The 192,578-nt window shown below is 65.5% G+C and carries 162 protein-coding genes, 2 tRNA genes and 2 pseudogenes; 91 read left to right on the plus strand and 75 right to left on the minus strand.

All coding sequences use genetic code 11. The annotated features are described in order from the left end of the window. Nucleotides 1-168: 168 nt before the first annotated feature. Complete coding sequence (locus tag ACQ7JA_RS11270) at nucleotides 169-456, plus strand: hypothetical protein (protein ID WP_430897628.1); 288 nt, start codon at nucleotides 169-171, stop codon at nucleotides 454-456. On the opposite strand, the gene ACQ7JA_RS11275 is transcribed toward ACQ7JA_RS11270, so the two are convergent. Continuing rightward, the gene (locus ACQ7JA_RS11275) at nucleotides 440-895 is read right to left on the minus strand and encodes a GNAT family N-acetyltransferase (RefSeq protein ID WP_430897630.1); all 456 of its coding nucleotides are present in this window, start codon (nucleotides 893-895) and stop codon (nucleotides 440-442) included. The genes ACQ7JA_RS11270 and ACQ7JA_RS11275 overlap by 17 nt on opposite strands. A gap of 7 nt (nucleotides 896-902) precedes the next feature. Then, complete coding sequence (locus ACQ7JA_RS11280) at nucleotides 903-3,254, minus strand: Tex family protein (RefSeq protein WP_430897632.1); 2,352 nt, start codon at nucleotides 3,252-3,254, stop codon at nucleotides 903-905. Between the two features lie 252 nt (nucleotides 3,255-3,506). Here ACQ7JA_RS11280 and ACQ7JA_RS11285 point away from each other — a divergent pair, with 252 nt between their 5' ends. After that, nucleotides 3,507-6,629 (plus strand): DEAD/DEAH box helicase, encoded by a 3,123-nt coding sequence (locus tag ACQ7JA_RS11285; RefSeq protein ID WP_430897634.1) that lies wholly within the window; start codon nucleotides 3,507-3,509, stop codon nucleotides 6,627-6,629. Between the two features lie 126 nt (nucleotides 6,630-6,755). On the opposite strand, the gene ACQ7JA_RS11290 is transcribed toward ACQ7JA_RS11285, so the two are convergent. After that, nucleotides 6,756-7,004, minus strand: a complete 249-nt coding sequence (locus ACQ7JA_RS11290) for a DUF3297 family protein (protein ID WP_277484634.1) — start codon at nucleotides 7,002-7,004, stop codon at nucleotides 6,756-6,758. Between the two features lie 140 nt (nucleotides 7,005-7,144). On the opposite strand from ACQ7JA_RS11290, the gene ACQ7JA_RS11295 reads away from it, so the two are divergent. The 29 genes from ACQ7JA_RS11295 (at nucleotide 7,145) to tatC (ending at nucleotide 33,796) form a co-directional block, all read left to right on the plus strand. Next, nucleotides 7,145-8,284, plus strand: a complete 1,140-nt coding sequence (locus ACQ7JA_RS11295; RefSeq protein WP_430897637.1) for a sensor histidine kinase — start codon at nucleotides 7,145-7,147, stop codon at nucleotides 8,282-8,284. Nucleotides 8,285-8,296: 12 nt separating this feature from the next. After that, entirely contained in the window at nucleotides 8,297-8,977 is a 681-nt protein-coding gene (locus ACQ7JA_RS11300; protein ID WP_036253354.1) for a response regulator transcription factor, read from the plus strand. Nucleotides 8,978-9,195: 218 nt separating this feature from the next. Continuing rightward, a complete protein-coding gene (locus tag ACQ7JA_RS11305) occupies nucleotides 9,196-9,906 on the plus strand; it encodes a transposase (protein ID WP_430897640.1) in 711 nt (236 codons plus the stop codon). Nucleotides 9,907-10,166: 260 nt separating this feature from the next. Further along, on the plus strand, nucleotides 10,167-14,882 hold the full coding sequence (locus ACQ7JA_RS11310) for a glutamate synthase-related protein (RefSeq protein ID WP_430897642.1): 4,716 nt from the start codon (nucleotides 10,167-10,169) through the stop codon (nucleotides 14,880-14,882). A gap of 28 nt (nucleotides 14,883-14,910) precedes the next feature. Further along, nucleotides 14,911-16,374, plus strand: a complete 1,464-nt coding sequence (locus ACQ7JA_RS11315) for a glutamate synthase subunit beta (protein ID WP_430897644.1) — start codon at nucleotides 14,911-14,913, stop codon at nucleotides 16,372-16,374. Between the two features lie 434 nt (nucleotides 16,375-16,808). Next, entirely contained in the window at nucleotides 16,809-17,612 is an 804-nt protein-coding gene (locus ACQ7JA_RS11320) for an ABC transporter ATP-binding protein (protein ID WP_430897646.1), read from the plus strand. Beyond that, nucleotides 17,609-18,388: a lipid asymmetry maintenance ABC transporter permease subunit MlaE gene (mlaE, locus tag ACQ7JA_RS11325; RefSeq protein ID WP_430897648.1), complete on the plus strand. Its 780-nt coding sequence runs from the start codon at nucleotides 17,609-17,611 to the stop codon at nucleotides 18,386-18,388. The genes ACQ7JA_RS11320 and mlaE overlap by 4 nt, the downstream gene beginning before the upstream one ends. Nucleotides 18,389-18,458: 70 nt before the next feature. Beyond that, the gene (gene mlaD, locus ACQ7JA_RS11330; RefSeq protein ID WP_430897650.1) at nucleotides 18,459-18,932 is read left to right on the plus strand and encodes an outer membrane lipid asymmetry maintenance protein MlaD; all 474 of its coding nucleotides are present in this window, start codon (nucleotides 18,459-18,461) and stop codon (nucleotides 18,930-18,932) included. A 5-nt stretch (nucleotides 18,933-18,937) separates the two neighbouring features. Beyond that, nucleotides 18,938-19,711: an MlaA family lipoprotein gene (locus ACQ7JA_RS11335; RefSeq protein WP_430897652.1), complete on the plus strand. Its 774-nt coding sequence runs from the start codon at nucleotides 18,938-18,940 to the stop codon at nucleotides 19,709-19,711. Nucleotides 19,712-19,819: 108 nt separating this feature from the next. After that, nucleotides 19,820-20,452 (plus strand): MlaC/ttg2D family ABC transporter substrate-binding protein, encoded by a 633-nt coding sequence (locus ACQ7JA_RS11340; protein WP_430897654.1) that lies wholly within the window; start codon nucleotides 19,820-19,822, stop codon nucleotides 20,450-20,452. Then, on the plus strand, nucleotides 20,452-20,727 hold the full coding sequence (locus ACQ7JA_RS11345) for an STAS domain-containing protein (RefSeq protein ID WP_430897657.1): 276 nt from the start codon (nucleotides 20,452-20,454) through the stop codon (nucleotides 20,725-20,727). Before ACQ7JA_RS11340 ends, ACQ7JA_RS11345 begins: the two co-directional genes overlap by 1 nt. A gap of 154 nt (nucleotides 20,728-20,881) precedes the next feature. Continuing rightward, nucleotides 20,882-21,817: an ABC transporter ATP-binding protein gene (locus ACQ7JA_RS11350; protein WP_430897659.1), complete on the plus strand. Its 936-nt coding sequence runs from the start codon at nucleotides 20,882-20,884 to the stop codon at nucleotides 21,815-21,817. Next, nucleotides 21,817-22,584 (plus strand): ABC transporter permease, encoded by a 768-nt coding sequence (locus ACQ7JA_RS11355; RefSeq protein ID WP_430897661.1) that lies wholly within the window; start codon nucleotides 21,817-21,819, stop codon nucleotides 22,582-22,584. The genes ACQ7JA_RS11350 and ACQ7JA_RS11355 overlap by 1 nt, the downstream gene beginning before the upstream one ends. A 21-nt stretch (nucleotides 22,585-22,605) precedes the next feature. After that, a complete protein-coding gene (locus ACQ7JA_RS11360; protein ID WP_430897663.1) occupies nucleotides 22,606-22,842 on the plus strand; it encodes a BolA family protein in 237 nt (78 codons plus the stop codon). Nucleotides 22,843-22,844: 2 nt separating this feature from the next. Then, on the plus strand, nucleotides 22,845-24,095 hold the full coding sequence (murA, locus tag ACQ7JA_RS11365; protein WP_430897665.1) for a UDP-N-acetylglucosamine 1-carboxyvinyltransferase: 1,251 nt from the start codon (nucleotides 22,845-22,847) through the stop codon (nucleotides 24,093-24,095). Next, complete coding sequence (gene hisG, locus ACQ7JA_RS11370) at nucleotides 24,096-24,770, plus strand: ATP phosphoribosyltransferase (protein WP_430897667.1); 675 nt, start codon at nucleotides 24,096-24,098, stop codon at nucleotides 24,768-24,770. Nucleotides 24,771-24,780: 10 nt separating this feature from the next. Next, complete coding sequence (gene hisD, locus ACQ7JA_RS11375; protein WP_430897669.1) at nucleotides 24,781-26,115, plus strand: histidinol dehydrogenase; 1,335 nt, start codon at nucleotides 24,781-24,783, stop codon at nucleotides 26,113-26,115. Beyond that, entirely contained in the window at nucleotides 26,112-26,936 is an 825-nt protein-coding gene (locus ACQ7JA_RS11380; RefSeq protein WP_430897671.1) for a DNA-methyltransferase, read from the plus strand. Before hisD ends, ACQ7JA_RS11380 begins: the two co-directional genes overlap by 4 nt. Beyond that, the gene (gene hisC, locus ACQ7JA_RS11385; protein WP_430897673.1) at nucleotides 26,933-28,033 is read left to right on the plus strand and encodes a histidinol-phosphate transaminase; all 1,101 of its coding nucleotides are present in this window, start codon (nucleotides 26,933-26,935) and stop codon (nucleotides 28,031-28,033) included. The genes ACQ7JA_RS11380 and hisC overlap by 4 nt, the downstream gene beginning before the upstream one ends. A gap of 43 nt (nucleotides 28,034-28,076) precedes the next feature. Continuing rightward, nucleotides 28,077-28,667: an imidazoleglycerol-phosphate dehydratase HisB gene (gene hisB / locus ACQ7JA_RS11390; RefSeq protein ID WP_379679141.1), complete on the plus strand. Its 591-nt coding sequence runs from the start codon at nucleotides 28,077-28,079 to the stop codon at nucleotides 28,665-28,667. 5 nt (nucleotides 28,668-28,672) lie between these two features. Beyond that, a complete protein-coding gene (hisH, locus tag ACQ7JA_RS11395) occupies nucleotides 28,673-29,314 on the plus strand; it encodes an imidazole glycerol phosphate synthase subunit HisH (RefSeq protein WP_430897676.1) in 642 nt (213 codons plus the stop codon). 40 nt (nucleotides 29,315-29,354) lie between these two features. Beyond that, nucleotides 29,355-30,131: a 1-(5-phosphoribosyl)-5-[(5-phosphoribosylamino)methylideneamino]imidazole-4-carboxamide isomerase gene (gene hisA, locus ACQ7JA_RS11400; protein WP_430897678.1), complete on the plus strand. Its 777-nt coding sequence runs from the start codon at nucleotides 29,355-29,357 to the stop codon at nucleotides 30,129-30,131. Between the two features lie 5 nt (nucleotides 30,132-30,136). Beyond that, the gene (gene hisF / locus ACQ7JA_RS11405) at nucleotides 30,137-30,898 is read left to right on the plus strand and encodes an imidazole glycerol phosphate synthase subunit HisF (RefSeq protein WP_430897680.1); all 762 of its coding nucleotides are present in this window, start codon (nucleotides 30,137-30,139) and stop codon (nucleotides 30,896-30,898) included. Next, nucleotides 30,895-31,308 carry a phosphoribosyl-AMP cyclohydrolase gene (gene hisI / locus ACQ7JA_RS11410; protein ID WP_430897683.1) on the plus strand — a complete coding sequence of 138 codons (414 nt, stop codon included), beginning with the start codon at nucleotides 30,895-30,897 and terminating at the stop codon, nucleotides 31,306-31,308. The genes hisF and hisI overlap by 4 nt, the downstream gene beginning before the upstream one ends. Beyond that, entirely contained in the window at nucleotides 31,301-31,642 is a 342-nt protein-coding gene (locus ACQ7JA_RS11415; RefSeq protein ID WP_430897685.1) for a phosphoribosyl-ATP diphosphatase, read from the plus strand. The genes hisI and ACQ7JA_RS11415 overlap by 8 nt, the downstream gene beginning before the upstream one ends. Before the next feature lie 145 nt (nucleotides 31,643-31,787). Continuing rightward, nucleotides 31,788-32,162 (plus strand): histidine triad nucleotide-binding protein, encoded by a 375-nt coding sequence (locus ACQ7JA_RS11420; RefSeq protein ID WP_430897687.1) that lies wholly within the window; start codon nucleotides 31,788-31,790, stop codon nucleotides 32,160-32,162. A gap of 104 nt (nucleotides 32,163-32,266) precedes the next feature. Further along, nucleotides 32,267-32,509: a Sec-independent protein translocase subunit TatA gene (gene tatA, locus ACQ7JA_RS11425; RefSeq protein ID WP_258827324.1), complete on the plus strand. Its 243-nt coding sequence runs from the start codon at nucleotides 32,267-32,269 to the stop codon at nucleotides 32,507-32,509. Nucleotides 32,510-32,530: 21 nt separating this feature from the next. Continuing rightward, nucleotides 32,531-33,040 carry a Sec-independent protein translocase protein TatB gene (gene tatB / locus ACQ7JA_RS11430; protein ID WP_430897690.1) on the plus strand — a complete coding sequence of 170 codons (510 nt, stop codon included), beginning with the start codon at nucleotides 32,531-32,533 and terminating at the stop codon, nucleotides 33,038-33,040. Continuing rightward, nucleotides 33,041-33,796, plus strand: coding sequence for a twin-arginine translocase subunit TatC (gene tatC, locus ACQ7JA_RS11435; protein WP_430897692.1), 756 nt, complete (start codon nucleotides 33,041-33,043; stop codon nucleotides 33,794-33,796). It abuts the gene before it with no gap. A gap of 56 nt (nucleotides 33,797-33,852) precedes the next feature. Here tatC and ACQ7JA_RS11440 read toward each other — a convergent pair whose 3' ends face one another. The 5 genes from ACQ7JA_RS11440 to ACQ7JA_RS11460 all read right to left on the minus strand — a co-directional run bounded on the left by ACQ7JA_RS11440 (nucleotide 33,853) and on the right by ACQ7JA_RS11460 (nucleotide 44,477). Beyond that, on the minus strand, nucleotides 33,853-35,586 hold the full coding sequence (locus ACQ7JA_RS11440; RefSeq protein ID WP_430897694.1) for an extracellular catalytic domain type 1 short-chain-length polyhydroxyalkanoate depolymerase: 1,734 nt from the start codon (nucleotides 35,584-35,586) through the stop codon (nucleotides 33,853-33,855). A gap of 299 nt (nucleotides 35,587-35,885) precedes the next feature. Next, on the minus strand, nucleotides 35,886-37,781 hold the full coding sequence (locus ACQ7JA_RS11445; protein WP_430897696.1) for a DUF885 domain-containing protein: 1,896 nt from the start codon (nucleotides 37,779-37,781) through the stop codon (nucleotides 35,886-35,888). Between the two features lie 140 nt (nucleotides 37,782-37,921). Further along, nucleotides 37,922-38,404 carry a hypothetical protein gene (locus ACQ7JA_RS11450; protein ID WP_430897698.1) on the minus strand — a complete coding sequence of 161 codons (483 nt, stop codon included), beginning with the start codon at nucleotides 38,402-38,404 and terminating at the stop codon, nucleotides 37,922-37,924. 59 nt (nucleotides 38,405-38,463) lie between these two features. Next, complete coding sequence (locus ACQ7JA_RS11455; RefSeq protein WP_430897700.1) at nucleotides 38,464-42,570, minus strand: SNF2-related protein; 4,107 nt, start codon at nucleotides 42,568-42,570, stop codon at nucleotides 38,464-38,466. Beyond that, on the minus strand, nucleotides 42,567-44,477 hold the full coding sequence (locus tag ACQ7JA_RS11460; RefSeq protein ID WP_430897702.1) for a S9 family peptidase: 1,911 nt from the start codon (nucleotides 44,475-44,477) through the stop codon (nucleotides 42,567-42,569). Before ACQ7JA_RS11460 ends, ACQ7JA_RS11455 begins: the two co-directional genes overlap by 4 nt. Nucleotides 44,478-44,566: 89 nt before the next feature. Between ACQ7JA_RS11460 and hemE the strand changes: the two genes are divergently transcribed. The 3 genes from hemE to ACQ7JA_RS11475 all read left to right on the plus strand — a co-directional run bounded on the left by hemE (nucleotide 44,567) and on the right by ACQ7JA_RS11475 (nucleotide 49,128). Beyond that, entirely contained in the window at nucleotides 44,567-45,649 is a 1,083-nt protein-coding gene (gene hemE / locus ACQ7JA_RS11465; protein ID WP_430897704.1) for a uroporphyrinogen decarboxylase, read from the plus strand. Between the two features lie 565 nt (nucleotides 45,650-46,214). Next, nucleotides 46,215-48,221: a primosomal protein N' gene (locus ACQ7JA_RS11470; protein ID WP_430897707.1), complete on the plus strand. Its 2,007-nt coding sequence runs from the start codon at nucleotides 46,215-46,217 to the stop codon at nucleotides 48,219-48,221. Between the two features lie 79 nt (nucleotides 48,222-48,300). Next, complete coding sequence (locus ACQ7JA_RS11475; RefSeq protein WP_430897709.1) at nucleotides 48,301-49,128, plus strand: hypothetical protein; 828 nt, start codon at nucleotides 48,301-48,303, stop codon at nucleotides 49,126-49,128. Here the strand turns inward: ACQ7JA_RS11475 and ACQ7JA_RS11480 are convergent. After that, nucleotides 49,121-49,981: an oxygenase MpaB family protein gene (locus ACQ7JA_RS11480; RefSeq protein ID WP_430897711.1), complete on the minus strand. Its 861-nt coding sequence runs from the start codon at nucleotides 49,979-49,981 to the stop codon at nucleotides 49,121-49,123. The two genes, ACQ7JA_RS11475 and ACQ7JA_RS11480, sit on opposite strands and share 8 nt — an antisense overlap. Before the next feature lie 126 nt (nucleotides 49,982-50,107). On the opposite strand from ACQ7JA_RS11480, the gene ACQ7JA_RS11485 reads away from it, so the two are divergent. After that, nucleotides 50,108-51,547 carry a dihydrolipoyl dehydrogenase gene (locus tag ACQ7JA_RS11485; protein WP_430897713.1) on the plus strand — a complete coding sequence of 480 codons (1,440 nt, stop codon included), beginning with the start codon at nucleotides 50,108-50,110 and terminating at the stop codon, nucleotides 51,545-51,547. Between the two features lie 102 nt (nucleotides 51,548-51,649). On the opposite strand, the gene ACQ7JA_RS11490 is transcribed toward ACQ7JA_RS11485, so the two are convergent. Then, complete coding sequence (locus ACQ7JA_RS11490; RefSeq protein ID WP_430897715.1) at nucleotides 51,650-52,135, minus strand: SRPBCC family protein; 486 nt, start codon at nucleotides 52,133-52,135, stop codon at nucleotides 51,650-51,652. Nucleotides 52,136-52,310: 175 nt separating this feature from the next. Here ACQ7JA_RS11490 and ACQ7JA_RS11495 point away from each other — a divergent pair, with 175 nt between their 5' ends. The 3 genes from ACQ7JA_RS11495 to ACQ7JA_RS11505 all read left to right on the plus strand — a co-directional run bounded on the left by ACQ7JA_RS11495 (nucleotide 52,311) and on the right by ACQ7JA_RS11505 (nucleotide 56,952). Then, nucleotides 52,311-54,371 carry a UvrD-helicase domain-containing protein gene (locus tag ACQ7JA_RS11495; protein ID WP_430897717.1) on the plus strand — a complete coding sequence of 687 codons (2,061 nt, stop codon included), beginning with the start codon at nucleotides 52,311-52,313 and terminating at the stop codon, nucleotides 54,369-54,371. Between the two features lie 145 nt (nucleotides 54,372-54,516). Further along, nucleotides 54,517-56,670 carry a DUF4214 domain-containing protein gene (locus ACQ7JA_RS11500; RefSeq protein ID WP_430897719.1) on the plus strand — a complete coding sequence of 718 codons (2,154 nt, stop codon included), beginning with the start codon at nucleotides 54,517-54,519 and terminating at the stop codon, nucleotides 56,668-56,670. Nucleotides 56,671-56,736: 66 nt separating this feature from the next. After that, entirely contained in the window at nucleotides 56,737-56,952 is a 216-nt protein-coding gene (locus ACQ7JA_RS11505; protein ID WP_430897721.1) for a SlyX family protein, read from the plus strand. Here the strand turns inward: ACQ7JA_RS11505 and ACQ7JA_RS11510 are convergent. Further along, on the minus strand, nucleotides 56,927-58,228 hold the full coding sequence (locus ACQ7JA_RS11510) for an FAD-dependent oxidoreductase (RefSeq protein ID WP_430897723.1): 1,302 nt from the start codon (nucleotides 58,226-58,228) through the stop codon (nucleotides 56,927-56,929). The two genes, ACQ7JA_RS11505 and ACQ7JA_RS11510, sit on opposite strands and share 26 nt — an antisense overlap. Nucleotides 58,229-58,422: 194 nt before the next feature. Here ACQ7JA_RS11510 and ACQ7JA_RS11515 point away from each other — a divergent pair, with 194 nt between their 5' ends. The 5 genes from ACQ7JA_RS11515 (at nucleotide 58,423) to ACQ7JA_RS11535 (ending at nucleotide 65,654) form a co-directional block, all read left to right on the plus strand. Next, nucleotides 58,423-60,543, plus strand: a complete 2,121-nt coding sequence (locus ACQ7JA_RS11515; protein ID WP_430897725.1) for a M3 family metallopeptidase — start codon at nucleotides 58,423-58,425, stop codon at nucleotides 60,541-60,543. 33 nt (nucleotides 60,544-60,576) lie between these two features. Then, on the plus strand, nucleotides 60,577-62,703 hold the full coding sequence (locus ACQ7JA_RS11520; RefSeq protein WP_430897727.1) for a M3 family metallopeptidase: 2,127 nt from the start codon (nucleotides 60,577-60,579) through the stop codon (nucleotides 62,701-62,703). Between the two features lie 79 nt (nucleotides 62,704-62,782). Then, nucleotides 62,783-62,995: a VF530 family DNA-binding protein gene (locus ACQ7JA_RS11525; RefSeq protein ID WP_430897728.1), complete on the plus strand. Its 213-nt coding sequence runs from the start codon at nucleotides 62,783-62,785 to the stop codon at nucleotides 62,993-62,995. Nucleotides 62,996-63,005: 10 nt separating this feature from the next. After that, entirely contained in the window at nucleotides 63,006-63,302 is a 297-nt protein-coding gene (locus tag ACQ7JA_RS11530; protein WP_430897730.1) for a DUF4404 family protein, read from the plus strand. Between the two features lie 90 nt (nucleotides 63,303-63,392). Then, nucleotides 63,393-65,654: a YgiQ family radical SAM protein gene (locus ACQ7JA_RS11535; RefSeq protein ID WP_430897732.1), complete on the plus strand. Its 2,262-nt coding sequence runs from the start codon at nucleotides 63,393-63,395 to the stop codon at nucleotides 65,652-65,654. A 145-nt stretch (nucleotides 65,655-65,799) separates the two neighbouring features. Here ACQ7JA_RS11535 and ACQ7JA_RS11540 read toward each other — a convergent pair whose 3' ends face one another. Next, on the minus strand, nucleotides 65,800-66,960 hold the full coding sequence (locus ACQ7JA_RS11540; protein ID WP_430897734.1) for an AI-2E family transporter: 1,161 nt from the start codon (nucleotides 66,958-66,960) through the stop codon (nucleotides 65,800-65,802). Next, nucleotides 66,957-67,442 carry a cyclic nucleotide-binding domain-containing protein gene (locus ACQ7JA_RS11545; protein WP_430897736.1) on the minus strand — a complete coding sequence of 162 codons (486 nt, stop codon included), beginning with the start codon at nucleotides 67,440-67,442 and terminating at the stop codon, nucleotides 66,957-66,959. Before ACQ7JA_RS11545 ends, ACQ7JA_RS11540 begins: the two co-directional genes overlap by 4 nt. Nucleotides 67,443-67,690: 248 nt before the next feature. Here ACQ7JA_RS11545 and ACQ7JA_RS11550 point away from each other — a divergent pair, with 248 nt between their 5' ends. Then, nucleotides 67,691-68,842, plus strand: coding sequence for a diguanylate cyclase (locus ACQ7JA_RS11550; protein ID WP_430897738.1), 1,152 nt, complete (start codon nucleotides 67,691-67,693; stop codon nucleotides 68,840-68,842). A 329-nt stretch (nucleotides 68,843-69,171) separates the two neighbouring features. Here the strand turns inward: ACQ7JA_RS11550 and ACQ7JA_RS11555 are convergent. Together ACQ7JA_RS11555 and ACQ7JA_RS11560 are read right to left on the minus strand one after the other, a co-directional pair. Further along, nucleotides 69,172-69,248: transfer RNA gene (locus ACQ7JA_RS11555), tRNA-Asp, on the minus strand. A 41-nt stretch (nucleotides 69,249-69,289) separates the two neighbouring features. Next, nucleotides 69,290-69,365, minus strand: a tRNA-Val gene (locus tag ACQ7JA_RS11560). Between the two features lie 187 nt (nucleotides 69,366-69,552). On the opposite strand from ACQ7JA_RS11560, the gene ACQ7JA_RS11565 reads away from it, so the two are divergent. The 9 genes from ACQ7JA_RS11565 (at nucleotide 69,553) to ACQ7JA_RS11605 (ending at nucleotide 82,071) form a co-directional block, all read left to right on the plus strand. Further along, on the plus strand, nucleotides 69,553-70,815 hold the full coding sequence (locus ACQ7JA_RS11565; RefSeq protein ID WP_430897740.1) for a glycerate kinase type-2 family protein: 1,263 nt from the start codon (nucleotides 69,553-69,555) through the stop codon (nucleotides 70,813-70,815). A gap of 230 nt (nucleotides 70,816-71,045) precedes the next feature. Continuing rightward, nucleotides 71,046-73,253: a TonB-dependent receptor gene (locus ACQ7JA_RS11570; protein WP_430897742.1), complete on the plus strand. Its 2,208-nt coding sequence runs from the start codon at nucleotides 71,046-71,048 to the stop codon at nucleotides 73,251-73,253. A 274-nt stretch (nucleotides 73,254-73,527) separates the two neighbouring features. Continuing rightward, nucleotides 73,528-74,946, plus strand: coding sequence for a sensor histidine kinase (locus tag ACQ7JA_RS11575; RefSeq protein ID WP_430897744.1), 1,419 nt, complete (start codon nucleotides 73,528-73,530; stop codon nucleotides 74,944-74,946). Nucleotides 74,947-74,948: 2 nt separating this feature from the next. After that, a complete protein-coding gene (locus ACQ7JA_RS11580) occupies nucleotides 74,949-75,692 on the plus strand; it encodes a LytR/AlgR family response regulator transcription factor (RefSeq protein ID WP_430897746.1) in 744 nt (247 codons plus the stop codon). Between the two features lie 116 nt (nucleotides 75,693-75,808). Continuing rightward, on the plus strand, nucleotides 75,809-76,738 hold the full coding sequence (locus tag ACQ7JA_RS11585; RefSeq protein ID WP_430897748.1) for a DUF4189 domain-containing protein: 930 nt from the start codon (nucleotides 75,809-75,811) through the stop codon (nucleotides 76,736-76,738). A 313-nt stretch (nucleotides 76,739-77,051) separates the two neighbouring features. Then, entirely contained in the window at nucleotides 77,052-78,854 is a 1,803-nt protein-coding gene (locus ACQ7JA_RS11590) for a S8 family serine peptidase (protein ID WP_430897750.1), read from the plus strand. Between the two features lie 323 nt (nucleotides 78,855-79,177). Next, the gene (dinB, locus tag ACQ7JA_RS11595; RefSeq protein WP_430897945.1) at nucleotides 79,178-80,269 is read left to right on the plus strand and encodes a DNA polymerase IV; all 1,092 of its coding nucleotides are present in this window, start codon (nucleotides 79,178-79,180) and stop codon (nucleotides 80,267-80,269) included. An 89-nt stretch (nucleotides 80,270-80,358) separates the two neighbouring features. Further along, entirely contained in the window at nucleotides 80,359-81,255 is an 897-nt protein-coding gene (locus ACQ7JA_RS11600) for a recombination-associated protein RdgC (protein WP_258827364.1), read from the plus strand. A gap of 189 nt (nucleotides 81,256-81,444) precedes the next feature. Further along, a complete protein-coding gene (locus ACQ7JA_RS11605; RefSeq protein WP_430897753.1) occupies nucleotides 81,445-82,071 on the plus strand; it encodes a DVUA0089 family protein in 627 nt (208 codons plus the stop codon). 34 nt (nucleotides 82,072-82,105) lie between these two features. Here ACQ7JA_RS11605 and ACQ7JA_RS11610 read toward each other — a convergent pair whose 3' ends face one another. Together ACQ7JA_RS11610 and ACQ7JA_RS11615 are read right to left on the minus strand one after the other, a co-directional pair. Continuing rightward, nucleotides 82,106-83,728 (minus strand): catalase, encoded by a 1,623-nt coding sequence (locus ACQ7JA_RS11610; protein WP_430897755.1) that lies wholly within the window; start codon nucleotides 83,726-83,728, stop codon nucleotides 82,106-82,108. A gap of 90 nt (nucleotides 83,729-83,818) precedes the next feature. Continuing rightward, nucleotides 83,819-84,304 carry an asparaginase domain-containing protein gene (locus tag ACQ7JA_RS11615; RefSeq protein WP_430897757.1) on the minus strand — a complete coding sequence of 162 codons (486 nt, stop codon included), beginning with the start codon at nucleotides 84,302-84,304 and terminating at the stop codon, nucleotides 83,819-83,821. A 139-nt stretch (nucleotides 84,305-84,443) separates the two neighbouring features. Between ACQ7JA_RS11615 and ACQ7JA_RS11620 the strand changes: the two genes are divergently transcribed. After that, nucleotides 84,444-85,208: an L-asparaginase gene (locus tag ACQ7JA_RS11620; protein ID WP_430897759.1), complete on the plus strand. Its 765-nt coding sequence runs from the start codon at nucleotides 84,444-84,446 to the stop codon at nucleotides 85,206-85,208. On the opposite strand, the gene ACQ7JA_RS11625 is transcribed toward ACQ7JA_RS11620, so the two are convergent. Then, the gene (locus ACQ7JA_RS11625) at nucleotides 85,205-86,197 is read right to left on the minus strand and encodes a D-2-hydroxyacid dehydrogenase family protein (RefSeq protein WP_430897761.1); all 993 of its coding nucleotides are present in this window, start codon (nucleotides 86,195-86,197) and stop codon (nucleotides 85,205-85,207) included. The genes ACQ7JA_RS11620 and ACQ7JA_RS11625 overlap by 4 nt on opposite strands. Nucleotides 86,198-86,526: 329 nt before the next feature. On the opposite strand from ACQ7JA_RS11625, the gene ACQ7JA_RS11630 reads away from it, so the two are divergent. Further along, on the plus strand, nucleotides 86,527-88,389 hold the full coding sequence (locus tag ACQ7JA_RS11630) for a phosphoenolpyruvate carboxykinase (GTP) (protein ID WP_430897763.1): 1,863 nt from the start codon (nucleotides 86,527-86,529) through the stop codon (nucleotides 88,387-88,389). 106 nt (nucleotides 88,390-88,495) lie between these two features. Here the strand turns inward: ACQ7JA_RS11630 and ACQ7JA_RS11635 are convergent, their stop codons facing one another. From ACQ7JA_RS11635 to ACQ7JA_RS11645, 3 genes are all read right to left on the minus strand, one after another. After that, a complete protein-coding gene (locus tag ACQ7JA_RS11635; protein ID WP_430897765.1) occupies nucleotides 88,496-88,948 on the minus strand; it encodes a DUF2214 family protein in 453 nt (150 codons plus the stop codon). Nucleotides 88,949-89,013: 65 nt separating this feature from the next. Beyond that, nucleotides 89,014-90,390, minus strand: coding sequence for a YfcC family protein (locus tag ACQ7JA_RS11640; RefSeq protein WP_430897767.1), 1,377 nt, complete (start codon nucleotides 90,388-90,390; stop codon nucleotides 89,014-89,016). Nucleotides 90,391-90,420: 30 nt separating this feature from the next. Then, nucleotides 90,421-91,539 (minus strand): succinylglutamate desuccinylase/aspartoacylase family protein, encoded by a 1,119-nt coding sequence (locus tag ACQ7JA_RS11645; protein WP_430897769.1) that lies wholly within the window; start codon nucleotides 91,537-91,539, stop codon nucleotides 90,421-90,423. Between the two features lie 187 nt (nucleotides 91,540-91,726). Here ACQ7JA_RS11645 and ACQ7JA_RS11650 point away from each other — a divergent pair, with 187 nt between their 5' ends. The 3 genes from ACQ7JA_RS11650 to ACQ7JA_RS11660 are packed head-to-tail and all read left to right on the plus strand — an operon-like array spanning nucleotide 91,727 to nucleotide 96,679. Next, a complete protein-coding gene (locus tag ACQ7JA_RS11650; protein WP_430897771.1) occupies nucleotides 91,727-92,689 on the plus strand; it encodes a MurR/RpiR family transcriptional regulator in 963 nt (320 codons plus the stop codon). 24 nt (nucleotides 92,690-92,713) lie between these two features. Continuing rightward, nucleotides 92,714-95,461, plus strand: coding sequence for a TonB-dependent receptor (locus ACQ7JA_RS11655; RefSeq protein WP_430897773.1), 2,748 nt, complete (start codon nucleotides 92,714-92,716; stop codon nucleotides 95,459-95,461). 9 nt (nucleotides 95,462-95,470) lie between these two features. Then, nucleotides 95,471-96,679: a cyanophycinase gene (locus tag ACQ7JA_RS11660; RefSeq protein ID WP_430897775.1), complete on the plus strand. Its 1,209-nt coding sequence runs from the start codon at nucleotides 95,471-95,473 to the stop codon at nucleotides 96,677-96,679. Between the two features lie 185 nt (nucleotides 96,680-96,864). On the opposite strand, the gene uvrA is transcribed toward ACQ7JA_RS11660, so the two are convergent. After that, nucleotides 96,865-99,714: an excinuclease ABC subunit UvrA gene (gene uvrA / locus ACQ7JA_RS11665; RefSeq protein ID WP_430897777.1), complete on the minus strand. Its 2,850-nt coding sequence runs from the start codon at nucleotides 99,712-99,714 to the stop codon at nucleotides 96,865-96,867. Nucleotides 99,715-100,165: 451 nt separating this feature from the next. Between uvrA and ssb the strand changes: the two genes are divergently transcribed. The 3 genes from ssb (at nucleotide 100,166) to ACQ7JA_RS11680 (ending at nucleotide 102,691) form a co-directional block, all read left to right on the plus strand. Continuing rightward, nucleotides 100,166-100,666, plus strand: coding sequence for a single-stranded DNA-binding protein (ssb, locus tag ACQ7JA_RS11670; protein ID WP_430897779.1), 501 nt, complete (start codon nucleotides 100,166-100,168; stop codon nucleotides 100,664-100,666). A 334-nt stretch (nucleotides 100,667-101,000) separates the two neighbouring features. Continuing rightward, the gene (locus tag ACQ7JA_RS11675; protein ID WP_430897781.1) at nucleotides 101,001-101,825 is read left to right on the plus strand and encodes an alpha/beta fold hydrolase; all 825 of its coding nucleotides are present in this window, start codon (nucleotides 101,001-101,003) and stop codon (nucleotides 101,823-101,825) included. A 101-nt stretch (nucleotides 101,826-101,926) separates the two neighbouring features. Next, nucleotides 101,927-102,691, plus strand: coding sequence for an SDR family oxidoreductase (locus tag ACQ7JA_RS11680; RefSeq protein WP_430897783.1), 765 nt, complete (start codon nucleotides 101,927-101,929; stop codon nucleotides 102,689-102,691). Between the two features lie 7 nt (nucleotides 102,692-102,698). On the opposite strand, the gene ACQ7JA_RS11685 is transcribed toward ACQ7JA_RS11680, so the two are convergent. Continuing rightward, a complete protein-coding gene (locus ACQ7JA_RS11685) occupies nucleotides 102,699-104,735 on the minus strand; it encodes a diguanylate cyclase (RefSeq protein WP_430897785.1) in 2,037 nt (678 codons plus the stop codon). On the opposite strand from ACQ7JA_RS11685, the gene ACQ7JA_RS11690 reads away from it, so the two are divergent. Both ACQ7JA_RS11690 and ACQ7JA_RS11695 read left to right on the plus strand, forming a co-directional pair. Continuing rightward, on the plus strand, nucleotides 104,734-105,633 hold the full coding sequence (locus tag ACQ7JA_RS11690; protein ID WP_430897787.1) for a DUF6088 family protein: 900 nt from the start codon (nucleotides 104,734-104,736) through the stop codon (nucleotides 105,631-105,633). The genes ACQ7JA_RS11685 and ACQ7JA_RS11690 overlap by 2 nt on opposite strands. Next, nucleotides 105,630-106,658: a nucleotidyl transferase AbiEii/AbiGii toxin family protein gene (locus tag ACQ7JA_RS11695; protein WP_430897789.1), complete on the plus strand. Its 1,029-nt coding sequence runs from the start codon at nucleotides 105,630-105,632 to the stop codon at nucleotides 106,656-106,658. The genes ACQ7JA_RS11690 and ACQ7JA_RS11695 overlap by 4 nt, the downstream gene beginning before the upstream one ends. A gap of 45 nt (nucleotides 106,659-106,703) precedes the next feature. Here ACQ7JA_RS11695 and mnhG read toward each other — a convergent pair whose 3' ends face one another. From mnhG to ACQ7JA_RS11735, 8 genes are all read right to left on the minus strand, one after another. Further along, nucleotides 106,704-107,105, minus strand: a complete 402-nt coding sequence (gene mnhG / locus ACQ7JA_RS11700) for a monovalent cation/H(+) antiporter subunit G (protein WP_430897791.1) — start codon at nucleotides 107,103-107,105, stop codon at nucleotides 106,704-106,706. Next, nucleotides 107,102-107,380, minus strand: a complete 279-nt coding sequence (locus ACQ7JA_RS11705; protein ID WP_430897793.1) for a K+/H+ antiporter subunit F — start codon at nucleotides 107,378-107,380, stop codon at nucleotides 107,102-107,104. The genes mnhG and ACQ7JA_RS11705 overlap by 4 nt, the downstream gene beginning before the upstream one ends. After that, nucleotides 107,364-107,882 carry a Na+/H+ antiporter subunit E gene (locus ACQ7JA_RS11710; protein ID WP_430897795.1) on the minus strand — a complete coding sequence of 173 codons (519 nt, stop codon included), beginning with the start codon at nucleotides 107,880-107,882 and terminating at the stop codon, nucleotides 107,364-107,366. The genes ACQ7JA_RS11705 and ACQ7JA_RS11710 overlap by 17 nt, the downstream gene beginning before the upstream one ends. Then, the gene (locus tag ACQ7JA_RS11715) at nucleotides 107,879-109,519 is read right to left on the minus strand and encodes a monovalent cation/H+ antiporter subunit D (RefSeq protein WP_430897797.1); all 1,641 of its coding nucleotides are present in this window, start codon (nucleotides 109,517-109,519) and stop codon (nucleotides 107,879-107,881) included. The genes ACQ7JA_RS11710 and ACQ7JA_RS11715 overlap by 4 nt, the downstream gene beginning before the upstream one ends. Continuing rightward, complete coding sequence (locus ACQ7JA_RS11720; protein WP_430897799.1) at nucleotides 109,516-109,860, minus strand: Na+/H+ antiporter subunit C; 345 nt, start codon at nucleotides 109,858-109,860, stop codon at nucleotides 109,516-109,518. The genes ACQ7JA_RS11715 and ACQ7JA_RS11720 overlap by 4 nt, the downstream gene beginning before the upstream one ends. Then, the gene (locus tag ACQ7JA_RS11725) at nucleotides 109,860-112,769 is read right to left on the minus strand and encodes a monovalent cation/H+ antiporter subunit A (protein WP_430897801.1); all 2,910 of its coding nucleotides are present in this window, start codon (nucleotides 112,767-112,769) and stop codon (nucleotides 109,860-109,862) included. The genes ACQ7JA_RS11720 and ACQ7JA_RS11725 overlap by 1 nt, the downstream gene beginning before the upstream one ends. A 24-nt stretch (nucleotides 112,770-112,793) precedes the next feature. Further along, complete coding sequence (locus ACQ7JA_RS11730) at nucleotides 112,794-113,669, minus strand: universal stress protein (protein ID WP_430897803.1); 876 nt, start codon at nucleotides 113,667-113,669, stop codon at nucleotides 112,794-112,796. A gap of 105 nt (nucleotides 113,670-113,774) precedes the next feature. After that, the gene (locus tag ACQ7JA_RS11735) at nucleotides 113,775-114,326 is read right to left on the minus strand and encodes a hypothetical protein (protein ID WP_430897805.1); all 552 of its coding nucleotides are present in this window, start codon (nucleotides 114,324-114,326) and stop codon (nucleotides 113,775-113,777) included. Between the two features lie 128 nt (nucleotides 114,327-114,454). On the opposite strand from ACQ7JA_RS11735, the gene ACQ7JA_RS11740 reads away from it, so the two are divergent. Next, nucleotides 114,455-116,218, plus strand: coding sequence for an ABC transporter ATP-binding protein (locus tag ACQ7JA_RS11740; RefSeq protein ID WP_430897807.1), 1,764 nt, complete (start codon nucleotides 114,455-114,457; stop codon nucleotides 116,216-116,218). 98 nt (nucleotides 116,219-116,316) lie between these two features. Here ACQ7JA_RS11740 and ACQ7JA_RS11745 read toward each other — a convergent pair whose 3' ends face one another. From ACQ7JA_RS11745 to ACQ7JA_RS11770, 6 genes are all read right to left on the minus strand, one after another. Then, nucleotides 116,317-117,303 (minus strand): Gfo/Idh/MocA family protein, encoded by a 987-nt coding sequence (locus ACQ7JA_RS11745; protein WP_430897809.1) that lies wholly within the window; start codon nucleotides 117,301-117,303, stop codon nucleotides 116,317-116,319. After that, complete coding sequence (locus ACQ7JA_RS11750; RefSeq protein WP_430897811.1) at nucleotides 117,303-119,504, minus strand: heme-degrading domain-containing protein; 2,202 nt, start codon at nucleotides 119,502-119,504, stop codon at nucleotides 117,303-117,305. Before ACQ7JA_RS11750 ends, ACQ7JA_RS11745 begins: the two co-directional genes overlap by 1 nt. Beyond that, nucleotides 119,501-120,838 carry an MFS transporter gene (locus ACQ7JA_RS11755; RefSeq protein WP_430897813.1) on the minus strand — a complete coding sequence of 446 codons (1,338 nt, stop codon included), beginning with the start codon at nucleotides 120,836-120,838 and terminating at the stop codon, nucleotides 119,501-119,503. Before ACQ7JA_RS11755 ends, ACQ7JA_RS11750 begins: the two co-directional genes overlap by 4 nt. Further along, the gene (locus ACQ7JA_RS11760; RefSeq protein ID WP_430897815.1) at nucleotides 120,825-121,883 is read right to left on the minus strand and encodes a glucokinase; all 1,059 of its coding nucleotides are present in this window, start codon (nucleotides 121,881-121,883) and stop codon (nucleotides 120,825-120,827) included. Before ACQ7JA_RS11760 ends, ACQ7JA_RS11755 begins: the two co-directional genes overlap by 14 nt. Nucleotides 121,884-121,955: 72 nt before the next feature. Further along, complete coding sequence (locus ACQ7JA_RS11765; RefSeq protein WP_430897817.1) at nucleotides 121,956-123,305, minus strand: GH1 family beta-glucosidase; 1,350 nt, start codon at nucleotides 123,303-123,305, stop codon at nucleotides 121,956-121,958. 85 nt (nucleotides 123,306-123,390) lie between these two features. Continuing rightward, complete coding sequence (locus tag ACQ7JA_RS11770; RefSeq protein WP_430897819.1) at nucleotides 123,391-125,853, minus strand: TonB-dependent receptor; 2,463 nt, start codon at nucleotides 125,851-125,853, stop codon at nucleotides 123,391-123,393. 232 nt (nucleotides 125,854-126,085) lie between these two features. Here ACQ7JA_RS11770 and ACQ7JA_RS11775 point away from each other — a divergent pair, with 232 nt between their 5' ends. From ACQ7JA_RS11775 to ACQ7JA_RS11785, 3 genes are all read left to right on the plus strand, one after another. Then, nucleotides 126,086-127,102, plus strand: a complete 1,017-nt coding sequence (locus ACQ7JA_RS11775; RefSeq protein WP_430897823.1) for a LacI family DNA-binding transcriptional regulator — start codon at nucleotides 126,086-126,088, stop codon at nucleotides 127,100-127,102. A gap of 220 nt (nucleotides 127,103-127,322) precedes the next feature. Further along, nucleotides 127,323-127,748 (plus strand): organic hydroperoxide resistance protein, encoded by a 426-nt coding sequence (locus tag ACQ7JA_RS11780; RefSeq protein WP_231059284.1) that lies wholly within the window; start codon nucleotides 127,323-127,325, stop codon nucleotides 127,746-127,748. Between the two features lie 595 nt (nucleotides 127,749-128,343). Then, nucleotides 128,344-129,498 carry an MFS transporter gene (locus ACQ7JA_RS11785; protein WP_430897827.1) on the plus strand — a complete coding sequence of 385 codons (1,155 nt, stop codon included), beginning with the start codon at nucleotides 128,344-128,346 and terminating at the stop codon, nucleotides 129,496-129,498. A 91-nt stretch (nucleotides 129,499-129,589) separates the two neighbouring features. Here ACQ7JA_RS11785 and ACQ7JA_RS11790 read toward each other — a convergent pair whose 3' ends face one another. Both ACQ7JA_RS11790 and ACQ7JA_RS11795 read right to left on the minus strand, forming a co-directional pair. After that, nucleotides 129,590-130,642, minus strand: a complete 1,053-nt coding sequence (locus ACQ7JA_RS11790; protein ID WP_430897829.1) for a glycosyltransferase family 9 protein — start codon at nucleotides 130,640-130,642, stop codon at nucleotides 129,590-129,592. A 40-nt stretch (nucleotides 130,643-130,682) separates the two neighbouring features. Further along, entirely contained in the window at nucleotides 130,683-132,377 is a 1,695-nt protein-coding gene (locus tag ACQ7JA_RS11795) for a carbamoyltransferase family protein (protein ID WP_430897831.1), read from the minus strand. A gap of 166 nt (nucleotides 132,378-132,543) precedes the next feature. Here ACQ7JA_RS11795 and nudC point away from each other — a divergent pair, with 166 nt between their 5' ends. After that, nucleotides 132,544-133,368, plus strand: coding sequence for an NAD(+) diphosphatase (gene nudC / locus ACQ7JA_RS11800; RefSeq protein WP_430897833.1), 825 nt, complete (start codon nucleotides 132,544-132,546; stop codon nucleotides 133,366-133,368). Between the two features lie 129 nt (nucleotides 133,369-133,497). Here nudC and ACQ7JA_RS11805 read toward each other — a convergent pair whose 3' ends face one another. Further along, nucleotides 133,498-134,349, minus strand: a complete 852-nt coding sequence (locus ACQ7JA_RS11805) for a hypothetical protein (RefSeq protein WP_430897835.1) — start codon at nucleotides 134,347-134,349, stop codon at nucleotides 133,498-133,500. A 142-nt stretch (nucleotides 134,350-134,491) separates the two neighbouring features. Between ACQ7JA_RS11805 and folE the strand changes: the two genes are divergently transcribed. From folE to ACQ7JA_RS11820, 3 genes and pseudogenes are all read left to right on the plus strand, one after another. Beyond that, nucleotides 134,492-135,058, plus strand: coding sequence for a GTP cyclohydrolase I FolE (gene folE / locus ACQ7JA_RS11810; RefSeq protein WP_430897837.1), 567 nt, complete (start codon nucleotides 134,492-134,494; stop codon nucleotides 135,056-135,058). Nucleotides 135,059-135,151: 93 nt separating this feature from the next. Then, nucleotides 135,152-135,427 (plus strand): annotated as a pseudogene (locus tag ACQ7JA_RS11815) (transposase); the annotation flags it as partial. 173 nt (nucleotides 135,428-135,600) lie between these two features. After that, a complete protein-coding gene (locus tag ACQ7JA_RS11820) occupies nucleotides 135,601-136,209 on the plus strand; it encodes a phosphatase PAP2 family protein (RefSeq protein WP_430897839.1) in 609 nt (202 codons plus the stop codon). A 126-nt stretch (nucleotides 136,210-136,335) separates the two neighbouring features. Here ACQ7JA_RS11820 and ACQ7JA_RS11825 read toward each other — a convergent pair whose 3' ends face one another. Next, the gene (locus ACQ7JA_RS11825; protein WP_430897841.1) at nucleotides 136,336-136,794 is read right to left on the minus strand and encodes a hypothetical protein; all 459 of its coding nucleotides are present in this window, start codon (nucleotides 136,792-136,794) and stop codon (nucleotides 136,336-136,338) included. A 115-nt stretch (nucleotides 136,795-136,909) separates the two neighbouring features. Here ACQ7JA_RS11825 and ACQ7JA_RS11830 point away from each other — a divergent pair. Beyond that, nucleotides 136,910-137,185: pseudogene (locus ACQ7JA_RS11830) on the plus strand (RtcB family protein); the annotation flags it as partial. A 4-nt stretch (nucleotides 137,186-137,189) separates the two neighbouring features. Here ACQ7JA_RS11830 and ACQ7JA_RS11835 read toward each other — a convergent pair. The 3 genes from ACQ7JA_RS11835 to ACQ7JA_RS11845 form a co-directional block, all read right to left on the minus strand. Further along, nucleotides 137,190-137,819 carry an HAD-IA family hydrolase gene (locus tag ACQ7JA_RS11835; RefSeq protein WP_430897843.1) on the minus strand — a complete coding sequence of 210 codons (630 nt, stop codon included), beginning with the start codon at nucleotides 137,817-137,819 and terminating at the stop codon, nucleotides 137,190-137,192. Between the two features lie 43 nt (nucleotides 137,820-137,862). After that, a complete protein-coding gene (locus ACQ7JA_RS11840) occupies nucleotides 137,863-138,603 on the minus strand; it encodes an SDR family oxidoreductase (RefSeq protein WP_430897845.1) in 741 nt (246 codons plus the stop codon). Between the two features lie 82 nt (nucleotides 138,604-138,685). Further along, nucleotides 138,686-138,895 carry a hypothetical protein gene (locus ACQ7JA_RS11845; protein ID WP_430897847.1) on the minus strand — a complete coding sequence of 70 codons (210 nt, stop codon included), beginning with the start codon at nucleotides 138,893-138,895 and terminating at the stop codon, nucleotides 138,686-138,688. Between ACQ7JA_RS11845 and ACQ7JA_RS11850 the strand changes: the two genes are divergently transcribed. Continuing rightward, nucleotides 138,894-139,967 (plus strand): GlxA family transcriptional regulator, encoded by a 1,074-nt coding sequence (locus ACQ7JA_RS11850; RefSeq protein WP_430897849.1) that lies wholly within the window; start codon nucleotides 138,894-138,896, stop codon nucleotides 139,965-139,967. The genes ACQ7JA_RS11845 and ACQ7JA_RS11850 overlap by 2 nt on opposite strands. Here the strand turns inward: ACQ7JA_RS11850 and ACQ7JA_RS11855 are convergent. The 6 genes from ACQ7JA_RS11855 to leuA form a co-directional block, all read right to left on the minus strand. After that, nucleotides 139,859-140,308 carry a hypothetical protein gene (locus ACQ7JA_RS11855; RefSeq protein WP_430897851.1) on the minus strand — a complete coding sequence of 150 codons (450 nt, stop codon included), beginning with the start codon at nucleotides 140,306-140,308 and terminating at the stop codon, nucleotides 139,859-139,861. The two genes, ACQ7JA_RS11850 and ACQ7JA_RS11855, sit on opposite strands and share 109 nt — an antisense overlap. Next, nucleotides 140,305-141,153 carry a PulJ/GspJ family protein gene (locus tag ACQ7JA_RS11860; RefSeq protein ID WP_430897853.1) on the minus strand — a complete coding sequence of 283 codons (849 nt, stop codon included), beginning with the start codon at nucleotides 141,151-141,153 and terminating at the stop codon, nucleotides 140,305-140,307. The genes ACQ7JA_RS11855 and ACQ7JA_RS11860 overlap by 4 nt, the downstream gene beginning before the upstream one ends. Beyond that, the gene (locus tag ACQ7JA_RS11865) at nucleotides 141,150-141,599 is read right to left on the minus strand and encodes a prepilin-type N-terminal cleavage/methylation domain-containing protein (protein WP_430897855.1); all 450 of its coding nucleotides are present in this window, start codon (nucleotides 141,597-141,599) and stop codon (nucleotides 141,150-141,152) included. The genes ACQ7JA_RS11860 and ACQ7JA_RS11865 overlap by 4 nt, the downstream gene beginning before the upstream one ends. Further along, nucleotides 141,589-142,095, minus strand: coding sequence for a pilus assembly FimT family protein (locus tag ACQ7JA_RS11870; RefSeq protein ID WP_430897857.1), 507 nt, complete (start codon nucleotides 142,093-142,095; stop codon nucleotides 141,589-141,591). Before ACQ7JA_RS11870 ends, ACQ7JA_RS11865 begins: the two co-directional genes overlap by 11 nt. Beyond that, complete coding sequence (locus ACQ7JA_RS11875; protein ID WP_430897859.1) at nucleotides 142,092-144,992, minus strand: DUF6701 domain-containing protein; 2,901 nt, start codon at nucleotides 144,990-144,992, stop codon at nucleotides 142,092-142,094. Before ACQ7JA_RS11875 ends, ACQ7JA_RS11870 begins: the two co-directional genes overlap by 4 nt. Before the next feature lie 117 nt (nucleotides 144,993-145,109). Further along, complete coding sequence (gene leuA, locus ACQ7JA_RS11880; RefSeq protein ID WP_430897947.1) at nucleotides 145,110-146,786, minus strand: 2-isopropylmalate synthase; 1,677 nt, start codon at nucleotides 146,784-146,786, stop codon at nucleotides 145,110-145,112. A gap of 795 nt (nucleotides 146,787-147,581) precedes the next feature. On the opposite strand from leuA, the gene infA reads away from it, so the two are divergent. Then, nucleotides 147,582-147,845 carry a translation initiation factor IF-1 gene (gene infA, locus ACQ7JA_RS11885; protein WP_227801192.1) on the plus strand — a complete coding sequence of 88 codons (264 nt, stop codon included), beginning with the start codon at nucleotides 147,582-147,584 and terminating at the stop codon, nucleotides 147,843-147,845. A 336-nt stretch (nucleotides 147,846-148,181) separates the two neighbouring features. Here the strand turns inward: infA and ACQ7JA_RS11890 are convergent, their stop codons facing one another. Both ACQ7JA_RS11890 and ACQ7JA_RS11895 read right to left on the minus strand, forming a co-directional pair. Then, nucleotides 148,182-149,345: a sensor histidine kinase gene (locus tag ACQ7JA_RS11890; RefSeq protein WP_430897862.1), complete on the minus strand. Its 1,164-nt coding sequence runs from the start codon at nucleotides 149,343-149,345 to the stop codon at nucleotides 148,182-148,184. Nucleotides 149,346-149,462: 117 nt separating this feature from the next. After that, nucleotides 149,463-149,699: a hypothetical protein gene (locus ACQ7JA_RS11895; protein ID WP_430897864.1), complete on the minus strand. Its 237-nt coding sequence runs from the start codon at nucleotides 149,697-149,699 to the stop codon at nucleotides 149,463-149,465. 251 nt (nucleotides 149,700-149,950) lie between these two features. On the opposite strand from ACQ7JA_RS11895, the gene ACQ7JA_RS11900 reads away from it, so the two are divergent. Then, nucleotides 149,951-151,603 carry an ATP-binding domain-containing protein gene (locus ACQ7JA_RS11900; protein ID WP_430897866.1) on the plus strand — a complete coding sequence of 551 codons (1,653 nt, stop codon included), beginning with the start codon at nucleotides 149,951-149,953 and terminating at the stop codon, nucleotides 151,601-151,603. On the opposite strand, the gene ACQ7JA_RS11905 is transcribed toward ACQ7JA_RS11900, so the two are convergent. Beyond that, nucleotides 151,593-152,702, minus strand: coding sequence for a serine hydrolase domain-containing protein (locus ACQ7JA_RS11905; RefSeq protein WP_430897868.1), 1,110 nt, complete (start codon nucleotides 152,700-152,702; stop codon nucleotides 151,593-151,595). The genes ACQ7JA_RS11900 and ACQ7JA_RS11905 overlap by 11 nt on opposite strands. Nucleotides 152,703-152,878: 176 nt before the next feature. Between ACQ7JA_RS11905 and ACQ7JA_RS11910 the strand changes: the two genes are divergently transcribed. Further along, nucleotides 152,879-153,970 (plus strand): hypothetical protein, encoded by a 1,092-nt coding sequence (locus ACQ7JA_RS11910; RefSeq protein WP_430897870.1) that lies wholly within the window; start codon nucleotides 152,879-152,881, stop codon nucleotides 153,968-153,970. 68 nt (nucleotides 153,971-154,038) lie between these two features. Here the strand turns inward: ACQ7JA_RS11910 and ACQ7JA_RS11915 are convergent, their stop codons facing one another. Continuing rightward, on the minus strand, nucleotides 154,039-154,584 hold the full coding sequence (locus tag ACQ7JA_RS11915) for an NMCC_0638 family (lipo)protein (protein WP_430897872.1): 546 nt from the start codon (nucleotides 154,582-154,584) through the stop codon (nucleotides 154,039-154,041). A gap of 94 nt (nucleotides 154,585-154,678) precedes the next feature. Between ACQ7JA_RS11915 and ACQ7JA_RS11920 the strand changes: the two genes are divergently transcribed. Then, on the plus strand, nucleotides 154,679-155,245 hold the full coding sequence (locus ACQ7JA_RS11920) for a flavin reductase family protein (RefSeq protein ID WP_430897949.1): 567 nt from the start codon (nucleotides 154,679-154,681) through the stop codon (nucleotides 155,243-155,245). A 51-nt stretch (nucleotides 155,246-155,296) separates the two neighbouring features. On the opposite strand, the gene ACQ7JA_RS11925 is transcribed toward ACQ7JA_RS11920, so the two are convergent. Beyond that, nucleotides 155,297-155,995, minus strand: coding sequence for an HNH endonuclease (locus ACQ7JA_RS11925; protein WP_430897874.1), 699 nt, complete (start codon nucleotides 155,993-155,995; stop codon nucleotides 155,297-155,299). A 252-nt stretch (nucleotides 155,996-156,247) separates the two neighbouring features. Between ACQ7JA_RS11925 and ACQ7JA_RS11930 the strand changes: the two genes are divergently transcribed. Continuing rightward, entirely contained in the window at nucleotides 156,248-157,537 is a 1,290-nt protein-coding gene (locus tag ACQ7JA_RS11930; RefSeq protein ID WP_430897876.1) for an MFS transporter, read from the plus strand. Between the two features lies 1 nt (nucleotide 157,538). Here ACQ7JA_RS11930 and ACQ7JA_RS11935 read toward each other — a convergent pair whose 3' ends face one another. Genes ACQ7JA_RS11935 through ACQ7JA_RS11950 form a run of 4 tightly spaced genes read right to left on the minus strand, consistent with a single transcriptional unit; the run spans nucleotide 157,539 to nucleotide 164,196 of the window. After that, nucleotides 157,539-158,711 carry a Wadjet anti-phage system protein JetD domain-containing protein gene (locus ACQ7JA_RS11935; RefSeq protein WP_430897878.1) on the minus strand — a complete coding sequence of 391 codons (1,173 nt, stop codon included), beginning with the start codon at nucleotides 158,709-158,711 and terminating at the stop codon, nucleotides 157,539-157,541. Continuing rightward, complete coding sequence (locus ACQ7JA_RS11940; RefSeq protein WP_430897880.1) at nucleotides 158,695-162,063, minus strand: ATP-binding protein; 3,369 nt, start codon at nucleotides 162,061-162,063, stop codon at nucleotides 158,695-158,697. The genes ACQ7JA_RS11935 and ACQ7JA_RS11940 overlap by 17 nt, the downstream gene beginning before the upstream one ends. Beyond that, a complete protein-coding gene (locus ACQ7JA_RS11945) occupies nucleotides 162,060-162,728 on the minus strand; it encodes a DUF4194 domain-containing protein (RefSeq protein ID WP_430897882.1) in 669 nt (222 codons plus the stop codon). The genes ACQ7JA_RS11940 and ACQ7JA_RS11945 overlap by 4 nt, the downstream gene beginning before the upstream one ends. A gap of 7 nt (nucleotides 162,729-162,735) precedes the next feature. Further along, the gene (locus ACQ7JA_RS11950) at nucleotides 162,736-164,196 is read right to left on the minus strand and encodes a DUF3375 domain-containing protein (RefSeq protein ID WP_430897884.1); all 1,461 of its coding nucleotides are present in this window, start codon (nucleotides 164,194-164,196) and stop codon (nucleotides 162,736-162,738) included. A 171-nt stretch (nucleotides 164,197-164,367) separates the two neighbouring features. Here ACQ7JA_RS11950 and ACQ7JA_RS11955 point away from each other — a divergent pair, with 171 nt between their 5' ends. Further along, entirely contained in the window at nucleotides 164,368-164,694 is a 327-nt protein-coding gene (locus tag ACQ7JA_RS11955) for a hypothetical protein (RefSeq protein ID WP_430897886.1), read from the plus strand. 52 nt (nucleotides 164,695-164,746) lie between these two features. Here the strand turns inward: ACQ7JA_RS11955 and gyrB are convergent, their stop codons facing one another. From gyrB to dnaA, 3 genes are all read right to left on the minus strand, one after another. Then, nucleotides 164,747-167,248, minus strand: coding sequence for a DNA topoisomerase (ATP-hydrolyzing) subunit B (gene gyrB / locus ACQ7JA_RS11960; RefSeq protein ID WP_430897888.1), 2,502 nt, complete (start codon nucleotides 167,246-167,248; stop codon nucleotides 164,747-164,749). A gap of 67 nt (nucleotides 167,249-167,315) precedes the next feature. Beyond that, nucleotides 167,316-168,422, minus strand: a complete 1,107-nt coding sequence (dnaN, locus tag ACQ7JA_RS11965) for a DNA polymerase III subunit beta (RefSeq protein WP_430897890.1) — start codon at nucleotides 168,420-168,422, stop codon at nucleotides 167,316-167,318. A gap of 191 nt (nucleotides 168,423-168,613) precedes the next feature. Further along, entirely contained in the window at nucleotides 168,614-170,008 is a 1,395-nt protein-coding gene (gene dnaA, locus ACQ7JA_RS11970) for a chromosomal replication initiator protein DnaA (RefSeq protein ID WP_430897892.1), read from the minus strand. Nucleotides 170,009-170,354: 346 nt separating this feature from the next. Between dnaA and rpmH the strand changes: the two genes are divergently transcribed. From rpmH to ACQ7JA_RS12005, 7 genes are all read left to right on the plus strand, one after another. Next, nucleotides 170,355-170,489 (plus strand): 50S ribosomal protein L34, encoded by a 135-nt coding sequence (rpmH, locus tag ACQ7JA_RS11975; protein WP_040378179.1) that lies wholly within the window; start codon nucleotides 170,355-170,357, stop codon nucleotides 170,487-170,489. Nucleotides 170,490-170,515: 26 nt separating this feature from the next. Further along, nucleotides 170,516-170,914 (plus strand): ribonuclease P protein component, encoded by a 399-nt coding sequence (gene rnpA, locus ACQ7JA_RS11980; RefSeq protein WP_430897895.1) that lies wholly within the window; start codon nucleotides 170,516-170,518, stop codon nucleotides 170,912-170,914. Next, entirely contained in the window at nucleotides 170,911-171,177 is a 267-nt protein-coding gene (yidD, locus tag ACQ7JA_RS11985) for a membrane protein insertion efficiency factor YidD (protein WP_430897897.1), read from the plus strand. The genes rnpA and yidD overlap by 4 nt, the downstream gene beginning before the upstream one ends. A gap of 10 nt (nucleotides 171,178-171,187) precedes the next feature. Continuing rightward, entirely contained in the window at nucleotides 171,188-172,840 is a 1,653-nt protein-coding gene (yidC, locus tag ACQ7JA_RS11990) for a membrane protein insertase YidC (RefSeq protein ID WP_430897899.1), read from the plus strand. Nucleotides 172,841-172,934: 94 nt separating this feature from the next. Then, entirely contained in the window at nucleotides 172,935-174,311 is a 1,377-nt protein-coding gene (mnmE, locus tag ACQ7JA_RS11995; RefSeq protein ID WP_430897901.1) for a tRNA uridine-5-carboxymethylaminomethyl(34) synthesis GTPase MnmE, read from the plus strand. Nucleotides 174,312-174,499: 188 nt separating this feature from the next. Continuing rightward, nucleotides 174,500-175,012 (plus strand): DUF1439 domain-containing protein, encoded by a 513-nt coding sequence (locus ACQ7JA_RS12000; RefSeq protein WP_430897903.1) that lies wholly within the window; start codon nucleotides 174,500-174,502, stop codon nucleotides 175,010-175,012. A gap of 277 nt (nucleotides 175,013-175,289) precedes the next feature. Next, on the plus strand, nucleotides 175,290-175,505 hold the full coding sequence (locus ACQ7JA_RS12005) for a hypothetical protein (protein ID WP_430897905.1): 216 nt from the start codon (nucleotides 175,290-175,292) through the stop codon (nucleotides 175,503-175,505). Here ACQ7JA_RS12005 and ACQ7JA_RS12010 read toward each other — a convergent pair. Beyond that, a complete protein-coding gene (locus ACQ7JA_RS12010; protein WP_430897907.1) occupies nucleotides 175,495-176,127 on the minus strand; it encodes an Hpt domain-containing protein in 633 nt (210 codons plus the stop codon). The two genes, ACQ7JA_RS12005 and ACQ7JA_RS12010, sit on opposite strands and share 11 nt — an antisense overlap. Continuing rightward, nucleotides 176,106-177,065 (minus strand): CAP domain-containing protein, encoded by a 960-nt coding sequence (locus ACQ7JA_RS12015; RefSeq protein WP_430897909.1) that lies wholly within the window; start codon nucleotides 177,063-177,065, stop codon nucleotides 176,106-176,108. Before ACQ7JA_RS12015 ends, ACQ7JA_RS12010 begins: the two co-directional genes overlap by 22 nt. Nucleotides 177,066-177,205: 140 nt before the next feature. On the opposite strand from ACQ7JA_RS12015, the gene pssA reads away from it, so the two are divergent. Beyond that, the gene (gene pssA, locus ACQ7JA_RS12020; RefSeq protein WP_430897911.1) at nucleotides 177,206-177,985 is read left to right on the plus strand and encodes a CDP-diacylglycerol--serine O-phosphatidyltransferase; all 780 of its coding nucleotides are present in this window, start codon (nucleotides 177,206-177,208) and stop codon (nucleotides 177,983-177,985) included. A 4-nt stretch (nucleotides 177,986-177,989) separates the two neighbouring features. Here the strand turns inward: pssA and ACQ7JA_RS12025 are convergent, their stop codons facing one another. The 11 genes from ACQ7JA_RS12025 to ACQ7JA_RS12075 form a co-directional block, all read right to left on the minus strand. After that, nucleotides 177,990-178,301, minus strand: coding sequence for a metal-sensitive transcriptional regulator (locus ACQ7JA_RS12025; protein ID WP_430897913.1), 312 nt, complete (start codon nucleotides 178,299-178,301; stop codon nucleotides 177,990-177,992). A gap of 11 nt (nucleotides 178,302-178,312) precedes the next feature. Continuing rightward, nucleotides 178,313-179,221 carry an aldo/keto reductase gene (locus ACQ7JA_RS12030; RefSeq protein ID WP_430897915.1) on the minus strand — a complete coding sequence of 303 codons (909 nt, stop codon included), beginning with the start codon at nucleotides 179,219-179,221 and terminating at the stop codon, nucleotides 178,313-178,315. 220 nt (nucleotides 179,222-179,441) lie between these two features. Beyond that, on the minus strand, nucleotides 179,442-180,587 hold the full coding sequence (locus tag ACQ7JA_RS12035; protein ID WP_430897917.1) for a D-alanyl-D-alanine carboxypeptidase family protein: 1,146 nt from the start codon (nucleotides 180,585-180,587) through the stop codon (nucleotides 179,442-179,444). A 105-nt stretch (nucleotides 180,588-180,692) separates the two neighbouring features. Beyond that, nucleotides 180,693-181,322 (minus strand): alpha/beta hydrolase, encoded by a 630-nt coding sequence (locus tag ACQ7JA_RS12040; protein ID WP_430897919.1) that lies wholly within the window; start codon nucleotides 181,320-181,322, stop codon nucleotides 180,693-180,695. A gap of 16 nt (nucleotides 181,323-181,338) precedes the next feature. Next, nucleotides 181,339-181,665 carry a (2Fe-2S) ferredoxin domain-containing protein gene (locus tag ACQ7JA_RS12045; protein ID WP_430897951.1) on the minus strand — a complete coding sequence of 109 codons (327 nt, stop codon included), beginning with the start codon at nucleotides 181,663-181,665 and terminating at the stop codon, nucleotides 181,339-181,341. A 61-nt stretch (nucleotides 181,666-181,726) separates the two neighbouring features. Beyond that, nucleotides 181,727-182,902, minus strand: coding sequence for a VanZ family protein (locus ACQ7JA_RS12050; protein ID WP_430897921.1), 1,176 nt, complete (start codon nucleotides 182,900-182,902; stop codon nucleotides 181,727-181,729). Continuing rightward, complete coding sequence (locus tag ACQ7JA_RS12055) at nucleotides 182,899-183,516, minus strand: ABC-type transport auxiliary lipoprotein family protein (RefSeq protein ID WP_430897923.1); 618 nt, start codon at nucleotides 183,514-183,516, stop codon at nucleotides 182,899-182,901. Before ACQ7JA_RS12055 ends, ACQ7JA_RS12050 begins: the two co-directional genes overlap by 4 nt. Continuing rightward, nucleotides 183,513-184,460, minus strand: a complete 948-nt coding sequence (locus ACQ7JA_RS12060; protein WP_430897925.1) for an MlaD family protein — start codon at nucleotides 184,458-184,460, stop codon at nucleotides 183,513-183,515. The genes ACQ7JA_RS12055 and ACQ7JA_RS12060 overlap by 4 nt, the downstream gene beginning before the upstream one ends. Nucleotides 184,461-184,462: 2 nt before the next feature. Next, entirely contained in the window at nucleotides 184,463-185,320 is an 858-nt protein-coding gene (locus ACQ7JA_RS12065; protein ID WP_430897927.1) for an ABC transporter ATP-binding protein, read from the minus strand. Further along, entirely contained in the window at nucleotides 185,320-186,465 is a 1,146-nt protein-coding gene (locus tag ACQ7JA_RS12070; protein WP_430897929.1) for an MlaE family ABC transporter permease, read from the minus strand. The genes ACQ7JA_RS12065 and ACQ7JA_RS12070 overlap by 1 nt, the downstream gene beginning before the upstream one ends. Before the next feature lie 182 nt (nucleotides 186,466-186,647). Then, nucleotides 186,648-188,138, minus strand: coding sequence for a DUF4080 domain-containing protein (locus tag ACQ7JA_RS12075; RefSeq protein WP_430897931.1), 1,491 nt, complete (start codon nucleotides 188,136-188,138; stop codon nucleotides 186,648-186,650). A gap of 182 nt (nucleotides 188,139-188,320) precedes the next feature. Here ACQ7JA_RS12075 and ACQ7JA_RS12080 point away from each other — a divergent pair, with 182 nt between their 5' ends. From ACQ7JA_RS12080 to ACQ7JA_RS12095, 4 genes are all read left to right on the plus strand, one after another. After that, complete coding sequence (locus ACQ7JA_RS12080; protein WP_430897933.1) at nucleotides 188,321-190,720, plus strand: penicillin acylase family protein; 2,400 nt, start codon at nucleotides 188,321-188,323, stop codon at nucleotides 190,718-190,720. Nucleotides 190,721-190,807: 87 nt separating this feature from the next. Beyond that, nucleotides 190,808-191,122, plus strand: a complete 315-nt coding sequence (locus ACQ7JA_RS12085) for a YbjQ family protein (protein ID WP_430897935.1) — start codon at nucleotides 190,808-190,810, stop codon at nucleotides 191,120-191,122. A gap of 3 nt (nucleotides 191,123-191,125) precedes the next feature. After that, entirely contained in the window at nucleotides 191,126-191,581 is a 456-nt protein-coding gene (locus ACQ7JA_RS12090; RefSeq protein WP_430897937.1) for a YbjQ family protein, read from the plus strand. After that, a complete protein-coding gene (locus ACQ7JA_RS12095; protein WP_430897939.1) occupies nucleotides 191,578-192,387 on the plus strand; it encodes a M48 family metallopeptidase in 810 nt (269 codons plus the stop codon). Before ACQ7JA_RS12090 ends, ACQ7JA_RS12095 begins: the two co-directional genes overlap by 4 nt. Nucleotides 192,388-192,578: the final 191 nt, after the last annotated feature.

A 192,578-nucleotide genomic window follows, 5' to 3' on the forward strand; every position in this document is an offset into this window, starting at 1 on the left:
ACTCCAGTCGGTGTCAGGTCTGACATTCAGACACGAGCTCAGCAATCAATGGCGATGACGCTAGAGCTCGTGTCCAGATGTCAGACCTGACACCAGGGTGTGGCGTGCATGTTCGCGCGGCCTGGACTGCGGTATGATCCCGCGTTCATTTACCAACCGGTCTTCGCCATGCAACAGCCACCCCGTCGCGGTCCTTCGGCCGGCGGCAACTTCGTCATCGCCACCCTGCTCGGCATCCCGGGCCTGATCAACCTGTCCGGCGGCTTCACGCGCGGCAGTCCAGGGGAGATCATCTGCGGCATCGCGGCGCTCGCCTATGCGGGCCTGCTGGTGCGCGACGGCCTGTCGATCCGCAAGACCGGCCTGCCGGCCATGCCGCAGGGGCGCATGCTCCTGATCGGTTTTGCCTTCCTGAGCGTCTATATGATCGGGCTCTTCCTCAAGCACCGCGGCTGAGCGGTTTCCCGAGGCAGACCGAGACGGCCTTGCCCACATACTTGCCCCAGGCCGGCGCCTCGCGATAGCCATGGCGGCGGTAGAAGTCCACGGCGCGTACGTTGATGCGGTGCGTGGACAGGCGCACTTCCCGGTAGCCGAGATCGCGCGCCTGCGCTTCGAGCGCGGCCAGCAGGAGCGTGCCGGCGCCGCTGCCGGGGCGCGCATACATCCGCTTGATTTCCCCGACATCGGCGTCGAGTGGCCGCAAGGCGCCGCAGCCGACCGGCGCGCCGTCTTCCGCGCGTGCGATCAGGAAGAGCGCCCGCGGACCGCGCACATCGTTCGCGTCGAACGACGCGGCCCCGCTGTCGCCGGTGATGGCGGCCAGCGCCGCATCGAGCTCCGAGACCAGGAGCCGGACGTCCGGATCGTCGGGATCGATGGGCGCGACCTCCATCGCCTGCTTACTTCTTCAGCTTCGCAAACGCCGCCGCCATCGCGCCGCCCGCGCTTGGTGCGGCTTTTTCCTGGCGCTGGTGCTGGCCCATGCGCTTGCGGTCATCGCGGTCGCCGCGCTGCTGCGGCTGCGCGCCGGCCTGCGGCGCCGCATCCGACAGGCGCATGGTGAGCGCGATGCGCTTGCGCTTGACGTCCACTTCCAGCACCTTCACCTTCACCACCTGGCCGGCCTTCACCACCGTGTGCGGGTCCTTCACGAAGGTGTTCGACAGCGCCGAGATGTGCACCAGTCCATCCTGGTGCACGCCGATGTCCACGAACGCCCCGAAGGCGGCGACGTTGGTGACGACGCCTTCCAGGATCATGTCCGGGCGCAGGTCGGCGATCTCTTCCACGCCTTCCTTGAAGGTCGCGGTGGTGAATTCCGGACGCGGGTCGCGGCCCGGCTTTTCCAGCTCCTTCAGGATGTCGCTCACGGTCGGCACGCCGAATTTATCATTGGCATACCTGGCCGGGTTGAGCGACTTGATCAGGGCGCCGTCGCCGATCACCGCCTTCATGTCGCGCTTGATATCGAGGAGGATCTTCTCGACCACCGGATAGGACTCGGGGTGGACCGCCGACGCGTCGAGCGGATTCTCGCCGTTCATCACGCGCAGGAAGCCGGCGGCCTGCTCGAAGGTCTTGTCGCCCAGGCGCGGCACCTTCTTCAATGCCGCACGCGAGGCAAATGCGCCCTGCATGTCGCGGTAGGTGACGATGCTCTGCGCCACGCTCGAAGACAGGCCCGAGACGCGCGCCAGCAGCGGGGCGGAAGCCGTGTTCACGTCCACGCCGACCGCGTTCACGCAATCCTCGACCACCGCGTCGAGCGAGCGTGCGAGCTGGGTCTGCGACACGTCGTGCTGGTACTGGCCGACGCCGATACTCTTCGGGTCGATCTTCACGAGTTCGGCCAGCGGGTCCTGCAGGCGGCGCGCGATCGACACCGCGCCGCGAATCGAAACGTCGAGGTCCGGCAGTTCGCGCGAAGCGAACTCCGATGCCGAATAGACCGATGCCCCGGCTTCCGACACGACGATCTTCTGGAGCTTGAGCTCTGGATTCTGCTTGATCAGGTCCTGGGCCAGCTTGTCGGTCTCGCGCGATGCGGTGCCGTTGCCGATCGAGATCAGGGAGACGTTGTGCCTGGCCGCCAGCTGCCCCAGCACGTGCAGCGAACCGTCCCAGTCATTGCGCGGCTGGTGCGGGTAGACGGTAGCGGTGTCGACCACCTTGCCGGTCGCATCGACCACGGCCACCTTGACGCCGGTGCGCAGGCCCGGGTCCAGGCCCATGGTGGCGCGCGGGCCCGCCGGCGCGGCCAGCAGCAGCGACTTCAGGTTGCGCGCGAAGACGTTGATCGCATCGAGTTCGGCTTTCTCGCGCAATGCGCCCATCAATTCGGTCTCGATGTACATGAAGCTCTTCACGCGCCAGGTCCAGCGCGCGGTATCCAGCAGCCATTTGTCGGCCGGACGGCCCGCGGCCTTGATGCCGAAGGCGGCGCAGATGCGGCTTTCGCAGGGGTTGTGCGGCGCGTCCCACTTCGGTTTCTCGGCTTCCGAGTCCAGGCGCAGGGTCACGTCCAGCACGCCTTCGCGGCGGCCGCGCATCAGCGCCAGCGCGCGGTGCGAGGGGACGGTGGAAAGTAGCTCGGAATAATCGAAGTAGTCGGCGAACTTCTCGCCTTCTTCCTCCTTGCCGGCGACGACCTTGGACTCCACGACGCCGTGCTCCTGCACGTATTCGCGCAGCGAGGCGAGCAGGGTGGCGTCCTCGGCGAAGCGCTCCATCAGGATCTGGCGCGCGCCGTCCAGCGCCGCCTTCGCGTCAGCCACGCCCGGATTGGCGCCGCCGTCCGCATTCGTGAACGCTTCGCGCAGGTAGCCAGCGGCCACCTCGTCCGGATTGAGCGTCGGGTCGGCAAGCAGGGCGTCGGCCAGCGGCGCGAGGCCGGCTTCGACCGCGATCTGTGCCTTGGTGCGGCGCTTCTGCTTGTAGGGCAGGTAGAGGTCTTCCAGGCGGGTCTTGTCCTCGGCCAGCGCGATCGACTGCATCAGCTCGGGCGTCATCTTGTTCTGCTCGGTGATCGAGGCGACGATCGCGGCGCGGCGGTCTTCGAGTTCGCGCAGGTAGCGCAGGCGTTCTTCGAGCAGGCGCAGCTGGACGTCGTCGAGTCCGCCGGTGGCTTCCTTGCGGTAGCGCGCGATGAAGGGGACGGTGGCGCCTTCGTCGAGCAGGGCGATGGCGGCGGCCACCTGGACCGGTTTGGCGGACAGTTCGATTGCTAAGCGTTGTTCGATGGATGGCAGCATGGTTCAGAAATGGAGCGGGAGGTCAAGCGGACAATGATCACGCAAACGCGGCGGATACGCCAGTCTTGACAGGCACACCCCGATCATGCGAGAACAGACGGTTTGGCAGACACGCTTCAAAACAGGCACATGCGCACGCAGAAGACACCCGGACGAGTTTTGTCCGCTACGTGCGATTCCGAACAAAACGGAAGTGTCCGTATGAAGGATAATGTTCGTTATTGTCGTTTTTAATACAGACACACGAGACCCATGCACACAGTCGATGATCATCGCGAGAACGCCAGCGACACCCCTGTAGTCGCCCGCGCTCCCGCACGCGCTCCCGCCCTGCCCGCGCCGGTGGTGAGTTGGCTGCAAAGGGTCGAGGCCGCGGCGCATCCGCAGCCCAAGCTGACCGACGAGGTCGCTGATCCGAAGGCGGTTCAATACAAGTTCGTCTACGTGATGGCGCCCACCAGCGGCGGCCGCCACGTGGCCATCTGCCTGTGCAAGGCGCGCCTGCGCCCGAACGGCGACGTGGCCGCCGCCAGCCCGGTGAGCGAAGTGTTCTCGCTGCTGTCGGCCCCGCCTGCCTACCTGGAAGGCGACGACGTCGACCTGGTGCGCTTCTTCATCGCCATGCGCAGCGGCTCGGCCCAGGGCACCAGCGCCACCGAACCGAAGGGCAAGGTCGGCGCCATCCTGCTGCAGATGCTGCTCGAGCAGGGCAAGCTCCTGTGGGCGAACTCCTGGTCCGACATGGCGGGCGGCCTCGTGTATCCGCTGCAGGCCGGCCCGACCCGCCTGGCCAGCCTGGCCTGGCGCGACGAAGGCCGCGTGGCCAAGCTCGGCTGGTCGGTGGAACCGGCCAAGGGCGCCACCCACAGCGGCGCCGACCTGATCGACTACATGCTGCCGACCGATCCACCGTGGTATATCGACAACCTGTCGATCGGCCCGCTGGAACTCAATCGCGGCGGCATCGACATCTCGCTGGCCGAGCTGCAGGCCCTGGTGGCCCAGGCCCCGACCCTGACCGGCACCGACAAGAAGCGCGTCTCGCAACTGCTGCTGGCGCACGGCCTGCAGGGGCTGATGCCGCTGCCGCAGCCGCTGACCCAGCGCCTGCGCAACGACGTCAAACCGATACCGCACCTGCTGCTCGATTCGGTGCAGCTGTCCGACGGCGGCGCGCCGCGCTGGCACGACTTCGCCGTGCTGGCCTACGACTACGACGGCCAGCGCGTCTCCTTCGATCCGGCACAGCGCGTGGTGCGCCAGATCGGCGACGTTACCGAAGTCATCGAACGCGATCCGAAGGCCGAAGCCTCGGCGCTGAACAAACTGAACGAGATGGGCTTCCGCAAGCCTGTCACGCCGCCTTTCAACGCGATGGCCGGCGCCCTCGGGCTGGACAGCCAGGCGCACTGGCTGCGCTTCGCGGAAAGCGACCTGGACGCGCTGTCCGACGCCGGCTGGCATGTGCAGAAGTCGGCCAAGTACCGCTACGACACGATCGCCGTCGAAGACTGGTATGCAGACATCGACGAGCCGGAAGAGGCGGGCAATGCCTGGTTCGAGCTGGAACTGGGCATCGTGGTGGCGCGCAAGCGCGTGCCGCTGCTGCCGGTGCTGGTGCAGCTGATCCGCAGCGCGCCGGCCGACTTCGACCCGGCCGTGCTGGCCGCGCATGCGGAGGCCGACCAGATGCTCGCCACCCTGCCGGACGGCGTGCGCGTGGCCCTGCCATGGGGGCGCCTGAAGCCCATCCTGGCCACGCTCGGTGAGCTCTACTTCAACGACAAGATCAAGGCGCGCATGCGCATGTCGACCCTGGATGCGGCGCGCCTGGAAGACCTGGCGCGCGGGCTGGAACTGCGCTGGACCGGCGGCGAGCGCCTGCGCGAAACCGGCCGCAAGCTGAGCCAGTTCGGCTCGGTGAAGAAGGTCGAGCCGCCGAAGGGCCTGCAGGCCACCCTGCGCGACTACCAGCTCGACGGCCTCTCATGGATGCAGTTCCTGCGCGAGTACGACCTCGGCGGCATCCTGGCCGACGACATGGGCCTCGGCAAAACCGTGCAGACCATCGCCCACATCCTCATCGAGAAGGAAGCCGGCCGCTTGACCAGCCCGGCCCTCGTGATCGCGCCGACCAGCCTGATGACCAACTGGTTCGACGAGGCCGCGCGCTTCGCCCCGAGCCTGAAGGTGCTGCTCCTGCAGGGCAAGGAGCGCATGGACCTGTTCGACCAGATCAAGGACGCCGACATCGTCCTGACCACCTATGCGCTGCTGCCGCGCGACGAGGAAAAGCTGCGCGAGCACCACTATCACCTGGTGATCCTGGACGAATCGCACTACATCAAGAATACCCGCTCCAAGGCGGCGCAGACGGCCGGCTCGCTGAACGCCAACCATCGCCTCTGCCTGTCCGGCACCCCGCTCGAAAACCACCTGGGCGAACTGTGGTCGCAGTTCCACTTCCTGCTCCCGGGCCTGCTGGGCGACGAGAAGACCTTCAACAACCAGTTCCGCCACCCGATCGAACGCCAGGACGACACGGTGCGCCGCACGCTGCTCAGCCGCCGCATCAAGCCCTTCCTGCTGCGCCGAACCAAGGACCACGTGGCCAAGGAACTGCCGGAGAAGACCGAGATGGTGCGCCGCATCGAGCTCTCGGGCCCGCAGCGCGACCTGTACGAGACCGTGCGCCTGGCGATGGACAAGAAGGTGCGCGAGGAGATCGACCGCAAGGGCGTGGCGCGCAGCCAGATCGTCATCCTGGAAGCGCTGCTGAAACTGCGCCAGGTCTGCTGCGACCCGCGCCTGGTGAAGGCCATGCCGGGCAAGAAGAACACGGCGGCGGTGTCGGCCAAGCTGACCGACCTGATGCAGATGGTCGAAGACCTGCTGCAGGAAGGCCGCAAGATCCTGGTGTTCTCGCAGTTCACCAGCATGCTCTTCCTGATCGAGGAAGAACTGGCGGCGCGCGGCATCCACTACGCCTTGCTGACCGGCGAGACCCGTGACCGCTCGGCGCAGGTGGCCGCCTTCCAGCAGGGCGCGGTGCCGATCTTCCTGATCAGCCTGAAGGCCGGCGGCGTCGGCCTGAACCTCACCGCGGCCGACACCGTGATCCACTACGACCCGTGGTGGAACCCGGCGGCCGAAAACCAGGCCACCGACCGCGCCTGGCGCATCGGGCAGGACAAACCCGTATTCGTCTACAAGCTGATCGCCAAGGGCACGCTGGAAGAAAAGATCCAGCAGCTGCAGCAGAAGAAGTCGGAGCTGGCGCAGTCGATCCTGTCCGAAGGCGAATCGCAGAAGATGGCGCTGACGCAGGAAGACCTGCAGGCGATCTTCGCGCCGCTGGAAGACGGCGCGGCATAAAACGAAGGCGTGTTTCTTGTAGGGTGGACGGCTCCGCCGACCGCCCTGCCTATGCGGTCAACGCCGATAAAGAAAAGGGCGACTGGTTCTCACCAGCCGCCCTTTGCGTTTTTTCGTCAGTGCGGATTACTTGTAAAACGCCTCGACCTTGCCTTTCAGCTTGATCAGCATCGGCTTGCCCTTGCGGTCGAGCGTGCGGCCGGCGGCGACCTTGATCCAGCCTTCGCTGATGCAATACTCTTCCACGTCGTGGCGGTCCTTGTCGTTGAAGCGGATGCCGATTTCGCGCTGGAAGACGTCGCGGTTATGGAAAGGGCTGCTCGGGTCGATCGAGAGCCGGTCCGGGAGTTGGGGGAGGGAGGTGGTATCGTTCATGACGCGAATTATCCACCAACTGCGCGCCACGTGGCGCAAAAAATGCGGTTCGAGGGCGTCCTCGCTTGTCTGTACAAATGGTCGGGGCGGACGATATACTCCCTGACACCTTCTTGTTCCATCGCAATAGAAAGCGCTCGATGACCCGTCGCACGGATGCATCCACCACAACACCAGGCCAGTCCACGCTTGGGGAGGGCATGGGCGAGCAGTTCCGCGTCATCGCCGAACTCGCCGGCGACATCGCTTTCAGCATCGACCTGCCCACGCACACGCTGCGCTACCTGAGTCCCGCATTCAGCAGCAGCTTCGGCCACACCCGGGACGCACTGCAGGCCGCGATCGCCGGCGCGCACGAAGACCTGGGACCACTGGGCATGGTCCTGGCGGGCAGCACCGGTGCGCCGGGCGAACGCCGCACCCAGGAAATCGACATCCGCAACGCGGACGGCCATCCGGTCGGCCTGCAGGTGATCTCGACCATCGTGCAGGACGGGGACGGCGGCCAGTCGCTGGTCGGCCTGCTGCGCGACCTGACGCCGCAGCGCACCCACCTGGCCGACCAGCGCCGCTTCGCGAGCATGCTGAACCACGAATTCCGCACCCCGCTGGCCACCATCGACGGCGCGGTGCAGCGCCTGGAAGCGACCGCGCAGGCCGCCGACGAGCCGACCCGCCAGCGCTACCGCAAGATTGCAGTGGCGACCGATCGCCTGATCGCCATGCTGGATGAATACCTGTCGCCGGACCGCATGGCCGCCATCGGCAAGGTGCGCCAGCCGCACACCATCGCGCCCGGCGAACTGCTGGAGGCCGGCGCCGCACAGGTGCGCGAGGCCGGGCGCGAAGCGACGGTCGAGGCGGATGCGCTGCCGCTCGCGCTGCGGGGCGAGCCGGAAGGCCTGCGCCTGGCGCTCAAAGTCCTGGTCGACAACGCGCTGCTGTACTCGCCGTCCGGCTCCCGGGTGAGCCTGGGCGCGCGCCGCAGCGGCAACGGCGTCGAGTTCTTCGTGCGCGACGAAGGCGAGGGCGTCCCGCCGGAAGACGCCGCGTGCATCTTCGACAAGGGCTACCGCGGCCGCAATGCGGACGGCCTGGCGGGCAGCGGCCTGGGCCTGTACATGGCGCGCTCGATCGTCGACGTCCATGGCGGCATGCTGCGCCTGGCCGAGAGCAATGGCGGGGCCGAATTCCGGCTATGGCTGCCGGCACTGGAAGATGGCGGACAACAACGACTTGCCTCATCCAGTCCCAGCAGTGATAATCGGAGCGATCAATAACATGGCTCCCGCATGACGCAGATACTGATTGTTGAAGACAATGGCGAATATGCAGACGACATGGCCGAGTTCCTGAGGGAGCTGGACCATGACGTCACCATCGCCAAGACCGCGAGTGAGATGTGGGCCGCGCTGACGCGCACCCCGGCCGCGGTCGTGGTGCTGGACCTCGGCCTGCCGGACGAGGACGGCTTCAACGTCATCCCGCGCATGCGCCAGCTGTATCCCGAGATCGGCCTGCTCGTATTGACAGGCCGCGTCGCCTTCGACCACCGCATCCTCGGCCTGCGCCTGGGCGCCGACCATTACCTGACCAAGCCGATCAAGTTCCCCGAGCTGGCCGCCCACATCGAAGCCCTCGATCGCCGCGTCCGTCCCGCCGATCCAGCCCCCGCCCCGAGCAAGTGGACCCTGCGCGTCAGCGCGCGCCAGCTCGAACTGGGCGGCAAGGTGATCGACCTGACCGAAAAGGAGTGCAACTTCCTGCACCTCCTGACCATCAACACCCGCCCCGTTCCGCGCCAGGTGATCGTCGCCGGCATGGGCGGCGAAGACCCGGACGCCAGCCGCCGCGTCGACATGCTGGTCTACCGCCTGCGCAAGAAAGCCCGCTCCGGCCTCGGCCAGGACCTGCCCCTGCGCAGCGCCTACGGCGAAGGCTACAGCCTCTCCGCCGGCTTCACCCTCGCCTGACCCCCTTAATTGGGGTCAGCGTTGAATTATTGAGCAATTGCCCAAATTCGCCCCATTTCCAATGAGGGTCAGAGTCAAATTATTGAGTAATGACTCCTTAGAAGCGTGCTCGACCGTAATTGGGGACAGGGTCAGCCGTTTTTCGGCTGGCCTTGAGATTAATTAGGGACAGAGTAAAATTTCTCAGCTAAAATGCCTGCTCGACTTTTGAGCACGCCATGGCACGCCTTCCCCGACTCATCATCCCGAACCAGCCGCACCACGTCATCCAGCGTGGCAATAACCGTCAACTGATCTTCCGCGAGGAAGTGGATTACCAGCGTTTCCTGGCCTGGCTGAAGGAGGCGGCGCGCTTCTATCAGGTGGCGATTCATGCCTATGTGCTCATGCCCAACCACATACACCTGCTCGCCACGCCCTCCGATGCAACCGGGCTGGCCCTGATGATGCAGAAGGTGGGCCGTTTCTACGTCCCCTGGTTCAATAACAAGTACGAGCGCAGCGGTGGCCTGTTCGAGGGACGCTTTCGCACCTCGCTCATCGATACAGAAAGCTATTTCCTGGCCTGCAGCCGCTACATCGAGCTCAATCCCGTGCGCGCCGGCCTGTCGTCGGGACCGCTGGACTATCCCTGGTCGAGCTATGCCCACCACACGGGCGTGCGTACCGACGGCCTGGTCACCGACCACCTGCTTTACTGGGGCATGGGCAACACCCCCTTCCAGCGCGAAGCCGCCTATACCGAGCTGGTCATGCAAGGCATCCCCCAGGACGAGCTCGACTTCGTCACCACCTCGGTCCTGAAGAACCAGCCCCTGGGTTCGGAAGCCTTCAAGGCCGAGCTCGAGCGCAAGACCAAGCGCCAGATCCTGCCGGCCAAGCGCGGCCGACCTTTCCGGGAGCCTATCCCGCCGCGTCCGCAGGCGTAAGGACGCGCAAACAGTCGAACGGCACGGTTTTCCGTGCCGTTTTTTTATGTGCCGCTCTCGGCAAGAGCATTGTTTTCCACTATACAAATCAAGCACTTAAAGCTATTCTTGAACGTCTTTCTGACTCTGTCCCTAATTAATTAGACTTTCAAAAAGTTGTCAAACAATTCGACTCTGACCCTAATTATTCTTGTTGCCGTTTGTGTTGCGTTGCACTATTCTCGTTTTTGACCCTGACCGCATTGTGGAGATTTCGAGAGATGGAAGCCCAAGGTTTATACGATCCAGCCAACGAGCACGATGCGTGCGGCGTTGGATTCATTGCCCACATCAAGGGCAACAAGAGCCATTCGATCATCGAGCAGGGCCTGTTGATCCTGAAGAACCTTGACCACCGGGGCGCCGTCGGCGCCGATCCGCTGATGGGCGACGGGGCGGGCATCCTGATCCAGATTCCCGACCAGTACTTCCGCGACGAGATGGCCAAGCAGGGCGTCGAGCTTCCTCCGCCAGGCGAATACGGCGTCGGCATGGTCTTCCTGCCGAAAGAGCACGCTTCGCGCATCGCCTGCGAACAGGAAATCGAGCGCGCCGTGCGCATCGAGGGCCAGGTCGTCCTCGGCTGGCGTAACGTGCCGGTCGACGAAACCATGCCGATGTCGCCTTTCGTGAAGGCCAAGGAGCCGGTGATCCGCCAGATCTTCATCGGCCGCGGCCCCGACATCATGGTCACCGACGCGCTCGAACGTAAGCTCTACGTGATCCGCAAGTCTTCCGGCCACGCGATCCAGGCCCTGAAACTCCTGCACGGCAAGGAGTTCTTCGTGCCCTCGATGTCGGCCCGCACCATCGTCTACAAGGGCCTGCTGCTGGCCGACCAGGTCGGCGTCTACTACAAGGACCTGCAGGACCCGCGCTGCATCTCCGCGCTCGCGCTCGTCCACCAGCGCTTCTCCACCAACACCTTCCCCGAGTGGCCGCTGGCCCACCCCTACCGCCTGATCGCGCACAACGGCGAGATCAACACCGTCAAGGGCAACTTCAACTGGACCCGCGCCCGCGAAGGCATGCTCAAATCCGCCGTGCTGGGCGAAGACCTGGGCAAGCTCTTCCCCCTGATTTATGAAGGCCAGTCCGACACCGCCTGCTTCGACAACGCGCTCGAACTCCTGGTGATGGCCGGCTATCCGGTCGCCCAGGCGATGATGATGATGATCCCGGAAGCCTGGGAAAACCACACCTCGATGGACGACAACCGCCGCGCCTTCTACGAATACCACGCCGCGATGATGGAACCCTGGGACGGCCCGGCCGCCATGGCCTTCACCGACGGCCGCCACATCGGCGGCACCCTGGACCGCAACGGCCTGCGTCCGGCGCGCTACGTCATCACCGAGGACGACCTGGTCGTCATGGCTTCCGAATCCGGCGTGCTGCCGATTCCCGAGTCGCGCATCGTCAAGAAATGGCGCCTCCAGCCGGGCAAGATGTTCCTGATCGACCTGGAAGCCGGCCGCATCATCGACGACAAGGAGCTGAAGGACACCTACTCGAACGCCAAGCCCTATAAGGCCTGGATCAAGTCGGTGCGCATCAAGCTCAACGAAATCAAGCTGTCCGAATCGCAGCTGCTCCAGCACCGCGCCAAGGACGCGCAGGGCGAGAAGACGGCCGTTACGCTGCTGGATCGCCAGCAGGCGTTCGGCTACACCCAGGAAGACCTGAAGTTCCTGATGGCCCCGATGGCCGTGCTGGGCGAGGAAGCCACCGGCTCGATGGGTAACGACTCGCCGCTGGCGGTGATGTCGAACAAACTCAAACCCCTGTATAACTACTTCAAGCAGCTGTTCGCCCAGGTGACCAATCCGCCGATCGACCCGATCCGCGAGAGCATGGTGATGTCGCTGGTTTCCTTCATCGGCCCGAAGCCCAACCTGCTGGACACCAACAACGTCAACCCGCCGATGCGCCTGGAGGTGTCGCAGCCGGTGCTCGGCTTCGACGACATGGCGCGCTTGCGCGCGATCAGCCTGCACACCGGCGGCAAGTTCAAGTCCTATGAGCTGAACATCTGCTATCCGGTCGCCTGGGGCAAGGAAGGCATCGAGGCGAGCCTGGCTTCGCTGTGCGCGGAAGCGGTCGATGCGGTGAAATCCGGCCACAACATCCTGATTATCTCGGACCGCGCCATGTCGCTTGAACAGGTCGCGATTCCCGCTTTGCTGGCCACCTCCACCATCCACCAGCACCTGGTCGGACGCGGCCTGCGCGCCTCCACCGGCCTGGTCGTGGAAACCGGATCGGCCCGCGAGACCCACCACTTCGCCCTGCTGGCGGGCTACGGCGCGGAAGCCGTGCACCCCTACCTGGCGCTGGAAACGCTCAGCGACCTCGCGCACAACCTGCCGCACGAGATGGATGCCGAGAAGGCCATCTACAACTACACGAAGGCGGTCGGCAAGGGCCTCATGAAGGTGATGTCGAAGATGGGCATCTCGACCTACATGTCCTACTGCGGCGCCCAGATCTTCGAAGCCGTGGGCCTGAACAAGTCGCTGGTCGACAAGTACTTCCGCGGCACCTCGTCCACCGTCGAAGGCATCGGCCTGTTCGAAGTGGCGGAAGAAGCGCTGCGCCTGCATTCGCTCGCCTTCGGCAACGATCCGCTGCTCGAGCATGCCCTCGACACCGGCGGCGAATACGCCTTCCGCGTGCGCGGCGAAGACCACCTGTGGACGCCGGACGCCATCGCCAAGCTGCAGCACTCGACGCGCGCCAACAACTACAGCACCTATAAAGAGTACGCCCAGATCATCAACGACCAGAGCCGCCGTCACCTGACCCTGCGCGGCCTGTTCGAGTTCAGGATCGATCCATCCAAGGCCATCCCGCTGGAAGAAGTCGAGCCGGCCAAGGACATCGTCAAGCGCTTCGCCACCGGCGCGATGTCGCTCGGCTCGATCAGCACCGAGGCCCACGCCACGCTGGCGATCGCCATGAACCGCATCGGCGGCAAGTCGAACACCGGCGAAGGCGGCGAAGATCCGCGCCGCTACATGGGCGAGTTCAAGGGCATCAAGATCGCCAAGGGCGAGACCCTGGCCTCGATCCTGGGATCGGACCGCGTGGTGGCCGACATCCCGCTGGAGGAGGGCGACTCGCTGCGCTCGAAGATCAAGCAGGTGGCGTCGGGCCGCTTCGGCGTCTCCGCCGAGTACCTGGCATCGGCCGACCAGATCCAGATCAAGATGGCGCAGGGCGCCAAGCCGGGCGAAGGCGGCCAGCTCCCGGGCCACAAGGTCAGCGAGTACATCGCGTCCTTGCGCGTGTCGGTGCCGGGCGTGGGCCTGATCTCGCCGCCGCCGCACCACGACATCTACTCGATCGAAGACCTGGCGCAGCTGATCCACGACCTCAAGAACGCGAACCCGAACGCCTCGATCTCGGTAAAGCTGGTGTCGGAAGTCGGCATCGGCACCGTCGCCGCAGGCGTCTCGAAGGCCAAGGCCGACCACGTGGTGGTCGCAGGCCACGATGGCGGCACCGGCGCCTCGCCGCTGTCCTCGGTCAAGCACGCCGGCACTCCGTGGGAACTGGGCCTGGCCGAGACCCAGCAGACGCTCGTCCTGAACGGCCTGCGCAGCCGCATCCGCGTGCAGGCCGATGGCCAGATGCGCACCGGCCGCGACGTGGTGGTCGCCGCCATGCTGGGCGCCGACGAAATCGGCTTCGCGACCGCGCCGCTGGTGGTCGAAGGCTGCATCATGATGCGTAAATGCCACCTGAATACCTGCCCGGTCGGCGTCGCCACCCAGGACCCGGTCCTGCGCGCCAAATTCCAGGGTAAGCCGGAACACGTGGTGAACTACTTCTTCTTCGTCGCCGAGGAAGCCCGCCAGATCATGGCGCAGCTGGGCATCCGCAGCTACGACGAACTGATCGGCCGCACCGACCTGCTGGACAAGGCCAAGGCGATCGGGCACTGGAAGGCCCAGGGCCTGGATTTCTCGAACATCTTCTACCAGCCGAAGAGCGATTCGCCGCGCGCCCTGTTCCATACCGATGGCCAGGACCACGGCCTGGACAAGGCACTGGACCACAAGCTGATCGCCCAGGCCAAGGCCGCACTGGAAAAGGGCGAGCGCGTCTCCTTCATCTCGCCGGTGAAGAACGTGCACCGCACCGTGGGCACCATGCTGTCGGGCGAGGTCGCCAAGCGCTATGGCCATGCCGGCCTGCCGGACGACACCATCCACATCCAGCTGCAGGGCACCGCCGGCCAGTCGGCAGCGGCCTTCCTGGCGGCCGGCATCACGATCGACCTGGTCGGCGAAGGCAACGACTACGTCGGCAAGGGCCTGTCGGGCGGCCGCATCATCGTGCGTCCGAACACCGAGTTCCGCGGCTGGGCGGTGGACAACATCATCGTCGGGAACACCGTGCTGTACGGGGCGATTTCCGGTGAAGCCTTCTTCAACGGCGTGGCCGGCGAGCGCTTCGCCGTGCGTAACTCGGGCGCCGTGGCGGTGGTCGAGGGCTGCGGCGACCACGGTTGCGAGTACATGACCGGCGGGACGGTGGTGGTGCTGGGCGAGACCGGCCGCAACTTCGCGGCGGGCATGTCGGGCGGCGTGGCTTTCGTCTACGACCCGAACGGCGAATTCGCCGGCAAGTGCAACACCTCGATGGTCAACCTCGAGCCGGTGCTGGCGACCAAGCAGCAGCAGGACAAGGCCGGCTGGCACAGCCAGACCCGCAACGGCGAACGCGAATCGGACGAAACCATCCTGCGCCGCCTGATCGAACGCCACTTCAAGCACACGGGTTCCACCCGCGCGCGCAACCTGCTGGACGACTGGGCCAACAGCCGCGGCAAGTTCGTGAAGGTCTTCCCGACCGACTACAAGCGCGCCCTCGAGGAGATGCACAACTCGAGCATGGAAGAGGCGAACGACAAGATCGAAATGGCGGCGTAACCGCACGCTGCGATAAAAGGAAAACAACGTGGGCAAAATTACCGGCTTCATGGAATTCGCACGACAGGAAGAGGGCCACCTCGAGCCTGGCGATCGCGTCAAGAACTACAAGGAATTCGTGCTGACCCTCACCGACGGCCAGGCCAAGGTGCAGGGCGCGCGCTGCATGGATTGCGGCATCCCCTTCTGTAATACGGGCTGCCCGGTGAACAACCAGATCCCCGACTGGAACGACCTGGTCTACCACGGCAACTATCGCGCAGCCGTCGAGAACCTCCATTCGACCAACAACTTCCCGGAATTCACGGGACGCATCTGCCCGGCCCCTTGCGAGTCGGCCTGCACGCTCGGCATCAACGACGAACCGGTCGGCATCAAGTCGATCGAGCGCAAGATCGCCGACAGCGGCTGGGAGCACGGCTGGATCGTGCCGCAACCGGCCGCCGTAAAAACGGGGAAGAAGGTCGCCGTGGTCGGTTCCGGCCCCGCCGGCCTGGCCGCGGCCCAGCAGCTGGCGCGCGCCGGCCACGACGTCACCGTCTTCGAGAAGAGCGACCGCATCGGCGGCCTGCTGCGCTACGGGATCCCCGACTTCAAGATGGAGAAGGACCTGATCGACCGCAGGGTCGAGCAGATGAAGGCGGAAGGCGTGACCTTCCGCACCAGCGTCCTGATCGGCAAGGATTTCCCGGCCACCGTGTCGAACATGGCGCGCGACACCATCTTCCCGGAAGACCTGGAAAAAGAGTTCGACGCCGTGGTCCTGGCCGGCGGCGCCGAGCAGCCGCGCGACCTGCCCGTGCCGGGCCGCGAACTGAAGGGTGTGCACTTTGCCATGGACTTCCTGCCGCAGCAGAACCGGGTGAATGCCGGCGACAAGCTGAAGGACCAGATCAAGGCCACGGGCAAGCACGTGGTCGTGATCGGCGGCGGCGATACGGGTTCCGACTGCGTCGGCACCTCGAACCGCCACGGCGCGGCATCCGTCACCCAGTTCGAACTGATGCCGATGCCGCCCGAGCAGGAAAACAAGCCCCTGGTCTGGCCCTACTGGCCGACCCGCCTGCGCACCTCGTCCTCGCACGAGGAAGGCTGCCAGCGCGACTGGGCGGTCGCGACCAAGCGCCTGGAAGGCAAGGGCGGCAAGGTCGAGAAGCTGGTCGCCTGCCGCGTCGAATGGAAGGACGGCAAGATGGTCGAGGTGCCGGACTCGGAATTCGAGATGAAGGCCGACCTGGTGTTCCTGGCCATGGGCTTCGTCTCGCCGGTGCAGAACGTGCTGGACGCCTTCGGCGTGCAGAAGGATGCCAGGGGCAATGCGCGCGCCACGACCGATGGCGAGCGTTCCTACCAGACGTCGAAGGCGAAGGTATTCGCAGCGGGCGACATGCGCCGCGGCCAGTCGCTGGTCGTGTGGGCGATCCGCGAAGGCCGCCAATGCGCGCGTGCAGTCGACGAATTCCTGATGGGCAGTTCGGTCCTCCCGCGCTGAGGCCCGGAAGAGAACAGCTAGGCGGCTTCGGCCGCCTTTTTTTCGCCCTGACTCTTGTGGAAATAGGCCTACAAGAAGACGCGATCCGGCGCTTACCGACACGCTTATGTGCGTGTCCGCACGATGGCCCGGGAGGGAATGTCCTTACGCTGTGGCTGTATTGCAGCGCATCAGCTGACACTGTGACAAGGGGTGATTATCAAGCTGCCAGAGTTAGTTGCCCTATGGAATTTGTTGATAAAATTCAACAAATTGCAATATTGGAAGATATACATATCTCTTCAAAAACAATCACTTACGAGAGAAAATATCTGACTCTTTAGTTAGTTTTGTTGTAATTGTACGTCGACCGATCGGCCGAAAATGGGCCACCTCAAGCGAGGCTTAAGCTTTCTGCACTACAATAACGGATTACTTCAATAACAAAATACGCTGTGTCGAACCTAGTCGAAATCCGCGATCTGCACTTTTCGTACGGAGAGCGTTCCATCCTGTCGAACCTCCGCATGGATTTCCCACGCGGGAAGCTCATCGCCGTCATGGGTGGTTCGGGCTGCGGCAAGACCACGGTCCTGCGTCTGATCGGCGGCCAGATCCGCCCCCAGCGCGGCCAGGTGCGCGTAAACGGCGAGGTCGTGCACGAACTGAATACCAAGGGACTGTACCGCCTGCGCCGCCGCATGGGCATGCTGTTCCAGTTCGGCGCCCTGTTCACCGACCTGTCGATCTTCGACAACGTCGCCTTTCCCCTGCGCGAGCATACCGACCTGCCGGAAGAACTGATCCGCGACCTGGTCCTCATGAAACTCAATGCCGTCGGCCTGCGCAATGCGCATCGCCTGAAACCGGGCGAGATTTCCGGCGGCATGGCGCGCCGCGTCGCGGTGGCCCGCGCCATCGCCCTCGATCCCGAACTGATCATGTACGACGAGCCTTTCGCCGGCCTGGATCCGATCTCGATGGGCGTGACCGCCAACCTGATCCGCAACCTGAACGATGCGCTCGGCTCGACCTCGATCCTGGTCTCGCACGACGTCAAGGAAACCTTCGCCATCGCCGATTATGTGTACTTCATGTCCGCAGGCAAGATTGTTGCTGAAGGTACGCCGGCGGAGCTGCGTGTCTCGCAAGACCCCTACGTCAAACAGTTCGTGAACGCCGAGCCGGACGGCCCGGTGCCCTTCCACTATCCGGGCAAGTCGCTCAGCGACGACCTGGGCCTGGGAGGCAAGCGATGATGCGCGCGCTGGAATCGATCGGCCGCTGGGCGCGCGAAGGCGTGGAGAGCCTGGGTTTCGCGACCCGCGCCTTCTTCAATCTGCTGCGCTTTTCCCCGGGAGCCTTCCGCCGCCCGACCCTGATTACCGAGCAGATTCACTTCATCGGGAACTATTCCCTGGTGATCACGATTGTCTCGGGTTTGTTCGTCGGTCTCGTACTGGGCCTGCAGTTCTATGTCAACCTGATCCAGTTCGGCGCCGAGGAAAAGCTCGGTCCGCTGACCGCGCTGTCGCTGGTGCGCGAGCTCGGCCCCGTCGTGACGGCGCTGCTGTTCGCGGGCCGCGCCGGCACCTCGCTGACGGCCGAGATCGGCCTGATGAAGGCCGGCGAGCAACTCACCGCGATGGAAATGATGGCGGTCAACCCTGTACAGCGCGTGCTCGCGCCGCGCTTCTGGGGCGGCGTCATCGCCATGCCGGTGCTGGCGGCCGTGTTCTCGGCGGTCGGCATCGTCGGCAGCTATCTGGTCGGCGTGAAATTGCTGGGTCTGGACGAAGGCGCTTTCTGGTCGCAGATGCAGGCCGGCGTCGATGTCCAGCGCGACATCGTCAGCAGCGTGATCAAGAGTTTCGTGTTCGGCATCGCCGTGACATTTACCGCCCTGTTCCAGGGTTATCACGTCAAGCCGACCCCAGCGGACGTCGCGCGTGCCACCACGCGCACCGTCGTCATTGCCTCGCTGCTGGTACTGGGGCTGGATTTCGTGATGACCGCCCTGATGTTCGGGCAGTGATAAAAAATCAATAACATAGAATCAATGTTTGTTTGGCCGCGCACAGACGGCCTGAATACTAGGAAATACTATGCACCGTAAAATTATCGATGTCTGGGTCGGCCTGTTCGTCCTGCTGGGCGCCGCAGCCCTCCTGTTCCTGGCCCTGCAGGCGGGGAATATGAGCACTTTGTCGTTCACCAAGACCTATGCCGTGACCGGCAAGTTCGACAATATCGGCGGCCTGAAACCGCAATCACCCGTGAAGAGCGCCGGTGTGGTGGTTGGCCGGGTGGGCGAGATCAGCTTCGATGACAAGACTTTCCAGGCGCAGGTGCGCCTGGACCTGGACCAGAATTATCAGTTCCCAAAAGATAGTTCGTTGAAGATCCTGACCGCTGGCCTGCTGGGCGAGCAGTACATCGGCATCGAACCGGGCGGCGATACCAAGAATCTGGTGGACGGCGACCGTATTACGCGCACCCAGTCGGCTACGGTGCTCGAGGATCTGATCAATCAATTTATCTACAGCAAGGCCGCTGATGGAAAGGAAGGTAGCGAATGAAGCACATGCCAGTTTCCGCAGGCCCCCTGCGTGCCCTCGCAGCAGCTGCAACACTTGCGCTGCTGGGCGGCTGCGCCACCACGAATCCGCAAGACCCGCTGGAAGGCTATAACCGCACCGTGTTCCGCTTCAACGACGCGGTCGACCGCACCGTGCTGAAGCCGACCGCGACCGCCTACAAGAACGTGACCCCGAGCTTCGTGCAGACCGGTGTGAACAATTTCTTCGGTAACTTGTCCGATGCCTGGAGCGCGGTGAACAACCTGCTGCAGGGCAAGGGCCAGGCCGGCATGGGCGACGTCACCCGCGTCGCCGTCAACTCGACCTTCGGCATCTTCGGCCTGCTCGACATCGCCTCGGAAGCCGGCATCCCCAAGCACAACGAGGATTTCGGCCAGACCCTGGGCGTGTGGGGCGTGCCGAGCGGTCCCTTCGTGATGCTGCCGATCCTCGGCCCGTCCACGGTGCGTGACACCGCGGCCCTGCCGGCCGACATCGGTGGCGACATCTGGAAGTACAAGGAACCGGCCAACTGGCGCAATATCGGCGCCGCGGTCCGTGTAGTCGACAAGCGCGCCACCCTGCTGGACGCGGGCAACCTGCTGGAAGACGCCGCCCTCGACCGTTACGAATTCATCCGCGACGGCTATATGCAGCGCCGCCAGAGCCAGGTCTACGACGGCAACGTGCCGCGCGTGACCCCGGCCGACGAAGCGACCAGCAATGCCGACCCGGCCGGCAAATCGGCGGCGGAGCCGGCGGCGAAACCTGCACAGTAACAAGTCCTTACACAACGGTGTCAGCCGTAAGCAGCACCAGGAGTTAACATGGCATGCCCCGCCGGCCCCGTGGCCCGGCGCGGCGCCACCCAATAAGGAAACCGACACATGAAACCCATCATCCAACTGATCGCCGCAGCAAGCGCCACCATCGCTTTCGCAACGTCCGCCATCGCCGCCGAAGCACCGGACGCGCTGGTCAAGCGCATCAGCGCCGACGTCATCGAGACCGTCAAGGCCGACAAGGACATCCAGGCCGGCAACCGCGCCAAGATCATGGACCTCGTGAACAGCAAGATCCTGCCGCACGTGGACGCCGAGAAGATGACCCAGCAGGCAGCCGGCCGCTACTGGCGCCAGGCCACCCCGGAACAGCAGAAGCAGCTGATCAAGGAATTCACCAACCTGCTGGTCTATACCTACGCAGGCGCGCTGTCGCAGATCAAGAACGAAACCGTCGAGTTCAAGCCTTTCCGTGCCGAAGCCGGCGCCAGCGACGTCGAAGTGCGTTCGCAGGTCAATGTGAGCCGCGGCGAGCCGATCACCCTGAACTACCGCCTGTCGAACGGCCCGCAGGGCTGGAAGATCTACGACATCAACGTGCTGGGCGCCTGGCTGGTTCAGACCTACACCAGCACCTTCGCAAGCGAGATCGGCAAGACCGGCGTGGATGGCCTGATCAAAAAGCTCGCCGAGCGTAACCAGCAGCTGGCCTCCAAGCCGCTGAAGGCGCCGAAGTAATGGCCGAAGCCAATCCCATGCTCTCGCTCGACGCCTTGACCTTCCAGAGCGGCAGCGCCGCCCTGGAGCAGGGCTGCGCCGCGATCTCCGCCGGCGAGACCGTGTTCGACCTAGGCGGCGTCGGCGCCGCCGACTCCTCGGCCGTGGCCGTGTTGCTGGCCTGGCAGCGCCGCGCGCGCGCCGCGAACCAGCACCTCACCTTCATCAACGTTCCCGAGAACGTGCAGAAGCTGGCGGCCTTGTACGGCGTCGATCAGCTCTTGCCGCAATCCTGACTGTGCTTTTCGTAGGGTGGGCGGAGGACCGCCCACCCTGCAAACCCCTCCTGCGCCGAATTTCCCCGCCGGCCTCTTGTATTTCTGATTTCACCTATAATGGGCCGTTTCCCCGCACGGTCCCGGCGCGCCCGCGCCACCCTCCCGAACAAGAATGACAGCGATCCAGATTAACAGCGTCGAGAAAAGCTACAAGGGCTTCAAGGCCCTCAAGGGCGTCTCCATGAACATCGAGGAAGGCGAGTTCTTTGGCCTCCTCGGCCCCAACGGCGCCGGCAAGACCACCCTGATCTCCACCATCGCGGGCCTGATCCGCCCGGACGTCGGCAGCGTCAAGATCCACGGCCACGACGTGGTCACGGACTTCCGCGAAGCGCGGAAGCGCCTGGGCGTGGTGCCGCAGGAACTGGTGTTCGACCCCTTCTTCACTGTACGCGAGACGCTGCGCCTGCAGTCGGGCTACTTCGGCATCAGGAACAACGACGCCTGGATCGACGAGGTCATGCACAACCTCGATCTCACCAACAAGGCCGACGTGAACATGCGCGCACTCTCCGGCGGCATGAAGCGGCGCGTGCTGGTGGCCCAGGCCCTCGTGCACAAGCCGCCCGTGATCGTGCTGGACGAGCCGACCGCCGGCGTCGACGTCGAGCTGCGCCAGACCCTGTGGAAGTTCATCTCGCGCCTGAACCGCGAAGGCCATACCGTGGTGCTGACCACCCACTACCTGGAAGAGGCGCAGGCCATGTGCCAGCGCGTCGCCATGCTGAAACTCGGCGAGGTGGTGGCGCTGGACACCATGTCGGCGCTGCTGCGCCGCGTGTCGGGCTCGCAGCTGGTGGTCAAGCTCAAGAGCGGCGACCTGCCCGATGGCTTGCGCCACCTGGTCTCGCATGACGAGCATACCAATGGCAACAAGTACACCCTGCGCGTGAACGACGTCAGCGAAGTCGAGCCGATCCTGGCGCGCCTGCGTGAAAGCGGCGCCGTGATCGACGAGATGGCGCTCGAGCAGGCTGACCTCGAAGATATCTTCCTGCAGGTGGTCGGCAGCAGTGGGCAAAATTCGCAACCGGGAGGCCCGCAATAATGAATCTGTTCTCGGTGGGTTTCCGCACCCTGTTCTATAAAGAGTCGCTGCGCTTCTGGAAGGTGGCGACCCAGACCATCGCCGCGCCGGTCGTCACGGCCATGCTCTACCTGCTGATCTTCGGCCACGTGCTGGACGGCCGGGTCGAGATGCTGGAGGGCGTCAGCTATACCTCCTTCCTGATTCCGGGCCTGGTGATGATGAGTGTGCTGCAGAACGCCTTCGCCAACTCGTCCTCGTCCCTGATCCAGTCCAAGATCACCGGCAACCTCGTGTTCATCCTGCTGCCGCCGCTCTCGCATGCCGAGATCCTGTCGGCCTACATCGCCGCCTCCATCCTGCGCGGACTCGCGGTGGGCTTCGGCGTGTTCGTGATCACCGCCTGGTTCGCGCACCTGAGTTTCGTCGCGCCGCTGTGGATCGTCGTCTTCGCCTTCATGGGCGCGGCCATCCTCGGCACCATGGGCGTCATCGCCGGCATCTGGGCGGAGAAGTTCGACCAGCTGGCCGCATTCCAGAACTTCCTGATCATGCCGGCCACCTTCCTGGCCGGGGTGTTCTATTCCATCCAAAAACTGCCGCCGTTCTGGCTGGCGGTCTCGCATTTCAACCCGTTCTTTTATATGATTGACGGGTTCCGCTATGGATTCTTCGGCAAGTCCGACGTCTCGCCCTGGACCAGCCTGGCCATCGTGTCGGTGTTCCTGGTGGTGCTGGCGGCCATTGCGATCAATATGCTCAAGCGCGGCTACAAGCTTCGCCACTAAAGAATTCACTGGAGTTACCTCGTGTCGACCACACCCGAACTGATCCACAGCTACATCAGCGCTGGCCTCGAATGCACCCATTTGCACGTGGAGGGCGACGGCCAGCATTTCACGGCCGTGATCGTCTCGCCGGCCTTTGCCGGCAAGCGTCCGATCCAGCGCCACCAGCTGGTGTACGCTGCACTCGGCGATCGCATGCGTGAGGAAATCCACGCGCTGTCGATGAAAACCCTTACCCCTGAAGAGTACCAAGGCTAATCATGGACAAGCTGCAAATCAACGGCGGCAAGCGCCTGAACGGTGACATCCCGGTTTCCGGCGCCAAGAACGCGGCGCTGCCCATCCTGTGCGCGGGCCTGCTCACCGGCGGCGACCTCGAACTGTCGAATGTGCCGCGCCTGCATGACGTGCGCACCATCCTCAAGCTGCTCGAGCAGACCGGCCTGAAGGTGACCCAGGACGACGAAAACGTCACGCTCAACGGCGCCAACATCACTTCGCTCGAAGCGCCCTACGAGCTGGTGAAGACCATGCGCGCTTCGATCCTCGTGCTGGGCCCCCTGCTGGCGCGCTTCGGCGAAGCCAAGGTCTCGCTGCCGGGCGGCTGCGCCATCGGTTCGCGTCCCGTGGACCAGCACATCAAGGGCCTGCGCCAGATGGGCGCCGAGATCACGATCGAAGGCGGCTACATCCATGCCAAGTGCGCGAAGCTCAAGGGCGCGCGCATCCTCACCGACATGATCACCGTGACCGGCACCGAGAACCTGCTGATGGCGGCAACGCTGGCGGAGGGCGAGACGGTGCTGGAAAACGCCGCGCGCGAGCCCGAAGTGACCGACCTGGCCAACCTCCTGGTGGCGATGGGCGCGAAGATCGAAGGCATCGGCACCGACCGCCTGGTGATCCAGGGCGTGGAGTCGCTGCACGGCGCGAAGCACGCCGTGATCTCGGACCGTATCGAAGCCGCGACTTTCCTGTGCGCGGTGGCGGCCACCGGCGGCGACATCGTGCTGCGCAACACCCGCACCGACATCTTCGACGTGGCGCTCGGCAAGCTGCGCGAGATGGGCCTGCAGCTGGACGTCGGCACGGACACGATCCGTGCGCGCATGGACGGCCGCCCGCATCCGGTGTCCTTCCGCACCACGGAATACCCGGGCTTCCCGACCGATATGCAGGCCCAGTTCATGGCGGTGAACATCCTGGCCGACGGGTCGAGCCGCGTGACCGAGACCATTTTCGAAAACCGCTTCATGCACGTGCAGGAGATGAACCGCCTCGGCGCCCACATCTCCACCGAGGGCAATACCGCCTTCATCAAGGGCGTCGATCGCCTGGTCGGCGCGCCCGTGATGGCAACCGACCTGCGCGCCTCGGCGTCGCTGGTGATCGCCGGCATGGCCGCGGAAGGCACCACCCTGATCGACCGCATCTACCACCTCGACCGCGGCTACGACCGCATGGAAGTGAAGCTGTCCGCCGTCGGCGCCGACATCGTCCGCATCAAGTAAATGAGCACTATGAATCGTAACGGGGAACCGGGCCTGATCCTGGCCCTCTCCAAGGGCCGGATCTTCGAGGACACCCTGCCGCTCCTGGCGGCGGCGGGCATCACCGTCCTCGAGAATCCGGAAACCTCGCGCAAGCTGATCCTGCCGACCAACGACCCGGGCGTACGCGTGCTGATCGTGCGCGCCAGCGACGTGCCGACCTATGTCCAGCACGGCGCCGCCGACTTCGGCGTGGCCGGCAAGGACGTGCTGCTCGAGCATGGCGGCGAAGGCCTGTACCAGCCGATCGACCTGCGCATCGCCTGCTGCCGCATGTCGGTGGCGGTGAACGCCGGCTTCGACTACGAGACCGCGGTGCGCCAGGGCGCGCGCCTGCGCGTGGCCACCAAGTTCGTGAACACCGCGCGCGAGCACTTCGCGGCCAAGGGCGTCCACGTCGACCTGATCAAGCTGTACGGCTCGATGGAACTGGCGCCGCTGGTCGGCCTGTCCGACGCCATCGTCGACGTCGTCTCGACCGGCGGCACCCTGCGCGCCAACAACCTGGTCGAAGTCGAAAAGATCATGGACATCTCCTCGCGCCTGGTGGTCAACCAGGCCGCGCTCAAGCTCAAGCGCGAGCGCCTGCAACCCATTCTCGACGCCTTCCAGAAGGCGTCCCTAGCACAAGGCTGAAGCACTCATCATGGCAGTACAGATCCGCAAGCTCGACTCCACCGCCCCTGACTTCAAGCAGACGCTGTCAAGCCTGCTGGCATTCGAAGCCGAAACCGACGACGCCATCGAGGCGGCAGTCGCGAAGATCCTGGCGGACGTGAAGCATCGCGGTGACGCTGCCGTGCTGGAGTACACCAACCGGTTCGACCGCATCCCGAACGGCGGCGCCAGCTCGATGGCCGCCTTCGACGTCCGGCAGGAAGAACTGGACGCGGCCCTCGCGGCGATCCCCGAAGCCCAGCGCGACGCCCTGCGCACGGCCGCGCAGCGCATCCGCGTCTTCCACGAGCGCCAGAAGCAGGAGCTGAACGGCTTCACCTTCACCGAGCCTGACGGCACCGTGCTGGGCCAGCGCGTGACCCCGCTCGACCGTGTCGGCATCTACGTCCCGGGCGGCAAGGCGGCCTATCCTTCGTCGGTGCTGATGAACGCGATCCCGGCCAAGGTGGCCGGCGTGCAGGAAATCGTGATGGTGGTGCCGACTCCGGACGGCGTGAAGAACCAGATGGTGCTGGCCGCCGCCGCGATCGCCGGCGTGACCCGCGTGATCACCATCGGCGGCGCCCAGGCCGTCGGCGCGCTGGCCTACGGCACCGAGACGATTCCGGCCGTGGACAAGATCGTCGGCCCGGGCAATGCCTATGTGGCCGCCGCCAAGCGCCGCGTGTTCGGCGTGGTCGGCATCGACATGATCGCCGGTCCCTCGGAGATCCTGGTGCTGTGCGACGGCACCACCGATCCGGACTGGGTGGCGATGGACCTGTTCTCGCAGGCCGAGCACGACGAGCTGGCGCAAGCCATCCTGCTGTGCCCGGACGCGGACTACATCGCGCGCGTGGAAGCGAGCATCCACAAGCTGCTGCCCACCATGCCGCGCTCCGCAACCATCACCACGTCCTTGACCGACCGCGGCGCGCTCGTGAAAGTGCGCGATATGGAAGAGGCGTGCGCGATCGCCAACGACATCGCTGCCGAGCACCTCGAGATCTCCGCGGAAGACCCGCTCGAATGGGCGGACCGGATCCGCCACGCCGGCGCCATGTTCCTCGGCCGCTTCTCGTCCGAATCGCTGGGCGACTACTGCTGCGGCCCGAACCACGTGCTGCCGACCTCGCGCACCGCGCGCTTCTCCTCGCCCCTGGGCGTGTATGACTTCCAGAAGCGCTCGTCCGTCATCCACGTCAGCGAAGCCGGCGCCCAGACCCTGGGCAAGGTTGCGGCCGAACTGGCCTATGGCGAGGGTCTGCAGGCGCACGCCCGCAGCGCGGAATTGAGGCTGCAATCCGTTCGTCTGAAATCATGAGCACCTGGGTCGACCAGGTCTTCTGCGAGGATGCGCTGCAAGGTGTGGCGCGCATCCCGGACGCTTCCATCGACCTGATCCTGACCGACCCGCCCTACAACCTCGGCAAGGACTACGGCAACGCCTCGGACCAGCAGAGCGTCGAGGCCTACCTCGCCTGGACCGAGCAGTGGATCGAGGCCGTCCTGCCGAAGCTGAAAGCGAACGGCAGCCTGTACATCTTCCTCACCTGGCGCTTCGCGCCGGAGATCTTCGTGATGCTGAAAAAACGCATGACGATGATGAACGAGATCATCTGGGACCGCCGCGTGCCGTCGATGGGCGGCAGCGTGCGCAGCTTCAGCTCGGTGCACGACACCATCGGCTTTTTCGTCAACCGCAAGGATTATTATTTCGACCTGGACGCCGTGCGCATTCCCTATGACGCGGAGACCAAGAAGGCGCGCTCGCGCTCGATCTTCATCGGCGCCAAGTGGCTCGAAGTCGGCTACAACCCGAAGGACGTGTGGAGCGTGTCGCGCCTGCATCGCGAGCATCCGGAGCGCGCCGACCATCCGACCCAGAAGCCGCTCGAGATCATCGAGCGCATGGTGAAGGCATCCTGCCCGGCGGGCGGCGTCGTGCTCGACCCCTTCATGGGCAGCGGCACCACAGCGATCGCCGCGCGCCAGACCGGGCGCCACTTCACCGGCTTCGAACTGAACCCCGCCTACTGCGACATCATCCGGGAGCGCCTGGCCGCGCCCGAGGTGCCTGTCGCGGGGGCCAAGAAACGCAAGAGCGCCGCCAGGAGCGCGCCGCTGAACGAGGAACCCGCATGACATCGAGCATCACTGCGATCGAGAACCTGATCGCCAATACCATCCGCGAAGACGTCCGCAACATCGCCAGCTACCACGTGCCGGATGCGAGCGGCTACATCAAGCTCGACGCGATGGAAAACCCGTATCAGCTGCCGGACGCGCTGCGCACCGAACTGGGCCAGCGGCTGGCAGACGCCGCGCTGAACCGCTATCCGGTGGCCTCCTACGCCACCCTGAAGCAGAAGATCTGCGCCGGCCTGGGCGTCCCCGCCGGCTACGACGTCCTGCTCGGCAACGGCTCGGACGAACTCATCTCGATCATGGCCACCGCCGTGGCGCGCCAGGACCGCCGGGCCGTCATCATGGCCCCGACCCCGGCCTTCGTGATGTTCTCGCGTTCGGCCCAGTTCGCGGGTGCGGACTTCGTCGGCGTGCCGGTGAAGGCCGACTTCTCGCTCGACCTGCCCGCGATGCTGGCCGCTATTCAACAGCACCAGCCTGCGCTGGTCTTCCTGGCCTACCCGAACAACCCGACCGGCAACCTGTTCGATGCCGACGACATGGCCGCCATCATCCGCGCCCTGGGCGAGACCGGCATCGCCGTGGTCGACGAGGCCTACCAGCCGTTCGCGAAGAAAAGCTTCATGGGCCGCCTGCCGGAGTTCCCGAACCTGGTCGTGATGCGCACCCTCTCCAAGCTGGGCCTGGCCGGCATCCGCCTCGGCTACCTGTCCGGCGACGCGAAACTGCTCGAACAGTTCGAGAAGGTGCGTCCGCCCTACAATGTCAACGTGCTGACCCAGGTAGCCGCCGAGTTCGCGCTCGACCACCTCGACGTGCTCGACAGCCAGGCCGAGATGCTGAACGCCGAGCGCGCGCGTCTCGCCGCCGAACTGGCGGCGCTGCCGGGAGTCGAAGTGTTTCCGTCTGCCGCGAATTTCATCTCGCTGCGCGTGCCCGATGCCGACAAGGTCTGCGCGCAACTTCGCAGCGAAAAGGTGCTGATCAAAAATTTGAGTAAAATGGACAAGTTATTGGCCAATTGCATTCGCGTTACGGTCAGCACACCAGAAGAAAACACCGCATTCCTGACAGCCCTGAAAGCTTCCCTATAGCAGCGTTTCTTTCTTAAAAGAGACGTCACACGAGCACCCTGTAATGACCCGCACCGCCGAAATCACGCGCAACACCAACGAGACGCAGATCCGCGTCGCGATCAACCTGGACGGCACCGGCCGCCAGAAACTGAACACTGGCGTCCCTTTCCTGGACCACATGCTCGACCAGATCGCGCGCCACGGCATGATCGACCTCGAGGTCGACGCCGTCGGCGACCTGCACATCGACGCCCACCACACCGTCGAGGACACCGGCATCACCCTCGGCATGGCGGTGGCCAAGGCCGTGGGCGACAAGAAGGGCATGGTCCGCTACGGCCACTCCTACGTGCCGCTGGACGAGGCGCTGTCGCGCGTGGTGATCGACTTCTCGGGCCGTCCGGGCCTGGAAATGCACATCCCCTGGACCCGCGCCATGATCGGCACCTTCGACGTCGACCTGACGGGCGAATTCTTCCGCGGCTTCGTGAACCACGCCGGCGTGACCCTGCACATCGACAACCTGCGCGGCGTGAACGCGCACCACCAGTGCGAAACCGTGTTCAAGGCCTTCGGCCGCGCGCTGCGCATGGCCACCGCCCTGGACGAACGCGCCGCCGGCATCATCCCTTCGACCAAAGGCAGCCTGTAAGAGCCATGACGAACAAGATTGTGGTGGTCGATGGCCTGGGTAACCTGCGTTCGGTCGCGCAGGCGCTGCGCGCTGCCGCGCCGGAAGCGGACATCCTGGTATCGAACAAGCTTGAGGACATCGATGCCGCCGACCGCATCGTGCTGCCGGGGCAGGGCGCCATGCGCGACTGCATGCGCAGCCTGCGTGAATCCGGCGCCGAGGAGGCCCTGCTGCGCGCGGTAAAAAACCGCCCGGTGATGGGCGTGTGCGTGGGCGAGCAGATGCTGTTCGACGAGAGCGAAGAAAACGAAGGCACGCCTGGCCTGGGCCTCCTGCCCGGCCGCGTGGTGCGCTTCCAGCTGGACGGCAGATTGCAGGCCGACGGCTCGCGCTTCAAGGTGCCGCAAATGGGCTGGAACCGCGTGCGCCAGACCCGCGCCCACCCGCTGTGGGAAGGCGTCGAGGACGGCAGCTATTTCTACTTCGTGCACAGCTACTACGCCGCGCCCGAACAGGCCAGCGACACGATCGGCGAGGCCGACTACGGCGGCATGTATACGTGCGCAGTGGCCCGCGACAACCTGGTCGCCACACAGTTCCACCCCGAGAAGAGCGCAGCCGCCGGCCTGCGCCTGTACCGCAATTTCATCAACTGGAAGCCGTAAGCTTTTACGTTCATCCTTCGTCAACCAACCGACAACGACCATGCTGCTGATCCCCGCCATCGACCTCAAAGACGGTCACTGCGTCCGCCTGAAACAGGGTGACATGGACCTCGCCACCGTATTCTCCGAAGACCCCGCCGAAATGGCGCTGCACTGGCTGAAGAAGGGCGCGCGCCGCCTGCACCTGGTGGACCTGAACGGCGCCTTCGCCGGCAAGCCGAAGAACGAGGCGGCGATCAAGTCGATCCTGCAGACCGTGCAGGACTACGCCGAAGAGATGGGCATCGACGAGATCCCGGTCCAGCTGGGCGGCGGCATCCGCGACCTCGACACCATCGAGCGCTACCTGGACGACGGCATTACCTACATCATCGTCGGCACCGCCGCCGTGAAGAACCCCGGCTTCCTGCACGACGCCTGCGGCGCCTTCCCGGGCTCGATCATCGTCGGCCTGGACGCCAAGGACGGCAAGGTCGCCACCGACGGCTGGAGCAAGATGTCCGGCCACGAAGTCATCGACCTGGCCAAGAAATTCGAAGGCTACGGCGTCGAATCGATCGTCTACACCGACATCGGCCGCGACGGCATGATGGCCGGCGTGAACATCGAAGCCACCGTCAAGCTGGCGCAAGCCGTGCGCATTCCGATCATCGCCTCGGGCGGCGTGCACAACCTGGCCGACGTCGAAGCGCTGTGCGCGGTGCAGGACGAGGGCATCGAAGGCGTGATCTGCGGCCGTTCGATCTACGAAGGCACGCTCGACCTGGCCTCCGCCCAGGAGCGCGCGGACGAACTGACCGAGGGCGCCCAGGCCTAAGCCGTATGCTCGCAAAACGCATCATCCCCTGCCTCGACGTGACCGGCGGCCGTGTGGTCAAGGGCGTCAACTTCACCGAGCTGCGCGACGCCGGCGACCCGGTCGAAATCGCGCGCCGCTACGACGGACAGGGCGCCGACGAGATCACTTTTCTGGACATCACCGCCTCGAGCGACGGCCGCGACCTGATCCTGCCGATCATCGAAGCCGTGGCCTCCACCGTGTTCATCCCGCTCACCGTCGGTGGCGGCGTGCGCAAGGTCGAGGACGTGCGGCGCCTGCTCAATGCCGGCGCCGACAAGGTGTCGATGAACACCTCGGCCGTCACCAACCCCCAGCTGGTGTTCGACGCCGCGCAGAAGCACGGCTCCCAGTGCATCGTGGTGGCGATCGACGCCAAGCAGGTCGCGCCCGGCAAATGGGAAGTCTTCACCCACGGCGGACGCAACCCCACCGGCCTCGATGCCGTCGAGTGGGCGCGCAAGATGGAAAGCCTTGGCGCCGGTGAGTTATTGCTCACTTCGATGGACCGCGACGGCACCAAGTCCGGCTTCGACCTGGGCCTGACCCGGGCCGTGTCGGATGCGGTCGGCATCTCCGTGATCGCCTCGGGCGGCGTCGGCGGTCTGCAGGACCTGGCCGACGGCATCCTCGAAGGCCACGCCGACGCGGTGCTGGCCGCCAGCATCTTCCACTACGGGCAGCACACGGTCTTTGAGGCGAAGCGCTTCATGGCCGAGCGCGGCATCCCGATGCGCCTGGAATGAGCATGCAGACCAAATGGCTCAACAAGGTGCGCTGGGACGAGCACGGCCTGGTGCCGGTGATCGCCCAGGAAGCATCCACCGGCGACATCCTGATGTTCGCCTGGATGAACCGCGAGGCGCTCGCGAAGACGGCGGAGCTGGGCGAAGCCGTCTACTGGAGCCGTTCGCGCAAGAAGCTGTGGCACAAGGGCGAGGAATCCGGCCACACCCAGAAGGTGCTCGAGATGCGCCTGGACTGCGACGAAGACGTCGTCCTGCTCAAGATCGAGCAGAACGGCGGCATTGCCTGCCACACCGGGCGCCATTCCTGCTTCTTCCAGCAATTCGACGGCGAGGACTGGCAGGCGGTCGACCCCGTGCTGCAGGACCCCGATACCATCTACTCCACACAAAAGAAATCCCATGAGTGACATTCTGGCCCGCGTAGCAAGCGTGATCGAGTCGCGCAAGCCGGACGCCGGCGGCGACCCCGCGACTTCCTACGTCGCCAAGCTGTTTTCCAAGGGCGACGACGCCATCCTGAAGAAGATCGGCGAAGAAGCCACCGAGACCGTCATGGCCGCCAAGGACGCGCGTGTCTCGGGCGACGCTTCCAAGGTCCTGTACGAGACCGCCGACCTGTGGTTCCACTCCATGGTGCTGCTGGCCCAGTTCGGTTTGAGCCCGCAGCAGGTGATCGACGAACTGGGGCGCCGCGAAGGCGTCTCGGGCATCGACGAGAAAGCTTCCCGCCAAGAAAAATAAGCTGCTGGTAAGTACCTGCTTACGCTTGCCTTCCCCGTATCCGCTGTCATAATCGTACGTCCAGCGTCATACCGTTGTCATGCGGCGCCGGTAGGATGCACGGGCTTCCCTCCAGGGGGAATGCTGTCATAAATCTGGAGACAAGATGGACAACTGCATTTTCTGCAAGATCGTTGCCCGGCAGATCCCGGCCAGCGTCGTCTACGAAGACGATGAACTGCTGGCCTTCAAGGACATCAACCCGGCCGCTCCGGTGCATCTGCTGGTGATCCCGAAGCAGCACGTGGCCACGCTCTCGGACTGCACCGGCGAGCACGCCACGGTGCTGGGCAAGATGCTGGCGCTGGCGCCGAAGCTTGCGGAAGAGCACGGCGTTGCGGTCAAGGACGACGGTAACGGCGGACGCAGCGGTGGCTTCAAGACGCTGATCAACAGCGGGCCGGACGGCGGGCAGGAAGTCTATCACCTGCACCTGCACATGTACGGCGGCAAGCGCCCATGGCGCGGGCTGGGGACCTGAGCTTTTAATGGGGGCAGGACGCTCCCGCTTGGCGTATACTCAAACTGAGTGAAACTAAGACTTTCCCGATTCACAGGCGCAAGGCGCCTTGCTAGGAGACAAACATGGGTTCGATGAGTATTTGGCACTGGGTCATTGTGCTGGTGGTCGTGATGCTGATTTTCGGCACCAAGAAGATCAGCAATATCGGTGGCGACCTCGGCAAGGCCGTGAAGGGCTTCAAGGATGGCGTGAAGGGCGAGGAAGAAAAGAACGCCGCCGCCGGCCAGTCGACCAGCCACCCGCCGCAACAAGTCGCCGACAAGACGACCATCGACGTGGAAGCACGCGACAAGAGCCGCCATTAATAACTCGGGCGAACTGCGGGCATGATCGATCTCGGACTGTCGAAGCTGGCGATCATCGGCGTTGTCGCGCTGATCGTGATCGGCCCTGAAAAGCTGCCGAAGGTGGCGCGCATGGCGGGCACCCTGTACGGGCGCGCCCAGCGCTACCTGCACGACGTCAAGTCCGAGGTCAGCCGCGAGATCGAGCTCGACGAGCTGCGCAACCTGCACAAGGAAGTGCACGAGAGCGCGCAGTCGTTCAAGGACGAGGTCGAGCAATCCATGGCCAGCCACGTCGACGAGGTCGAGGCGCTGTGGGACGGCAAGGAACACGTGTCGTCTTCCACCTCGTCGTCCTCGCACGGTTTCGTCAGTACCAGCGACATCGAGCGCAAGGCGCGCGATTTCCGCCGCAAGAAGCTGGTGCGTACCTCGGCCATTCCGAGCTGGTACAAGCACCGCACGAATGGCAAGACCCATGTGCTGTCCGGCGCCGCCCGCGTGCGCAAGTTCCGCCCGGGCTCCAGCAAATCCAAGACTTCCTTTTTCTAGATGACCGAAGAAGCCGCAGGCGAAGAAACCTTCATCTCCCACCTCGTCGAGCTGCGTGACCGCCTGGTCAAGGCGTCGATCGGGATCGCCATCGCCTGTGCGGCCCTGTTCATCTGGCCGGGGCCATCGACGGTCTACGACCTGCTGGCCGCGCCCATGATCGCCTCGCTGCCGCCCGGCGCCAAGATGATCGCCACCGGCGTCGTCTCGCCCTTCCTGGTGCCGATGAAGGTGACCCTGCTGCTCGCCTTCATCCTCTCGCTGCCCTGGGTCTTCTACCAGCTGTGGGCCTTCGTCGCCCCCGGCCTGTACGCGCACGAGAAGCGCCTGGTGCTGCCGCTGGTGATCTCGTCCTCGCTGCTCTTCATCGGCGGCGTGGCCTTCTGCTACTTCTTCGTCTTCGGGCGCGTGTTCCACTTCATCGGCGAGTTCGCGCCCACGTCCATCGCGGTCACGCCGGACATCGAGAACTACCTCGACTTCGTCATGTCGATGTGCCTGGCCTTCGGCGCTACGTTCGAGGTGCCGGTGGTGGTGATCATCCTGGTCCGCATGGGCATCGTCAGCATCGAGAAGCTGCGCGCGATCCGCTCCTACGTGATCGTCGGCGCCTTCGTCATCGCCGCCATCGTGACGCCGCCGGACGTGGTCAGCCAGCTGGCGCTGGCGATTCCGATGTGCCTGCTCTACGAGCTGGGCCTGCTGGTGGCGCCGATGTTCGCGCGCATGACACGGGCGCCCGAAGAGCACGCGTAATACGCACGAAGGTTCCGAGCCCTCATCCCGCCTGCCGGAATGAGGGCTCGATCCGTTTACGGGCAGTTCCCGACGATGTAGTAGCCGCTCGACGTCTGCGCCAGGGTGCTCGTGTAGAAGGTGTTATACAGCCCCATGTTCTGGTTCGAGCCGTTGGCCAGCGCATAGCCGCCGCTGGCGTGGGCGCGGCCCGCCTGCACGTGCGCGTAGTTGGTCGCCGTGGTCGCCGTGCAGGTGAAGCCGGACGTTGTCGTGCCCGTCACGGCCGCCGACTTCGCGCTCTCCTCGCCGCCGTTCCCCGTCGCCGACACCTGGTAGGTGTAGCTGGTCGATGCCGCCAGGCCGCCGTCGGTGTAGCCGGTCGCGGTGAGCGGCGTGCCGTTGACCTTCGTGCCATTCCGATAGACGTTGTAGCCGACGGCGCCGTTCGAGGCGTTCCAGCTCAGCGCGATGCTGCCGGCGGTGCGCGCGCCGATGGCGAGGCCTGCGGGCGGCTGCAGGGCAGGCGGGCTGCCGACCAGGAACTGGGAGATGGCGCAGGTGGGCGAGCTCAAGCCGGTCGCGTTGCTGGTGGCCGTGACCGTGCCGGTGTAATAGCCGTCGGCCCGCGCAGCGTAGGCCTTGCTGAAGCTGGCGCCGCTGCCGGCGGCGGTGTCGTCCACCGGCGTCGGGCCGCTGAGCACCACGCGGTAGCTGTCGATGGTTCCGCTGGCATCGAGCGCAGCGCCGCTCACCGTCACCGTCGAGCCGGACACGCTGGCGCTGCAGGACGTCATCGATGGCGCCGCCGCGCGCGCCACCCGCAGATTGTTCTTGAACCAGAAATCCATCACGAAGGCCGGGTAGTTGACCTTGCTCGCGTCGACGTAGTTGCTGTTCTGGCCGCCGGTCCCTGCGGGCCAGGCATGGGCCATGCCGGTCACCGTGATCTCCGAGGTGCGCAGCTTGCCGGCGGCGTCGAGGTAGGGCACATTGCTGCCGCCGGTCGGCACCGTGCCGGTGGTGCCCCTGGTAAAGGCGCCGCCATAGACCTGGCGCATGGCCGCGGCGTTCAGCGGACCGTAGGCCTGGCCCACCACGTAGTCATTGGTGCCCCAGATGACGCTTGCGACCTGGCTCGAGAAATGGCTGGCGTTGGCGCCGGCCCAGCTGGTGCAGCTGCCGGCCACGCTGCTCGAGGTGGTGCCGGAAGGGACCGAAGAAATCTGCGTGCTCGATACCGTCGGCGCGGGACCGGCATTGATGCCCACACCCGCGAAGATGTCGGGCGCCACGCAGCCCAGCACCATGGTCTTGGAGCCGCCCGAGGACAGGCCGGTCACGTAGATCTGCTTGGGATCGATCGCATACTGGGGGTTGCTGACGAAGCGGTTGATCAGGTCGAGCAGCACGGCGTTGTGGCCGTAGCTGCGGCTGCGGTTGGTGGCGGCCCAGTCCCAGCAGTGGGCGCCGTACAGGTTTCCGGTCGCGTTCGGCGCCAGGATCACGGCGCCGTACTGGTCGGCGGCCGCCTTCCAGTTGTAGCCGCCGTCGCCGGCGCCGTTGATCACGTCGTTCGCCGCGGTCTGGGCGCAACCGTGCAGCACCAGCACCAGCGCGCGCTTGCCGCCCAGGCTCGGGGCGGTCGCGGGCCAGTAGTAGTAGCCGGTGAGGGCGCCGCCGTTGGTCGTGTCGGTGGCCCAGGTCTGGTTTGCGCTCCAGCTGCCGGGACCGGCCTGGAGCTGGGCGCAGGCGGGCGCGGCGAGCACCATGCAGGCGGCAAGCGCGGCGGGTTTGAAAAGGAATGCCATAGACGTCTCCGTTCGGTGTGTGCAAAGCATTGGGCCGCCGGCGCAGGGACGTGACGGGGCCACGCCGCGCGCATGCGGCAATCGATGGAACATCGGTAAACGCGGGAAGACTGGCTGTGCCGTCGCTAGGACGCCGGCGCTGGGAAGGAAATCATGGTTGTCTCCGGCTTATGGTTATGTGAGCTGCATTGCCCATTCTAGCCTTGGAGATATTGCACACAAGCGAGCGTGCGAGCACGCCGCTTGTGCGATTTTGCACAGGCGATTTCCTGTGCAAAATCAAGCACGCTTATTACAACTTACTGCATCAACTCCGAGATCATCTTCACCGGCGCATTGCCGTAGCTGAGGAACTGGTCGTGGAATTCCTTCAGGTCGAAGCGTTCGCCCAGCTGCTGCCTGCGGCGCTCGCGCAGCTCCATGATCTGCTCGTAGCCGCTGTAGTAGCTGGTCAGCTGCACCGAAGTGAGCTGCACGCGGCGCCATTTTTCGACGGCTTCCTGGCGGGTCTGGAAGGCCTGGCGCACCAGCAGGTCGATGGCCTCCGGCTGCTGCATGCCCAGCACGTGCACGCTGTAGTCGAGGATGGTGTTGGTGACGCTGCGCAGGTTCCACTTCGAGTACATCAGCCACATCTCGGGGGCGTTGTCGCCGTAGCCGTTCTCCAGCATCATGCGCTCGCCGTACACGGCCCAGCCCTCGACCATGGCGCCATTCCCGAACAGCGACTTCACCAGTGAAGGCGAGCGGTTCGCATACACCAGCTGCGCGTAGTGGCCGGGGATGGCTTCGTGGATGTTCAGGATCTGCAGGATCCACTCGTTGTATTCGCGCAGGCTGCTCTCGGCCTGTTCGGCGGAGAGGCCGTCCAGCGGGGTGACGTTGTAGTACGTCTTGTCCTTCGGACGATACGGACCCGGCGCGTCGATGCTGGCGCCGGCCACGCCGCGCTGGTACATCGGGGTCTCGCGCACTTCGAGCGGCTTGTCGGCGTCGAGCGTGAGGAGATTTTTTTCAAGGACGAACTTGTGCAGGGCCGGGATCTGGCGGCGGATCTCGGGCAGGAAGTTCTCGCGCGAGACGTGGCGCGCGGAGAGCTTGTCGATCATCATGCCGATCTTCTGGAAGCGGTCGCGCGGCTTCGTGACACCGGCCATGTAGCGCGGCCACAGCTCGTCCGAGATCGTGTCCATGCGGGCGAGCAGCTCCTCGCGCGTGGCCAGGGCCTTGCGGAAGGTCTGCTCCGCGCTGCTGGAGGACTGGATCTCGAGCGCGAACTTCTGCTCGTACAGCTCCTTGCCGGCGCGGAAAGGACGGAAGTCCTTCGTGTTCTTGTCCAGCGCGGTGAGAAAGTCGACGTAGCCCAGCACCGCGGTGCCGGCGTTCGCGATGCGCTGCGCGAAGATCGCCTTTTCCTGCGCCGTCAAGATCGACTCCTGGGCCGCCTTGCCCAGGTCGGCCAGCACCGCGATGGTGCCCGGAGCCTGGGCGATGGCGAGCTGGGTGTGCTCGCGGGTCGGCCTGGTGATCGAGGCCTGGGCCGCCGCGTAGAAGTCGGGCACGGCGGCCAGGCGCCTGAGGATGGTGCGCAGGCGCTGCGGCTTGGCGGCGTACTCGGTATTCAGGATCAGGTCGAGCGGCTGGGCGACGTTGTAGAGCGAGGGATTCCACTCGTATTCGCGCCAGGTGGCCAGGTTCCAGCGGTCCTTCTCCAGCTTGTTCACCAGGAGGGCCAGGTCGGTACGCTGGCGCGGCGACAGCTGGCGCGTATCGAGCTTGTTGAATTTATCCAGCCACTCGTTGGCGAAGGCGAGTTTCTTCGCGCGGGTGGCGGCATCAAGGATGGTCAGGTTGGCGGCCTGGTCGAACTTGCCGACGTAGATGCCGCCTTCCGGATCGACGCGCCACAGCGCGGTCAGGTACTGCATGCTCATGGAGTCGAAGCGGCGGTCGAGGCGCTTTTCCGACGCGCTCGCGACAGGCGCCGCGGCGACGGCAGTGACCGCGGCGGCCGTGGCGACAGCCGCTTTCTTCCCGGTCTGCTTCCTGGCCGGCGCCTTCGATTTGCCTGTTTTCGCTTTTACCACCTTGGCGGCTTTCGCCTTGCCCTTGGCGGGCTTGGTGGTCTTGGCGCCGGCGGGCGCCAGCGCGAAACTCGCCAGCAGGACTGCCAGCGCGATCTTCGTTTTCATCATCCTGTTCGAACCTGTAGATTAAAAGGTCGGAGTTCGCCGCGCTTCCAGCGCATGGCGGAACCACGGAAGAGTAGCACCATTCAGGCCGCTTGCGGGCGGCTGAAACATTCAGTCACGCGCATGCAGGGCGGCGTGGTTATTCAGTCAACCTCGCCCTGGCGGATTTTCTGCTGGTGCAGGGCATTGACCGTTTCGACGGCCTGGCGGCCGCGCGCGATGTGGTGCAGCACGATCTCGCTGCCCTTCGTGAAGCGGTGGCCGATCCGCACCGTCCAGGAACGCGTGACCCAGCTGACGAAACCGTTCACGAAGGTGGCGTCGTCCATGTCGCGCCATTTCACGCCCGAGACGCCCTTCTTCCAGGGCAGCACGCCCGAGACCACCCACACGCCCACGTCGTCGTAGTACAGCTGCACGCTGCGCACCGACAGAAAACGGTAGCCGACGATCAGCGCCGAAGCGAGCAGCACGCAGGCCGCGGCGATCTCGTTCCACAGGAAGGCCAGCGGCAGCGCCACGAAGAACAGCACCACGGCCAGGGCAAGCACGCCCGCATAGGCGAGCCAGGATTTGACGCCGATGACAGTGGCTGGCGCCGTCATTGCCGCTTTGTCCAGTTCCATGTGTCCCTGCTCTTCCATAAAAGCGGCATGATCACACGGAATCGGCAGCGGCGCCAGTTTTACGACAGGCCCTGCCTGAGCATCGCCAGCATCTCGCCCGGCGACATGCGCGCCGCCATTTCCGTCCCTTCCAGCAGGCTGTCGGCCAGGTCGCGCTTGCGGTGGTGCAGTTCGACGATGCCTTCCTCGATGGTGCCGCGCGCCACCAGGCGGTAGATCGTCACCGGGCGCTGCTGGCCCATGCGGTGGGCGCGGTCCGAGGCCTGGTCTTCGACCGCCGGGTTCCACCACGGGTCCATGTGGATCACATAATCGGCCGCGGTGAGGTTGATGCCGACCCCGCCCGCCTTCAGGCTGATGAGGAAGAGTTCCCCTTCGCCGGCCTGGAAGGCGTCCACGCGGCGCTTGCGCTCCTGCATCGGCGTGGCGCCGTCGAGGTACTGGTAGGGGATGTGCTTGCCGTCCAGGTAGGTGCGGATCAGGCTCAGATGGTCGACGAACTGGCTGAACACCAGCACCTTGTGCTTGTTCTCCAGCAGGCCGTCGACCAGGCGCGCAAAGGCGACCAGCTTGCTGCTCACCAGGCCCGAACCCGGCGCCACCAGCTCCGGATTGCAGACAGCACGCCGCAGCCGCATCATCTCGGCCAGGATCTCGATCGACTTCTGGTTCTCGGGCGCCTCCAGCGCGGCCAGCTTGTCGAGGGCCTGGCGGCGCAGCGATTCGTAGAGCGCCGTTTCATCGGCGGTCAGTTCGACCGGCACCACGATCTCGGTGCGCGGCGGCAGCTCGGTCAGCACCTGCGTCTTGGTACGGCGCAGGATGAAGGGTTGCGTCAGGCGGCGCAGGCGCATGCGGGCGCCCGCTTCGGCGCGTTTATCTTGCGCCTTTTCGATGGGACCGGCGAAGCGCAGCTGGAACTGGTCGGCCGTGCCCAGCAGGCCAGGATTGATGAACCTGAACAGGTTCCATAACTCGCCCAGGTGATTCTCCAGCGGCGTGCCGGTGGCCGCCAAGCGGAAGTCGCCCTTCAGGGCCATCACGGCCTGGGAGCGCTTGGTGTGCATGTTCTTGATCGCTTGCGCTTCGTCCAGCACGATGCTGCGCCATTGCTTTTTCGCGAACAGCGGCGCTTCCAGCTGCAGCAGGCCGTAGCTCACCACCACCACGTCGAAGGGGGCTGCTTCCTCGATGAGGGCCTTGCGGTCGCCCGGGCCGAACAGCTTCAGGTTCAGCGTAGGCGCGAAGCGCTGGGCTTCGGCGATCCAGTTCAGGCACACCGAGGTTGGCGCCACCACCAGGGCCGGGCCGTCGGGCGCGCGGGTGAGCAGCAGGGCCAGCGCCTGCAGGGTCTTGCCGAGCCCCATGTCGTCGGCCAGGCAGGCGCCCACGCCCCAGTGGGCCAGGCGGCCCAGCCATTCGAAGCCCTCGACCTGGTAGTCGCGCAGTTCCGCTTGCAGGGTGGAGGGTAGCTGCGGCGTAAACGCTTCGCTGTCGGCGATGCGCTGCAAGTGCTTGCGCCAGGATTCGTCCGCGGTGACGCTGCCGGCGTCGCGCGCCAGTTCGGCCAGCGAGAAGCTGGCCAGCGGATGCATGCGCAGCTCCTCGTCGTGGAAGGTCCCGTAGTCCGCCAATTCCATCAGGCGCCGGTGCAGCTCGTCGCTCAGGGCCAGGTATTCGTTGTCGCCCAGGGCCACGAAGCGGCTCTTCTCCTCGCGCAGTCTGGTGAGCAGCGATTGCAGGCTCATCACGCGGTTCTCGTCGATGACCACGTCGCCGCTGGCCGCGAACCAGTCCTTTTCGCGCCGGATCTGCACGCGCACCGATTTCGTACTCGCACGCTTGGACACGCGGAACTTCTCGCCTTCGGGCCAGGCCACCACCACCTTGTCCGGGTCGAGCCCGCGCAACTCGTCCACCAGCTCCAGGCATCGCAGGGGCGTGGCGAGCAGCCACTCGCCGTGGTCCAGTTCACCGTGTTCGAGGGCATGGCAGGCGCCGACCAGCTGGCGCTCGGCCTCGCGTTCCGCGTTGAGATTGCGCTTCGCCTCGGTGCGCACACCGTTCACGTCGGCGATCACGCTTTCCGCACCGGTGCCCGGCGAATAATAGGCGCCACCGTCCAGCGGGCGCACCAGGATCTGCATGCGCAGGCCCTGCTGGTAGGGGCGCAGGTGCAGATGCAGGCGCGGATCGGCCGCCACCTGCTCGATGTCGCCGGGACTCGCGCCGATGTCCGACTGCACGGTGACGATCGAGGAGATCGCGCTGATCGCGCGCAGCACGCGGCGCTCGGCCTCGGCTGGTACTTCCAGGCCGTCGCCGACGATGGCGGCGATGCGGCGGTGCTCTTCCTTGATGCTCACCAGGCGCAGGCGGGTCGGGGTCTCGCGTGTGACGATCACGTCGCCGTCCTGCCGGCTCAAGGGCGGGTGCAGCGAGATCGTGACCTTGCCTCCGCGTGCCTTCACCAGCAGTTCCGGTTCGCCCGGCAGCAGTTCGACGCGCGTACCCGGCGAATCCATCCAGAACAGCAGCGGGTGGCCGACCAGGCTGGCCAGCGCCTTGTCGCGCTCGAATTCGAAGCGGATGCCGGTGCTGCCGTAGTAGCGGCGGCCCGCGATCGTCGCTACCGCCTGCACGTCCTGGGCGGTGAGGAAATCGAGCGTCGAGGCTTCTTCCGCGAGGCGCTTCAGGCCCATGGCGCGGCCGCGGCTCCAGCCGCCCTGGGCGTCGCGCTTCTGCTCGCGCGGTTCCAGCTCCTGCACGCCCATGTGATCGTCGTAGCGAATCATCCAGACCAGGCGCGACTCGCGCACCACCTCGGCGTTCACGGCCGGCTGCAGGTTGATCAGGGCGTTGAGCTGGCGCTCCCAGGCTTCCTCGCGCTCGAACCAGTGGCTCAGGTCGGCGAAGCGGTGCCGCCCGCGCAGTTCGCCGGCACGCGCCTCGAAGGCCACGTGGCCCGGCCCCTGCACGTGCGCCAGCAGGGCGGCCAGCTGGCTCGAGAGCAGATCGAAGCCTGCTCGCTCGGACTGCGCCAGCATGTCTTCGATGTCCTGGCGCTTCGCCATCAGCTGCGGCAGGCCGAGCCAGTGGTGCATCAGCGCGCGGAAGGTAAATGGCTCGATCGCCATCTCCCAGCTGCGCGAGGCCAGCACCTCGGCATCCACGGTGCCGCGGCGGATTTCCTGCAGCATGCTGAGCTGGAACACCACGGCCGTCTCGGCGCGTTGCACGGCGCGGGTGGCGATGTCGAGCCAGGCGTCGGACAGCTTCAGGTGCGCCGGCTGGTTGCTGCGCAGGAGGGCAGTCAGATAGACGTGGGCGCCGATGCCTTCGAAAATGGCCTTGCGCTTGCCGGTCTCGCGGCGCAGCTGTTTCAGGGCGGCTTCGACGCCAGGCAGGCCGGCGTCGAAGTCCTCGCGCAGCAGGGCCACCACGCTGCGCAGGAACAGGCCGGCCGCATCGTCCACTTCCTGCAGCAGGGCGAGGGCGTCGTCGAGCCGGCCGCACAGGACCAGGTGTTCGGCCAGGGCGATACGCAGCTCGATCGAAGGATCGGTCCGGGCCTCGGCCGCCGCCCGGATGCCAGGCGCGAGCGCCGGCTCGCGCTGGGCGTGCTGCACCAGCGTCGCCAGCACGCCGTCGACAAGCGAGGGGTGGATGTATGCGAGGATCGCCGGGTCGAAGGGCCGTGCGCAGACCTCGACCAGGGGATGCAGGTAGGCCGCCTCGTGGCAGCGCAGGCAGGCGGCCAGCAAGGGCGTGACGACGGCCGGGCTTTCGCGCGTAAGCAGGGCGATGCGCAGCAGGGCCAGGCCCTGGCGGTAGCTGCGCAGCACCGGCGTGCCCTGCCAGTCGCGCCGCAAGGGCGTCACCTGCGCATAGGCGGATTGCAGGGCGCCGAACAGGCCGTCATCCAGCGCCCGGGCCAGTGCCGGCCAGCTGGCTTCCTGCGCGACCGCGAAGCCGCGTCCGACGACGTCCTGCACCAACCCTTTGGCGCGCAGGCGTTCCAGCTCTGCCGCCCATTGTCCTTCCGGCAGCGGCAGGCCCGCGGCCATCAGGTGTTCGAGGATGCGCTGGCGGCCCATCGGCTCGCCGGCCATGGCCAGCAGCGCGAGGACCGCCAGTTCGCCGGTATCGAGATCGCGGACCGTCATGCAGGCAGGTTCTCGATCGCTAGTTGCGGCAGCTCCGCCGGCACCGGAATGCCGAACACGCGCAGGTAGAACACCAGTTCCGCTTCCAGGGTTCTGACCACGCTCTCGGCCTTCCTGAAACCGTGGCCTTCGCCCTCCAGGGTGATATAGGCCACCGGCACCCTGCGGGCGCGCAGCGCTTCCACCATGGTCTCGGATTGCGAGGGCGGCACCACCATGTCGTCGAGGCCCTGGAAGAAGATCATCGGGCGCTTCAGCTTGTCGGTGTGGTGGATCGGCGAGCGCTCGCGGTAGACCTGTTCGGCGCGCTCGGGCGGGGCGACCAGGTACTGGTTGTAGTGCGCCTCGAACTTGTGCGAGTCCGCATCCAGCCCGGCCAGGTCCGACACACCGTAGTAGCAGGCGCCGGCCTTGAACAGATCGTGGAAGGCCAGCGCCGACAAGGTCGTCAGGCCGCCGGCGCTGCTGCCGCGCACCAGCAGGCGTTCCGGATCGACCAGGCCCTGTTCGGCCAGGTGACGCGCGCCGGCCACGCAGTCCTCGACGTCGACCACGCCCCACTGGCCCTTGAGCAGGTCGCGGTAGGCGCGTCCGAAGCCGGTGCTGCCGCCATAGTTCACGTCCAGCACGGCGAAGCCCCGGCTGGTCCAGAACTGGGTCGACAACTTGAGGGTGCTGGCGGCCATGCCGGTCGGGCCGCCATGGCCGATGACGATCAGGGGCGGCAGCTCGCCATCCTGCGGGGCGAAGTCGGCATTGGTCGGTGGATAGTGGAAAGCGTAGGCGGTGCGGCCGTTGCTGCTCTCGTAGCTGATCGACTGCGGGACCGACAGGTAGCCCTCCGGGGGCAACTGGGGAATCGAGCGCGCCAGCACCTCGTGCGCGCCGCCATCGAGATCGATGCGGGCCAGTTCCAGCGCCAGCGTCGGCGCCCCGCCCAGCAGCGCGACCGTGTGCGCATTCACGCGCAGTTCCCGGATCTCCTCATACGGCGTCGGCACATCCAGCAGGACACCGCCGCGCAGGCGCGCCAGCTTGCTGACGCCACCGTCGACATAGGCGCAGACGATCTCGTCGCTTGATGCGAAGCCGTACAGCGAGCCCCCGAAATTCCACTGCGGCCCGCCGAACTCGGCCTCCTTCGGGCACAGCGGGTGCACGACGCCATGGTCGTAGCGGTAGAGGTTCCACCAGCCGCTGCGGTCCGACACGAAGTGCAGCACGCCGGCGGGCGACCATTCCGGCTGGCAGATCGATTCCTGCGGCCCGCCCGCCACCAGGCGGCCGTTGATGAGGGTGCCGTCGTCCGCCACATCGGCCAGCCATAGCTCGCAGCCTTCCCAAGGCATGCGCGGGTGGTCCCAGCACAGCCAGGCCAGCTGGCGCCCATCCGGGGACAGGCGCGGCGCCGCGTAGAAGTCGTTGCCGTCCACGAGCACGGTCTCGCTGCCGTCGAAACCGATGGCGGCGATGGTGTTCTCCGGGTAGTGGCCGCCCTTCGAATGGTCTTCGCGCACCGTCACCAGGCGCCGGCGCGGCGCATCGACCACGAAGTCGGCGAAGCGCTGCTTGTTGTCCTCAGCCGTGACGGGCTTCGGTTCGCTACCCGCTTCCACGCGGTAGAGGCGGCCATCAGGCTGGTTCGAGAACCACGCGACCCCATCGGCCACCGTGAAGGCGCCGCCGCCGTACTCGTGCACCTTGGTGCGCACATTGAAGGGCGCCGGCGTCAGTTCGCCCGCAGTTCCGACCAGGGTCGAGCGTCCCGCCTCGCTGGCGCGGCCCTCGAGCCAGTACAAAGCGGCGCCGTCCAGCACCAGGGAGGCCAGCGGCGTGGCGCCGGCCGCGACGACGGCGGCGGTGATCGGGGAGGTCCATGCGCCGCAGGGGGCTGGTTGTCTGGTCATGGCTGCTTCTTTCAAATACGGAAACGCATTATAAGTGGGTGCCCGGAGATGCGATAATAGAGGTTTTCCCTGCGCTTTCATTGTCAGCCATGCCACAATTCGCCCCGCTCCAGAACGACACCTTCCTGCGTGCGCTGCTGCGCCAGCCGACCGACTACACCCCGGTGTGGCTGATGCGCCAGGCGGGCCGTTACCTGCCGGAATACCGCGCCACGCGCGAACGCGCCGGCTCGTTCCTTGGCCTGGCGAAGAACCCGGATTTCGCCACCGAAGTCACGCTGCAGCCGCTCGACCGCTATCCGCTGGACGCCTCGATCCTGTTCTCGGACATCCTCACGGTGCCGGACGCGATGGGCCTGGGCCTGTACTTCTCCGAGGGCGAGGGGCCGAAGTTCGAGCGCCCGCTGCGCACGGAAGAGGCGGTGCGCGCCCTGCAAGTGCCGGATATGGCGTCGCTCGACTATGTCTTCAAGGCGGTGACCCAGATCCGCACCGCCATCAACGGCCGCGTGCCGCTGATCGGCTTCTCGGGCAGTCCCTGGACCCTGGCCTGCTATATGGTCGAAGGCGGCGGCTCGCGTGAATTCCACACCATCAAGAAGATGATGTACCAGCGCCCGGACCTGATGCACCACATCCTGGACACCAATGCGCGCGCGGTGGCGCAGTACCTGAACGCCCAGATCGACGCCGGCGCCCAGGCCGTGATGATCTTCGACTCCTGGGGCGGCGCGCTGGCCGATGGCGCGTACCAGGAGTTCTCGCTGAAGTACATGCAGCAGATCCTCAACAGCCTGCAGCGCGAGAAGGACGGCGTGCGCATCCCCGCCATCGTCTTCACCAAAGGCGGCGGCCTGTGGCTGGACGAGATGGCCGACATCGGCGCCGACGCGCTGGGCCTGGACTGGACCGTCAACCTGGGCAAGGCACGCGCGCTGGTGGGCGACCGCGTGGCCCTGCAGGGCAACCTCGACCCGGCCATCCTGTTCGCCGCGCCGGAACAGATCCAGGCGGAAGTCGAGCGCTCGCTCACCGCCTACGGCACCCCTTCGGCCGGCCATGGGCACGTGTTCAACCTGGGCCATGGCATCTCGCAATTCACGCCGCCGGAATCGGTGACGGCCATGGTCGAAGCCGTCCACAACTTCAGCCGCCGCCAGCGCGCCGCCTGAAGCGTTTGCGAACTGGTTTCGCTGCGGCAGGAGGTTGCCGCAGCAAAATCACACTTGTTCACAAGTTCGTAAAACATCAAAATTATTCCTGTGGACATCTCTGCCTCATCGAAAAATACGCAAACCAATGATTCTTAAGCGATTTTTTCATGATGAACTGTGGATTTACACAGTAGAGTTCGCTAGTCAGCCGTAAAATGTCCCCACTTCCCCTTCCTTGTTCACAAAGTTATCAACAGGATGGCTGCTGAGTGGGGAAAAGTGCTTGGTTTACGCGGACTTAGCTCAACTCTTCAAGTAAGGTGTGAAGTTCGTGGTGCGCCGCAGCGAGTTTTCCCATTACACATGTGCAGTTATGCACAGCAAGGCGATTCCAGCCCGACTTGTTAACAGGGATAACTCATGTTTCGCAAGCTATTGATTTTTCGGGAAAATTTATTGTTGCGTCCACGAATCCCCGGATTTGAGTTGATCTAACGTAAACCTCGTACCCGGTCAAGTACCGCGCTATTCACAAAGTTTTCCACAGCTTTCCAGCGCTTTCCACTTACCAAGAAGGTCGGATTTGGCACACTGCTTCCTACAAGTCGCCCTCGATACGCCGCTCAACAGCTGCTTCGACTACCGCTGGCCCTGCGCCCCGGGTGAGGAGCCGCAAGTCGGCCAGCTGGTGCTGGTGCCCTTCGCGCGGCGCGAGGTGGTCGGCCTGATCGTGGCGGTGAAAGGGGAGACGGATGTCCCTGTGGACAAGCTGAAGGACGCAATCGCCGTGCGCAGCCAGCTGTCGCCGCTGCCGGAGCGCTGGATTGCGCTGGCGCGCTTTGCCGCCGACTACTACCAGCGTCCGCTGGGCGAGGTGGCCTTGCCCGGCCTGCCGAAGAACCTGCGGGTGCCCAAGACCGTGGCTCTGGACCGCGCGCTGAAAAAACTGGCAAAGGTGGAGGCCGCGCACGACGCGACACCCTCCGGCATGCCCGTGCTGAACCCGGCGCAGCAGGAAGCCGCCAACGCCATCGGCAGCGCCGAGGGCTTCGCGCCCATGCTGCTCTACGGCGTGACCGGCAGCGGCAAGACCGAGGTGTATCTGCAGGCCTGCGCCCAGGTGCTGGCGCGGGAGCCGGACGCACAGATCCTGGTGCTGGTCCCCGAGATCAACCTGACACCCCAGCTGGAAGGGAATATCCAGGCGCGCTTCCCCGGCATAATGCTGGCTACTTTGCACAGCGGGCTGTCCGAGGGCGAGCGCATGCTGCACTGGCTGGCCGCGCACGAGGGCCAGGCCCGCATCGTGCTGGGCACCCGCCTCGCGATCCTGTCCTCGCTGCCGAACCTCAAGCTGATCGTTATCGACGAGGAGCACGACCCCTCCTACAAGCAGCAGGAAGGCCTGCGCTACTCGGCGCGCGACCTGGCCGTATGGCGCGCCCACCAGCTGGGTATCCCGATCGTGCTCGGTTCGGCCACGCCCTCGCTCGAGACCTGGCACCATGCGGGCTCAGGCCGTTACCGCAAGCTGGAACTGCGCGAGCGCGCCGTGCGCGCCGCCGTGCTGCCCACCGTGAAGCTGGTCGACACCGAGCGTGACCGCCCCAAGGAAGGTTTGAGCGGCGCCGTGATCGCGGCCCTGCGCCAGCGCCTGGACCGCGGCGAGCAGTCGCTGCTGTTCCTGAACCGGCGCGGCTATGCCCCCGTGATCTCCTGCGACGCCTGCGGCTGGATCAGCAACTGCACCCGCTGCACCGCCTTCATGGTGCTGCACAAGCCCGAACACCGCCTGCGCTGCCACCACTGCAGCCTGGAGCTGCGCATTCCGCGCCATTGCCCGACCTGCGGCAACGTCGACCTGCAGCCGTTGGGACGCGGCACCCAGCGCGTCGAGGAAGGACTTGCCGCGATGTTCCCGGAAGCGCGCATCCTGCGCATCGACGCCGACTCCACGCGCCTGAAGGGCAGCGCCCAGGCGGCCTTCGATACCGTGCACCGGGGCGAGGTCGACATCCTGGTGGGCACCCAGATGGTCGCCAAGGGCCACGACTTCAAGAAACTCACCCTGGTCGGCATCCTGAATCCGGATACCGCGCTGTTCTCGCAGGATTACCGCGCCAGCGAGCGCCTGTTTGCCCAGCTGATGCAGGTGGCGGGCCGCGCCGGGCGGGCGGGCGCGGCTTCCGAGGTGCTGGTGCAGACCCGCTACGCCAGCCATCCGCTGTACGGCGCCGTGATGCGCCACGACTACGACCGCTTCGCCGGCAGCCTGCTCGAGGAACGCCGCCAGGCCGGCCTGCCGCCCTTCATGTACCAGGCCCTGCTGCGCGCCGAGGCGCCGGAGCTGGCGAACGCCATCGCCTTCCTGGAGGCGGCGCGCGACAGCCTCGTTTCCGATGCAGTCATGATCAACGACCCGATCCCGATGACGATGATGCGCGTGCACAACACCGACCGCGCCCAGCTGCTGGTGGAATCTTCTTCGCGCCCGGCGCTGCAGCACTTCCTGCGCGAGTGGGTCGAGATCCTGCGCGCCATGAAGTCGCGCGTGCGCTGGTCGCTCGAGGTCGATCCCATCGATATCTGAGCCCTTGTAAATATTCGTGAGAATCCGCGCTCCGGATGTCTGCTAGAGTCGCCGCTCACCACTTCAAGGGAGCGAGAACATGGACAGGCTGACCGGCACGGCATCGAAGCGCTTACTGGCAGCGTGCATCCTGCTGGCTGCGGCACCCGCAGCCATGGCGACGCTCCCCACCGACGGCGAAATCGCGGTCGCCGAAATCCGCCGCCGCATCGAGAACCGCGACTGCACGGGCGCCATCGAGCGGCTCAAGGAAGGCCTGGCCAAGAACGAGGCAGAAGTGGCGCTCATGGGCGGCTCCATGTTCGAGCATGGCGTGTGCGTGCGGCGCGACTGGCAGCGTGCGATTCCGCTCTACGTGCGCGCGTCCGAAGGCGGCCAGCAGGAAGCCGCCGAGCGGCTGGCGGCCGGCTATGCGGATCCGGCCAATGGTCCCGACGCCGCTTCCGCCATTTGGTGGGCCTGGCGCGGACGGGATTTCAGGCTGGAGGGCTGCGGTGTCGACGGCAAGATGCCGCTCGATCCGGACCGGCTGGTGGCCGAGATGGGCAAATGGCCGGCCACGCAGCTGGCCTATTGCGTGTACGTGGCCGGTGTCATGTCGACGATTTCGGCCGAGATGCGCTATCCCGAGCTGGCCGCCGGCGTCGCGGTCGGCGGCGACGTCTCGCTGCGCTTCTATCCGGCCACGCCGCGTGTCGAGCTGCAGCAGACCGGCTCGCAGGATTACGAACTGGTGGGCTACTTCGCGGTCGACCGCCTGCGCGACCGCAAGCGCAAGGCCGTCACGGGCGGCTTCGCGAATGCCGTGGGCGAGGTGGCCGACCGGGCCCTGAAGCGCTACCCGCACCCCGCGGGAATGCCGCAGGACGCGGTGATCGAAAGCCGGTATACCTTCTACATCAAGTAGGCCCGGGCGGCAGGGCAAGCCGGCGCGCGGCCTGCGCCGGCGGCATCTCGTCCAGCGGCAGCAGGGCGGCGGCGCGTGCGAGTCCCCGCACCAGCAGGGCTTCTCCGGGACGCAGGCCGCCTGCGCGCAGCTGCGGCAGCGCGCGCACCGGCTCGGGCACGATCTGCACGGCGGCGCGCAGCAGCAGGCGCTGCAAGCCGCGCAGCGGCGCCGGCAGGATAGTCGCGTCCCGCATGATGCGCATGAAGTCGGCGAGGATGTCGGACCCTTCCAGGCCAGGCGCCGTCCTGGCGAGCAGCGCCTCCCACTCGCACCAGGAACGCGGCGCCCCGGTCGCGCCATACAGGCCCGCAGCCAGCTCGCCTTCGGCGAAGGCCGCATCCTTCTCGCGCGCGGACAGGGGCTGCACGTAGGCGTGATAGGCCTCGGTGAATCCGAAGGCGGCGGTGGCCTGCACCCAGTCGAGCAGGCGCGGATCGCTGGCGTGGTAAGGCAGGCCGTCCGGGGTATGGCCCTCGACCCGGCCATGCATGCGCAGCACGCGCGCGATCACCTTTTCCGCTTCCGAACGCGGCCCGTAGACCGTCATCATGGCCGCGAAACCCGTGCGCCGCAGGCGGATGCCGGGATCGCGCTTGAAATTGCTGTGGTCCCAGACGCCGGAGCGAACCGAGGGCTCGGCGAGCTCCAGCAGCACGGCCGCCACCCCGCCGATGAAAAGGGAGACGGGGTTGGCGAACACGCGCCAGGCGACGCCATCGCTCGGCGCCAGGGCCGGCTCGCCGGCCGGCTGGCTGAAGTCGAACGCCATGCCTGGGGGCGGGCGCATCAGCTCGCGTATGGTTTCCAGCATCGGCGTCCTTTCGAATCGATCGTTCCACCTGCCACATCGGGACGATTGTGCGCCGAACAAGCTTGCGCCGCCAGCAGCCCGGCCGGAAATGGCGTATCGTTCCGGCATGAACATGCGGAGAAGACCATGAAGAAACTGGTTGTTGACGTCGCCATCATCGGCACCGGCACCGCCGGCATGACGGCCTATCGTGCGGCCAAGGCGCAGGGCGCCCGCACCGTGGTGATCGAGAGCGGCGTGTATGGCACCACCTGCGCGCGGGTCGGCTGCATGCCCAGCAAGCTCCTGATCGCGGCCGCGGAAAGCGCGCATGCGATGCAGCATTCGGCGCCTTTCGGGGTGCACGCGGGCGAGGTCCGCATCGACGGTCCGGCCGTGATGGAGCGGGTGCGGCGCGAGCGCGACCGCTTCGTCGGCTTCGTGCTGGAGAGCGTCGAGTCCTTCGACGAAGCGGACAAGCTGCGCGGCCACGCGCGCTTCACAGGCCCGCATACCCTCACCGTGGACGACCATACCGAGATCACCGCGGCGCGCATCGTGATCGCCACCGGCTCCACGCCGCTGCGCCTGCCGGCGCTGGAGAACGTCGGCCCCGGGGTCGTCACCTCCGACGACGTGTTCTATTGGGACGACCTGCCGAAGTCGGTCGCCGTGATCGGCACCGGCGTGATCGGCCTCGAGCTGGGCCAGGCCTTGCATCGCCTCGGCGTGCGCGTAAAACTGTTCGCGCGCGGCGGCAGCATCGCCCACATCAGCGATCCGGAAGTGCTGCGCGCCGCCGGCCGCGTGCTGAACGAGGAGCTCGACATCCAGTTCCAGAGCAAGGTCGTGCGCGCCGTGCAGGAAGGCGACGAGGTGGCATTGACGGTTGCCGACGCCCTCGGCAAGGAGCAGACCGAGCGCTTCCAGTTCGTGCTGATGGCGGCCGGGCGCACCCCCAACGTGCACGACATCGGGCTGGAGCACACGGGCCTGGAACGGGGCGAGGACGGCATCCCCCATTTCGACGCGCGCACCATGCAATGCGGGAACAGCCACATCTTCATCGCCGGCGACGCCAACAACGAGCGTCCGCTGCTGCACGACGCGGCCGACCATGGCAAGATCGCCGGCGACAACGCGGGCCGCTACCCGGACGTGCGTCCCGGCCTGCGCCGCACGCCGATTGCGGTGGCCTTCACCGAGCCGAACATCGCGACGCTGGGCGCCAGCTACAAGTCACTGGTCGAAGGCGGCAAGCGCAAGTTCGCGGTGGGCTCGGTTTCCTTTGCGAACCAGGGCCGCAGCCGGGTGATGTTGCAGAACAAGGGGATGCTGCGCGTGTACGCCGAATTCGGCTCGCGCCGCTTCCTGGGCGCCGAGATGATCGCGCCGCGCGCCGAGCACCTGGCCCACACCCTGTCCTGGGCCTGCCAGATGCGCATGACGGTGGACCAGATGCTGGAGATGCCCTTCTACCACCCGGTGATCGAGGAGGGCGTGCGCACGGCGCTGCGCGACCTGGCCCAGTGCCTCACGAAAGGCGAAAGCGACGTCGACGCGGCGGATACCGAGCCGGGGACGTAGCGCGGACGCTCCCGCGCCCACGCGTTCAGCCAGCGTGAAAACGGACGATGCGCCACATGTCAACGTGTAGTTGAACGCGTGGGCGGGGACCGCCCACCCTACTTAATTCAAGAGGCTTGCGTCCAGCCTCCCTTCGCCCGCCAGCTGGCGCAGGATGCGCACGGTGTCGATGTCGGCTTCCTGGTAGGCCGAGCGCTTGAAGTCGTCGTACATTTCATTGGCCGGGTCGGTGTGCTCGCCCTGGCCGTCGTCGTAGCAGAAGCGCACCAGCAGCACGGCGCTGGTCGGCGCCTCGATCTTCATGACCAGGCTGGAGGCGGCGATCTCTCCCTGGGCCGGCACCTCGTAGCGCACTTCCTTCAGCGGCGTCAGGTGCACCACGTCGTCGATCACCAGGTCGCCGTAGCGCAGGCGGCGCTTGAAGCTCCCGCTGCTGCGCTCGCCGATGGTGCACTCGTCAAGATGCGGTACGAACAGGGTCGGCGATTCGGCGCGCAGGACCAGTCCGCGCCACAGCTGTTCGATCGAGATGGTGTCGATCAGCGGGTTCATCGGATCGTTGATCTGGATGAGATGTTCAAATTTCATGTGCTGGTGTCCAAAAAGCCTCGGCGCGCGGCGCCGCAAGGGTGAAATGGTACCCGATTGCGCCGCTTCCTGCCGCGCCGGGGCGGTGTTGCAAACACGTTCACACGCCATCTTTTGCCTGCGCGTTGTCGAACTCATCGTTACAATACCCGGCCATCCTGCAGAAATCTTTCCCATGTCCAACGCACCCAAATTCGGCCTCAACGGGCCGCAAAGCGAAGCCGTGCTCTATCTCGACGGCCCTTGCCTGGTGCTGGCCGGCGCCGGCTCGGGCAAGACGCGCGTGATCACGCAGAAGATCGCCTACATGATCGAGCACTGCGGCTACGATCCGCGCACGATCGCGGCGCTCACCTTCACCAACAAGGCGGCCCTCGAGATGCAGGAGCGGATCGGCAAGCTGCTCAAGCAGCCCAAGCAGGCCAAGCAGCTCACCGTGTCCACCTTCCACTCCCTGGGCGTGAAAATCCTGCGCCAGGAAGCGGCCGGGGTCGGCCTGAAGGACAAGTTCTCGATCATGGACAGCGACGACTGCTACACCGTGGTCTCCGACCTGGCGCTGACCACCGACAAGCAGGAAATCCGCCGCATCCAGAACGCGATCTCGCTGTGGAAGAATGGCCTGGTCGACCCGGAAGACGCAATCAAGAATGCCAAGGACGAGGACGAGGCGATGTCCGGACGCGTCTACCGCAGCTACCTCGCCACCCTGCAGGCCTACCAGGCGGTCGACTTCGACGACCTGATCCGCCTGCCGGTGGAGCTGTTCCGCAACAACGAATCGATCCGCGACCGCTGGCAGCGCCGCCTGCGCTACCTGCTGATGGACGAATACCAGGACACCAACACCTGCCAATACGAACTGGTCAAGCTGCTGGTGACGGGCCTGGGTAAAAAACCGATGTTCACGGCCGTGGGCGACGACGACCAGGCCATCTACGCCTGGCGCGGCGCCTCGGTGGAAAACCTCAAGACCCTGCAGACCGACTTCCCCGACCTGCGCGTCATCAAGCTGGAACAGAACTACCGCTCGACCACCCGCATCCTGCAGGCGGCCAACGCCGTCATCGGCAACAATCCGAAGCTGTTCGAGAAGTCGCTGTGGTCCGAGCACGGCCTGGGCGAGCCGATCGAGGTGCTGGGCATGCAGAGCGACGAGCAGGAGGCGGAGCGGGTCGCCATCATGATCTCGGCCGACCATTTCCAGCGCAAGAACAAGTGGACCGACTACGCCATCCTCTACCGCGGCAACCACCAGGCGCGCGTGATGGAGCAGGCCCTGCGCAAGGAGCGCATCCCCTACACCATGTCGGGCGGCCAGAGCTTCTTCGACAAGGCGGAGATCAAGGACATCATCGCCTACCTGCGCCTGATCGCGAACCAGGACGACGACCCGGCCTTCATCCGCGCCGTCACCACCCCGAAGCGCGGGGTCGGCATGGCCACGCTGGAGACGCTGGGCGAATTCTCCAGGCAGTGGAACTGCTCGCTGTTCGAGGCCGCGCGCAAGGGCGGCCTGGAAGCCAAGCTGGCCGAGCGCCAGCTGGCGCCGCTGCGCGATTTCTGCCGCTTCATGCTGGAACTGGAAGACCGCGCCACCCGCCCGGGCCCGTCCGGCAGCGGCGACAACGCGGCCGAGGTGCTGGACGACATGATGAAGGAGATGAACTACGAGCACTACCTGTACGAGAACTTCGACGACCGCGCAGCCCAGGCCAAGTGGCAGAACGTGCTTGAGTTCACCAACTGGCTGAAGGAACGGGGGCGCGGCGGACGCGACCGCGACGGCGAGGAAAAGAATCTGCTGGAACTGACCCAGATGGTGGCCCTGATGTCGATGCTGGAAGGCTCGGACGAGGAACAGGATGCCGTGCGCATGTCGACCCTGCACGCCTCCAAGGGTCTGGAATACCCGCACGTCTTCCTGGTCGGGGTCGAAGAGGGCATCCTGCCGCACAAGGGCGACCCGGACGCGCCGGTGGAAATCATCGCGGCCCGCATCCAGGAAGAACGCCGCCTCATGTACGTGGGCATCACGCGCGCCCAGCGCACCCTGCGCCTGACCTGGTGCAAGAAGCGCAAGCGCGCCGGCGAACTGGTGCACTGCGAACCGTCGCGCTTCATCAAGGAGATGGCGCTCGACGTCGGCGATGCCCCGCCCAAGGAAACTGAAATCCTGAGTCCAAAGGAGCGGCTCGCCAACCTGAAGGCTCTGCTGAGCATGCCCAAAGCGTAAATTTGGCAAGAAAGACGTTGCGGATAAGCCTTGAACGGGAACTAACGGATGCGCACGATTGAAATTCTTATTTGACTTCATCTGTGCCGCAGGAAATACTTTCCGCCAAGCGAGTTCATCCGCAACACTTCTTACCAATCAAGCAATGGCCACCGTTTCCGATATCACGATCACCCCCTTGTCCGGGCTCAACCACATCGACGCCCTGCTGGACACCGGTCCAGACTGGAACTTCCTGACTTCCAACACGGCGAATACCCTCTACTACACGTTTTCGGTTTCATCCGGCAATGAAGGCGGCAGGACCGGCCAGGAAGCGTTCACGCTGGCGCAGCAGTCGGCGGCACGCTATGCCTTCAATTACCTGCAGCAGGTCACCGGCATCAAGTTTGTCGAGACGAGCCTGGGCACGTCGGCACAAATTCACCTGGCCAATCTTGATATCAGCGGCGCATCGACGACGGGCCTGTGCAGCTGGTCCAGCAATTATTCCTTTACGGGCGATAAGCTGAACAGTTATTCCGCCAACGCCTATGTGTACCTCGATAACGCGGAATGGTTCGGCTATAACCGCGACCTGACCCCGGGCGGCGTCGGCTACCAGACCCTGCTGCACGAGCTGGGCCATGCCATCGGCCTGGGCCATCCCTTCCACGAGTCCGACGAGGAACATCACACCCACTTGCCCGCAGGCCAGGACAACACCGCCAACACGATCATGTCGTACACCGACATCGGCGGACCGTACTCGACCTTCAGCCCCTATGACATCGCCGCGCTGAACTGGCTCTACGGCGGTGACGGCCTGGGCGGCGCGCTCGGCATCAATTCGACCACGGGCGCGCGCTACATTACCGGCACCGGCAGCGCGGACCGCCTGGTCGGCACCGCCGCCGACGACATGTTCGCCGGCATGGGCGGCAGCGACACCATCCTGGGTGGACAGGGCAACGACACCGTCGTGTTCAACGGCGTGCGTAGCGCCTACACCTTCAGCATGAACACGAGCGGCGAACTGATCGCCACCCACGCGAGCGGCATCGTCACCATGTCCAGCATCGAGACGCTGGCATTTTCCGACGGGCGCTTCGCCGCATCGCAGCTGTTCAACGATACCACCGCACCCCAGGCGCCGAAGATCGGCGTGTCGAAGAACGCCAATGGCTACGCCTTCAGCAAGCCGGTGGTGAGCGGCACCGCCGAAGCCAATGCCATGATCAAGGTGTATGCCGGCGATCGCCTGGTGGGCGAGACCCAGGCCGACGCAAGCGGCATCTGGCAAGTGGTGGCGCAGCAATTCGCCAACGGACTGAACTACTCGGTGCGCGCAACCGCCATTGATGGCGCAGGCAATGTCTCCGAGTTCAGCGAGTCGGTCAGCTTCCACATCGACGGCACCGCGCCGATCCGCCCGACCGCCAAGGCGACCCTGGCCGAGGGCGGTAACCAGCCGGTCTTCAGCGGCACCGGCGAAGCCGGCACCCTGATCCAGCTGGTGCGCCTCGGTACCGTCACCGAGATCGGCCGCACCGTGGTCAAGGCCGACGGCACCTGGTCGATCGACTCGCCGGCCCTGCCGAACGGCAGCTACGAGGTGCGCGCGGCATCGTCGGACATCGCCGACAACGCCACCACTACCGTCGACTCGATGATCTTCACGATCGACAATCCGCTCAACAAGACCGGCACGACCGGCATGGACCGCTTCACGGCGGCCGAGGGCAACGCCGCCATCGACGGCGGCCAGGGACGCGACACCGTCGTGTACGCCGGCGCGCGCGCCGACTTCACGATCGAACGCACCGTGTACGGCGTGACCGTCACCGACAAGACCGGCAAGTTCGGCTCGGACAACCTGATCAACGTCGAACGCATCCAGTTCAACGACACCATGGTCGGCCTGGACATCGACGGCGCCAGCGGCCAGATCTACCGCCTGTACAAGGCCGCCTACGACCGTGCCCCGGATGCGGGTGGACTGAAGCACTGGATGTGGGTCTCCGACATGGACAAGTTCTCGCTGGCCCAGATCGCGGAATTCTTCACCCAGCTGCCCGAATACCAGGAGCTCTACCTGAAGGACGATCCGTCGAACTCGCACTTCGTCACGCTGCTGTACCAGCACGTGCTGCACCGCGAGCCGGAGAAGGCGGGCTTCGACCACTGGATGTGGACCCTGAACGAGAACAAGCTCACGCGCCCCGAGGTGATGGCCTTCTTCGCGGAGAGCCCGGAGAACAAGGCGCAGGTGATTGCCGAGATCAACAACGGCGTCGAATACATCGGCACCCCGACCTGAACGGCGCCTGGCGGCGCAAGGCTGGCATAATGCCGGCTTTGCGCCGGCGTTCGCCGGGAGGACGCCATGAGCCAGGAAGACCCCATCACCGACCGCTTCGTCGACATCGAAATCAAGCTCGCCCACCAGGAAGACCTGGTCGAGACGCTGAACGACACCATCTACCGCCAGGGACGCCGCATCGACCAGCTCGAAGCCCTGGTCGCCTCCCTGGTCGACCACGTGCGCACCCTGCAATCCACCCGCCAGGGGCCGGTCAACGAGAAGCCGCCTCACTACTAAGCAGTTCTCCCAGCCGCTTGCCCAGGCACAGCAGGGTCAGGGTCGGCGGCAATCCCCACGCTCCCGGAATCACCGAGGCGTCGCAGACATGCAGGCCCGGCGCCGCGCGCAGCGCGCTGTCGACACCATGCGGTGCGCCGATCGGCACGCTGCCGCCCGGATGGGCGGCGAAATGGTGGGTCGCGAAGACGTGGCGCGCGCCGGCCTGCTCGAGGATCTGGCGCGCCATCGCGACGCCTCGTGTGAAACGCGCACGGTCGCCGCCCGTCAGGCGCTTGTCGACCCAGCGCGGGCCGACGCTGCCGCCGACATCGTCGCGGATCTTCACCATCACGCTGAGCGTGCGCGCATGCGCCTTGATGCGGTCGAGGCGGCCGGCCTGCAGCGCGAAGGCCTGGTACATCGGGCGCGGGAGGGTCAGGTCGGCCAGGCTGATGCCCTCGGCCGGGAAGCCGGCGCCGGCCGCCATCGGCACTTCCGCGCCACCGTCGATATCGTCGACGGTCCCCATCACCGCCACCACCGGATCGCTGAAGAAGGACGCACGACGCGGCCGCAGGCCGCTTCGGTGCAGCAGGCGCGGGCTCTGGATGCCGCCGGCCGCCAGCACCACCAGCGGCGCCCTGGCCTGGCGCCGCGCGCCGTCGCGCAGCACCTCGACACCCTCTGCACGGCCGTCCTCCATCAGCACCCGCAGCACCCGGCTGCGATCGAGCAGCACGGCGCCATGGCCGCAAGCCTCGTCGACGAAGTCGCGCGCGCTCCATTTGGCGCCGTAGGGACAGCCGTAGACGCAGCGCCAGCAACCGCTGCGGCAGGCCTGCGGGCGGATCATCTTGTCCAGTTTCCGCCAGTCGAAGCCAGCAGCGCGGGCGGCTGCCATCAGGCGCGCCGCCATCGGGCCGACCAGCTTGTCGGGCAAGGGCGCCAGCGGCAGTTCGGCGCGCAGTGCATCCAGGGCCGGGGCGAGGTCGATGCCGTGCGCCGCGAAGGTCGCCAGCGGCGGCGGCGCGGCGGTGGCGAAGTTCAGCGCCGAGCTGCCGCCCAGCGTGGTGCCGGACACCAGCAGCGAGGCGTCGCGGTGCAGCCAGGCGCCGCGGCCCGGGAGGGCCATGGTCGCCATCTGGCCCAGGGTGCCCTTGAGCGGCGCCGCGCTGCCCTGTTCCAGTACCAGCACGCGCTTGCCCGCGCGCGCCAGCTCGCGCGCCGTGGCCGCGCCGCCGGGACCGGTGCCGACGACGATGGCGTCATAGGAGCAGGAGAGCTGTGAATCCATGGTGGACGGATGCTATCACGGCCGGTTTTGATACATGCCGCTACATGCCTGAAACATGGCCGAAACATTGGCTCGCCTATGCGGCATACATACGGTTTTTGTTGTGACGACATGCGTACAGCCTGCTATGATCGTCGCGCAACGGCTGCCCGGCATGCCCGGCAGCTCCCTCCCAAGAGTCCGTGAAAGATCCCATGAACCGACCCCACCTGCTCATCGTTGCCGCCAGCCTCGCGCTCGCGCACACCGCGATCGCCGCACCAGTTCTGGACGCCTCGAACCCCTTCGCCAAGCCCAGCAGCCTGCCGCTGAACTATCCGGCTTTCGACAAGATCAAGAACGAACACTTCCTGCCCGCCTACGCGGCCGGCATGGCCGAGCACCTGCGCGAGATCGACGCGATCGCCAGGAACAAGGCGGCGCCTACTTTCGACAACACCATCGTGGCGATGGAGCGCGCCGGCGAGATGCTGGCGCGGGTATCGAGCGTGTTCTCCAACCTGCAGACCGCCAACACCAACGACGCGCTGGACGCGGTCGACCGCGAGATGTCGCCCAAGCTGGCCGCGCACAACGACGCGATCTACCTGAATCCGGCGCTGTTCCAGCGCATCAAGACACTGCACGCCAAGCGCGCGACCCTCAAGCTGGACGCCGAATCGAAGCACCTGCTCGAGCGTGTGTACAAGGAATTCGTGCGCGCCGGCGCGAATCTCTCCGCCGCCGACAAGGACAAGCTCAAGAAGTACAACGCCGAGATCGCGTCGCTGCAGTCCGAGTTCTCGCAGCGCGTGCTGAAGGAAGCCAATGCGTCGGCCCTGATCGTCGACACCCGCGCGGAACTGGCCGGCTTCTCCGACGCCGAAATCAGTGCCGCCGCCGCGGAAGCGGACAAGCGCGGCCACAAGGGCAAGTTCGCGATCGCCATCGTCAACACCAGCAGCCAGCCGGCGCTGTCCAGCCTCACCAATCGCAAGACCCGCGAACGCCTGATGGCGGCCTCGCTGAACCGCGGCAGCCGCGGCGGCGAGTTCGATTCGCGCGACCTGGTCCTGAAACTGGCCAAGCTGCGCGCCGAACGCGCCACCCTGCTGGGCTACCCGAACTACGCGGCCTATTCGCAGGAACTCGAAACCGCCAAGAACCCGGCCGCCGTCAACAAGCTGCTGGCGGAACTGGCCAAACCCGCCGTGAACAACGCGCGCAAGGAAGCGGGCGAGATCCAGAAAGTGATCGATCAAGAGAAGGGCGGCTTCCAGGTCGCCTCGTATGACTGGCCGATCTACCAGGACAAGGTGCGCGCCGCGAAGTACAACTTCGACGAGAACCAGCTGCGCCCCTATTTCGAGTTGAACCGCGTGCTGGTGGATGGCGTCTTCTTCGCCGCCACCAGGGAATACGGCATCACCTTCAAGGAGCGCAAGGACCTGCCGGTCTACGACCCGGAAGTGCGCACCTTCGACGTGTTCGACCACGACGGCAAGCAGCTGGCCATCTTCATCTTCGACCCCTACGCACGCGGCAACAAGCAGGGCGGCGCCTGGATGAACGAGTACGTGTCGCAATCTGCCCTGCTGGGCAAGCGCCCGGTGGTCGGCAACCACCTGAACATCCCGAAGCCGCCAAAGGGCGAGCCGACCCTGCTCACCTACGACGAGGTGCGCACCGCCTTCCACGAGTTCGGCCACGCCCTGCACGGCATGTTCTCGAACGTGAAGTATCCGCACTTCTCGGGCACCAATGTGCCGCGCGACTTCGTCGAGTACCCCTCGCAGGTCAACGAGATGTGGGCGATCTGGCCTGAAGTGCTGGCCAACTACGCCAAGCACCACCAGACCGGCGCGCCGATGCCGAAAGAGCTGCTGGACAAGGTGGTCGCGTCCAAGAAGTTCAACCAGGGCTATATGACCACCGAGTACCTGGCCGCTTCGCTGCTCGACCAGCGCTGGCACCAGCTGAAACCTTCCGAGATCCCGACCGACGTGCTGGCCTTCGAAGCCAGGGCGCTCAAGGACGCGGGCGTGGACTACGCGCCGGTGCCGCCGCGCTATCGCACCACCTATTTCTCGCACTCGATGAACGGCGGCTATTCGGCCGGCTACTACGCCTACCTGTGGAGCGAGAAGCTGGACGCCGACACGGTCCAGTGGTTCACCGAGAGCGGCGGCCTGTCGCGCAAGAACGGCGACCACTTCCGCAAGACCCTGCTCTCGCGCGGCGGCAGCGCCGATGCGATGGACCTGTTCCGCGACTTCCGCGGCCGCGACCCGGTCATCGAACCGCTGCTGGAACGCCGCGGCCTGACCGGAAACTGATTTTTCGCACCACTTCAACAAGACAGAGATACCATGATCCGTCCACACATCCTGCTGGTCGCCGCTGCAGGCGCCGCCTCCACCCTGGCCTACGCAGCCCCGGCTTCCATGCTGGAAGCCTCGAACCCCTTCGCCAAGCCGAGCACCCTGCCGTTCCAGTACCCCGCCTGGGACAAGATCCGCAACGAGCACTTCGCCCCGGCCTTCGCGGAAGCCATGCGCCAGGAAGCCGCGGAGATCGAAAAGATCGCCAACAACAAGGCTGCCCCGACGTTCGAGAACACCATCGTCGCGATGGAGCGCTCTGGCCAGCTGATGAACCGTGTCGGCACCGCCTTCGGCACCCTGAAGGGTTCCTACACCAACCCCACCCTCCAGGCACTGGACAAGGAACTGGCGCCGAAGCTGTCGGCCCACAACGATGCGATCCGCCTGAACCCGAAACTGTACGCGCGCATCAAGTCGCTGTACGAGAAGCGCAGCAAGCTGGGCCTGGACGCCGAGTCGCAGTACCTGATCGAGCGCTACCACACCGACTTCGTGCGCGCCGGCGCCAAGCTGTCCGACGCCGACAAGGCCAAGCTGAAAGCGATGAACGGCGAACTGGCCGCCCTGTCGACCCAGTTCGCGCAGAACGTGTTGAACGAAGCGAATGCCTCGGCGCTGGTGGTCGACACCCGCGCCGAGCTGGCCGGCATGTCGGACAAGCAGATCGACGCCGCGGCCGCGGAAGGCAAGAAGCGCGGCCTGGACGGCAAGTTCGTGATCCCGGTCGTGAACACGACCCAGCAGGCCGGCTTGTCCGTACTGACCAACCGCGCCACCCGCGAGAAGCTGCTGGCCGCGTCGCTGGCGCGCGGCTCGCGCGGCGGTGAATACGACAACCGCGAGGTCGTCCTGAAGCTGGCCAAGCTGCGCGCCGAACGCGCCGTGCTGCTGGGCTACCCGAACCACGCGGCCTACAGCCTGGAAGACCAGACCGCCAAGACCACCGGCGCCGTCAACGGGCTGCTGGCCGAATTCGCCAGGCCGGCCGTGAACAACGCGCGCAAGGAAGCGCTTGAAATCCAGAAGGTGATCGATGCCGAAGGCGGCGGCTTCAAGGCGGCGGCGCACGACTGGGGCTTCTACAGCGACAAGGTGCGCGCCGCGAAGTATTCTTTTGATGCCAGCCAGCTGCGCCCCTACTTCGAACTGAACCGCGTCCTGCAGGATGGCGTCTTCTTCGCCGCCACCAAGGAATTCGGCATCACCTTCAAGGAACGCAAGGACCTGCCGGGTTATGTCGAGGACGTGCGCGTGTTCGACGTGTTCGACGTCGACGGCAAGCAGCTCGCCATCTTCACCTTCGACCCGTATGCGCGCCCGAACAAGCGTGGCGGCGCCTGGGCCAATGCCTGGGTCCCGCAGTCGAAACTGATGGGCACGAAACCGGTCATCGCCAACAACCTGAACATCGCCAAGCCGGCCGCGGGCGAGCCGACCCTGCTCACCTACGACGAAGTGCGCACCACCTTCCACGAGTTCGGCCACGCCCTGCATGGCATGTTCTCGGATGTGAAATACCCGCGCTTCTCGGGATCGCGCGTGCCGCGCGACTACGTCGAGTTCCCTTCGCAGGTGAACGAGATGTGGATGGCCTGGCCGGAAGTGCTGGCCAACTATGCGAAGCACTACCAGACCGGCGCGGCGATGCCGAAAGAGCTGCTCGACAAGGTCCAGGCCTCGCAGCAGTTCAACGAAGGCTTCCGCACCACCGAGTACCTGGCTGCTTCGCTGCTGGACCAGGCCTGGCACCAGCTGTCGCCGAACCAGATCCCGACCGACGTGCTGGCGTTTGAAGCGGCCGCACTGAAGCAGGCCGGCGTCGACTTCGCACTGGTCCCGCCGCGCTACCGCACCACGTACTTCTCGCACACCTTCTCGGGCGGCTACTCGGCCGGCTACTACGGCTACCTGTGGGCCGAGAAGCTGGACGCGGACACCGTCAACTGGTTCAAGGAGAACGGCGGCCTGACCCGCAAGAACGGCGACCACTTCCGCAAGACCCTGCTGTCGCGCGGCGGCACGCTGGATGCGATGCAGATGTACCGCAACTTCAGCGGCCGTGATGCGCGGGTAGAGCCGCTGCTGGAGCGTCGTGGCCTGAGCGGCGAGTAAGCCGGTTCGATGCGCCGGCCGTGCAATGCGGCCGGCGTTTGCTACACTCCCTCCAAGCATCACAACCAGCCCTGCATCGATGAGTGTTCAACCCCTTCACGGTATTACCTTAGAATCCCTACTGACCCGCCTCGTCGAGCACTACGGCTGGGAGGGACTCGGCCGCAGGATCGATATCAATTGCTTCCAGAAAGACCCGAGCATCAAGTCGAGCCTGAAATTCTTGCGCCGCACCCCATGGGCGCGCGAGCAGGTCGAGAAGCTGTACCTCGATACCCGCTTCACCAACTAGCGAGAACGACATGCTGAGTGACAACCAGAACGCACACGATGCCGACCTGAAAGCACGCCTGAAAGCCCTGCACCGCCAGCTGCAGGAAACCAACGACGTCGATCCGGAGCTGGAAACCCTGCTGCGCCAGCTCGACGGCGACATCGACCGGGCGCTCGAGCGCCGCGCCGAGCAGCAGCTCGACGACAACACCTATGGCCTCGGTTCCCGTACCCAGGAACTGGCCGCCCGCTTCAATACACGCCACCCGACCGTCTCGACCGGCCTGCGCGAGCTCGGCAATATCCTGTCGAATATGGGTATTTAAGCGGCGTTAGTGCCACAAGTCATTGATAACTAAGCCATTTTTCGGTCGCCCAGACGACCGGAAAACGGTTTTCCGGTACAATACCGGCCAATGAACGCCCCCCAGAACCTTTTCGCGAGCGTGCCGAAGCGCTCCAGCCGCGCGCCAAGCGCGCCTTTCCTCCCGATGTCCCGTGCTGAAATGGACAAGCTCGGGTGGGATTCGTGCGACATCATCCTGATCACCGGCGACGCCTACATCGACCACCCGAGTTTCGGGATGGCGCTGGTCGGCCGCCTGCTGGAAGCGCAGGGCTACCGCGTCGGCATCATCAGCCAGCCGGACTGGACCTCGGTCGAGCCCTTCCGCGCGCTCGGCAAGCCGAACCTGTACTGGGGCATTACCGCCGGCAATATGGACTCGATGGTCAACCGCTACACGGCCGACCGCAAGATCCGCTCCGACGACGCCTACACCCCGAACGCCGAGCCGAACAAGCGCCCCGACCGCGCCGTGACGGTCTATTGCCAGCGCGCCCGCGAAGCCTTCCCGGGCGTGCCCGTGATCGCCGGCAGCATCGAGGCCTCGCTGCGCCGCATCGCCCACTACGACTACTGGTCGGACAAGGTGCGCCGCTCGGTGCTGTTCGAGTCGAAGGCCGACATGCTCATCTTCGGCAATGCCGAGCGCGCCCTGGTGGACGTGACGCGCCGCATCGCCGCGGGCGAAAACATCCGCGAAATCCGCGACCTGCGCGGCACCGCCTTCCTGGTCCCGAACGGCTGGCTGCCGGACGACGAATGGACCGTGCACAACTCCACCCGCGTGGACGTGCCGGGCCGCATCGACAAGCAGCCGAACCCGTATGCGATGGCGCTGGAAGACCCGAAGCAGTGCGCGCTGGACAATGCCGCACCAGAACCCGTGGCCAAGCCGGTCATCATCATGACGCGCGAAGAGCGCCAGGCCGCCGCCCGCGAAAAGGCGAGAAAAACCGTGGTGCGCCTGCCGTCGTTCGAGACCGTGAGCGAAGACCCGGTGATGTATGCGCATACTTCGCGCGTGTTCCACCTGGAGTCGAACCCGGGCAATGCGCGCGCGCTGGTGCAGCAGCACGGCGACCGCGACGTCTGGCTGAACCCGCCGCCGCTGCCGCTGGCGATGGACGAGATGGACAACGTCTACGACCTGCCATACGCGCGCGCGCCGCACCCGAGCTATGGCAAGGCCCACATCCCGGCCTGGGAAATGATCCGCTACTCGGTCAACATCATGCGCGGCTGCTTCGGCGGTTGCACCTTTTGCTCGATCACCGAGCACGAAGGCCGCATCATCCAGAGCCGCTCGGAGCCGTCGATCCTGCGCGAGATCGAACTCATCCGCGACACGACCAAGAACTTTGCCGGCACGATCACCGACCTCGGCGGCCCGACGGCGAACATGTACCGCCTGGCCTGCAAGGATAAAAAAATCGAGGAATCCTGCCGCCGCCTGTCCTGCGTCTACCCGACGATCTGCAGCAACCTGGGCACCGACCACAGCAAGCTGATCTCGCTGTACCGCAAGGCGCGCGCCATCCCGGGCATCAAGAAGATCCTGATCGGTTCCGGCCTGCGCTACGACCTGGCCGTGCGCTCGCCCGAGTACGTGAAGGAACTCGTCACCCACCACGTGGGCGGGCTCCTGAAGATCGCGCCGGAGCACACCGAGCAGGGCACCCTGTCGAAGATGATGAAGCCGGGCATCGGCGCCTACGACGAGTTCAAGCGCCTGTTCGACAAGTTCTCGATGGAAGCGGGCAAGAAACAGTACCTGATCCCCTACTTCATCGCGGCCCACCCGGGTTCGACCGACGAGGACATGCTGAACCTGGCCCTGTGGCTGAAGAAGAACAACTTCAAGCTCGACCAGGTGCAGACCTTCACGCCGACGCCGATGGCCATGGCGACCACCATGTACCACTCGGGCAAGAACCCGCTGGCGAAGGTGACGGAAGATTCGGAAGTCGTCGAGACGGCAAAAAGCGGCAAGACCCGCAAGCTGCACAAGGCCTTCCTGCGCTACTACGATCCGGAGAACTGGCCGATCCTGCGCGAGGGCCTCAAGCGCATGGGCCGTGGCGACCTGATCGGTACTGGCGAGCGCCACCTGATTCCCCCGGCTGGCGTCGAACCGGGGCCGGAGTGGGACCGCAAGCGCATGGTGCCGGGCGGGACGCCGGTGACCGAGCGCGAGGTCGGCAAGCGCGGTCCTGGCAATGCGCGCGGCAAGGTGCAGGTGCGCGTCGAGCGTGCGCCGGCGGCGGTCGTGGCGTCCAAAGCCAGGCCGTCGATTCTTGACACGATTAAAACGAAGCCGAAGAGCAAACGGTAGGGGTGCAGCGGTCCAGTGGACCGGTGCACGGCTTCGCCGTCCGCGCGTTCAACCAGCGTAAGAATGGACGATGCGCGTTATCTCACCGTGTAGTTGAACGCGCGGACGGGAATTTAGTCCACTGGACTAAATTCCCCCGTCCACCCTACAACTCCGCGTTCGTGATCCGGGCGCGCCGCTCCTGCGCCACATCGAGATCCAGATTCGCCTGGCGCTTGCGCAATTCCAGCGCATAACGATGCCGCGCGCGCAGGCGCGGATTCGTCACCAGGCGGCCCAGGGTCTCGCCCACCACCATCACCACGCCCAGCAGCGGCAGCACCAGCATCAGCCCCACCACCCCGGCCAGGGCGCCGCCGATGAAGATCATCAGGACCGTCACCAGCGGATGCACGCGGATGCTGCGCCCGAGGGTCAGGGGCATGAACACGAAGTCGTCCAGCAGGCGCACCAGCACGAACACCCCGATCGCGCCATAGGCGATGAAGGGATTGTTGGGCGCGTCGGTCGAGGCGACGATCACCACCAGCACGCAGCCCACCACCGAGCCGACGAAAGGCACCCAGGCCAGCACCGCCGACATCAGGCCGAGCAGCAGCGGCGACGACACGCCGATCGTCCACAGGCCCAGCGCCAGCACCGCGGTATCCAGCACCGTCAGCTTGAGCAGGCCCTCGAAATAGCGGCGCGCGGTCTGGTCGACTTCGTGCAGCAGGTACAGGGCCCGCTCAAAGTAGGCGTTCGGCACCGCGCGCGCCAGGAATTTCTTGAAGCGCAGGCCGTCGCGCAGGAAGAAGAAGGTCAGGAAAGGCGCCAGCAGCAGCGAAGGCACCCAGGTCGCCAGCGCCACCAGGATCTCGCCCAGGTGCTTCTCGGCGAAGTCGTCGGTGAAGCGGCGGAAGATGCCGTTGATGGTCGAGGTCAGGTGCATCTCGGCCAGCAGCGGGAAGCGCTTCTCGAGCAGGGTCATGGTGTTGTGCACGAAGGCGACCCCGCCGTCGAGGTAGAGGCCGATCGTCTTTTCCCACGACTCTTCTTCCGGGCCGCGGCTCCACGAGAAGGCGGCCGTCAGGGCCAGGCCGAGGAAGGCGAAGAACAGCAGGCACACCAGCAGGGTGGCGCTGTTGCGGCTGTAGCCGGCGCGCACCATGCGCTGCATCGGCCCCACCAGGATGTAGTGCAGCACCCCGCCGAAGAGGAAGGGCAGGGCCAGCCACAGCATCTGCTGGACCACCAGCAGCAGCACGCAGGTGGCCGCGATGATGCCGGTCCAGACGACCGGCCCGGCGCGCTCGCTGCGGTTCATAGGGCTTCCAGCTGGGGCCGGCCGGTGCCCATCCATTCGCGCAGGCGCAGGCCGATGTGGCGCGCCAGCGCCAGCGAGATCTTGGAGCCGATTACGGCGTCGGTTTCCAGCAGGCCGAGGAAGTCGGCGCGGAAGAACACCGCCATCTCGCAGGGCTCGACGGCGCGCGCCTGGGCATTGCGCGGCGAGTTGTCGAGCAGGGCAAGGTCGCCGAAGAAGCTGCCCGGCCCGAGCTCGGCCACGACCTGGTTGCTGCCCTGGTGCAGCTTGTTGATCACCACCCGGCCGCTCATGATGAGGTACAGGGCCTGGCCTTCCTCGCCCTCGTCGAAGACGATCTCGTCGGGCAGGTAGCGGCGCTCGTGCAGCATGCCGTCGACGATCTTCAGTTCCAGCGGGCTCAAGGCCGAGAACAGCGTCGAGTTCTTCAGACGGTGCAGGCGCGGCGACATCTTGGGCGACTTGAGGAAACCGAAAATCACGATTGCTCCAGAATGGTGCGTTGTTGTTGTCGGACGATTATCCGCTATCAAGTGCTGCTATGCATCAAAAAGCTGAATGCCGGCTTTGCCTGGTGACCAACTGTTGCAGTTTGCGCATCCGACCCGCCGTCCTGTTCAATTGTGTAAAACAAGTAAACAAAAACGTGTAAGATAATTCTTTAAGGCAATATATATTACTCTTATAACATGATTCCGAGACAGCTGCGCGTATTGCCGAGGGACGATCGGTGATCGACATTCCTTCCTTCCTGCTGGCGCTCGGCCTGGGCAACGTCGCCTTCGCTATTCTGATGGCGGGTTATACCCATGGCGCCGCACCCAGCCCCGGCCTGCGCCTGTGGATGTGGGCGCGCTTCGGCATGGGCCTGTGCCAGCTGCTGGGCTGGTCGCGCGGCTACCTGGCCGTGCCGGCGCTTCATGGCCTCGAGGGCGCGGGTTGGATCCTCGCAGTTGCGCTCGAGATCGCCGCCTATTGCATCTTCTTCGGCCTGGAGCGCTGGCGCCGCGTGCTGCTGCCGGTTAGCGCGCTGGCGCTGGCCATCGTGCTGGCGGCGGGCAGCGCCGGTGCGCCGGTCGGTTATCTCACCGCCCTGGTGGCCGGCGTCGTCGCCCTGTTCGCGGCCGGCATGGCCTGGATCCTGCTGCGTCCCAGCCGCCGCGCCTCCCTACTGCAGCGGATCATCGGCGCCAACGATGCCCTGTTCGCGGTTTCGGTGGCCTGGTGGGCCGCCAGCAGCCTGGCCGGCGATGCGCCGCTGGGAAAGCAGGCGCAGGAGACCGCCTACCTTGCCGGTTACCTTCTCATGATCGTCAACGGCTTCGGCTTTCTGCTGCTGTGCAAGCAGAAGGACGATGCCGAGATGGCGCGCATGGCCACCACTGACAGTCTCACCGGCCTGCCGAACCGCGCTGCCTTCCTCGAGCGCGCCGAAGGGGCGCGCCAGGCTGCGCTGCGCCAGCGCCAGCCGCTGGCCATGGCGATGATGGACATCGACCACTTCAAGCAGATCAACGACCGCTTCGGCCACGCCAGCGGCGACGAAGCCTTGACCGTCTTCGCCCGCACCGCGCGCGCCACCCTGCGCAGTCACGAAATGGTGGGGCGCCTGGGCGGCGAGGAGTTCGCGATGGTGCTGCCGAATACCGGCCTGGATGGCGCGCTGCAGGCCGCCGAGCGCCTGCGCCTGGCGGTGCGCGATGCGACGGTGATCACGAGCGGCACGCCGTACATCATGACGGTGAGTATCGGTGTCGTGGTACTGGATCCGAATGAGGAACTAAGTGCGGCCTTGGCCCGTGCCGATCACGCTCTGTATGCCGCGAAGAGCGGAGGAAGAGATCGCGTGGAAGTGGGACAGCCGCAGGCGCGCCGTGCCTGATGAAAAAAACGGTAGATGTTTCGACGACTCTGACGGGGCTCGCCCACGTCCCGCGGGCCGCGGATTGCCTTGTAAGGCAATCCCTTCGAGCCCATGGCCCGTGTTCTCCCGCAGGGGAGAACACTCTGATAGAAAAGAAAAAGGGTCCGACGAATCGGACCCTTTCCTTTGATACTGGCGGAGCGGACGGGGCTCGCCCACGTCCCGCGGGCCGCGGATTGCCTTGCAAGGCAATCCCTTCGAGCCCATGGCCCGTGTTCTCCCGCAGGGGAGAACACTTTGATAGAAAAGAAAAAGGGTCCGACGAATCGGACCCTTTCCTTTGATACTGGCGGAGCGGACGGGGCTCGAACCCGCGACCCCCGGCGTGACAGGCCGGTATTCTAACCAACTGAACTACCGCTCCGTTTACTCTGATCATTACTTCGATCAACCATCTGAACTGGCTGGTGGGCGCTGAGAGGCTCGAACTCCCGACCTAATCCTTGTAAGGGATCCGCTCTACCAACTGAGCTAAGCGCCCGTTCTCTATTCAGAGGTTTCTGTCTGACGCTTGTCATTGCGTCCGAAGAGGCCCGAATTATAGAGGGTGGAATTCGAGGTGTGCAAGGGTTTTTCGAAAAAAATGTGGAACGGACGAAATTGGCAGTTTTTTACGGTCCATGCGCTTTTGTGCAACCATCGTGGTTCAGCTCAACGAGACCACCACCATGCGCACCGCACACCCTTTGCTGCACCGCCTGTTCGACGCCGCCCTGCAGGCAGCCGATCCGTTCGACCTGATCGCGCCGCACCTGCCGCCCCCGCCCAAAGGACGCACCCTGGTGCTGGGCGCCGGCAAGGCCGCCGCGCGCATGGCTGAGGCGGTCGAGCGGCACTGGCAGGGCGAACTGTCCGGCCTGGTGGTGACCCGCTACGGCCACGGCGCCCCAACCCGCCATATCGAGGTGGTCGAGGCCGGCCATCCCTTGCCGGACGAAGCGGGCGAGACGGCAGCCCGCCGCATGCTGGCGCTGGCGAGCGATCTCGGGCCGGACGACCTGGTGATCTGCCTGATGTCCGGCGGCGGCTCGGCTCTTCTTTCCCTGCCGGCGCCCGGCATCGGTTTCGACGAGAAGCGCGCGATCAACAAGGCGCTGCTGCGCAGTGGGGCGCCGATCGGCGAGATGAATTGCGTGCGGCGCCACCTGTCGTCCATCAAGGGTGGCCGCCTGGCTTTGTCCTGTCATCCAGCGCGCGTGGTCACCCTGGTGGTGTCGGACGTGCCGGGCGACGACCCGGCCGTGGTCGCATCGGGCCCGACCGTGCCCGACGGCAGCACCGGCGAAGATGCGCTCGCCATCCTCGACAAGTATGGCATCAACGCCTCGAGCGCCGTGCGCGCGGTGCTGGCCGACCCGGCATCGGCCGCGCCCCGACCCGATGATCCGCGCCTGTCCGGCAACGCGGTGCACGTCATCGTCACCGCCCAGCAGTCACTCGACGCCGCCGCGCAGCTGGCGCGCGCCGCCGGCTACACGCCCGTGATCCTGTCCTCCAGCCTGGAAGGGGAGGCGCGCGAGGTCGCCCTGGTGCACGCCGCGATCGCGCGCCAGGTCCTGCAATACGGCCAGCCGGCCGCGCGTCCCTGCGTGATCCTGTCCGGCGGCGAGACCAGCGTCACCGTCCGCGGCGGAGGAAGGGGAGGGCGCAACGCCGAATTCCTGCTGGCCCTGGCCGTCGCCCTCGATGGCCTGCCCGGTGTGCACGCCCTGGCTGCGGATACCGACGGCATCGACGGCACCGAAGACAACGCCGGCGCCTGGCTCGCCCCCGATACCTTGGCGGCCGCGCAAGCCCTGGGCCTGGATGCGAGAAGCCGCCTGGCGGACAACGACGGCTACGGCTTCTTCTCAGCGCTCAGCCAATTGATCGTCACCGGCCCCACGCGCACCAACGTCAACGACTTTCGTGCGATCGTCATCGAGCCTTGATGCATATGTGTTGTAAAACGCGCGCTTCTGTCGTGTATTTCTTGCAAATCGACATATTCATCACTGACAATACCGCCTTTATAAGTCGGCAAGATTAAGACATCCACAAGAGATGCGCTGCCGACGGGCGCGCCATAAGCGCCCGCGCCGCCAGCTGGACATCCCTGGCCGCGCCGATAAGAGAGAACGGGGACATCGGTTCTTTTATCAATCGTTAGGAAAGACTTTCCATGATCAAGATGTCCAAGATGCACAAGCGCGTGCTCGCCGCACCGCTGGCCCTGGCCGCCGCCCTGCCGGCCCAGGCCCAGACCACCGCGACCGAGAAGGCTCCCGAACTGCAGACCGTCACCGTGACGGCGCAGCGCCGCACTGAAAACATCCGCGAAGTTCCGGTGTCCGTCACCGCCCTCAAGGGCGACAAGCTCGACGTGCTGGTGTCCGGCGGCGACGATATCCGCCTGCTGGCCGGCAAGGTCCCGAGCCTGAACGTCGAATCCTCCAACGGCCGTACCTTCCCGCGCTTCTACATCCGCGGCTACGGCAACACCGACTTCAACACCTTCGCCTCGCAGCCGGTCTCGCTGGTGTATGACGACGTGGTGCAGGAAAACCCGATCCTGAAAGGCTTCCCGATCTTCGACCTGGCCAGCGTCGAAGTGCTGCGCGGCCCGCAGGGCACCCTGTTCGGCCGCAACACCCCGGCCGGCGTCGTGAAGTTCGAATCCGAGAAGCCGAAGCTGGGCAAGTCGGAAGGCTATGTCAACGCCTCCTACGCGACCCACACCACCGCCAACGCCGAAGGCGCCGTGAACATCCCGCTGAACGACAAATGGGCGATGCGCGTGTCGGCCACCGGCCAGCACCGCGACGACTACGTCAAGAACTACAGCGACGTGGCCATGACCCGCAAGCGCGGCGAGCTGGACGGCTACAACGAGCACGCCGAGCGCATCCAGGTCCTGTACAGCCCGGGCAGCAGCTTCAACGCCCTGCTGAACGTGCACCAGCGCCAGACCCAGGGCTCCGCCCGCCTGTTCCGCGCCAACCTGATCCAGAAAGGCTCGAACAAGGTCGTTCCAGGCTACGACCTCGACAGCATCGTCACCAACGCCGACAACTTCCAGAGCCTGAAGTCCAACGGCGCCAACCTGCGCCTGTCCTGGGACCTGGGCAGCGTGCGCCTGTTCTCGGTGACCGGCTTCGAGCACGTCAGCGACTACTACAGCCGCGGCGACATCGACGGCGGCACGCCAGGCGGCCCGGGCTTCATCCCCTTCCAGGTCCAGACCGGCGGCTACATCACCAATCTCGACCAGTGGAGCCAGGAATTCCGCATCGAGTCGCAGAACAGCGGCCCGCTGAACTGGCAGACCGGCCTGTACTTCTTCGACGAAGACGCGACCGGCGGCAGCGACAACTTCAACGATGCCGGCGCCCGCACCTCGCGCCTGGTCAGCAACCAGAAGAACGAAGCCTGGGCGGCCTTCGCCTCGGTGAACTACACCATCAGCCCGGCCTGGACCGTGCGCGGCGGCGTGCGCTACACCAAGGACGAGAAGGACTTCGCCACCCTGGTCAACGAGAACGTCGCCCAGATCGGCCCGCGTTCGGTCGCTACCTCGCAGGACAAGATCAACTGGGACCTGTCGGCCACCTACAAGCTGAATGACGCCGTGAACGTCTACGGCCGCGTCGCCACCGGCTTCCGCGCGCCGAGTATCGCCGCCGCATCGGCCGCGGTGCCGATCACCGTCGCCGATTCGGAAACCATCACCTCGTACGAGCTGGGCCTGAAGGCCGACCTGTTCGAGCGCCGCGCACGCACCTCGTTCTCGATCTACGACTACACCGTCAAGGACCAGCAGCTGACCGTGGTGGGCGGCAACTCGAACGTCAACCGCCTGATCAATGCCGACAAGACCAAGGGCAAGGGCGCCGAGTTCGACTTCGAAGCGGCCGTCAGCACCGCCCTGCGCGTGAGCGCCGGCGCGAGCTACAACTACACCCAGATCCGCGACGGCAGCCTGTCGGTCAACAAGTGCGCGCAGTGCACCGTGACCGATCCGGTCAACGCCGCCGGCCGCGTCGTCATCGACGGCAATGCACTGCCGCAGGCGCCGCGCTGGACCCTGAACGCGACCGCCCGCTACGGCGTGCCGTTCGCCGACGGCGAGCTGTACTTCTTCACCGACTGGTCCTACCGCAGCAAGATCAACTTCTTCCTGTACGAGGCGACCGAGTTCACCGGCGCGCCGCTGACGGAAGGTGGCGTGCGCCTGGGTTACATCTTCGGTGGCGGCAAGTATGAAGTCGCTGCCTTCGGCCGCAATGTGCTCGACCAGCGCCGCATTACCGGCGCCATCGACTTCAACAATCTGACCGGCTTCACCAACGAGCCGCGCCAGTGGGGCATCCAGGTCAAGGGCAATTTCTGAGCCTTGAACTGAGCCGCAAGGAGGCCGCGCACTGCGCGGCCTTTTTTGTTGGATTCCCGCGAAAGGCGCATCCATTCCGATAACTGCCATGTCCGTCGCAGCGGGGCTGGTGCATAATGTTGCGCCTAGTAAAGATGTCGATTCCCGTCACTTTCCTGGAATGTCGATGTCTACCTTATTCACGCAAGCAAAATCCAGCCTGGTCAGTGTTCTGATTCTTACCGGCCTCGTGTTGGCCGCTCTATCAGGCACCGTTGTCGCCGGCGTCTCCCTTTTGGCCGACTGGCTCCCATATGGATGGAAGATTCCGCATCGCGAGTTCAGCGGCTTCCTGACCCTGCTCGCGGTGCAACTCGTCTATATCGGCTTCGCGGTGCGTTTCGGTCGCGGACGGCAGACTGCCGGCCTCCTGGCCCGGTACGCCCTCGCCCTGCAGTTGCAGGCGCTGGCCGAAATGCTGATGCTCGCAGTGACTGTAGCCGTCGTCGGCTGTTGCATGCTGGTCCTGATGGGCGTCATGGGCGACCATGAGACGCAACAGGAGGTACTGGCCTACGTTTTTGACGAAGGCAGCTGGTTTTCGCTGCTCATGTCCGTACTGATGCTTCCCGCGCTGACCATGCTGGTCGGCGCCTGGCGGCTGCATGCGCTCAGCAAGACGCCTGGCGCCGTGCTGGCCGCGGCGGATGGCAGCCTCACGCAGCGCGTGCTCGTCGTTGGCGCCGATGCCGGCGACTTGCGCCAGGTGCTTACGTCGATGCTGGAACGCTTGACCGACCGGACCATGCCGGGCCTCGGCCGCCAGTGGTACACCCCGCATCCACGCCTGCTGGTCCGCGAGCTGGACGGCAGCCCGGAGTATGAACTGGTGTGGACCAACTGCCCGATGAAGCTGCTGGTGTGCGTACGCCTGAACGATGGCGGTGGCCAGAACGTGCTCGCGCGTTCCGTCCTGCGCGGCGGCTGGCACAAGCTCGCGCTGTTCGCCACGCCGCTCGACGCCCTCGCGCAAATGCAATATATCGACACCCAGCTGCTGGCGCCCCTGCGCGACCAGTTGGCGAAGGTGTCGGCCGAGCGCCAGCGCGACGCATTGCATGGCCGCGCCGTCGAAACCCAGCTGCGCATCCTGCAGGCCCAGATCGAACCGCACTTCCTGTTCAACACCCTGGCCAACGTGCGCCACCTCTACCGCAGCAGCGTCGAGGCCGGCGAAGACATGCTCGACCACCTGATCGCCTACCTGCGCAGCGCCATGGACGACCTGCGCGCCGAGGACTCGACCGTGGTGCGCGAGATGGACCTGGCCATGCACTACCTCGCCATCATGAAGATCCGCATGGGCGAGCGCCTGGCCTACCGCTTCATCCTGCCCGACGAGCTGCTCGAGCATCCCTTCCCGCCGGCGATGCTGATCTCGCTGGTCGAGAACGCCATCAAGCACGGCATCGCGGGCAGCGAGCAGGGCGAGATCGTGCTGTCGGCCAGCGTGGCTGGCGGCCAGCTGCGCCTGCGCGTGGCCGACAACGGCGCCGGCCTGTCGAGCGTGGGCGGCACCGGCGTCGGCCTGTCGAACATCCGCCAGCGCCTCGAGGCCATGTTCGGCACCGCGGCCTGGCTGGAGGTCGGCGCCGAGCCGGGCGCCGGCTTCACCGCCACCATCGTGATCCCCCTCCAGGAAAGGAAAGACTGAACATGCCCACCGCATTGCTGGCCGAAGACGAACCGCTGCTGCTGGCCGAACTGAAGGAGGCGCTGGCCGACCTGTGGCCGGAACTCGTCGTCGTGGCCGAAACGGGCGACGGTGCGGCGACCCTGGCCGCGCTGCGCCAGCATGCGCCGGACGTCGCCTTCCTCGACATCAATATGCCCAAGGCGACCGGCCTGGACGTCGCCCGCATGCGTCCGCCCGGCACCGCCATCGTCTTCCTGACGGCCTACGGTCAGCATGCGCTGGACGCCTTCGACGTCGGCGCGGTCGACTACCTGGTCAAGCCGCTCAACCGGGGGCGTCTGCTGGAGACGATCGAACGGCTGCGCAGCCGGCTCGAGCAGCCCGCGGCGCCGGCCGCGCAGCAGGCGCCGGCCGCAGCGTCCGTGCAGGCGCCGCGCTACCTGTCCTGGATCCAGGCCTCGGTCGGCAGCATGGTGCGCGTGATCACCGTCGACGAGGTGATCTTCTTCCAGTCCGACGCCAAGTACACCAGGGTAGCCACCAGCCAGGTCGAAGCCCTGATCCGGGTGCCCGTGAAGGACCTGGCGGCCCAGCTCGACCCGGAAGAGTTCATCCAGGTCAGTAGGGGCGCCATCGTCAACCGCCGCCGCATCGAAGCGATCTACCGCCGCGAGGGGCAGGTCGAGATCCGCCTGAAAGGCCGGCCCGAGGTGCTGCAGGTCAGCGCCGGCTTCCAATCCCAGCCGGCCCTGCGCCAGATGTGAACGTATTCCCCGGAATGGCCTGTCCATTCCGGAATTTGCCGCATCCGTCGCAGATGGTCTGGCGAAAAAGATGCTCTCGGGAAATGATGGTGACTCCCGCAATCACGAGAGTCATCATGAATTTCCATCGCATCCTTGCTTCTTCCTTCCTGGCCTTGGCCCTTGGTGCCGGCTCCGCCTCTGCCGCCGTTGCGGTGGCCAGTTCGTCGAACGGTCATACCTTCACCGTCACGGAAGGAAAGGACCTCGAGGAGACGAAGCTCGAAGCCCTGGCCGGATGCCGCGAACGCGGGCCGGATTGCAAGCTGCTGGCATGGAGCAGCGATCCCGCGGCGATCGCCATCGCCAAGAGCCCGACGACGACGACGGCCGTCATGCGCGACACGCCGGAAAAGGCGCGTGACGAAGCCATGAAGGCGTGCCGCAAGCAGGCCAAGGGCTGCAAGTTCAACGCACTGTATTGGGAGCCCGGCGGCGAATGGCTCGCCTGGGCCTACGCCAGGAGCGCCGAGGGGCAGTTGCTGGCGCAGTTCTATGCCTATCGCTACAGCAGCGAGGCGAAGGCACGTCAGGCCGCCCTGGACGGATGCGCGGCGGACCTGAAGGATGCCGCGGCCAAGTGCGAGGTCTTGACGAAGTGGGGCGCGTGGACGCGCGTCACCGCGGCGTCGCCGAGCTACTCCTTCCACCAGCTCGAGACCGACCGGGTGCAGGCCGAAAAGGTGGCGCTGGCGCAATGCCGCGAACAGTCGGCGCCGGGAGAGGCATGCAAGATCGTCGAAACGTTCGAGAACCGGGGACCACGGTCGAAGCCGGCGTCCTTCGACAAGGTCTTCGCTCAGACAGCTTTGGCGAAAGAGCGCGCGGCCCAGTCCCGTCCGTCGGCGCCGCCACGCGGCCGGACCTTGGCCTGCACCAACCGCTGCGTCAACGGCAGCTGCGTGCGCACCTTCGCGAACGGCCATACCGAACGCTGGGAAGCTCCCCGGGTACTCGACCCGTTCACCAACAACTGGAAATGGGATACCTCCAGCTGCGGCGGCTGAGTAGCCCTATACCTTATTGCTGAGCAAGCTGCTTTGATAAACGTCAATATAATTGTGGCGTACGATATTTGCCAAATTTAACGTTTCGCCGAAGAAAATAGGTTTCTTCAACATTGGGGCCGTCTAGTGTTGTTAATACGCCGAAATTGTATCGAATTGTCGCGCGCAAGCTCTTCCTTTCGGAGTACGCTCATTTCGCCGCATTCAGACGGCACGGGTTTGACCCGCGGTTTGTCCCAGGGTTGATACCGTTTACAACGACACAGGCGAGGGTCATTTCGCTTGACGGAAAACATCACAATGAGGAAGAAACATGAAGCAAACGCGTTCGATTCATCCTGCCATGTTGAAGATGTGTGCTGCGGTCTCGCTGGCGCTTGCCGCCACGGCGGCCGGAGCGGCGGAGCAGAAGTTCATCCTGGAGACTGATCGCATTATCGTGAAGTACAAGGATGCCGTCCCGGCATCGAAGGCCGTCGGCCAGGCCCAGGCGCGTGTCGCCACCGCCCTGAGCGCCGACCGCAAGGCCCGCCTCGAGCGCGCCGGCCAGGAGTTCGGCATGCTGGTCAGCGAGAGCCACGCGATCTCGACCGGCGCCCGTGTTTTCAAGCTCAATGGCCGCAAGCACCTGAACGAGGTGAAGAAGCTGGCCGCCGAGATGATGGCGCGCGATCCGAACATCGAGTACGCCGAGCCTGACCGCATCATGACCCACATGGCGACGGCGAATGACCCGTATTACGCCCAGCAGTGGCACTACACCGACTCGGTCGGCGGCCTGCGCCTGCCGACCGCCTGGGACCTGTCCACCGGCACCGGCGTGGTCGTGGCCGTGATCGACACCGGCTACCGTCCGCACGCCGACCTGAGCGGCCAGATCCTGCAGGGCTATGACTTCATCAGCAGCGCCACCATCGGCAACGACGGCAACGGCCGCGACACCGATGCGAGCGACCCGGGCGACCGCGTGGTCGCGGGCGAATGCTACGCCGGCTCGCCGGCCTCGAACTCGAGCTGGCACGGCACCCACGTGGCCGGCACCGTGGCCGCACGCACCAACAACAGCCTGGGCGTGGCCGGCGTGGCGTACAACGCCAAGATCGTGCCGGTGCGCGTGCTCGGCAAGTGCGGCGGCTACACCTCGGATATCGCCGACGCGATCACCTGGTCTTCGGGCGGCACCGTGAGCGGCGTGCCGGCCAATGCCAACAAGGCCAAGGTGCTGAACCTGTCGCTGGGCGGCGGCGGCGCCTGCGATGCAACGACCCAGAACGCCATCAACGGCGCCCGCTCGCGCGGCGCGGTGGTGGTGGTGGCGGCCGGCAACGACAACATGAACGTCAGCAACGCCAGCCCGGCGAACTGCTCGGGCGTGGTCGCGGTCGCGGCGACCGGCAAGACCGGCGGCCGTGCGTCGTACTCGAACTACGGCACCCTGGTCGACGTCGCAGCCCCGGGCGGCGACGGCAGCTACAGCGTGATCTCGACCCTGAACGCGGGCACCAACGCGCCGGGCGCCGACAACTACGCCGGCTACCAGGGCACCTCGATGGCCACCCCGCACGTGGCCGGCGTCGCCGCCCTGATGTTCGCGGCCAAGTCGACCCTGACCCCGGACCAGGTGGAAAGCATGCTGAAGTCGACCGCGCGCGCCTTCCCGGCGACCTGCTCGGGCTGCGGCACCGGCATCGTGGACGCCACCGCCGCCGTGAACGCGGCAATCGGCGGCGGCACCACGCCGACCGGCCCGACGATCAATGAGACGGAGTCGAACAACACGACCGGCACCGCCAACCTGATCTCGACCACCGGCACCACCGTCAACGGCAATCTGGGCAGCACCACCGACACGGACTACTTCCGCGTAGACCTGCCGGCCGGCAAAACCCTGAGCGCCACCATGACCCCGGGCAGCAGCACCGCCGACTACGACCTGTACGTGTACAACAGCTCCGGCACCCAGCTGGGCGCCAGCGAAAACCCGGCCGGCGCGGTGGACAGCGTCACCAGCGCCAACACCGGCACCGCAGCGTCGACCCGCTACGTGCGCGTGGTGTACTACAGCGGCGGCACCGGCTCGACCAGCGGCAAGTACAGCCTGAAGCTGAGCTGGTAACAGTCGAGGACGAAGCGGCGCTGCTCCCCTTGCGCCGCCTTCATCCGGGAACGCGCGGCATGCCGCGCGTTCTTTTTTTTTGGGGTGTTGAATTCCGCTTTTTCGTAGCGTGGACGGGGTAATTTCGGGCAGGTGCCCGGAATTACGAACGCGCGTTCAAACAGTCGGTGAATAATCTGTGCGCGTCAGTGCATCGGATAGTCGAACGCCCGGACGGCGAAGCCGTCCACCCTACGGTATTGCAGAAACTCCACTTTGCACCGATACTGTATGCAATTACAGTAGTCGCCCCCGCCGCCCGTGTGAACGCTCCGCTCCGTAAAATCATCCACTGCGATTGCGACTGTTTCTATGCATCGGTCGAGATGCGCGACGATCCTTCGCTGCGCGGGCGTCCGCTCGCCGTCGGCGGCCGTCCCGACCAGCGCGGCGTGATCGCCACCTGCAACTACGAGGCGCGCCGCTTCGGCATCCATTCGGCCATGGCCACGGCCCAGGCCATGAAGCTGTGCCCGGGCCTGCTGGTGATCCCGCCGGCAATGGAAAAATACCGGATCGCCTCGCGCCAGATCATGGACATCTACCGCGACTATACGGAACTGGTGGAGCCGCTCTCGCTCGACGAAGCCTACCTCGACGTCACCGATTCGCCGCACTGCAAGGGCAGCGCCACCCTGATCGCGCAGGAGATCCGGCGCCGCATTTTCGAGACCGTCGGCATCACCGCCTCGGCCGGCGTGGCGCCGAACAAGTTCGTGGCCAAGATTGCCAGCGACTGGAACAAGCCGGACGGCCTGTTCCTGGTCCGCCCGGAAGAGGTCGACGCCTTCGTGGCCGCGTTGCCGGTCAAGAAGCTGTATGGCGTGGGCAAGGTGACGGCCGAGAAGATGAACCGGCTCGGCCTGCAGACCTGCGGCGACATGCGCAGCTGGCCCATCGAGCGGCTGACCGAGCACTTCGGCAGCTTCGGCTACCGTTTGTATAGCCTCTGCCGCGGCGTCGATACGCGCGAAGTGAACACCTCGCGCGAGCGCAAGTCGATCAGCACCGAGGAAACGTATACACCGGACGTACCCGACCTGGACAGCTGCCTGAAGCTCCTGCCTGACCTCTACGAGCACTTGCTCGGCCGTATCAAGCGCAACGGTGCCGAAAAGTTCATCAACAAGCTTTTCGTGAAAATCAAGTTCTCGGACTTCCAGCAGACGACGGTGGAGTGTGTTGGCTATGCGCCACATATTCCGACCTATGCGCGTCTCATGGAGACCGGCTGGGCCCGCGCCAGCCGCCCCGTGCGCCTGTTGGGCGTCGGGGTGCGGCTGGGCGATACCGAGACGGTCGAGCAGCTGCGCCTGTTCGATGACACCATGCCGGAAGCCATCGTCGAGGCCGTTGGCGACCCGACAACAGATTAACTTTTTTCCCACCGCTGCCGGCTTGGATTGCCGCTGAGCAGCTAGAATGTCGTTCCCCAGAATTTTGCAAACAATCGGATAACACGCGTATGTGGTTCAAGAATCTCCAGATTTATCGCCTGCCCGCTCCCTGGGCATTCAACCCGGAACAGATGGAAGAAGCGCTGCAGTCGCAGGCTTTCACGCCCGCCAGCAGCAACGAACTGCTGCGCCAGGGCTGGGATTCGCCACGCGGTAACGGCAAGCTGGTCCACGTCGTCAACAAGCAGATGCTGATGATGCTGGGCAGCGAGAAGAAGCTGCTGCCGAGCTCGGTCATCAACCAGGTCGCCAAGGCCAAGGCCGCCGAGCTGGAAGAACAGCAGGGCTTCCCGCCGGGCAAGAAGGCAATGAAGGACCTGAAGGAACGCGTGGCCGACGAACTGCTGCCGCGCGCCTTCTCGATCCGCAGCAACGTCTGGGTCTGGATCGACCCGGTCAACGGCTGGCTGGTGGTCGACGCCGCCAGCCCGGCAAAAGCGGACGACGTCATCAAGATGCTGCTGAAAGCCGTGGACCGCATGCCGCTCGAATCGCTGCGCGTGCAGAAATCCCCGGTGGCCGTCATGACCGGCTGGCTGGAAGCCGACGAAGCGCCGTATGGCTTCACCATCGACCAGGACACCGAACTGCGCGCCACCGGCGAAAGCCGCGCGGCCGTGCGCTACGTGAAGCACACCCTGGAGCCGGACGACATCCGCCGCCACATCGCCGCCGGCAAGCAGTGCACCCGCCTGGCCATGACCTGGAACGACCGCATCAGCTTCGTGCTGACCGAGTCGCTGGCGATCAAGAGCATCAAGCCGCTGGACGTGATCAAGGAAGGCGAAGCCGTCACCTACAGCGACGACGAGCGTTTCGACAACGACATCACCCTGATGACGGGCGAGCTGGCCAAGCTGCTGGCCGACGTCGTCGAGGCCCTGGGCGGCGAAGCCAAGGCCTGATTCACCGCTTCATCCGGGCTGCATATGCAGTCCGGGTAAGCTCTCTCAAATGGTACTGTCGAGCAGTTTTACATTTCGATTGTGCCATGAAACATTTTCCCTTATTTAACATTGACTTAGCGGGCAGGCATACTCTTTGCTAAAAGTCGGCGGCGTACTTTTGACCAACTCTCCAAAGGAGCCGCTGTAATGAAACTCAAGAAACTCGTCACACTCGCCCTGTTCGGATTCGCCTCGATCGCCCACGCCGACAACATCTCCTTCACCGGCAACTTCACCTACGATAACGATGTGCAGCGTTTTAACTTCACGCTGGCCGAAACATCGACCGTGACCCTGCGCAGCTGGTCCTATGCGGGCGGCGTGAACGCGGCCGGGCAGGCCATCGGGCGCGGTGGCTTCGATCCGATCCTGGCCCTGTTCTCGGCAGACGGCGTGCGCATCGACGAACAGGACGATGCCGGTTGCTCCCTGGTCGATGGCGATGCCGTGACCGGCGCCTGCTTCGACGTGAACTTCACCCGTGAGCTGGCTGCCGGCAACTACATTGTGACGATCCAGCAGTTCGATAATTTTTCGAATGGCGACCTGGCCGATGGCTTCGAATTCGACGGTTTCGGAAATCGCGATTTCCGCGATGGCTTCGTCGACGCCGAAGGCGACAAGCGCGATGGCCACTGGGCCTTCGATATCCTGAACGTCAACAGCGCCGAGATCCCGGACGAGGTTCCGGAGCCTGCAAGCATGGCGATCCTGGCTGCCGGCGTGGCAGGCATGGGCCTGGCGCGCCGTCGCAAGGCGAAGCCGCAGGCATAAAGTGAAAGCGCCGTCGCCGGCGCTTTCATCTCCTTTACTTCGTGGCGACTTCTTCGCTGGTGGCCGGTTCCCGGCTTCCCCCGTCGCCACGCTCGAGCTTGCCGCTCGAATAGGTCGGCCCCTGCCGCTTCTCGTGCGGGGCCGGCTTGCCCGGCAGCGGCGGCAGCGCCCTGGCCTTCTCCAGGTCGATGCCCGCCACTTCCGCCACGCGGCGGCCGTAGTCCTCGTCGCAGTGCCACAGGTGCCACACCATGCGCAGCTGTATCGGCTCCGGACATTTCCTCAGGTCGCCGCCGACATTGTTGACGAGGTCGTCGCGCTCCCAGTCCTCGAAGGTACGGTAGCGCGCGCCGGCCTGGGCGTAGTCGTCCGCCGTGCGGGTGGTCTGGTAGCGGCCCAGGTGGCCTTCGACCCACTGGTGGTATTCCTTCCCGGGCTTGGGCGCTTCCCGGTAGCCGCCCATCAGGCTCGGCTCGTAGTTGATGTGCTTGTCCTCTCCGCGGCCGTCCACGTAGAAGGTCATCTGGCCGTCGCGCTGGTTGGTGCGCGCCGCCGCGCCCGCCTGCGGCTGGTTGATCGGCAGCTGCAGGTAGTTCGGCCCGACGCGGTAGCGCTGGGTGTCGGAATAGGAGAGGGTGCGGCCCTGCAGCATCTTGTCGTCCGAGAAGTCGATGCCGTCGACCAGCACGCCGGTGCCGAAGGCCGATTGCTCGGTTTCCGCGAAGACGTTGTCCGGATTCTTGTTGAGGACCAGGCGGCCCACCGGCAGCAGCGGGAACTGGTCTTCCGGCCAGCGCTTGGTGTCGTCCAGCGGATCGAAGTCGAGCTCGGGGTGCTCGCCGTCGCTCATGATCTGCACGCAGAACTCCCATTCGGGGAAGTCGCCGCGCTCGATCGCATCGTAGAGGTCGCGCGTGGCGTGGCTGGTGTCCTGGGCCTGGATCTCGGCGGCCTGTTGCGCGGTAAGGTTGCGCACGCCCTGCTTCGGTTCGAAATGGAACTTCACGAGGTGGGCCACACCCTGGTCGTTGACCAGCTTATAGGTGTTCACGCCGGAGCCTTCCATCTCGCGGTAGGTCGCGGGAATGCCCCATGGGCTCTTGACCCAGGTAATCACGTGCAGCGCTTCGGGATGGCTGCAAATAAAATCGTAGAAGCGCCAGGGCTCCTGCTGGTTGGTGACCGGGTCGGGCTTGAAGGCGTGGATCATGTCCGGGAACTTGATCGCATCGCGGATGAAGAAGACTTTCAGGTTATTGCCCACCAAGTCCCAGTTGCCATCGACGGTCTTGAACTTGATGGCGAAGCCGCGCGGATCGCGCGCCGTCTCGGGCGATTCCCTGGCGCCGATCACGGTCGAGAAGCGCACGAACACCGGGGTCTGCACGCCGACCTCGTTCAGCACACGCGCCCGGGTGTACTTGCCGGCCGGCTCGCCGCCGATGGTGCCATAGGCTTCGAAATAGCCGTGGGCGCCGGTGCCGCGCGCATGCACCACGCGTTCCGGAATGCGCTCGCGGTCGAAGTGCGTGATCTTTTCGATGAACTGGTAATTCTCGAGCGTGGCCGGACCACGTTCGCCCACCGAGCGCAAGGACTGGTTGTCGCTGACGGGGTGACCCTGGCGGGTGGTCAGGATGGGACGCTGCTCGCTCATTGCTCTCTCCTCCTTGCACATTCGAAGAGGGCAGTATAGGAAGAGGCCGCACGGGGCAGCGCGCGGCTGCCCTGCGGAAAAAGCAGATGCTTAAAGCTGCTGGAACACGCCGGCCGCGCGGTTCTTGGTGACGTTATCCCATGGGAAAACCTGGCCATTCATGGCGACGTAGACGCCTGCCGGCAGGGTTTGCGCCACGCCGCAGGCGAAGCCGAGGTTGAACAGGGCGTCCGAATTGGCGATCTCGTAGGGGATCATGGCGCCGGTGAGCACGACGGTCTGGCCGAGGTCTGCGCCGCCCAGCACGGCCGCCGTTTCGCGCATGGTGTCGGTGCCGTGGATGATCACGATGGCCTTCTCTTTTGCAGCCTGGCAGGAAGCCAGTACGCGCTGGCGGTCCGGGTCCTGCATGTCGAGCGAGTCGAGCAGGGGCAGCACCTCCAGCTCGCACGGCACGGTCATGCGCGAGCGCGCGATCACGGCCGGCAGGTGGCTTTCGGCAAAGCCGAGCACGCCGTTCAGTTCATTGTAGTGTTTATCGAAAGTGCCGCCGGTGGCGATGATTCGCAAAGTCATGTTGGTTTGTCCACGTGCAGAAAAAAGGTGGGTAATGATAGCCTCAAACGGTAGTGTATCCATATGTGACTGCGCTAGAATCGTCCGGATCGGATGAGTAGACTCGTCCCTACTTTCCACCTTTCACCGTCTTATTCCCATGAAAGCCGTCGCACCAGGCACCGTCATTTTCCACCGCCATCGAGGCTATGGCGTGATCACCCACGTCAATCTCCTGACGGGGTGGATCTCGGCGCGCTTCGGCAGCGAGCAGCGCACCCTCGACCTGAACCTGTCCAGTGACGAGGTGCAGCACGCGGATGGCGAACCGATCCTGTTCCGCCGCGCGCCGCCGGACCGCATGCCGCATGCGCGCCTGATGGACGTGGTGCGCGCGCTGCACAAGGCCGGCTACCAGAAGCTGTATCTGTATTCCTGGCCCAAGCCCTCCGGCCTGCACTGGCGCTGGCATTTATTCACGGGCCCGCGCAACTGGATGCAGCGCACCTGGCGCGAAGGCTGGTATGGCTCGGGCGCGGACTACAACAACAACCCCGTGATGGGCTGGGGCGATTCGCCGGGCGCGACCACCGAAGAACTCATCCACGCGCTGGCGAAGTTCGATCCGCAGGGTCTGGCGCAGGCGCTGGGCCGCGACGAAGACCACACGGCCTGGTTCGCCCAGGTCTGCGATCTGCTGCTGCCCGGCTATATGTACAGCCTCAATATGGAGCGCCCGGCGGACGGCAAGCTCATCGAGGCGCCGCCGGTGCCGGTGGTGCCGGTGCGCGCCGGCCTGCAGCCCTATGCGGGTCCGGCCATCGGCTGGCCACCCGGCTGGGCAGGGCTGTGGAGCGGCGCCCACGTGATGCCGCTGCGCCGGCCCAGCTTCACCGGCGAGCCTGAAGTAAAGCAGGAAAGCTAGCGCTTGCCCAATGCCTCGGGGTTGAGGATATTGTCCGGCTGCCCCGCGGCGAAGCGCACCACGTTCTCGAAGGCCGTCTGGAAATAGATCTCGTAGCTGTCCTGTTCCACATAGCCCAGGTGCGGCGTCGCCAGCACCGTCGGGATGCGCAGCAGCGGCGAGTCCGGCTTCAAGGGTTCATTGCTGAACACATCCAGCGCGGCATAGCCCGGACGGCCTGAACGCAGGGCCTGCTCCAGCGCCCCTTCCTCGACCAGTTCGGCGCGGCTGGTATTCACGAACAGGGCATCCGGCTTCATGCGCGCGAAATCCTCGGCTTTCACGATGCCGCGCGTGGCATCGAGCAGGCGCAGGTGCACCGTCAACACGTCCGCCTGGGTGAACAGGGCCTCGCGCGAGACCGCCGCCTCGAAACCGTCGTCCCGGGCAGCCTGGCGGCTGCCTTCGCTCCCCCACACCAGCACGCGCATCCCGAAAGCCCGCGCATAGCCCGCCACCAGGCGCCCGATCTTGCCGTAGCCCCAGATCGACAGGGTGCGTCCGCGCAGCGAGCGGCCCAGGCCGTTGAGCACGGGGTTGATCGAGGCCGTCTGCCACAAGCCTTCTTTCAGATTGTTTGCATAAGGCACGATCTTGCGGCTGGCGGCCATGATCAGGGCCCAGGTCAGTTCGGACGGCGCTACCGGCGAACCGATGCCTTCGGCGATCGCGATGCCGTGTCCGGTGGCCGCCGCCACGTCGATATGGCCGCTGACCTTGCCGGTCTGCGAGATCAGCTTCAGGTTCGGTAGCCGGTCCAGCAGGGCGGTAGGGAAGGCAGTGCGTTCGCGGATGAGCACGAGGGCCTCGTAGGGCGCCAGCCGGATCGCCAGCTGTCCCAGCCCACGTGCTGAATTATTAAACACTTTCACTTCGTGGCCGTCGAGCAGGCGGAAGCAGGAAAGGCCGCGCACGGCGTCCTGAAAATCGTCGAGAACAGCTATTTTCATGTGAGTTGCTTCTGGTTAAGGGACTGCGCGTAGCGAAATAACAGCTTCTAAAAAGATCATAAATAGCCTACTACATTAGTCGGGCAATTTTGACTACTTTTTTGTAGTAGCAGAGCTAAATCGGCGTTTTACGGGTGTACAATCGGCCAATTCTTGAGGGTTTGACACGCTTGTGCCGGCCCCTGCAGCACCTTTTCCGGTCTCCCTGCGAGGCCGTCGACAAGACCGCCGTCACCGCCGCGCTCCGCTGGAGCGACCAGCCATTCTAAGGCACGGCCAGACGGACGATCCTGCCGTGACAGTATTCTTAATTGGCATTGGAGGTATCTATGAACCAGCCCGTGATGGGCGGCGTCGCCGCACTGAACGTTCCAGCTCACGTCAAACACCAGCAGCTCATCAACTGGGTGGCGGACATCGCCGCCCTGACGAAGCCTGACAGCATCTACTGGTGCGACGGTTCCGAGGAAGAGTACGACCGCCTCTGCGCGCAGATGGTCGAAGCCGGCACCATGAAGAAGCTCAACCCGGCGAAGCGCCCGAACTCCTACCTGGCCTGGTCGGACCCCTCGGACGTGGCCCGCGTCGAAGACCGCACCTACATCTGCTCGGCAACGAAGGAACAGGCTGGCCCCACCAATAACTGGATGGACCCGGCCGAGATGCGCCGCACCCTGAACGGCCTGTTCGACGGCTGCATGGCGGGCCGTACCCTCTACGTGGTGCCGTTCTCGATGGGCCCGCTGGGCTCGCCGATCGCCCACATCGGCGTCGAACTGTCCGACTCGCCCTATGTCGCCGTCAACATGCGCATCATGACGCGCATGGGCAAGGCCGTGTTCGACGTGCTCGGCAGTGACGGCGACTTCGTGCCCTGCGTGCACACCGTCGGCATGCCGCTGGCCGCCGGCCAGAAGGACGTGCCGTGGCCGTGCAACGCCACCAAGTACATCGTCCACTACCCGGAAACCCGCGAGATCTGGTCCTTCGGCTCGGGCTACGGCGGCAACGCGCTGTTGGGCAAGAAGTGCTTCGCACTGCGCATCGCCTCGAACATGGGCTACCAGGAAGCACAACAGGGCGGCACCGGCTGGCTCGCCGAGCACATGCTGATCCTGGGCGTCGAGTCCCCGAAGGGCGACAAGAAATACGTGGCGGCCGCCTTCCCCTCGGCCTGCGGCAAGACCAACTTCGCCATGCTGATCCCGCCGAAGGCCTTCGACGGCTGGAAGGTCACCACCATCGGCGACGACATCGCCTGGATCAAGCCGGGCGCGGACGGCAAGCTGTACGCCATCAACCCGGAAGCCGGCTACTTCGGCGTGGCCCCGGGCACCAACGACAAGACCAACCCGAACTGCATGGCCTCGCTGCGCGAGAACGTCATCTTCACCAACGTCGCGCTGACCGACGACGGCGACGTCTGGTGGGAAGGCATGACCAAGGAAGCCCCGGCACACCTGATCGACTGGCAGGGCAAGGACTGGACCCCGGCCCTCGGGACCAAGGCCGCCCACCCGAACGCGCGCTTCACCGTCGCCGCGACCCAGAATCCGGTCATCGATGCCGCCTGGGACGATCCGGCCGGCGTGCCGATCTCGGCCTTCATCTTCGGCGGCCGCCGTTCGACCACCGTGCCGCTGGTCACCGAAGCCAACAACTGGGTCGAAGGCGTCTACATGGCCGCGACCATGGGCTCGGAAACCACCGCCGCCGCCGCCGGCCAGATGGGCATCGTGCGCCGCGACCCGTTCGCGATGCTGCCCTTCATCGGCTACAACATGAGCGACTACTTCCAGCACTGGCTGGACCTGGGCAAGAAAATCGAAGCCAAGGGCACCGCGCCCAAGATCTTCTGCGTCAACTGGTTCCGCACCGGCGAGGACGGCGGCTTCGTGTGGCCGGGCTACGGCGACAATATGCGCGTGCTGAAGTGGGTGCTTGACCGCGCCGAAGGCACGGCGCCGCAAGGCCAGCAGCATATCTTCGGCACCTCGCCGAACTACCGCGACCTGAACTGGGAAGGCGTGGAGTTCACCGAAGTGCAGTTCACCCAGATCACCTCGATCGACAAGGATGCCTGGACCGAAGAACTGAAGCTGCACAGCGAACTGTTCGAGAAGCTGGCTTACCGCCTGCCGCAGGAACTGGTGGATACCAAGCAGCAGCTCGAGCAGCGCCTGGGCGCGTAAGCATCATGGAGTAGGGGGAGTGGCAGAGGCGGCGCAGACCGCCGGCCAATGAAGAAGGGACAGGCGAATGCCTGTCCCTTTTTTCATGTCCGGCGTGCCGGCCGGCTCAGTAGCCGATCCCGCGCGCCATCGCCGCCGCAAAGATCGGGATCAGGGCGAACACGTGGATCTCGGCCAGCAGGATGCGGCGCAGCTTGCCGATCTCTTCCTGCGGCGGTACGAAGGCGGCATCCAGCTTGAGGCGCTTGCGCCAGGCCGCGATACGCATGGTGGGCTGGATCGACAGGATGCCGACCACGCCAAAGGCAGCGATCTTGGCCCAGAACAGCGGGTTTTCCAGGTAGAAGTCCGCCCCCTTGGCGCCGTGCCACACCCGCCCGAAGCCGATGACGAGGATGGCCAGCGCCAGCAGGCCGTAAGCCGCATCGAAGCGTCCCAGCAGGCGCACCGTGTGCGGCGACATCGCCGCGGGACGCATCAGGGCCAGCTCGGCGGCCAGCACGGCCGCGATGCCGAAGACGATCAGGTGATGGACGCTGGCAACGAAGAAATCGATCATGGTGAAAGATTGGATGAGATGGGTCTCCAATGTGTCCCGACAACGGTCTACTGTCAAGGCGCCGCTCAGTTCCATCCCATCAGGACCGGCGGAATGAGCAGCAGCAGGGCCAGTACCAGGTAGATCAGCTGCAGCGGGATCATCCACTTCGCCCAGGTCAGCCAGGGGATGCGCGCCAGCGCCAGCACGCCGACCGTGATGCCGGAAGTCGGGATCATCGGCGTGGACAGTTCGCCCAGCTGGAAGGCGAGGATGGCGGTCTGGCGCGACACCCCCACCAGGTCCGCGAGCGGCGCCATGATCGGCATCGTCAGCGCGGCCTGGCCGCTGCCCGAATGGATGAAGAAGTTGATCACCGACTGGATCAGGTACATCTTCTGGGCCGCGAACACCGGGTGGCTCGACTGCACCAGCGGCAGCAGTTCGTGCAGCATGGTGTCGATGATGTTGGCCTCGCGCGCGATCACCATGGTGGCGCGCGCGATCGCGATGACGAGGGCGGTCGGCGCCAGGTCCTTCACGCCCTGCATGAAGGCGGCCACCCAGTTGTCGGCGCCGAGGCGCGCAACCAGGCCCACCACGATGGCCATGGCCAGGAACAGGGCTGCGATCTCGTCGATGAACCAGCCGTACTGCACCACGCCCACCACCATCGCGCCCAGGGTCAGCGCGAAGATGCCCAGCACCGCCGCATGGCGCCCCGTCATGCGCTCGTGCTCGTGCGCGGACACCTCGGGCATCTCCTGTCGCTTGCTCTGGTCCAGCACATAGGTCGGGCTCAGGGCCGGGTTGCGTTTCACGCGCGCCGCATACCACATCAGGAAGGCGATGGTGACCAGGGTCGCCGAAGCCCAGACGATCAGGCGATAACCCATCCCCGAGAACACCGGCACGCCCGCGATACCCTGGGCGATGCCGACATTGAAGGGATTGAGAAAGGCCGCGCCGAAGCCGACCTGCGAACCCAGGAAAGGAATCGAGACACCGGTCACGGTGTCGTAGCCCAGCGCGAGCGCGAGCGGCACGAAGATCAGGATGAAGGGGATCACCTCCTCGTTCATGCCGAAGGTGGCGCCGCCCAGCGAGAACATGGTGACGAAGACAGGGATCAGGAGCGTGCGTACCAGCTGCGAGCGCGTATGGGCGCGCACGACGGAACGGATCGCGGTGTCGATCGCCTCGGTCCGCTGCAGTACCGCGAACGCACCGCCGACGAACAGGACGAAGCCGATGATCTGGGCCGACTCCACGAAGCCCCTGATGGGTGACTTCAGCAGCGCCACCAGGCCCTGCGGCTTGCTGTCGACATAATGGAAGGACGCGGGGTTGACCAGCTGCCTGCCATCGACCAGGTGGGTCTCGTATTTCCCGCCGGGGACGAGCCAGGTCGCCAGCGCGATCAGGACCAGGATGATGAACAGCAGCACGAAGGTGTTGGGCATTCGAAGACGCATGATCGACTCACTCGCTTGTCATTGGCTCAGCAGGGAGCCGGAACGGAAGGGCGTGGTGCCCGCTATCTTGCAGACCTGCATCCCGCGCTGCAGATGCCGGTGGGCGGTGCTGGCGAACAGCAATCCGCCGGTGGAAGCGCGAATGGTGGCGGTGGCGCCGCTCACCGGATTGACGATGTCGGCCACGGCTTCTCCCGCGTCGACATGCTCGCCGAGCGCCTTCAGGAACACCAGCACGCCCGACTGTGGCGCGTGCAGCGGCTCGACGGCCGCCAGCGGCGTTGCGGCGCACAAGGCCGCCGGCAAGGGCGCTGGCGGCATCTCGACCATGCCTTCGCGCGCGAGGAACTGCAGCAGCGCGTCGGCGTCCTGCTCGGCGAGCTCGTAGCGCACGTCCATTTCGCCGCGCAGTTCAACGGTGAACGCCATGCAGGCCGGCGGTACCGGCGTATCGCGGCCGACATGCTCGGCCAGTTCCCACCACAGGCGGCTGCACGCTTCGTCGAAAGGCGCGCCGCCCGAGGCGCTCGAGAGCAGCAGGGCGCGCGCGCCCAGGAGGGCCGACAGTTCGGCGGCCTTGGCGGCCAGCGGCGTTCCCGCATACACGTGCAACAGCGCTTCGTTATCGCAATGCAGGTCGAGCACGATGTCGGCGTCGATCGCCATCGACAGCAGGGTCTTCTTGAGTATCTCGGCCTGGTCCTGCGGCTCCCAGCGCGCAACGGCCTCGCGCGCCCCGGCGCGGACCATGGCCACATTGGCCTGTTCATCCGGGCCGAGGCGGCCCGCCAGCGCGTGCTTGAGGTCTTCGGCGACATGGCGGAAAGCGCGGTTGAAGTTCACCCCGGTGCCGAGGTCGAAGCGACCGAAGGGCGTTCCCTGGACCACTTGCGACAGGCCGATCGGATTCGCGGCCGGCACCAGCACGATCTCGCCACGGATGCGGCCTTCGGCGTCGAGCGTCTCCAGTTTGCGCCGCAGGAACTGCGCTACCAGCATGGCCGGCACTTCGTCCGCATGCAGCGAGGCCTGGATATAGGCCTTCTTGCCGCCGGACGGAGCGCCGTAATGGCAGGAAGTGAGATGGTAGATCGCCATGCCCGGTTCGGAAGCGATCGGGTGTGTCTGTATATGCATGCGCAGGTCTCCATCCGCTTTTATGCCGCTTGCATCGGCATCCGCGGGCATGTAGGTTTTTTTACACAAACCGAATCAGTGAAAGAATTTTTTCAAATTCCTGTTGAGTTTGCCACAGAAGCTGATTACATTTGGAAAATATTTTGAATTTTGCATGTCATAAAAGAACCATTCACCTCGCAAACACATGAGTCCTTCCAGCCTGCGCAACGCTTCACCCGATATCGGCTTCGCCGAGTCCTCGCTCGGCCAGTCGCTGCTGCGCATGCTGTCCGAAGGTTCGGCTTCCAATCGCAACATCGCCGACTACCTGCTGCGCAACCAGGTGCGCGTAACGGCGCTGGGCATCGAGGAACTGGCCGAGGCCTGCGAGGTGTCCTCCGCCACCATCAGCCGCTTCGCACGCGACCTCGGCTTCAAGAACTACGCGGCGATGCGCGGCGCGGTGGCCGAGACCCTGCAGTCGATGCTGCAGCCGGTCGAGAAACTGCGCAGCTCGATCGCGCGCCGTCCCGCCTCGCCCGCGCTGGAAAGCCTGGGCTATGCCGAGGCGGCCATCACCGCCACCAGCCGCGACCTGGCCGGGGCAAAGCTCGACCGCATCGGCGCGGGATTGACCAAGGCGCGCACCGTCTACGTGCTGGGCTTCGGCCTGTCCACCTTCCTGGCCGGCACGCTGGCCATGCACCTGCAGCCTTTCTGCCGCCATGTGGTCGAAGTCGCGGCGGCGGGCGGCACCGAGGTCGCGGCCAGCCAGCTGGCCACCATCACCGACAAGGACGTGCTGGTGGTGATCTCGCTGCCGCGCTACACGCTGGCCGCCGTCTCGCTCACCCGCTTCGCGCGCGACAGCGGCGCCACCGTCGTCTCGATCACCGATTCCCCGGCTTCGCCCCTGGCCGAACTCGGGCACCACGTGCTGTATGCGCACAGCGCGCACCCGGTGCTGCCCAGCAGCGCCAGCGCGGCGCTGGCCGTGATCGAGGCGCTGGCCGTGTCCCTCATGACCTCCAACAAGGCCAACGTCGCCAAGGCGGCCCGCCACACCGAGGCGATTGCCGCCTACCTGGTCGGCGAACACCAGATCCGTACCGGAAGCACGCAGAAAAAAGAGGGCGCTCCAAGGCGCCGCACCGTGAAGCAGTCCTGAGTCATCTTCGAAGAGGAGCATTGCATGAGGAAGCACATGTCGATTACCTTGCGGCCCACCATCCTGGCGTCGAGTGTCGTGGCCGCGCTGAGCCTGTTGACCCAGCAGGCCTGGGCGCAGCAGGGGGAGGGGCAAAAGATGCACCGGGTCGAGGTCACCGGTTCGTCGATCAAGCGCCTCGACTCCGAGGCCGCCCTGCCGGTGGAGCTGATCACGCGCGAGGACATCGACAAGATGGGCGTCACCACTGCCGCTGAACTCGTGCGCAACATCGCTGCGAATACGGCGCCGCTGACGGACGGCCCCAGCATTTCGGACAGTACCTCGGGGCAGCGCGGCCTGAACGGCGCGAACATGCGCGGCATCGGCGTTTCGTCCACCCTGATCCTGCTGAACGGCCGGCGCCTGGCCAACTTCGCCTCGCCCGGCGACAATGCCGGCGTCGACCTGAACAACATCCCGGCCGGCGCCATCCAGCGCGTCGAGGTGCTCAAGGACGGCGCCTCGGCGATCTACGGTACCGATGCGATCGGCGGCGTGATCAACTTCATCACCCGCAAGGACTACACCGGCATCGACGTCGCGGCCACCGCGGCGGGTACCCAGCACGGCGGCGCCGGCAAGCGCACCTTCAGCATCAGTGGCGGTACCGGCGACCTTGCCACCGACCGCTACAATGTCTGGGGCGTGCTCGATATCCAGCAGCTCGACAGCCTGCGATCCGGACAGCGCAGCTTCATCTCCGAGCGCGCATTGGCGACCACCTTGCCGGCGCAAATGTCGAGCAACACCTTTCCGGCCAACGTCGACATCTCGGCGGCGCAGCGCAGCGCCCTGATCGCCGCCGGCCTGCTGCCCGCGAACAGCCGGGTGAGCCGTATCAATCCGAGCGCACCCAACTGCAACCCGCCCGCCACCGTGTATGCGGCCCAGGGCCCGGGAGGCGTGGCCGGCTGCAGTTACGACTACATGGAAGACACCGAGCTCTATCCGGATTCGCGCAAGATCGGTTTCATCGGCCGCGCCACCTTCCAGCTCGACCAGGACAACCAGCTGTTCGCCGAACTGGTGCAGACCGAAGCGACGTCCAAGTACGTGCTGTCGCCGAATCCGGTCCGCATCCGCAACCTCCCGGTGAGCATCCTGCCGGACGCCTACCGCCGCGCCCTGAGCGGCCCTGGGCTGCCGACGACCTTCAGCGGCATCCGCTACCGCATGAAGGAAGCCGGCAACCGCAGCAACGAAGTGACCAGCGAGGGCCAGCGCCTGGTGCTGGGCGCCACCGGCAACGTGAAAGGATGGGACTACGACCTTGCCGTGGCCCGTGCCGAGAACCGCGCCGACGACCGCTACTTCGACGGCTACGTCCTGTTCGACCAGTTCGACGCCGCCGTGCGCAATGGCACCGTGAACCCCTTCGCGCCCTCGTCGCAGGCCGGCCTGGACCTGATCAACAAGATCAAGATCGACGACAAGGCGCGCAGGGCCAAGGGCATCTCGACCTCGATCGACGGCAAGATGTCGCGTTCGCTGGCCAAGCTGGCTGGCGGCGATCTGGCGCTCGCGGTCGGCGGCGAATTCCGGCGCGAGCACCAGCTGTTCACGCCATCCGAACTGCTCAAGTCGAACAACATCGCCGGCGACCGCGACAGTACCGTGCCGGCCGGCGAGCTGCTCGAAGTCGAGACCGCCGACAACCGGCGCAGGGTGAGTTCGGTCTTCACCGAAGTGGTTGCGCCGTTCACCAAGGAACTGGAGATGCAGTTCGCGCTGCGCCACGACCGCTACAGCGAGGTCGGCTCCACCACCAATCCGAAGATCGGCCTGCGCTGGCAGCCGAATGCGGCAGTGCTGGTGCGCGCCTCGGCCGGCACCGGTTTCCGCGCGCCGTCGCTGTCGGACCTGAAACGCCCCACCATCTTCGGCACCTCGGCCGGCATCCTGACCGATCCGCAATGCGTGGCGCAGGAAGGCAGCATCGACCTGTGCACGGACCAGTGGAACGTCGAGCGCCGTTCCAACCCTGACCTCAAGCCCGAGAAGTCGCGCCAGTTCACCTTCGGCACCGTGTTCGAGCTGAACAAGCGCACCAACTTCTCGATCGACTACTGGAACATCGAGAAGAAGGACGTGATCAGCACCCTCGGCGAACAGGTCATCATCGAGAACCCCACCGCCTACAACGGCAAGTACATCGAGCGCGACGAGGACGGCTTCATCTCCAACCTGCTCCTGATGAAGGAGAACCAGGGGCGCCTGAAGACCTCGGGCATCGACATCGCCGCCGACTGGCGTACCGAGCGCGGCGACTGGGGCCGCTTCGGCGTGAACCTGTCCGGCACCCGCATCCTGCGCTACGACCGGCAGTTCGGCCCATCCGAACCTTTCCGCAGCAACCTGGGCGTCTTCCTGAACGACCAGGCGATCCAGAAGTGGCGCCACCGCATCAGCTTCGAATGGGACAAGGGGCCGGTGAGCCTGACGCTGGCGAACCAGTACTCGTCGAGCTACACCGACCAGAACACGACCTACGATCCATTCACGGACAGCCTGCTGGCGCCCAACAAGGTCAAGGCCTATTCGCTGTGGGACCTGACCGGCAGCTGGGCCATCGGCAGCCAGCTCAAGCTGCGCGCCGGCGTGCTGAACCTGCTCGACAAGGATCCGCCGTTCTCGAACCAGGCGTATTTCTTCCTGGCCGGGTATGACCCGAGCTACACGGATCCGCGTGGCCGCAGCGGCTTCGTCAGCCTGAACTATTCGTTCCGCTAAGGGCGCCCCATGCTGAAGAGCCTATGCTTTGCGCTGGCGCTGGCAGGCGCCGGCATGGCCAGCGCCGCAGCCGCGGAGCCGCCCAAGGGATCGCTCGTCATCATCGGCGGCGGATTGCGTCCCGAGAACGCGGCGGTGTGGGAAAAGATCGTGCTGCTTGCCGGCGGCAAGGGCGCGCGCATCGCCGTGTTCCCGACCGCCGCCGAGAACCCGGCGCGCGAAGGCGGCAATGCGGTCGCGTTCCTGAACCGCCATGGGGCACAAGCCTTCATGGTGCCGGTCGCGCCGCGCCTTGCCGGCACCGATGCGCGCAAGGCGGCCGAGGATCCGGCCATCGCGGACACGGTGCGGGGTGCCGGCGGCGTCTTCTTCACGGGCGGCGACCAGGCCCGCATCACCGGCGTGCTGCGCCGTCCCGACGGGAGCAACAGCGCGGTGCTGGACGCATTGTGGAGCCTGTACCGGCGCGGCGGCGTGATCGCCGGCACCAGCGCGGGCGCGGCCATCATGAGCAGCACCATGTTCTACGATCCGCCGCTGGACGTGATCCCCATCCTCAAGCACGGCGTGGTGGACGGCAAGGACATCGCGCCGGGCCTGGGCTTCATCGGCGACGACGTCTTCATCGACCAGCACCTGCTGGTGCGCGGCCGCTTCGCGCGCATGCTGCCGGCGATGCTGAAGAAGGGCTACAAGCTGGGGCTCGGCATCGACGAGAACACCGCCGCCGTGGTCGGGCCCAACCGCGATGTGTCCGTGATCGGCTATACGGGCGCCCTGGTGCTCGACCTGACGGATGCGAGCACGGATCCGAAGCAGCCGCTCCTGAACCTGTCGAATGCCCGCATCAGCTACGTGGACAACGGCGACACCTTCAACCTGGTGAGCCGGACCTATGTGCCGAGCAAGGGCAAGGAGCCGGTCGACCGCAACATGCGCGAGTACCGCGAGGCGCTGTTCTACACCGACATCCTGGGCAATACCTCGGTGGTCAACCTGCTCGAAAAACTCGTGGACAGCAATCTGGAACGGGCCACGGGTCTCGCCTTCGAAGGTCCGACCAGCCGGGCGCCGGAACGCGGCTTCGAGTTCACTTTCTCGCGCGCGCCGGACAGCCGGGAGTACGTGACCAACCGCGAGGATGCCTGGTCGATCTACCGGATCAGGATGGACGTGCGGCCGGTGAAGATGCAGCAGCCGCTCTACACGGTCGAATGAAAAAAGGCCGCCCTGGAAGCACCAGGGCGGCCTTTCTTGTTCGTGGTTCGTAGGGTGCACGGCTTCGCCGTGCGCGCGTTCAAACAGCGCGTGAACCGCAAGCGCCGCATTCATTCATATGGAAGTTGAACGCGCGGACGGGAGACCCGTCCACCCTACAAAAATTCCCGTTTTGTTTGAGCGGTTCAGCCCTTCAGCAGCGGCTTCAGGTACTTGCCGGTCGCGCTGGCCTTGTTCTTCGCCACCTCTTCAGGCGTGCCGCTGGCAACGATCTGGCCGCCGCCCGCGCCGCCTTCCGGACCCAGGTCGACGATCCAGTCCGCCGTCTTGATCACGTCGAGGTTGTGCTCGATGATCGCCAGCGTATTGCCCTGGTCGCGCAGGCGGTGAATCACCTTCAGCAGCAGGTCGATGTCGGCGAAGTGCAGCCCGGTGGTCGGCTCGTCCAGGATGTACAGGGTACGTCCCGTATCGCGCTTGGACAGTTCCAGCGACAGCTTCACGCGCTGCGCCTCGCCGCCCGAGAGCGTGGTCGCGCTCTGGCCCAGCTTGATGTAGCCGAGGCCAACGTCCAGCAGCGTTTGCAGCTTCCTTGCGATGACCGGCACCGGCTTGAAGAACTCGTGCGCGTCCTCGACCGTCATCTCCAGCACTTCGGTGATGTTCTTGCCCTTGTACTGCACTTCCAGCGTTTCACGGTTGTAGCGCTTGCCGTGGCAGACATCGCAAGGCACGTATACGTCCGGCAGGAAGTGCATCTCGACCTTGATCACGCCGTCGCCCTGGCAGGCTTCGCAGCGGCCGCCCTTCACGTTGAAGGAGAAGCGGCCCGCCGAGTAGCCGCGTTCCTTTGCGGTCGGCACGGTGGCGAACAGGTCGCGGATCGGCGTGAACAGGCCGGTATACGTCGCCGGGTTCGAACGCGGGGTGCGGCCGATCGGCGCCTGGTCGACCGAGATCACCTTGTCGAAGTGCTCGAGGCCGTGGATGGACTCGTGCTCGGCCGGCTCGGTCTGCGAACCGTAGAGGTGGCGCGACAGGGCCGGGTACAGGGTGTCGTTGATCAGGGTCGACTTGCCCGAACCCGAGACGCCCGTCACGCAGGTCATCAGGCCGACCGGCAGCGTGAGCGACACGTTCTTCAGGTTGTTGCCCTTGGCGCCGGTGATCACCAGCTGGCGCGCGGGGTCGGCCTTGGTGCGCTTTTTCGGCACGTGGATCTTGCGGCGGCCATCCAGGTACTGGGCGGTCACCGAATGCTCGTTCTGCATGATTTCCGCGAGCGTGCCCTCGGCAATGATCTGGCCACCATGCACGCCCGCGCCCGGGCCCATGTCGACGATGTAGTCGGCGGTGCGGATCGCATCTTCGTCGTGCTCGACCACCAGCACGGAGTTGCCGATGTCGCGCAAATGCTTGAGCGTCGCGATCAGGCGGTCGTTGTCGCGCTGGTGCAGGCCGATCGAGGGTTCGTCGAGCACGTACATCACACCGGTCAGGCCGGAGCCGATCTGCGAGGCCAGGCGGATGCGCTGCGCCTCGCCGCCCGACAGGGTATCGGCGCTGCGGTCGAGCGACAGGTAGTCCAGGCCCACATTGTTCAGGAACTTCAGGCGCGCCGTGATTTCCTTGATGACGCGTTCGGCGATGTCCTTCTTGGCGCCGGTCAGTTCCAGGGTCTCGAAGAAGGCCAGGGTGTCGCGCAAGGGCTTATCGGAGACTTCGTAGATGGCGCGCTGCTGGGCTCCCTGCCCGATCTTCACGAAGCGCGCTTCGGTGCGCAGGCGCGCGCCTTCGCAGGCCGGGCACTTCTTCTCGTTGATGAACTTCGCCAGCTCTTCCTTGACCGCCATCGAATCGGTCTCGCGATAGCGGCGCTGCAGGTTGTTCACCACGCCTTCGAAGGTGTGCTCGCGGATCACGGTGCGGCCACGCTCGTTGACGTAGCTGAACGGAATCGAGGTTTTACCGGAGCCGAACAGCACGGCCTCTTGCGCCGACTTCGGCAGCGTCTCGAAAGGCTTGTCGAGGTCGAAGTCGTAGTAGGCCGCCAGGTTCTGCAGCATCTGGTAGTAGAACTGGTTACGGCGGTCCCAGCCCTTCACGGCGCCGGAGGCCAGCGACAGGTGCGGGAAGGCGACGATGCGCTTCGGATCGAAGAACTCGATGTGGCCCAGGCCGTCGCATTCCTGGCAGGCGCCCATCGGGTTATTGAAGGAGAACAGGCGCGGCTCAAGCTCCTGCAGCGAGTAGCCGCAGACGTTACAGGCGAACTTGTTCGAGAAGACGGTTTCCTTTTCGGTATCCATCTCGTAGGCCACGGCGCGGCCGTCGGCCAGGCGCAGCGCGGTCTCGAAGCTTTCGGCCAGGCGCTGCTTGATCTCGGCATTCACCTTCACGCGGTCGATGACGACGTCGATGGTGTGCTTCTCGGTCTTCTTCAGCTTCGGCAGTTCGTCGATCTCGACAATCTTGGCCGCATTGACGCCGCTGGCGATGCGGAAGCGCACGAAGCCCTGGGCCTGCATGGCCTGGAACAGGTCGCCGTGCTCGCCCTTGCGGTTGGCCACGACCGGGGCCAGGATCATCAGCTTGGTCCCTTCCGGCATGGCGAGGACGGCGTCGACCATCTGCGACACGGTCTGCGCGGCCAGCGGCTCGTGCGGGTGGTCCGGGCAGTAGGGCGTGCCGACGCGCGCGTACAGCAGGCGCAGGTAGTCGTGGATCTCGGTGACGGTGCCGACGGTCGAGCGCGGGTTGTGCGAGGTCGCCTTCTGCTCGATCGAGATCGCCGGCGACAGGCCTTCGATCAGGTCGACGTCCGGCTTCTCCATCAGCTGCAGGAACTGGCGCGCATAGGCCGACAGCGACTCGACGTAGCGGCGCTGGCCTTCGGCATAGAGGGTATCGAAGGCGAGCGACGACTTGCCCGAACCCGAGAGGCCCGTGATGACGATCAGCTTGTTACGCGGAAGGTCGAGGTTGATGTTCTTCAGGTTGTGCGTGCGTGCGCCGCGGATTCGAATTTCTTCCATTAGTCTTTTTGCAGGCTTTCAGTAAAGTTTGCAGGGCCGGCGCACGAAGATCCGGGGCGGTGAGCGGGCCAATCAGGGAGAACCCGTAAGTGTAGCTGGTTTTTCGAAGTGCTGTACATGCATCCAGCGGTTTTGTGCCGCTGGGATACGTTTCCTTTACCTTTTAGTATAGGAAAGCTGCCCAAGAAAAACCGGGGTCAGGGGTATGTGGGCCGGTTCGCGGCCTCTTCAATGACAAAGCAGCCAGAAGGCGAAAATTTTCTTTTGAGAGGCGGGTCAAGTTCGTATCAGGTCTTGTCAATCCGGCTCAATCGTGTGCGTGCGCGAGGCGCAAAAAAGGACTTTTGTTCCCTGCTCAACGGCCCCATAATAGTTGGCTGCAGCACTACGTTCCCTGACGCTTGGTCATCACGCAGAGTCAGGGCTCTACAAAACCCATTGGAGTATCAACATGGCATCAGTCAACAAGGTCATCATCGTCGGCAACCTCGGCCGCGACCCGGAAATCCGCTACATGCCGAGCGGCGACGCAATCGCGAACATCGCGGTCGCCACCTCGTACAAGTCGAAGGACCGCCAGACCGGCGAACAGAAAGAGCTGACCGAATGGCACCGTATTTCCTTCTTCGGCCGCCTGGCTGAAATCGTCGGCCAGTACCTCAAGAAGGGCTCCTCGGTCTACGTCGAAGGCCGCCTGCAGACCCGCAAGTACACCGACAAGGACGGCATCGAGCGCTACGCGACCGACATCATCGCCGAGAACATGCAGATGCTGGGCGGCCGCCAGGGCATGGGCGGCGACGCCGGCATGGGCGGCGGTATGGATGACGGCGGCTACGAGCCGCAGCAGCGCCCGGCCCCGCGCCAGGCGCCGCCGGCGCCGGCAGCACGTCCGCAGCCGCAGCGTCCGGCGCCGAACTTCTCGGACATGGATGACGACATTCCGTTCTGATCGGCGTTTCACGCTGAGTGCATAAAAGGGAAGCCAGTACGCTGGCTTCCCTTTTTTATTACGGAGGACTCCAGCATCGTTACTGCTGCAGCACCCCCAGGTAAAGGTCGGGAGCAGGCTCCAGCGATTGCTCGGGAAACGTGCTCTTCATCCTCGCCAGCCTGAGGCATGCGCTGGATCGGGCATCAGTACGCTTTCCTCGGTTATGCTTGCGAGCTAGTATTGAATGGCGCCCGCAAGGGCCCTTGCGGGCGGTTCGTTTGCCGCCAAACGCTTATACTTTCCAGCCGAGCAGTTCCCGTCGAACGTATCCACTTTATTCGAAAGGAAGCCCATGCCCCGCATCCAGACCTCCGGCCCCAACGCGACCGAGCTGTATTACTACGAACAGGGACAGGGCCAGCCCGTCGTGCTGATCCACGGCTGGCCGCTCAGCCATCGCATGTGGGAGTCGCAGATTACCGCGCTGGCGGAAAGCGGCTATCGCGTGATCGCCTACGACCGCCGCGGCTTCGGCCAGTCCGGCCGTCCGACCGGCGGCTACGACTACGACACGTTCGCCCAGGACCTCAATGCCTTGATGACGGAGCTGGACCTGGAGGACGCGGCCCTGGCCGGCTTCTCGATGGGCGGCGGCGAAGTGGCGCGCTACATCGGCCGCTTCGGAAGCGGACGTGTTTCCAAGGCCATGCTGCTGGGCGCGGTGCCGCCCTACCTTCTCAAGACCGGCGACAACCCGGAAGGTGTCGACAAGTCGGTGTTCGATGGCATGCTGGACGGCGTGCGCAAGGACCGCATCGGTTTCCTGGGTAGCTTCTTCCCCGGTTTCTATAACCTCGACCCGGACGCAAAGGAAAGCCAGGAACTGCTTGCCTTCAGCAAGTGGATCGCCTGGGAAGCCTCGCCCCTCGCGACCCAGCAGTGCATCGTCGCCTTCGGCACCACGGACTTCCGCGCCGACCTGGCGAAATTCGATGTTCCGACCCTGGTCGCGCATGGCGATGCCGACAAGATCGTGCCGCTCGGCGTATCGGGCCAGCGTTCGCACGAAATGATCGCCGGCAGCCGCCTGGAAGTCATTGAAGGCGCGCCGCATGGCTTCGCGGCCACGCATGCGGAGCAGCTGAACGCGCTGATGCTGGATTTCCTGAAGCGCTGAGGGCGCCGGCCCGCTCGCGCCATTCGATCGCAAGAAACGGATGGCGGCAGTGTGCCTGTCTCTCCTATCGTGTCCCTTCTTTCGATCGACAGGGAGTGGACATGAAAGTATTGAATGACAAGGTCGCCATCATCACCGGCGCCAGCTCCGGCATCGGCTACGAGACCGCAAAGCTGTTCGCCCGCGAGGGCGCAAAGCTGGTGCTGGTGGCGCGCGGCCAGGCCGGGCTCGATGCCCTGCTGGCGGAGCTGGCGGAGGACGATGCCGAAGCAGTGGCCTGCGCGGGCGACGTCGCCGACGAGGCATGTGCAAAGGCGGCGGTCGACCTGGCGCTCGCGCGTTTCGGCGGCCTCGATATCGCCTTCAACAATGCCGGCATGCTGGGTGCGATGCAGCCGCTGCCGGACCTGACGCTGGCCGAGTGGCGCGAGACCCTCGACGTCAACCTGACGAGCGCCTTCCTCGCCGCGAAATACCAGATCCCGGCGATGGCGGCGCGTGGCCAGGGCTCGCTCATCTTCACCTCGACCTTTGTCGGCCATACGGTCGGCATGCCGCATATGGCGGCCTATGCGGCCGGCAAGGCCGGACTGATCGGATTGACGCGGGCACTGGCCAGCGAGTGGGGCGCGCAAGGCATCCGCGTGAATGCCATCCTGCCCGGGGGGACGGATACGCCGCTGGGACGGGAAGTGGCGAATACGCCCGAAGCGCGCGCCTTCGTCGAAAGCCTGCATGCCCTCAAGCGCATCGCCACGCCGCAGGAGATTGCGCGCTCGGTGCTCTACCTGGCGTCCGATGCCGCCAGTTTTACGACCGGCACCGCCATGCTGGTCGATGGCGGCGCGTCGATCAGCAAGACCTGAAGAGGGCCTATGGTGCGGTCCGTGGACCCGGCACGCATTCCACCTCGAACAGGCCGGCGGGGGCAATGCCGTGGGCGCCGTCGAGCGCAGCCAGCACGATGGCCGGCGGCGCATGCAGGCGGCTGAGGATGCGGGCCTGGTTGCGGCCACCCGTCTTGCCCTGGTAGAGCGCCCAGTCGGCCAGCCGGGTGGCCGACTGCCAGTCGATCTCCCCGCCCGCGGCGGGCGGCAGCCAGACCACGCCGGCGGTGACCGTGACCGGGACGGTGCAGGTCTCCGCGTCGACCGGCGCGCTGCCGATCGCCTCGAGGATCCTGGCGGCCAGCACGGCGATGTAGCCTGGGTCGGTGCCGGGCGCGTACACCATGAACTCCTCGCCGCCCCAGCGCACCACCATGTCGCTGTCGCGCATGGCCGCGTTCAGGCGGTGCGCCACCTCGACCAGCACGGCGTCGCCCACGGCATGGCCCCAGCGGTCGTTGATGCTCTTGAAGTGGTCGATGTCCATCAGTACGAAGCAGTCGACACCGCTTGGCGCCACGGCGCGCCGTTCTGCCCTGGCGCCGGTCCGCGCCTGCATCTTTTCCAGGAATGAGCGGCGGTTGTGCAGCCCGGTCAGCGCATCGCGCATCGAATGGTATTCCAGCTGGCGGTTGAGCGTTTGCAGCTGCGCATTGCTGCGCGCCGCGCGGCGGTACAGCAGGTAGACGACGGCGCAGGCCAGCACGGTCAGGACGGCGGCGAAGGCGGTGGCAAGCTGGGCCCGGTGCCGACTGTCGAGCTCGGCATCCTTCAGCTCGTTCTCGCGCTTGAGCATGGCGATCTGGCGGGTGCGCTGGCTGGCGTCGAACTCTTCCTGCAGGCCGGCGATCGCGCGGTCGCGTGCGCTGCGTGCGCTGCTCAGCTGCAAGGCCTGCTGCTCGCGGACCGTGGCCAGCGCCAGCCGGTACTGGCCGGCCGCCTCGTGCATGCGGCCCTTCTCGTCCAGCATGGCCTCGACGTCCGCCACGGCGCCGGCCTTGCGCAGCCGGGCAATGACGCCGTCGATCAGGGGCAGGGCCTCCGCGGTTTTCCCCTGGCCCATCAGGCCGAAGCCGAGATTGGCCTTGGCCATGAGGATCAGGTTGTCGTCCTTGACGCGCAGCGATACCTCGAGGGCCTTGCGCGCCTCCAGTTCGGCGCGTGGATAGTCGTGCTGGCGCAGGTAGTAATCGGCGATATTGCCGCGGATGGAGGCCTCCATGCCGTCCAGGCCGGCCTGCTCGGCAAGGCCCAGGGCTTGCCGGAAGGCGGCGATGCCGTCCCTGCCGCGGTCCAGCCGGATCATGGCGATGCCCTCGGTGAGCCACAGCGAGGCGCTGGCGCGCGGGGTGATGCCCGGCTCGGCCAGGCCCTGGCGCGTCGTTTCGATCGCTTTCTCCGCGTGGTCGCTGTTGACGTAGACCTGGGCGATGCGGCCGTACAGCGAGGTGCGGTGGTCGGCGGCGCCCGGGTATCCCTGCAGCAGCTTCAGCGCGGACAGGTAGGCGGCGAGCGCCTTGTCGAAGCGCGATCGGGCGTTGTGGACATCGCCCTGGATGCTGTCGAGCATCGCATGGACGCCCGCCGGGGCATCGGCGGGCGCCCCGGCGCGGATATCGTCCAGCAGGGTCTGCGCCTGTTCTGTCCGGTTCCGGTCGAGCAATTGCCGTACTTCACCCAGGCGTGCCCGTGTTGCGCCTGCGTGGTCCTTGTTGGCCAGTGCAAGCTGATACGCCTTGCGTTCGGCCGCATAGGACTGCTCCAGCTGGCCGGCGTCTTCCCTGATCCAGACTTCGGCGCGCAACAGTTCCTGACGCAGCGCATAGGGCGCCGTTTCCGGCACCGAGGCCTGCAGGACTTCCAGCCTGCGCAGGGCGGCGTCGGTCGAGCGCTCGGCCAGGGATTGGATCGCGTGCAGCTCCGTGCGTGCGGCTGCCGCGCCCGGGTCGGCCGCATGCGTGGAAGCAGCCGGGCTCAAGGCCGCGAGAAGCAGAAGGGAGGCGAGGCGGGACGGACGTGGCATGCGGGCAGGGCAAGGGAATGTATACGCCACTAATTATCAAGTTGAAATACGTATTTCCACGGTGAAATTGAATGAAGTGAGACCCTGCTTTCGCTGCCTGATGTGCTTACGCAACACAACATTATCATCCAGAACACATAGGGAGATCCCAAGCGCCGTCAGCTATGGCCTTGTCATTTTTTGTCAGAAAAAAGCATGCTTTTTTCTGACGATATCTGTCAGAAAAAAAATGGGTAATATTTCTGACATGCCCCGAACCGCCACATCGCTGACGCCAGTCTCCCGTAAAGCGGGTGTCGACATCGCAGTGCGCCAGCTGCTCCATAGGTCTGCCCCAGGAAAAGTGTTCACTCCAGCCGATTTTCTGCACCTGGGCAGTCGCGCCGCAGTCGATCAGGCCCTGTCACGCCTTGTGAAGCAAGGCGCAATCAGGCGCCTGAGCCGTGGGTTGTACGACAAACCGAGAGAGCATGAAATATTCGGCGAACTGCTCCCTGAAACTCCCAGGATTGCCGAGGCGCTAGCCGAAAAGTCCAAGCTACGCCTTCAACCGTCAGGGGCCTATGCTGCAAATTTGCTCGGTTTGAGCGAGCAGGTTCCACTGAAGCTGACATTCTTGACTGACGGACCATCAAGGATAGTGAAGGTAGGTAGACAGGCGGTAGTCCTGAAGCACACGACACCGAAGAACATGGTGACAGCGGGGCGCATCAGCGGCCATCTGATCCAGGCGCTCAGGTACATGAAGAAGACACAAATGGATGTGAAGGCGATCTCCAGACTCAGTCACACCCTGACTGAGTCCGACAAGCGCATCCTGCTCCAGGATGCCCATCTGGCGCCGGCCTGGATCGGAAAAATCATGCGCAAACTAGGCGAAGGGCAGGAAATCGAATGAGCCATTTCTGGCTTCTTGACATCGAGCAGCGGCGCACCGCGTTCGAGCAGGCGGGTGCTCGAAAAGGATGGGTGGGAACCAGTATCGAAAAGGACTACTGGGTCTACTTCTGCCTGAAACATTTATTCGACATGCCCGGGCTTGCAGGCCACCTTACCTTCAAGGGAGGTACATCGCTATCGAAGGCATGGGGCCTGATCGACCGGTTTTCTGAAGATATCGACCTGACAATCGGCCGGGAACTCCTGGGCTATGTCGACGACAACGCGCCAGAACAGGCGCCAACATCGAGCAAGCAGAAAAAATTGCTCAAAGCCTTGCGCAAGTCCGCAGGCGAATACGTCCGCAGCACCATCTTTCCAGGACTTCGAGAGCGAATCGAAGGCGAACTGGGGAGTCAGGGATGGACGCTTTCACTCGACGCCGGCGACCCGGACCAGCAAACAATCTTGTTCGAATACCCTACGGTCTACGAAGACAAGGAAAGCAACTATCTGCGACGACGCGTCAAAATCGAGTTCGGTGCACGTGCCGACCCTTGGCCAGCATCTGCTCGTGCCATCACGCCAATTGTCGGCGAAATGTTTTCGGCACTTGCCATCCCATCGGAGGAGGTGCAGGTGCTTGCCGCCGAGCGGACATTCTGGGAAAAAGCCATGCTCCTGCATGAAGAGCGCTTCCGCCCTGAAGGAAAAGTACGCGGCGCCCGGATGGCGCGGCATTACTACGATGTCTATCGCCTGATTGAAAGCGGCGTTGCCGACACCGCTGCCGGAGATCTGGAGCTGCTCCATCAGGTGGCGGAACACCGGCAGGTCTTTTTCGGGCAAAGCTGGGTCGACTACCGGACGCTACAACCCGCGTCTCTCGAGCTTTCTCCGACCGAAGAGCAATACAAGGACTGGCAGCAGGACTACATCGATATGCAGGTTGAAATGTTCAGTGAAATCCCTCCGGCATTCGACGTCATCATGTCCACCATTCGCCAATTTCAGTCCGCATTTCGGGACCGGCTGAATCAGTAAGCCAAGCCACGGCCGCATGCGCGACATCCGGCCTCGGGAAAAGCTTCAGTCGGGCTGCCCGGGCCGATGGACGCGTGTCTGCTCAGCGATCTCATAGACGCCACCCGCCGTTGCGCCAGCATCGTGCTTCCTCGCCCGCAGGTCGCGGTAGACCGCCGCGCGCATGATCGTCATCGCCACCACCGGCGCCGTCAGCAGCAGGAAGATCGCGATGATGAGTTCATGGATCACGAGGCGCGACTGCTCCACCGTGAAGTAGAGCATCGAGGCAAGCAGCAGGCAGCCCGCGCCCAGGGTCACGGTGATCGCCGGCCCGTGCATGCGCTGGTAGAAGGTCGGCAGGCGCAGGAGACCCAGCGCGCCGGTCAGGATGATACTGGCGCCCAGCACCAGCAGCAGGGCCACCGGCAGGGCGGCCCAGTCCGGAATCGATTCGATGCCCTTCATTCGATGATCTCCCCGCGCATCAGGAACTTGGCCATCGCGATGGTCGACACGAAGCCGACCAATGCGATCAGGATCGCCGCCTCGAAATAGACCTGGGTGCCGAAGCGGATGCCCAGCACCAGGGCCAGCAGCATCCCGCACATCCACAGCGTATCCAGGGCCAGCACGCGGTCGTGGGCCGAGGGGCCGATGAGCAAGCGCACGGCGCAGAAGGCCATCGCCACCAGCACGCACACGAGGGCGTAGCCGACCGCCAGTTCAAGCAGGGTTTGCATCGTTACTCTCCGATTCAAAGATCTCGATCAGCGGCCGCTCGTAGCGGTCCTTGATGGTGTCGAACCACCACTGCTGGTCGTGCAGGTCGAAGACGTGCAGGGACAGCTCGTGCGTGTCCGGCAGCAGCTCCACCCACACCGTCCCCGGCGTCATGTTGATGAGGCAGGACAGCATCGCCAGGCCGTAGGGGTCGCGCAGGTGCAGGGGGATGCGCATGAACTCGGCCCTGACCGTCCCGTAGTCGCGGAACAGGATGATCCTGCAGACGTTCAGGCAGGAACGCACCACCTCGACGGAGGCCATGCCGATCAGGCGCAGGAAGACCAGCGGCTTGCGCAGGCGCGGATAGCCGAGCGGCTGCAGGCGGCGCGTGAGCAGCGGCACGGCGACGCCGAGCAGCACGCCGAACAGCAGGTTGGCCGGATCGAGCGCCTGGTTCAGCAGCAGCCACAGTGCGCAGAGCAGCAGCGAGACGAGGGGCCAGGGCAGCCAGGGCGTCATGGCGCCACCTCCTGCGATGCGGGGCCTGGCACCGGCTGCGTGCCCAGCACCGCATCGATATAGAGCTGCGGGCGGTGGATGTCGGCGCCCGCCCGCGCCAGGTAGGAGAACACCGGCTGCGCCTGGATCGTCAGCACGACCGACACCACCAGCAGGGCCGCCACCGGCATCACCTCGGCAGTGTGCAAGCGCGGCGGGCCGACGATCTCCGCGGCCCAGAAGGTGCGCACGCCGAAGCGCATCAGGGACACGATGGCGATCAGGCCGGACAGGATGATCAGGGCCATCAGCGACCAGCCCATGGGGCCGATGCCGCCGCCATGCGCACCCGGCTGCAGCAGGGCGTGGAACATGCCGAACTTGGCGACGAAACCCGATAGCGGCGGCAGGCCGGCGATCGTCAATGAACAGGCGGCGAAGGCCAGCGACAGGAAGGCCATGGCGGCCGGCACGCCTTTCCCTTTCGGTTCGGCCGGCATGTCCTCGACCGCATAGGCTTCCATGGTCAGGGCCAGCATCGCGGCGCCCGGCGTGCGGATGCGGTCGACCAGCTCGATCAGCAGCACGAAGGCGGCGATCGCGATCGTCGAGGCCAGGTAGTAATACAGCCCCGCCGTCACCAGGAGCGGCTCGCCGTAGCCGATCACCGCCAGCAGCGTGCCCGAGGAGACGATGGCGGCATAGCCGGCCATGCGCCCGGCCGTGTCGGTGGCCAGCATGCCGGCCGCGCCGAACACGATGGTCGCCATGCCGCCCCACAGCAGGGCATCGTAGCCGAAGTGCGCCGCCGGGCCGGCGCCTGCTCCGAACACCAGCAGCCAGATGCGCAGGATGACGTAGGCGCCGACCTTCGTCATCAGTACCAGCATCACGGCCACCGGCGGCGAGGCGGCCGAATACGTGGTCGGCAGCCAGAAGCCCAGCGGCCACATCGCGCCTTTCACCAGGAAGGCCAGGGCCAGCACGGCCACCCCGGTGCGCAGCAGGCCGGCCTCCGGACCGGCCAAGGCAGGGGCCCGGGCGGCCAGGTCGGCCATGTTGAGGGTGCCCGTGGTGGCGTAGATCATCGCGACCCCGATCAGGAACAGCAGGGCGGCGGCCAGGTTGATGGCGATGTACTGCATGCTGGCGCGCAGGCGCGCCACGTTGTAGCCGTGCAGGACCAGGCCGTAGGAGGCCGCCAGCATCACCTCGAAGAAGACGAAGAGGTTGAACAGGTCGTGGGTCAGGAAGGCGCCGTTGATCCCCATGAGCAGGAACTGGAACAGCGAGTGGAAGTGCACGCCGATGCGGCTCCAGCGCGGCTGGGCGTAGTGCAGGGCGCACAGTGCCAGCAGGGCGGTGAGCACCAGCATCATGCTGGACAGGCGGTCGGCCACCAGGGCGATGCCGAAGGGCGGGGCCCAGTTGGCGGCCAGGTAGACCCCGACGCCGCCCGGCCACTGGACGTCCGTCAGCCACACCAGCGCCAGCGCGTTCGCGAGCAGCAGCAGGGCCGAGCCGTAGCTGGCCACGAACTTCAGCCGGTGCCGGCCCTGGGTGAGCGGCGCGAGCAGCGCGCCGCACAGCAGGGGCAGCAGCACCGGAACGATCACGAGGTGGCGGGGCCAGTCCACATGGGTCAAGTCCAGAATCATTCTTCCGGTTCCTCCCCGTCCACGTGGTCGGTGCCGGTCAGGCCGCGCGCTCCGATCATGACGACCAGGTAGAGCGCCGTGGTGGCGAAGCCGATCACGATGGCGGTCAGCACCAGGGCTTGCGGCACCGGGTCGGCCAGCAGCGCCGGATCGGGCGGCGTCCCGGCGGGTGTGAGGGGCGGCCGGTCCACGCTCAGGCGGCCCATGGCGAAGATGAAGAGGTTGACGGCATAGGACATCAGCATCAGCCCGATCAGCACCTGGAAGCTGCGCGGGCGCAGGATCAGCCAGATGCCCGAGCCGAACACGATGCCGATGGCGATGGCGAGCGCGGCTTCCATTAGCGGATCTCCTTGGTGGGCGACAGGGACGACAGGCTGGTGCTGGGCGCGGCGCCCGGAACCCGCCGGCTGCGCAGCGACTGGTGGGCCAGGGCGACCAGGATCAGCATGGTGGTGCCGACCACCACCAGGAAGACGCCGAGGTCGAACACGAAGGCCGAGGGGATGTGCAGTTCGCCCAGCAGGGGCAGCGTCACATGGGCCGTATGGCTGGTGAGGAAGGGGAAGCCGAACAGCCAGGCCCCGATGCCGGTGCCGCAGGCGGAAATCAGGCCGAGGCCGATCCAGCGGTGCGGCCGCAGGCGCAGGTGCGATTCGACCCAGTCGGTGCCGGCCACCATGTACTGCACGATCAGGGCGGTGGCGAAGATCAGGCCGGCGACGAAGCCGCCGCCCGGCAGGTTGTGGCCGCGCATGAAGAAGTAGACGGCGATGACGCCCATCACCGGCAGCAGCAGGCGCAGGTAGACCGCCTGCACCATCAGGTAGCCGTCACGCGCCTGCTGCGCCGGCTTCTGGTTCACCGCCGGATCGACGTCGTTGGCCTGCTGCACCGGGATCGCGATACTCTCGGGGGCCGGGCGGAAGCGCCGCAGCAGCGCATACACGGTCAGGGCCACCGCCGACAGCACGGTGATCTCGCCCAGGGTGTCGAAGCCGCGGAAGTCGACCAGCAGCACGTTCACGACGTTGGCGCCGCCCCCTTCGGGCAAGGCGCGCTGCACGAAGAAGTCGCGCAGCGCCGTAGCGCCGGGGCGGGTGAGCACCGCATAGCTGGCCGCGGCCAGGGCCAGCCCGCCGAGCAGGGCCACGCCCAGGTCGCGCGAACGCCGCAGCCACGACTCCAGCGGCACGCGGCCCTTCAGGTGCTCGGGCTGGAAGCGCAGCGGCAGCCAGCGCAGGCCGAGCAGGACCAGCACCGTGGTGACCGTCTCGACCATCAGCTGGGTCAGCGCCAGGTCCGGGGCGGAGAGCCAGAGGAAGGTAATGCTGGTAATCATGCCCGTGCCGCCCACCAGCGCCAGCGCCGTCAGGCGGTGGTACTTCGCCTGCCAGGCCGCGGCCACGGCGCAGCCGGCGCCGATCAGCCAGAGCATGGCGAACAGCGGGTCGGCGTCCAGCAGAGAAGGCGTCACGAGATCGTGCACCGGGCGTGCCAGCAGCAGCGGCACCAGCACCATCGCCGTCATGAGCACCAGCAGCTGCGGCTGCAGGCGGCGCGTGCCGGTCCAGCGCAGCAGCCAGGCCGCGCCGGAAGACAGGCCGAGCATGGTGTTCTCGTACATCTGCGCCCCCTTCAGGCGGTGCAGCACCGGCACCCGGTCGCGCTCGCGCAGCTCGAAGCGGTTGCGCAGCAGGAGGTAGCACAGAACGCCGCCACCCAGCGCGGCCACGCTCATCATCAGGGGCAGGTTCACGCCGTGCCAGATCGCCAGGCTGTACTCCGGCAGCGTCGGGCCGAGCACCGAGCCGGCCGCCACCGCCAGCACGTCGCCCACCACGCGCTCGGGCATCACGCCCACCGCGATGCACAGCAGGACGAGGCACTCGATGGGCACGCGCATCCAGCGCGCCGGCTCGTGCGGCGTGTCCGGCAGGTCGTGCGCCAAGGGGCCGAAGAAGACGCTGATGAAGCGCAGCGAGTACACCACGCTGAACAGGCCCATGAGGACGGCCGCCACCGACATCCACCAGTTATCAAGACCGCCGACGATCATGGTCTCGGCGAAGAACATCTCCTTCGACAGGAAGCCGTTCATCAGGGGCACGCCCGCCATCGCCGCGCTGGCGACGATGGCCAGCGCCGCCGTGTGCGGCATCGCGCGCCTGAGGCCGCGCAGCATGCGCATGTCGCGGGTACCGCTCTCGTGGTCGACGATGCCGACCGCCATGAAGAGGGAGGCCTTGAACACCGCGTGATTCATCGTGTGGAAGATCGCCGCCACCACCGACAGCGGGGTGCCGATGCCCATCAATACCGTGATCAGGCCCAGGTGGCTGATGGTCGAATAGGCGAGCAGGCCCTTCATGTCGTGCTGGAAGATCGCGAAGAGGGAGCCGATCAGGAGGGTGCAGACGCCGGCGCCGGCGAGGATCCAGAACCAGGCTTCGGTGCCCGCCAGCGCCGGCCACAGGCGCATCAGGAGGAAGACTCCGGCCTTCACCATGGTGGCCGAGTGCAGGTAGGCGGAGACGGGCGTGGGCGCGGCCATCGCGTGCGGCAGCCAGAATTGGAAGGGGAATTGCGCGCTCTTGGTCAGGGCGCCCAGCGCCACCAGCACCAGGGCCGGCAGGTACCAGTCGTGGGCGCGGATGACATTGCCGGCCGCGAGCACCTTTTCCAGCTCGTAGCTGCCCGCCATCTGCCCGAGGAGGAGCATCCCGGCCAGCATGCACAGGCCGCCGATGGTGGTGACCGTGAAGGCCATGCGCGCGCCGCGGCGGGCGTCGTTGCGCTCCTGCCAGTAGCCGATCAGGAGGAAGGAAGTGATGCTGGTGAGCTCCCAGAACACCACCAGCTGGATCAGGTTCCCCGACAGGACCACGCCCAGCATCGAGCCCATGAAGGCCATGATGTAGGCATAGAAGCGCGCCACCGGGTCGCGCCGGGACATGTAGTAGCGCGCGTACAGCAGCACCAGCACGCCGATGCCGAGCACCATGATGGTGAAGACCCAGGCCAGGCCATCCATGCGCAGGATGATGTCGAGCCCGAAGCTGGGCAGCCAGGGGTGGCGTTCCTGCGGCACCTCGCCGGCGGCGATGCGGTCGAACTGGCTGACGGCGAGGGCGAGGGCCGCAAGGGTGGCAAGGGCGGAGACGGCGGCCGGGCGGTGGCGCGAGCCGGCGGGCATGCAGGCCGCCAGGAAAGCCGCGCCGAAGGGCAGGAGAACGAGCAGGAGCAGCATCAGCGCTCACCTGGCGCAGGTCGGTCAGCCATCGTCGTGGTCCTCGCGCGAGCGCAGCAGCAGCGTGTCGCAGGCCAGGTGCTGCAGCAGGTCTTCGCTGCGGCTGCCCATGAACATGCGGGACAGGCCGGATTGCGGATGCACGCCCAGCACCACCAGCTGGGTCGCCTGTTCCAGCGCATAGCGGGCGATGGTGTCGCTCACGCTGCCGTGGCCGATGAAGGTGGAGATGTGCGCGCGTGCGCCGTGCGCGAGGGGGCAATCGTCGAGGAAGCGTTCGCTCGCGGCCAGGGCCTCCTGCACCGCACCGGCAACCGGTTCGGCCAGGTCCTCGAGCACGTGGAACAGGACGATGCGGCGCCGCGGGAACAGGCGCGATGCGGTTTCGAGGGCGCTGCGGGCGGCGCTCGAGAAATCGTTCGCCACCAGGATGCGCTGGTAGGGACCGCGCGTACGCTGGCGCACCACCAGCAGCGGGTGGGCCAGGTCCCGGGCCAGGCGTTCGACGGTGGAACCGAGGATGAGTTGCTGGAAGCTGTCTTCGCTCGACGCGCCGGTGACGACCAGCGCGTCCTGCATCGCTCCCGAGACTTCCAGGATGCTGTCGGTGACGTCGCCCTCGACCACCCGCAGGCTCGGTGCCAGGCCGCTGTCCTGGAATTCCTCGTCCAGCTCGCGGCGCGCGGCGAGTTCGAAGGCCTGGGCCGCGCCGTCGCGGTCAAGCCAGGAAGAGACTTCCTCGGGGGTCCGCGGACCATCGCGCACCGTCAGGATGACGAGCTCGGACTGCCATTCGAGCGCCAGCTGCCTGGCACGGTCCAGTGGGCGGTCGCAGCGCGCGCACAGGTCCGTGGCAAGCAGCAGGCGCTGGGGCCAGGGGCCGCGGCTGCTGTCGTTCACGCCTTACCTCCATGCTGGAACAAAGTGGCAAATGCGTCTACTTTACTTTTTTTACATGGATTAAGGCAACCCGTTACTTCAGATCAACTCAGCAAACCATCCGCCTCAGGCGGTGGCGCTGACTGCCGGCGCGCTCTCGTCGACCAGGCCATAGGCCTTCTGCACGGTGCCGGACTTGTCCTGCGCCTGCTGTTCCAGCTTCTTCTCGTAGGCGATGCGTTCCTCGTCGCTGACCTTCTTGTCCGAGTTGGTGTCAGCCTCGGCGATGTAGTCGGCGGACTCGGTCTCCCTCGACGCGGCAGCGCCACCGCCGCCGCCGGCGGGGCGGGCGCCTGCGGGTGGCGCGCCCGCCGGGGCGCTCGCTTCCTCGGTCTCGCCGCTGCCCTCGGCCGGTGGCGGACCGTCTGGCGGGGGCGGCGGGGCTTCCGCCCTGGCGCGGTCGACGCGTGCGGCATCCGCCTGCGCATCCAGCTGGTCGCCCAGCCTTGCGGTGGCGCTCGACAGCGCGCTCTGCGTCTCGACGCCGCCCGTATTGACGCTGTCGCTTTCGGTCGTCTGGACCGACGGCGTCGCCGATGCCGTTTCTTCCGCCTGTGATTTCTTCCCCGGCGCCAGTGCTGCCTGCGCCAGTCCGGTGCTGCCGATACCTGTGACCATACTGCTCCTTCCATGAACGTCTTGTCTGTGTAACGGCAGCGCTGCGAACGGGGCGCAGGGCGGCAAATGTAAAGCGAGGTAAAAGCGCCCGTGCGCGCCGGCTTCGAGGGGCTTGGTAGGATGGCAAGATGCACATCCTCTGGAGCTATCTGCGCCCGCACTGGCGCCTTGCCGCGCTGGCGCTGCTGCTGGCAGGGGTGGCGCAGGTCCTGAACCTGGTCGACCCGATCATCTTCGGGAAGATCATCGACGACTACGCGCTCGACCCGGGTACGAAGAGCGACGAAGAACTGGTCTCGGGCGTGCTGCGCCTGCTCGGCCTCGCCGTGCTGGTGGCCCTGCTCTCGCGCCTGGCCAAGGCCTTGCAGGAATACGTGACGAGGCTCACCGTGCAGCGCCTTGGCGTGGCCATCTTCAACGATGGCCTGCGCCACGTGCTGCGCCTGAAGTACCAGGAATTCGAAGACCTGCGAAGCGGCGAGACCCTGTCGCTGCTGCAGAAGGTGCGCGCCGACAGCGAGCGCTTCATCAACACCTTCATCAATACGGTATTCGCCTCGATCGTCGGGGTGTCCTTCCTGGTCTGGTACGCGGTGACCAAGCACTGGCTGCTGGTGCCGGTTTTCCTGATCGGGGTGCTGGTGCTGGGCGGCCTGACCGGCTTGCTGAGCCGCGAGATCAAGACCCAGCAGCGCTCGATCGTGCGCGAGACCAACCGCAATTCCGGCTTCATTACGGAGTCGCTGCGCAACATCGAACTGATCAAGAGCCTGGGCCTGACCTTCACCGAGATCCGCCGCCTGCGCGAGCAGACCGACAGCATCTTCGCCCTCGAGATGCAGAAGGTGAAGCGCATCCGCCTGCTCTCCTTCTTACAGGGCAGCACCCTGAGCCTCTTGAGGCTCGCCATCCTGTTCGCGCTGCTGTGGCTGATCTTCCGGCACGTGCTGTCGACCGGTGAGCTGATCGCCATGCAGTTCATCTCGGTGGCGATCTTCGCGCCGCTGCAGGAACTGGGCAACATCATCCTCGCCCACCGCGAGGTGGAAGCGTCGCTGCTCAATTTCCGCACCTTGATGGACAAGCCGATCGAGCGCCGGCCCCAGGACTTCGTCGAGATCGGGCCCCTGACGCGGATCCGCTTCGCCGATGTGGGCTTCCGCCACAAGGGTGCGCCCGAGGATTCGCTGGTCGACATCTCCTTCAGCGCCTCGCTGGGCCAGACCGTGGCCTTCGTGGGTCCGTCCGGCTCCGGCAAGTCGACCCTGGTGAAACTGCTGGTGGGCCTGTACACGCCGGCGCGCGGCGAGGTGTATTACAACGAGACCTCGACCGAAGACCTGCGCTACAACGAGGCGCGCCGGCAGATCGGCTTCGTCACCCAGGAAACCAACCTGTTCGCCGGCACCATCCGCGACAACTTGCTGTTCGTGAAGCCGGATGCGACCGACGCGCAGATCATGGCGGCGATGGAACAGGCATCCTGCGCGAACCTGGTCGAGAAGTCGCCGGAAGGGCTGGACACCATCATCGGCGAGCGCGGGATGAAACTGTCGGGCGGAGAAAAGCAGCGCCTGTCGATCGCGCGGGCGCTGGTGCGCGAGCCGCGCCTCCTGATCTTCGACGAGGCGACGTCGGCGCTCGATTCGCTCACCGAGGAACAGATCACGAACACCGTGCGGCAGCTTTCTTCAAGCGCCGCCCGGATCACGATCCTGATCGCGCACCGCCTGTCGACCGTCATGCATGCGGACACGATCTACGTGCTGGAGAAGGGCCGCGTCGTGGAGACCGGCTCGCACGAGGCGCTGGTGGCGCAGAAGGGTTTGTATTACGCGATGTGGCGCCAGCAGATCGGCGAGCGCCCGGTGCCCCTTGATCGCAGTTCGTAGGGTGGGCGGATTCCGCCCACGCGTTCAAGCAGCGTGGGCATGGACGATGAGTGTCGCTTCTCCATCGGTTTGAACGCGTGGGCGGGGGACCGCCCACCCTACAAGTCGGAGGGATAGCGCAGCCCGATCTGTCCACGAATTTCGTCCAGCAGCGCCATCAGGTTCAGGCTGTCGTCCAGCGTCATCCAGGGATGCTCGAGCAGCCCTTCGCGCAGGCAGCGGCCGGCCTCGATGGCCTCATGCGTGTAGCCGTTTCCCAGGTAAGGGGTCGGGATGGTGCGCGAGGAGCCGTCCTGCAGCTCGACCGTGATGCGCTCGGCCAGGTGGAACATGCGGTGCATGCGGATGCTGCCGCCCGTGCCTGAGACCACCAGCTCCGAGGCCGAGCGGGCGCGCATCGAGCAGCTGCAGATCGACAGGGTGCCGCCGCTGTGCTTCATGGTGAAGGCGGTGCTCGCATCCACGCCGGTATCGGTGAAGACGGCCTGCGCGCGCACGCTTTCCACCTGGCCCAGCAGGGCGCAGGCGATCGAGAGCGGGTAGATGCCGAGGTCGAGGAGGGCGCCACCGCCCAACTCCAGCTTGTTGACGCGGTGTTCGGGGTCGAGCGTGGCGGAATAGCCGAAGTCGGCATGCACCTGGGTGATGGCGCCGATCTCGCCGGATGCCATGATGCGCTTGACTTCCGCAAGCGCAGGCATGAAGCGTGTCCACATGGCTTCCATCAGGAACAGACCCTTGGCGCGCGCCAGCGCCACGACTTCGCCGGCCTCTACCCGGTTCATGGTGAAGGGTTTCTCGCACAGGACGGCCTTGCCGCCCCCCAGAGCCAGCAGGGCGTTCTCGGCATGCATGGGGTGCGGCGTGCCGATGTAGATGATGTCCACCTCCGGTGCATCGGCCAGTGCCTCGTAGGAGCCGTAGGCATGCGCGATGCCGAGCTCGCGCGCGAAGGTGTCGGCGCTGTCCTGGGTGCGCGAGCCGACCGCGGCCAGCACCGCGCCGGGCGCATGCTTCAGGCCGAGGGCGAAGGCGCGCGCGATGCCGCCCGTGCCGAGGATGCCCCAGCGTACCGTGTCATTCATCAGATGTCCCCCTTCACCTCGAGGTAATCCTTCAGCACGTCCACCACCAGCTGGTGGTCGTCCGGGCCCGGCAGTCCCGAGACCGTGATGGTGCCGACCTGGCCCGTTCCCTTGACCACCACCGGGAAGGCGCCGCCATGTGCAGCATACTCCCGCGGATCGAAGCTGGGAATGGCGTCGTGGTCGAGACCGTTCTGCACCGCTTCGGTATGAATGTAGAAGGAGCTGTGGCCGGTGCGGTTGGCAAGGTTGCTCTTGCGGCGGATCCAGTCCAGGTGGTCGCGCGGCGCACCCTCCATGCCGTGGGCGAACAGCACCTGGCCGTTGCGTGCGATCTCGACGGTGACTACCTGCTTCCGCGCTTTCGCCCGCTCGACCAGCTTCAGGCCGATGTCGAGCGCCATCTCGTTGCTGAAGCGCTCGAACTGCAGCAGCGCTTCCTGGCGGCGCAGCAGGTCCAGCGCCGTGCTCGTGTTCTCCTTGTCGCTCATGCTCGGGTCCTTCGGGGTCAGTTCGGACAGGGCGGCGCTGACGTAGACCAGCGGCGCGTTCCAGTTGATGGCGACCTCGTTGCTGGCGAAGCTGCATACGTGGTCGAGGTAGGACAGGGCCGGCAGGGTGCTCGGGTAGGGCGGGCACTCGGCCTTGTCCTGCTGGAAGGGCTGGGGGCCGCCAGTGACCCAGCCGGGCACGGGCGCGGCCACGCTGTCGCCCTGCGATGGGCGGTGGTGGGGATGCAGCGAGGGGCGCGCGCCGAAGCCGGTGACGAAGGAATAGCCGAGCGCATTGCGGCCCAGGACGTAATCCAGCGCCGACTGGCTCGCGAGCAGGTAATCGCGCTTGCCATTCAGGCGGTAACCCTGCAGCAGCATCATGGCCTGGTTCAGCATGACGGCATTGCTGCCCCAGACGAAGTCCGATGCTTTCATTGGGACCCGGTATCCGGATGTGCGCCATTCCTGGGCCAGGCGTTCGGCCAGGCCGTCGACGCGCGCCGCGATCAGCTTGCGGTCCGCCAGGGGCGTCAGGCGCTCGCGGTGGTGGGCCAGGGACATCCAGGCCAGGCCGCGCACATCGTCCCAGGCAGGGTAGGTGCTGGACACTGTCTCCGGCTGCATCGCCGTGTAGTAGCTGTCCTTGCCGGTCGTGATATAGAGCTCCGCCGCGGCCCAGGCGAATTCGTCGTCCACGCGGGCGTCGCCATACTCTCCGGTGACCACGTCCGGCGGATTCTTGAACAGCACCGCCGGATTCGCCTGCGCCCACTTCCATGCCGCCTCGCTCGCCGCCAGCATCTTTGCCGCCATGCCCGGATACTGCTTCTGGTAGGGCGCCAGCACCCGGCTGGCCGCCGCCATGGTGGCGGCGAAGTCGAGGGCAGCCGAGGTGCTCTTGGCCACCACGTAGCGCGGCTCCTTCTGCGCCAGGTGCGGCATCACCATGGCGTCGAACTTCAGGTTGGTGAGCTTGTGATAGACGCCGCCATCCGCCGGGTCCTGCATGGACAGCATCCACGCGAGGTTCCACATCGCCTCGTCGATGACGTCGGGCACGCCGTTGCCGGACTCCGGGATGTTCACGTCCAGGCGCTCGAACCAGCGCGGGTAGTGCTCGAAGGCCACCAGCAGGGTATAGGTCGAGATGCCGGAACTGGGCAGGTATTTGTTGTAGTCGCCCGCGTCGTACCAGCCTTTGCTACTGGCGATGACGGTGCCGGCCGGACGACTGCCGGATGCGGCCGACGCATGGACCACGACCTTGTCGTCCGGATGCCCGGCCGGGCGCGCCCAGGCGCCGGCGTATTGCGGGGCAAGCGCGATTGCGGTGCGGTTGAAGTAGAAGGCCTTCAGCGAGGCCGCGCTCAGCGCGCGGTAGTTGTCGGGCCTGACCGGGAAGGCGTCGGACAGCGGCAGGCCGTCCACCTTGATGCGGTACTGCCCGGGCGCGACGAGCCCCGTGAAATCGGCAATGCGCACGATTTCGCCGGAGGCGTCCCATCTTGCCGGCGCACCGAGCGTGCCGGAGAACACCGGCTTGCCGCCCGCGGCCGGCACCACCTCGAAGCGCGCGCCGGCGTCCTGCGGCACCACGGCCAGCTTCTGGGAGCCGGGCAGGAAGCCGATCTGGTTGACCTTGACGATGCCTGGTGCAGCAGTGGCGCCGCCCGCTGCGCACAGCAGGGTGAGAAACAGGCGCTTCATGCCGGCATCGCCTTCGCTTGCCCATCGGCCGCCGGCGCGCTGCCGTCGTCGTGGTGGAAGGGTGCGTACCAGGTCGCGATGAAGGAGGGAATCGTCGCGACCATCACGAACACGAAGTAGCTGACGTAGCCCATCATCTCCTGCAGGTGGCCGCTGACCACACCAGTCGCCATGCCGCTCAGGGCCATCAGGCCGGTGCCGAAGGCGTAGTGGGTGGTGGTGTACTTGCCGGGCGCCAGCTGTTGCATCAGGTAGATCATGAAACCGACCGCGCCGAAGCCAAAGAAGAACTTCTCGACCACGACGCCGAGCGTGATGGCGAGCAGGCTGCCGGGCAGGTAGATGGCCATGATGAGGAAGGTGACGTTGGGGATGTTCACCGCGCAGCACAGCACGAACAGCGTCGATTTCAGGCCGCGCCTGGCCACATACCAGCCGCCCAGCAGGGAGCCGAGCAGCACGGCCGCCAGGCCGTAGGTGCCGTAGATCAGGCCGAGCATCTCGTTCGACAGGCCCAGTCCGCCCTTGGAGACCGGATCGACCATGAAGAAGGGCCCGATCTTCTCGAGGAAGCCGATGCTGAGGCGGAAGAGAAAGGCGAAGCCGATCATGCGCCACACGCCGCGCTTCTGGAACAAGGTAGCGAAGGCGTCCAGCAGGATGCGGCCGGCGTCGCGCACGCTGGAAGGCGTGTCGGCGGCGCGCGCGCCCTGCGGCATGAAGCGCAGGTGCCACAGTGCCATCAGGAGGGTGATCCCCGCGACCAGGAAGAAGATGACGCGCCAGGCGTCGATCCAGTCCGGCCCGAAGACCTTGGGATCATGGCCGAACACATTGGTGTGCAGGTAGCCGCTCAGGAAGACCATGCCGCCGGCGGCGACGATGGGACCGATGTTCCAGGACAGGCTCTGGATACCGCAGTAGAGCGACTGGGCACGGGTGTCGAGCGAGGTGACGTAGACGCCGTCGCTGGCGATGTCCTGGGTCGCGCCGATGAAGGACAGGGCGAAGAAGACCACCATCAGGAAGCCCATGTAGCCGGGCAGGCCGAGCGCCAGGCCGACGCCGGCGAAACCGAGGCCGATCAGCACCTGCGCGCACAGCACGAAGAACTTCTTGGTGCGGTACATCTCGACGAAAGGCGCGAACAGCGGCTTGACGGTATAGGCCAGGATCAGCAGGCTCGAATACTGGGCGGCGCGGCCGTTGTCCATGCCCAGGTTCTTGAACATGATGGCGGTGACGCTGGTGAGCATCACGTAGCCGAGGGCCATCGTGAAGTAGCCGGTCGGAACCCACAGCAGCGGCGACACTGCCGGTTTAGCGCTGCGCATGATCGAGCTCCCCGTGCTGGTGGGCGGCTGCCGGCAGGGCCGAGCGCAGGCGCCGGCGCGCCTGAAGCGGCGGATGCTGCGCCAGGTGGTCGGCCAGGATGGCCGACGCGCCGCTCAGGGCCGGGTAGGGCGCGGTGATGACCCAGGTCGGAATCCGCGCGGTGAAGGCGCTGAAGCGGCCCTTCTTCTCGAAGCGGGCGCGGAAGGGCGAGTCGGCGAAATACGCTCCCAGCTTGGGCACCACGCCGCCGCCGATATAGATGCCGCCCTGCGCCCCCAGCGTCACCGCCAGGTTGGCGGCCACGGTGCCGAGCATGCCGCAGAAGCAGTCCACGGCTTCGCGGCTGAGCGCATCGCCGCCGGACAGGGCCCGCGCGACGATGTCGGCCGGCGTCAATTCGGGTGCGGGAGAAGCGCCGCGGCTGGCGGCCAGCGCCTCACGGATCAGGGCGATGCCGGGGCCGGAGACGAAACGCTCGGCCGACACGTGGTCGAAACGCTGCCAGCAATAGCGCAGCACGTCGACTTCGCGCTCGTCCAGCGGAGAGAAGGCGACGTGGCCGCCCTCGCTGTGCAGCGGCACCCAGCGGCCATTGCCGGGCACCAGCCCCGAGACGCCCAGGCCGGTGCCGGCGCCGACCAGGCCGATGGCGCTGCCCGCGCGGGCCACGCCGCCGCCCACCTGGACCACGTCGACGGCTGCCAGCACGGGCAGGGCCATGGCCAGGGCCGTGAAATCGTTCACCACCAGCAGGGTATCGAGTTTCAGCTCGGCGCGCGCAGCAGCGATCGAGAAGGCCCAGTCGTGGTTGGTCATGCGGATGGCGTCGCCATCGACCGGGTTGGCGATCGCGATCACCGCGTGCTCCACCCGCGTGTCGAAGTGCGCCAGATAGGCGTGCACTGCGTCCTCGAAGCGCGGATAGTCCGCGCAGGGGAGCGTCAGCATGGCCGTGATGGCTCCCTTGCCTGTTTCGAGCGCGAAGCGCGCATTGGTGCCGCCGATGTCGGCCAGCAGGCGGGGGCTGTTCGAATAATTATGCATGTCTCCTCCTTCGTTCTGGCGTAGGGTGGGCCTGGGCGGCCCCGCGAGTCCTCCGCCCACCCTACGGACATCTCAGCCGCCGCGGGCCGCAAGAAATTCCCGGTACCACAGCGCGCTGTCCTTCAGCGTGCGCCTCTGGGTCGCATAGTCCACGTGGACGATGCCGAAACGCTTGGCGTAGCCCGAGTTCCATTCGAAATTATCCAACAGGCTCCACAGGAAGTAGCCCTTGACGTCGACGCCTTGCGCCATCGCCTCACGCAGGGCCTCCAGGTGGCTGCGCACGAAGGCGATGCGCCCGGCGTCGTGCACCTGGCCGCCTTCCACCACATCCGGCGCGGCCATGCCGTTCTCGGTGATGTAGATTGGCGGGAGGTCGTACTCGCTTTTCAGCTTGAGCAGCAGTTCCGGCAGGCCTTCGGGGTAGATCTCCCAGCCCATGTCGGTGAAGCCGTGCTTGCCCGGCATGGGTTTCGGCGGATTGTCGGCGCTGCACCAGGAGCGGAAGTAGTAGTTACAGCCCAGGAAGTCGATCGGCTGCCTGATGATGTCGAAGTCGCCCTCCTGGACTTCAGGGGCGTTGGCGCCGTGCACGCGCAGGGCCAGTTCCGGGTAGTGGCCCTTGAAGATCGGGTCCATGAACCACTGGGTCGAGCGCGCGTACTCGAAGGCGGCCAGGTCGCGGTCGGCCTGGGAATCGGTGGCCGGGTCGGCGGTCCACTGGTTCAGGACGATGCCGAGTTTCGCGGGGCTGCCGACGGCGCGCATCGCGCGCATGGCCAGGCCGTGCGAGAGCAGCAGGTGGTGCGAGACCTGGATCGACTGTTTCAGGTCGCGCACACCGGGCGCGAACTGGGCGTTGCCGTAGCCGAGGTTGGCCGTGCACCAGGGCTCGTTGTGGGTGGCGATCGCCTCGATCCGCTTGCCGAAACGGCGCGTCACCTCATGGGCATAGTCGGCGAAGCGATGGGCGGTCTCGCGATCGAGCCAGCCGCCCTGGTCTTGCAAGGCCTGGGGCAGGTCCCAGTGGTAGAGCGTCAGGTGGGCGCGGATGTCTTTTTCGGCCAGGGCGTCCAGCAGGCGGTCGTAGAAATCGAAACCCTTCTCGTTCCAGGCGCCCTTGCCATCGGGCTGGACGCGCGACCAGGCCATCGAGAAGCGGTAGGCGTCGACGCCGAGGCCGGCCATCAGGTCCACGTCTTCGCGGTAGCGGTGGTAGTGATCGCAGGCGATGTGGCCGTCGCTGCCGTCCTTGATGTTGCCCGGGGCGGCGCAGAAGGTGTCCCAGATCGAGGCTCCCTTGCCGTCGGCGCGGGAGGCCCCCTCGATCTGGAAGGCGCTGGTGGCGACGCCCCAGGTGAAGTCGGTCGGAAAATCGCGCACGCTGTCGAAGGCGGAAGTAAACATTGGACGTTGGGTCATGGAGCGTTGTGAATCGAGGTGAAAAAAAGGCGGACCGGAACCGCTGTCCCGGCCCGCCGTGCTGCCCGGCTTCGATAAGCAGGGATCAGAAATCGAAGCCGGTGTTGATGCCGATGGTGCGTGGCGGCTTGTACTGGGCCAGCCACGGACCGAAGCCGTTGAAGGCGCTGGTCTTGATCTTCTTGTCGTTCACGTTGCGCACGAAGGCGTCGACCCACCAGCCCTTGTTCTGGTAGCGCAGGCCGAGGTCGGCGCTGGCCCAGGCTGCCTGGCGGTCTTCCGGCCCGAAATTGAACACCGACAGTTCGGCGTCGGTCTCGTAGTGCGCCGTCACGCGCGGCACCAGGGTGCCGCCGTTCGCCAGGTTGAAGGTGTGCTGGTACATGATCGTGGTCGAGAAGCGCGGCGCGTGCGGCAGAGTGTTGCCGGTGACGTCGAGGCAGCGGTCGAACTCCGGCTTGGCGGCGCAGGGGCGCGGCAAGGTGTAGTCGTTGGAGCCTGCGATCAGGGCGCCCAGCTTGGTTTTCAGGAGAGCGAAGCTCACCGACAGGCGGTCGCTTGGGCTCAAGCGCGCCGCGATCTCGGTTTCGAGGCCGTAGACTTCGGCGCCTTCCGCGTTCTCGATCGACAGGCCGCGGCTGCCGTCCGAGAAGTTGACCGGCGAATTGAACTGGAAGTCCTTGAAGTCCATGTAGAACAGGGCGTTGTTCACCTTGACGGCGCCGTTCATGAAGGAGCTCTTCGAGCCGACCTCGTAGTTGGTGAGCGTTTCGGGCTGGTAGGTCAGGCCGCGGTCTTGCGTGCCGCCGGACTTGTAGCCGGTCGAGACGCTGCCGTAGACCATGTGGTCCTTGCTGATGTCGTAGTTCACGCGCGCCAGCCAGGTCACCTTGCTGCCGCTGAACTTGCCGTCGTTGCCCGGCACGTCTTCCTTGAAGCCCGGCTGGACGCGCGGGTCGATCGACGGGTTCAGCGGCAGCTGCGGCGCGCTGGCGTCATAGGCCCAGGTATAGGCGCGGCCGCCGATGTTCTCGCGCTTGTCGTGGGTGTAGCGCGCGCCGGCGGTCAGGTGCAGCTTGTCGGACACGTTCCAGGTGGCCTGGCCGAACACCGCCGCCGAATCGACGGTTTCCTTCGGCTGGATGAAGGAACCCTGCCAGCCGACGCTGCCGCCATCCTTGGTGCCGTTCAGGACCGGGATGTCGAAGCGGATGCTGTTTTTCTCGGCGCCGTAATAGAGGCCGGTTTGCCAGTCGACGGTACGGGTGCCGGTCGACTGCAGCAGCAGTTCATGGCTGTGGCTGCGGTAATCGGAATCGGTGGTGGTGTGTTCCTGCCAGGTAGCGCCCGAGATGATGGAGGTCGGCACGGTGGCGCCGCCGTCCTGGTCGAAGCGCATCGTGCCCTTGTACTTGGAGTAGCCGGCCACGTAGTGCAGGGCCATGTCCGAACCGATGTCCCAGCTCAGGCGGCTGCGCACATTGTGGCTGGTGCGGTCGATCCAGGGCGCGCTGTCGCTCAGCATCGACCAGTGTTCCTGGCCGGGACGGGGAGTTTGCATCAGGTTCGCGCTCGGGGTGCCGCGGTCGTCGAACTTTTCGTAGGCGATGTTCCAGCGCAGGCCAGGTGCGATCTGCCACAGGAGGCTCAGGCGGGCGGCGGTCTGGTCCTGGGCGTTGTACTTCCTGTCGCCGACGGCGAAGTCGTTCGGGTTAATCAGGCGGAACTTGGCCGGGTCGCCGCCCGCGGCAAGATAGGCGGCGCGCTGCTGGGCCTCCGGCACGCCCGGGAATTTCTGGTAGTCGACGTAGCCGTCGTGCTGCTCGTGGACCACGGCGAAGCGCAGGGCGGCATTGTCCGAGATCGGGATGTTGACGGCGCCGCGCATGCCATAGCGGTTGTAGTCGCCGATACCGCCTTCGACATAGCCGGCGCGGCTGCCCAGCTCCGGCTTGACGGTCTGGATGTTGACCGCGCCGACGGTGGAGTTGCGGCCCCACAGCGTGCCCTGCGGACCGCGCAGCACCTCGATGCCCTCGACGTCGAACATCAGGGCGGTGGCGCCTTCCGCGCGCGGCGAGTAGACGTTGTCGACAAAGGAGGCGACTTCGGGATCGGCGTACTGGGTCTTGGCGCTGTCGTTGCCGATGCCGCGCAGGGTCATGGTGGTGACGCCGTGGTCGCCCTGGGCGGTGGCCTGGAAGCCGGGCACCAGCTGGACCACGTCGAGCATGGTCTGCACGTGGTTGTCGGCCAGGGTCGCGGCGCTCAGGGCAGTAATCGCGATCGGGGTCTTCTGCAGCGAGGTCGAGCGCTTGGTCGCGGTGACGATGACTTCCGCCATGCCGTTGCTGTTAACGGCCGGGGATGGGGTGGCGGCCGGGCTGGTAGCGGCTGCCGGGTTGGCGGCGTCGCCCGGGCGGACCATGTCGGCTGCGGTCTGGGCGGATGCGCTGCCGATGCCCGCGACAAAGGTCAGGACGGCCAGCTGGATGGGGGCGAAGGTCAGGCGCGTGACGCCGCGACGCTGCGGTGCAGAGGTTTCCATGTTGTCTCCAATATTCGAATTATCTTGTTTTATTGCTTCTTTGCAGGTGTTTCAAGAAATCGGTTTCATAAATCTTGAAAACGATTTCATGCTAAATGTGCTTAGGAGCCGATGTCAAACGAAATTTTAAAAAGTTAATGAACGAGCGTTCTGTTTGCGTTAGTGCAAAAGCTATGAAAGATTTTCATGGCGTGGTAAGCTCAGCCCTGTCATCCGACCGGCATACGACTTCATGAAAAACGACGAGATCAGCAGCGGCACCACTACCCTGAACCAGGTCGCGAGCGCCGCCGGCGTTTCTCCCGCCACGGTGTCGCGCTTCTTGAACGGCACCGCCAAGGTCTCCGATGAAAAGCGCCGCACCATCGAGCGCGTGATCGAAGAGCTCAATTACAAGCCGAACCGCCTGGCGCAAAGCCTCAAGATGGGCAGCACCCGCACCATCGGCGTGCTGACCCAGTCGCTCGAGAGCGGCTACTTCAACCGCGCCATGGTCGGCATCGAGGATGCGGTGAAGGATTCCGGCTATGCCCTCCTCATCATGAGCGGCCACTGGCATGCTGACGAGGAGGCCGAGCGGGTCGAACTGCTGATCGGGCGCCGCGTCGATGGCGTGGCGATCCTGACCGGGAATATGAGCGACCGCCAGATCCTCGATTTCTCGCGGCGCGTGCCCATCGTCGCCTTCGGCCGCAAGGTGGCCGGCGAGCGGGTGCTGAGCTTCGGCCTCGACAACTACCGCGGCGCCTGCGAAGCGGTCGACTTCCTGGTCGAACAGGGACACCGCCGCATCGCGATGATCACCGGCCCGGCCGACCACGAGGATGCGCGCGCACGACTGGCCGGCTACCGCGACACGCTCGCGAAACACCGCATCGAGGTCGATCCGAACTTGACGGTGGCGGGCGACTTCCAGGAGTCGGGTGGCCTGCTGGCGGTGAACCAGCTGCTCGCCTCGAACCAGCGCTTCACCGCCATCTTCGCCGGCAACGACCTGACCGCCTATGGCGCGCGGCTGGCGCTCTACCGCCGCAGCATCCGGGTGCCGGACGATATCTCGATCGTCGGCTTCGACGACCTGCACAGCTCGATGTACACGACGCCGCCCCTGACCACGGTGCGCCAGCCGCTGTACGAAGTGGGCACCAATATCGGCCGCATGATGCTGACCATGCTGGGCCACGAGCAGGCGGGCATGGACATGCCGCCCCTGAGCCTGATCGTGCGGGAGTCGGTGCGCCGCATCTGAGGCTTGGTCCGCGTCACGCGGTACGAATTCATGCGGACCGCATGAAAGCATAAATATCGCTTGCAATAGAATAGCGCGCTATGTATTATGGCTCCGTGTTCAACAAATGGCGGCTGCCACAGGGACGAAGACCATCCCGGACGCTGCCGATATTTAAATAGCGCGCTATAAAATAGCGTTTTAATTATGGGCAAGGCCCAATCAGACAAGGAGCATCACCATGGCAATCGAAAAAGTCCTCTACCGTGCAAGCGCCAAAGCCACCGGCGGCCGTGACGGCCGCGCTGTTTCTTCCGACAATGCGCTCGACGTCAAGCTGTCGACCCCGAAGGAACTGGGCGGCGCCGGCGGCGACGGCACCAATCCGGAACAGCTGTTTGCTGCAGGTTACTCGGCCTGCTTCCTGGGCGCGATGAAATTCGTGGCCGCGCGTGACAAGCTGAAGATCTCGCCGGACGTGTCGGTGCAGGGCAGTGTCGGCATCGGCCCCATCCCGACCGGCTTCGGCATCGAAGTGCTGCTGCAGATCAGCCTGCCGGGCGTGCCGGAAGACGAGGCGCGCACCCTCATCGATCGCGCCCACATCGTCTGCCCTTACTCGAATGCCACGCGGGGCAACATCGACGTGACCCTGCAGCTCGTCTGAAGCGCGTTCCGGCTTGCCGGACCAGGGAGCCAGCCTTGTCGGCATACCGGCAGGCTGGCTTTCTGCATTTTTGGCAATGCCTTTTCTGATGTCTCGGTATAAGTCATGTGCGGATCTGGTCCATTTCTGCATTTCACAATTCACATATTAATCACAGGTAATAGATCACGCAAATAAGGGATATAAATAAACCGAAGAATGTGCAGCTTTCCTGCCAGTTTAATTATTCCATTTGGGCCAATGTTTGATGATCTCGATGGATGCGCATTTCGTTTTATTTATGGATTACCAAGGGTTTCGGTGGTATTCAACCGTGCGCCAGTCATGGTATCTCAGCAATATTTGCTTACATTTAGGCGAATTTCGGCCTCAAATCAGGCGGATTTGCACGCTTTGGTAACTATTCGCCAAGGAAGTTGCCATCTTTGCGTCGACGTAAAACAACGCTCCTAAATATTTTTCCGCACGGCAAACAAAAAATTTTTTTGGTCGTTAAAATTGCCTCCCATCAGCTTCCTGACGAATTAATTCAAACGCTCAGGATCGGCTGGCACTTAAGAAAACCCACCGAAAAAATTTAACAATCTCGTTACCGATGCACACCACTGTTTCGACCCAACGTTCGTTTTCCCTCGCGCAAACCCAGCAGTACGCACTACCTGTCCTGTTCGCACTATTCGGCCTGATCATGGGCTCCTGGGCCGGCCGTATCCCGGCCCTGGCCGAGTGTGTGCAGGTCTCGCATTCGGCCCTGTCGATGGTCCTGCTGTGCGGCGGCCTGGGCGCCGTCCTGTCCTGCCCGCTGTCATCGTTCCTGATGGGCCGTATCGGGGCTCGCAAGTCGATGCTGGTCTCGGGCATGGCCTTGCTGGGCGTGCTGGTCTCTATCGGCCTGGCGCCGACGGTGCAGCGTCTGATGGTATCGGTCCTGATGCTGGGCATCACCGCCAGCATCTTCAATGTCGCCATGAACTCGGCCGCCACCAGGCGCGAAAAGCAGACCGGCAAGTCGGAGCTGTCGATGCTGCACGGACTCTGCTGCGCCGGCGGCCTGGCCGGCGCCACCCTCGGCAGCCTGATGGCCACCATGAAGATCGCCCCGGCGACCCACTTCCTGATGCTGGCTGGTCCGCTGGCGGTCGTGCTGTGGGGTGCGTTCAGCATGATGGACGCCGACGATGATGTCGAACAGATCAAGAAGGAGCCTTTCTCGCTGCCGCGCGGTTCGCTGGCCCTGCTGGGCGCCCTCGGTTTCCTGGGTTCGATGGCGGAAGGCAGCATCGCCGACTGGAGCGGTGTGTTCCTGAAAGAACACTTCGGCGCGTCCGATGGCTTGGCGCCGCTGGCCCTGTCCTGCTTCTCGGTCATGATGCTGCTCTCGCGCATGGTCGGCGACAAGCTGAAAGTGCGCTTCGGCGCCCAGCGCCTTGTCACCTTCGGCGCCATGATCTCGGCAAGCGGCCTGCTGTTCGCCGTCGTGTCCCCGAGTGCCCACGTCGCACTGGCGGGTTTCGCGGCCGCCGGTCTCGGCCTGGCGCTGCTGTTCCCCTTCGTGTTCAGTGCGGCCGGCGCCCAGGGCCCGGCGGCCCTGGCGGCGGTGGCCGGCATGGCCTACAGCGGCAGCCTGATGGGCCCGCCGGCGATCGGCGCCGTCGCCCACTTCGTCGGCATGCAGGCGGCCATCGCCTACCTCGGTGGCCTGTCCCTGGTTATCGCCCTGGTCGCCAGCCGCACCCGCCTGCTGAAGTAAGCGATTCGCCGGTCCGCCGGCACCCTTCCTCGCGCGGCGCAAGCCGCCTTCCAGCGCAGACGCCCGCAAGGCCGTCTGCGTTTTTTTCGTCTCACCAGTATGGCCACATCCCGGCGGCGCGCTGCCCGCTGGGCGCCGTTCCCGCAAGAAGGGCGCGGGCATGTTCCAGCACGACGGCCCAGCGCTCAGCGGCCGGATCCCAGATGCAGCGATGGCGCAGCCGGTCCGGCGGCGCCCAGCGCGCAATGTCGGCCTTGCCGGAAACGACGACGCTGCTCAGTCCGAGCCCGGCCGCGATGTGGGAGACACCTGTATCGCTGCAGACCAGCAGGCGCGAGCGGCTCATCAGTGCGGCCATGGCGCCGTTCGATATCGGCGCCGCAGCCTCGATTGCCGGCGATCGCATGTGATCCGCGACCGTGCGTACCATCGGCGCGTCGCCGGCCCAGCCAGTCAGGACTGTCGATAGTCCGAATTCGGCGTGCAGCTGGTCGGCCACTCTTGCGAAACGTTCCGGCGGCCAGCATTGCTCGTCCGTGCTTGCGCCCGGGTGGATGCAGATGAAGTTTCCCGGTACGAGGCCGGACGCGACCCGGCTGGCTTCGAGTTCCTCGGCGTCGCCCGGCAGCAGGGGAAATTCGAGGCGGCGGCCGACGGCTGGGGCGCCGAGATGTTCGCACAATTGCAGCAGGCGCTCGGACTCCGAGCCGGACGCGGGGAAGGGCAGCAGCAAGGTGCGGCTGGTCCCGGCCGTCTCGCCGCGCGTGAAACCGGCCATGGCGCGGGCGCCGAAGCCGGCGACGATATGATTGCTGACCTCGCCGCCGTCGTGCCACTGCAGGGCCAGGTCGAAGCCCTGCTCGCGGATGCCGGCGTAGAAGCCAGGTAATTCTTCGGGACGCGCTGTCTGCCCGGGCAGCAAGGGATGACCGGGGAAGGCGATGAAGCCGTCCAGGTAGGACGGGAAGCGTTGTGCGAACTGCGCCATGTCCGGCAGGCCGGCCAGCACGATCCGTGCTTCCGGCAGGGCGGCGCGCAGCGCGCGAAAGGCGGGAGTCGCGCACAGCATGTCGCCGAGCTGGAGGGCGCGGAACACGATGGCGCTGCGCACGCCCTGCCGCTGCAGGAAAGTGCGGGTTTTCATGCCGGCGCCATGTCGTGCCCGGCGCGCGCGGTCGCCAGCGTCATGCCGGCAGCTCCGGCTCGCGGCGCTTGGTGACGAGGAAGGGCGGCATCGCCAGCGCGTGCAGGGGCATCTGGCGGAAGGCGGCGACTGCTTCGAAGGGCGTCTCGACGATGGGTTCGTCGTGGCCATTGAAGGAGGTGTTGAGCAGCACCGGCACGCCGGTGCGCACTTCGAAGCCGGCCAACAGGGCGCGCAGCAGCGGGTCGTCGCTGGGGCTCACGGTCTGCGGGCGGGCGGTGCCGTCCACGTGGGTGATGGCCGGCAGCATCGGCGCGATCTCGGGACGCACCGGGGCGGCGAACTGCATGAAGGGAGACGGACCGCTCAAATCGAAGTAAGCCGGCGCCCGTTCTTCCGGCACCACCGGGGACAGGGGACAAAACCACTCGCGGCCCTTGACGCGCGCATTGATCCAGTCGCGCACGCAGTCGCGGCGCGGGTCGGCCAGGATGCTGCGGTGCCCCAGCGCCCGCGGACCGAATTCGCTGCGGCCCTGGTAGAGGCCGACCACGCGGCCGCTGCACAGCAGGTCGAGCATGCGCGCGCACAGGGCGTCGCGCCCGCGCGGCTGCTCGATGACGAACGCATTTTCTCCCTTGCCGGCGCCCTCGAGCGCGGCCTCGATGTCGGCCAGCTGGGGGGGCGGCCCGAGGTAGTCGGCGCTCCAGCGGAAGTCGCAGCATTGCCCGGCCACTTCGGCCAGGCCGTAGACCGCGCAGCCGAGCGCGGTGCCGGCGTCGCCGGGCGCGGGCGGTAGAAAGACGCGCCGGAACGGCGTCTCGCGCAGCAGGCGTGCGTTGGCCGAGCAGTTCAGGGCCGTACCGCCGGCGAAGCACAGGTGCTCGGCGCCGGTCTCGCGGTACAGCCAGTGCGCCAGCCCCAGCAGGGCCTCTTCGAAGGCGCGCTGGCCGGCGGCGGCCAGGTTGGCGCAGTCGGTAAACCGCGCATCCACGCTACCGAAGCGGAAGCGCTTGCGCTCGCGCAGCAGCGAGCGCCAGGCCTGGGGGATGCCGACGGCCATGCCCTCGACCGACAGCAGAGGCAGGCCGAGCGCGTCCGGGTCGCCGTAGGGCGCCAGCCCCATGACCTTGCCTTCATTGCCTTCGCCGGGGAAGATCGCCTGCGTGAGCAGGAAGTAGAACATGCCCAGGCCCACCAGGCGCTCGTCGTCGCGATCCCAGACCTGCTTGCCGATGCAGTTGACGCCTCCCGCGCGGCTGGCGGTGTAGAAAGAGGAAACCTCGCGCCAGTCGCCCGGCGTCTGGGAAGCGCCGCTCCAGTGTTCGGTGAAGTCGGCCACGGGACTGCCCTGGCCGTCGATCACCATCACCGCCGCCTCCTCGAAAGCAGAAGGGTGGAACACGCTGTACAGGTGGGCCATGTGGTGCGAGATGCGGGCCCGCCGCGCGCCATGCGCCAGCCGCAGGGTGGCGGCCAGTTCTTCCTCGTACAGCGGCAGCTGCCGCACTTCCTCCTCTAGCGGGAAGCATTCGACCACGATGTCGACCGGCCGGTCGAGCCCGGGCAGCCGCGGCGAATAATGGTCGCGCAGGTCGCCGGGCTTGCCCCAGTGGTGCTTGCGCCGCGTGAGGCGTTCCTTCTGGATGGCCCAGGCCAGGTGCGAGCCCTGCATCAGGCAGATGCTGGCGTCCTGGCTCCGGTTGATGCCGAGCACAATAGGAAAATCATCCATGGTCCTCTCCAGTAGGGGCGGCGAGCAGCGTTCAGCCCAACTTTGAGCCGGATGAGCAGCGAATAGTTCGCGTGGCGAAGGCGCGCAGCGCTGATCGGGTCGGACGAAGACCTGCGCGAAAGGCGGTATCATCAAGCACCGCGTCCTCTACCTTGCCGCCCAAACCATGCTCCTGACACCGCCTTCGTTCACCCCGCTGTTCGCCCACCGTCCCGACCCCCATCCCCTGAGTTTCGTCTTCCATGCCGGCCGCCTGCTGGTGCGCGAAAGCGACCTGGCCCTGCCGGACGCCGCGGTACTGGCGCAGCTGGACGTCGATCGCGCGCGCCTGCAGCCGCTCGGCATGCTGGGCGAGCGCTATTGCGAGACGGGATGGTTCGACAGCGAGCCGGTGCTACCGCCGGGCTATGTCCTGCTCGGCCTGCGCGCGGTGCTGTTCTCGAACATGGATGAATCGCTGCGTGGCCTGGCGGCGCGCGCCGCCCAGGTGGCCGAGTGGGCGCGCACCCACCGCTTCTGCGGCGCCTGCGGCAGTTCCACCGTGCTGGCCACCGGTGAGCGCTGCTACAAATGCGTGCAGTGCGGGCACATGGCCTATCCGCGCATCTCGCCTGCCATGATGGTCCTGATCAAGAAGGGCGACAGCGTGCTGCTGGCCATGCACCTGCATTCGCCGACCAAGCGCTTCGTGCCGCTGGCGGGCTTCCTGGAGGCGGGGGAGTCGGTGGAAGAGGCGATCCACCGCGAGGTCTACGAGGAGGTGGGACTGCGCGTGCAGAACCTGCGCTACTTCGCCAGCCAGTCCTGGCCCTTCCCGCATTCGCTGATGCTGGCCTTCACGGCCGACTACCTCGATGGCGAGATCCGCATCGACGCGACGGAGCTGGCCGAGGCGCGCTGGTTCGGACCGAACGACGAGTGGCCGGAGCGGGTGCCGCACATTTCGGTGTCGAGCGTGCTGGTGGACGCGCACCGGCCGCCGGGGCGCTGATCCTCCGGGGGGGACCAAGGGTGGTCGGGGCCTCCCGACCGCGCGTTCAACTCCCGGATGCTCAGTAGCAGCGCATGCCGGAGCTGAACGCGCGGTCGGCGAAGCGTGATCCGGTCGACTGGATCACGCCTACGTGGCTGCAGCAGCGTTGTCCTTGACGGACGCCGGCGCAGCCCGCGGTTTGGCCCCGGTCCCGCGCAGCTGCACGGCGCGCTGCAGCAGGTCGAACCAGAAGGGCGCCCCGAACAGGGTGGTGCCCGCGGTGATCAGCCAGCCCGCCATCTGCAGGGCGAATGCGCTGTCCAGCTGCGGCGGGAAAGTGCTCCAGCCGATCGGCAGCGCCCACAGCTGGCGCAGCGCCTCGGCGTCCAGCGCGGTGGGGGCGGCCTCGATCTGGGCGGCGAGCGCCGGGTTCTGCCACAGGGTCTTGAACAGGTGGATGCTGTCGATGTTCAGCAGGATGGTGAGCAGCATGGCCAGCAGGAAGGAAATCAGGAGCTGGCGCCGTTTATACACACCCGATAAACGCTCCATCGCGCTGTTGAACCAGCCGGCGACGCCGTCCTGGAAGCGCTGCAGGTCGCCGCTGGACTGGCGGTACAGGGCCAGCAGCACGCGCCGCACCTGCTCGTCGGGCAGGGCCTCGATGGCCGCCTGCAGCGGAATGGCCGGGTTGCTGCGCAGGGAATCGAGCAGGGCGATCGCGAAATGGGCCGGTTCGATATAGGACGGCCGCACCGACAGCGGACGCCCCGCATGCGAGCTGCCATGCGGATTGACCAGCGGGTGGTCGTAGAGGCTCTGGGCCAGGGCTTCGCAGCGCGGGTCGTCCAGCATGCGCTTGATGGCCGCCAGCAGCATGTTGGCGCGCAGGCTGAAGGCCGCCGCCAGCGCCTCCTGCAAGGTACTGACGACCAGCGCCAGGGTGCCGTAGCAAAATGTCAGGCCGATGGCGACTTCGAGGACAGTGCTTCCGAACATGGCTTCTCTCCCAGGTTGACCCTCACCCACGCTACGCCACGCGCACTTACGACCCGTTAATTTTGCTCAAGAAATTGGCAGACCCAGGCCGGCTAAGCGCATTTTCTATATACTTGCGGCACTCGATTTTTTAAGGTTCACCATGTCTGACAAAGAAGCTTTCACCGAACACGACTGGCGCCGCCTGCTCACCAGCATCGGCGAGGACCCCGACCGTCCCGGCCTGCAGGAGACGCCGCAGCGCGTGGCGAAGGCCTGGAAACACTGGACCTCGGGCTATGACCAGGATCCCGTCGAAGTGCTCAAGGCCTTCGAGGATGGCGCCGAGGAATACAATGAGCTGATCGTGGTGCGTAATATCCCGGTCTACAGCCATTGCGAGCACCACCTGGCGCCCTTCTTCGGCAAGGCCACCGTCGGCTACCTGCCGAACGGGAAGATCGTCGGCCTGTCGAAGCTGACCCGCCTGGTCGACATCTTCTCCAAGCGCCTGCAGGTGCAGGAGCGCATGACGATCCAGATCGCCAACGCCCTGATGGAAGTGCTGGAACCGAAGGCGGTCGGCGTGGTCGTGAAGTGCCGCCACATGTGCATGGAAAGCCGCGGCATCCGCTCCATCGGCGAAGAGACGATCACTTCGGCGATGCTGGGCGAGCTGCAGCCGAACCTGGCGCTGCGCACCGAGTTCCTGGCGCTCACGCGCGACTAAGCGTTTATTCCGCCGGCCTTCGCCCGAAGGCCGCGTTTGTCTGGGAACCTGTTCCGGATCGCCCCTCTCCAAGTTATTTTGGAGGGGACGACCATGGACCGTCCGGCCTATCCCAGCGATATTTCTCGCGAGCAGTTTGAGCCCGTGCGCGGCATGCTGGAGGCGGCGCGGCGCAAGACCCGGCCACGCAAGCACGACCTCTACGACGTGTTCTGCGCGGTCCTCTACTTCCTGCACACCGGCAGCACCTGGCGCAATATGCCGGCCGGCTTTCCGCCCTGGCGCACGGTGCACGAGTATTTCACCCAATGGACCATGCTGCGCGAAGGCGACCGCACGCTGCTGGAAACCGTGCTCGAACGGTCCGGGCGGGAGCAGGAACTGACCCAACTGCGGCGCATGCTGCATCGCGCTTGAGCTGGGGCAGTGGCCGACAGGACTGTCATACCATTGTCACAAACTGTTGCACTTCTCGAACCGTGCGGCGGATGAGCTCCGCTAAGCTACGGCGATATATTCTTGATATCACTTTTGGCGGCGCCATGTTCGAGCACCTCAACCTGATCCTCTTCTCTGCCCTCAACGCCGAGGCCAGCCTGGATGGCTGGCAATTGCTCGGCGCCGTGTTCGCCGCCGAGTGGCTGATTTTCCTGGTGCCGCTGACGCTGGTGCTGCTGTGGATCGGCGGGAGCGGGCCGCGCCGCGAAATCGCGCTGCGCGCCTTCATCGCCGCCGCCTGCGCCCTGACCCTCAACAACCTGATCGGCCAGTTCTGGTACAGCCCCCGTCCCTTCGTCGCCGAGATCGGCCACACCTTCCTCCTGCACGATCCCGACAGCTCTTTCCCGAGCGACCATGCGACCAGCATCTTCTCGGTGGCCCTGGTGCTGGTCTTCAGCGGGGTGGCGCAGGTGCGCCGCGTCGGGCTGGTGCTGCTGCCGCTGGCGCTGGTCGTCGCCTGGTCGCGGGTCTATCTTGGCGTGCATTGGCCCAAGGACATGTTCGGCGCACTCGCGGTGTCCGCCACGATGGCCATGCTCGTGTCGACGCCGGCGGGCCGCGCCGCCTGCGCCTCCGTGCTGCCCTGGATGGAGAATGTGTACCGCCGGGTGCTGGCGGTGCCGATCGGGCGCGGCTGGTTGCGCCCCTGATTGTGATGTGAAGGCGACCGTGTAGGGACGACGCGGCCGGCATCGCCGCAGGCCTGGCCTTGCGGCGAGCGGGTCCGACGCACGCAGGACGCGTGGAAGGATTGTTCGCGCGCCGGCCGCGCGCTCCTACGACGGCGCTTGCGTACTGCTTCCCGTATCGCCTTCCGGCCCCGCCTCCGCCGCCTCGAACACCAGCTTGCCGTTGGCATCGAGGTGGAAGGCGCCCAGCGCCTGGCCGGTCACGGCGTTCGCTTCCGGTGCTTCGCGCTGGGTGCAGCCCTGGGTCTCGACCTGCCAGGTCTCTTCGCCGGCGCGCAGGGTGTACAGATTGGGTCCGCTAGCAAACAGTTCGATCTCCAGGCCCGACAGAGGCAATTCCCCGAGGTCCATCTGGCGCATGCAGTCAGGCATGCGCGCCGCGGTCAGCTTCACCGTGCCTTCCTTGCTCCAGAAATAATCCTGTACGACGCGCACGGTCAGCGCATGGTCATTGCCCTCGATCTGGTAGCTGGCCGTGTCGTTGACGCAGCCTGTCAGCAGCAGCGGTGCCAGCAGCGGGACGAGCAGGAAGGATGGATGGCGCATGGGCTTTACCTTGTCGATGATGCAGGAATGCATGTGCTGCGAGTATAGAAGCGCTGTCCAGCCCGCGCAAGGCGGCGCCGCTGGCGTACGGCCTTCAGAAATCGATGCCGAGCGCGCCAAGAGTTTCATTGTGCGCGGCAAGGGGAACCCGGAAAGTTTTCATAGCTGCAGCCATGGCGCGGGACGCGTGATGAGCCGCACCGAGGCCAAGCGCCGCTTCACCCGCGCCGACATGGAGCGCGTGCTGGAAGGGGTGGAATCGCGCAAGGACGAGGGCGTGATCGACGAGATCCCGATGGCCTACAAGGACATCGACGCCGTCATGCACGCCCAGCGCGAGCTGGTCGAGGTGGTGCACACGCTCAAGCAGGTGGTGTGCGTGAAGGGCTGAGCCCTCAGGGGCGGACGATGCGCAGCAATTCGGCCGGCGTGCCGAATTCGCGCTCTGGCCCGACCCTGCGCAGGACCTCGATCGGCGCATAACCCCAGCTGACGGCGCCGAAGGCCACGCCGACCTTGCGCGCCGCCTCGGCATCCATGGCCTGGTCGCCCACGTAGAGCGCATGCGCAGCCGGCACTGCGGCCTGTTTCACCACCTTGCGGATGCGCGCCGCCTTGCCGAAGACCGACATGCCGCACTCGTAATGCTGGAACAAATCGCCCAGCGCCGGGCCCAGCACCAGCCGCACGTTCTGCTCCGAATTCGAGGACACGATGGCCAGGCGCACGCCTTCGCGGCTGAGCGTGTGCAGTACTTCGTGGATGCCCTCGAACAGGGGGATGCGCGCCGCGTTCTCGCGCATCAGGCCGATGAAGCTGCGCGAGGCCAGGGGCAGCTTCCAGGCCGGCATGCCGAGGTGGCGCATGATGGTGCGTGTATCGTGGTGGCGCAGCTGCTGGGCCTCGTCGCCATCGACGCGGCGAAAGCCGTGCTCGTCCGCGATGCGGTTGAACACGCTGACGAAGAAGGGGAAGGAATCGGCCAGCGTGCCGTCGAAGTCGAAAATGGCGAGGCGGTAAGACATGCGGGCACACCGTAGGAACAATGCGCCCGATTATAGGGGAAGCTCAGGCCGTGCCCCCGTTCGCACGCAGCACCTGGCCATTGATCCAGCCCGACTCCTCGCTCACCAGGAAGGACACGATGCGCGCGATATCGTCCGGCTCGCCCAGGCGCTCGAGCGGCGGCATCCTGGCGAAACCCTCGATCTGTTCCTGGGTCTTCCCGGAGAAGAACAGCTCGGTGGCAACCGGCCCCGGCGCCACGGTGTTGACGCGGATCTGGCGGCCGCGCAGTTCCTTGGCGAAGACGGCGCTCATCGCCTCCACCGCCGCCTTGCTGGCGCTGTAGATCGCATAGCCCGGCAGCTTCATCGCCAGCACGGTCGTGGAGAAATTCACGATGCGCCCGCCGTCGTTCAGGCGCCGCGCCGCCTCGCGCAGGGTGTTGAAGGTGCCCTGCACATTGATGCCGAAGGTGTTCTCGAACAGTTCGTCGCTGGTCTCGGCCAGCGGCATGGTCTTGAGCACGCCGGCATTGTTGACCAGCACGTCGACCCGGCCCAGCTCGCGCTCGGCGGCATCGAACAGGGCGCGCACCTCGTCGGGTCTGGAGACGTCGGCCCGGACGGCAATGGCGCCGTGGCCGGTGGCGTGCAGGGTCGCCACCACGCGCTGCGCCTCGGCTTCGTTGCTGGCGTAGTTGACGACGATGCGGTAGCCATCCTCGGCGAGGCGCTGGGCGATGGCGGCGCCGATGCCGCGCGATGCGCCGGTGACGATGGCGACTGGGCGGGTGTCCTGGTTCATGCGGATGCTCCTCTTGTCTGGATGGGATACCCGCATGATGAACGATTATCGAAAAGGGATAATTACGGTAAAACTGGCATCATTATTCCATCACCATTAACAGTTCTGCTTCGTGGAACGTCAGGGTTTCGCCATCGGCCGGGACATGGAGCCGGGCCTGCATGCCGGCCTGGGTGGCAGCCTGCGCCAGTCCGGTCCGGGTGACCGGACAGTGGCTCAGTGCCTCCAGGTGGTTCGCCACCACCTGGCCTTGCGTGAGGCGCAGCAGGTCGACGACATCCTGCGCGTCCATGATGATCGCGCTGCCCAGGTCGAAGCGCGCCCCACCGGCCGGCCTGCTCGCCTTCGCCGACCTGCTGCAAGCGGCCAACCGGCGTGCCGGACGGCGCCTGTTCGAGACCGTGTTCGTCGGGCTGGCCGAAGGCGAGGTCGCCTGCGCGCACGGCCTGCGCCTGCCGGCCGCGCAAGCGCTCCACAAGGCGCAGGTCGATGCCTTGCTGGTGCCTGGCTTCTGGACCGAGTCCGCCGAACAGGTCGAGATGGCGCTGGCGGACAACGCGCCCCTCGTCGCCGCCATCGGCCGGCTCGGCAAGCAGGTCGCGGTGTGGAGCTACTGCACCGGCGTGTGCCTGGCCGCCGCCGCGCGCAGGCTGGACCGGCAGGGCGCGACCATCACCTGGTGGCTGGCGGACAGCGCGCGCAAGCGCTTCCCGAAAGTCGACTGGCAGGTCGAGCGCACCGACGTGTTCAACGAGCGCACGGCCACTGCTTCCGGCGTGAACGGCTACCTGCCGATCGCCCAGGCCCTCATCGAATCGCGCCTGAGCATGGAGGCCTACCGCGACCTGACCCGCCTGATGATGCTGCCGCGCCCCGAGCGCACCCACCAGGCCTTCCAGACCGTGCACCTGATCGCCCAGCCCGGCCCCCTGATGCGGCGCCTGCACGATGCAGTCGAACGCCTGCCGGCGGGAGCGGGCACATTACTTCGGCTGGCGCGCGAACTCGCTACCTCCGAACGCACGCTGGCGCGCAAGGTGCTCGCCGCCACCGGCCTGCCTGCCGCGGCCTGGGTGCGGCGCGTGAAGCTGAACCAGGTGAGCGAGCGCCTGATTCACACCGGCCTGCCGGCCAGCACCATCAGCGCGGAGCTGGGCTTCAGCAGCGACACGGGGATGCGGCGCATGTTCAAGGAAGCGACGGGGATGACGACCGCGCAGTACCGGCAGGCCTTCGGCAGGGCTCGAACGAAGCCTCAGCAGATCCCGCCGGCTTTCGTCATGCAGATGGTGGCGATGCGGCGTCGTTCCACGTATTCAGCCTGCGTCACGTTGCCGTTGAAGGCGATCGACTCGATCCGGTAGACGTATTTCTCGGTGGCGGTGCCGGCTGGCTGCTCGCCTTCCTTGAACGGGTCCGTGGGCGTGGTGCAGATGACCGTCACACGGAAGCCCGTATCGGCGAGGAATTCCGTTTCCGGTGGCGCCGCCGGGCAGCCGAGGGCGCCGTCATAGGCGAGGCGATAGAACATCCACTCGACGCCGGCGCGCGCCGCCTGGCTGGCGCGCACGCCGAGCAGGGTCTGGTTCACGGTGCTCTGCTGGGTCGCGGTCAGGCGCAGCAGCGACACGACGACGCCGGCGACGACGATCAGCAGGACGACCGCCGCGATGTAGGCGAAACCGCGCTGGCGTGATCGCTTCATGGCACGTTGTCCACGTGGGCGCCGAGCGTCAGCGACACCGACTCGCCGCGCGCGCGCAGGGTCAGGCGCAGCTGGGCGAAGCCGCTTTCCTGGGTCGCGCCCTGGTTGGGCGAGTATTCGAAGCTGCAGGCCTCCACATTGGTCGCGACGATGGGCGCCGTGTTCGCCGGCGCCGGGCAGCCGGCGCCCAATGCGAGCGCATTCGATGTGACGCGGTACAGCGTACCTGACCCGTTGTCCTGCGCATCCTTGCCTGGGTTGACGCAGGCATATCTGACCGAACGCCAGCCGGCAGGCACGACGACGAAGCGGCCGCTGTCGTAGCCCTGCGGGATGGTGCGCGCGGCCGTCAGCGTGATCCTGTGCTCGCCGGTGCTGTCGCCCGTCTGCGAGACGGTGTCGATGACGGCCACGTTGGTGCCGTCGTACAGGTCGGTCGTGTTCTGGTTGCCGATCACGACCAGGTCGCCCTTGCCGACCGGATTGGTGAAACGGGTGAGAACGTCGAAGGCCGCCTTGCTTTCGAACTGGTCGAGGAAGGCGCCCGGGCTCGCCGGCTTGGCGATGTCGGGCCCTGTGCGCAGCCGTCCGCCATCGATCGTCGGCACCAGCTCCAGGCACTCCGAGGAATGCAGACGCAGCGAATTCGGCACGGCGCTGCGGATCTCGGTCGCGATGCGGCGCAGCGAGGTGTCGGCCTGGTCAGTCAGGGCGGCGCGGCGCTCGACCGCCAGGTAGGACTGGATCGTCGGCCCCAGCTGCGTGGCCAGCACGCCCGCGATGATGCCGGTCAGGACCATCACGATCACCAGTTCGACCAGGGTGAAGCCGGCCTGCTTCCTCATGGCTTGGTCCTCCAGCCGTTCAGCACGATGCTCTGGCCACCGTTGCGCACCGTGACGCGCACGCGCGCCGCGTCGCCCAGGGGAATATTGGTGAGGGCGACCTTGTCCACCTGGACGCTGACGCGGTAGCGTTCCAGCCCGGCGATCGCATTGCCGTTGAAGTCCTCGACAGGACTGTCCTTGGCGTACTTGTTGTAGTCCCAGATGTCGTTGTAGTCGGCGCGGCCGGTCGCGGCGACGCTATCGTCTTCCAGGAAGGGCTTGAGCAGCACTTCCTCCATCATGCCTTCGGCGATCGCCGTCATCTGCTGGGTGAGGATGGGATCGACGCTGGCGCGGTTGGCGCGCGTGAGTGCGGCCACCAGGCCTGCCAGCGCCGCCGCGATGATGACGATGGCGATGACCAGTTCAACCAGGGTCACGCCGGCCATGCGTCTACTGTACATAGCCGGTGCTCCCCTCGACGACGATGGTGCGCGCCACGCTGTTCCCGTCCTTGATGCCGATTGAATCGCTGCGCGTGACGAAGCTTGTCCCGGCGGCGTCCTTGCTGACCGTGCCGTCCGGGTGGAAGAAGAGAGCGATGCTGGCCTGGCCCGCGAAGCTGCCGGCGCCGGCAATCACGCTGTCGTTGGTGCTGCCGTACTCGGTGTCGGTGGCGCCGGTGGACAGGGTGCAGGGCACGCCCGCCCCGGGCAGGCCGAAGTCCTCGCGCATGCGCAGCCGCACCGCCTTGCCCTCCAGGGTCACGCACACCAGCCGGCGCCGCGCCACCGCCGTCTTCTGGGCATGGCGCAGTGCGCTCACCACCTGGTCGCCGAACACCATGGTGGCGGTCGTGTTGCTGCCCATGAGGCGGGGGATGCCGATCGCCGCGAGGGCGCCGATCAGCACCATGACGGTCACCAGCTCGACCATCGTGAAACCCGCCTGCCGCCTCACCGGAAGCCCTCGCGAATGTGGATGATGCGGCGGCTCTCCGGCGCGAACACGCCGAAGGTGGCGCGTGCGTAGGGGTCGACGGTGTAGGTGGTGGCGCAGGCGTTGTTCAGGGAGCGCAGCCAGGGTAGCTTGGCGCCCGTGCTGTCCGGCTTGGGCAACGCCAGGCAGGAACTGTCGGTCTTGGTCTCGCCCAGGTTGAACACCACGTCGACCCAGCCTGCGCCGCTGTCCTTGCCCGGCTGCAGAATCAGTTCGCCCATGCCGGCCTTGATCGCCAGGTCTTTGTCCGGCTTCGGCACTGCGAGCGCAGCAAGCGCCGAGGCCTGGGTATTCGGACGCAGCACGAAGGCCGTGAAGGGAACGACGGTGCTGTCGTCGTCGGTGTTGAGGACCCAGCTGTTCCCGCTCCAGTATTCGGCCATCACCGGCAGAGCGAGCTTGGCGCGTGCGCTGCCGAAGCGGTTGGCGATGCGCAGGCGGCCGAAGCGGATCAGGGGCAAAGCCTGTTCCGCATCCGCCTGGTCTTTCGATGTAACCTGGGCATTCGAAGCACGCACTCGTACCTTGAGCGGCGCCGGCGGCGGCGGCGTCAGGGCATACGCAGGCTTGGGCCTGGCCACGCCATTCTCGAAATCGTTGGCGCCGATGGCGGCAGCCGAGATCACGCCCGGTCCAGGGTTGGCGGCGCTGCCGTCCTCCTTCCACGCGCTCAGGGTCACCGCCTGGCTTAGCCCGGTGGCCTTGTTGTAGTTGCTTGTGGTGCCCTTGCCCTTGTTCCTGGCCGTGACGACCACGCCGAACGGCTGGCTGGAATAATAGAATTTTGCCGCGGGATCGGCCAGCGCGACATGGAAATGGTGGGGGATGAAGTTGCCGATGGCGTCGCAGGCCGTGCCGCCTTCGACCGCCAGGCTACTGCCCAGGAAATCGGTCAGCTTCGCCTTCAGGCCCATCTTGCCGACTTCGGACCACGACAGGGTGACGCCGGCCTCGCCTTTCAAGAAATCGCTCGTGGTGGTGGCGCCCAGGTTGCCTTTGTTCAGGCCCGGCACCGTGCATGGTTCCAGCGCCGTTTCGACGGCGCTCAGCTTGCCGGACAGGGCTGTCTTGTCGAAGTTCGGCGTCAGCGCACCCGCACTGTTCTGCGCCTGAATCTTGAAGCTGAAGTCCTCGCCGGCGCGGATGGTGCTGTTTGCCGCAGGCAGGCCGGTGAACACGAATTTCGCCGGCGCCGCAATGAACTCATCGCTGCCGCTGATCTTGTCGCCGTCCGCGCTGGTATGGGTCGCGATGAGCTTGACCTTGCCCGCGTCCGGATAGTTCAGCTTGACGCCGGCAATGCCGGTGCTCGCGTTGAAATCGAGAAGCAGGCTGGCGGCCGTGCCGTCGCAACTCGCCTGGATGGTCGTCGGCGCGCTGCCCAGCGTCACCGTCTTGCTGCCGGAGGCCGGGTCGAGGTACTGGCAACTGAACGCGACGTTCTTCTTGCCGGCCAGCGCCGGGACGCAGGCCTGGGCCTGGGCGTCGAGCTTCACGGCGGAGATCTCGACGTCCTGGGTGCTGGCCGATACATGGTTCTTGACGTTGACCTTGAACGTCGCGCCGCCGGCGAAATTCATGTTGCAGCTGGTCGAACCAGAGGGCATGAGGCAGGTAGTGGCACCCGCCGAAGCCGGCAAGTTCCCGAGCGACAGCGCAATCGTGCCCGTCGCGAGCTTCGAGACCGTGCCGCTGCTGTTGATGCCTGAACTTCCGATGTCGATGGCGACGTTGCCGGGCTGGAGCACCAGGCCGGTAACACCGTCCGTGTAGTGCGGCGCCGTGCAGGCGGCATTGGCGCAGGCGGTGACTGTGACGGTTTCGGGGACGCAGGTATGCGCCTGTCCGTCATGGCTGATCTGGAAGTGGTGGACGCCCTTCGGCGCCACGGCTTCGCAGCGCGGCCCGTTCGCCGAATTCACTGCAAAGCCGCTGTTGTTCGTCACGCAGTCGCAGCTGTTCTTCTTGGTGCCGTTCTTGCAGTAGATCGTCCCTGCCACGCGCCCGGCCCATTCCAGCGTCGCCCAGTTGACCCTGGCGTCGCCCGTGATGAGGGCGCTGGAAGACTGCAGCAGCAGGTCGCCGGTATCGACGTTGCCCGTCACCGAGTTGCCCGAGCCCATGGTCATGCTGCTGCTTGCGGTCACGTTGCCGGTCACCTTGCTGCCGGAGGCCAGCATGTCGAATACCGGCGCGCTGACCTGGCCGGTGACGGTGCTGCCGGAGGCCAGCGTGAATTTGCTGCTCGCCGTGACGTCGCCGGTGATCGTGACCGGGGAGCCGGTGGTCACGACAGTACCGACGATGTTGCCCGTGATGCGGGAGTGGGAACTGATGTTGACCACCCCTTTCGAGGTGAGGTTGCCGGTGATCGTCACCCGGTCGGTGCCGAACTGGATCGCGCCGGCAGTGATATTGGCGGTCGCCGACTGTGCCGACGCCCCCATCGAAAAGGTCCCGCCCACTTCGATGTCGCCGCCCGTGATCTTGAGATTGGCCGGGTTGACGTCCTTCAGGTTCAGGTTGCCCGTCACGATGAGCTTCGAACCGCTGCCCATCGTCAGGCCCTGGTTCCAGGTGACCGCGACGTTGTTGGTGACCTTGAGGGTGTAGCCGCTGCCGATCACGACCGAGTCGTCCCAGTCGAGGTAGGCAGGATAAGGACAGGTATAGACCTTGTTCGAGAGCGTGCAGGTATCGACGGGGTTGCCGTTGAACGTATAGACGGTGGCCTGCGCCGCGCCGCTGCCCAGCAATCCTGCAAGGAACAGCAGGCAGGCCGCCGTCCACGCCAGGGCGCCGCGCCGCCGTAGCGGTGCGCGGGCAAGAATCAGCGTGAAGGGAAGAGGAAAGGACACGGCTTGTCCATTGTCAAAAGCGTCAATTCCCGAAAGTTTGCATCAGTTAACGTGATGCCACAACGAATTTTTCGGTAAAGCAACGTTTTCTGGACAAGCCGACAACGAATTGCCGCTTCAGGCAGCCTTGGCGACCGGCACCGCCTGCGCCATGTGGCGATTCACCGCCGACAGCACCGCGCGGAAGGAGGCCGTCACGATATTGCTGTCGATGCCGACACCGAACAGCGTCGCCCCGTCGCCCACGCGCAGCTCGACGTAGCAGGCGGCACGGGCGTCGGCGCCGCGGCCGATGGCGTGCTCGTGGTAGTCCATCAGGCGGATGTCGAGGCCGAGCGCATTCACGAAGGCGTCGATCGGGCCATTGCCGGCGCCCTGGCAGGTCTTGCGGGCGCTGTCGCGCGTCACGTCCAGGTCGATCTGCACGCCGTGGGCGCTGTCCTCGACCATGCGGTGGGCGATGTAGTCATAGGGCTGGTCCTGTTCCAGGTATTCGCGCGAGAACAGGGCGTGGATGTCGGAGGCGACCACTTCGCGCCCCGTGCTGTCCGCCATGCGCTGCACGGCGCGCGAGAATTCGATCTGCAGGCGGCGCGGCAGTTCGAGGCCGTATTCCTGCTGCAGCAGGTAGGCCATGCCGCCCTTGCCCGACTGGCTGTTGACGCGGATGACGGCGTCGTAGCTGCGGCCCAGGTCGGCCGGGTCGATCGGCAGGTAGGGCACTTCCCAGATCGCGTCGGCCTGCTGCTTGGCGAAGCCCTTCTTGATCGCGTCCTGGTGCGAGCCGGAGAAGGCGGTGAACACCAGGTCGCCCACATACGGATGGCGCGGGTGCACCGGCAGCTGGTTGCATTCCTCGACCAGCTGGCGCACCGCGTCGATGTCCGAGAAGTCCAGGCCCGGGTTGACGCCCTGGGTGTAGAGGTTCATGGCGAGGGTCACCAGGTCGACGTTGCCGGTGCGTTCGCCGTTGCCGAACAGGCAGCCTTCGACGCGGTCGGCGCCGGCCATCACGGCCAGCTCGGCGGCGGCCACCGCGGTTCCGCGGTCATTGTGCGGGTGGACGCTGATGACGAGCGATTCGCGGTTGTTCAGGTGGCGGCACATCCACTCGATCTGGTCGGCGTAGACGTTCGGGGTGCTGGCCTCGACGGTGGAAGGCAGGTTGACGATCATCTTGTTCTCGATCGTCGGCTGCCACACGGCGCTCACGGCATCGACGATCTGCTTGGAGAAATCGAGCTCGGTGGTCGAGAAGGATTCCGGCGAATACTCGAGGCCCCACTGGGTCTGCGGATGCTGGGCGACCAGCTCCTTGATCAGCTGGGTGCCCTTGACCGCGATCTGCACGATCTCCTCGCGCTCCATGCCGAACACCACGCGGCGGAACACCGGGGCCACCGAGTTGTAGACGTGGACGATGGCGCGCTTGGCGCCAACGGCCGATTCCACGGTACGGCGGATCAGCTCATCGCGCGCCTGGGTCAGGACGATGATGGTCACGTCGTCGGGGATGCGGTTTTCCTCGACCAGCATGCGCACGAAGTCGAAGTCGGTCTGCGACGCGGAGGGGAAGCCGACTTCGATCTCCTTGATGCCGATTTTGACCAGCATCTCGAAGAAGCGCAGCTTCTTCTCCGGGCTCATCGGCTCGATCAGCGCCTGGTTACCGTCGCGCAGGTCGGTGCTCATCCAGATGGGCGGCTGGGTGATGGTGCGGCTTGGCCACTGGCGGTCGCTCAGTGCGACGGCGGGGAAGGGACGGTATTTGGCGGCGGGATTCTTCAGCATGATCGTTGCTCCTGATTGCTTGACTACTAGTGACACATCGGGCCCTGGATGGGGCGGGAGTGCGGCGAAGGGGCTGCCGGGCGGGCCGCGGGAACGCTAGGCCCGGCAACCGATCGGTAGCTTTAGCAGCAGGCGGACGAAGGCGCGCGAACCTGACGGCAGGGTGGGGCCGGAGGACTTGCTGTGTGACGCTGGGGTGGAAAACCGGGACATCTTGTTCACTTCCTGGACTGCGAGACTGCTTGGGGGGCCGGCTTGTGGCCGGGACGTACGGCGTGGATTACGCGCGTAGTAGCAGGCCCAGCGCTAGCGCGCCGGTGGCAGGTAGGGAGATCGACAGATGCGGATGGGAAGACATGCGGAAGACTTTAGGGGAGTGGCTAAGGTGTGTCAAGCGAAAATTTGTGCGGCGCATCGTGGATTCGACCGGATTTTGTAATGCGGCAAGGGAGAAAAGATTGTTTCGCTGCTAAAAAGGCGCTTATCCACCGTAGGGCTGGAGGACCCTCTCACCGGTCGACAACGTCTCCTTCGTGCAGCGCAGCACGCTAAGTGGTATACTGGCGTCCTGTCGTCGAGCCCCGCCTCCGACTTTCCCCCGGCCCCATAGCAGCACCACAACGCTACGGCGCCGCCCAAGCCTCCGCAGCTCCTGCAGCTTGCGCGCTTCTCTCTCCCGCCTGGCACCGGTCAGGCCAGCACCAAACACTGCCATGCAGCGCCCGGCGGTGCGACCGACGCTTCACCGAACCCGTGCGCCGCCCGGGCCGTACATGCATTTGCATCAGGAGAACCAGCATGGCAAAAGAAGAACTTATCGAAATGAACGGCCTCGTGGCCGAAATCCTGCCCGAACTGCGCTTCCGCGTGAACCTGGACAACGGACACCAGTTGATCGCCTATACCTCGGGCCGCATGAAGAAAAACCACATCCGTATCCTGGCGGGCGACCGCGTGACCCTCGAGATGTCGCCGTACGACCTCAACAAGGGCCGCATCACCTTCCGTCACATCGAAAACCGTGGTCCGACCGGGCCGCGTCCGGCGCCGCGCCGCCGCTAAGCCGTAGGCGCCCATGCGTGGGCGTCGCGAGAAAGCGCCGGCGCTCGCGTCGGCGAATCATTTTTGTGCGCTGCACAAAAAGATCTGTTACACTGTGTTTTCGCTGGAGTCCATGGCTTTGGCGGGCCCGTCCGATACTGTTGCTGCGCCTGTGCAGTGCGCTGCTTTCCCGGATGGTGTGTTTTCGACGTATCAGTCAGCCTGTACAGCGGCCACACCCTGCAGATAGCTTGGGTGGCCATGAGCCCCGGCACCACGCAGATAGCATGGGCTGGAGCGGCGATAAATCGGTAATGCTTGAAACGAAGCTCGCGAACGCGGGCTTTTTTTTCGTCCTTATCCTGGCCGTGATTCAACTGCGACATCGACTTCATTATCCTCGCCCAACGGCCGCCTGCTCATCGAGCAGATCGCCGGCTTCGGCCGGGGATCGACAGGAATGTCGAATACAAACGTCGTGTGGCTCGGGCTGCTCCGCACGATGACACTGCCGGCGTGCCGCTCCGCGACGCTGCGCACATACGGTAGGCCTATGCCCCATCCCGGAATACCGCGTTCCTCATCGCGGGATGCACGCCGGAACAGCTGGAATATGGCTTCGGTCTGTTCCTCCGGTATCGGCGGGCCGGCATTCGTGATCGACACCATCGCATGTCCTCCGACCGCCTCGAGCGTGACGCCGATGTCCGTACCCGGATAGCTGTACTTGACGGCGTTGTTCAGCAGATTCTCGATGGCGCGCCGAACGGCGGCCGCACTCCACAGGCCCTTGACCGGTGTGCCGCGCAGTTCAATCACCCGTCCCGACGACAGCGCCACACTGCTTACCACCTCGGTCAACAGCCCCAGCAGCTCGTTATCTTCCAGGGCAAGCGACTTGTCGCTGTCCGCCCTCGATACCATCATGTCGAGCAGGTCGCCGATCATTGCCGCCATCCTCGCGTGCTGGCGCCCGGCCAGCGCCGCCAGGCGGTCGATGCGCTCGGGATCGCCGCAGCCCTGGATCATGTCGACAGCGGTAGCGGCCGTGGCGAGCGGCGTTCTGAGGTCGTGCGTCAAGGCCGAGAAAAACTGCTCGCGGATGCGGGCCTCGGCCAGCGAGAACCCGGACAGGGAATCGCGCAACGCTTCGTCGATGGCGACATTGATCTGTGCTACTTCCTGAAGTTCCAGCGAAATCCCGGCCTGGTGCCAGGTATGGAATGCCGCAGCGCGGATCAGCTGGAATTCGTGGACGATCGAGCCCGCATCGAAGCGTGTCACCTGGGCACGCTGGCAACCGTGCTCGGACGCGATGCTAGACGGTGAACAGCTCGGCGGTTCCGAACAGGCAAGCGCTACCAGATGGTCATAGAACAGGGGGAGCGTGTTGACGAGCGCGTGGAGCGGCACGTCAGCAGCGTAGGGAACTTGTTGGCGAACATGTGTGATCCACTCATGCAGCACGTCGTCTTTCGATGCCATCAACTGCATGTACCGCTGGGTATGATGAGCCTGCATGGCTTCCCCTGTACATGGTGAGTGGAACAACGTCGTCAATACAGCATACCACCGGGAGTCTCGATGGACGACGGATTCCGTGCAAATATCACATCGATATTCGGCGCTCGATGCGCTTCATGGCGGCGCCGCGAATGGCCAAGGCAGGGGATGGGAGTCGATCCAGGCGCGCGCATAGTAAAAGGCCGCGTCCGCGGCCTTGCTGGAGTTGGCAAATTCGTGCGCTTCGCTGTCGCAGGCATGCGGCGCCATGCTGCCGGCCATGCCGGCGATCCTTACCCGGTAGCCGTAACGCCCCTCGTTCTTCATGCAGCTGACGTCGATCTTGTATCCGCGGTAGTACTGGCTCGACATGGTTGGCCTTATCCTGGCGGCGCCCGGTCCGGGTCTGCCTGTGATCACCGTACCATGATTCCGCCAGTTGCCGATAGCCGCGTTCAATGCTGCGCGGCGATGCTTCATTCAGGCGGCACGCCCTCCTACGTGCGGTCCCGTCAAATGATGACGCAGCTCGACCGGCACACCTTTGTTTCAAGCGCGTGATCGCTGCACTGTGATCGGCCTTACAATGTTTTCATCTTAAAAACAGGCGAGTCCGTCCAGCCATGGCCCACATCCATCCAGCCGGATGGCGCGAGATGTCCGTCACCGGCGCTGCAGCACGTGAGATCGAAACACTGACGCTGCTGGAAAAGCGCTTATCCGACGCGCCCTATGAGATCTACCACGGCGTGCACTGGACCAACGTCGAGCAGGGCTTTTCGGCCTACGGCGACATCGACTTCATCATCCTCGCCCCCAACGGCCGCCTGCTGCTCATCGAGCAGATCGCAGGCTTCCTGAACGAATCCAAGGACGGCCTGGTCAAGAACTACCAGGGCAAGCCGCGCAAGATCCGCCACCAGATCCTGCACACCATCGAAGGCTTCGCCAAGCGCTACCAGGGCCAGCTCTCGATCGACTACCTGCTCTACTGCCCCGACTACATCGTCAAGGACCCGCAGCAGGCCGGCATCGACCCCAGCCACATCATCGACGCCACCACCAAGGGCCGCTTGGGCGCCAAGATCCGCGAGATCCTGCCGATCACCGCGCGCACCGAGGACTTCGACCGGGTCACCCGCTACCTCGGCGACACCCTGAGCCTGCGCCCCGACCCGAGCTCGATGATCGGCTGCGCCACCCAGATGGTGACGCGCCTGTCCGGGGGCCTCGCCACCTGGGCGCGCCGTCTCGAGTTTTCACCATTTCGCCTGCGCGTGGTGGGCACGGCCGGCAGCGGCAAGACCCAGCTGGCGCTAGCCGAATACACGGCCGCCATCGACGCCGGCCTGCGGCCCTTGTATGTCTGCTTCAACCGCCCGCTGGCCGACCACATCGGGCGCCTGGTGCCGCCCGGCGGACGGGTCGCCAACTTCCACGAATTGTGCGACGCCTGGCTGCGCGCCAAGGGAGAAAGCCCGGACTACGGCAAGCCCGACGTCTGGTCCGAGATCGAGGGCGTGCTCGCCTCGGCAGACCTGCCCGAGACCTGGCAGTACGACGTGCTGATCGTCGACGAAGGCCAGGATTTTTCGCCCGTCTGGCGCGACATCGCGTTGCGCATGTTAAGGGGCGGCGGGCGCGCGATCTGGCTGGAAGACCCGGACCAGAACCTGTACGGCAAGGAGATGGTGGCGCTGCCCGGCTGGGTGGTGCTGCACTCGAACACCAACTACCGCAGCCCGCGCGAGGTCGTGCAGATGCTGTCCTCGATCGGCGCGGTGAGCCAGCCGGTGGAGGCGGGCAGCCCCTTCAAGGGCGCCGACATCGAAGAGATGACCTATCCGGAAGGCGACGTCGACGCCATGCTGTCCCAGACCCGGCGCGCCGTCACCTCCTGCCTGGCCGCCGGCTTCGGGCGCCAGGACATCGCGATCTGCTCCTTCCGCGGACGCGAGAAGTCGGCCATCCTCAAGCTCGACAAACTGAGCGACGCGCACACGCTGCGTTCGTTTACCGGCGCCTACGACCTGTTCGGCAACCCGGTGTTCCGCGAAGGCGGCCTGCTGGCTGAATCGGTCTACCGCTTCAAGGGCCAGTCGGCGCCGGCGCTGATCTTCACCGAGATCGATTTCGAGGAGATGGACGAGCTCACGCTGCGCAAGCTGTTTGTCGGCATGACGCGTGCGCGCCTGAAGCTGGTGCTGGTGATGAGCGAGCGCGCGTCGGTGCAGTTCCTCGACCGCATGAGCACGGGCGGCTCTTTTAGCGAGTAAGACTGGCTGCGATGCTGCGGAACACGGCGCCGGCATGGCGTCCGCTGCCCGCATCGTCGTAGCCACCGGCCGTGCTCACGACCACCAGGTCCAGGGTGGGCACGATGTACAGGCGCTGGCCGCCGTTGCCGAAGCCCGCGTACCAGCGGTGCCTGCCGCCCAGGGCCTCGACCGTTCCGCTCCACCACTGGTAGCCGTACTGCAGGCCGTCGCCGGTTTCCACGTGCGCTTTCAAGGATTCGGCTATCCACTGTGCCGGCACCACCTGCCTGCCCTGCCACTGGCCCCGCTGCAGCACCAGCTGGCCGATGGTCGCCAGGTCGCGCGGCCGCAGGCGCAGGCCGGCGAAGGCCATCGGGCGCATGCGCACATCCTTCTGCCATTCCCAATCCGTGATGCCCAGCGGCGCGAACAGCTTTTGCTGCGCGTAGTCCTGGAGGGGAATGCCGGTGCGGCGCGCGAGGATGTCGGCCAGCACCGCCGTGGCGCCGCCGTTGTAGTTGAAGACGGTCCCGCCTGGCGCGAGCGGCCGGTCGAACAGGTAGCGCGCCTGCGAGGAGCGCCAGTACAGGCCGGTCTCGTCGTTGCCCATGCCGTAGCGGATCGGCTCTTCCCAGGCCAGGCCGCTCGTCATGGTGAACAGCTGGCGCAGCGTCACCTTCTCGCGGCCTGCCGTCTTGAGATCGGCGAGCTCGGGGTAGAGATCGAGCGCCGGCGTATCCAGCTGCGGCATGCGGCCTTCACCCTGCGCGATGCCCCATAACAGGCTGGTGACCGACTTGCTGACCGAGCGCAGGTCGTGGCGCGTGAATGCGTCGAACTGCACGGTGCGCGCGAAGGGCGACCATATCGAGCGGTCGCGGCCCTGGTAGTAGCGCTCCGCCACCACGGCGCCGTGGCGCAGGACGACGATGGCGTGGACGTTGGCGGCATCAACCGCCGGCGCGTCGAGCAGGGCGCACAGCGTCGGCGCCGCGAAGCCTGCCGCTTCGATACGGGGAGCGTCGCATGCAGGCGCCGGCCCGGCGGCCTGCGCGGCGGCCGGGAGCAGGGCCAGTGCGAGCAGCATGGCCAGAAGGGAGTGTGCTGGTGTCCTCATGGTGGTCGAAGGAGTATGCGGTGGATGGGAATTGCATTGCACCATCCCTGTCTTGCCGGCGAAATGGCTTTTGCCGTGAACTCTCCTAACACATCCGCGAATCGGTGCTTTAAGCGGACGAAAAGCATGTTCGGCGGAGCATGCTAGCATTGACGAGTTGAATTGGAGACAAGACGATGAAACAGCATGTGGAGACAGGGACTGCGCGCAGGCGCCTGAAGCTGCTGGGCGCGTCGGCACTGATGGTGCTGCTTGCGGCATGCGGCGATCATCCGCCGAAGGACGACGATGACGACGACGATCCGCCGCCTCAGAACGCGGCCATCACCATCGTCGCGGGCGACCCCACTGCCTCCGGCACCCGCGATGCCACCGGCACGTCGGCGCGTTTCAACACGCCGCGCGGCATCACCATCGACGCGAGCGGCAACCTCTACGTGACTGACCAGGTCAACGCCACGATCCGGCGCATCACGCCGTCGGGCGTCGTCACCACCCTGGCCGGCCGCGCCGAAGCACGCGAGAGCATCGACGGCACCGGCGCCAATGCGCGCTTCACCAGTCCCGCGGCGATCGCGATCGACGGCAACAACGTGATGGTCGTGGCCGACGCGCGCGCCATTCGCCGGGTGGGCCTGGACGGGCGGGTCGACACCATGTTCACGCTGCCGATCGGGACCAATGTAGCGACCGGCAGCCTGAGCCACGTGTACACGGGCGGCATCGATGTCGACACCACCGGCAACGTCTACGTGACCAACGGCTACGGCACCCGCCGCATTACGTCCTTCGGCGTTGCGACCATGATCGAAGGCGTGGCGACGCAGAACAACCTCACTGGCACGCGCGATTTCCTGCCGCGCGGCGTGGCGGTCGACAACAGCAACGTGGTGTACGTGGCGGACCTGACGAACACGATCAGCAAGCTGGGTGGCAATGGCAGCAGCCTGACGCGTTTCGTCGGCTCCTCCGGCATCACGGGCGCGACGAATGGGACGGGAACCAGCGCCAGCTTCGAGCGCGTGGTGGCGATGACGGCCGACCCGCAGGGCAACCTCTACGTGGCGGACGGCGTGAACAACCTGATCCGCAAGATCACGCCGGGCGGCGTTGTGTCGACCATTGCGGGCACCGTGCGCAGCACGAGCCTGAAAACCGGGCCGCTTGAAGGCAGCAGTTTCGCAGACCTGCGCGGCATCACGACGGACGGCAAAGGGACGCTGTATGCGACCTCTGGGCACGCCGTCATCAAGATCGTGTTGCCCTAATCGTTAGCTCCAAGACCGTCGCACCGGCGAAGGCCGGTGCCTAAGTCACTTGAGTAGCTGCTTCAGCTTCAATGGCCAATGGCAGCAGTCGCCACCCCCTGCGCCACGCTCGACTTGCTGGTGGTAACGGTCAGCGCAAACAGCGGCTTGCGCGGCGACTGCCCATTGCTCCACTCATAAGCCACAGTGCTCTTCACACCATCCGGCCCCTTGTCCGCCGTGTTGCGCTTACGTTCGCTCGCAAAAGGCGCCGGCGGCTTGCTCATCGCCTTCTCGAACAGCGCCTTGGTCGCGTCCGCAGGGACGGTCTTGGCGTAAAGCGCGCACATATTCTTATCCTGGTGCACGACCAACACAAACTGGCCATGCTGGCTGGGAACGACCCAGGCATTGCCCTTGGCGCCCTGCAGGAACATCGCCGCCTTCTCGGCCGGCAGCTGCGGCGTCGTGCTCAGATGCTTACGCAGGCCGTCGAAGTCATGCAGGTACTTCAGGCAGTGCGAGGAATAAATGTCCATGAACGCGGCAGCCTGCTGCTCAGGCGCGGCGATTGCGATTGAAGAAAGCAAGGTCCCTCCGAGGGTAATGGCGGCATTGCGCAAGTGCTTGTGCATTCGTGCTCCGGCTGGGTTGGTCTGACCTTACTATGATGCTTTAGTCAACCGAATCGTGGCGCACGACGGCGTTCGTCTCGCTTCGTCTATTCCGATGGCGCGCAGCTACACCAAACAAGATTTTCCACTCCACAAGATCCGACGCTACCTTGAGCCGGGACCGATCGTGCTCGTCAGTTCCGCTTGGAAAGGGCAGCACAACATCATGACGATGGGATGGCATACGGTGATGGAGTTCTCGCCGTCGCTGGTCGGCTGCGTGATCGCCTCGTCCAACCACAGTTTCGAGCTCATCCGTCAGAGTCGCGAGTGCGTCATCAACTTGCCGACCGCGGCGTTAACGGATGCCGTGGTCGGCATCGGAACCAGCTCGGGCCTTGACGTCGACAAGTTCGAGCGCTTTGGCCTCACCCCCGAGGCCATCGATCGCGTAGAAGCGCCGGCGATCCGCGAATGCCACGCCCAGTTCGCCTGCCGCCTGCACGACGATAGCCTGGTGGACAAGTACAACTTCTTTATCTGGGAAGTCGTCGCTGCCCGGGCGGCGAGAACACCGAGGCATCCGGAGACGCTGCATTACACAGGCGAGGGCGTGTTCATGGTTGCTGGGAAAGTGATTAGCAGGCGCTCGGCGGGGCTGCTTGCAATGGAACCCGAATGAGCGAAGCGTTCATGTAAGGGGTAATCGCGAGCCGCTCGAATACTGCCGTCTTCAGGCGAGGCTTGAAGTTTGCATGGGCAAGACGGTTTCACCGCTCAATTCTGGAACCTCAAGGATTAAGCGTGGAATTCGCTCATACAAGGTGATCTTGAATTCATCCCGATCTTTCGAATAATGGCAGCGGCGGTGACAGTTTGGGCAAAGGGCCGCCGCGTTCGTAATCGTATCCGACCCATGACTCGCCAAGGGCATGACGTGATGAACTTCGAGGTAAGGCAAGCCATCATTTCCGACAAACGGCGCTGGGCTGCCGCAAGCTTCGCAATGGCCCTTTGCAGCATGGAGCACCCATGCTTTCACCGCTGGATCACGTACGAATGTCGTGATGGTCGATGTGGTCGCAACAGGTGCCGTCGATCCTTTTGGAGCAATGCCCAAATGTCGCTGGCGCAGGGTGGAGACACGCAATGCAAGTTCACTGGCGTCATCGGTCGGCACGTAGGGCTCGAGCGATTCGATGCCATACGCACTCAGCAAGGCAATCATCTTTTGCTTCACGTCTGCGCCGATATTACGAGCCGGCTTGTAGCCAGCGATAAACGGCATCCTTAGCTCGTACAAGGCAGCGGAGATGTTCTGCATTCTGAACTCAACCGAACCTTCGGTCCGATTGGCTAACTCACCAGCCCGCATTTCCCGATTGACGGCTGCCTTGTTGTAGCGAATACCGTTGAGTTCTTTGTGCAGCATGCCGAGATAGGCCTTGATGGTGGCGCCTAATTCGGCATCGCTTCAGTAGTTCTCGTCGGTTCCTGAGTTTGGGATGTTGGACATGAGGCTGATCGGACTATTGATCTGCTCAGTCTAATTCTTGTTCAATATCTTCTCAACAATATCTAGGATGGTCTCGAACGTGATCGAATTGCTACATTTGAGCAATCATCCTACTGAGGGTGCGGAATAAACTTTCGTTCAATCAATGTTCATTGATAGGATCTCGGGATGAACGCATCCCCTTCCTACGGAATCACCCCGCCACGCATTCGCCGCCGCCAGACCATCGCACTTGTCCTGCTGGTCGTCACCGGTGTCATCAACTACCTCGACCGCGCCACGCTCGCTGTCGCCAACGAATTCATCCGTGCCGATCTCGGCCTTTCGCTCGGCGAGATGGGACTGCTGCTGTCGGCGTTCTCTTGGAGCTATGCGCTGTGCCAGCTCCCGGTCGGCGTGCTGGTCGACAAGATCGGGCCGCGCTGGCTGCTCGGCATGGGCTTGGTGGTCTGGTCGCTGGCGCAGGCCGCGGGCGGGCTGGTGTCGAGCTTCGGTTGGTTCGTGCTCGCGCGGGTCGTGCTCGGGATCGGCGAAGCGCCCCAGTTCCCGGCGGCGGCGCGCGTAGTCAGCAACTGGTTCCCCTTGCGCGCACGCGGCACCCCGACCGGCATCTACAACTCGGCTTCGCCGCTGGGCTTCGCACTGGCGCCCCTGTGCCTGTCGCCCCTGATCGCCGCAACCAGCTGGCACTGGGCCTTCTTCGTCACCGGTGCACTGGGCATCGTGGCGGCTGTCGTCTGGGTCATGCTTTATCGCGATCCAGTGCGGGAGGAACTGACCGAGGCTGAACGTGCCTACCTGGACGAAGGCCAGTCCCTCGAGGCTGCGCCGAAAGCTGGCTTCGCGTCGTGGCGTGCACTGTTCCGCCAGCGCGCCACCTGGGGCATGCTGCTCGGCTTCTTCGGTTCGGTCTATCTGAACTGGGTCTTCCTCACCTGGCTGCCGGGCTACCTGCGCACGGAGCGCCACATGGACGTCGCCTACGTCGGCGTGGCCGCCACGATTCCCTTCCTGTGCGGCTTCGCCGGCGCCCTGACGGCTGGTTGGGCATCGGACCAGATCACCAAGCGTGCCGCGTCGACCGTCACGGGACGCCGTACGGCGGTCGTGCTGGCCATGCTGGGCATGGTGGCTTTTACAATTCCGGCCGCACTGGTCGAAAGCAATACCGCAGCCATCGCTTGCATCTCGATCGTGATCTTCCTCGCGAACGCGGCGTCGGCCTGTTCCTGGTCGCTTGCCACGGCAGTGGCGCCACGCAGCCGTGTTGCCTCGCTTGGTGCGATCCAGAACTTCGGAGGATTCGTCGGCGGCGCCCTGGCGCCGATCTTCACCGGCTACATCGCACAGAGCTGGTCCTTCGTGCCGGCGCTGCTGACAGGCGCCGCCATCGCCTTCGCCGGCGCAATGGCATACCAGTTCCTGGTACTTGCCCCTATTCCCGAGCAGGGCGGCTGAACTACTGGCCAGGATCGAGCGCACGCTGCAATTCGTCCGCCACCCAGTCAAGGGCAATGCGTTCCTGCTCCAGCCGCACCGACGGCCCCCAGGCATGCTGTTTGAGGCCGAGGTAGACCTCGGCTTCCCCGGCATGCAGGCGCTCCAATGCCTGCGCCGGATGCTGGCTTGGTTCCTCGCTCCAGAGCGGGCGGTGCCGGAGCAGGGTGTGCTCGTCCATGAGGAAGGAGCGCAGCGCCGGCAGCACCCCGCGAGCGCGGTTCAGGATTGCGAAGCCATGCGTGTCGATGTCGCCCCAGTATAGGCAGTGCGCGTTGCCGACCCAGGGCAGGCGCCCCAGCCCGTCGACGCCGTAGCCGAGCGCCATGAAGGCGACTGCGCCTGGCATGTCCTCCAGCGCGAGCCCGGTCTGCAGGTTTTCTACGATCAGGACATGGCGCGGATCGAGGTTGAGCCGCGCCAGCTCGTCCACGGGCGCTGACAGGTCGCCGAGGCCGCCGGTCCGTTGCCGCAGCACGGGATCGAGCACGCGCAGGCGTACCAGCCCCGGTATCCTGCGCAGGCCGCATAGCGCGTGGATGTCGGAGCCGCCTGCCTCGACACCGAATAGGGCGCCGACCAGGCTGCATAAGAGGGACTGCCGCACCTCGATCCACTTGGTGTCGAGTCCGGGAATTGGCACCTGTCTCAAATACAGGCCGGAACGAGGATTGGCTTCGAACCAATCTAAAGCGGCAAACAGGCGGTCGACGTCGCTGTCCGAAAAGTCCGCCAGCGCATCGAAGGCCATTGCTGCGTGGCCGGCCAGGGCAGGCCAGCGCTGTAACAGCCGCGTATGGCGCAGCACGGCCCGGTCCCAGCGCTCCTGCATGCCGATCCACCACGCCAGCTGGCGCGGGTTGTCGAGGCGAAGCAGCTCGGGCAGGCGCTGGCTGCCGAGCGTGCGCCAACGGCGCTCGGTCCAGCAAACGCTGCCTTCGCCCTGCCAGGCCTGCCAGGCGCGGACCCAGGCGCGGGTGGCTTCCAGCTGGGCCAGCGCCGCCTGCTCACCCGGCAATCCGAGCGGGATGTCGAGCGGCCAGGCCTGGCTTTCCGGGCCGGCTGCGAGCCAGGCGCGGTGCTGCCGCCCGAAGCGCCGCAGCAGCGACTCCCGGACGTCAGCCGGCGACTTCAAGTGCGCTTCCTTCCTGGGCCTGGGCCGGCAGGTTCAGGCGCTGGCGCTGCTCGTCGTATTCGATCGACAGCACGCTCGAGACGCGGCGGTCGCGAATGTCGACGAAGCATGCGCCGCCGATGAAAGGCTCGAGCGTCATCACCGACTTGAGCGGCGTGGCGACGATCATCTGGAAGCCGAAGTTGGCGAAGATGTTCATCGCCAGGGCGGTGAATTCGTTGTCGGCCTTGTCGAAGGCCTCGTCCAGCACCACCGGGGCATAGGTCGGCACGCCGGTGTCGCTGCCGCCCAGCTGGTAGCGCAGCGCTGCCGCCAGCACGGTGGTGGCCAGCTTCTGCCGCTGCCCGCCGGACAGGCCGGCGCCGCTGTGGTGGACCTGGATTTCCTGGCCCGCTTCGTCGAACTCGCGCGCGATGAACTCCACGTGCAGGCGCACGTCGAGCACCGCGTCGCGCCAGCGCCGGTGCGCGGTTTCCTGGCTCGACAAGCGCTCCACCAGGCGGCGCAGCTCGATGAAGCGCTGCTCGGCGGTGTCGCGCTCCTCGGTCCAGGCATGGCTGAGGGCCGCAACGATGTCCTGCTTGAACTGGCGCACCTCGGGAAGCTGGCGGTCCTTCGGCTGGATATGCAGGTAGGTCTGCTGGTCTGCGCTGCGATTGAACGGCACCTGGCGCAGGCTGTCGTTGACCTGCTCCATGCGCGCCAGGATCGCCTTGCGGCCATCGTTCAGGTAGCTCGACAGGGCCGCCAGGTTCTGGTGGCTCTGGTCGTGCAGGAGTTCGAAGAAGCGTTGCTCGTAGGCCGGCAAGCCGTCGGTTTCGAGGCGGGCGAGCTTGCGGAAGAAGTCGGGCGCGGCCACCAGGCGCGCATCGAGCCCGTCCGATTCCGCCTTCCAGCGTCCGATGAAGGCGGCGAACTGCGCCTCGACGAATTTTTCGCCCTGCGCCAGATCGCCATCGATGGCCTTGATTTCTTCGTTCAGCGTCCTGGCGACGGCGCGGTCGGCGCTGTCCACCTCTTCCAGCGCGATCGCTGCGCGCCAGGCCTGGAAGCGCCGGTCGAGGCCTACCTGCTGATGGGGCGTGAGCGCAACGATGCCGGCATCGGCGCGCAGTTGCGCGAGCTGGGCTTCCAGCTTGTCGACTTCCCGTTCGGCGGTGCGCAGTGCGACCGTTTCCTCTCCCACGGCGTGGCGCGCCGCCGTCACCAGCTCCTGCTGGGCGCGCAGGCGCTCGTCGATGCGCTGCAGGTCGGCATTGCCGTCGCGTAGCGCGGCGAGCTGGCGCTCGATGGCGGCGATGCGCTCGGCCAGCGGCAGCACGTCGACTTCCTGCCATTGCAGGTTGGCCAGGGTCTGGCAATGCAGCAGGCGCGCGCCGCGCGCCTGGCGCTGCGCACGCAGGGTTTGCAGGCGGCCATCGAGTTCACGCTCGCGTGCTTGCAGTTCGCGCTCTTCCTGCTCGTAGAGCGCGAGCTTTTCGCGGTTGTCGAAGCCCAGCACCCAGTGGCGGCGCGCATCGACGGCGTGGCGGTCGTCCTTCTCGTGGCGCGTGCGGCTGTGCTTGACCTGGCCCTCGCGGGTCAGCGCACGCTCGCGCGCGGCCCGGAAGCCGCGCAGCGAATCGACGCAGGCGTAGTCGAAGCGCTGGCGCAGTTCGGCCTGGAGCCAGTCGGCAAAGCCGCCTTCCTTGACGCGCACCTTGAGCACCAGCGATTCCGGCGCCAGCGCGCTGGCGGCGCTCTTCTCGGCGCGCACGGTGCGGTAGTAGGTCAGGCGGGCGCCGAGATCGACCTCGTTGATGTGGCCGGACAGCGCGGCGTAGTGCGACTCGTCGACCAGGATCGACAGCGCGAAGCCGCGCAGCACGCGCTCGATCGCGCCGCGCCAGGCCTGCTCTTCCGGCTTGACCTCGAGCAGCTCGCCCACGAAAGGCAGGGCGCCCTCGGCCACACCGATGGCCTGCGCCAGCTGGCGCCGCAGCAGCAGCATCGGCGCCGGGATGTTCGAGGGCTGGCGCCGCAGGGACGCGACTTCCTGGCTGATGCCGGACAGCGCGCCGCGTGCGGCGTCCAGTTCGCGCCCGAGGGCGGCGGCCGCGTCATCGTAGCTGTCGTCGTTCTGCCAGGCGTCGATTTCCTGGCGCGCCGTGCCGAGCAGCTCGGCGAATCCCTGCGGGTCGCCGCGGAAGTCCCATGCCAGCGCCTTGCAGGCGTTCACCGCCTGGCCGCGCTTGTGCAGGCGCTCTTCGCGCTGCGAGGCGAGAACAGCCAACTGGCCCTCGAACGACTCGATCTGCTCGCCGCCCGCTTCGCGCCGTTGCCGTTCGAGGTCGGCCAGGGCGGCGCTGCGGTTGTCGAGTGTGCCTTGCTGGCGCTGCACCTTGCCCGCCAGGGCCCCGATTTCGATCGTGCGCTCGGCGATGCGTTCTTCCAGCAGCCGGATGCGCAGGCTCTCGCGGTAGCTGTGCATGCCGGCCGCCAGTTCTTCGAGCGCGTTGCGCTGCAGCGCGAGCGCGTCCATCTGCTGGTGGCGGCTGCGCGCCGGCGCCAGCGTCTGCACCTGCTCGCGCGCGGTGACGACGGCCTGGTGGGCGGCATTGAGTTCGCCGAATTCGGCAACCAGGCGATCCGCCACCGCGAAGGTTTCCGGCTTGTCCAGCATGAAGTCGCGCAGGAAGGCGTTCAGGTCGCCCATGTTCTTGGCCGACTGCGTCTTGTGCAGCAGGCGCAGCGCCATGTCGCTGTCGATGCCGAGCAGGCGGCGGAAGCGCTCGCTATAGGGTGAAAATTCGTCGCGGGCGAAGGCGTCCGGCAACAGCTGCTTGAGCTTGCGCACATCGAAGTTGTTGCTGCCGAAATCGCCGATCTCGCGCAGGTCGAAAGGACGCTCGAGGATCAGGAAGTAGCGCTTGACGTCGGCGTTGCCGTTGGCATTCCCCCTGATCCAGAACAGCTGCACCAGCACGACGTGCTGGCCGGCCGCGCTGGCATAGTGCAGCGCCAGCGCCGACCAGGTGGTGCCGGTACGCAGGTAGCGCACCGCCGACTCGCCGGAGGCGGCGTCGGTCTGCGCGGTCCAGGCGCCGCGCACATAACTGGGCAGGTTGCGGTCGCGTCCTGCGCGCTCGGCTTCGCGGGCGGCGGCGTTGAAATCGATCCAGCGTGGCGGAATCAGGAGGGCGGACAGGGCGTCCAGCAAGGTCGACTTGCCGGCGCCGGAACGGCCGACGATCAGGAAGCCCCGCTCACTGATCGGAATGTCGTGCAGGTCGCCGAACGTGCCCCAGTTATAGACCTGCAGCCGGGTCATGCGGAACTGCTGGGCGGCGCGCCTGGAAGTAGCCTTGCTCATTCCTCGTCCTCTTCGTCGATCGCCTGCCGGCCCGGCGCGGCGGCGTCGCCCGCCGCCATGCGTTCGTACAGCGCGGTGAGCGTGATGATTTCCTCGGCCGAGAACAGCAGCTTGAGCGTGGGCGAGATCTCGAAGCGGTCTTCGCTGCCGCGTAGCTTTTGCAGGATGTTGTGCTTCTTGAGCTTCTCGATCGAGGCGTTGACGCGCTTGGTGAAGCCGGCGCGGTCGGTGCTGGTGGAGCGCTCGTAGGGCAGCAGGTTCTCCACCATGTCGTCGCGCGCCACCACGGCGCGCTCGCCGTGGGCTTCGGCCTGCGTCAGTCCCTGGCGCAGGAACAGCAGCAGCACCGAATCGATGAAGGTCAGCTGCGCGCGCCGGAGCAGGATCGGCACGTCCAGCTCTTCCGCGCTGACCTGGCTGGTGAAGGCCACCTGCATGTCGCGGTCGAGGACCAGGTCCAGGAACAGCTCGGAGAGGCGGCGCCGGATCACGGCTTCGTCGCGCAGCAGGACCGTCCACAAGGCCGAGTGGCGCCTGCCCTCGAGCGCGGGGCCGGACAGCAGTTGCACCAGCACGCGCCGGGTATCGAGCGGCAGTTCGCCGCTGTCGTTGACGAACAGCGCACCCGCCGGCATGGCGTCGGCCGGGACGGGAACGCTGTCCATGCCGGACTCAGGATGGATCACGCTGCTTCTCCCTGAAAAAATAGATGAGTGGGATGCGCGCCCTGCGCGCCACGCCGTCGGCGCCGGTCCAGCCCACGGTTTCGTGGTTCTCCGATACGATACCGCGCCGTACGCCGAGGGCAAGCAATCCCAGCACGCTGCCGAGGCCCTGACTGGCCGGGTATTCCAGCAGGATGTCGGCGACCGAGACCTGGGAGCGCAAGGCGAGCGCGGCGTCGACATGGCCTTCCAGCGAACGGAAGTCGATCTCGGACTGCGCCACCAGCTCGCCGATCGTGGACAGGTCCAGCGACGATGCTTCGCCTTCGCCCATGGCCCCGGGCAGGGCTTGCAGCGCCGGGTCGTGCAAGACCCATTGCGACAGCGAGCTCAGTTTGCTGCTGGTGAGCGTCAGCGTGTATTGAAGGGTGTCGGTTGCCTTGACTTCGTCTTTCAAGCGCAGCGCAGCCCGCTGCGCCTTGCGCAAGAGCTGGTTCAGGCGGCGCTGTTCCAGGAATTCGCGGCTTTGCACGAAGTGCTTGAGGCTGCGCGCGAACGATTGCAGGACGTCGTGCACCATGCCGCCCTGCTCGAGGAGCGTGCGGGTCAGGTGCAGCAGGAAGCGCCGCTCGCTGCCATCGAGCGTGGCGACGAAGCGGCGCGACATGAGCTGGTCCAGCGCGTCGTCCAGGGCGGCGGACTGCAGTGGATCGGTCAGCAGGCGCCAGAAGGCGGTGAAGGTGCGGCCGGCATCGCTTTCCGAAATCAGGTCGATTCCAGCGAACAGCGAGTCGAGCACGTCGCCACGGTTGCCGTCGTGGTCCATCAGGCGTTCGCGCAGGGAGCGGTTCAGGGTTTCGAATTCGTCGCGTACGCGGCGAAAATCGCCGGCCAGGTTGTCCGCCAGGGCGATGATCTCGCGGGTGCGCTCGAGCGCAGTCGCATCGGACAAGACCTCGAAGCTGCCGCTTTCTACTGCCGCGATCTCGTGCTCGATGCGCTCCTTTTCCGCGTGTAGCCGGGCGCTGCGGCGGGCCTGGTCGGCGTCGGTATCGTCGGCCAGCTTGCCGAGCGCGCCGATGACCAGGCTGAGACGGCTTTCGGTGGCGGCGCTGTGCGGCTTGGTGAGGCCCGACACGATGCGGATCGCCTCGACGGTCGCTGTCGCCAGCTCATAGGACTCTTCCTGGGAGCCCGGCGGAAAGCGCCGCTCCAGATAGCCTTCGGCGAGCCATCCGGCCACGTAGAGCTGGGCCGTCCGGGGCCAGTCTTCGCCCCGGTTGCGCAATTGTTCCAGGTCCCGTTCGATGCGCTCGTGCAGGATCGAGGCCGGCAGGCTGCGCTCGTTGTCGTAGAGATGGGTTTGCAGCAGCGCCAGCACTGCAGGGCCGGTATCGGCCGCCAGCAGGCGCCAGAGTGGCTGGGTGCGCAGATGGCGGTAGGTGGCGAGCGGTTTGTCGGTTTTCATGGTGTGCTGGGCGGTTCATTCTACCCATGTTTCTTGCCAAGCCCCAGCAATCGACGATGAGGGGCTGCTGGGGCTCAGATCGTCATGCTCCAGCGCAAAGCATCTTTTATAGCGTGTTCTCTAATGATTCGGTCGCGTCGTTTCTCAATGGTCGCATATCGGAGCATCACCATGCATGAAATAGCGAAAGCCGCCCTTTTCCTGGCCCAGTCTTGCCTCGGACTAGCTTCAGCATCCGCAGCGGAACCTCGGCTGCCTTCCGATGTCGCCAGATTCGTGGAACAACGTGAAGGTTGCGAGCACTTCCGCGGCGAATTCCCGGACCCGCCGGACGAGCAGCGCATGAAAGAGATCGAGCGCGAGATACTCAGATTGTGTACGGGCACCGACAAAAAGCTGGCGCGGTTGAAGCGAAAGTATGCGAGAAACCCGGTAATACTGAATCGGCTGAACGAACTCGAGGAGAATATCGAGCCGCCGCCGAGAGGCAAGCTGTAGAGAATAAAAAAACGGCCTCCCGAAGGAGGCCGCGTGATGTGATGCGAAGCGCTCAGACGTCGATATTCCCCGCCTGCAGCGCGTTCGATTCGATGAAGTTACGACGCGGTTCCACCTCGTCGCCCATCAGCGTGGTGAAGATCTGGTCCGCCGCAATCGCGTCTTCGATCTGCACCTTCAGCAGCCGGCGCACGGTCGGATCCATCGTGGTTTCCCACAGCTGCTCCGGATTCATCTCGCCCAGACCTTTATAACGCTGCTTGCTCACGCCGCGTTCCGCTTCGTCACGCAGCCACAGCATGGCTTCGTGGAAGCCGCGCACCGCGAACTCCTTCATCTTCTCGCCCTCGCCGCGGCGGATGATCGCGCCTTCGCCGATCAGGCCCTGGAAGGTCGCCGCCGCATTCGCCAGCACCGCGTAGTCATTGCTCAGCACGAAGTCCGCATCGATCGAGGTGACCTGCACGTTACCGTGACGCATGCGCTCGATGCGCAGCGCGTGCTTCTCGGACAGTTCGTCCGAACGCACGACCACTTTCACGGCCGGATCCTTGATCGCCGCTTCCATCGCCTTGGCCGAGGCTTCCGCCTTCTCCAGGGTGCTCATGTCCAGCGTCACGCCACCGGTGATGGCGGTCAGCGCCGCGCGGTCGATCACGCGGGTCAGGCGCATCATGATGGCGTTCGACAGGTTGTACTGGCGCACCAGTTCGCTCAGGCCTTCGCCGGTGATCGGGTCGGCGCCTTCGCGCGGGATCAGGGAGGCTCCGTTCAGCGCGAACGTCATCATGTAGCTGGCTTCTTCGAGGTCATCCTTCAGGTAGCGCTCGTCGCGGCCGGCCTTGACCTTGTACAGCGGCGGCTGTGCAATATAGATGTGACCACGCTCGACCAGCTGCGGCATCTGGCGGTAGAACAGCGTCAGCAGCAGGGTGCGGATGTGGGCGCCGTCGACGTCCGCGTCGGTCATGATGATGATGCGGTGGTAGCGCAGCTTGTCGACGTTGAACTCGTCCGGGCCGATCGAGGTGCCGAGGGTCGCGATCAGGGTGGTGATCTGCTCCGACGACAGCATCTTCTCGAAGCGCGCCTTCTCCACGTTCAGCACCTTGCCGCGCAGCGGCAGGATGGCCTGGAACTTGCGGTCGCGGCCTTGCTTCGCGGAGCCGCCTGCCGAGTCACCCTCGACGATGTACAGTTCGGCCAGGGCCGGGTCGCGTTCCTGGCAGTCGGCCAGCTTCGACGACAGGCCCAGGCCGTCCATCACGCCCTTGCGGCGGGTCAGGTCGCGCGCCTTGCGTGCCGCTTCACGGGCACGGGCGGCTTCCACGATCTTGCCGCAGATGATCTTGGCGTCGTTCGGCTTCTCCATCAGGAAGTCGGTCAGCGTCTTCGCCACGATCTCTTCGACCGGGCCGCGCACTTCCGACGACACGAGTTTATCCTTGGTCTGCGAGGAGAACTTCGGCTCAGGCACCTTCACCGACAGCACGCAGGTCAGGCCCTCGCGCATGTCGTCGCCCGAGATCTCGACCTTGGCCTTCTTGGCGAAGTCGTTCTCGTCGATGTACTTGTTGATCACGCGCGTCATCGCCGCACGCAGGCCGGTCAGGTGGGTGCCGCCGTCGCGCTGCGGGATGTTGTTGGTGAAGCAGAGCACCTGCTCGTTGTAGGCGTCGTTCCACTGCATCGACACGTCCACGGAGATGTTCGTGCCCTGGTCCGACACGCGGTCGCCGGTTGCCTGGAACACGGTCGGGTGCAGGACGGTCTTGGCCTTGTTGATGTACTCCACGAAGCCGCGGGTGCCGCCTTCGAAGGCGAACACTTCTTCCTTGCCGGTGCGGTGGTCGGAGAGCTTGATGTTGACGCCGTTGTTCAGGAAGGAAAGCTCACGGATACGCTTCGACAGGATTTCGTAGTGGAACTCGACGGTGGTAAAGATTTCCTCGTCGGCCCAGAAGTGCACTTCGGTGCCGCGCTTGTCGGTGTCGCCGATGACTTTCATCGGCGAGACTTCCACGCCATCGACCACTTCGATGATACGGTCCACCGGCACGCCGCGGCAGAACTCCAGCTGGTGCACCTTGCCTTTTTGACGCACCGTCACGCGCAGCAGTTTCGACAGTGCGTTCACGCAGGAGACGCCGACGCCGTGCAGGCCGCCGGAGACTTTATACGAGTTCTGGTTGAACTTGCCGCCGGCGTGCAATTCGGTCAGGGCGATCTCGGTCGCCGAGCGCTTCGGCTCATGCTTGTCGTCCATCTTGACGCCGGTCGGGATGCCGCGGCCGTTGTCGGTGATCGAGATCGAGTTGTCCGAATGGATCGTGACGTGGATCTCGGAGCAGAAGCCGGCGAGGGCTTCGTCGATCGAGTTGTCGAGGACCTCGAACACCAGGTGGTGCAGGCCGGTGCCGTCCGAGGTATCGCCGATGTACATGCCCGGACGCTTGCGAACCGCCTCCAGGCCTTCCAGGATCTGGATCGAGGAGGCGCCGTATTCATCCGCCTTGGGGGCGGGAGTGTTTTCTGGTTGGGTATTCTCGGACATGGACTGCTTTCTCATAAAACGGGTAATTCAGGCCGCCTGGCACGCGGCCGTGAGGTGTGCAGACTGATTAAATCCGCATCGGCATGACGACATACTTGAAGTCGCCATTGTCGGGAATCGAGATCAGCGCCGACGAATTCGAGTCGCCCAGCGCGATGTTCACCTGGTCGCACTTGAGGTTGTTCAGCACGTCGAGCAGGTAGGTCACGTTGAAGCCGATGTCGATGGTGTCGCCGCCGTAGTCGATCTCGAGTTCTTCGACCGCCTCTTCCTGGTCGGCGTTGGTCGAGCTGATCTTCATGACGCCCGGCTCGATGATGCAGCGCACGCCCTTGAACTTGTCGCTGGTCATGATCGCGGCGCGCTGCAGCGAGCGCAGCAGCTCGTCACGGCCGATGGTGAACTCGTTCTTGTAACCCTTCGGGATCACGCGGGTGTAGTCAGGGAACTTGCCCTCGACCAGCTTCGACACCAGCTCGATGTCGGCGAAGGTCAGCTTCACCTGCGAGGCCGCGATGTCCAGGCGCACGGTTTCATCGCTTTCTTCCAGCAGGCGCTGCAGCTCGATGATGGTCTTGCGCGGGATGATGACTTCCTGGCGCTCGAACTGCTGCTCGGTCTCGACCTGGCAGAAGGCCAGGCGGTGGCCGTCGGTCGCCACGGCGATGATGTTCTGGCCGTCCAGCACCAAGAGCAGGCCGTTCAGGTAGTAGCGGATGTCCTGCTGGGCCATCGAGAAGTGCACCATGTTGAACAGGTGCTTCAGCGTCTTCTGCGGCAGGGTCACCGAAGCGTTGTAGCTGTCGGCCACCGAGACGGTCGGGAATTCCTCGGCCGCCAGGGTCTGCAGGGCGAAGCGCGACTTGCCGCTCTGGACGGCCAGGCGCTTGTTCTGCAGGGTCATGGTCACGTCGCCCGACTCAGGCAGCGCGCGCAGGATGTCGAGCAGCTTGCGCGCCGCGACGGTGGTGCCGGTCACGTCGTCGCCCGAACCGATGTTCGCGAGGGTCGTGATCTGGACTTCGGTGTCGGTCGAGAGGAACGAGACGCTTTCGCCGTCCTTGCGAATGAGGATATTGGCCAGAATCGGCATAGTGTGCCGACGCTCGACAATACCGCTCACGATCTGCAGTGGCCGGAGAAGCGTGTCTCGGGTGGTTTTGACCAGTTGCATAGATATCCTCAGTAGATGTTGAAATTTTTATTGCTATAACACTATTTTGCCAATTGCCAACGGCAAACACAATTCATGCAGGGTGGTCGGCTTCGCCGACCGCGCGTTCAACCGGTCGGTGAACATTCGATGCGCATCTATTCACCAGGGAGTTGAACGCGCGGACGGCAGAGCCGTCCACCCTACGTAAATCAGCCTTTCAAGGTCTGCTCCAGCACGTGCAGCTCGTGGTTGCACTCCGCATTCTTCTGGCGATCCGCGGCGATCTTGCGCACCGCGTGCAGCACGGTCGTGTGGTCGCGGCCGCCGAACAGCTCGCCGATCTCCGGCAGGCTCTTTTGCGTCAGTTCCTTGGCCAGGTACATGGCGATCTGGCGCGGGCGGGCGATGTTCGCCGGGCGGCGCTTCGAATACATGTCCGCGACCTTGATGTTGAAGAAGTCCGCGACCGTCTTCTGGATGTTTTCCACCGAGATCTGGCGGTTCTGCACCGAGAGCAGGTCCTTGAGGGCTTCCTTCACCACGTCGATGGTGATGTCCTTGCCGTGGAAGCGCGAGTAGGCCAGGATCTTGCGCAGCGCGCCTTCCAGCTCGCGCACATTGGAGCGCAGGTGCTTGGCCACGAAGAAGGCGACGTCGTCCGACAGGCCCACGCCCTCGGACTGCGCCTTCTTCAGCAGGATCGCCACGCGCATTTCCAGCTCCGGCGGCTCGATCGCCACCGTCAGGCCGGAGTCGAAGCGCGAGATCAGGCGGTCGTCCATGCCGGTGATCTCTTTCGGATAGGTATCCGACGTGATGATGATCTGCTTCTTGGCCGCAATCAGCGCCTCGAACGCGTAGAAGAACTCTTCCTGCGTGCGGCTCTTCCCACCGAAGAACTGGATATCGTCGATCAGCAGCATGTCGAGCGAGTGATAGTAATGCTTGAAGTCGTCGAAGCCTTTTCTCTGGTAGGCGGTGACGACGTCGCGCACGTACTGCTCGGCGTGGATGTAGCGGATGCGCGCGTTCGGATTGTCGGCCATGACCTGGTTGCCGATCGCGTGGATCAGGTGGGTCTTACCGAGGCCCACGCCGCCGTAGAAGAACAGCGGGTTATAGGAGATGCCCGGGTTGTTGGCGACCTGGATCGCGGCGGCGCGCGCCAGCTGGTTGGCCTTACCGGTCACGAAGCTGTCGAACGTCAGGTCGGTGTTGATCCGGCTCTGCTCGCGTTTGGGCGAGTTGGCGATGTTCACGTTGCCCTGGGTCGGCGCTGCTTCCGGCTGGCGCGGGGCGTCCAGGTTGGCGGCTGCGCCGGCCGTGGTCGTGGCGGGGCCCGCCGGCTTCTTGGCCGGATTGTTCTTCGGGTCGAGCACGAACTGCACTTCCACCGGCGCTTCCCAGTACTGGCAGGCGAGCTCGGTGATGCGGGTGGCGAACTGCGTCTTGACCCAATCGAGCTTGAAGCGATTCGGCGCCGCGATGCGCAGCTTGCCGTCCTCGTAGTCGAGCACGACAAGGGATTTAATCCATGCACTGTATTGCTGCGGCGTCAGCTCGAGTTCCAGCTGGGCGGAACAGGTCTGCCAAAAATTTTCCATACTTCGCTAGTTGATACGTAACACGCTATTTTACCTGTCTCAGCCGAAGTTATCCACAGGTTGCGCCCACTATTTTCAACCGAATGGCCGGTTTTGCAAGCCCGGCGAAGCTCATCGGGAAACAACAGCTTTCTTGACAGCTGGACTGCAAATCGTGTCTAATTCAGGGTTCCCCGTCCGTGCGCCATATCAAGCTGACATCGTTGGCACCAGGTTGTCCGGGCGAAAACGAGTATCCCCTGTGGCGTGACGCTGGCTTAACCATCTGCGAACTGTCATTGGCGACGAATCCTGACACGACGTCAGACCCGATTTTGCACTTACTTTTGCTTTAAGCGAGACCACCATGAAACGTACTTACCAACCTTCCGTCGTCCGTCGCAAGCGCACGCACGGCTTCCGCGCACGTATGGCTACCCGTGGTGGCCGTCAAGTCCTGAACGCTCGCCGCGCCAAGGGCCGCAAGCGCCTGGCTGTCTAAGTTTTAGACAGATCGACGCGGTCGGTATGACAGGCGAAGGTTCGCACGACTTCGCGCGCGTTCGGCGTATCGTTAAAACGGATGAGTTTTCATCCGTTTTTCGTTTGCGGCCGACGCAAAAATCCGCGCATTTCGTGCTCTATACCCGACCCAATACGCTGCCGCATGCGCGGCTCGGCGTCGTTGCGGCCAAACGTTTTGCGCCGCGCGCGGTCACCCGCAATACGATCAAGCGCGTCACGCGCGAACTGTTCCGCACCAGCGCTCTCCTGCCTGTCGATTGCATCGTGCGCCTGTCGCGCCCGGTGAACGGCAAGGACGGACCGGCGACCACGCGCGCGCTCAAGCGCGAGCTGCGCGCCGAACTCACGCGCCTGTTCGCTTCCCAGCGTCCGCGCCGTCCCAGTCCTCCCGTAGCGCCATGAAGACGCTGCTGGTCTGGTTCCTTCGCGGCTACCAGCTGCTGCTGTCCCCGATGCTCGGGCAGAAATGCCGTTTCTACCCGACCTGCTCCAATTATGCGATCGAAGCGTTGCGCGTCCATGGCGCCGCACGCGGTTCGCTCCTGGCCGCGCGCCGCGTGTGCCGCTGCCACCCGTGGAATCCGGGCGGCGTCGACTTCGTGCCTCCGCCCGCGGACAAGCACCAGCAACCTCCACCAGCCGCTCGCGGTTGTAACCACTCCTGACTAGACTCCAATGGAACTCAATAAACGTACCGTCCTGTGGATCGTGTTCGCCATCTCCCTGATTGTTCTCTGGAACAATTGGATGGTGGCCAACGGTAAGCAGTCGCTGTTCTCGGCTGCGCCGCCCGCCAAGGTCGCGCAGCAGCAGCCGGCCAAGCCGAACGACGTGCCGGCCGCCGCCCAGGCAGGCGCCGCCGCCGTTCCTGGCGCACCCGCGGCCGCCGCACCGGCGACGCAACGCGTCACCATCACCACCGACATCGTGAAGGTCGACATCGACACCCTCGGCGGCGTCATCAAGCGCCTCGAGCTGCTGAAGTTCCCGGACCACTTCGACAAGACCAGGAACCAGGTGCTGTTCAACGTCGGTGGCCCCAACACCTACCTCGGCCAGACCGGCCTGATCGGCCAGACCCCGGCCGGCGTGCTGCCGAACCACCAGACCCCGTTCACCGTCCGCGGCGGCGCGCCGACCCGCGACGCCAACGGCAACGTGCAGCTGGTGCTGGACGCGGAGCAGGGCGGCGTGCGCCTGACCAAGACCTTCACTTTCAGGAAGGGCGACTACACCATCGGCCTGCGCCACGACGTGACCAACCTGACCGCCGCGCCGGTCCAGCCGTCGCTCTACCTGCAGCTGCAGCACGACGGCAACAAGCCGGCCAACGACTCCTGGTTCATGTCGAGCTACACCGGCCCGACCCTGTACACGAACGAGGACAAGTACCAGAAGCTGACCTTCGAGGAAATCGAAAAGGGCAAGGCCGAGCACTCGGCCAAGGCCAACAACGGCTGGGTCGCGATCTCGCAGCACTTCTTCGTCTCGGCCTTCATCCCGGCCGACAAGGCGCAGCGCGACATCTTCACCAAGAAGATCGCCACCAACCTGTACGCCATCGGCACCGTGCAGCCGCTGGGAACCGTGGCGCCGGGCGCCACCGTCTCGAGCGACAGCCGCCTGTATTCGGGCCCGCAGGACGAGAAGACCCTGGAAACCATCACCCCTGGCCTGGAACTGGTCAAGGACTACGGCGTGCTGACCATCCTCGCCAAGCCGATCTTCTGGGTGATGGACCACCTGCACGCGATGCTGGGTAACTGGGGCTGGACCATCGTCGCCCTGACGGTCCTGATCAAGCTGGCCTTCTTCCCGCTGTCGGCGGCCGGCTACCGCAGCATGGCCAAGATGCGCGTGGTGACGCCGAAGATGCAGGCGATCCGCGAGCGCTACAAGAACGACCCGCAGAAGATGCAGCAGGCCACCATGGAGCTGTACAAGACCGAGAAGATCAACCCGCTGGGCGGCTGCCTGCCGATCCTGGTGCAGATGCCGGTCTTCTTCGCCCTGTACTGGGTGCTGCAGTCGTCGGTCGAGATGCGCGGCGCGCCGTGGATCGGCTGGATCACCGACCTGACCCAGCCGGACCCGTACTTCGTCCTGCCGATCATCTACGCGATCTCGATGTACATCACCACCAAGCTGAACCCGCAGCCGGCCGACCCGGTGCAGGCGAAGATGATGCTGTTCATGCCGCTGGCATTCTCGGTGATCTTCGTGTTCTTCCCGTCCGGCCTGGTGCTGTACTGGGTGGTCAACAACATCCTGTCGATCGCCCAGCAGTGGGTCATCACCAAGAAGTTCGAATCGGGCGCGGCCAAGTAAGTCCTCCCGCTTCCGCCCGAAAGCCCGCGCCTCGCGCGGGCTTTTTACTTTTCGCGTCCCTGTCGCGGCGCGCCGTATCCCTTACAATCGCCCCATGAAACTCGACACCTCCCCCATCGCCGCCATCGCCACCGCCCCCGGCCGCGGCGGCATCGGCGTGGTCCGCGCCTCCGGCAAATCCCTCGCTGAACTGATCGACGCCCTGTTCCCCGGCGTGACGCTGGCGCCGCGCCACGCGACCTACATCCCCTTCAAGGCGGCCAATGGCGACGTGATCGACCAGGGTATCGCGCTGTATTTCAAGGGACCGCATTCCTATACCGGCGAGGACGTGCTCGAACTGCAGGGCCACGGCGGCCCGGTGGTGTTGCAGATGCTGCTCGCGCGCGTGCTGGAAGCGGGCGCGCCTTTCGGGCTGCGGCTCGCGGAACCGGGCGAATTCACCCGCCGCGCCTTCCTGAACGACAAGCTCGACCTGGCCCAGGCCGAGGCGGTGGCCGACCTGATCGACGCCTCCACCGAGGCGGCCGCGAAGTCGGCATCGCAGTCGCTGTCCGGCGCCTTCTCGCAAGTCGTGCATACGCTGGTCGACCAGACCATCAATCTGCGCATGCTGGTGGAAGCGACCCTCGACTTCCCGGAAGAGGAGATCGACTTCCTCGAAAAATCGAACGCGCGCGGCCAGCTGGCCGTCATCATCGAGTCGCTCGAGAACGTGTTCCGCCAGGCGGCGCAAGGCGCGCTGCTGCGCGAAGGCCTGAACGTGGTGCTGGTGGGCCAGCCGAACGTGGGCAAGTCGTCGCTGCTGAATGCCCTGGCCGGCGCCGACGTGGCGATCGTCACCCCGATCGCCGGCACCACGCGCGACAAGGTCACCGAGACCATCCAGATCGAGGGCATCCCGCTCAACATCATCGACACGGCCGGCATCCGCACCATTGAGGACATCGACGTGGTCGAGCGCATCGGCATCGAGCGCACCTGGGGAGAAGTCGGCAAGGCCGACGTGATCCTGCACCTGCTGGACGCCAGCCTGGGGCCGAGCGCGGAGGATGAGCGCATCGTCGCCGCCTTCCCGCAGGGCGTGCCGGTGGTGCGCATCTGGAACAAGATCGACCTGTCGGGCCACAAGCCCTCGATCGACATGTCGGCGGACGCCACCCACCTGTACCTGTCGGCTAACGAGAAGCTGGGCATCGACCTGCTGCGCACCGAGCTGCTGCGCATCGCCGGCTGGCAGCAGACCGGCGAATCGCTGTACCTGGCGCGCGAACGCCACCTGATCGCCCTGCGCGCCGCGCGCGAGCACCTGGAGCTGGCGCGCCAGCACGCGATGCAGGACGACCAGTCGCTCGACCTGTTCGCCGAGGAGCTGCGCCTGGCGCAGGACCAGCTGTCCAGCATTACCGGGCAGTTCACGCCGGACGACCTGCTGGGTGTGATCTTCAGCCGCTTCTGTATCGGAAAGTAGGGTGTTCGGCTCCGCCGAACGCGCGTTCAACCATCCGGTGAGTAATCGTGTCATATCCGTTCATGCGGGAGCTGAACGCGCGCACGGCAGAGCCGTGCACCCTGCTATGCTAGGCTAGCGCATCAGTCCGAGGAGGAAGCATGGCGATACATAAGCGACAGTTGTTCAAAGCAGGTCTGACATTGGCTATGTGCGGCCTGCTGTCCTCCTGCGCCAGCCTGACCGGCCCGCGCAAGGTCGAAATCCCCCTGCACAAGCTGCAGGCCGGCCTGGAGCGCCGCTTCCCGGTCAACAATCGCCTGCTGCAGATCTTCGACATCCGCCTCTCGCGCCCCATGCTGTCGATCCAGCCTGAGCAGGACCGGGTCGCGCTGGCGCTGGAGGCCGCGATCTCGCCGCCCTTCGCCAGCGACGCCTGGGCCGGCAGCGTGGCCTTCTCGGGGCGCCTCTACGTCGACCCCGGCCGTCCCGCCGTGATGATGGCCGAGCCGCGCGTCGACCACCTCACTGTCGGCGCCAACCGCGAAGCGGAGCGCCAGCTCACGCGCGTGGTGAATTCCCTGATCGACACGGTGGTGCGCGACACACCCGTGTACGCCTTCGACCCGCAGGACCTGCGCTACGCAGGCATCCAATACATCCCGACCCGCATCGAAACCACACGCTCTGGTTTGCTGGTGACGCTCGAGCCGGCGAAGTAGCGTTTACGCGACGCGCACGCTTGCGAGCGTACAAATTGGCAATACGCTATTATTTTTTCGCCTGCTTTGCCGATTACCGCGCGCTTCCTGGAAGAATTGTTGTGGGTATGTTGAATCGCCCCGCGAAGATTGCAGAGCCAGCCCATTCGGCGCACACTGGAACGCAGTTAGCTGCCGTGGCGCGTGCCAGCTGCGGTCCGCGCTTGAGGTTTCTCATAGGCACCATGTTCCACTGAGGTAATCTTGATCGGACTTCAGTCTGTCGTAGGGGGTAATCTTGGAAACGACACAGGAAAGTTTTCCGGACAATGGGCTGGCGACCGAGCCGGTGCTTGCGGCTGCGACCGGTGTTGCCACAGGCATGCCATCCCGACTGAGCCTGCCTGCAAAGGGATCGTGCTGGTATTGCGAGAAACCGCTCGACAGCGTGCGCCGTTTCTGCGGCAAGGGCTGCGCCGATTCCTTCGACGAAGAAGCGGAATTTACCCGCTGAGCAGGTCCCTGCGGCCAGTTACCTCCGACCGCAGCATGCCCAGCGCGCCTTCGAAATCGAAGCACGCCACCGCCGCTTGCAGCTGCGCCATGCGCGCCGCGCCCAGCAGGGTGCGCAATCCCGCGGCATATTCTTCGACGAGATCCTGCGCCGCGCTGTCGCCGAGATCGAACAGCGCGCACAGTTGCCCCAGCACCGCGTCGTTCAATGCCGGCGCCGGGACGGCCTCGCGCGGGGCAGGCGCCGCCAGCAGCGTATCCAGTTGCACCATCACGCACGCCAGTTCCGCGTCCAGCGAATCGAACGTTTGCGCATCCGGCGTGCGGCCCGCGCGCAGGGCCTGTTCGGCTTGCGCCGCGTGCTGGCGCAGGCCGGGTGCCTCGATCATCGCGGCCGCGCCCTTGAGCGTGTGCGCGAGGCGCTGGGCCAGCGCCAGGTCGCCCGCATCGGCGGCCAGGCGCACGCGCGCCGCGCTGTCGCGGTAGTCGCCGCGAAAGCGCGCCAGCACGCGAGCGTACATCTCCCGGTCCCCCATCATCCTTTCCAGTCCGGCCGCGTAGTCGAGTGCGGCCTCCTGGCCGCTGGCAAGGGGCTGGCCGCTCACCGCGTCGTAAACGACCATGCCCGGGTGACCGGGGCGCCGTTTACCGTGCCGGTGAAGCTGACGTCATAGGTGGTGGCGGCGCGCAGGGGCGCCAGCGGGACGATCGCGGCGGCGGTGCGCTCGCCCGAGGGGTAGACCGGCTGCACCTGCAAGTCGGCGCCGCCGCGCGGGCGCACCGTGAAGGTCTGCACCGTGAGCGGCGCGTCGATGTTGGCGTGCACGCTGATCGGGTAGCCGACTTCGTTCTGGTTCGGCACCGGGTCGGGCTGCTCGGTGTCGCTCATGAAGTTCGGCGTCACCTGGGTCTGGCCGCTGAAGGGCCAGGTCACGACGGCGTTGGCCGCGATGCCGGGGCCGAAGCCGTTGCGGGTGGCGAAATCGGCGGTGAAATAGTTATAGCGGTTGCTCGCGGTGGCCGCGCCGGTGCCGATCTCGCGGAACTTCGGCTCGAACATCACGAAGCGGTGGTAGATCGCGGTGACCAGTTCCTCTGCCATGAAGAAGCCGCTGCTGTTGGTCGTCCCCGAGATCACTTCGCCATAGGCGTAGCCCGAAGCGCCCAGGTTGTAGCCGGCCGCCTTCAGGCGGTCGCCCAAGGTGGCGCCGGTGAAGCCGGGACGGCCGGCGACCTGGTCGTGGCTCATCAGGTTGTTGGTGCGCAGGTATTCGGAGTGGCCCTGGGCCGCATTGTTGATCAGCGCATTTTCCGTCACGGCCGGCACGCCGAGCTGGCTGCGGCGGTAGTTGATCCAGTTACGGCCATCGACGGCGATATTGTTGGTCAGGGCCGGCGCACTGGCGTCGGGCGCGACCGTGCCCGGCGATGGGGTGTTCGCTACCGGGGTGCCGACGATGCCGCCGTTGTTGTCATCGCCGCCTCCACCTCCGCAGGCGGACAAGCTCGACACGACCACCAGCGCGGCGATGAGGGGACGCCAGCGAGGCACATAGCTCATTTTGCAACTCCTGTCAATACGTCGGAACCAGGCGACATTCTAGAGCAAAAGGCTGGGGTATGCGGAACGCATGTGTTGCGGAACCTCGCCTTATTTCGCTGCCTGTAGAATATGGCATCTTTCCCTTGCCGAGCTTTCAATTGAAGCCATCCAGCCAGCAGCGCCTCGCGCGCGCCAAGTTTGCCCTGCCCAGTTTCGTGACGCTGCTGTCGATCGCCTGCGGCTTCGGCAGCATCGTCATCTCGGTGGACAATGCCCACGTCGGCGCCCCCGACGACTACCGCCTGGCGGCGATCCTGCTGGTGCTGGCCGGCGTCTTCGATGCGCTCGACGGCTTCGTCGCGCGCGCCACCAATACCCAGTCCAGCTTCGGGGTGCAGCTCGACTCGATCGCCGACGTGATGAACTTCGGCTGCGCGCCGGGCCTGCTGCTCTACTGCTACGGCTTCGCCCAGATGAGCGCGGCGCATCCGACCCTGGTGCGCATGGGCGGCCTGGCCTGCTTCATCTTCGTTGCCTGCGGCGCGCTGCGCCTGGCGCGCTTCAACGTCATGGTCGGCCGCACCGACCCGCGCTATTTCGTGGGCATGCCGATCACCGCGGGCGCGGCCTGCGTGGCCTCGGTGGTAGTGGCCTGGCCGGATCCGGCGACCACGATGGCGCAGTGCTTCGCCATCATCGCCCTGATGGTGGTGGTGGGCACCCTGATGGTCTCGACCATCCGTTTCCCCAGCTCGAAGCACCCGCGCGGCAAGGTGATGCTGGCGCTGCTGGCCGTCTGCCTGGTGCTGCTGCTTCTCTTGCAGACCCGCTTCTTCGTGCTCTTCTTCCTGCTCTACGTGTGCGCGACCCTGCTGCTGAACATCGGCTGGCGCATGGGCTGGGAAGGTATCGCGCGCCCGAAGGTCTACGAAGACTAGCTTCTTACGCAAATTTGTCGAGCATCGCCGCCAGGTGGGCGGCGCGTGCCCGCGCTTCTTCGAGATCACGCGCATCGGCCGACTGGGTCTGGATGGCGCTGGTCAGCAGCTGCACGAAGGAGCGGTCGAGCGCCTTGCGCGCCGCCGCCATCTGCTGGGCCACCGCGTCGATGTCCGACGGCTCGGCCGCAAGCGCCACCAGCTTCTGCACCCCGCGCAGCTGGCCTTCGATGCGCGCCAGCCGGTTCAGCAGGTCTTTCTTCTGCTGGGCGGTGAGGGCGCTGCCCTCGACGATCTTCAGCGCGCCGTCGGCCATTGCCGTCCCCCTTACGCCACTTCGTGGCCGCGCGCCGCACGCAGGATGTGGAACCAGTCCTCGCGTTCCAGTTGCATGCCGGCGCCGATGACGGCTTCGCGGATCGCCTCGATGCGCCCGGTGCCGGTCAGCGGGATCGGACGGCTCGGCAGCGCCATGATCCAGGCGAACAGCACGCTGGCGAAGGGCTGCTGCATGCGGTCGGCGATTTCCTGGATCGCCGCGCGCGCATTGCTTGCTTTCGCATCGTTCGAGGTGAACAGGCGCCCGCCGCCCAGCGGCGACCACACCATCGGCGCGATGCGCAGGTCCTGCAGGCCGTCGAAGGTTTCGTCGAACATCGGGTCGACGAACATCGGCGAGAACTCGACCTGGTTGGTGGCCAGCGGAATGCGGCGGTTCAGGCATTCGAACTGGTGGCGCGTAAAGTTCGACACGCCCACGTGGCGCACCTTGCCCGCATCGATCAGGCGGGTGAAGGCGCCGGCGATCTCGTCGAAGTCCATCAGCGGGTCGGGGCGGTGGATCAGCAGCAGGTCGAGGTGATCGGTGCCCAGCTGGCGCAGCGATTCCTCGGCGGAGGCAATGATGTGCGCCGCCGTGGTGTCGTAGTGCTGGATGCCGTGCTGCGGACGTTTCGAGGACAGCAGCTTGATGCCGCACTTGCTCACCACTTCGATGCGGTCGCGGAGCGAAGGCTGGGCGCGCAGGGCTTCGCCGAATACGCCCTCGACGCCGTAGTCGCCGTAGATGTCGGCATGGTCGAAGCTCGTCACGCCCATCTCGAGGCACTGCTCGATGAAGGCCACGCGCTGCTGGACCGACATGCCCCATTCGTTCATGCGCCACATGCCGGCGACGATGCGGGACAGCGTCGGACCATTGTCGCGGGTGGTGATGCGGGGGCAGGTGAGGGTCATTGCGTGGGTCCTGTTATGTAATCTTTATGATTATAGCGGTACCGTCTCAAGGTTTTCGTAGGGTGGGCGGTCCTCCGCCCACGCGGTCGACGGACCCATGCACGCCACGGAGCGGGCCGGGATACGTGATTCGAACGCGCGGGCGGGAAACCCGCCCACCCTACGAAAAAGCCCGCCAGGCTTTCGCGCAGGCGGGCTTTCGGATCAGGCTGGACGGCGCTTATTGCATCCACAGGCGCATCGCATCCCAGGCGCGGCCGAAGATGCCCGCTTCCGGCACTTCGTCCAGCGCCACCACCGGCAGTGCGACCAGCGGTTTGCCGTCGACCATCATCTTCAGGGTGCCGACCTGGCCGTTGCGCGCCAGGGGCGCGACCAGCGGGTCCTTGCGTTCCAGCACAGGCTTCATCTTGCCGGCTACGCCCTTTGGTACGGTCACCAGCACGTCGCGGGTGAAACCGATCTTCACGGTCGACTCGGCACCTTTCCATACCGGCACGGTCGATACCGCCTGGCCCTTCGAGTACAGCTTGACGGTGTCGAAGTTCTGGAAGCCCCAGTTCAGGAGCTTCTGGCTTTCCTGGGTACGCACCGCGTCCGAGGCGGTGCCCAGCACCACCGAGATCAGGCGGCGCTGGCCGGCGTTGCCGTTGGCACGGCGCGCCGAGGCGATCATGCTGTAACCCGAGGAATCGGTGTGGCCGGTCTTCATGCCGTCCACGGTCGGGTCCAGCCACAGCAGGCGGTTGCGGTTCTGCTGGGTGATCTTGTTGTAGGTGAACTGCTTGATCGAGTCGATCTTGTAGAACTGCGGGAAGTCGCGGATCACGCTGGCGGCCATGATCGACAGGTCGCTCGCGGTCGAGTAGTTGTTCGCGTCCGGCAGGCCGTGCGGGTTGGCCCAGCGCGTGTTCTTCATGCCCAGGCGCTCGGCTTCGCGGTTCATCAGGGTGACGAAAGTGCCTTCGTCGCCGGCCACCGCTTCGGCCAGGGCCACCGCTGCGTCGTTACCCGACTGGATCATCAGGCCGTGCAGCAGGTCGTTGACCGAGACCGGGACCTTGGGGTCGATGAACATCTTCGAACTGCTCGCGTCCACTTTCCAGGCGCGGGTCGAAACGTTGACCATGGTGTCCAGCGTCAGCTTCTTGTCGCGCAGGGCGGCGAAGGTCACGTAGGCCGTCATGACCTTGGTGAGCGAGGCCGGTTCCACGCGGGCGTTCTGGTCTTGGGCGGCGATGACTTGGCCACTCGTTGCGTCGAGCAGCAGCCACGACTTGGCTGCGATGGACGGCGCCGGCACGGTCTGTGCACTGGCCGAGGCCATCAGCAGGCTGGCGGCCACGGCCGCTAACAGTTTTTTCATGGGAGCAATATCGTCTACAGGTTGGTGGTGGTGCGGTAAAGCGCACGGCAATACCTTACAGGAATTGCCGCAAGAGAAGAGACTAATTATAGGCCAGCGAAGGCCTCAAATGTCACGCCGCCACATTTGCACGACAAGATTTTTGATGTGACCGAGCTTGCGGTGGAAGAAGTGATCGGCGCCCGGGATCACGGTCACGGGGATGTCGAGCGGACGCGCCCACTCGAAGACGTCCTGCAGCGTGATCGTATCGTCAAGTTCGCCGTGGATCAGGATGGTGTCGAGCGGCACTTCCGGCATCGGCCACTTGCCGGCCGCGGTGCCGACCAGCACCAGGCGCTCGGCCGGGCGGCCCTGGGCGATGAGGCGCTGCTGGAACTGGGCCTGCACGAAGGTGCCGAAGGAGAAGCCGGACAGGGCCACGGGCAGGCCCGGGTATTCCTTGACCATGTGCTGGTACATGATCTCCATGTCATCCACCTCGCCGCGGCCCTCGTCGTGCACGCCTTCCGACTCGCCCACGCCGCGGAAGTTGAAGCGGGCAGTGGCGTAGCCGAGGGTGACGAAGGTGCGCGCCAGGGTCTGGGCCACCTTGTTTTCCATGGTCCCGCCGTAGAGCGGATGCGGGTGGGCCACCAGGGCGATGCCGCGCGGGGCGTCTTCCGGCAGGTCGAGGACGCACTGCATCTTGCCCGCATGGCCGTCGAGGGTGAATTTATGCGAAAACTTGTTCATTACGTGTGTCAGTCAATCAGATCTTCAGGCGTTCCACGACCTTGCCGCCCACCAGGTGGGTGTCGATGATGTCGTCGATGTCGTCGTTGTCCACATAGGTGTACCAGGTGCCTTCCGGGTAGACCACGAGCACCGGGCCTTCCTCGCAGCGGTCGAGGCAGCCGGACTGGTTGATGCGCACCTTGCCCGCGCCGTTCAGGCCGAGTTCCTTGATGCGCTTCTTGGCGTGTTTCTGGGCCTTTTCCGAGCCGCAGTTGCCGCAGCTCTGGCGGGCATCCTTACCTTCCCGCACGTTCATGCAAAAGAATACATGGTGCTGGTAGAAGGGTTTATCGTCGGTCATGTCGCTCATGTCGTTGTCTCTTCGAGGTGTGCCGGGGCACATGATACGGCATTCGCCGGAGCTAGGCTTCCGCTTGCGGCCGCGGGTCCTGGCGGTTCAGCTTGTGCGAGGGCAGCAGCAGGAACCACAGGGCGAAGAAGGGCCAGAGCAGCGAAAGGAATTGCGCCGCTCCATTAAAGTTCAGGAACTTGCCTTGCACCCAGCCCTGCAGGGTGGAGACGAAATAGGGGTTCACGGGGATCGTGTTCACCACGATCAGGCTCAGGATCAGGGTCACCACCGCCAGGCGGCGCTGCGCCACCTGGGGCGCGAAGACCAGGCCGGCCAGCATGATCAGGCCGATGATGAAGCCGCCCTCGGCGCCCGGCGTCACCCAGACGAAGGCGTTGTCGGGACGGAACAGCAGCGAGCTGGCCAGCGTTTTCATGAGCAGCGCGGCGGCCAGGAAAGTCACCATCAGCAGGAAGCGCGGCGCGCCGCGGCGCACCAGGCACATCAGGGTCAGCACAGCGCCGGTCATCCCGCAGGCCGTGATGATGGTCTCGGACAGCCAGTACTGTTCCACCGTCAGGATGTCCCCGCCGGGGCGCAGCATGCCGACCAGGTCGATGTCCATGTCCAGCCAGCGCGACAGCCAGTCCGAGAGGATCGGCAGCACCTGGCCGTGGCCGAACAGGTAGCTCTGCGGGTAGATCTGGGCCAGCGGCCACAAGGCGACGAGCACCAGGCCCTGGCTCGCATGCGGGGCGAACCAGCGGCGGCGCAGCTGGAACAGGCGGCTGCGGTCCAGCAGGCCCGGCGCCCACCAGGCGCCCAGGATCGCGCCGGCCAGGGTGCCGCCGGCATTCGTCACCAGGTCCAGGTTCGAGGGCACGCGGCTGGGCAGGTAGTTCTGCACGGTCTCCATCGCGCCCGTCACCAGCACGCCGACGATCGCCGCCAGCAGCACCGCCCACACGCCGCGCACGCGCGGGTACATCGACAGCACCAGCAGCACGCCGAAGGGGATGTAGCCGACGATGTTGACGCCCACGTCGAAGCCGGTCCAGTAGCGCGGCCAGTTCGTGTTCAGGAAGGTGAACAGGGGCAGGCCGTTGTCGCGCCAGCCGGTGAAGGGATACCAGCTGGCGTAGATGATCAGGAGCAGGTAGGCCAGCAGGGCCGCGCGCGAGATCGGCGAGCCGCGTCCTTCGCGCGGGCGTTCGCGCTGCTCGACGACGGCTTTCGGCGCGGTCATCGTTTCCGGGTGTCGACCGTCGCCAGCCAGGCCTGGATGTCGGCGGCGACGGCATCAAGGCTGGCGGCCAGCGCGCGTGCGCCGCCCGCGGCATCGGCGCTCGGCGCCGGCGTGGTGCGGGTGAAGGTGCGCTGGTCGAGCAGGCGGTGGTCGCTAAACAGCGAAGCGCGCAGGGTGAGCTGGCCTTCGCTCTGGCCGGCGCTGGAGAAGGCGTGCACGAAGTCGTCGACTTCCACGCGCAGCAGCGGCACGCCGGTGGAGGCGTCGGTGGCCGACAGTACCTTCATGCCCGTCTGCGACAGGCGCGCCTTCATGCGCTGGGTGACCATCTGCAGGGGATTGCTGGCCCAGCGGCTGTTGGCGTAGGTGCGCGCCTCGAGGGCGTTGGCGTAGTTCAGGCGGTAGTACATGCGCTCGTTCTCGAGCGCGGCCGGGCCGGTGGCGTCCATCACGACGATGGCGGGCAGGGCGGCGGGTGCATTCGTCTGCTGCGCGGCGGCCGGGCCGAAGTCGAAGGTCGTGGCTTCCTGCGTCTTGCTGCTGGCGCAGCCGGCCAGGACGAGAACGGCGGCGAGAATGGAGAGGGTGCGGTTGGCGGTCACGGTGGTCCTCATTTGGTCGGTGGCACGAAGCCGGGCTCGCCCGGGCCGGGCTGGGCGCTCGGCGCGCCGAACAGGATGCCTTGCGGGCGGTCGGACAGCGAATTCGCGGTGCGCTTCACGGCGCGCAGGGCGCCGCGCGCCTCGTCGGTCATCTGCACGACGTGGGGCAGGGTCTCGAGTTCGAGTTCGTTGGCCGCGGCCTGCACCGTGCCGATGGCGCCGTTGATGCGCTCGAGCGGGCCGTCCGGGCCCTGCAGGCGGGTGGCCAGCGCGTCGTAGTTGGCGGCGGTGCGGTCGACGCTGGCGGCGGCCGAGTCGAAGGAGCTCAGGCTGCGATCGAGTTTTGCCGTGAGCGCCGGCAGGCGGTCCAGGGTCGGATCCAGCTTTTGCGGGATGGCGGCGTAGGCGTCGGCCGCCTTGCCGATGCTGTCGAACGCCCCGACGATGGTCTGCTGGTTCTCGGGCGTGACCATGTTCGCCAGGCTGTTGGTGATCTGCTCGGTCTTTTCCAGGATGGCCAGGCCGCGCTTTTCCAGCTGGTCCAGCAGGCCCGGACGCAGCGGGATGCGCGCCGCCTGGTCTTCGCGCTGGGCCAGGCGCGGCGAGCCGGTGCGGTCGTCGTCGAGCTGGATGAAGGCGATGCCGGTCACGCCCTGGTAGCCGAGCGAGGCGAAGGTGGTGGTGGTGATCGGAGAATCCTTGTCGACCGAGAGCCTGATGAGGATCTGGCCGGTCACGCGCGGGTCGAACACGATCTCCTCGACGCGCCCGACTTCCAGGCCGCGGTAGCGCACCGCCGCCTGCGGGTTCAGGCCCGGGATCGACTGGGTGGTGACGATCTCGTACGGCGCCATCTCGGTGCGGTCGCGGTTCAGCCACAGTCCGACCAGCACCGCCGCCACCAGCAGCGCGATCGTGAAGACGCCCGTCATCAGGGCATACGACCTGTTTTCCATAACTAGTTCTCCGATTCCGTATCGTTCTGTGCCTGGCGCTCCTCGAGCACTTCGAGTGCACGCTGGCCGCGCGGGCCCAGGAAAAAGTGTTTGATGAAGGGATGGTCGACCCGCAGCACGTCGCAGGACGGCCCCACTGCCAGCACGTGCTTCTCGGCCAGCACCGCGATGCGCGAGGACAGGGCGAACAGGGTGTCGAGGTCGTGGGTGACCATCACCACGGTGAGTTTCAGCTCGCGGTGCAGGGTCTGGATCAGCGCCACGAAGGCGTCCGACAGGTCCGGATCCAGGCCCGCGGTGGGCTCGTCCAGGAAGAGTAAGCGAGGTTCGAGCGCGAGGGCGCGCGCCAGGGCGGCGCGCTTGATCATGCCGCCCGACAGGTCGGAAGGCATCTTGTTGGCGTGCTCGGGCCCCAGGCCCACCATGTCCATCTTGAGCAGCACGGCGTCGCGGATCACGTCTTCCGGCAGCGCGCGCAGCTCGCGCATGGGAAAGGCGATGTTGTCGAACACGGTCAGCGCCGAATACAGCGCGCCCTGCTGGAACAGCATGCCCCAGTGGTTGCGCATGTGCTGCAGCTGTTCTTGCGAGGCCGCGCTGATGTCCTCGCCGAACACCTTGACGCAGCCCTGCGAAGGACGCTCCAGGCCCAGCATCTGGCGCAGCAGCACGGTCTTGCCGGTGCCGGAACCGCCGACGATGGTGAGGATTTCGCCGTCGTAGATGTCGAGGTTCAGGTCCTGGTGAATCACCGTGCGCCCGAAGCGCGTCCACAGCTTGCGGATCTCGACCACCGGTGCGCCGACTTCCTCGTCGGGGCGCATGTTCAGGCGCTGGGGAGGTCGCTTCTGGTCCGGCATCAGAACCCCACTCCGCTGAAGATGATCGCGTACACGGCGTCCGCCACGATCACCACCGTGATCGCCGTGACCACGGACGTCGTGGTGCCGCGGCCCAGGCTCTCGGTATTCGGCTTGATGCGCAGGCCGAAGTGGCAGGCCACCAGCGCGATCAGGATGCCGAAGGTCGCCCCCTTCAAGAGCCCAATGTTGTAGTTCACGACCGGCACGGCTTCCGGCAGCTCCTGCAGGAAGTAGCGCGCCGCCAGGCCCAGTTCGACCTTGGCCGAGACCATGCCGCCGATCAGGGCCATGGCGTCGGTCCACACCACCAGCAGCGGCATCGAGATCGCCAGCGCCACCACCTTGGGCATGATCAGGCGGTAGCCGTGCGAGACGCCCATCACCAGCATGGCGTCCAGTTCCTCGGTCACCCGCATCACGCCCAGCTGGGCGGTGATCGAGGAACCGGAGCGGCCGGCCACCAGGATCGCCGCCAGCAGGGGGCCGAGTTCACGGATCACGGACATGCCGAGGATGTTGACCAGGTAGATGTCGCCGCCGAACATCTTGAGCTGCTGCGCCGACAGGTAGGAGAGCACCACGCCGATCAGGAAGCCCACCAGGGCGGTGATGCCCAGCGCCTGGAAGCCGGAATGGTAGATATTGGCCGAGATTTCGCGCCAGGGGCCGGTGCGCGGGTTGCGGATGAAGCGGCCGATGTCCTGCACCACCAGGCCGATCAGGCCGATGAAGCTTTTCAGGTGCTCGTAGAAGTTCAGGATGCCGGCGCCCAGCACGATGATCCAGTGCAGGGGGCTGGTGCGGTGGCGGGCCAGGCTCAGGCCGCTCGCCTTCTCGATGCGGTTGAACAGCTCTTCCTGGCGCGGGTCGATGGTCAGCTTGGCGGGGCGCTTCTTGCCCCAGGCGTTCCAGAACATCTGGGCGCCGATATGGTCCAGGCGCTCGATGCCGGACAGGTCCCAGTCCAGGGTGTCCTTGTGCTTGAGCGCCGCCAGGGTACGGGTAATGCCCTTCAGTACTCCACGCCGCGACAGCGTATGCACTTGCCAGACGCCGCTTGCAATGACCGATGTTCCCGCCCCCGGGCTGTCGCCCGTCTCGGAATGCTGGATGGTCAATATTGGCGCATTTTCAATCTGCATTGCGCCAGTGTAAAAGAGAATCGTTAACGTTGCTACACGCTTGCTCTAAAGCTATTCGGGATTTCGTAGGATGGGCAATCCCTTGCCCACGCGTTCAAGCAGCAGAAGCATCGCCACAGTGCATCAGTGAGTTGAACGCGTGGGCGGAGGACTCGCGGGGCCGCCCAGGCCCACCCTACCATTCACGCGGCCAGGTGGCGCACTTGCCGCACCGGAGCCACGGCGGCTGGCGCCGCTTTCGGCGGGGCGTGATGATCGACCTTGCCCGCATAGTCGCTGGCAAGCAGGGCGGCGGCTTCCTCGCGCGGCATGCCGCGCAGCTGCAGCCACTCCTGCACCAGCCTGGCCAGCTTCTCGAGCGCGATGCGGTGGGTGGCGTCGGTCTTTGTAAACATCCAGTCCGAAAAAGCCATGAAGTTGTCGAACGGCGCATCCGCCAGCAGCGTACGCGTGCTGTGGGCGAAGCGGCCCGAGTTGGCAACCAGGTCCCAGTAGCGGGCGAAGCGCACCAGGCGCTGCATGGTCGGGAAGTCGATCCTGTTCGTCGCCAGCACCGTGTAGGGCGGGTAGGGATCGTAGACCATGCCGAAGGGTTCGGTATGGCGGATGATCGGCGTGCCGCGCAGGCGTTTCAGGATGCCGAACTGGATCTCCTGGGCGCCCAGGCTAACGAGCTGGTCGAAGCCGCGCGCGAAGCTGGCCACGTCCTCGCCCGGCAGGCCGGCAATCAGGTCCACGTGCAGGTGGGTGGTCGAGTGTTCGGTCAGCCAGCGGATGTTGTCGGCGGCCTTGGCATTGTCCTGGCGCCGGCTTACCAGGGCCTGCACCTCGGGGTTGAAGCTCTGGATGCCGATCTCGAACTGCAGGGCGCCCGGCGGGAACTTGGCGATCGATTCCTTCAGCGCTTCCGGCAGGTGGTCGGGGACCAGCTCGAAGTGGGCGTAGACCGGGTCGTCCGGGTTCGCCGCGATTTTATCGAGGAAGAACTGCATGATGCGCAGGCTGGTCTTGACGTTCAGGTTGAAAGTCCGGTCGACGAACTTGAACAGGCGCGCGCCGCGTGCATACAGCGATTCCATCTGCCCGAGAAAATCGTCGAGCGGGAAAGGCCAGGCCGTCTTGTCCAGCGAAGACAGGCAGAACTCGCACTTGAAGGGGCAGCCGCGCGAGGCTTCCACGTACAGGGTGCGGTGGGCGATGTCTTCGTCACTATATAGAGAGTAGGGCAGGGCGATCTCCGCCATCGGCGGCTGCACGCCCGCATGCACCTTCATCAGGGGCTTGGGCCCGTTCAGGATCTCGCCGCACAGCTTGGGGAAGGTGACGTCGCCCCAGCCGGTAACGACGTAATCGGCCAGCTTCACGATCTCCTGCTCGCCCGTCTCGTGCGAGACCTCGGGGCCGCCCAGCACGATGGTGACCTGCGGCGCGACGCGCTTGAGCATCGCCACCAGGCGGGTGGTCTCCTCGACGTTCCAGATGTAGACGCCGAAGCCGACGATGCGCGGCTGGTGCGCCAGGATGCGCTCGACCAGGTCGCTGGTCTTGGCGCCGATGACGAATTCCTGGATCCGGGTCTGCTGCGCGAGCGGCCCCATGTTCGCCAGCAGGTAGCGCAGGCCGAGCGAGGCGTGCGTGTAGCGGGCGTTGAGGGTGGACAGCAGGATGGTCATGGAGGGGCCGGATCTGGAAAAGCAGTCATTTTAAGCGCTCGCGGACGGGAAAGCGCTGGCAATCTGCCAAGCCGGCCCAGCGATTTTATGTTGAATGAATAGCACGGGAGTACTATTTCAGGGTTAAAGTATTGCAACGCGTTTAACTTCTTCCTGTGCGGCCCGGCCGCAGAAAGGCCCTCATGTTCGGTCCCACGCTTCCTCTCCGGATTCTCCTCGCCTCTGCGCTCGCACTCGGCCTCGGCGCCTGCAGTAGCAGCGACGATGACGACGATGCCCCGCCGCCCCAGACCGCCTCGCGCATCCAGGTCGAGGTTGCCCGCACGACCCATGGCGTGCCGCACGTGCGTGCCGAGAACTTCCGCAGCCTCGGCTATGGCCTGGCCTATGCCTACGCCCAGGACAATGTCTGCATGTTCGCTGATTCCGTGGTGACCGTGCGCGGCGAGCGCTCGATGTTCTTCGGCCCCGATGCGCGGCCGCGCCAGCGCATGGGCGACGAGTACGGCGGCGGCAGCGGCTTCATGGACCTGAACAATGAAGAAAGCGACTTCTTCTTCAAGGGCTACCTCGACCTCGAGCAGTTGCGCGCCAACTACACCGCCGGCAGCGCCGAACCGCGCGACCTGCTGGAAGGCTTCGTCGAGGGCTATAACCGCTACCTGAAGGACTATGCCGGCAAGCTGCCCGCAGCCTGCGCGGACGCCAAGTGGGTACGCCCGATGTCCTTCGACGACATGGTGCTGGTGGTGGCCGAGAAAGCGCTGCACGCCTCCGGCCAGGCCTTCGCCAGGGACTTCGTCGCCGCCGGCCGCACGCCGGGCGCCGCGGTGAGCCTGGCCAAGCTGGCGCCGCGCAAGATCGACGCCTCCACCCTGGTGGCCCAGCTCGACAAGATGAACAAGCAGGGCTTCGGCAGCAATGCCCTGGCCGTCGGCAAGGACCTCTCCGGCAACGGCCGCGGCCTCCTGCTCGGCAATCCGCACTATCCCTGGACCACGGCCGACCGCTTCTACCAGGCCCACCTGACGGTGCCGGGCCGCTATGACGCGATGGGCGTGATCATCGGCGGCGTGCCGGCGGTCGTCATCGGCTTCAACAAGGACGTCGCCTGGAGCCACACCGTCACCTTCGCCTATCACTTCACCACCTTCCGCCTGGCGCTGGATGCCGGCGACGCCACCGGCACCACCTATCTCTATGATGGCGAGCGCCGCAAGATGACGTCGAAAACGGTCGGCATCGACGTGCTGCAGGCCGATGGCACGACGGCCAAGCGTGAAAAGACCTTCTGGTTCAGCCACCAGGGCGCCGTCATCTCGCGTCCCGCCGCCGGCATGACCTGGACCTCGACCGCCGCCTACGTGCTGGCCGACCCGAACCGCAACAACACCCGCATGATCGACCAATGGCTGGGCATCGGCACCGCCGGCAGCGTGCGTGCGCTGAAGGATTCGCTCGACAAGGTCGTGGGCCTGCCCTGGGTGAACACGATCGCCGCCGACCGCGAGGGCAATACCCTGTACGCGGACGCCAGCGTGGTGCCCCACATGGATGCGAATAAATTCGTCAACGGCTGCCTGCTGCTGCAGGCGGCGCTGCTGTTCGACGGTTCGAAGAGCAGCTGCGCCTTAGGCCAGGACGCCGGCGCGCCCACCGGCATCTATTCCCCGGCGCGGGCGCCGTGGATGATGCGGACGGACTACGTCGGCAACTCGAACGACGCCTACTGGCTGACCAATCCGAAGTCGCTGCTGGTCGGCCCGGCGCCGCTGGGCTACTCGCCGCTGTATGGACGCACCGGCATCGAACAGAGCCTGCGCACCCGCATCGGCTTCCGCCAGCTGGAAGACCTGCTGGCGCAGAAGAGCAAGCTGAACCTCGCCGACATGCAGGCGCTGGCCTTCTCGAACCGCGTGTATGCGGCCGAGCTGGTGCTGCCGGAACTGCTGCCGGCCTGCGCGGCATCGACGGACACGCTGCTGCGCCAGGCTTGCAACGTGCTGCAGGCGTGGGACCGCCGCGCCGATGTCGACAGCCGCGGTGAAGTCGTGTTCCGCGAATTCTGGAGCACGGCGTCGGCGATCCCGAACAAGTGGGCGGTGGCCTTCAATCCGGCCGACCCGGTGAATACGCCCTACGGCGTGGCCCCGGCGGCGATGCCGGCCATGCTGACGGCCCTGCGCGGCGCCGCCCAGAAGCTGCAGACCCTGGGCGTGCCGCTGGATGGACGGCTGGGCGACTGGCAGGTCGAGCCACGCAACGGCGTGCGCATCCCGATCCATGGCGGGAACGGCAACCAGGAAGGCAGTTACGGCTCGATCACCATGCGCACCGGGCTGACCTCGAGCGGCTATGTGGGCGTGCACTGGGGCCAGAGCTACATCCAGACCGTAACCTTCGACGACCAGGGACCGGTGGCCCAGGCGATGCTGACCTATGGCCAGTCGACCGATCCGAAGTCGCCCTGGTATGCCGACCAGACCGTGGCGTACTCGCGCAAGCAGTGGCCGGTGCTGCCTTTTGCCGCGGACAAGATCAAGGCCGATGCGAACTACTCGACCATGACCCTGCGGGAGTAAACACAGCGGCAGCAGCTATGCGTGCTGAGTTGCTTCTAATAAAGGTGGTGCCTACAATCGGGCACCACCTTTTTTCATTGGCACGCCATGCTCATCACGAATATCGAAACCATCCCGGGTAAAACCATCACCGTCTGCCACGGCGTCGTCTCCGGCAGCTCGGTGCGCTCCAAGCACGTCGGGCGCGACATCATGGCGGGTCTCAAGAACATGGTCGGCGGCGAGCTGCGCGGCTATACCGAACTGCTGGAAGAGTCGCGCGAGCAGGCCACCGAACGCATGAAGGCGCAGGCCGCCCAGCTGGGCGCCAATGCCATCGTCAACGTGCGCTTCTCGACCTCGTCGGTCGCGGCCGGCGCCGCCGAGATCTACGTCTACGGCACCGCTGTCACCGTCGGCTAAGCGATGGAATACCTCATCCTGCTGGCCTTCTGGTCGGTGCCGGTGCTGCTCGGCTATGTGTTCGGCCGCGCGGCCGAAGCGCGCCACTACCGCTCCATCCATGCGCGTGAAAAGGAACTGGTGCAGCTGCCGGCGACCTCGCTCAAGGGCCTGGTGCGCGGCGGGCAAGTCGAGCGCAGCGAACTGGTGACGGGCAGCGTCGTGATCTCGATCGACTATTTCAAGAAGGCGGCGTCGGCCCTGCGCTCGCTCGTGGGCGGCCCCGTGAAATCGTATGAGACCCTGCTGGACCGCGCCAAGCGCGAAGCCATCCTGCGCCTGAAGGAAAGCTGTCCGGGCGCGGACGAGGTCATCAACCTGCGCCTCGAGACCATGCCGCTGGCCGGCCAGCAGCGCAACCAGATCACCAGCGTCGAGGTGCTGGCCTACGGCACGGCGATCTACTACGCCAAGGCATGAAGTACCAGCCGGCGCTGCCTGAGCATAACGACAATATCTCGCACGAGCATCCGCTGAAGGATTTCGTGCTGATCCTGGCCGGGCTCTCGCTGGCGGTGCTGGCGCTGGTCTGGGCGCTGGGGCTGGCGGTCGACCTGGTCGTCGACAAAATGAGTCTTGAAACCGAGGCGCGGATCACACGCCTGATTGCGCCCGCGCCGCCGGCGACCGAGCCGGCGCTGAAGTCGCAGGAGGTGCGGCTGCAGGCGCTGGTCGATGGGATGCGCGCCTGTGCCGGCATGCGCGAACCGGTGACGGTGCGGCTGGCGAAGTCGAAGGAGGCGAACGCCTTTGTCGTCCCCGGCGGCACGGTCATCGTCCATTCCGGACTGATGGAGCACGTCAGGTCGGAAAACGGCATGAGCTTCGTGCTGGCGCACGAGCTGTCCCACCTGATCCACCGCGACCACCTGCGCGGGCTGGGCCGCAGCCTGGTCATCGTTGCGGCGGCTACCGTACTGACCGGGGACGGCTCATGGACGGCGAGCGTGCTGGCGCCGGCCCAGCACCTGGGAGAGGCGCACTATTCACGCGGCCGCGAGTCGAACGCGGATGCGCGGGCACTGCAAATCCTGCAGTGCCGTTACGGGCACGTGGGCGGCGCGACCGAGTTCTTCGAGTCGCTGCGCAAGAAGGACGACGAGACCCCGGCGTTCGCCCATTACCTGGCGTCGCACCCGTCGATGGGGGCACGCATCGAGGCGCTGCAGGCGGCGATCCGCCAGGCCGGCTTGCGGACCGGCGACGTCCGGCCCATGCAGCCATGACCTGCGTGTGACATTTTTGTGAGCACGCGCAAAGTAGGGGTTGACGCAGCTCATCAGCTCCCCCATAATCTCATTCCTCTGCTGCTGACGAACACAACGCTTCGCAGCGATAGCAAGAGACAGAATACGGTTCTTTAACAATCAACAGTCGATAAGTGTGGGCGTTTGATGAGGGTGCCGGCTGGCTTGGG

It is taken from the genome of Massilia sp. BKSP1R2A-1, assembly GCF_050586525.1.
GTDB lineage: Bacteria > Pseudomonadota > Gammaproteobacteria > Burkholderiales > Burkholderiaceae_D > Telluria.

Bases quoted from the DNA above. Each gene is read 5' to 3' on its own strand.
- ACQ7JA_RS11710 (WP_430897795.1), bottom strand. From the start codon at position 107,882: ATGACGCCCTGGCTGCCCTGGCCCCTCGTCTCGCTGCTGCTCTGCGCA.
- ACQ7JA_RS11605 (WP_430897753.1), top strand. From the start codon at position 81,445: ATGAAACTCAAGAAACTCGTCACACTCGCCCTGTTCGGATTCGCCTCG.
- ACQ7JA_RS11275 (WP_430897630.1), bottom strand. From the start codon at position 895: ATGGAGGTCGCGCCCATCGATCCCGACGATCCGGACGTCCGGCTCCTG.
- tatC (WP_430897692.1), top strand. From the start codon at position 33,041: ATGACCGAAGAAGCCGCAGGCGAAGAAACCTTCATCTCCCACCTCGTC.
- ACQ7JA_RS11625 (WP_430897761.1), bottom strand. From the start codon at position 86,197: ATGAAAATAGCTGTTCTCGACGATTTTCAGGACGCCGTGCGCGGCCTT.
- ACQ7JA_RS11495 (WP_430897717.1), top strand. From the start codon at position 52,311: ATGTCCAACGCACCCAAATTCGGCCTCAACGGGCCGCAAAGCGAAGCC.
- ACQ7JA_RS11355 (WP_430897661.1), top strand. From the start codon at position 21,817: ATGAATCTGTTCTCGGTGGGTTTCCGCACCCTGTTCTATAAAGAGTCG.
- ACQ7JA_RS11805 (WP_430897835.1), bottom strand. From the start codon at position 134,349: ATGTTCGGAAGCACTGTCCTCGAAGTCGCCATCGGCCTGACATTTTGC.
- ACQ7JA_RS12010 (WP_430897907.1), bottom strand. From the start codon at position 176,127: ATGGTCGTTTACGACGCGGTGAGCGGCCAGCCCCTTGCCAGCGGCCAG.
- ACQ7JA_RS11590 (WP_430897750.1), top strand. From the start codon at position 77,052: ATGAAGCAAACGCGTTCGATTCATCCTGCCATGTTGAAGATGTGTGCT.
- ACQ7JA_RS12070 (WP_430897929.1), bottom strand. From the start codon at position 186,465: ATGCAGATTGAAAATGCGCCAATATTGACCATCCAGCATTCCGAGACG.
- murA (WP_430897665.1), top strand. From the start codon at position 22,845: ATGGACAAGCTGCAAATCAACGGCGGCAAGCGCCTGAACGGTGACATC.
- ACQ7JA_RS11310 (WP_430897642.1), top strand. From the start codon at position 10,167: ATGGAAGCCCAAGGTTTATACGATCCAGCCAACGAGCACGATGCGTGC.
- infA (WP_227801192.1), top strand. From the start codon at position 147,582: ATGGCAAAAGAAGAACTTATCGAAATGAACGGCCTCGTGGCCGAAATC.
- ACQ7JA_RS11645 (WP_430897769.1), bottom strand. From the start codon at position 91,539: ATGCATATACAGACACACCCGATCGCTTCCGAACCGGGCATGGCGATC.
- ACQ7JA_RS12040 (WP_430897919.1), bottom strand. From the start codon at position 181,322: ATGAACAAGTTTTCGCATAAATTCACCCTCGACGGCCATGCGGGCAAG.
- ACQ7JA_RS11515 (WP_430897725.1), top strand. From the start codon at position 58,423: ATGAACCGACCCCACCTGCTCATCGTTGCCGCCAGCCTCGCGCTCGCG.
- ACQ7JA_RS12050 (WP_430897921.1), bottom strand. From the start codon at position 182,902: ATGACCGCGCCGAAAGCCGTCGTCGAGCAGCGCGAACGCCCGCGCGAA.
- ACQ7JA_RS11285 (WP_430897634.1), top strand. From the start codon at position 3,507: ATGCACACAGTCGATGATCATCGCGAGAACGCCAGCGACACCCCTGTA.
- ACQ7JA_RS11895 (WP_430897864.1), bottom strand. From the start codon at position 149,699: ATGTCGAGCCAGTACTACCGCGGATACAAGATCGACGTCAGCTGCATG.
- ACQ7JA_RS11705 (WP_430897793.1), bottom strand. From the start codon at position 107,380: ATGCAAACCCTGCTTGAACTGGCGGTCGGCTACGCCCTCGTGTGCGTG.
- ACQ7JA_RS11855 (WP_430897851.1), bottom strand. From the start codon at position 140,308: ATGAAGCGATCACGCCAGCGCGGTTTCGCCTACATCGCGGCGGTCGTC.
- ACQ7JA_RS12055 (WP_430897923.1), bottom strand. From the start codon at position 183,516: ATGAGGACCACCGTGACCGCCAACCGCACCCTCTCCATTCTCGCCGCC.
- ACQ7JA_RS11570 (WP_430897742.1), top strand. From the start codon at position 71,046: ATGATCAAGATGTCCAAGATGCACAAGCGCGTGCTCGCCGCACCGCTG.
- ACQ7JA_RS11675 (WP_430897781.1), top strand. From the start codon at position 101,001: ATGCCCCGCATCCAGACCTCCGGCCCCAACGCGACCGAGCTGTATTAC.
- ACQ7JA_RS11500 (WP_430897719.1), top strand. From the start codon at position 54,517: ATGGCCACCGTTTCCGATATCACGATCACCCCCTTGTCCGGGCTCAAC.
- ACQ7JA_RS11900 (WP_430897866.1), top strand. From the start codon at position 149,951: ATGGCCCACATCCATCCAGCCGGATGGCGCGAGATGTCCGTCACCGGC.
- ACQ7JA_RS11820 (WP_430897839.1), top strand. From the start codon at position 135,601: ATGTTCGAGCACCTCAACCTGATCCTCTTCTCTGCCCTCAACGCCGAG.
- uvrA (WP_430897777.1), bottom strand. From the start codon at position 99,714: ATGGAAGAAATTCGAATCCGCGGCGCACGCACGCACAACCTGAAGAAC.
- ACQ7JA_RS11615 (WP_430897757.1), bottom strand. From the start codon at position 84,304: ATGACTTTGCGAATCATCGCCACCGGCGGCACTTTCGATAAACACTAC.
- ACQ7JA_RS11770 (WP_430897819.1), bottom strand. From the start codon at position 125,853: ATGGAAACCTCTGCACCGCAGCGTCGCGGCGTCACGCGCCTGACCTTC.
- ACQ7JA_RS11655 (WP_430897773.1), top strand. From the start codon at position 92,714: ATGAGGAAGCACATGTCGATTACCTTGCGGCCCACCATCCTGGCGTCG.
- ACQ7JA_RS12030 (WP_430897915.1), bottom strand. From the start codon at position 179,221: ATGACCCTCACCTGCCCCCGCATCACCACCCGCGACAATGGTCCGACG.
- ACQ7JA_RS11755 (WP_430897813.1), bottom strand. From the start codon at position 120,838: ATGCGCAGCGCTAAACCGGCAGTGTCGCCGCTGCTGTGGGTTCCGACC.
- gyrB (WP_430897888.1), bottom strand. From the start codon at position 167,248: ATGTCCGAGAATACCCAACCAGAAAACACTCCCGCCCCCAAGGCGGAT.
- yidD (WP_430897897.1), top strand. From the start codon at position 170,911: ATGAAGACGCTGCTGGTCTGGTTCCTTCGCGGCTACCAGCTGCTGCTG.
- ACQ7JA_RS11725 (WP_430897801.1), bottom strand. From the start codon at position 112,769: ATGCTGCTCCTGCTCGTTCTCCTGCCCTTCGGCGCGGCTTTCCTGGCG.
- ACQ7JA_RS11915 (WP_430897872.1), bottom strand. From the start codon at position 154,584: ATGCACAAGCACTTGCGCAATGCCGCCATTACCCTCGGAGGGACCTTG.
- yidC (WP_430897899.1), top strand. From the start codon at position 171,188: ATGGAACTCAATAAACGTACCGTCCTGTGGATCGTGTTCGCCATCTCC.
- hisD (WP_430897669.1), top strand. From the start codon at position 24,781: ATGGCAGTACAGATCCGCAAGCTCGACTCCACCGCCCCTGACTTCAAG.
- ACQ7JA_RS11510 (WP_430897723.1), bottom strand. From the start codon at position 58,228: ATGGATTCACAGCTCTCCTGCTCCTATGACGCCATCGTCGTCGGCACC.
- mnmE (WP_430897901.1), top strand. From the start codon at position 172,935: ATGAAACTCGACACCTCCCCCATCGCCGCCATCGCCACCGCCCCCGGC.
- ACQ7JA_RS11690 (WP_430897787.1), top strand. From the start codon at position 104,734: ATGCGGGCAGGGCAAGGGAATGTATACGCCACTAATTATCAAGTTGAA.
- ACQ7JA_RS12060 (WP_430897925.1), bottom strand. From the start codon at position 184,460: ATGGAAAACAGGTCGTATGCCCTGATGACGGGCGTCTTCACGATCGCG.
- ACQ7JA_RS11735 (WP_430897805.1), bottom strand. From the start codon at position 114,326: ATGGTCACAGGTATCGGCAGCACCGGACTGGCGCAGGCAGCACTGGCG.
- ACQ7JA_RS11750 (WP_430897811.1), bottom strand. From the start codon at position 119,504: ATGAAGCGCCTGTTTCTCACCCTGCTGTGCGCAGCGGGCGGCGCCACT.
- hisF (WP_430897680.1), top strand. From the start codon at position 30,137: ATGCTCGCAAAACGCATCATCCCCTGCCTCGACGTGACCGGCGGCCGT.
- ACQ7JA_RS11420 (WP_430897687.1), top strand. From the start codon at position 31,788: ATGGACAACTGCATTTTCTGCAAGATCGTTGCCCGGCAGATCCCGGCC.
- ACQ7JA_RS12065 (WP_430897927.1), bottom strand. From the start codon at position 185,320: ATGCCGGACCAGAAGCGACCTCCCCAGCGCCTGAACATGCGCCCCGAC.
- ACQ7JA_RS11785 (WP_430897827.1), top strand. From the start codon at position 128,344: ATGCACACCACTGTTTCGACCCAACGTTCGTTTTCCCTCGCGCAAACC.
- mnhG (WP_430897791.1), bottom strand. From the start codon at position 107,105: ATGAAGGGCATCGAATCGATTCCGGACTGGGCCGCCCTGCCGGTGGCC.
- ACQ7JA_RS12035 (WP_430897917.1), bottom strand. From the start codon at position 180,587: ATGAAAAAACTGTTAGCGGCCGTGGCCGCCAGCCTGCTGATGGCCTCG.
- ACQ7JA_RS11620 (WP_430897759.1), top strand. From the start codon at position 84,444: ATGAAAGCCGTCGCACCAGGCACCGTCATTTTCCACCGCCATCGAGGC.
- ACQ7JA_RS12025 (WP_430897913.1), bottom strand. From the start codon at position 178,301: ATGGCCGACGGCGCGCTGAAGATCGTCGAGGGCAGCGCCCTCACCGCC.
- ACQ7JA_RS11745 (WP_430897809.1), bottom strand. From the start codon at position 117,303: ATGAATGACACGGTACGCTGGGGCATCCTCGGCACGGGCGGCATCGCG.
- ACQ7JA_RS12080 (WP_430897933.1), top strand. From the start codon at position 188,321: ATGTTCGGTCCCACGCTTCCTCTCCGGATTCTCCTCGCCTCTGCGCTC.
- ACQ7JA_RS11300 (WP_036253354.1), top strand. From the start codon at position 8,297: ATGACGCAGATACTGATTGTTGAAGACAATGGCGAATATGCAGACGAC.
- ACQ7JA_RS11635 (WP_430897765.1), bottom strand. From the start codon at position 88,948: ATGATCGATTTCTTCGTTGCCAGCGTCCATCACCTGATCGTCTTCGGC.
- ACQ7JA_RS11925 (WP_430897874.1), bottom strand. From the start codon at position 155,995: ATGCTGCACAAAGAACTCAACGGTATTCGCTACAACAAGGCAGCCGTC.
- ACQ7JA_RS11290 (WP_277484634.1), bottom strand. From the start codon at position 7,004: ATGAACGATACCACCTCCCTCCCCCAACTCCCGGACCGGCTCTCGATC.
- ACQ7JA_RS11910 (WP_430897870.1), top strand. From the start codon at position 152,879: ATGAAACAGCATGTGGAGACAGGGACTGCGCGCAGGCGCCTGAAGCTG.
- ACQ7JA_RS11660 (WP_430897775.1), top strand. From the start codon at position 95,471: ATGCTGAAGAGCCTATGCTTTGCGCTGGCGCTGGCAGGCGCCGGCATG.
- ACQ7JA_RS11335 (WP_430897652.1), top strand. From the start codon at position 18,938: ATGCCAGTTTCCGCAGGCCCCCTGCGTGCCCTCGCAGCAGCTGCAACA.
- ACQ7JA_RS11530 (WP_430897730.1), top strand. From the start codon at position 63,006: ATGCTGAGTGACAACCAGAACGCACACGATGCCGACCTGAAAGCACGC.
- ACQ7JA_RS11630 (WP_430897763.1), top strand. From the start codon at position 86,527: ATGAACCAGCCCGTGATGGGCGGCGTCGCCGCACTGAACGTTCCAGCT.
- hisB (WP_379679141.1), top strand. From the start codon at position 28,077: ATGACCCGCACCGCCGAAATCACGCGCAACACCAACGAGACGCAGATC.
- ACQ7JA_RS11775 (WP_430897823.1), top strand. From the start codon at position 126,086: ATGAAAAACGACGAGATCAGCAGCGGCACCACTACCCTGAACCAGGTC.
- ACQ7JA_RS11740 (WP_430897807.1), top strand. From the start codon at position 114,455: ATGCACATCCTCTGGAGCTATCTGCGCCCGCACTGGCGCCTTGCCGCG.
- ACQ7JA_RS11270 (WP_430897628.1), top strand. From the start codon at position 169: ATGCAACAGCCACCCCGTCGCGGTCCTTCGGCCGGCGGCAACTTCGTC.
- ACQ7JA_RS11440 (WP_430897694.1), bottom strand. From the start codon at position 35,586: ATGGCATTCCTTTTCAAACCCGCCGCGCTTGCCGCCTGCATGGTGCTC.
- ACQ7JA_RS11840 (WP_430897845.1), bottom strand. From the start codon at position 138,603: ATGAACCAGGACACCCGCCCAGTCGCCATCGTCACCGGCGCATCGCGC.
- ACQ7JA_RS11955 (WP_430897886.1), top strand. From the start codon at position 164,368: ATGCATGAAATAGCGAAAGCCGCCCTTTTCCTGGCCCAGTCTTGCCTC.
- hemE (WP_430897704.1), top strand. From the start codon at position 44,567: ATGCCACAATTCGCCCCGCTCCAGAACGACACCTTCCTGCGTGCGCTG.
- ACQ7JA_RS11585 (WP_430897748.1), top strand. From the start codon at position 75,809: ATGAATTTCCATCGCATCCTTGCTTCTTCCTTCCTGGCCTTGGCCCTT.
- ACQ7JA_RS11650 (WP_430897771.1), top strand. From the start codon at position 91,727: ATGAGTCCTTCCAGCCTGCGCAACGCTTCACCCGATATCGGCTTCGCC.
- ACQ7JA_RS11920 (WP_430897949.1), top strand. From the start codon at position 154,679: ATGGCGCGCAGCTACACCAAACAAGATTTTCCACTCCACAAGATCCGA.
- ACQ7JA_RS11295 (WP_430897637.1), top strand. From the start codon at position 7,145: ATGACCCGTCGCACGGATGCATCCACCACAACACCAGGCCAGTCCACG.
- ACQ7JA_RS11720 (WP_430897799.1), bottom strand. From the start codon at position 109,860: ATGGAAGCCGCGCTCGCCATCGCCATCGGCATCGTGTTCGGCTCGGGC.
- tatB (WP_430897690.1), top strand. From the start codon at position 32,531: ATGATCGATCTCGGACTGTCGAAGCTGGCGATCATCGGCGTTGTCGCG.
- ACQ7JA_RS11765 (WP_430897817.1), bottom strand. From the start codon at position 123,305: ATGACCCAACGTCCAATGTTTACTTCCGCCTTCGACAGCGTGCGCGAT.
- ACQ7JA_RS11600 (WP_258827364.1), top strand. From the start codon at position 80,359: ATGTGGTTCAAGAATCTCCAGATTTATCGCCTGCCCGCTCCCTGGGCA.
- mlaD (WP_430897650.1), top strand. From the start codon at position 18,459: ATGCACCGTAAAATTATCGATGTCTGGGTCGGCCTGTTCGTCCTGCTG.
- rpmH (WP_040378179.1), top strand. From the start codon at position 170,355: ATGAAACGTACTTACCAACCTTCCGTCGTCCGTCGCAAGCGCACGCAC.
- ACQ7JA_RS11505 (WP_430897721.1), top strand. From the start codon at position 56,737: ATGAGCCAGGAAGACCCCATCACCGACCGCTTCGTCGACATCGAAATC.
- ACQ7JA_RS11950 (WP_430897884.1), bottom strand. From the start codon at position 164,196: ATGAAAACCGACAAACCGCTCGCCACCTACCGCCATCTGCGCACCCAG.
- ACQ7JA_RS11415 (WP_430897685.1), top strand. From the start codon at position 31,301: ATGAGTGACATTCTGGCCCGCGTAGCAAGCGTGATCGAGTCGCGCAAG.
- hisC (WP_430897673.1), top strand. From the start codon at position 26,933: ATGACATCGAGCATCACTGCGATCGAGAACCTGATCGCCAATACCATC.
- ACQ7JA_RS11850 (WP_430897849.1), top strand. From the start codon at position 138,894: ATGATGATCGCGCTGCCCAGGTCGAAGCGCGCCCCACCGGCCGGCCTG.
- dnaA (WP_430897892.1), bottom strand. From the start codon at position 170,008: ATGGAAAATTTTTGGCAGACCTGTTCCGCCCAGCTGGAACTCGAGCTG.
- ACQ7JA_RS11525 (WP_430897728.1), top strand. From the start codon at position 62,783: ATGAGTGTTCAACCCCTTCACGGTATTACCTTAGAATCCCTACTGACC.
- ssb (WP_430897779.1), top strand. From the start codon at position 100,166: ATGGCATCAGTCAACAAGGTCATCATCGTCGGCAACCTCGGCCGCGAC.
- ACQ7JA_RS11865 (WP_430897855.1), bottom strand. From the start codon at position 141,599: ATGTACAGTAGACGCATGGCCGGCGTGACCCTGGTTGAACTGGTCATC.
- ACQ7JA_RS11460 (WP_430897702.1), bottom strand. From the start codon at position 44,477: ATGACCAGACAACCAGCCCCCTGCGGCGCATGGACCTCCCCGATCACC.
- ACQ7JA_RS12090 (WP_430897937.1), top strand. From the start codon at position 191,126: ATGGAATACCTCATCCTGCTGGCCTTCTGGTCGGTGCCGGTGCTGCTC.
- ACQ7JA_RS11535 (WP_430897732.1), top strand. From the start codon at position 63,393: ATGAACGCCCCCCAGAACCTTTTCGCGAGCGTGCCGAAGCGCTCCAGC.
- ACQ7JA_RS11350 (WP_430897659.1), top strand. From the start codon at position 20,882: ATGACAGCGATCCAGATTAACAGCGTCGAGAAAAGCTACAAGGGCTTC.
- ACQ7JA_RS12000 (WP_430897903.1), top strand. From the start codon at position 174,500: ATGTGCGGCCTGCTGTCCTCCTGCGCCAGCCTGACCGGCCCGCGCAAG.
- ACQ7JA_RS11860 (WP_430897853.1), bottom strand. From the start codon at position 141,153: ATGAGGAAGCAGGCCGGCTTCACCCTGGTCGAACTGGTGATCGTGATG.
- ACQ7JA_RS12015 (WP_430897909.1), bottom strand. From the start codon at position 177,065: ATGAGCTATGTGCCTCGCTGGCGTCCCCTCATCGCCGCGCTGGTGGTC.
- hisG (WP_430897667.1), top strand. From the start codon at position 24,096: ATGAGCACTATGAATCGTAACGGGGAACCGGGCCTGATCCTGGCCCTC.
- ACQ7JA_RS11945 (WP_430897882.1), bottom strand. From the start codon at position 162,728: ATGGACAGCGTTCCCGTCCCGGCCGACGCCATGCCGGCGGGTGCGCTG.
- ACQ7JA_RS11580 (WP_430897746.1), top strand. From the start codon at position 74,949: ATGCCCACCGCATTGCTGGCCGAAGACGAACCGCTGCTGCTGGCCGAA.
- ACQ7JA_RS11340 (WP_430897654.1), top strand. From the start codon at position 19,820: ATGAAACCCATCATCCAACTGATCGCCGCAGCAAGCGCCACCATCGCT.
- ACQ7JA_RS11905 (WP_430897868.1), bottom strand. From the start codon at position 152,702: ATGAGGACACCAGCACACTCCCTTCTGGCCATGCTGCTCGCACTGGCC.
- hisA (WP_430897678.1), top strand. From the start codon at position 29,355: ATGCTGCTGATCCCCGCCATCGACCTCAAAGACGGTCACTGCGTCCGC.
- ACQ7JA_RS11930 (WP_430897876.1), top strand. From the start codon at position 156,248: ATGAACGCATCCCCTTCCTACGGAATCACCCCGCCACGCATTCGCCGC.
- ACQ7JA_RS11825 (WP_430897841.1), bottom strand. From the start codon at position 136,794: ATGCGCCATCCATCCTTCCTGCTCGTCCCGCTGCTGGCACCGCTGCTG.
- ACQ7JA_RS11640 (WP_430897767.1), bottom strand. From the start codon at position 90,390: ATGCCCAACACCTTCGTGCTGCTGTTCATCATCCTGGTCCTGATCGCG.
- ACQ7JA_RS11680 (WP_430897783.1), top strand. From the start codon at position 101,927: ATGAAAGTATTGAATGACAAGGTCGCCATCATCACCGGCGCCAGCTCC.
- ACQ7JA_RS11490 (WP_430897715.1), bottom strand. From the start codon at position 52,135: ATGAAATTTGAACATCTCATCCAGATCAACGATCCGATGAACCCGCTG.
- mlaE (WP_430897648.1), top strand. From the start codon at position 17,609: ATGATGCGCGCGCTGGAATCGATCGGCCGCTGGGCGCGCGAAGGCGTG.
- ACQ7JA_RS11520 (WP_430897727.1), top strand. From the start codon at position 60,577: ATGATCCGTCCACACATCCTGCTGGTCGCCGCTGCAGGCGCCGCCTCC.
- ACQ7JA_RS11475 (WP_430897709.1), top strand. From the start codon at position 48,301: ATGGACAGGCTGACCGGCACGGCATCGAAGCGCTTACTGGCAGCGTGC.
- ACQ7JA_RS11685 (WP_430897785.1), bottom strand. From the start codon at position 104,735: ATGCCACGTCCGTCCCGCCTCGCCTCCCTTCTGCTTCTCGCGGCCTTG.
- ACQ7JA_RS11445 (WP_430897696.1), bottom strand. From the start codon at position 37,781: ATGATGAAAACGAAGATCGCGCTGGCAGTCCTGCTGGCGAGTTTCGCG.
- ACQ7JA_RS11940 (WP_430897880.1), bottom strand. From the start codon at position 162,063: ATGAGCAAGGCTACTTCCAGGCGCGCCGCCCAGCAGTTCCGCATGACC.
- ACQ7JA_RS11540 (WP_430897734.1), bottom strand. From the start codon at position 66,960: ATGAACCGCAGCGAGCGCGCCGGGCCGGTCGTCTGGACCGGCATCATC.
- ACQ7JA_RS11455 (WP_430897700.1), bottom strand. From the start codon at position 42,570: ATGACGGTCCGCGATCTCGATACCGGCGAACTGGCGGTCCTCGCGCTG.
- ACQ7JA_RS11790 (WP_430897829.1), bottom strand. From the start codon at position 130,642: ATGAAAACCCGCACTTTCCTGCAGCGGCAGGGCGTGCGCAGCGCCATC.
- ACQ7JA_RS11280 (WP_430897632.1), bottom strand. From the start codon at position 3,254: ATGCTGCCATCCATCGAACAACGCTTAGCAATCGAACTGTCCGCCAAA.
- ACQ7JA_RS11480 (WP_430897711.1), bottom strand. From the start codon at position 49,981: ATGCTGGAAACCATACGCGAGCTGATGCGCCCGCCCCCAGGCATGGCG.
- ACQ7JA_RS11565 (WP_430897740.1), top strand. From the start codon at position 69,553: ATGCGCACCGCACACCCTTTGCTGCACCGCCTGTTCGACGCCGCCCTG.
- ACQ7JA_RS11695 (WP_430897789.1), top strand. From the start codon at position 105,630: ATGAGCCATTTCTGGCTTCTTGACATCGAGCAGCGGCGCACCGCGTTC.
- ACQ7JA_RS11485 (WP_430897713.1), top strand. From the start codon at position 50,108: ATGAAGAAACTGGTTGTTGACGTCGCCATCATCGGCACCGGCACCGCC.
- ACQ7JA_RS11845 (WP_430897847.1), bottom strand. From the start codon at position 138,895: ATGGACGCGCAGGATGTCGTCGACCTGCTGCGCCTCACGCAAGGCCAG.
- ACQ7JA_RS11345 (WP_430897657.1), top strand. From the start codon at position 20,452: ATGGCCGAAGCCAATCCCATGCTCTCGCTCGACGCCTTGACCTTCCAG.
- hisH (WP_430897676.1), top strand. From the start codon at position 28,673: ATGACGAACAAGATTGTGGTGGTCGATGGCCTGGGTAACCTGCGTTCG.
- ACQ7JA_RS11890 (WP_430897862.1), bottom strand. From the start codon at position 149,345: ATGCAGGCTCATCATACCCAGCGGTACATGCAGTTGATGGCATCGAAA.
- hisI (WP_430897683.1), top strand. From the start codon at position 30,895: ATGAGCATGCAGACCAAATGGCTCAACAAGGTGCGCTGGGACGAGCAC.
- ACQ7JA_RS11380 (WP_430897671.1), top strand. From the start codon at position 26,112: ATGAGCACCTGGGTCGACCAGGTCTTCTGCGAGGATGCGCTGCAAGGT.
- ACQ7JA_RS11780 (WP_231059284.1), top strand. From the start codon at position 127,323: ATGGCAATCGAAAAAGTCCTCTACCGTGCAAGCGCCAAAGCCACCGGC.
- ACQ7JA_RS11450 (WP_430897698.1), bottom strand. From the start codon at position 38,404: ATGGAACTGGACAAAGCGGCAATGACGGCGCCAGCCACTGTCATCGGC.
- tatA (WP_258827324.1), top strand. From the start codon at position 32,267: ATGGGTTCGATGAGTATTTGGCACTGGGTCATTGTGCTGGTGGTCGTG.
- ACQ7JA_RS12045 (WP_430897951.1), bottom strand. From the start codon at position 181,665: ATGACCGACGATAAACCCTTCTACCAGCACCATGTATTCTTTTGCATG.
- dnaN (WP_430897890.1), bottom strand. From the start codon at position 168,422: ATGCAACTGGTCAAAACCACCCGAGACACGCTTCTCCGGCCACTGCAG.
- ACQ7JA_RS11760 (WP_430897815.1), bottom strand. From the start codon at position 121,883: ATGCATAATTATTCGAACAGCCCCCGCCTGCTGGCCGACATCGGCGGC.
- ACQ7JA_RS11795 (WP_430897831.1), bottom strand. From the start codon at position 132,377: ATGGATGATTTTCCTATTGTGCTCGGCATCAACCGGAGCCAGGACGCC.
- rnpA (WP_430897895.1), top strand. From the start codon at position 170,516: ATGACAGGCGAAGGTTCGCACGACTTCGCGCGCGTTCGGCGTATCGTT.
- ACQ7JA_RS11305 (WP_430897640.1), top strand. From the start codon at position 9,196: ATGGCACGCCTTCCCCGACTCATCATCCCGAACCAGCCGCACCACGTC.
- folE (WP_430897837.1), top strand. From the start codon at position 134,492: ATGTCTGACAAAGAAGCTTTCACCGAACACGACTGGCGCCGCCTGCTC.
- nudC (WP_430897833.1), top strand. From the start codon at position 132,544: ATGCTCCTGACACCGCCTTCGTTCACCCCGCTGTTCGCCCACCGTCCC.
- ACQ7JA_RS12085 (WP_430897935.1), top strand. From the start codon at position 190,808: ATGCTCATCACGAATATCGAAACCATCCCGGGTAAAACCATCACCGTC.
- ACQ7JA_RS11715 (WP_430897797.1), bottom strand. From the start codon at position 109,519: ATGATTCTGGACTTGACCCATGTGGACTGGCCCCGCCACCTCGTGATC.
- ACQ7JA_RS12075 (WP_430897931.1), bottom strand. From the start codon at position 188,138: ATGACCATCCTGCTGTCCACCCTCAACGCCCGCTACACGCACGCCTCG.
- ACQ7JA_RS11835 (WP_430897843.1), bottom strand. From the start codon at position 137,819: ATGTCTTACCGCCTCGCCATTTTCGACTTCGACGGCACGCTGGCCGAT.
- ACQ7JA_RS12095 (WP_430897939.1), top strand. From the start codon at position 191,578: ATGAAGTACCAGCCGGCGCTGCCTGAGCATAACGACAATATCTCGCAC.
- ACQ7JA_RS11610 (WP_430897755.1), bottom strand. From the start codon at position 83,728: ATGAGCGAGCAGCGTCCCATCCTGACCACCCGCCAGGGTCACCCCGTC.